Source organism: Candidatus Symbiopectobacterium sp. NZEC127 (assembly GCF_025962675.1).
In the GTDB taxonomy this organism is placed as follows: domain Bacteria; phylum Pseudomonadota; class Gammaproteobacteria; order Enterobacterales; family Enterobacteriaceae; genus Symbiopectobacterium.
Map to the genome: position 1 here is coordinate 115,343 of NZ_JAGFPG010000005.1, position 172,272 is coordinate 287,614.

At 54.0% G+C, this 172,272-nt stretch carries 153 protein-coding genes, 1 pseudogene and 1 riboswitch (1 of these 155 running past the window's edge); of the genes and pseudogenes, 59 read left to right on the forward strand and 95 right to left on the reverse strand.

Annotation, left to right across the window (positions count from 1 at the left end):
- Positions 1-720, reverse strand: partial view of a flavocytochrome c gene (locus J5069_RS18095; protein WP_264645177.1) — the start only. It extends 822 nt beyond the left edge of the window; the window shows 720 of its 1,542 coding nt (coding positions 1-720); the start codon lies at positions 718-720; its stop codon lies off the left edge, out of view.
- Between the two features lie 259 nt (positions 721-979).
- Between J5069_RS18095 and J5069_RS18100 the strand changes: the two genes are divergently transcribed.
- On the forward strand, positions 980-1,549 hold the full coding sequence (locus J5069_RS18100; RefSeq protein WP_264645178.1) for a hypothetical protein: 570 nt from the start codon (positions 980-982) through the stop codon (positions 1,547-1,549).
- Positions 1,542-1,904 (forward strand): hypothetical protein, encoded by a 363-nt coding sequence (locus J5069_RS18105; protein WP_264645179.1) that lies wholly within the window; start codon positions 1,542-1,544, stop codon positions 1,902-1,904. Before J5069_RS18100 ends, J5069_RS18105 begins: the two co-directional genes overlap by 8 nt.
- A gap of 74 nt (positions 1,905-1,978) precedes the next feature.
- On the opposite strand, the gene J5069_RS18110 is transcribed toward J5069_RS18105, so the two are convergent.
- On the reverse strand, positions 1,979-3,196 hold the full coding sequence (locus tag J5069_RS18110; protein WP_264645180.1) for an MFS transporter: 1,218 nt from the start codon (positions 3,194-3,196) through the stop codon (positions 1,979-1,981).
- 376 nt (positions 3,197-3,572) lie between these two features.
- On the opposite strand from J5069_RS18110, the gene yhjD reads away from it, so the two are divergent.
- The 3 genes from yhjD (at position 3,573) to J5069_RS18125 (ending at position 5,889) form a co-directional block, all read left to right on the forward strand.
- Positions 3,573-4,553 carry an inner membrane protein YhjD gene (yhjD, locus tag J5069_RS18115; protein WP_264645181.1) on the forward strand — a complete coding sequence of 327 codons (981 nt, stop codon included), beginning with the start codon at positions 3,573-3,575 and terminating at the stop codon, positions 4,551-4,553.
- Between the two features lie 18 nt (positions 4,554-4,571).
- Positions 4,572-4,775, forward strand: coding sequence for a 4-oxalocrotonate tautomerase family protein (locus tag J5069_RS18120; RefSeq protein ID WP_264626822.1), 204 nt, complete (start codon positions 4,572-4,574; stop codon positions 4,773-4,775).
- A 181-nt stretch (positions 4,776-4,956) separates the two neighbouring features.
- Complete coding sequence (locus tag J5069_RS18125) at positions 4,957-5,889, forward strand: sugar kinase (RefSeq protein ID WP_264645182.1); 933 nt, start codon at positions 4,957-4,959, stop codon at positions 5,887-5,889.
- 77 nt (positions 5,890-5,966) lie between these two features.
- Here J5069_RS18125 and J5069_RS18130 read toward each other — a convergent pair whose 3' ends face one another.
- The 6 genes from J5069_RS18130 to bcsE all read right to left on the reverse strand — a co-directional run bounded on the left by J5069_RS18130 (position 5,967) and on the right by bcsE (position 13,881).
- On the reverse strand, positions 5,967-7,457 hold the full coding sequence (locus J5069_RS18130; protein WP_264645183.1) for a M16 family metallopeptidase: 1,491 nt from the start codon (positions 7,455-7,457) through the stop codon (positions 5,967-5,969).
- A 409-nt stretch (positions 7,458-7,866) separates the two neighbouring features.
- Positions 7,867-9,156 (reverse strand): dicarboxylate/amino acid:cation symporter, encoded by a 1,290-nt coding sequence (locus J5069_RS18135; protein WP_264645184.1) that lies wholly within the window; start codon positions 9,154-9,156, stop codon positions 7,867-7,869.
- A 349-nt stretch (positions 9,157-9,505) separates the two neighbouring features.
- The gene (locus J5069_RS18140; RefSeq protein ID WP_264645185.1) at positions 9,506-10,234 is read right to left on the reverse strand and encodes a hypothetical protein; all 729 of its coding nucleotides are present in this window, start codon (positions 10,232-10,234) and stop codon (positions 9,506-9,508) included.
- A gap of 236 nt (positions 10,235-10,470) precedes the next feature.
- Positions 10,471-12,108, reverse strand: coding sequence for a cellulose biosynthesis protein BcsG (gene bcsG / locus J5069_RS18145; protein WP_369076106.1), 1,638 nt, complete (start codon positions 12,106-12,108; stop codon positions 10,471-10,473).
- 19 nt (positions 12,109-12,127) lie between these two features.
- Positions 12,128-12,316 carry a cellulose biosynthesis protein BcsF gene (bcsF, locus tag J5069_RS18150; RefSeq protein WP_264645187.1) on the reverse strand — a complete coding sequence of 63 codons (189 nt, stop codon included), beginning with the start codon at positions 12,314-12,316 and terminating at the stop codon, positions 12,128-12,130.
- Complete coding sequence (gene bcsE / locus J5069_RS18155; RefSeq protein WP_264645188.1) at positions 12,313-13,881, reverse strand: cellulose biosynthesis protein BcsE; 1,569 nt, start codon at positions 13,879-13,881, stop codon at positions 12,313-12,315. Before bcsE ends, bcsF begins: the two co-directional genes overlap by 4 nt.
- Before the next feature lie 364 nt (positions 13,882-14,245).
- On the opposite strand from bcsE, the gene bcsR reads away from it, so the two are divergent.
- The 9 genes from bcsR to ahpF all read left to right on the forward strand — a co-directional run bounded on the left by bcsR (position 14,246) and on the right by ahpF (position 27,733).
- Positions 14,246-14,461 carry a cellulose biosynthesis protein BcsR gene (gene bcsR, locus J5069_RS18160; RefSeq protein ID WP_264645189.1) on the forward strand — a complete coding sequence of 72 codons (216 nt, stop codon included), beginning with the start codon at positions 14,246-14,248 and terminating at the stop codon, positions 14,459-14,461.
- A gap of 5 nt (positions 14,462-14,466) precedes the next feature.
- Positions 14,467-15,207: a cellulose biosynthesis protein BcsQ gene (gene bcsQ, locus J5069_RS18165; protein ID WP_264645190.1), complete on the forward strand. Its 741-nt coding sequence runs from the start codon at positions 14,467-14,469 to the stop codon at positions 15,205-15,207.
- Positions 15,204-17,798, forward strand: coding sequence for a UDP-forming cellulose synthase catalytic subunit (bcsA, locus tag J5069_RS18170; protein ID WP_264645191.1), 2,595 nt, complete (start codon positions 15,204-15,206; stop codon positions 17,796-17,798). Before bcsQ ends, bcsA begins: the two co-directional genes overlap by 4 nt.
- Positions 17,799-17,852: 54 nt before the next feature.
- On the forward strand, positions 17,853-20,105 hold the full coding sequence (bcsB, locus tag J5069_RS18175) for a cellulose biosynthesis cyclic di-GMP-binding regulatory protein BcsB (RefSeq protein ID WP_264645313.1): 2,253 nt from the start codon (positions 17,853-17,855) through the stop codon (positions 20,103-20,105).
- Positions 20,106-20,108: 3 nt separating this feature from the next.
- Entirely contained in the window at positions 20,109-21,236 is a 1,128-nt protein-coding gene (bcsZ, locus tag J5069_RS18180; protein WP_264645192.1) for a cellulose synthase complex periplasmic endoglucanase BcsZ, read from the forward strand.
- Positions 21,218-24,703 (forward strand): cellulose synthase complex outer membrane protein BcsC, encoded by a 3,486-nt coding sequence (gene bcsC, locus J5069_RS18185; RefSeq protein ID WP_264645193.1) that lies wholly within the window; start codon positions 21,218-21,220, stop codon positions 24,701-24,703. Before bcsZ ends, bcsC begins: the two co-directional genes overlap by 19 nt.
- Before the next feature lie 193 nt (positions 24,704-24,896).
- Complete coding sequence (locus J5069_RS18190) at positions 24,897-25,310, forward strand: HEAT repeat domain-containing protein (protein WP_264645194.1); 414 nt, start codon at positions 24,897-24,899, stop codon at positions 25,308-25,310.
- A gap of 94 nt (positions 25,311-25,404) precedes the next feature.
- A complete protein-coding gene (gene ahpC, locus J5069_RS18195) occupies positions 25,405-25,968 on the forward strand; it encodes an alkyl hydroperoxide reductase subunit C (protein ID WP_264645195.1) in 564 nt (187 codons plus the stop codon).
- Between the two features lie 205 nt (positions 25,969-26,173).
- On the forward strand, positions 26,174-27,733 hold the full coding sequence (gene ahpF / locus J5069_RS18200; protein ID WP_264645196.1) for an alkyl hydroperoxide reductase subunit F: 1,560 nt from the start codon (positions 26,174-26,176) through the stop codon (positions 27,731-27,733).
- A 388-nt stretch (positions 27,734-28,121) separates the two neighbouring features.
- Here the strand turns inward: ahpF and J5069_RS18205 are convergent, their stop codons facing one another.
- From J5069_RS18205 to J5069_RS18215, 3 genes are all read right to left on the reverse strand, one after another.
- A complete protein-coding gene (locus J5069_RS18205) occupies positions 28,122-28,805 on the reverse strand; it encodes a PAS domain-containing protein (RefSeq protein ID WP_264645197.1) in 684 nt (227 codons plus the stop codon).
- 595 nt (positions 28,806-29,400) lie between these two features.
- Positions 29,401-29,637 (reverse strand): hypothetical protein, encoded by a 237-nt coding sequence (locus J5069_RS18210; protein ID WP_264645198.1) that lies wholly within the window; start codon positions 29,635-29,637, stop codon positions 29,401-29,403.
- A gap of 181 nt (positions 29,638-29,818) precedes the next feature.
- Positions 29,819-30,220, reverse strand: a complete 402-nt coding sequence (locus tag J5069_RS18215) for a hypothetical protein (RefSeq protein WP_264645199.1) — start codon at positions 30,218-30,220, stop codon at positions 29,819-29,821.
- Positions 30,221-30,437: 217 nt separating this feature from the next.
- Between J5069_RS18215 and J5069_RS18220 the strand changes: the two genes are divergently transcribed.
- Complete coding sequence (locus tag J5069_RS18220) at positions 30,438-30,998, forward strand: nucleotidyltransferase family protein (RefSeq protein ID WP_264645314.1); 561 nt, start codon at positions 30,438-30,440, stop codon at positions 30,996-30,998.
- Between the two features lie 66 nt (positions 30,999-31,064).
- Here J5069_RS18220 and J5069_RS18225 read toward each other — a convergent pair whose 3' ends face one another.
- The gene (locus tag J5069_RS18225) at positions 31,065-31,940 is read right to left on the reverse strand and encodes a LysR family transcriptional regulator (RefSeq protein ID WP_264645315.1); all 876 of its coding nucleotides are present in this window, start codon (positions 31,938-31,940) and stop codon (positions 31,065-31,067) included.
- A 105-nt stretch (positions 31,941-32,045) separates the two neighbouring features.
- On the opposite strand from J5069_RS18225, the gene eamB reads away from it, so the two are divergent.
- On the forward strand, positions 32,046-32,633 hold the full coding sequence (gene eamB, locus J5069_RS18230; protein WP_264645200.1) for a cysteine/O-acetylserine transporter: 588 nt from the start codon (positions 32,046-32,048) through the stop codon (positions 32,631-32,633).
- Positions 32,634-32,757: 124 nt separating this feature from the next.
- Here eamB and J5069_RS18235 read toward each other — a convergent pair whose 3' ends face one another.
- From J5069_RS18235 to J5069_RS18255, 5 genes are all read right to left on the reverse strand, one after another.
- Entirely contained in the window at positions 32,758-33,162 is a 405-nt protein-coding gene (locus J5069_RS18235) for a YybH family protein (protein ID WP_264645201.1), read from the reverse strand.
- A 103-nt stretch (positions 33,163-33,265) separates the two neighbouring features.
- A complete protein-coding gene (locus tag J5069_RS18240; protein ID WP_264645202.1) occupies positions 33,266-34,882 on the reverse strand; it encodes an ABC transporter ATP-binding protein in 1,617 nt (538 codons plus the stop codon).
- On the reverse strand, positions 34,879-35,712 hold the full coding sequence (locus J5069_RS18245) for an ABC transporter permease (protein WP_264645203.1): 834 nt from the start codon (positions 35,710-35,712) through the stop codon (positions 34,879-34,881). The genes J5069_RS18240 and J5069_RS18245 overlap by 4 nt, the downstream gene beginning before the upstream one ends.
- Entirely contained in the window at positions 35,712-36,689 is a 978-nt protein-coding gene (locus J5069_RS18250; protein WP_264645204.1) for an ABC transporter permease, read from the reverse strand. The genes J5069_RS18245 and J5069_RS18250 overlap by 1 nt, the downstream gene beginning before the upstream one ends.
- A gap of 6 nt (positions 36,690-36,695) precedes the next feature.
- Positions 36,696-38,321 (reverse strand): ABC transporter substrate-binding protein, encoded by a 1,626-nt coding sequence (locus J5069_RS18255; RefSeq protein ID WP_264645205.1) that lies wholly within the window; start codon positions 38,319-38,321, stop codon positions 36,696-36,698.
- Positions 38,322-38,544: 223 nt separating this feature from the next.
- On the opposite strand from J5069_RS18255, the gene J5069_RS18260 reads away from it, so the two are divergent.
- From J5069_RS18260 to J5069_RS18270, 3 genes are read left to right on the forward strand one after another with little or no spacing between them, the layout of a single operon-like run.
- Positions 38,545-39,303: a VOC family protein gene (locus J5069_RS18260; RefSeq protein WP_264645206.1), complete on the forward strand. Its 759-nt coding sequence runs from the start codon at positions 38,545-38,547 to the stop codon at positions 39,301-39,303.
- A gap of 46 nt (positions 39,304-39,349) precedes the next feature.
- Positions 39,350-40,171 carry a pyrroline-5-carboxylate reductase gene (gene proC, locus J5069_RS18265; protein ID WP_264645207.1) on the forward strand — a complete coding sequence of 274 codons (822 nt, stop codon included), beginning with the start codon at positions 39,350-39,352 and terminating at the stop codon, positions 40,169-40,171.
- Between the two features lie 25 nt (positions 40,172-40,196).
- Positions 40,197-40,997, forward strand: coding sequence for a pyrroline-5-carboxylate reductase family protein (locus J5069_RS18270; protein ID WP_264645208.1), 801 nt, complete (start codon positions 40,197-40,199; stop codon positions 40,995-40,997).
- A 237-nt stretch (positions 40,998-41,234) separates the two neighbouring features.
- Here J5069_RS18270 and J5069_RS18275 read toward each other — a convergent pair whose 3' ends face one another.
- Genes J5069_RS18275 through J5069_RS24310 form a run of 3 tightly spaced genes read right to left on the reverse strand, consistent with a single transcriptional unit; the run spans position 41,235 to position 41,875 of the window.
- Complete coding sequence (locus J5069_RS18275) at positions 41,235-41,642, reverse strand: type II toxin-antitoxin system HicB family antitoxin (RefSeq protein ID WP_264645209.1); 408 nt, start codon at positions 41,640-41,642, stop codon at positions 41,235-41,237.
- A 51-nt stretch (positions 41,643-41,693) separates the two neighbouring features.
- Positions 41,694-41,768 carry a type II toxin-antitoxin system HicA family toxin gene (locus J5069_RS24305; protein ID WP_413542261.1) on the reverse strand — a complete coding sequence of 25 codons (75 nt, stop codon included), beginning with the start codon at positions 41,766-41,768 and terminating at the stop codon, positions 41,694-41,696.
- A complete protein-coding gene (locus tag J5069_RS24310; protein WP_413542255.1) occupies positions 41,768-41,875 on the reverse strand; it encodes a type II toxin-antitoxin system HicA family toxin in 108 nt (35 codons plus the stop codon). The genes J5069_RS24305 and J5069_RS24310 overlap by 1 nt, the downstream gene beginning before the upstream one ends.
- A 284-nt stretch (positions 41,876-42,159) precedes the next feature.
- On the opposite strand from J5069_RS24310, the gene J5069_RS18285 reads away from it, so the two are divergent.
- Complete coding sequence (locus tag J5069_RS18285) at positions 42,160-43,413, forward strand: MFS transporter (RefSeq protein WP_264645210.1); 1,254 nt, start codon at positions 42,160-42,162, stop codon at positions 43,411-43,413.
- 55 nt (positions 43,414-43,468) lie between these two features.
- On the opposite strand, the gene yjiA is transcribed toward J5069_RS18285, so the two are convergent.
- From yjiA to J5069_RS18310, 5 genes are all read right to left on the reverse strand, one after another.
- The gene (yjiA, locus tag J5069_RS18290) at positions 43,469-44,428 is read right to left on the reverse strand and encodes a GTPase (RefSeq protein WP_264645211.1); all 960 of its coding nucleotides are present in this window, start codon (positions 44,426-44,428) and stop codon (positions 43,469-43,471) included.
- A 45-nt stretch (positions 44,429-44,473) separates the two neighbouring features.
- Positions 44,474-44,677: a YbdD/YjiX family protein gene (locus tag J5069_RS18295; protein ID WP_195313178.1), complete on the reverse strand. Its 204-nt coding sequence runs from the start codon at positions 44,675-44,677 to the stop codon at positions 44,474-44,476.
- Positions 44,678-44,773: 96 nt separating this feature from the next.
- Positions 44,774-46,927, reverse strand: a complete 2,154-nt coding sequence (locus J5069_RS18300) for a carbon starvation CstA family protein (protein ID WP_264645212.1) — start codon at positions 46,925-46,927, stop codon at positions 44,774-44,776.
- Between the two features lie 267 nt (positions 46,928-47,194).
- Entirely contained in the window at positions 47,195-48,847 is a 1,653-nt protein-coding gene (locus J5069_RS18305; protein ID WP_264645213.1) for a hypothetical protein, read from the reverse strand.
- A gap of 141 nt (positions 48,848-48,988) precedes the next feature.
- Positions 48,989-49,906 carry an EamA family transporter gene (locus tag J5069_RS18310; RefSeq protein WP_264645214.1) on the reverse strand — a complete coding sequence of 306 codons (918 nt, stop codon included), beginning with the start codon at positions 49,904-49,906 and terminating at the stop codon, positions 48,989-48,991.
- A 288-nt stretch (positions 49,907-50,194) separates the two neighbouring features.
- On the opposite strand from J5069_RS18310, the gene J5069_RS18315 reads away from it, so the two are divergent.
- Positions 50,195-50,989 carry an SDR family NAD(P)-dependent oxidoreductase gene (locus J5069_RS18315; RefSeq protein ID WP_264645215.1) on the forward strand — a complete coding sequence of 265 codons (795 nt, stop codon included), beginning with the start codon at positions 50,195-50,197 and terminating at the stop codon, positions 50,987-50,989.
- A 31-nt stretch (positions 50,990-51,020) separates the two neighbouring features.
- Here J5069_RS18315 and atzF read toward each other — a convergent pair whose 3' ends face one another.
- The 13 genes from atzF to dppA all read right to left on the reverse strand — a co-directional run bounded on the left by atzF (position 51,021) and on the right by dppA (position 66,777).
- The gene (gene atzF, locus J5069_RS18320; protein ID WP_264645216.1) at positions 51,021-52,832 is read right to left on the reverse strand and encodes an allophanate hydrolase; all 1,812 of its coding nucleotides are present in this window, start codon (positions 52,830-52,832) and stop codon (positions 51,021-51,023) included.
- 5 nt (positions 52,833-52,837) lie between these two features.
- Positions 52,838-56,437, reverse strand: a complete 3,600-nt coding sequence (gene uca, locus J5069_RS18325; protein WP_264645217.1) for an urea carboxylase — start codon at positions 56,435-56,437, stop codon at positions 52,838-52,840.
- A gap of 111 nt (positions 56,438-56,548) precedes the next feature.
- Positions 56,549-56,692: a hypothetical protein gene (locus tag J5069_RS18330; RefSeq protein ID WP_264645218.1), complete on the reverse strand. Its 144-nt coding sequence runs from the start codon at positions 56,690-56,692 to the stop codon at positions 56,549-56,551.
- On the reverse strand, positions 56,683-57,318 hold the full coding sequence (locus J5069_RS18335; RefSeq protein ID WP_264645219.1) for an urea amidolyase associated protein UAAP2: 636 nt from the start codon (positions 57,316-57,318) through the stop codon (positions 56,683-56,685). Before J5069_RS18335 ends, J5069_RS18330 begins: the two co-directional genes overlap by 10 nt.
- The gene (locus J5069_RS18340; RefSeq protein WP_264645220.1) at positions 57,315-58,052 is read right to left on the reverse strand and encodes an urea amidolyase associated protein UAAP1; all 738 of its coding nucleotides are present in this window, start codon (positions 58,050-58,052) and stop codon (positions 57,315-57,317) included. The genes J5069_RS18335 and J5069_RS18340 overlap by 4 nt, the downstream gene beginning before the upstream one ends.
- On the reverse strand, positions 58,049-58,831 hold the full coding sequence (locus J5069_RS18345; RefSeq protein WP_264645221.1) for an ABC transporter ATP-binding protein: 783 nt from the start codon (positions 58,829-58,831) through the stop codon (positions 58,049-58,051). Before J5069_RS18345 ends, J5069_RS18340 begins: the two co-directional genes overlap by 4 nt.
- The gene (locus J5069_RS18350; protein WP_264645222.1) at positions 58,828-59,646 is read right to left on the reverse strand and encodes an ABC transporter permease; all 819 of its coding nucleotides are present in this window, start codon (positions 59,644-59,646) and stop codon (positions 58,828-58,830) included. The genes J5069_RS18345 and J5069_RS18350 overlap by 4 nt, the downstream gene beginning before the upstream one ends.
- Positions 59,647-59,673: 27 nt before the next feature.
- Positions 59,674-60,726, reverse strand: a complete 1,053-nt coding sequence (locus J5069_RS18355) for a putative urea ABC transporter substrate-binding protein (RefSeq protein ID WP_264645223.1) — start codon at positions 60,724-60,726, stop codon at positions 59,674-59,676.
- 60 nt (positions 60,727-60,786) lie between these two features.
- Positions 60,787-60,887, reverse strand: a riboswitch (guanidine-I (ykkC/yxkD leader).
- A gap of 190 nt (positions 60,888-61,077) precedes the next feature.
- Positions 61,078-62,085, reverse strand: coding sequence for a dipeptide ABC transporter ATP-binding subunit DppF (gene dppF, locus J5069_RS18360; protein ID WP_264645224.1), 1,008 nt, complete (start codon positions 62,083-62,085; stop codon positions 61,078-61,080).
- Positions 62,082-63,062, reverse strand: a complete 981-nt coding sequence (dppD, locus tag J5069_RS18365) for a dipeptide ABC transporter ATP-binding protein (RefSeq protein ID WP_264645225.1) — start codon at positions 63,060-63,062, stop codon at positions 62,082-62,084. Before dppD ends, dppF begins: the two co-directional genes overlap by 4 nt.
- A gap of 13 nt (positions 63,063-63,075) precedes the next feature.
- Positions 63,076-63,978, reverse strand: a complete 903-nt coding sequence (gene dppC / locus J5069_RS18370) for a dipeptide ABC transporter permease DppC (RefSeq protein ID WP_264645226.1) — start codon at positions 63,976-63,978, stop codon at positions 63,076-63,078.
- Positions 63,979-63,992: 14 nt separating this feature from the next.
- Positions 63,993-65,012: a dipeptide ABC transporter permease DppB gene (gene dppB / locus J5069_RS18375; RefSeq protein ID WP_264645227.1), complete on the reverse strand. Its 1,020-nt coding sequence runs from the start codon at positions 65,010-65,012 to the stop codon at positions 63,993-63,995.
- A 157-nt stretch (positions 65,013-65,169) separates the two neighbouring features.
- Positions 65,170-66,777, reverse strand: coding sequence for a dipeptide ABC transporter periplasmic-binding protein DppA (dppA, locus tag J5069_RS18380; RefSeq protein WP_264645228.1), 1,608 nt, complete (start codon positions 66,775-66,777; stop codon positions 65,170-65,172).
- 1,023 nt (positions 66,778-67,800) lie between these two features.
- Between dppA and J5069_RS18385 the strand changes: the two genes are divergently transcribed.
- Positions 67,801-69,150, forward strand: a complete 1,350-nt coding sequence (locus J5069_RS18385) for a 2-hydroxycarboxylate transporter family protein (protein WP_264645229.1) — start codon at positions 67,801-67,803, stop codon at positions 69,148-69,150.
- A 69-nt stretch (positions 69,151-69,219) separates the two neighbouring features.
- Positions 69,220-69,603, forward strand: coding sequence for a VOC family protein (locus J5069_RS18390; RefSeq protein WP_264645230.1), 384 nt, complete (start codon positions 69,220-69,222; stop codon positions 69,601-69,603).
- 141 nt (positions 69,604-69,744) lie between these two features.
- On the opposite strand, the gene J5069_RS18395 is transcribed toward J5069_RS18390, so the two are convergent.
- The 7 genes from J5069_RS18395 to ibpA all read right to left on the reverse strand — a co-directional run bounded on the left by J5069_RS18395 (position 69,745) and on the right by ibpA (position 77,838).
- Entirely contained in the window at positions 69,745-70,482 is a 738-nt protein-coding gene (locus tag J5069_RS18395) for a metallophosphoesterase family protein (RefSeq protein ID WP_264645231.1), read from the reverse strand.
- Between the two features lie 198 nt (positions 70,483-70,680).
- The gene (gene dcuR / locus J5069_RS18400) at positions 70,681-71,403 is read right to left on the reverse strand and encodes a two-component system response regulator DcuR (protein WP_264624405.1); all 723 of its coding nucleotides are present in this window, start codon (positions 71,401-71,403) and stop codon (positions 70,681-70,683) included.
- 2 nt (positions 71,404-71,405) lie between these two features.
- Positions 71,406-73,010 (reverse strand): sensor histidine kinase, encoded by a 1,605-nt coding sequence (locus J5069_RS18405; protein ID WP_413542256.1) that lies wholly within the window; start codon positions 73,008-73,010, stop codon positions 71,406-71,408.
- Positions 73,011-73,123: 113 nt separating this feature from the next.
- Positions 73,124-74,536: an anion permease gene (locus J5069_RS18410; protein ID WP_264645232.1), complete on the reverse strand. Its 1,413-nt coding sequence runs from the start codon at positions 74,534-74,536 to the stop codon at positions 73,124-73,126.
- Between the two features lie 459 nt (positions 74,537-74,995).
- The gene (locus J5069_RS18415) at positions 74,996-76,654 is read right to left on the reverse strand and encodes a putative transporter (RefSeq protein WP_264645233.1); all 1,659 of its coding nucleotides are present in this window, start codon (positions 76,652-76,654) and stop codon (positions 74,996-74,998) included.
- 197 nt (positions 76,655-76,851) lie between these two features.
- Positions 76,852-77,307, reverse strand: a complete 456-nt coding sequence (ibpB, locus tag J5069_RS18420) for a small heat shock chaperone IbpB (RefSeq protein ID WP_264645234.1) — start codon at positions 77,305-77,307, stop codon at positions 76,852-76,854.
- Positions 77,308-77,424: 117 nt separating this feature from the next.
- Positions 77,425-77,838: a small heat shock chaperone IbpA gene (gene ibpA, locus J5069_RS18425; RefSeq protein WP_264645235.1), complete on the reverse strand. Its 414-nt coding sequence runs from the start codon at positions 77,836-77,838 to the stop codon at positions 77,425-77,427.
- A gap of 289 nt (positions 77,839-78,127) precedes the next feature.
- Between ibpA and J5069_RS18430 the strand changes: the two genes are divergently transcribed.
- The 3 genes from J5069_RS18430 to J5069_RS18440 all read left to right on the forward strand — a co-directional run bounded on the left by J5069_RS18430 (position 78,128) and on the right by J5069_RS18440 (position 80,627).
- A complete protein-coding gene (locus J5069_RS18430) occupies positions 78,128-78,481 on the forward strand; it encodes a YceK/YidQ family lipoprotein (RefSeq protein WP_264645236.1) in 354 nt (117 codons plus the stop codon).
- 123 nt (positions 78,482-78,604) lie between these two features.
- Positions 78,605-78,859 carry a hypothetical protein gene (locus J5069_RS18435; RefSeq protein ID WP_264645237.1) on the forward strand — a complete coding sequence of 85 codons (255 nt, stop codon included), beginning with the start codon at positions 78,605-78,607 and terminating at the stop codon, positions 78,857-78,859.
- Between the two features lie 160 nt (positions 78,860-79,019).
- The gene (locus tag J5069_RS18440; RefSeq protein ID WP_264645238.1) at positions 79,020-80,627 is read left to right on the forward strand and encodes an ABC transporter substrate-binding protein; all 1,608 of its coding nucleotides are present in this window, start codon (positions 79,020-79,022) and stop codon (positions 80,625-80,627) included.
- Positions 80,628-80,664: 37 nt separating this feature from the next.
- Here J5069_RS18440 and J5069_RS18445 read toward each other — a convergent pair whose 3' ends face one another.
- Positions 80,665-81,363 (reverse strand): GntR family transcriptional regulator, encoded by a 699-nt coding sequence (locus J5069_RS18445; protein WP_264645239.1) that lies wholly within the window; start codon positions 81,361-81,363, stop codon positions 80,665-80,667.
- Positions 81,364-81,611: 248 nt separating this feature from the next.
- Here J5069_RS18445 and J5069_RS18450 point away from each other — a divergent pair, with 248 nt between their 5' ends.
- From J5069_RS18450 to J5069_RS18470, 5 genes are read left to right on the forward strand one after another with little or no spacing between them, the layout of a single operon-like run.
- Positions 81,612-82,820 (forward strand): MalY/PatB family protein, encoded by a 1,209-nt coding sequence (locus J5069_RS18450; protein ID WP_264645240.1) that lies wholly within the window; start codon positions 81,612-81,614, stop codon positions 82,818-82,820.
- Between the two features lie 13 nt (positions 82,821-82,833).
- Complete coding sequence (locus J5069_RS18455) at positions 82,834-83,571, forward strand: aspartate/glutamate racemase family protein (RefSeq protein ID WP_264645241.1); 738 nt, start codon at positions 82,834-82,836, stop codon at positions 83,569-83,571.
- A gap of 25 nt (positions 83,572-83,596) precedes the next feature.
- A complete protein-coding gene (locus J5069_RS18460; protein ID WP_264645242.1) occupies positions 83,597-84,715 on the forward strand; it encodes an NAD(P)/FAD-dependent oxidoreductase in 1,119 nt (372 codons plus the stop codon).
- A complete protein-coding gene (locus tag J5069_RS18465) occupies positions 84,675-84,983 on the forward strand; it encodes a (2Fe-2S)-binding protein (protein WP_264645243.1) in 309 nt (102 codons plus the stop codon). Before J5069_RS18460 ends, J5069_RS18465 begins: the two co-directional genes overlap by 41 nt.
- A complete protein-coding gene (locus J5069_RS18470; RefSeq protein WP_264645244.1) occupies positions 84,980-86,401 on the forward strand; it encodes an NAD(P)/FAD-dependent oxidoreductase in 1,422 nt (473 codons plus the stop codon). The genes J5069_RS18465 and J5069_RS18470 overlap by 4 nt, the downstream gene beginning before the upstream one ends.
- A 128-nt stretch (positions 86,402-86,529) precedes the next feature.
- On the opposite strand, the gene J5069_RS18475 is transcribed toward J5069_RS18470, so the two are convergent.
- From J5069_RS18475 to J5069_RS18515, 9 genes are all read right to left on the reverse strand, one after another.
- Complete coding sequence (locus J5069_RS18475) at positions 86,530-86,883, reverse strand: hypothetical protein (RefSeq protein WP_264645245.1); 354 nt, start codon at positions 86,881-86,883, stop codon at positions 86,530-86,532.
- 193 nt (positions 86,884-87,076) lie between these two features.
- Positions 87,077-88,120, reverse strand: coding sequence for a LacI family DNA-binding transcriptional regulator (locus J5069_RS18480; RefSeq protein WP_264645246.1), 1,044 nt, complete (start codon positions 88,118-88,120; stop codon positions 87,077-87,079).
- Positions 88,121-88,223: 103 nt separating this feature from the next.
- On the reverse strand, positions 88,224-89,762 hold the full coding sequence (locus J5069_RS18485; RefSeq protein WP_264645247.1) for a tripartite tricarboxylate transporter permease: 1,539 nt from the start codon (positions 89,760-89,762) through the stop codon (positions 88,224-88,226).
- Between the two features lie 91 nt (positions 89,763-89,853).
- Positions 89,854-90,321, reverse strand: a complete 468-nt coding sequence (locus J5069_RS18490; protein ID WP_264645248.1) for a tripartite tricarboxylate transporter TctB family protein — start codon at positions 90,319-90,321, stop codon at positions 89,854-89,856.
- 49 nt (positions 90,322-90,370) lie between these two features.
- Positions 90,371-91,351, reverse strand: coding sequence for a tripartite tricarboxylate transporter substrate binding protein (locus tag J5069_RS18495; RefSeq protein ID WP_264645249.1), 981 nt, complete (start codon positions 91,349-91,351; stop codon positions 90,371-90,373).
- Between the two features lie 45 nt (positions 91,352-91,396).
- The gene (locus J5069_RS18500) at positions 91,397-92,443 is read right to left on the reverse strand and encodes a sialidase family protein (RefSeq protein ID WP_264645316.1); all 1,047 of its coding nucleotides are present in this window, start codon (positions 92,441-92,443) and stop codon (positions 91,397-91,399) included.
- Positions 92,444-92,451: 8 nt separating this feature from the next.
- A complete protein-coding gene (locus J5069_RS18505; protein WP_264645250.1) occupies positions 92,452-93,396 on the reverse strand; it encodes a dihydrodipicolinate synthase family protein in 945 nt (314 codons plus the stop codon).
- 135 nt (positions 93,397-93,531) lie between these two features.
- Positions 93,532-95,184: a signal transduction protein gene (locus tag J5069_RS18510; protein ID WP_264645251.1), complete on the reverse strand. Its 1,653-nt coding sequence runs from the start codon at positions 95,182-95,184 to the stop codon at positions 93,532-93,534.
- 58 nt (positions 95,185-95,242) lie between these two features.
- Positions 95,243-96,826, reverse strand: coding sequence for an FGGY-family carbohydrate kinase (locus J5069_RS18515; RefSeq protein ID WP_264645317.1), 1,584 nt, complete (start codon positions 96,824-96,826; stop codon positions 95,243-95,245).
- 664 nt (positions 96,827-97,490) lie between these two features.
- Between J5069_RS18515 and bhsA the strand changes: the two genes are divergently transcribed.
- Positions 97,491-97,751 (forward strand): multiple stress resistance protein BhsA, encoded by a 261-nt coding sequence (gene bhsA / locus J5069_RS18520; RefSeq protein WP_264645252.1) that lies wholly within the window; start codon positions 97,491-97,493, stop codon positions 97,749-97,751.
- Positions 97,752-97,823: 72 nt separating this feature from the next.
- On the opposite strand, the gene yidA is transcribed toward bhsA, so the two are convergent.
- Positions 97,824-98,645, reverse strand: a complete 822-nt coding sequence (gene yidA, locus J5069_RS18525) for a sugar-phosphatase (protein ID WP_264645253.1) — start codon at positions 98,643-98,645, stop codon at positions 97,824-97,826.
- A 355-nt stretch (positions 98,646-99,000) separates the two neighbouring features.
- On the opposite strand from yidA, the gene J5069_RS18530 reads away from it, so the two are divergent.
- Both J5069_RS18530 and J5069_RS18535 read left to right on the forward strand, forming a co-directional pair.
- Complete coding sequence (locus J5069_RS18530) at positions 99,001-100,917, forward strand: methyl-accepting chemotaxis protein (protein WP_264645318.1); 1,917 nt, start codon at positions 99,001-99,003, stop codon at positions 100,915-100,917.
- Between the two features lie 178 nt (positions 100,918-101,095).
- Complete coding sequence (locus J5069_RS18535) at positions 101,096-102,298, forward strand: MFS transporter (RefSeq protein ID WP_264645254.1); 1,203 nt, start codon at positions 101,096-101,098, stop codon at positions 102,296-102,298.
- Between the two features lie 77 nt (positions 102,299-102,375).
- Here the strand turns inward: J5069_RS18535 and gyrB are convergent, their stop codons facing one another.
- The 4 genes from gyrB to dnaA all read right to left on the reverse strand — a co-directional run bounded on the left by gyrB (position 102,376) and on the right by dnaA (position 108,472).
- Entirely contained in the window at positions 102,376-104,787 is a 2,412-nt protein-coding gene (gene gyrB / locus J5069_RS18540; protein WP_264645255.1) for a DNA topoisomerase (ATP-hydrolyzing) subunit B, read from the reverse strand.
- Between the two features lie 18 nt (positions 104,788-104,805).
- Positions 104,806-105,891 (reverse strand): DNA replication/repair protein RecF, encoded by a 1,086-nt coding sequence (gene recF / locus J5069_RS18545; RefSeq protein WP_264645256.1) that lies wholly within the window; start codon positions 105,889-105,891, stop codon positions 104,806-104,808.
- 93 nt (positions 105,892-105,984) lie between these two features.
- Positions 105,985-107,085 carry a DNA polymerase III subunit beta gene (gene dnaN / locus J5069_RS18550; protein WP_264645257.1) on the reverse strand — a complete coding sequence of 367 codons (1,101 nt, stop codon included), beginning with the start codon at positions 107,083-107,085 and terminating at the stop codon, positions 105,985-105,987.
- A gap of 4 nt (positions 107,086-107,089) precedes the next feature.
- On the reverse strand, positions 107,090-108,472 hold the full coding sequence (gene dnaA, locus J5069_RS18555) for a chromosomal replication initiator protein DnaA (protein WP_264645258.1): 1,383 nt from the start codon (positions 108,470-108,472) through the stop codon (positions 107,090-107,092).
- 645 nt (positions 108,473-109,117) lie between these two features.
- Here dnaA and rpmH point away from each other — a divergent pair.
- The 8 genes from rpmH (at position 109,118) to J5069_RS18595 (ending at position 115,195) form a co-directional block, all read left to right on the forward strand.
- The gene (gene rpmH / locus J5069_RS18560; protein ID WP_004093983.1) at positions 109,118-109,258 is read left to right on the forward strand and encodes a 50S ribosomal protein L34; all 141 of its coding nucleotides are present in this window, start codon (positions 109,118-109,120) and stop codon (positions 109,256-109,258) included.
- Positions 109,259-109,276: 18 nt separating this feature from the next.
- Positions 109,277-109,636: a ribonuclease P protein component gene (gene rnpA / locus J5069_RS18565; protein WP_264624433.1), complete on the forward strand. Its 360-nt coding sequence runs from the start codon at positions 109,277-109,279 to the stop codon at positions 109,634-109,636.
- Positions 109,600-109,857, forward strand: coding sequence for a membrane protein insertion efficiency factor YidD (gene yidD / locus J5069_RS18570; RefSeq protein WP_222159001.1), 258 nt, complete (start codon positions 109,600-109,602; stop codon positions 109,855-109,857). The genes rnpA and yidD overlap by 37 nt, the downstream gene beginning before the upstream one ends.
- A 2-nt stretch (positions 109,858-109,859) precedes the next feature.
- Positions 109,860-111,506 (forward strand): membrane protein insertase YidC, encoded by a 1,647-nt coding sequence (gene yidC / locus J5069_RS18575; RefSeq protein ID WP_264624434.1) that lies wholly within the window; start codon positions 109,860-109,862, stop codon positions 111,504-111,506.
- A 77-nt stretch (positions 111,507-111,583) separates the two neighbouring features.
- On the forward strand, positions 111,584-112,948 hold the full coding sequence (gene mnmE, locus J5069_RS18580; RefSeq protein ID WP_264645259.1) for a tRNA uridine-5-carboxymethylaminomethyl(34) synthesis GTPase MnmE: 1,365 nt from the start codon (positions 111,584-111,586) through the stop codon (positions 112,946-112,948).
- Positions 112,949-113,239: 291 nt separating this feature from the next.
- Positions 113,240-113,491 carry a helix-turn-helix domain-containing protein gene (locus J5069_RS18585; protein ID WP_264645260.1) on the forward strand — a complete coding sequence of 84 codons (252 nt, stop codon included), beginning with the start codon at positions 113,240-113,242 and terminating at the stop codon, positions 113,489-113,491.
- A gap of 3 nt (positions 113,492-113,494) precedes the next feature.
- Positions 113,495-114,805 (forward strand): type II toxin-antitoxin system HipA family toxin, encoded by a 1,311-nt coding sequence (locus tag J5069_RS18590; RefSeq protein WP_264645261.1) that lies wholly within the window; start codon positions 113,495-113,497, stop codon positions 114,803-114,805.
- 99 nt (positions 114,806-114,904) lie between these two features.
- Complete coding sequence (locus J5069_RS18595) at positions 114,905-115,195, forward strand: putative quinol monooxygenase (protein ID WP_264645262.1); 291 nt, start codon at positions 114,905-114,907, stop codon at positions 115,193-115,195.
- A 115-nt stretch (positions 115,196-115,310) separates the two neighbouring features.
- Here the strand turns inward: J5069_RS18595 and J5069_RS24235 are convergent.
- Positions 115,311-115,427, reverse strand: a pseudogene (locus J5069_RS24235) (hypothetical protein); the annotation flags it as partial.
- Positions 115,428-115,485: 58 nt separating this feature from the next.
- Positions 115,486-116,220, reverse strand: a complete 735-nt coding sequence (locus tag J5069_RS18600) for a hypothetical protein (protein ID WP_264645263.1) — start codon at positions 116,218-116,220, stop codon at positions 115,486-115,488.
- A 221-nt stretch (positions 116,221-116,441) separates the two neighbouring features.
- Here J5069_RS18600 and ddlA point away from each other — a divergent pair, with 221 nt between their 5' ends.
- On the forward strand, positions 116,442-117,539 hold the full coding sequence (gene ddlA, locus J5069_RS18605; RefSeq protein ID WP_264645264.1) for a D-alanine--D-alanine ligase: 1,098 nt from the start codon (positions 116,442-116,444) through the stop codon (positions 117,537-117,539).
- 114 nt (positions 117,540-117,653) lie between these two features.
- Here the strand turns inward: ddlA and J5069_RS18610 are convergent, their stop codons facing one another.
- The 4 genes from J5069_RS18610 to J5069_RS18625 form a co-directional block, all read right to left on the reverse strand.
- The gene (locus tag J5069_RS18610) at positions 117,654-118,376 is read right to left on the reverse strand and encodes a hypothetical protein (protein ID WP_264645265.1); all 723 of its coding nucleotides are present in this window, start codon (positions 118,374-118,376) and stop codon (positions 117,654-117,656) included.
- A gap of 191 nt (positions 118,377-118,567) precedes the next feature.
- A complete protein-coding gene (locus tag J5069_RS18615; RefSeq protein ID WP_264645266.1) occupies positions 118,568-119,224 on the reverse strand; it encodes a DUF799 domain-containing protein in 657 nt (218 codons plus the stop codon).
- The gene (locus tag J5069_RS18620; RefSeq protein WP_264645267.1) at positions 119,221-119,580 is read right to left on the reverse strand and encodes a DUF4810 domain-containing protein; all 360 of its coding nucleotides are present in this window, start codon (positions 119,578-119,580) and stop codon (positions 119,221-119,223) included. Before J5069_RS18620 ends, J5069_RS18615 begins: the two co-directional genes overlap by 4 nt.
- Before the next feature lie 20 nt (positions 119,581-119,600).
- Complete coding sequence (locus tag J5069_RS18625; RefSeq protein WP_264645268.1) at positions 119,601-120,272, reverse strand: CsgG/HfaB family protein; 672 nt, start codon at positions 120,270-120,272, stop codon at positions 119,601-119,603.
- Positions 120,273-120,915: 643 nt separating this feature from the next.
- Between J5069_RS18625 and aegA the strand changes: the two genes are divergently transcribed.
- The 3 genes from aegA to J5069_RS18640 all read left to right on the forward strand — a co-directional run bounded on the left by aegA (position 120,916) and on the right by J5069_RS18640 (position 124,345).
- Positions 120,916-122,946, forward strand: a complete 2,031-nt coding sequence (gene aegA, locus J5069_RS18630) for a formate-dependent uric acid utilization protein AegA (RefSeq protein ID WP_264645269.1) — start codon at positions 120,916-120,918, stop codon at positions 122,944-122,946.
- On the forward strand, positions 122,943-123,461 hold the full coding sequence (locus J5069_RS18635; protein WP_264645270.1) for a 4Fe-4S binding protein: 519 nt from the start codon (positions 122,943-122,945) through the stop codon (positions 123,459-123,461). Before aegA ends, J5069_RS18635 begins: the two co-directional genes overlap by 4 nt.
- A 155-nt stretch (positions 123,462-123,616) precedes the next feature.
- Positions 123,617-124,345 (forward strand): 4'-phosphopantetheinyl transferase family protein, encoded by a 729-nt coding sequence (locus J5069_RS18640; RefSeq protein ID WP_264645271.1) that lies wholly within the window; start codon positions 123,617-123,619, stop codon positions 124,343-124,345.
- Between the two features lie 51 nt (positions 124,346-124,396).
- On the opposite strand, the gene J5069_RS18645 is transcribed toward J5069_RS18640, so the two are convergent.
- Positions 124,397-125,734 (reverse strand): NCS2 family permease, encoded by a 1,338-nt coding sequence (locus tag J5069_RS18645; RefSeq protein ID WP_264645272.1) that lies wholly within the window; start codon positions 125,732-125,734, stop codon positions 124,397-124,399.
- A gap of 320 nt (positions 125,735-126,054) precedes the next feature.
- On the opposite strand from J5069_RS18645, the gene yieH reads away from it, so the two are divergent.
- A complete protein-coding gene (yieH, locus tag J5069_RS18650; RefSeq protein ID WP_264645273.1) occupies positions 126,055-126,720 on the forward strand; it encodes a 6-phosphogluconate phosphatase in 666 nt (221 codons plus the stop codon).
- Between the two features lie 15 nt (positions 126,721-126,735).
- Here the strand turns inward: yieH and J5069_RS18655 are convergent, their stop codons facing one another.
- The 4 genes from J5069_RS18655 to J5069_RS18670 form a co-directional block, all read right to left on the reverse strand.
- On the reverse strand, positions 126,736-127,473 hold the full coding sequence (locus tag J5069_RS18655) for an amino acid ABC transporter permease (RefSeq protein ID WP_264645274.1): 738 nt from the start codon (positions 127,471-127,473) through the stop codon (positions 126,736-126,738).
- A 1-nt stretch (position 127,474) separates the two neighbouring features.
- Positions 127,475-128,227 (reverse strand): amino acid ABC transporter permease, encoded by a 753-nt coding sequence (locus J5069_RS18660; protein WP_264645275.1) that lies wholly within the window; start codon positions 128,225-128,227, stop codon positions 127,475-127,477.
- A gap of 116 nt (positions 128,228-128,343) precedes the next feature.
- Positions 128,344-129,183, reverse strand: coding sequence for an ABC transporter substrate-binding protein (locus tag J5069_RS18665; RefSeq protein ID WP_413542257.1), 840 nt, complete (start codon positions 129,181-129,183; stop codon positions 128,344-128,346).
- 193 nt (positions 129,184-129,376) lie between these two features.
- Positions 129,377-129,574, reverse strand: a complete 198-nt coding sequence (locus J5069_RS18670) for a hypothetical protein (protein ID WP_264645276.1) — start codon at positions 129,572-129,574, stop codon at positions 129,377-129,379.
- A gap of 279 nt (positions 129,575-129,853) precedes the next feature.
- On the opposite strand from J5069_RS18670, the gene J5069_RS18675 reads away from it, so the two are divergent.
- Positions 129,854-131,056, forward strand: a complete 1,203-nt coding sequence (locus J5069_RS18675; RefSeq protein ID WP_264645277.1) for an aspartyl protease family protein — start codon at positions 129,854-129,856, stop codon at positions 131,054-131,056.
- A gap of 50 nt (positions 131,057-131,106) precedes the next feature.
- Here the strand turns inward: J5069_RS18675 and phoU are convergent, their stop codons facing one another.
- The 6 genes from phoU to J5069_RS18705 form a co-directional block, all read right to left on the reverse strand.
- Entirely contained in the window at positions 131,107-131,841 is a 735-nt protein-coding gene (gene phoU / locus J5069_RS18680) for a phosphate signaling complex protein PhoU (protein ID WP_195313242.1), read from the reverse strand.
- A 14-nt stretch (positions 131,842-131,855) separates the two neighbouring features.
- The gene (pstB, locus tag J5069_RS18685; protein WP_264645278.1) at positions 131,856-132,632 is read right to left on the reverse strand and encodes a phosphate ABC transporter ATP-binding protein PstB; all 777 of its coding nucleotides are present in this window, start codon (positions 132,630-132,632) and stop codon (positions 131,856-131,858) included.
- A gap of 51 nt (positions 132,633-132,683) precedes the next feature.
- Positions 132,684-133,571, reverse strand: coding sequence for a phosphate ABC transporter permease PstA (pstA, locus tag J5069_RS18690; protein ID WP_264645279.1), 888 nt, complete (start codon positions 133,569-133,571; stop codon positions 132,684-132,686).
- Positions 133,571-134,530: a phosphate ABC transporter permease PstC gene (gene pstC, locus J5069_RS18695; protein ID WP_264645280.1), complete on the reverse strand. Its 960-nt coding sequence runs from the start codon at positions 134,528-134,530 to the stop codon at positions 133,571-133,573. Before pstC ends, pstA begins: the two co-directional genes overlap by 1 nt.
- A 142-nt stretch (positions 134,531-134,672) precedes the next feature.
- On the reverse strand, positions 134,673-135,716 hold the full coding sequence (pstS, locus tag J5069_RS18700; RefSeq protein ID WP_264645281.1) for a phosphate ABC transporter substrate-binding protein PstS: 1,044 nt from the start codon (positions 135,714-135,716) through the stop codon (positions 134,673-134,675).
- A gap of 194 nt (positions 135,717-135,910) precedes the next feature.
- A complete protein-coding gene (locus J5069_RS18705) occupies positions 135,911-136,840 on the reverse strand; it encodes a LysR family transcriptional regulator (RefSeq protein WP_264645282.1) in 930 nt (309 codons plus the stop codon).
- Positions 136,841-136,906: 66 nt separating this feature from the next.
- Between J5069_RS18705 and J5069_RS18710 the strand changes: the two genes are divergently transcribed.
- Both J5069_RS18710 and J5069_RS18715 read left to right on the forward strand, forming a co-directional pair.
- The gene (locus J5069_RS18710) at positions 136,907-137,518 is read left to right on the forward strand and encodes a LysE family translocator (protein ID WP_264645283.1); all 612 of its coding nucleotides are present in this window, start codon (positions 136,907-136,909) and stop codon (positions 137,516-137,518) included.
- A 483-nt stretch (positions 137,519-138,001) separates the two neighbouring features.
- Positions 138,002-139,837 carry a S8 family serine peptidase gene (locus J5069_RS18715; RefSeq protein WP_264645284.1) on the forward strand — a complete coding sequence of 612 codons (1,836 nt, stop codon included), beginning with the start codon at positions 138,002-138,004 and terminating at the stop codon, positions 139,835-139,837.
- An 81-nt stretch (positions 139,838-139,918) separates the two neighbouring features.
- Here J5069_RS18715 and glmS read toward each other — a convergent pair whose 3' ends face one another.
- The gene (glmS, locus tag J5069_RS18720; protein WP_264645285.1) at positions 139,919-141,751 is read right to left on the reverse strand and encodes a glutamine--fructose-6-phosphate transaminase (isomerizing); all 1,833 of its coding nucleotides are present in this window, start codon (positions 141,749-141,751) and stop codon (positions 139,919-139,921) included.
- 197 nt (positions 141,752-141,948) lie between these two features.
- Positions 141,949-143,322 (reverse strand): bifunctional UDP-N-acetylglucosamine diphosphorylase/glucosamine-1-phosphate N-acetyltransferase GlmU, encoded by a 1,374-nt coding sequence (gene glmU, locus J5069_RS18725; RefSeq protein WP_264645286.1) that lies wholly within the window; start codon positions 143,320-143,322, stop codon positions 141,949-141,951.
- A 331-nt stretch (positions 143,323-143,653) separates the two neighbouring features.
- On the opposite strand from glmU, the gene J5069_RS18730 reads away from it, so the two are divergent.
- The gene (locus tag J5069_RS18730; protein ID WP_264645287.1) at positions 143,654-145,852 is read left to right on the forward strand and encodes a right-handed parallel beta-helix repeat-containing protein; all 2,199 of its coding nucleotides are present in this window, start codon (positions 143,654-143,656) and stop codon (positions 145,850-145,852) included.
- A 291-nt stretch (positions 145,853-146,143) separates the two neighbouring features.
- Here J5069_RS18730 and J5069_RS18735 read toward each other — a convergent pair whose 3' ends face one another.
- The 13 genes from J5069_RS18735 to asnC all read right to left on the reverse strand — a co-directional run bounded on the left by J5069_RS18735 (position 146,144) and on the right by asnC (position 157,661).
- The gene (locus J5069_RS18735) at positions 146,144-146,563 is read right to left on the reverse strand and encodes a F0F1 ATP synthase subunit epsilon (protein WP_222158961.1); all 420 of its coding nucleotides are present in this window, start codon (positions 146,561-146,563) and stop codon (positions 146,144-146,146) included.
- Positions 146,564-146,582: 19 nt separating this feature from the next.
- Positions 146,583-147,965 carry a F0F1 ATP synthase subunit beta gene (atpD, locus tag J5069_RS18740; RefSeq protein WP_264645288.1) on the reverse strand — a complete coding sequence of 461 codons (1,383 nt, stop codon included), beginning with the start codon at positions 147,963-147,965 and terminating at the stop codon, positions 146,583-146,585.
- A 47-nt stretch (positions 147,966-148,012) separates the two neighbouring features.
- Positions 148,013-148,876, reverse strand: coding sequence for a F0F1 ATP synthase subunit gamma (atpG, locus tag J5069_RS18745; RefSeq protein ID WP_264645289.1), 864 nt, complete (start codon positions 148,874-148,876; stop codon positions 148,013-148,015).
- Between the two features lie 52 nt (positions 148,877-148,928).
- The gene (gene atpA / locus J5069_RS18750; RefSeq protein WP_264645290.1) at positions 148,929-150,470 is read right to left on the reverse strand and encodes a F0F1 ATP synthase subunit alpha; all 1,542 of its coding nucleotides are present in this window, start codon (positions 150,468-150,470) and stop codon (positions 148,929-148,931) included.
- 12 nt (positions 150,471-150,482) lie between these two features.
- Positions 150,483-151,016 carry a F0F1 ATP synthase subunit delta gene (gene atpH / locus J5069_RS18755; RefSeq protein WP_264645291.1) on the reverse strand — a complete coding sequence of 178 codons (534 nt, stop codon included), beginning with the start codon at positions 151,014-151,016 and terminating at the stop codon, positions 150,483-150,485.
- 14 nt (positions 151,017-151,030) lie between these two features.
- On the reverse strand, positions 151,031-151,501 hold the full coding sequence (gene atpF / locus J5069_RS18760; protein ID WP_195313257.1) for a F0F1 ATP synthase subunit B: 471 nt from the start codon (positions 151,499-151,501) through the stop codon (positions 151,031-151,033).
- Between the two features lie 60 nt (positions 151,502-151,561).
- Positions 151,562-151,801: a F0F1 ATP synthase subunit C gene (gene atpE, locus J5069_RS18765; protein WP_005976545.1), complete on the reverse strand. Its 240-nt coding sequence runs from the start codon at positions 151,799-151,801 to the stop codon at positions 151,562-151,564.
- Positions 151,802-151,851: 50 nt separating this feature from the next.
- The gene (gene atpB, locus J5069_RS18770) at positions 151,852-152,622 is read right to left on the reverse strand and encodes a F0F1 ATP synthase subunit A (RefSeq protein ID WP_264645292.1); all 771 of its coding nucleotides are present in this window, start codon (positions 152,620-152,622) and stop codon (positions 151,852-151,854) included.
- 37 nt (positions 152,623-152,659) lie between these two features.
- Positions 152,660-153,043: a F0F1 ATP synthase subunit I gene (gene atpI / locus J5069_RS18775; protein WP_264645293.1), complete on the reverse strand. Its 384-nt coding sequence runs from the start codon at positions 153,041-153,043 to the stop codon at positions 152,660-152,662.
- A 618-nt stretch (positions 153,044-153,661) separates the two neighbouring features.
- Positions 153,662-154,282, reverse strand: coding sequence for a 16S rRNA (guanine(527)-N(7))-methyltransferase RsmG (rsmG, locus tag J5069_RS18780; RefSeq protein WP_264645294.1), 621 nt, complete (start codon positions 154,280-154,282; stop codon positions 153,662-153,664).
- Between the two features lie 86 nt (positions 154,283-154,368).
- Entirely contained in the window at positions 154,369-156,258 is a 1,890-nt protein-coding gene (gene mnmG, locus J5069_RS18785) for a tRNA uridine-5-carboxymethylaminomethyl(34) synthesis enzyme MnmG (RefSeq protein ID WP_264645295.1), read from the reverse strand.
- A gap of 406 nt (positions 156,259-156,664) precedes the next feature.
- Positions 156,665-157,108, reverse strand: coding sequence for an FMN-binding protein MioC (mioC, locus tag J5069_RS18790; protein WP_264645296.1), 444 nt, complete (start codon positions 157,106-157,108; stop codon positions 156,665-156,667).
- Between the two features lie 91 nt (positions 157,109-157,199).
- Positions 157,200-157,661, reverse strand: a complete 462-nt coding sequence (asnC, locus tag J5069_RS18795; RefSeq protein WP_195313263.1) for a transcriptional regulator AsnC — start codon at positions 157,659-157,661, stop codon at positions 157,200-157,202.
- A 151-nt stretch (positions 157,662-157,812) separates the two neighbouring features.
- Between asnC and asnA the strand changes: the two genes are divergently transcribed.
- A complete protein-coding gene (asnA, locus tag J5069_RS18800) occupies positions 157,813-158,805 on the forward strand; it encodes an aspartate--ammonia ligase (RefSeq protein ID WP_264645297.1) in 993 nt (330 codons plus the stop codon).
- Positions 158,806-158,833: 28 nt separating this feature from the next.
- On the opposite strand, the gene viaA is transcribed toward asnA, so the two are convergent.
- A complete protein-coding gene (gene viaA / locus J5069_RS18805) occupies positions 158,834-160,303 on the reverse strand; it encodes an ATPase RavA stimulator ViaA (protein WP_264645298.1) in 1,470 nt (489 codons plus the stop codon).
- A 4-nt stretch (positions 160,304-160,307) separates the two neighbouring features.
- Positions 160,308-161,810, reverse strand: a complete 1,503-nt coding sequence (gene ravA / locus J5069_RS18810; protein WP_264645299.1) for an ATPase RavA — start codon at positions 161,808-161,810, stop codon at positions 160,308-160,310.
- 311 nt (positions 161,811-162,121) lie between these two features.
- On the opposite strand from ravA, the gene kup reads away from it, so the two are divergent.
- Positions 162,122-163,990, forward strand: a complete 1,869-nt coding sequence (gene kup / locus J5069_RS18815) for a low affinity potassium transporter Kup (RefSeq protein WP_264645300.1) — start codon at positions 162,122-162,124, stop codon at positions 163,988-163,990.
- A 207-nt stretch (positions 163,991-164,197) separates the two neighbouring features.
- Here the strand turns inward: kup and J5069_RS18820 are convergent, their stop codons facing one another.
- A complete protein-coding gene (locus J5069_RS18820) occupies positions 164,198-165,907 on the reverse strand; it encodes a pectate lyase (protein WP_413542258.1) in 1,710 nt (569 codons plus the stop codon).
- A 370-nt stretch (positions 165,908-166,277) separates the two neighbouring features.
- Between J5069_RS18820 and rbsD the strand changes: the two genes are divergently transcribed.
- From rbsD to rbsR, 6 genes are all read left to right on the forward strand, one after another.
- Entirely contained in the window at positions 166,278-166,697 is a 420-nt protein-coding gene (gene rbsD / locus J5069_RS18825; RefSeq protein ID WP_264645301.1) for a D-ribose pyranase, read from the forward strand.
- 7 nt (positions 166,698-166,704) lie between these two features.
- Positions 166,705-168,210, forward strand: coding sequence for a ribose ABC transporter ATP-binding protein RbsA (rbsA, locus tag J5069_RS18830; protein WP_264645302.1), 1,506 nt, complete (start codon positions 166,705-166,707; stop codon positions 168,208-168,210).
- A gap of 7 nt (positions 168,211-168,217) precedes the next feature.
- Positions 168,218-169,186: a ribose ABC transporter permease gene (gene rbsC / locus J5069_RS18835; protein WP_264645303.1), complete on the forward strand. Its 969-nt coding sequence runs from the start codon at positions 168,218-168,220 to the stop codon at positions 169,184-169,186.
- Positions 169,187-169,215: 29 nt separating this feature from the next.
- Positions 169,216-170,106, forward strand: a complete 891-nt coding sequence (rbsB, locus tag J5069_RS18840; protein WP_264645304.1) for a ribose ABC transporter substrate-binding protein RbsB — start codon at positions 169,216-169,218, stop codon at positions 170,104-170,106.
- 69 nt (positions 170,107-170,175) lie between these two features.
- The gene (gene rbsK, locus J5069_RS18845) at positions 170,176-171,102 is read left to right on the forward strand and encodes a ribokinase (RefSeq protein ID WP_264645305.1); all 927 of its coding nucleotides are present in this window, start codon (positions 170,176-170,178) and stop codon (positions 171,100-171,102) included.
- Between the two features lie 3 nt (positions 171,103-171,105).
- Positions 171,106-172,107: a ribose operon transcriptional repressor RbsR gene (gene rbsR / locus J5069_RS18850; RefSeq protein ID WP_264645306.1), complete on the forward strand. Its 1,002-nt coding sequence runs from the start codon at positions 171,106-171,108 to the stop codon at positions 172,105-172,107.
- Positions 172,108-172,272: the final 165 nt, after the last annotated feature.

A 172,272-nucleotide genomic window follows, 5' to 3' on the forward strand; every position in this document is an offset into this window, starting at 1 on the left:
TTTGGTTGCACGGATAAACGCCACAGAGCCGGAAGCATCATCGGGGAACTTATAACCACGCCGCACTTCTGCTCCGAGCACGCGGCCTTCGCTATCAATAATCAACCGTTCCAGCTTGGTACGCTGCTCGATCACCACACCCAGCTCTTTGGCTTTCTGGTACTGTTTCACCACCAGCCCGGAACCGGAACGTTGCTTCAGTTGGTGAGCGCGTTTCACTGAATGCCCACCGTGATAATTGACCCGGTCAAACTCAGCCCCGAGGCTTTTGGCCCACTCCAGCGCCTCCACCGAGTGATCGGCGACGGTGCGCGCCAGTTCGGGATAGTTCAGCCAGTTACCCGCTTTCATCATGTCCTGATACATCAGCTCCGGGGAATCCTTGATGCCCAGCGTCTGCTGCATGCTGGAGCCTGCCGCTGACAGATCGCCGCCGTTGAGTATCGAGTTTCCGCCAAACAGCGGCATTTTCTCGATAATCAGCACATTCGCCTTAGCGTTACGCGCTTCAATGGCGGCGGCTAATCCGGCGAAGCCAGTGCCAATAATCAGCACATCCACCGTGGTATCCCAGTTCTGCGGCACCGGCGTGGGGGGCGCTACCGCCGCCGCAGGGCGAGACAGCGCCATGCCGCCCAATGCGCCCATCATGATACCGGTAGATTTAAGGAAATGACGGCGCCCCTGGGGATTTGGGTCTTGCTTGGTGTTTTTACTCATAAGATTATCTCCATGTTCAGAAACATCGAATCGAGCTGAGAAAAAATCCAGTGCAATCAGTAGATAACGAAAATTGGCGTGGTGCAGCGCGCAGGCAAAACGCGATGCGCGCTCGCACCTTGAGTCGGCGACGATGGCCTATTTCACCATGAAAAGTAAGGGATTAAACGTGAGGCTTCGCCCAATGTAGGGAATCGGTGTCATAAAGAAAAAAGCAATTCATCCGATAACGCCTAAAACTCAACTTCAAGGAAGAAAAATGATAAAAATCTATTCTGTTCTTATGCTTACGCTCTGTCTTTGTCTAACGGGATGCCGATCTTTTGGGGAATTAGGCGCACGCGCGCAAGACCCCGTTGTCTACAGCAATCCGACTGACGCCAGTGAACACATAGCGAGAATTCGGTTTGTCGGTAATGTCACCGGCACCTCCATCCTGCAAAAAAGTAACCCAGGGCTGAAAAATCACTACCTTGTGCCACATACCATGTTGGGTTTCTATAACGAGACGCGGGATATAGGCATACCAAAGTTGACTTATCGTCCACAGGACTATAAAGGCTACTACTTCGAAATAAAGATCAGATCTGAACCGACCATCGTTAATATTTCCACTGATGCCGGTCCCCACGGTTACTGCGTGACATCCTTTCTTATCACTCCAGAAGCAGGGAAAGATTACGATCTGAATTACGACCAGAAAGAAAACAGTAAAATATGCGTTTTGCACTTTAACGAAATTGTCCGCGACCCTACGACAAGCGTGACCGTGTTAAAACCCGCACCTTATCAGGTCAAAAAGAAATATGGTCAGGGCTTCGATGACTAGTGTACGCAAAGCCACCTATCTCCTTTCTATGGTGTTGTCAGTATCGGGGTGTGTTCTGGACAGCGTACGGTCGCATTCAACCGCGTTAGAAGATGTTGATAACGACAATCTGCACACCTTGTTTATCAACGGGAAAACCACTAAGCGCGACGTATTAACAAAGCTCGGTCCCCCCATCAACAATCAGGGCGATATCGCGACGCCGCTATGGTTGTACCATTACCGGCACGAAAAAAAGCCGCTCTTTCTGCCGAAAGTGGGCCCACTAGCGGGCCAGGACAAAATGCTATCACTGCGATTTGATGAGAAAGGCGTATTGGTAGATGCGGTTTTGATTGATAAAGCCGCTAACTAGCCATCTCGGCGTCACACCGGTTCATGGTTGAATCGGTGTGACGGTTGGAGCATACCGGCGCGGTGGATAAACACTTATTGCCGCGACGAGAGGGTGTCTTCCTGCGCCAACGTAATGCCACGGCGACTCAGACGCAGCGTCATCAGCAAACCGACGCTCACCAATACCGCCGCCGCCAGATAAATCGCCCCTACGCCGGTGTAACCCATCATTACCCCTGCCAGCGGACCGACCAATCCGAGGGACAAATCGAGAAACAGCGTGTAGGTTGCCAGTGCACTGCCCTGATTTTGCGGCGCGACCACTTTGACCGCCAGTACGCCCAGCGAGGGGAACACCAGCGAGAAACCAGCACCGGCCAGAAAAGCACCCAGTTCCGCCATCAGCGGCAGCGCGGCGCTCCAGATTAACAGCAGCCCGGTAATCTCCACCGTAAAACAGACGATAGCCACGCGCAGCCCGCCAAAACGGTTAATGCTGTTAGGGAATAACAGACGCACGCCAACAAAGGCGCAACTGAAAATGGTCAGGGTAAGCGCAGCCCCTTCCCAGTGGCGATCGGCATAGAACAGGGTGATAAACGTGGCGATCACGCCAAACCCGACGGATGCCAACGCCAGCACAATACCGTAGACCCATACTTTGCCCAGCACTTCACGAAACGGCAGTTTCTTGCCCGGCGTCACTTTCGCCGCCTCACGCGGCAGCGCAAGCAGCACGAACAATACGGCAATGGCGATGACGGTATACGACACCAGTTTTAACCCACCGATGTGATTGATCCATACCCCGAGCGGTGCGCCGATCGCCATCGCGCCATACGTCGCCACGCCATTCCAAGAGATCACCCGCCCGATATGCCGTGACCCCACCACGCCCACGCCCCACAGCGTCGCGCCGGTGCCAGCAAAACTTTGCCCCGCGCCCAGAATCAGGCGGCCGATGCACAGCAGCGTCAACGCCACGATGGGTGAACTGTCGTTCCAGGCCGCCAGCGCATAAAACACCCCGCTGACCACGGCACCGCATAGCCCCAGCACCACCACTTTCTTCGGCCCTTTCTCATCCGCGATACGCCCGGATTGCGGTCGACTCAACAGCGTGGTGAAGTACTGCAAACTGATCACCAACCCCGCCCAAAAGGCGCTAAACCCCAGATGTTCATGCACATAGCCCGGCAATACCGCAAGCGGCAGCCCAATGGTCAGGTAATTGGCAAAGTTGAACATCACCACGGAAAAAATACGCAAATTAAGGCGCAGCGCGCTTGGCGCAGACTCTGAAGCAGGCATGAAAGGTTTTACTCGATTAACGGCGTGGCAGCATCAGCGCAATAGCGCCAACCAAACAGACCTCAAGCGGTCTTTAACGAGTATAAACAAGCGTCAACACGCTTTCATCGTAAATGTGCGCCATATCATCACTTGCGTGATTATTTAGTTCAAAATTTTATACATACCGAATTAAGGCGCAGGTCGTCCTGATTTTTTTCTCTGCACGTTTTTATCCTCCGGCTTGAACATCATGCATATCAAAGACACAAAGAACGCCTTCCTCTGCCGATTGTTGGTTATAATCAATCCATCGCTGTACGACGTCTACGGTTAAATTTGTTTATATAACCCGTTGATTGCAGGCGTCGGCTTTTCATTGAACAGGAGGAAATGGATGCCCGCACCGGTCGATCCGCATCGTTCAACATCCACCGCCTCATCAGCACAGCAGGCGGCTTCTTCATGGCTTTCACGCGGTAAGCGTATTGCACAACGCGTTCAGGCTATCCCCAGCATCGCGCACCTGATTCGCGCCGGGGAGCGCTTCAACGATCGGATGGGAAACCAGTTTGGCGCCGCCATCACCTACTTTTCCTTTCTGTCGCTGATCCCGATTTTGATGGTCTCCTTCGCTACCGTCGGTTTTGTGCTCGCCTCTAACCCCGATATGCTGACGCAGTTAATCGACCGCATCGTCAACAGCATCAGCGACCCCAACCTGGCGCTGACGTTAAAAAACACGGTAAAGACCGCCGTTGAACAGCGCACCACCGTCGGTATTACCGGGCTGCTGATCGCGCTCTATTCCGGTATCAGTTGGATGGGCAATTTGCGTGAAGCGATCCGCGCCCAATCCCGTGATGTATGGGAACGTAACCCGCACGAAGAGGAAAAAATCTATTTTCAGTACGTGCGGGATTTCCTCTCCCTGATAGGGCTACTGATCGCGTTAACCATCACGCTGTTTCTCACTTCGGCGGCGGGCACGGCACAAAGCGCCATCGTTTCTGCGCTGGGACTGGAGGGCATCGAATGGCTGCGGCCCCTGCTACGCGTGATAACACTCACCATCTCCATTTCCGCTAACTATTTGGTATTTCTTTGGATTTTCATGATATTACCGCGCCATAAGCCCAAGCATAAAGCGCTGCTGCGCGGCACACTGCTTGCCGCCGTGGGGTTTGAAGCCATCAAATTCGCCATGACGGTCGCGTTGCCAAAACTCGCCAGCACCCCGTCCGGTGCCGCTTTCGGCTCGGTGATTGGCCTGATGGCCTTCTTCTACTTCTTTGCTCGCCTCACGCTGTTTTGTGCGGCATGGATTGCAACGGCGAACTATAAAGGCGATAAATCAGCAGATGACACACCACGATAACCATTAACGGGAGATCCCATGCCATTTGTTAACATCAAAATCACGCGCGATGGCGCCACCACAGAGCAAAAGCGCCAGTTGATTGCGGGCGTCACCCAACTGCTGGTCGACGTCATGGGTAAAAATCCAGCCACCACCACCGTTATCATTGATGAAGTGGATACCGACAACTGGGGACTGGGCGGCGAAAGCGTCACCGAATTACGCAAGCCGAAGTCCTGATATTTCGCGCGTTGAGCACCAGAAGGATCGGGAGTGGTCAATTTTCCCGATCCAGGTCATGAAAAAATAAAACATCGTTTTAAGACTATTGACTCAATGCGCGCGAACGTTGAGACTGAAGCCCATTGCTCTGTTTTTTTCATGACCTTTTTCTTCACTTTTTCGAACGGGCCAGCTTCTGATGACCACTAAAAACATTGCCGTGATTGGCGAATGCATGATTGAACTGTCGCAAAAGGGCGCGGATCTCAACCGCGGCTTCGGTGGCGACACCCTGAACACCGCCGTGTATGTCGCTCGCCAGGTGAATACCGACGCTCTGGGCGTCCACTACGTGACCGCACTGGGCACGGACAGCTTCAGCACGGAAATGATGACGGCCTGGGAAAAAGAAAAGGTTGGTACATCGTTGATTCAGCGTCTGGACAACAAGCTGCCAGGCCTGTACTTCATTGAAACCGACGATACCGGTGAGCGCACCTTCTACTACTGGCGTAATGACGCCGCCGCGCGTTTCTGGCTGGATGGCAAAGATGCCGATGCCATCTGCACGCGTTTGGCTACTTTTGACTATCTCTACCTGAGCGGTATCAGCGTGGCGATTCTTAACCCCGCCAGCCGCCAGCGTTTGCTGACGTTGCTGCGCGCCTGCCGTGCCAACGGTGGCAAGGTTATTTTCGACAACAACTACCGTCCACGCCTGTGGCAAAGCAAAGAAGAGACACAGCAAGCCTACAGTGACATCCTCGCGTGCACCGATATCGCCTTCCTGACGCTGGATGACGAAGATATGCTGTGGGGCGAACAGCCGGTAGATGCCGTGCTGGCACGCACGCACGGTTTCGGTGTGTCTGAAGTGGTGATTAAACGCGGCGCAGATTCCTGCCTGATTTCTGAAAACGGCCAGCCGCTGGTGGATGTTCCGGCGGTGAAACTGCCGAAAGAGCGCGTAGTGGATACCACTGCGGCGGGCGATTCTTTTAGCGCGGGCTATCTGTCAGTGCGCCTGTGTGGCGGATCGACGGAAGCAGCGGCCAAACGCGGCCACCTGACTGCCAGCACGGTGATTCAATACCGTGGTGCCATTATCCCGCAAGACGCCATGCCTGCCTGATAACACCGCGAGAAACAGCGAAAAAGGGAAGCCAGACGGCTTCCCTTTTTATTGGGCGACGCAACCACCAGAGCACATTACTGTGCCGGCTTTGTCTGCGTTGCATCCTCCGACGGCGCGGCTGAGGCTGCCTCCACCGCGACCGGCGGCGTCATGATTTTGCTGTACGCCTCATACAATGCCTTGGTGTTCACTTCCGCTTCACCCTTTTGCTGTTTAAGCATCAGCGTAGTGTCCTGAGAAAGCTGCTGATGCAGTTCCTGATTCAGCAAAGGTAGCGTCAATTCAGAGAGATAAGCCTGGCGCAGCTTCTGATACTGTTCCGGTGCAATATCCACCACGCCGTTGCGCTGTGAGCGCAAGCGCTGCTGCATCAACACATCGGTGCTGGTACGCGCATAGGTTGCAAACAGTTTGCTGAGCTCGTCACTCTTGCGCGCGATCAGCGCATCAAACGCTTGCTGCGTAAGCCCCTTGTCACGCAAGGTCACCAGCTCTTTCGCCAGGAAGGTCAACGCGGCCTCGGCGTTCTCGCTGTTGGGGCTGTCCAGATGGATGCCACACTGCGCACGGGTGTAGTACACATCGCAATTAACGCGCACGCTGGTTTCTTTAAGCCCGCTCTTTTCCAATGCCTGCTGCACATGCCAGAACAGCGCTTCGCGCGCCAAATCACTGTGCCAATAGCGGATGAGCGCCTGCGATTCGCGGATGGGATGCCACGGCATATCCCACACCAGCGAGAGCGTATCGCGCTTCGCTTTATCGAGCATAAAACCAATCGGTTCCGCAGGCAGCGGTGAGAGCGTCGGCATTGGGGCCGGTGCGGCGCGTTTCCCTTCCAGCGAGACAAAGGCTTTACTGATAAGCTCGTTGATCTGACGGCTTTCTACATGCCCCACCACGTACAGCGTCATCGCATCCGGGGTATACCAGGCTTTGTAAAACTGCGACATCATTTCAGCCGTTGGGCGTGCTTTGACGTTCTGTGCCGGATCGTGCGCCAGCAGAGACGATCCTTTCAAGCGATAACGCCAGGTAGGATCCTGCGGATCGGCGGGAACACTCACCACCTGATCGGCGATGCGTAACGCGTTAGCGATACTGCCGTCATCAATCTTGATGCCCCCTGCCGTTTCTGCCAGCCAATTCAACGCATCTTTGAGCAATTCAGGCCGATTATTGGGCAAGCTGAGATTGTAGGAGGTGTAATCATAAGAGACAAACACGGGCGGCAGCGGCTTCGCGCCGTTAGCCTCCGGTATCAGCAATGAAGGAAGCTGTGCGACAGGTAAGTTATCGCCCGGCGTCAGTGCCAAACGAGAAATAAGGTGCGCAAAGCCCGACTGCTGAGCGCTCTCAGCCAGCGAACCGGCGTTAACCACTAAACGTAATTCAATCCGATCCCCGGGACGCTGCGGCGTGGTCAGTAACTGCCACGTAAAACCATTATCCAGCTTTCCCTGCTGCCAGGCAGGATCGGGTTGTAGTGTTTCAGCTTGCACGCTGCCACCAGCCAACGCCAGCAACACTCCACCAACTAAGAACCCTGTTTTGGTGCCCTGCATGTGAACCCCTACTTAACTGACTATCCAACACAGTAAAAGATGATTGTTACAATAAGGCCTGTGCACTCTCTCACCGCCCAATACGCATACCCCTATCAGGATGTGCCAGCGGAAATATTACGGGGAAATCAGAGCGATCAGTTTACCCTTACGTTAGACCGCACACTTTTGCCTATGTCACTCAATACGATGAAATAATTTTGGAAATAGAGACGAAATGATGACCAATAAGCGGTTTTTGATCGTTATGCCCCCGATACAGACCGTGCACAACGCGATTGCCTGGCCGCAACCTTATGAAAAATTCCCCGTGATGGCAAGCCGCAATCACGGGGAATGATGAGAAGCGTGAACGGGGATACCCCGTTATCACTGCGCCAACGGGGCGTTGGCGCAGGGTAAAACAGATTTATGACAGTACGGTCGGTACAGACGTATCGTCTTTTTTATGCCCGGAGAGTTCTCTTTCCAGCTGCTTTTCATCCAGCTCACCCACCCACTTGGCAACCACGATAGTCGCTACGCCGTTACCGACCAGGTTGGTCAAGGCACGCGCTTCTGACATAAAGCGGTCAATGCCCAGAATCAGCGCCAGACCGGCCAGCGGCAGATGCCCAACGGCAGAGATGGTCGCTGCCAGCACGATAAACCCGCTGCCCGTAACGCCTGCGGCACCTTTCGAGGAGAGCAGCAGCACCACCAGCAACGTAATCTGATGCCAGATATCCATATGACTGTTGGTGGCCTGAGCAATAAACACCGCCGCCATGGTCAGGTAGATAGAGGTGCCATCCAGATTGAAGGAGTAACCGGTAGGAATCACCAGGCCCACCACCGATTTTTTACAACCGACTTTTTCCATCTTGTTCAGCATGCGCGGCAGCACCGATTCTGACGAGGAGGTCCCCAACACAATCAGCAGCTCTTCGCGGATATAGCGGATAAATTTGAAAATGCTGAATCCGGTAGCGCGGGCGATGCTGCCCAACACCAGGAAAACAAACAGCAGGCATGTGATATAGAAGCAGATGATCAACTGGCCCAGTTGCACCAGCGAACCGACACCGTATTTACCAATGGTGAACGCCATCGCGCCGAAGGCGCCGATCGGTGCCAGACGCATGATCATATTGATCACGCCGAAAATGGTGTGTGAGAAGCTGTCAATCACGTTGAAAATGACACGCCCTTTTTCACCCAGACGGTGCAATGCGAAACCAAACATCACCGCAAACAGCAACACCTGCAAAATGTTACCACTGGCGAACGCACCCACCACGCTCGCGGGAATCACATCCATCAGGAACGCCACCACGCCCTGCTGCTGCGCCTGCTGGGTGTAGACCGCTACCGCAGAGGCATCCAGTGTGGACGCATCGACGTTCATGCCCGCACCCGGCTGCATGATATTCACCACCAGCAGGCCGATAATCAGTGCCACGGTGCTGACAACTTCAAAGTAGAGCAGAGCGACAGCGCCGGTACGGCCCACCGATTTCATGCTTTCCATACCGGCAATACCGGTCACCACGGTACAGAAGATGACGGGGGCAATCACCATCTTGATCAGTTTAACAAATCCATCGCCCAGCGGTTTCATTTGCGCACCCAATTCCGGGTAGAAATGACCTAGTAGTATCCCTATCGTTATCGCTGTAAGGACTTGAAAATAAAGACTTTTAAAAATCGACGCTTTCATATACTTATCCTATGGTAGGGAAACACATAGGGTCGCAAACGACGCCTCTGTGACTGCGGCGAAAAGTAACATTGCGGTAACAGAGTGGAAATGTTTTATAACTTTAGTTTGTGAACGTCAGGTTAAAAATAAGAGCTGAATCACATCAGCGAGAATGCAAAAAACAAACATACAAGTAATTTTCTTGCAACATATAACGATAACAAAACCAGTCCATTTGATGTTAAAAATAGAAAAACCAATAAAATACAATTGAAATAATAAAATACCTTTATTTTGTAAGGGTAATTTCTAGTGTTATCAGACGGTAACGGGAATGGGCGATATTGTTTCAGCAGTTTATGGCGGACTAGGTCACATCCTTGTCGTTGGGCTGCGCGGCTTTATCCGTTATCTGCTGCGCTAAACGCTGCTGATTGAGGTTATAGCTGCGCACCAGTGCGCCCAGCTCATCATCGTGATGATGCTTTAGTGGCGTCAGGCGATGTTGCAACAGCTGTTCCGTCGGCACTTCCTGCAACTCGGTAATCACCGCCCGCAGCGGGTGAATCATCAAACGGTTGATGCACCAGGTCACCGCGACAGAGAGGATCAACGCCAGCAAGAAGTAAGTCGCCAACAGCATGGAAAAGGTGCTGACGATAAACTGAAACATACGGTGGGAATCCGCTTGCAGCACCAGCGTCGCCAGCGGCGCCGATGTCGGTGCCTGCGGTAGCGCATAAAGCGGCACCGCGATACGAATGGGTAATTTGAATACGCGCGCAAGCCACGCAGGCACCGGGCGTTCGCTCGGGAAGCGTGCGTGCAACGTTTGCAGGTAGCCGGGCAACATCACGTCGGCGCGGCTCAGAAATGCCACGGGCAGCAGGTTATCGAGGATCGCTTCAACGCGAAGCACATCACCGCGCAGCACCGCCTCCGCCAACGGTTCACGCACGGAAAAAGCGATGCTCTCCAGTTGCCTGGCATAATCTTCACGCCGCTGCTGCACGAAGTGAAAAAGTTGTATCACAATAAACAGACTGAGCGTCACCACCGCCACGGCGGAAACTGCCGTCATCTGTTTGATTGTCAAAGAGCGTCTCAGCCGCAAACCTGTTCTCCGTCGATGGCGCTTGTTCAGTTGTGTTGCACGGTTCACCGGGCACGATCGCGCTAGTATAGGCCAGCTTAAGCGCGTCTCAATGCCCTTTTATGAACCCAATGGGATTTCATCTTAATCCGAACTGTGTCGCACCAGCGTCGAGGAGGGGAAGCGCGCAAGAAGAGTGGAAGGCAGACCCACTGTGGGTCTGCCTGATTGACCTGATGTTACTGCGGATAAGGCACCCAATCGCCGCCGTTGAGACGGATATAGACCTTGTCCTGATAGGGCATCACAATGGCATTTTCATTTTCAGAAATGGCCTCGGTTTGTGGAAGCTCCTGCGTCAATGCCGCCCAGTCGATGGTCGGTGCCACAAAGTTTTTACCGTCCACCAGACGAGACACCAGCGTTGAGATCGCCAGGTAACTACTGGGCGTTTTGATCTCAATGGGTGCGCCCTGATGCGGAGCAGCAGCGCCAAACAGTTTCATGCCAACCGGAATATGGGTAATGCTGGGGCTTGGGATATCACGCAATCCGGACATCTGCATCTTATCCCCTTCCAGTGCGGCACCGTGCTCCGGCACCACCACCACCAGCACCTTGCGCCCCGATTTTTCCAGCACGTCGAAAAACGCATTCAACTGATCGAACAACGTCTTGGCGCGCGGCGCAAAATCCGCCGAGGTGTTAGTGCCCACCAGACGGTTGCCATCATGCAAGGGGATCACGTTGAAGAAGGTGGCACTGCGCGCTGCGCCTTGCTGAGTGGTGCCCGAGAGCCAGCGGTTGAGCAGTTCCAGATCGTTATAAATCGGTTCGCCGTCGAACGAGGTGATCTGATGGCTAATACCTTGTTGCGATAACAGTTGCGACTGCATGTCGCCCTCTTCCCGCACCTCTTTAAGGTAGTTGCCGAACACGCCGGAGTGATCCAGCATCAGCTGTGATTTAAAGCCGAGGTTAGCCAGATTATCAAACAGGTAGCACTCGCGGTTGGCCGGTTGATACAGCCCCTGATGCGACGTTTGCCCACAACTGGCACGCAGCAGACGAATTGATGCCGGGCCGCTATAAGCGGTTGCTGAGTTGAACTGGGAGAACATCACATCAAAACGTTGCCACAGCGGGTGGGTATCGAGATGGATGGCTTGCAAATCCGACCAGGAGAGCGAACAGATATTGATAATCAGCACGTCAAAGGGCTGTGCATCCGCAGGCAGTGCAGCCGGAAACGCGCTGACGCGCGATTTTTCCCGCGTATAGAACTGGTTGATGTAGGCCGTCAGGTTCTCATTGGTAGGCGGCAAGGTCGCCGCCGCCGGTGCATTCCCCGCGCTGGGGGACGCAGAGGTTCCGGAAGCCACCGAGGATGATGGCAGCAGTGCAATCGCGGGCCCACCCAGCGTTAGAATATTCAGCCAGGCTACCGCCGCAACGGTGAACACCGTAATGCGGATCCACTGCGACAGAAAAAGGTACGCCACCAGCAGCACAAAACCCGCCCCAACCATCTGCCAGTTAATAAAGCGGCTCACCAGCTCAAGTAGATAGGCAGCGCTAAAGCCCGCAACCTGACTGCCCTGACTGAGAATGCTGTTGACCCCTGGCAGCCAGGTATCGTGGTAAAACAGGGCAATCCCAAGAGGGATGGCAATAATATTGCGCGCCCGGTGCAACCCCTCAGCACGTAATGGAAACAGCAGAAACGCCAGAAATACCAGGTTTAAAAACGGGTGAAAATTCAGGTAACCAAACCACAGCAGGGCGAATTTCAACAGAAAGTAGAAATTCCACCCACCCAGTCCGCGCCAATAGCGCCAGAGCTGTTGTTTCGGCGACACATGTTGTTTCGGCGACATCGTGTTTTTTGCATCCATGTTATTTATCCGCCTGTGACTCAGCGTCGTCACGCATCCACACCCCGTCAGATTTCAGGTAGCGTGGGCGTAACAGCCGGTTTTTCCAGTACTGATAACGCGGTGAAAGGTAACGCTGCACCAGATAGCCCAGTGGGAAAAAAACCAGCGCACTCAATGCAATAATCTGGAGGATATCGCTGAGCATCATGGTGTTTTTCCCTCCGAAGATGCCTCAAACAGCGCCAACCCGATGGGCTCGCGACGAATCGGCACTGACGCCGGGCGCTCCTCACGCGGCAGCACCACGGACTGCACGGTGCTGGAGATCACGCTCTCTTCACGGGTTTGCGACAAGGATTTTACTTCGATAAGCATCTGCACATCCTGCGACCACACCAGCCGATTGCTGAAAATCTCGTTGACCGGCAGGCGAAAAATGGATTTCAGCGCCGTCTCCAGTTCATTGGGACGACAGGTCGAGAGGTAAATAAACAGACGTTGCTGTGCCACCGTCACCACATCGCCAAAACGGCGCAGTTGGCACAGCGGCAGCGCCTGTTCTGCGGTTAATCCCGGCACCGGGCGCAGCGCCACCAGAATGCCCTTTCCCCCTTCCGGCATCAGGGAGTGTTCGATCAACATGCGCACGGCGTTGCTGAACGCCACCTGTGGCAGGTAGCCCTTGAATTGCAAAGGCCGCATCGTGGTCAGTAACGTCTCGACATCGGCAGGCACGTGACGTCCAAAGCGTTGCCCCTGTACGCTCTCCAACCGCGCCAGAAAGCGGGATAACGGTTCGGAATGAGCCACAACAATATTGGCACCGCAGGCGAGCAGCAGCCGTTCATCGCTGGATCGCAAGCAAGGCCGCATCTCGCGAATCATGATTTTCAAGGCGTTGCCACGCTGACGGCGCAAGCTGTGCACCCAACGCGCCAGCATGTCCACATCCTGCGTTTGTTGCAGCGAGAAAATCAGCGTCGCGGAGTGCGTGAGCTGGGCTTGCTGCGCCAGTTCGGCGTTACTGTCCAGCAGTTGCCAGTGGTCGGATAATGCAGGCGCGCCTTCCAGCACGCTGCGCTCCGCATAAAACAGGTTTTCATCGTTCAGGAGCGGCGTGATGGACGCAGGATCGTCGTCCTCATCGCGCAACAGTTGCCACCCCTGGGTTTGCGGCGTCATCAACACCGCCAGATTGGCGTTAATGCCACCACCTTCACTCCACCAGGCGATCAGATATTGGGCGCGATCCTGCTGCCATTGCAGGTGCGCCAGGCCATACAGGGTACGGTGCTGCGTGGTCAATATTCCGCGCAATCGCCCTACGCCGCTGCCGTGGGCCACCACCACCAATGCACACTGCCGCTGCGCCAACCAGGCCGCCGTATGGGTAATCCAACGCTGAAGCTGTTCGGTAGAAAAATCCTTCCACTGCGTCGCGGGCAGCAGCAAAACAAACAGGCGCTGACGCGGCGCGGTGGCTCGGGTGACGTCATTGGTCAAGGCCATCAATGCCGCTTTGCTCTCCGCCAAACGGTAGCGTGAGAACTGGGCCAGCGCAGTGGGTAATAATGGAGTAAAAGGAGCGTCATCTGCGGCGCCGCTGCGAATAAGGGTCACGCGCGCCTGTTCTGATTGCGCACCAATGCATTGCCGACAAAGTAATTCGGCATCCACAGATCTGTCACAATTAATCCAGTACAGTCCAGGAACCTGCATGGTGGTTAATTCATCCTGGAGTTCCCGAAGCCCTAATAAAAAGCGTGGCACCATGGGTGTTGTCTTTATCGTTAAAGAGATGGAATAACACGTTGCACGCAGGCCGAACCACGTAGAACAGCACTACGCACAGTCCCTTGTTGAACCGTTCTTTGCAAGTACCGAGTATAGTTACGCTATTCACAAATAACAAAAATTGCGCCGCCATAATAGGAAAACATTTTTTCACGATTACTCGCGAAATTTTTACCAATTCTGAAAAAGTGTTCTATTACTTAATAGGTAATATTTCGACTAATGACAAGGGTATAGCGCTGAGTTCTCACTCTGGAATACCAGAGACGAGAGGGCGCGGGAATGTATTTGTCAGCACGCTATTTATTATTCGAATAAGCATCCTTGAGAGGCATAGGGAACCGTGGAAAATAACGCTACTCACCAAAATGCTATTACTCTCGCCGACCATCATGACGATTTGAATGTGTTGCGCCGCGCTTTTTCCTTGCCACCCATTGCTTATATCGATATTTCGCATCAGGCGCGTCTGACACAGATGATGGCTCGTTGGCCATTGCTGGCTGAGTTGGCACATTTCCCCGCCACTGAATCACAGCACACTGAACCACAAGGATAACAGGCATGCCGGTGATTGCGATGCAGGGGATTCGTGGCGGCGTTGGGACAACGTCGCTGACGGCAGGTTTGGCCTGGGCACTTGAGCAACTTGGCGAGCCAGTGCTGGCTATTGATTTCTCGGCGGACAACCTGCTGCGCTTTCATTTCAATATGCCCGCGCACAATACGCGCGGCTGGGCGCGCGCCGAGCTGGACGGCGACGCCTGGCATCGCGGTGCCATGCAATATCTGCCCAAACTGGCGTTTATCCCTTTTGGCACTCTGGCGCCAGAAGAGCATGAAACGCTGGCCCTGCGCCTGCAACACGTGCCCTCTTTTTGGCGTGACAATCTGCGCCATCTCGCCGGGCTTGGCCGCTACCGTTGGGTTTTGCTCGATCTGCCCGCAGGGCCTGCCACACTGGCGGTTCAGCAAGCATTGGTGCAGGCAGACACCGTGTTTACCGTTATTGTGCCTGACGCCAATTGTCATATCCGTTTGCACCAGCAAACGCTGCCCGCCGACGGCCATTTTTTAGTGAACCAATTCGCCACCATCAGCACATTGCAGCAAGATCTGCATCACCTGTGGCTGCATACCTTGCCTAACCTGCTGCCGCTGGTCATCCACCGCGATGAAGCGGTCGCCGAATCCCTCGCCAGCAAACTGGCCACTGGGGAGCACAGCCCGCAAAGCCTCGCCGCAGAAGAGATGCTGACGTTAGCCAACTGGTGCCTGATCAATCTGACGACGGAGGCGCCATGAGCACGGTGCTCAATCTGCTGCTGGTGCCCCCGGCCTATTCGGCGGTACGCCAGCGCTACCGTGACTTTCTCAAACAGGGGGCCACCCTGTTCACGGCAGGCATGGGCACGCTGTTGTCGGTGTTGGCCTGGACGTTTTTGCGCCTTGAGTCGCCCAGTTGGCAGCGGATTCGTAACCAAAGTGCCTTCTGGTTTCCCCATATTTCCCCACATCGACCTCGCCCCGCCGATCCGTTGCGTTATCTGGCACAGGGGCTGTGGCTGCTGGTGGTACGTAACGGGCAGATCCCTGCCGCCCGGCGTAATCTGTTTTCGGCGCTGCCGCGCTGGCGTCAGCGCTATCTCAATATGATGCAGCAACTGCCGCAGCGCATGGGTCTCCAAGAGGCGTCCGCTGATACCCAGAAACCGCCGGTATCGGCGTTGGAAACGCTGCTGTTGATTCTTCTCGCCCTTGCCACCACCGCGCTGGCGATATTGTGTATCACCCAGCCGCTCGATCTGCTGGCGCAGTTTATGTTTATGCTGCTGCTGTGGGGCATTGCCATGTTGGTGCGTCGGGTGCCGGGACGGTTGCCGACGCTGATGATGATCGTGCTGTCGCTGACCGTTTCCAGCCGCTACCTGTGGTGGCGTTTTACGTCCACCCTTAACTGGGACGACCCGCTCAGTCTGATCTGTGGCTTGCTGTTACTGCTGGCAGAGACCTACGCCTGGATAGTACTGGTGCTCGGCTTCTTCCAAACCATTTGGCCGCTCAATCGCCAGCCAACGGCCCTGCCCGAAGACAGCCGCGAATGGCCCACCATCGACATCATGGTGCCGACCTACAATGAACCGCTGAGCGTGGTCAAACCCACGCTTTACGCGGCATTGGGCATCGACTGGCCGAAAGATAAAATCAATATCTACCTGCTCGACGATGGCAATCGCAAAGAATTTAAGGCGTTTGCCAACAGCGTCGGCATACACTACATCGCGCGCCCGACGCATGAACACGCCAAAGCGGGCAACATCAACCATGCGCTGAAACAGGCGCACGGCGAATTTGTCGCGATCTTTGACTGTGACCACGTGCCGACACGCTCATTCCTGCAACTGACCATGGGCTGGTTCCTTAGAGACCGCAAGCTGGGCATGCTGCAAACGCCGCACCATTTCTTCTCGCCGGACCCGTTTGAACGCAACCTGGGCCGCTTCCGCCGTACGCCGAATGAAGGGACATTGTTCTACGGGCTGGTGCAGGACGGCAACGACATGTGGGATGCCACCTTCTTCTGCGGCTCCTGCGCCATTCTGCGCCGCACCGCGCTGGATGAGGTGGGCGGCATTGCCGTGGAAACCGTGACTGAAGATGCGCACACCTCGCTGCGTTTACACCGACGCGGTTACACCTCCGCCTATATCCGTATCCCGCAGGCCGCCGGGCTTGCCACCGAAAGCCTGTCGGCGCACATCGGCCAGCGTATCCGCTGGGCGCGCGGCATGGTGCAGATCTTCCGGCTGGACAATCCGCTGTTCGGCAAAGGGCTGAAGCTTGGGCAACGTCTCTGCTACGCCAACGCCATGCTGCACTTCCTGTCCGGCATTCCGCGTTTGATTTTTCTGACGGCACCGCTGGCCTTTCTGCTGCTGCACGCTTACATCATCTATGCACCGGCACTCGCCATCGCGCTGTACGTGCTGCCGCACATGATCCACTCCAGCCTGACCAACTCACGCATTCAAGGCCGCTATCGCCACTCGTTCTGGAGTGAAGTGTATGAAACCGTGTTGGCGTGGTATATCGCGCGGCCTACCACCGTCGCGCTGTTCAACCCGCACAAAGGCAAGTTCAACGTTACCGCCAAAGGCGGGCTGGTCGAGGATGTGCACGTTGACTGGATCATCACCCGCCCTTACCTGTTTCTGGTGGTGCTCAATCTGTTCGGTCTGGCCTTCGGTGCCTGGCGCATGGTGTATGGTCCGCCGGAAGAAGTGATGACGGTGATCATCAGTCTGGTGTGGGTGGCCTATAACATGACGATACTCGGCGGTGCCGTCGCGGTTTCCGTGGAGGCTAAGCAGGTACGCCAATCGCATCGCGTTGAAATCGCTCTCCCGGCCGCCATCCTGCGCGCAGACGGATTCCATTACTCCTGTACGCTACGCGATTATTCCGACGGTGGCGTCGGCATCGAGATGCATGCCGACGGCCTGTTAAAAGAGGGCGATAAGGGGTCACTGCTGCTGAATCGCGGCCCGCAGGAATACGCATTCCCGTTCGAAGTCACCCGCGCTTTCGGCACCAAGATTGGGCTGAAGATGGTCAATCTCTCGATACAGCAGCATATCGATTTTATTCAGTGCACCTTCGCGCGCGCCGACACCTGGGCGCTGTGGCAGGACAGTTTTCCGGAAGACAAGCCGATGGAAAGCCTGGGGGACGTGTTGGCATTAGGGTTCAGGGGCTATTTGCGCATGGCGGATTATGCGCCGCCGATGATTCGCGGCGTGTTTGTCGCCTTCACCTCTGCCATCGCCTGGTGTGTCTCCTTTATCCCGCGCTATGTCGGGCCGCCCCCGGCATTTATGCCAACGGAACAGGCGTAACGCGATGCAGCTAAACACAACGGCCAGCACGGCCCTAACCGTGATGATGACATGATGACAAAAAAAATAACCTGGTTTACCGCTCTGGCTCTGGGCATGGTGCCGTTATCTCAGGCTGAAACCGCAGCCCCACCGCTCATGCAGGCCAACAGTGCTGCAGCCACCCCCGTTGCCAGTCAGCAGTTGGGGTTTAAGCAACTGGCACCTGCGCCGGGCAGTTTCGCGCTGAAGGGAACCTCCCCTGTCGGCTATATCCAGTTTGGCGTGCGTCATGATGAAGTGGTGACGCAAGCGTCGCTCCAGCTGGAATTTACCCCCTCACCGACATTGACGCCGGTCGAATCGCATCTCAAGGTCTATCTCAATGAGGTGTTGATGGGCGTGGTTACCATCACCAAAGAACAAGTGGGCCAGCCAACGCGGGCAACCCTGCCGTTGGATCCGCGTTATATCACCGACTTTAACCGCGTACGGCTGGAATTTGTAGGGCATTACAAGAGTTTATGCCAAGACCCATCCAGCAGTAGCCTGTGGCTGAATATCAGCCAGGCCAGCTCGCTCAACTTGCAGATGCAAAAGCTGCCGCTAAAAAACGATCTGGCGGCATTCCCCATTCCGTTCTTTGATGCCCGCGACAACCGGCCGCTTACGCTGCCCATGGTGTTTAATCAGCAGCCCGACCTGGGACAGCAGCAGGCTGCCGCGATCCTCGCCTCCTGGTTCGGTGCCCGCGCTCAGTGGCGTGGTCAATCCTTCCCGGCACTGTTCAATCAACTGCCCGACAGCCACGCGGTGGTGTTCGCCACCAATGCGCAGCGCCCGGATTTCCTGCGCGATTATCCGCCGGTCAATGGCCCGACGGTTGAAGTCATCAGTCATCCGCAGAACCCTTACGTTAAGCTGCTGCTGGTTCAGGGCCGCGATGACAATGACCTGATTACCGCCGTCAAAGGGATCGCACAGGGTAACATCTTGTTCCGAGGGCAGAATGTCAGCGTCGATCGCGTTGAGCAACTGGCACCGCGCCAACCCTACGATGCCCCGAACTGGATCCGTACCGATCGCCCGATGACGTTTGCCGAATTGCAGCAATATCCGGAGCAATTACAGAGCAGCGGCATCGATCCCGATCCTCTGATGATGACGCTGAATTTGCCGCCGGACCTGTTTCTGATCCGCAGCAAAGGTATCGATATGCACCTGAAATATCGCTATACCGCACCGCGCACGCTGGATGGATCGCGTCTGGCCGTCAACCTGAACAACCAGTTTGTTCAGGCCTTTAATCTGGTCCCCGAACGCGAGAAAAACGCCCTGCTGCTGCGCTTGCCGATTACCCAAGGGTTATTGGATTCGGATAAAAACCTGTCCATTCCGGCGTTAAAACTGGGCACCGTCAACGAGCTTCGCTTTGACTTCGATTACGCCACGGTCACCACCAGCAATATCTCGGCGGATCGCTGCGAAACTATCGCGCCTATCGAAAATCATGCGGTTATCGATGGCAACTCCACCATCAACTTCTCTGGCTATCGCCATTTTATGGCGATGCCAGATCTGCGCGCCTTCGCCAATGCCGGTTTCCCGTTCAGCCGGTTGGCCGACTTGTCGCAAACCGTGACGCTGATTGATAAAGCGCCCCCTGCGGAACAGGTCAGCGCGCTGCTAAATGCCATCGGTAATATCGGTGCGCAAACCGGCTATCCGGCGTTGGCGCTGCAACTGACCGACGACCCGGCGCAGCTCAGCCAGGTGGACAAAGATATTCTGTTGATCGGCTCACTGCCAGAATCGCTGCGCGACGAAGCCAAGGTCGGGTTGCTGACTGAAACCACCAAGAGTTGGGTCAAGATGCCGGTACGCCAAACCACGCTGCCGGATGAAGGCTCACCCAAAACCGACGGCAGACCGGACAGCAGAACCGACATTCGCGCCGAAACCGCCATGGCCACGATTATCGGCACGCAGTCCCCCTATTTTGCCCAGCGCAGCATCGTCGCGTTACTGGCAGACAGCCCGCAGGGCTACACGCTGCTCAACAATGCCCTGATCGACAGTACCAAACGCGCCACGGTTTTCGGCTCGGCGGCCGTCATCCGCGATTCGGGCGTCAGCAGCTTGCGCGTAGGGGATATGTACTACGTGGGCCACCTTCCGTGGTGGGAACGCGTCTGGCACGCACTGGCGCTGCATCCGCTCTGGCTGGCCGGCATGTCCACCCTGGTCACGATCATTTTCGCCTGGCTGCTGTGGCGTGGCCTGAAAGTGCTCAGTCGTCGTCGCCTCTCCGCTGACGAGAAGGATTAACCGATGGGTATCCTGTGGCGCGCGCTGTTGTTGACGCTGCTGCTTAGCGGTCACGCTGTGGCTGCCACAGGCGTCTGCCACTGGCCCGCGTGGGAGCAGTACCAACGTGATTACATCAGTACGGAGGGGCGCGTTATCGACCCCTCCACGCCCAGCCAGATAACCACGTCCGAAGGGCAGAGCTACGGCCTGTTTTTCGCGCTGGTGGCCAATGACCGGGCGATGTTTGAAAAGCTGCTGCAATGGACCGAGGACAATCTGGCCTCCGGCGATCTCAGCGCTCACCTGCCCGCCTGGCAATGGGGCAAAAAGATACCGCAGGTCGATGATTCGCCGTGGGGCATCTTAGATCCCAATTCCGCCTCCGATGCCGATTTGTGGATTGCCTACAACCTGCTGGAAGCCGGGCGACTGTGGCAAAGCCGTCGCTTTCTGACGCTCGGCACGCTGCTGTTGCAGCGCATCGCCCATGAAGAAGTGGCCGATATTCCCGGTCTGGGCGTAATGCTGCTGCCGGGTAAAGTCGGGTTCGTGCACGGTGACCGTTGGCGGCTTAATCCCAGCTACCAGCCGCCGCAGTTGCTCGCGCGTTTCTCCACGCTAAACGGCCCGTGGAAAGCGATGCATGCGGTGAATCTCAGGCTGCTGAAAGAGAGTGCCCCCCACGGTTTCTCACCCGATTGGGTGGTTTGGAACAAGCAACAGGGTTGGCAAGCGGATGAAACCAAACCCAATATTGGCAGTTACGATGCGATTCGCGTCTATCTGTGGGCTGCCATGCTGCCAGAAGAAAGCCAAGAGCGTGCTGCGCTCGTCGCCCATTTCCAGCCGATGGCGGCCCTGACGGCACAGTCGGGCACGCCGCCCGAGCGGGTAGACACGGCGACAGGGAAAGCGCAAGGAACGGGCTCTGTCGGTTTCTCCGCCGCGCTGCTGCCGCTGCTGGCAACCAACCCGCCAGCGCGTGATATTCAGCGCCAGCGCTTGCGCGACGCACCGCCGGACAACAACGCCTATTTTTCTGCTTCTCTGACGCTGTTCGGTCAGGGATGGGATGAACAACGTTACCGATTCAATCAACAGGGTGAACTTTTACCTTCCTGGGATAAGCAATGCGCAACTTCACCATAATAAGCGCCGGGCTGTTTTCAATGAGCCTGACGATGATTTCGCTCACTGCCGGGGCCGATACCGTGACGCCCAGCGCCTTTCTTATGGAGCAGGTCAGGCTGGGTGAAGCAAGCAACCGCGACGATCTGGTACGACAAACCCTGGCACGTCTGACGTTGATTGATCCAGACAGTCCGGACGTGATCGCCGCACAGTTGCGGCTGGCGCTGCGTCAGGGCGATCAGGCGCAGGCACGCCAGCATCTGGAGAGGCTGCACAGCGTCGCGCCGAATTCCGAGCAGTACCGACAGTCAGCGATGATGCTGGCCCTCACACAACAGGACACGCGCCAGAAGCTGGAACAGGCGCGGCTGCAAGCCACCGCCGGGCGTTACGACGAGGCGAAGAAAGCCTACGACGAACTGTTCCACGGCGAACCGCCAACGCTCGATCTGGCCGTTGAATATTGGCGTCTGGTCGCGCGGTTGCCGGGGCAAGAGCCCACAGCCATTCAGCAACTGGAGGCATTGGATAAACGCTATCCCGGCAACGTCAATTTACGACTGACGCTGGCACGCCGCCTGTTCAGTCAGGATCGCGATGCCGAAGGCTATGCGCTGCTGGAAAAACTGGCGGATGACCCCATCGGACGCAGTCAGGCAGCAGGCATGTGGATGGAAATGGTCAAACGCATGACGGTCTCTGCGCAAAGCGTCGCGCAACTTGACCGTTTTCTCACCGTGTTTGTCGACGACCCCAGCGTTGCTGGCGCGCAGCAAGAGCGCGATCGGCAGCAAAAGATGCTGGCCGATCCTGCCTATCAAGCGCGGCTGCGCGGATTGGCAAGCGTCGAGCAAGGGGCCAGCGGCAGTGCGGCTATCACAGATTTGAATAAGGCGCTGACCGAAACCCCCGACGATCCCAACCTGATTGGTGCACTGGGCATGGCGTATATGCGCAGCGGCGATCGCCCCAAAGCCTTGGCACTGTTCCAGCAAGCGAAAACGGCCGACATCAATAATGAAAACAGCGACAAATGGGATGCGCTCATTAAAAGCACCCGCTACTGGCTGGAAATTGATGCTGGCGATCGCGCACTGAAAGCCAATAATCTGGCGCAGGCGCAACAGCACTATCAGCAGGCCCAACAGGTGGACAGCAATGATGCCTACGCCCTTGTCGGGCTCGGTGACGTAGCTGGCGCACGACAGGATGACGCCGCCGCCAAGCGTTTTTATCAGCAGGCATTACAGCGGGAACCCACTAACAGCGGTGCGATTCGCGGCATGGCCGCCCTCTATGGCCGCCAATCGCCACAGGCGGCGCTCGCTTATATCAACAATCTCCCTGCGGCCCAACGTCAACCGCTGCAAGAGACGTTGACCGCACTCAAGCGCGATATCACCACCCAGCAAGCCGATAGTCTGGCGGAACAAGGGAAATGGCGCGAGGCGGCAGAAACCTATCAACAGGTCTATCAGCCCAGTGCCGATGATATCTGGTTGCCCTATCATTACGCGCAGGTGCTGCGCCAGCTCAACCAAAACGCGCAGGCAGATGACATCATGCAGCGGATGGCTCATACGCCCCCCGCCAGCCCCGAGCGTGCTTATGCTTACGCACTCTATCTTTCAGCAACCGAACGTGAGGCACAGGCGCTGGCGCATTTGCACACGCTGCCCGAGGCGCAGTGGAGCGACAACATGCGAGAACTGGCGCAACGGCTCACCATGGAGCGCACGCTGGCGCATGCCCAGGCACTGTATGATGCAGGCAATGAGGCCGGTGCCGTCAGCTACCTGCAACAGCAGCCCGCCGATACCCGTATTTCGTTGATGTTGGCGGACTGGGCGCTGCAACGGGGCAATGCCGCCGATGCGTTGACGCGCTACCGTAAAGTGCTGGCACAGGACGCACAAAACGCAGATGCCCAGTTAGGGGAAGTGGAAGCGTTAATCGCCGCCGGACAGCGCGATGAGGCACGCCAGCGTTTGCACGCGCTAAACATTGCCGATGACAGTTCGCTCAATACCCAGCGTCGCGTCGCCAATGCCTGGTATGCCGTTGGTAACGTGCCGTTAGCCAATCAGACGCTGCAAGCAGCCAAAACCAGCGCGCAGAAAGCGCCCCCGAGCCAGATTAAAGCGTGGATCTACCGAGATGCGGCGCGTCTGGAAACACAGCAGGGCCAATCCGCCGAGGCGCAGGCCGATTACCGCCAGGCGATGGTTGCCAGCGGTATCAGCAGTGCGTCGCCACAGGATAACGACGGCTACACCCGTTTGACGCGCTCACAGCAGAATGACGACTGGCTGCAACGCAGCATTCGTGCCGATGCGGCCGAACAGTATCGGCAGCAGGACATCAACGTGACCCTCGGCCACGATTACTGGCGCTCCAGTGGCACTAACGGTATCTCCAATCTGAAAGCGCACAATACGATATTGAACGTCGATTTTCCGCTCTATCAGGGCCGTGGCTTCGTGCGCACCGATACCATCACGATGAATGCGGGACGCTTTAACACCAACAGCAACGGGGCATTCCGCGAGGTGTTTGGCACCTGCGCCACGCTGGATTGCTACAGCGGCAGAACGCAGAAAACCTCTGGCACCGGCGTCGCCGCAGGCTGGAAAAACGATCGCTGGACGGCGGATATTGGCACCACGCCCATCGGATTCGAGGTGGTAGACGTGGTCGGTGGCGTCAGCTACAGCGGTGACTGGCAACAGTTGGGCTGGACGGCTACGGCGTCGCGCCGCCCCATCTCCAGCTCACTGCTGGCCTTTGGCGGCGCTAACGATCCCATTACCGGCACCACCTGGGGCGGCGTGCGCGCCACCGGTGCCAGCCTGGGGCTCAGCTACGATCGCGGTGAAGCACACGGCGTATGGAGCGATTTAAGCTTCCACCAGATTACCGGGAAAAATCTGGCAGATAACCATCGCGCCCGCGCCATGGCCGGTTACTACTATAAGCTGATCAATGAAGATAATCGCCGCCTCACCGTCGGGGCGAGCACCATGTGGTGGAGCTACCAGAAAGATCTCAGCGGCTATTCCCTCGGGCAAGGGGGCTATTACAGCCCGCAGCAGTACGTCTCGTTTGGGCTACCCATCAATTACCGCCAGCGTACCGAAAACTGGTCGTGGGAATTGGGCGGCACCGTCTCCTGGTCTTATGCCAAGACCAAAAATCAGCGTCGTTATCCGTTAGGCAGTCTGGTCAGCAGCGCCGGATTAACCGCCGATGAACGGGATCGCATCGAAACCGGCAGCAGCAGTTCCGGCGTCGGCTACACGCTGCGCGCCTTGATCGAACGTCGCCTCACGTCACACTGGACGCTGGGCGCCGCCATCGATATTCAGGAAGCAAAAGATTACACGCCGAGCCACGGTATGCTCTATCTGCGTTACTCATTCGCGGGTTGGCAAGGGGATTTGGATAGCCCGCCGCAACCGCCAACACCGTATTCGGATTTCAAATAGCGCGCAACCTCCGCGCCGTGCCGTAAAAATCGCACGGGCGGAGGAAGGGCACGACACCTCTCTCGTAAAGTAAACAAGCCACAGTTTCCTTACCTCTTCGACGTAAAAACGGATAGGATGACGCGTTACGCAAACCACCCAGGGATGCGTGCGTCAAAACCAATAAGAAAAACCTATGGCAACGGGTGTAATAATGCGTAGAAGTGAAAAGATCATCAGTGACTACCTTGCCCTCTCCCCGAAAGAGCAGATCGCCTATCTGCGCAGTTTTAATCAGAATCTTGACGCAGAGCTATGCGATTTCTTTCTGTGCATCGCCCTCGACAAGGCACAAGAGACGCCGCTGCGCAAAGAAGCGATGAATGTCATCGGCCTGTTCAAAGGCCACGGCAACGACAACGCCATCAAAAAAGCGCTGTATCATCTGATACGCACGCCGAACACGGATATCCAGATTCACGCCATCGGCGCATTAGGGTTGATGCACATCGATGAGAACGATCTGCGCTATATCGCTCACCTTGCACAGCACAGTGAGGATGAACGGGTGCTGGCCGCAGCCAACGCATTTATCGCCCATCGACGCGATGTTGCCAGCGCGTTGTAAGGTATGACTTATTGATTCGATACAGACAACGCATTAGCGATAACGATCACACTTTTGTACCTTATGTCTCATACCAACACATGAGGATAACGTGATGTCTGTCATTAACACGCAAGTCAAACCTTTCAAAAACCAAGCATTCAAAGACGGAAAATTTGTCGAAGTCACCGAAAGGGACATCGAAGGCAAATGGAGCGTGTTCTTCTTCTATCCGGCTGACTTCACCTTCGTTTGCCCGACCGAACTGGGCGACGTGGCTGACCACTATGCAGAATTCAAGAAACTGGGCGTAGAAATCTACTCCGTGTCCACCGACACCCATTTCACGCACAAAGCCTGGCACAGCAGCTCTGATACCATCGCTAAAATCCAATACACCATGATCGGTGACCCGACAGGCCAACTGACGCGTAACTTTGAAAACATGCGTGAAGATCAAGGTCTGGCCGACCGCGGCACCTTTATCGTTGACCCGCAAGGCATCATCCAGGCCATAGAAATCACCGCCGAAGGCATTGGCCGTGACGCCTCTGACCTGCTGCGCAAAGTAAAAGCGGCACAGTACGTTGCTTCCCACCCCGGCGAAGTGTGCCCGGCCAAATGGCAGGAAGGCGAAGCCACGCTGGCACCGTCTCTGGATCTGGTTGGCAAGATCTGATTTTTGCCGCGCGTTATCGGGTGCCCCGCACCCGATTAAGACTGACGACTGGCCTTTTCGGTACATCCGAGTTTCCCGGCAAATCACGCCGTGGGGCACTCCGGCGGCTTACGCCGCTACGACCCCATCGCCGCACTTTGCCTAACAGCAGGCACTGACAGTCGTCTGATTCCCTCCGCTTTGTCGCACCACGTAAGGATGACCCATGCTCGACAACAATCTGAAAAACCAGTTAGCCGCCTATCTGGAAAAATTAACCAAACCTGTCGAGTTAATCGCCGCGCTGGACGACTCGGCTAAATCCGCTGAAATTCGCGCGTTACTGACGGATATCGCGAGCTTATCACCGCAGGTGACCTTCAAAGAAGATTACGCCAGCGCAGAGCGTAAGCCCTCATTTCAAATAACCAACCCCGGCTCGAACAGCGGTCCGCGTTTCGCCGGTTCACCGATGGGCCACGAATTTACTTCGCTGGTGCTGGCACTGCTGCAAACCGGCGGTCATCCGGCGAAAGAGACGCAGGAACTGCTGGAGCAGGTGCGTGACATCGACGGCAGCTATCATTTTGAAACCTTCTATTCGCTGTCATGCCACAACTGCCCGGACGTGGTTCAGGCACTGAACCTGATGGCGATCCTGAATCCCAACATTACCCACACCGCGATTGACGGCGGCGTCTTCCAACAGGAAGTGCAGGACCGCAACGTGATGGGGGTGCCCACCATTTTCCTGAACGGCGAACACTTCAGCCAGGGCCGCATGAGCCTGGGTGAAATCCTCGCAAAACTCGATACCGGTGCCAGTGACAAACAAGCGGCCAAGCTCAACGCGCGCGCCGCTTACGATGTGCTGATTATTGGCAGCGGCCCGGCAGGCGCAGCGGCAGCGGTGTATTCCGCACGTAAAGGCATCCGCACCGGCCTGATGGGCGAGCGTTTTGGCGGCCAGGTGCTGGATACCGTGGATATCGAAAACTACATCTCCGTACCAAAAACCGAAGGTGCCAAACTGGCTACCGCGCTGAAAAGCCACGTTGATGACTACGATGTGGATGTGATTGACCTGCAAACGGCCAGCAAGCTGATCCCGGCCAAAGCGCCCGGCGAACTGCACCAGATTGAAACCGCCTCCGGCGCAACGCTGAAAGCACGCAGCATCATCCTCGCCACGGGCGCACGCTGGCGCAACATGAACGTGCCTGGCGAAGATCAGTACCGTACGCGTGGGGTGACCTATTGCCCACACTGCGATGGCCCGCTGTTCAAAGGCAAGCATGTTGCCGTCATTGGCGGGGGCAACTCCGGCGTGGAAGCGGCTATCGATCTGGCGGGCGTGGTGAAGCACGTTACCCTGCTGGAATTTGCGCCCGAGCTGAAAGCGGACTCGGTGTTGCAGGCAAAAGTACGCAGCCTGCCGAACGTAGACATCATTCTTAACGCACAGACCACGGAAGTGAAAGGCGACGGACAGAAAGTGACTGGCCTGAGCTACCTTAATCGTGTCGACGATACGCAACATTCGTTGGTACTGGAAGGGATCTTCGTGCAGATCGGTTTGCTGCCGAATACCCAATGGCTGGAAGGCAGCGTGGAACGCAACCGCATGGGCGAAATCATCATCGATGCCAAATGCGAAACCACCGTTAAAGGCGTGTTTGCCGCCGGTGACTGCACCACCGTACCTTATAAACAAATCATCATCGCCACCGGTGAAGGAGCGAAAGCCTCGCTGAGTGCGTTTGATTATTTGATTCGGTCCGCGTAACACTGATAGGCGAGTACCGTGTAATGTGTCACGCGCGCTGACTCGCCGTTTCATTGCAATGCACCCGCTGGGGCATCCAATCCAGCCTCTGCGGTGCTATAACACTTGCACAAACTTGACATAGAAAAAAACCAGCCTGAAATCCTGGCTGGTTGTCCCTGATATTATCGGCTTTGAAAATAAGCATTATATTTTTATCGGTGTTTCCAAGAGAAATATAACGGAAGGAGGCTGATAAGCAGAGAGTAAGTATTACTTCATTGAGGGAGTAAAAATTACTTAATGTGAAGATAGCCGATGTCAATTTTTGGTTTGTCACTGACTACGGCTGTTCTGTACCTACCACGTTTCTAAATCTTGCTCATAATCTTTTTTGAAACTGATTTCCCTATAAAACTATGATCCGTTTCGGCACATAACGGTGCAAATTTATCTTTTCGCAGAAAAGTTTGAAATCATCCTGATGGCTAACACCTGCTTTAGCGTACATCGCTGCTAATCGATTCTCAACCGTTCGAACTGAAATGGAAAGCGCAGAGGCAGTATCTTTACAGCTCATCCCTTGCAGCCGGAAGAAAATGATTTCGCACTCTTTTTCGGTAAAAAAATCGTCTGGCTTATTAAGCAGTAATGAACCGGGAAGTTTACCCTTAACAAAATCGTTGGGTGTAAACACCTCTAAGTATTTCAAGGAATGGAATGCACCGATACACCGATTCTCTTCATCATAAAAGGGAACTTTACGGCAAATATAGGGCATATCAACAGCCTGAGGGTGCAACTCCAGCATGACCTGAGGCTTGCGGGTGGCAACCAGATTCCGGTCCTGCACGCGCCACTCTTCCAGGGTATCGCCGTTTTCAAACAGACAAGAAGGAATTTCATAATCATAGCGGTCTATAATTTCCCTTGTCGATCTCAACCCCGCTAATTTAGCAAACGCGAGGTTGGAATATAAAACCGGACCGTCTGGGGTACGAATACAATACGGATCGGGTAAGAGATCCAATGAACGTGTTAACATTTTAGGAATGATGATATCTTGACGTGTGTTTTTCTCAGAATCTGGCATGATTTTCTCTCCCTCGAAAATAAAAAAATCGTAACTATCACATCTGAAGCGCAAATTATATCAATAACAGATCCCCGTTTAATTACTGTTGTTGGATGGTATTTTTTGCCGTTCAATCCCATACGGTACCGATGATTTTTCTGTATTATTATCATAAGAGACGATATATATTCAGAATAATCCATTTTTTAACGCACAATTATAAACAATTAAAACAACTCGCTATAATGTGGGGAGGTATTCTCTCAACGTACTCCTTCATTTAAGTCGCTTACTCAGCGAGGGCAAACGCCAACATCATTCACCTTCGCTGGCTACCTTAAGTGCTGGTTTGTCTTTGGAACGTCAACAATCCCTTGCCTTAATCGCAGGTAGCTACAGACCAATTTTCTACGATCTCGGGGATGCTTCGCAATCACAGGTGAGGCGGGTACTCTGCTTCCTGATGGTTAATAAACTTTGGTGTTTGTTACGCTCACTTCTGGCATTTTGCGTGATTTCGACGTGGCGGGGTCGAGGTTGCCATGAGCGAAGCCCAGACATCCTGGCGATATCAGAACACCAGGTAATGTGTATCATGGATGCTGTGCATTTTCTATTCCCATCCTAATTCTTTATAGATCTTCCTATCCTGCTCAGGAAAATCTGTTTGATATTCTCCCCAATTACGAAATTCATAATATCGTGTCATTGCTTCAAAGTGAGAACCTGCATCACATGTACAAATTAATCGGTAGCCTGGCTCCAGAAGTTTGCGAGCAGAATCTCCCCACTGGCCTGCTAGGCAAAACATATCTAACTCATTTTCATTTGTCCAAAGCTCGTGCATCATAATTTTTCTCTCCAACAAGTCTATGTAACCTGCCCCATCAACTAGCACTTGTTACTTAGTAACAATACATTTCGACATTAGCTACCACACGAAGATTTTTCGGCAGTTTTGAGCAAAAAACTGACCTAACAATGCAATGGAGCCCCCAAAATGCATATCAGCCTATAAATGAGTGCTGCATTTAGCCAAAAACATGCATTGCTTCTAACTGCTCCGTTTTCATTTCATTGCAGGAAGATAAAAATTTATCTTTAAAATCTGATGGTGGGGATTTTAGTTGCTGCACTGCCTCTTTATTTACTTCCAACTCCCGTAATTGTGCAATTGTATTTTTGCGAAGCAAGGAGAAAAAATGTTCACCTACAATCTCTTTATTCTTCTCCAGATAATCAGCCAGTATTATAGACGATGTTTGAATGGCTTTTTCCTCAGAGAAACCCAAAGTAAAGCGAGAATTGATGACCTCGTATTGAAATAGGCATGCTGCCTCAGCCATTTGTTTCGCTTGTTCCCTTGGTGTTTGCTGACCTCCCCACGACTGAGTGGTGATGAGCAGTATAAGTATTAACAATCGTATTTTCATACGAAGAATCCAAGTCCATGGGTAATGTGGTATTTAAACCTATACAGATGGACTTTGGCAACGCCTGCTTCTGGCACCAAACGGACGGACAGCTAGGCGTCAGGTCTGGTAACGTTCGTTCATCTAACAATAAGGCACTGGCATCAAGAACGCTGGTACTCTTTCTCCCCTCAGGCCGATACAAACCGCTACGACCCTTTTCCTAAGAGAGAGAATGATGAACTATCAGGAGACATTGCAGCAGTTATTATTAAACGACCCGATAAGAATGAAGGTTCTGCGCGCTGCGCGGGCGTTAACACTGCGTGATGGCTGGATCGGCGCTGGGTTTGTGCGGGATGCCGTGTGGGATCACCGGCACGGGTATGGGCAAAGGCCGGTATCGGGTGATGTGGATGTTGTCTGGTTCGACGCAGAACGCGATGATCCGGCTTACGATCGCGACCTGGAAGAGAAACTGGGTCAACAAACGCCTGAGTTCAACTGGTCGGTGAAGAATCAAGCCAGAATGCATCAACGTAACGGTAATGCTCCTTATCGCTCAACAGAAAATGCGCTGCTGTATTGGCCTGAGACCGCAACGGCTGTCGCCGCCAGAGTGGGAGATAACAATATTATTGAGATTCTAGCGCCCTATGGGCTCGACGATCTGTTTGAACTGCGTCTACGACCGACACCGCCTTTTGAGCATGACAAGTTAGCTGTTTTCAGGCAACGCGTCGTTGCAAAACGGTGGATGGAGCGTTACCCCCTGTTGCAGCTTATCGCTCCCGCCTAATCACAACAGGTGAATGCGGAATTATCATTATTTACTCATTACTTATTGACGGTTGAGGCCGATCTTTTAATCCAGACACTGGTGCATGCAGTCAATGAACATGTTCATCGCAGGGCTCACCGTTCTGCCTGCATGATATGCACAAAGCGCAGTAATCGATGGCGGAGTCTCGGAAAATGGCAGCTCCTGCAACTCGCCCGATGCCAGTTCCCGCAACACACTGAAACGTGGCAAAAACGAAATCCCCAGATTACTGGCCACACATTGCTTTATGCTCTCAATGCTCCAGAGTTCAATGGTGTTCTCAAGCGTTATCTTTCTCTCGCGAAGCGCAGACTCAAAAATTTGTCTGAACACACACTGAGGCTCATTGATAATGAAGCTGACCGGAATGTGCTGCTCCCTTTGCGTAAAATCGACGTGCTGAAGCTGCGGGGATGCAACAAGCACCAGTTCCTGCTGCCCGAAGTATTCCATGTGCAGCGCATCATCATTTCCGACGCGATAAAAAACGCCCAGATCCGTATGGTCAGCCAGCAGAGCATCACGAATGACATAGCAGTTAACCGACTGAAGCGACAGACGAACTTTTGGCGCTTTTTCCCTGAATAACCGGAGAACGTCCGGCATTTTATAGGCCAGCAGCGTTTCCCCTACCATGATCCGCAAATCCCCGGCGATATCTTCCTCACGGGAAGAAATCTGACGGATCCCGTCCAGTACACGCGTCAGCTCCCTCACCCTTGGCAGCAGTAATTTCCCGGCGGGTGTTAATACCATACGGCGGCCCACTTTCTCAAAAACCGGATACGCCAGTTCCTGTTCTAACTGCTGGATCTGAAAAGTAATGGTCGATTGGGTACAGCACAGTTTCCGGGCGGCTTGCGCAAAGGAACCTTCCTCAACCACCGTTTTAAAGGTAATGAAGCGACGCAGATCCATACAGCCCCCAAACATATCGAAATATTGAAAATCTGACATTGAAAACATTCGCTTTTTTGAATGTTTCTGGACGGATAATATGCGGCAGGACTAAGGAGATCACAAGTGACATCAACCATTATCAGTGGGTTTTTAACCTACACATTGATTACCGCATTGACCCCCGGACCCAACAATATCCTGGCGCTTAGCTCGGTAAATCAGTATGGCCTGCGCCGCAGTATTCGCGTGTTGATGGGCATGAGCGCGGGGTTTCTGGTGCTTATGCTTGCCTGCGGCGCGTTTACCTTTACGTTGATTAGCCTTCTTCCTTCATTAACCCGATGGCTGGTCTGGATCGGTGCGGGATATATCCTCTGGCTGGCATGGCGCATTGCGACCCATGCGCCAACCACAGCAAACGGCAGCGGGCACCCTCTCAGTTTTTGGGTAAGTTTTTGGCTGCAATTTGCTAACGTTAAGATCATTCTTTACGGTATCACCGCCTTGTCTGCATTCGTTTTACCCTATACACAGGATATTTTTTGGGTAACGGCAGTCAGCATCCTTTTGGCGGTGATTGGCTGTGCGGGAAATCTGATCTGGGCGCTGGCGGGGCATCTGTTCCAGTCGCTTTTCCGCAGGCATGGTCAGGTGGTCAATCTGGTGCTGGCTTTGTTGCTGGTTTACTGTGCCGCCCGGATGTTTTTCTGACGCATTCTGAATTGCCCAGCCGTTCAGGGAGATGACGCAACCCAAAAGCTTCATAGCGTCGAACAGCATCCTTCCGTTCGTCGAGCGTTTCGAGATAGCAGGCGCGGTAATTCAAGCAACCGCCTTAGACGATTTCCGCATTCAATAGATCGGTACCGTAAGAGTTGTCGATGGCGCACAGCCAACGGTTATCGCTTTCCTGGCGAAAGACATAGGTAGCACGACGCGTTGTCTCTACCGTCCCGCCTTGTCCGTCGGGGAAACGAAGCAATGTTTCCATAATAACCAGCGCATTTCCGCCACCTTCAATGACCTGCATTTCGCCCTGTTTCACGACAAGTTGATCCTGAAAGTAATCAGAGATGGCAATAAAGGCTTTCCTGATATTCTCTTTTCCTTTCACGATCATGCCTGGCTTAACCACCAGTGCGGCGTCTTCAGAATAGTGATCCATCAGTGAGTCAAAGTCTCTCTTGGAGATTGCCACATCACAGGATTCAATGATGTGGCGTAACGGATGTGAGTGCATGCAAATTTATCCTGCTAAGTGACTGTCTGTGTTTACTCTATCACCAAGTCACCCGCATGATCAGATCCGGTTATTCCTCTCAACGCATAGGTATTGTGCGCTATCACGCCGCCGACACCTGCCACTCACGCCCCGGAATTGCCTCCAGCAGTTGCCGGGTATAGGCATGCTGCGGCTGCTGATACACCTGATAGGTCGGCCCTTGCTCCACAATCTTGCCGGATTTCATCACGATAATGCGATCGCACACTTGCGCTGCCACGCGCAGATCGTGGGTGATAAAAATCAGCGACAAGCCCAGACGTTGCCGTAAATCCGCTAGCAGCGCCAGCACCTGCGCTTGCACAGAGACGTCTAACGCCGATACCGGTTCATCAGCCACCAGAATCTTCGGTTCCACCGCCAGTGCACGCGCCAAACCAATGCGCTGACGCTGGCCGCCGGAGAATTCATGGGGATAACGGTGTATCGCGCCAGCGTCCAATCCCACCAGCGCAAACAACGCTTTGACCTTCTCCAGCGCCTGCGCGCGTGGCACACCGCGAATCAACAGCCCTTTGGCAGCGATTTCGCCCACCGTTTGACGCGGGTTCAACGAGGCAAACGGATCCTGAAACACCATCTGAATATCCCGGCTCTGTTCACGCAGCGCGCGAGATTTCAGTTGGGCCAGATCGTGCCCGTCAAAGTGAATTTCGCCGGAATCCGGCTGATATAACCGCACGATGCAGCGCGCCAGCGTCGATTTGCCGGAGCCGCTTTCACCAACAATACCCAGCGTACTACCCTGTGGCAGCGTCAGGCTGACATCCTGCACCGCAGCCACCTGCCGCTGGCGACGACGAAACAGCCCCGGCTCGCGGAAGGTTTTATTGATGTTTTTCAAGGTGAGCAGCGCGGGCTGTTCCTGCGTCGGACGCGGCAGCGCCGGATGCAGAGACGGCACAGCGGCAATCAGCGAACGGGTATATTCATGGCGCGGGGCATACAACACCTGCGCCGCCGGGCCTTGCTCCACCAGTTCACCGTGGCGCATTACCGCCACGCGATCGGCAATATCAGCCACCACCCCGAAATCATGGGTAATGAACAGTACTGAGGTACCGCGCCGCTGCTGTAACTCACGAATCAAACGCAGAATCTGTGCCTGTGTGGTCACATCCAGCGCGGTCGTCGGTTCATCCGCGATCAGTACCAGCGGTTCGAGCGCCAGCGCCATCGCGATCATCACACGCTGGCGTTGGCCGCCAGAAAGCTGGTGCGGATAGGCACGCACCGTGGCGGTCGGTTCGGGAATATGCACATCTTCCAGCAAGCGCAGCACGCGCGCGTCCACGTCCTGCCTGGTCAGTTTGGGGCGATGGATAAGAAACATTTCGGCAATTTGGTCACCTACCCGGTGCAGCGGATTAAGCGCCGTCATCGGGTCCTGAAAAATCATGCCGATACGCGCACCGCGCCACTGACGGAGTTCTTCTTGCGTCAGTTGCAGCAGGTCACGCCCTTCAAAGGTAATGCTGCCCTGTGTCGGTTGTACCCGCTCCGGCAGCAAACCCATAATGGCGCTGGCGGTCATGGATTTGCCCGATCCGCTCTCGCCTACCACGCACAAAATTTCGTTATAGCGTAAGTCCAGCGACAGGTCGCGCAACGCCCAGGGGCGATCGGCATCCGGCGGCAACGCCACGCTGAGATGATTAATGGATAACAGTACGCTCATCGGTTTCTCAGCCTTGGGTTCAATGCATCATTCAGCCCCTGCCCCACCAGTGAGACAGCGAGCACGGTCAGTAAGATAGCCACACCGGGAATGGCAGAAACGTACCATTCCTGTCGCAATACGCTGCGTCCACCACCAATCAGGTTGCCCCACGACGGCACGTTGGGATCGGACAAGTTCAGGAACGCCAGCGCGCTCTCCAAGAGAATCGCCACCGCCATGATCACACTGGCGTACACCACGATGGGCGGCAGTGCGTTAGGCAAAATCTCTCTGAACACGATGGGCATGTCACGCATCCCCAATGAGCGCACCGCTTGCACAAACTCGCGGTGGCGCAGTGACAGAAACTCGGCCCGCGTCAACCGCGCCGCAGGCGGCCAGGAGACCACACCAATCGCCAGAATCACCGTTGACAGCGTAGAACCAAATACCGCCACCAACACCAGTAGCAACAAGAAGTTAGGCAGGATCTGAAACGCTTCGGTCAAGCGCATCAGCATGTCGTCTACCACGCCGCCGTAAAAACCGGCCAACGCGCCTACCACGATGCCAATGACGATGGCGATCGCTGTCGCCACCACGCCAATGGTGAGAGAGACGCGCGCGCCGTGGAAGATCTGCGCAGCAATATCGCGCCCAGTATGGTCGGTGCCGAACAGGAAGCGGGCGTTATGCAGTGGCCATTGCAACGGACGCCCGGCCAGGCGCAGCGGATCGGCCGGGAAAAACCAGCCCGCGGAGAGCGCCATGCCGATCACCAGCACCAACAGGATCAAACCAAACAGCGCGCTCGGGCTGCGCGCATAGCGTTTAAAAAAGTTCACCATCAGCCTTCACCTGCAATACGGGGGTCCAACCGGGCATACAGCAGGTCCACCAGAAAATTGATTGCTATCACTAACAGCGCAGAGACAAACACAATGCCGAGCAGGGTGTTCAAGTCACGCTGCATCACCGACTCATAGGCCAAGCGTCCCAGCCCTGGCAGAGCGAACACGCTCTCTACCACGACCGACCCGCCCAGCATGGTGCCGGTTTGCAACCCAATCAGCGTCACCAGCGGCAACAGCGCATTACGCAGCACGTGGCGTACCACGATGCGCGTCTCCGGCACGCCTTTGGCACGGGCGGTACGCACAAAATCCAGCGTCGACACTTCCAGCATCGATGCGCGCATAATGCGCAGATAAATCGCCAGAAAAATCAGTGCCAGTGTTAACGTCGGCAGCACCAGATGGTGGGCGATATCCAGCACTCTGGCCCAGCCCGTCAGCCCGCTGGCGATGGTTTCAAAACCGCCGGAAGGGAGCCAATCGAGGTAGATGGAAAACAGGAAGATGCCCATCAGCCCGAACCAGAATGAGGGCGTGGCGTAGCAGATCAGGCCCAACAGGGAGATCACCGTGTCCTGCCAGCGGTTAACCCGCCGGGCAGACACAATGCCCAGCACCATCCCGACCGGGATGGCAAAAGCGAGTGAGGTCCCCATCAGCAGCAGCGTGACGGGTAAACGCTCAGCAATCACACTGGCGACCGGTTTGCCGTAAATGGCCGACTGCCCGAGATCGAGGTGCGCCAGCCGCCACAGATAGTCCCACAGCCGTACCGAGGTAGACTGATCGAGCGCATAGTAGCGGCGCAGTTCCTCAATCATGGTGGGGTCGGCACCGCCGACCTGTGCCACCAGCGCATCAACGGTATCGCCCGGTGCCAGTTGCAGTAGCAGAAACAACCCGACCAGAATCAACAGCAGCGCGGGTAGCGCTGCTGCCAAGCGGCGACCGCTCAGCAGTAACAGCCTCATCGGTGATTAACCCTCTAACCAGGTGTCATGCCAACTGCTGGAAGGCCAGCGCGCGGTGTTCAATGCGTTCTTCACCTTCTTATTGATGACGGTGAGGAACTGGCGCTCGGTGGCAAACCACACCGGGAATTGCTCGTTCACCTGCGCGACCAGCGTGGCATACAGTTCACGGCGCTTCTGCGGATCGACTTCTGACGCGGCATCATCAATCAGCTTGTCGATAGCATCAGACTGCCAGCCATATTGGTTGGTCCAGGGCGCCCCCGCCGGGCTGCCGGAACGCAGCCACACCGTGGTGGAAACCGCCGGATCGCCGCGATACTGGTGCCAGCCGGTGGCGATATCAAAATTGTGTTCTTTGTAGACCGCCGTCAATGCACCCGCGTAGTCGTAGTTGGCAATCTCCACTTTGATGCCCACTTCCGCCAGCGATTGCTGAATAAAGGTGGCAAACAACGGCACGTCTTCACCGTTAACAATCTGCACCAGCTTCAGTGTGAAGCGCGTGCCGTTAGCCTGGCGGCGGTAGCCTGCGTCATCCAGCAACGCCTCTGCCTTTTTACGATCGAACGGATAGGGTTGCTTGCTGTTCGCCGGATAGAAGTTGGTGGCGGTAGACGGAATAATGCCGGTGGCGGGCTTACCTTGCCCATACAGGAAGTTTTCGATAAAGAACGGCACATCGATAGCGTGAGCAATTGCGCGGCGCACGCGAATATCGGCAATCTCTTTACGCCGGAAGTTAAATTCCACGGTGTTGTTGAAGATATTGCCTTCAGAACCGCGCGGCGTGACCTCGAAATCCGGGTGGCGTTGCAGGCGATCCAGGTCAGCCAGTGAGAGCTGCGAGTAGGCACTCAGCTGTACCTGCCCGGTTTCCAGCGCGGCGGTAGCGGCGGATTTGTCAGTGATAATGCGCCATACGATACGCTCAATGTAAGGCTGCCCTTCGCGCCAGTAGTCCGGGTTGCGCGTGGCGACGATGTATTGTCCGCGTTCGTACTGCACAAACTTGAATGGCCCGGTGCCGATAGGCGCGGTGTTGGCCGGGTTCTCCAGCACGTTGGTGTTTTCGTACACGTGGCGTGGCACTACATAGCCGAGATCCGCCAGCGCACGCAGCAGCAAGCCAATCGGCATTGGGCGTGAATAGTTGAATACCACGGTGTGGTCATCCGGCGTCTCTACCGTTTCCAGATACTGTTGCACCGCAGTGCCGTAGTTCAGGTGTTTTTTCCACAATTCCAACGCATTGTATTGCACGTCGCTGGCGGTAAACGGCTTGCCATCGTGCCATTTAACGCCCTGACGCAGCGTAAAGGTAATGCGTTTGCCGTCCGGCGAGGTTTGCCATCCTGTTGCCAGTTGCGGCACCACGTTGCCCAACGCATCCAAGTCCACCAGAGATTCGATAATCTTGCTGGTGACGATGTATACCCCGGTGGAGGCGCGCAGCGCCGAGTTGAGAATACGCTGCTCAGAAGCCAGATGTACGCTCAGCGTGCCCCCTTTCACCGGGGTGCCCGCTGCCGTTGCACCGGTTCCCTGTGCGGCCGATAAATAAGAGGTAAAGGGCAACGTCGCCGTCACGGCGGCGGTCGAAAGCAATAAGCGTCTGCGGGTAATATTCATGAATCGTTACTCGAATTAAGAGGAGAATAACGCAGAGCATAAAGTCAGTAATAATTATTATGTAAATGATGTTTCGTCATATCGAAAGAGGAATTTGGCATATATCAATTTTCGCATCGCTATATTCATTTTTCAGATAAGCAAAGATAAAAAAATTACTATCTAACTAGGGTTAATCTCTTTCTAATGTTCGAATCCTATTTTTAATTCCGCGAGGGAAACCATGGCTACATTACGCTGGGATCACGCCGTACATTATGTCAACCACCTGGATGACGCGATTGCTACTTTTACCGATAACCAGCTGGTTGCGTTTCCCGGTGGTGCACACCCCGGTTGGGGCACTCACAATGCGCTCAGTTATTTTGGCCTGACTTACCTCGAATTCCTGAGCATTCGTGATGCGCAGGAGCTGGAACAAGCGCAAGACTTTCTGCTGTCTCAGGACGCAAAGCGCTTGCTACCGGAACAGCAGGTGCTCTACCGCGTGGCATTGCGCAGCGATGATATTGATACCACCCATCAGGCATTGCAGGAGCAGGGGTTAACCCTGTCGCCGATTGTGGATGGCAAGCGCCACGACAAACAGGGCAATCTGATCGAGTGGCGCATCTTCACCATCAGCGGTGATTTCCAGGGCGTGCCTTATCCCTTTGTCCTGCAATGGAAAACCAATGACGCCGCCCGTCTCGATTTCCTGCGCACCAACAATATCGACAGACCGCACCCGGTGGGTCAGGCTCGTCTTCAGGCGGCCATCTTCACGGTGCAGCATCCAGAGCAAGTGGCACAGCACTGGCAAAAGCTGTTCCAATTCCCAGCCAGTGAACACACGCCGACTACCCTGTATATCGATGAACAGCAATTTATTTTCCAAGCGGGTGAAGAGAACCGCCTCACGGCATTGCAAATCGCCACCGATAATGACACCGTTAAAGGTCAATCGGTAACGCTGGGCGGCGGCGAATATCAATTTGTTTAATATTCACTCACTCGATTAAATAATTATCAGATAAAAAGACAGCACCATGAATAAAAAAATTGGTTTTATTGGCTGCGGTAATATGGGCCGCGCCATTCTGTTAGGGTTAATTTCCAGCCAGGTTGTCTCGCCGCAGCAGATTATTGCGTACGACATCATTCCTGATATTACCGCCGGGCTTGTCAGCCAACACGGCATTATCGCGGCAACCAGCAATGCCGACCTGGCCCTTCAGGCGGATATTATCTTCCTGGCCGTGAAACCGGATGTGATTGATGCCGCGCTGCACGACATTGCCGCATTGCTCAACCCTAACCAGATTCTGGTCTCGATTGCCGCCGGTATCTCGCTTGATGCGATCGGTGCCGTGGTAGGCGCGGAGCGCAAAGTAGTGCGCGTCATGCCGAACACCCCCGCGCTGGTGCGTGAAGCCATCTGTTCCGTGACACCCAACGCCCAGGTGACCGCCGAAGAACTGGCACAGGTCAATACGCTGATCGGCAGCATTGGCCGCTACGAACAGGTGCCGGAATACCTGATCCACGCCGTCACGGGCGTCGGCGGTTCTGCCCCTGCCTTTGTGTTTATCCTGATTGAGGCGATGGCCGACGCCGCAGTTGCCGGCGGTTTGACGCGCAAACAGGCGTATCAGTTTGCCGCACAAACCGTGTTGGGCTCCGCCAAGCTGGTGCTGGAAAGCGGGCAGCATCCCGGTGTGCTGAAAGACAACGTCTGCTCCCCCGGCGGCACCACCATTGAAGGTGTCGCGGTGTTGGAAGACAAAGGTTTCCGCGCGGCCATTTATCAGGCGGTACGCGCCAGCACCTTGAAGTCCGTGCGCCTGTCGCAAGACACCAAACAGGCCTGATTTTCATTCGATCGAGAGAAATGCTATGGCACACATTCATTTTATTGGTGCGGGACAAATGGCAGAAGCCATTATCCGCGCCGCACAGGTCAACCCGGCGCTGACTGACGCGCAGTTCAGCATTGAAGATATTGATGCCGAGCGTGTCGCCACCCTGACGCACACCTACGCGTTGCCGACCCAAACGTCAGATAGCGCGTTGGCGAACGCAGATTTGGTGGTGATTGCCGTTCGCCCGCAGGATGATATTCCGGCCGTGGCGCAGCGTATTAACCAGCTTGCCTCAGCGCACAGCACGGTTATCTCCATTGTGGCCGGGGTTACGCTGGCGCAGTTGACGGCACTGCTGGGGGAAACGCGCGCCATCGCCCGCGTGATTCCGAATACGCTGACCGATACCGGCTATGGCTATAGCGGCGTGACGCTCAATCAACATGCGCAGGCTGAAAAGCTTGATGGGTTCTTCACCGCATTCGGCAAAGTGCTGTATCTGGAGGAGCGTCTGATCGATGTCTTCACCGGCTTTGGCGTGGCGGGACCGAACTATATTTACTACTTTATCGAATCGCTGACCGATGCCGGTGTGCTGGCAGGGTTGCCGCGCCCGCTGGCAACCAAGGTGGTGCAGGAAAATCTGCTGGGCGCAGTAGAAATGCTACGTTTAAGCGGAAAACACCCACGCCAACTGCTGGATATCAACAATTCGCCCGCAGGCGTCGGCATGCACGGCTTGTATGAACTGAATAACAGCGATTTTGCTGCCGGGCTGCAACGCAGCGTACTGGCGGCCGTGAAACGTACCACCGCGCTGGCGAATTCACGCTAAACGTCAGGCTGCCAGGGTCTGGTTAGGTGGTTCGCTCTACGTTGGGCTGTATGCACGAACACCTCGCGCAGCCCAACGACCACTTGTTGCGCAGGTAACTACTCTCTTAATCCCCTCCCTGACAGACACGTAAAATCGCCACTGACAGTGGTACTAAAAGCCGGAGGGACTGCATTATGAATGATAAAAAAAAGCCCACATTGTGGGCTTTAATGATTCGAGTAAGGGAATGTTATTTTAAGAATGCTTCAACAATTCACGTCGGGCCAACTCAGCGATAAATCCGCTGCGGCTGGAAAACTCACCGTTACTGCTAACATAATCATCAATGCGTTTTAAAAGATTTTGCGGCAAAGTAATGTTCAACTTTATTGCTTTACCTTCATATTTAGTGGTATCGATATCAACGAAACCCCATATGCCACCCTGGCAATCTTCATCATCTTTGTAATCGTTGATATTTTTGGCGATCGGCACTTCCCGACCTTTCTCACTTTGATATTCCAGATACGCATCAATGGCAACATGAGCTTCGGCGATCGCCTCGTCGATAGTGTCACCAGCGAAATAACATCCCACCACGTCCGGTACAAACCCGGAGTATGTGCCGCTATCGGCCTGGTGTAAGTAAACTGGATATTTCATACGCGATTTCCTCTCTTAAAAAGCAGCGTGCGTCGCACGCTACTGTACAACTTATTTTTCGCCCAACTGCTTTAGGATTTTGTGCAACGTACCCGTCGCTAAATCCTTAGTCGGATGAGGCACCACTATCGGTCTTGTTCACCTTCTTTTTCAAAGAGGTGATGTGAGCCTCGTGTGCGGACGTGTACCCAACCGGCCTTTTTCAACTTCTTTATGAGTTCTTCACTTTTCATCCATTCCCCTTTGTTATCGAATCGTGGGTATCATACCCACCAGAACAGGAAGGCGTCAAGTTTTTGGTGGGTATAGTGGGTATAAAAAGCAAGGCAGATTGTAGGATAAATTGTCTGAAACAGGCCGCAGTTAACATACTGCACGCATACCGTGCGCAATGTGCTCGACCAGCACGAAAATACCTTGCCTGTGCCAAGTCATGGATGGTAAGAAAAATAACGTCACTCCCCCCTAAACCCCGCCAACGGGGAATAGTCGTATTGGATTAACACCGGGATTCACCATGGCTTTGTTTGCCTCACCGGGCGCAGACTCTTTGCTGCGTCAACGTTCTTTCGTTGCATTTTGGATGGCCCGCACCGCGTCTATGTTTGGTTTTCAGATGCTCAACATCGTAGTGAGCTGGCAAATCTACTCTGTCACTGGCCGCGCGTTCGATCTGGGCCTGATTGGTCTGGCGCAGTTTTTACCCTCCGTGCTGCTGGCACTGCCCGCCGGGCATATTGCCGATCAGTTTGACCGTCGACGTATCGTGTTAATCGGCCAGTTCGTGGAGTGGTTCGCCATCGCGCTGTTGGCGATACTGGCTTTTACCCAGCCACCCGATGAGTTAACCATTCTTGGGCTGGTGCTGCTCATTGCCATCGCCAAAACCCTGGAAGCCCCGGCAATGCTTTCCATGCTGCCTGCATTGGTGCCCCCCAACATGCTGGCGCGCGCCATGGCGGCAAACTCGGCTGCCGGACAAGCCGCGATGATGGTCGGCCCGGCGCTGGGCGGACTGCTGTACGTGGCGGGCGCAGGCACCGTATATCTCGCCGCCGCGCTGCTGTATCTGATCTCCATGTTGATGGTCAGCCGACTGCGCTATGTGCAAGAGCCAGTGCGGCGCGTACCGGCCAGTTTCGCCACACTGTTTGCTGGCGTGCGCTTTATCCGTGCCCGACCTGATGTGTTGGGCGTGATTTCTCTCGATCTGTTTGCCGTATTGCTGGGCGGGGCGACGGCGCTATTGCCCATCTTTGCCAAGGATATCCTGCACACCGGTCCGTGGGGATTGGGGCTGCTGCGCGGCGCACCCGCCGTTGGGGCGCTGCTGATGGGCTTTTGGCTCACCCGCCATGCGATGGAACGTAACGTAGGCAAGATTATGTTCGCCTCCGTGGCTGGTTTTGGTGTCGCGACGCTGGTGTTTGCCCTGTCCACTCAACTGTGGCTGTCGTTACTGGCGCTGTTTGCCCTCGGAGCATTTGATATGGTGAGCATGGTGATTCGCGCCTCACTGGTGCAGCTTGATACCCCAGACGACATGCGCGGTCGCGTGAGTGCGGTCAATTCCATTTTTATCAATACGTCGAATCAACTGGGCGAGTTTGAATCCGGTCTGCTGGCGGCGTGGTTGGGTGCAGTGCCCGCAGCGGCGCTTGGCGGCATTGGCACGCTGTTGGTAGTGGCACTGTGGATGAAATGGTTCCCGTCACTGCGCCAGCGTCAGCGCTTGCATAACGAACCTGCGCAGGAGGCCAGTGCGGCCTAGCGTATTCAACACCCGCCTCTCGCAATCAGTGGGGAGGCGGTGTGTTGATGATAAGTCACATCAGACGGGCAAAGCCGTCACGAATTTCCTGCTCGGGCAATTCCAGCCCGATAAAGACCATGATGCAACCGCGCGTTTCTTCCGGCAGCCACTCTCGGTCCCAATCCGCGCTGTACAGGCGCTGCACGCCCTGAAACAGCAGACGGCGATCGTCACCGTTGATGGCGAGAATGCCTTTGTAACGCAGCAGGTTATCGGCATATTTGAGCAAGAAGCCTTCCATCGCATCCGATAACGCCGCAAAATCCACCGCGTGATCCAGTTCCACCACGATTGACTCCACGTTGTTCTGCTGCGGTGCCACGAAACGGAACAGCGGCGCTTTCACCGTCAGTGTGTCGTTAAGCATAAAGCCATCGACGTTGAACAACAGGCTGAGATCGATCTCGCCGTTGACCACGGTATAAATCGGCGCGCGCGCATTGATACGCTGCAAGCGCTGTAGCAGGGCGTCATCCTGACCTGCCACGTCGGTTTTGGTCAGCAAGATGCGATCGGCGTAACCAATTTGCGATTGGGCGATAGTGAACTGATCGAGCTGTTGCTGCGCGTGCACCGCATCCACCAGCGTGATGATGCCGTCCAGCATAAAGCGTTCGCAAATCAGCTCATTGGAGAAGAAGGTTTGGGCGATCGGGCCGGGGTCGGCCATGCCAGTGCACTCAATCACCACGTGATCGAAATCCAGTGCGCCTTTATCGATACCGTCCACCAGATCGAGCAGCGCATCCGCCAACTCATTGGCGCGGGTGCAGCAGATACAACCGTTGCTGAGCGTGGTAATGGTGCTGGCACGTTCGCCAATCAGCGCATCATCAATCGGCACCTCGCCGAACTCATTCTCAATAACGGCAATTTTATAACCATGGTCGGCATTGAGAATATGCCGGAGTAGCGTGGTTTTGCCTGCCCCAAGAAACCCGGACAGAATGGTGACATGAATCGGCTGCGTCATCGCGGCTCCTGATAATAATGCGTTCTCTTCCTGTGCTGGACGAGGTTAACAGCAGCGCATGCCGCCTTTGCCATCGCCGCCGTAGCGAGCTTGCTGCCGCTCACGGAAGAACTCTTCGTAGGTCATCGGTGGTTGATCGGGATGGTTGGTCTGCATGTGCTGAACATAGGTTTCATAGTCCGGAATCCCAATCAGCATGCGCGCTGCCTGTCCCAAATACTTTCCCGCTTTGCCAAGGTTGCCAAACATAGCTGGTCTCCTAAAAAAACTACCCCGTATATATCTTATACGGGGTATGGCGACTCGTCATCTTTCCCGCCGCAATCTGCGGCGGGAATCAGCCTATCAGTGACCGTTAGAGATCTTCACGCCGCCTGCCGGAACCGGGATATAATCGGTTTCGCCATCGGTACGCTTATCTTCCTGACGCGCTTCAATCGCCACTTTCACACCGTAGGCAATGATGCTGTACACCACGAACAGGAACAGGATGCTCAGGCCCGCGTTGGTGTAGTTGTTGATAACGATGTGGTTCATGTTGGCAATCTGCTGTGCACTCAGGTCAGCACCGCCCTCGGCAATCTTCTGTTTAAACATGTTAGCCATGTAGAAGAAGCCTTCCAACTGCGGGTTGTCGCTGAACAGTTTCAGGCCCAGCGCCCAGGTGGTGCAGATCAGCAACCACACAGCAGGCACCACGGTGACCCAAATGTATTGCGCGCGTTTCATCTTGATCAGCACTACCGTACCCAGCACCAGCGCCACAGCGGCCAGCATCTGGTTAGAGATACCGAACAGCGGCCACAGGCTCTTCACGCCGCCCAGCGGATCGACCACGCCTTGATACAGCAGGTAGCCCCACAGACCCACGCAACCTGCGGTACCGATGATACCCGCCACCAGTGAATCGGTTTTCTTCAGGAACGGTACGAAGTTACCCAACAGGTCTTGCAGCATGAAGCGGCCAGAACGGGTGCCTGCGTCCAACGCGGTCAGGATAAACAGCGCTTCGAACAGGATACCGAAGTGATACCAGAAGCCCATGTTGGCACCAGGAATAATCTGGTGGAACACGTGCGCAATACCCACAGCCAGCGTCGGTGCACCGCCTGCGCGGTTCAGAATCGACGGTTCGCCGATATCTTTCGCCGTTTGCATGATCTGCTCAGGAGAGATAACGAAGCCCCAGGAGCTAACGGTCGCTGCCGCGTGCGCAGAGACGTCTTGCAACTGCGCCATGATCATCGGCGCATCTGCCGTACCCAACTGGTGCAGGTTCGGCATGGTGATGCCCAACGCCGCCGGCGGGGTGTTCATGGCAAAGTAGAGGCCCGGCTCAATGATGGACGCTGCCACCAGTGCCATCACCGCCACAAAGGATTCCATCAGCATTGCGCCGTAACCGATAAAGCGCGCGTCGTTTTCATTCGCCAGCAGTTTCGGTGTAGTACCGGAAGCAATCAGGGCATGGAAACCAGACACCGCACCACAGGCGATAGTGATGAACAGGAACGGGAACAGGGTGCCTTTCCATACCGGACCGGTGCCGTCAACGAACTGCGTCACCGCAGGCATTTTCAGATCCGGGTTCAGGATCACGATACCGATAGCCAGACCAACGATAACGCCGATTTTCAGGAACGTTGCCAGGTAGTCGCGCGGTGCCAGAATCAACCATACTGGCAGCAGAGCGGAAACAAAGGCATAACCCACCAGGGTAAAGGTAATGGTGGTGTCTTTAAAGGTCAGCGCCGGGCCCCAGTACGGGTCGTGAGCTACCACGCCGCCAAACCAGATAGCCATCACCAGCAGCACGATACCGATCACGGACACTTCCGCTACGCGCCCTGGGCGCAGGTAGCGCATGTAGATACCCATAAACAGCGCGATCGGCACCGTAGAACATACGGTGAACACGCCCCACGGGCTTTCTGCCAGCGCTTTCACCACGATCAGCGCCAACACCGCCAGGATGATGATCATGATAAGGAAGCAGCCGAACAGCGCGATGGTGCCCGGAACCGGACCCAGCTCTTTCTTGACGATTTCACCCAGCGATGCGCCGTTACGACGAACGGAGAGGAACAGCACCATGAAATCCTGCACAGCACCGGCCAGCACCACACCCGCCAGCAGCCACAGCGTGCCCGGCAGGTAGCCGACCTGCGCTGCCAGCACCGGCCCTACCAGCGGACCTGCGCCTGCGATGGCCGCAAAGTGGTGACCGAACAGCACGTTACGGTTGGTAGGCACATAGTTCAGGCCATCGTTGTTAACCACCGCTGGCGTAGCGCGGCTCGGGTCCAACTGCATGACTTTCTGTGCAATATAGAGACTGTAGTAGCGGTAAGCCACCAGATAGACGGACACGGAAGCGACGATAATCCACAGTGCGCTCACGTGTTCGCCACGGCGCAATGCAACCACGCCAAGGCAAGATGCCCCGATGACGGCAAGCATCACCCAGGGAATGTGTTTGAGTATGGTACTGCTTTTCATAAGACATCCTTCAGGCAAATTAAGTCTTAATGGTCTGTTTTTTAATCTTTATCGAACAATATCGAGCGTCCACCACGCCGTTGGCGTCCATGTTGGACAAGGCAGGAATCGTTGACTGTGTGGGGTGTGGTGATGGCGCGACGATACGGTAATGCGAGCGAGCGCGCAGAACCAATTTGTATCGACGGTGGCATAGCGTATTAAGCGGTTAGAATTACACGCTAAGCGGTTGGGGAGAAAAACAGCGTCAGGCACGCAGCGTCACATTCAGTGTACCGGCGGCAGCGCTTTTACCTGCAAGGCACGAATTTCAATCGTTCTGCGGTATTCCTCGAGCGGCATATGACTGCCAATGCCCAGCGAGGCAAATCTCGGTTTTTGCTGAAGCACCCGGGAGAAAATTAACCTGCCATACCTTTTGATATCGACCCGCCAACCGCTTTCATGCTGGCGGACCACCACATCCATGTTGATAAAGCGCATCACATCCAGTGGCAATGTGGTATCGGTTAATCGAACCTTTTCGCCCCCCTCATGGATATCCACAAAGTACACGTTATTCACTCTGCCGAGTGCCAGCGAAGTATGACCTTCCCCATCGGTTAAGGTAAAAAAGTGGATTTCCGGGTAATAGGCATTTACGCGTATAGAGAAACGCACCCTGGCGTTGTGGGCAGGCATTTTACGTTTCAGAAACAGGTTTAGCGCATTGCAGCTATCACTCACCTTGGGAATATCCAATATCAGGCTATTGATACCGTTAACCGACTCAAAATAGGCCAGCAGGCAGGCATGCAACTGACGGTAGGTAGCGGGCTGCATGCCGCCGCCGTGCATATCGCTAACCAGTTTGAATCCGCGCAGCCCGGCAGGGGAAAGCGTTTTCAGGTTGATTTCATGGCAGGATTTTATCGCAGCGTGAGGGGCTAAAGGGATAGCCCGTTCACGCCGGTGCAGCTCTCGGGTCGCTTCGGGTTGTGGCGTGGAAGCACCTCCACGCGTAAGGCAGGCATGATAGATAAGCTTAGCGCCTCCCAGTAATACCGTACTTACTGCGCTGCCAACCGCACCGATAATCACGTTGTTGCGCACCGCTGCACGCCGAGTAGACAGCGCCGTTGTGACAACCGCCCCCGCCACCACAGGAAGAACAGCCTCACTGTTGGCAATTTTCACCGCAGATGAGCGCAGGGGAAGGCTTTCCAGTCGAAGATGGGCGATTTTGTCCGCATTTTGCGCCATGCGTGAAAGCTGATGCCAGTAAGCATCAATCCGGATTAACAGATTGGCAAAAAAGACCGGGACGCGCAGCAGACTGCGCTGAGGCGACGGTTCTTGTATCATCCAAAATCGGGTGGAAATTGCCAAAAGCCCAAGCGCCAGGTAAATGGCATGAGAAGCAGGATGATGATCGTGAGACAGAAACTGGGAAAAATAAGATATTCCGGTGTAGTCGAGCAGCGTTTGCTTAATGAAATCCGCCAAATGGGCAATCACATTCCCTTCACTGAGCATATCAACCGCGACCATCCCCAGCGTATTGAGCAATGCCAGATCGATATCCCTTTTCTCGGTGACCGAAATATACAGGCTGTGGGCTACTGCGATAACCCCGAGCGGCAAGCCGGGCAATAGTCGCGCCAATCCCGTAGCAATAAGCGCATTCTGCTTCATATCACCAAGATACTGGATCGTCTGTTTGATAGCGCGCCGACAGTCTTCGGTAAAGGGCACCAGATGCTCCGCTTTTTGTGCCGGTGGGCGTGTATCCGGCAGCGAGCCATCGCGCGCATCGAACCAGATGTCCTCAACGCACCGTTGCTCCCATGCATCAAACCATAACTCGTGATGACCTGCATCGGCAGGCGCTGGCAAGGGCGCATTGGCACAAGAGCGAGCAGAACATGAAGCCGCATGCATAGATTAAATCCTTTTTAAACTATTCATACATTGCTGTGAGACGGAGCGAGAGACATTGCCGTTTTGCTGCAATTTTACGGTCTTCCCACCGGTATCAGATTGCAGAAAAGCGGCATAACAACAGGGTGTGATGAGGTTTGGTTAAGATGCACTACGCGTCCGCGCCAGCACGGCAAGGCGCCCACCAAACACATTGACCAGCAATCCCACCATGATCAGCAGCGCACCAGCCACCTGCAGCAGCGTCAGGTGTTCATCAAGAAACAGCGCAGCGCTCAGCATGCCAAACACCGGCACCAACAGCGTCAAGGGAGCAACGCGCCAGGTTTCATAGCGCCCCAACAGGCTGCTCCAGATACCAAATCCCATGATGGTGGCAACAAACGCCAGATAACCGAGCGCCAGCACCGTGCTCATACGCACGTTGGTCAGGCTGGCAACGATCGCCGCCTGACCGTCGAACAGCCAGGAGCAGAGGAAGAATGGCCCAATCGGCACCAGCGCACTCCACACCACTAGCGACATCACATTCAAACCCGCACCGTGGCGGCTCATGATGACTTTATTGCTGATATTGCCGAACGCCCAGGAGAGCGCGCCGCCCAACGTCAGCAGCATCGTGAGCAGCGTCAACCCGGTGGTGGTCTGGTTCAGCATGCCGCCTTCCGCCAGCACAAACATGCCTAGCGTAGCAATGGCAATGCCGAGGAAATGGTTCCAACGCAGCGCCTCACCCAGCAGCAGCGCCCCCAGCAGCAGGGTGAAAAACCCTTGTGCTTGCAGCACCAGCGAGGCAATGCCCGCTGGCATACCCAGTTTTATCGCCAGAAACAGAAAGGCAAACTGGCCGAAACTGATGGTCATGCCATAGGCGACCAACCAGCGCAGCGGCAAGCGGGGGCGCGGCACAAAAAAGACGGCAGGCAGCGCCACCAGTGTAAAACGAAGCCCCGCCAGTAAAAACGGCGGCATCCCCTGCAACCCGACCTTGATAACCACAAAATTAACGCCCCAGGCAACCACCACACACAGCGCCAACAGCCAATCTTTTACTGACATTTTATTCCCCAGCGAGTGAGCGACAGCCCCGTTCGCGCGCTTTCATCGTCCTAAAATGAAACATCGCTCACAAAAACACAAGTAAGCGAATCTTATGACTATAGCGCCTTCCCCCTGGCTGAGGGGGGGATTATCAACGTTTTAGCAAAGGTCTTTCGCCTGCGTGGGGATAAAAAAAGAAAACAGAGTGGCCTACAATGGGGAACGGTTTCCGGTTGGCGGCCAGGTTTTGGTCGTCGCTAACGCCGCGCAAGGCACGGCGTCCATTCCTCGGAGGAAGGTTTCTGTATGAATATTGATCTGTCAGGAAAAACGGCGTTGGTCACCGCGTCCAGCGGCGGCATTGGGTATGCGATTGCAGCAGGGTTGGCGGAAAGCCATGCCGAGGTGATCGTGAATGGCCGCAGCAGTTCATCGGTAGACGCAGCGCTGTCCCGTTTGCAACAGCAGTTCCCGCAGGCTCGTCTTCGCGGTGCGGTGGCCGATCTCGGCAGTGCCGAAGGGGTAACGGCGCTGCTGGATCAGGTGCCGTTCGTGGATATTCTGGTGAATAACGCCGGTATTTATGGTCCGCGTGATTTCTATGACACCGATGATGCGGTGTGGGAAGACTACTGGCAAACCAACGTGATGTCGGGCGTTCGCTTGTCACGCGCTTTCCTGCCGGGCATGGTGGCGAAACAGTGGGGACGGGTGGTGTTTATCTCCTCCGAATCCGCGCGCAACATCCCTGCCGACATGATCCACTACGGCGTATCGAAAACGGCGCAGTTGGCGCTGGCGCGCGGGTTGGCAAAACGGGTCGCGGGCTCTGGCGTGACGGTGAACAGCGTGCTGCCGGGTCCTACGATTTCCGACGGCTTCGCCACCATGATGCAAGACGACGTGGCGCGCACCGGTAAATCCCTTGAGGTACTGGCGCGGGAATTCGTGATGGCGCATCGCCCCAGTTCGGTTATCCAGCGCGCTGCCAGCGTGGAAGAGGTCGCCAACATGGTGGTCTATATCTGTTCGCAGCAGGCGTCTGCCACTTCGGGCGCGGCGCTGCGCGTTGATGGCGGCGTAGTCGACGATATTCTGTGATGAAAGGGCCAGGGGTGTCCCTGGCCTCAAATCATCCCTGATGCAACGATGCCAGAAAGGCGCGCCAGCCGCCGAACGCGGTGATATCGCGAGCGCCTTCCAGCCCCTCTGCGCCACAGATAAAGCCGGTGCACCACTGCCCATCGGCCAATTGCACCTGCCCTAACCCCAATGGGGCCGGGATGCCCGCCAGAAACGACCCCACTTCCGCACTGGGCAATTCCCATACTTCAACCTCGATGGCCGCACCGCCGTCACGGGCTCTGACCATGCCGGGGCGCAGCGGCGGACCGCCCGCCAACGCATACAGTCGATAATCCGGCGCGCTCTGCGTGCATTGCACACAGCGTCCTCCCCGGTCAGTAAGCTGGTGATTGAGCGGCTGCCCGGAAAGGTGCGCCCCACAGACTACCAGCCGCTGGCGATCGTGAGTGGCTACGCGCACCGGGGCTGCGGTGGTTAAACCGGCACCGCCCACCAACGCGGCCCCCTGCTGGCGTTGCAGAGCATCGGCCAGACTCAGAAGGTACTGATCGGTAAAGGCGCGACCGAACAGCGTGATGCCCCATGGCAGCCCGTTTTGCATCTGCCCGGCGGGCACCGCCACTGCCGCATAATCCAGCATATTCATGAAGTTAGTGTAATAGCCCAAATCGCTGTTACGCTTCACCGGCTCCTCGGCCAGTTCCGCCAGCGTCACGGCTCTCGGGTAGGCAGGCGTCAATACGCAGTCCAGACCGTCCACGATCGCGTCACATTGCGCTTTGAGCTGCTGCACGCGGTATTGCGCGCGGAAGGTATTCACCGCGCTGTAGTGTGGCGCGCTGGCCAGCACATTACGAATCACCGGCAACACGGCGTCGGGCTCGGTTTCCAACAGCGTTTGCGCCGTGATATAGCGTTCCGCCACCCACGGCCCTTCATACAGCAAGCGCGCTGCGGCCAAAAACGGCGTGAAATCAATCTCAACCGCAACGCCACCCAGAGCCATCAAGCGCGCTTTGGCGGCGGCGAACAGCACAGGGCTCTCCGCGCAGCCGAAAAATTCCAGCTGTTGCGGCACGCCAAAGCGAAAACCCGTGCGCGGTTTACCAAAGGCCGCACCGTTGTTCCACTGGGGATTACGGCGGGAATAGTCATCTAACACATCGTAGCGGGCCGTTAACGACAGCAGCTGACTGGCCTCTTCCGCACTGGTGGTGAAGAACGTCACGCAGTCCAGCGTGCGACAGGCAGGCACCACGCCTGCCGCCGAGAGCAGCCCTTTGCTGGCCTTCAGCCCCACCAGATTATTGAGCGCGGCGGGCACGCGGCCACTGCCTGCGGTATCGGTGCCCAGCGCAAAGCTGGCAACGCCGAGTGCCACCGCCAGCGCCGATCCTGCGCTGGAGCCTCCCGCCGGATAATCAGGATGGACGCTGTTGCGGCACGCGCCGTAGGGTGAACGGGTGCCATTCAGCCCGGTGGCGAACTGATCGAGATTGGTTTTGCCGACCGGCACCGCACCCAGCGCAATCAGTTGTTCAACCAGCGTGGCGCTACGTTCTGGCACATAGGCAAAGGCCGGGCAGGCCGCCGTGGTGGCGATGCCAGCAATATCAATGTTGTCTTTGATGGCGAACGGAATGCCGTACAGCGGCAGCGCATCCGGCGATTTCCCGTCCAATGCAGCGAGATAGGGCTCCAGCTCCGCTTCGCTAAACAGATGAATATAAAGCGCATAATCAGCATTCAGCGTCAGCGCACGTGTGCGCAGCCGGTGGCACAGCTGGCGCGGCGTTAACTTTCCCGCCTGATAGGCGGCGCGCAGCGTCGACAGACGTAAATCGAACGAAGTTTGCATCACGGTTACTCCTTCTCCATCACCATCAAACACTGCCCTGCCCGCACCGGTGAGCCCGGCTGGACATCCAGCACCCGCACTACGCCGTCACAGGGCGCTTTTACCGGAATCTCCATCTTCATCGATTCCAGCACCACCAGCACCTCACCTGCTGCGATGCGCTGCCCGGCCTCAACCAGTACCTGCCACAGATTCCCCGCTATCGGGCTTTCCACCGCGGTTTGCCCCGGCAGCAACGCTTGCCTTTCCGGCGCGTGCGCCACGGCATCGTCCGTTTCCGAGTGATCCAGCCCGGCCGCTATCCAACGTTCGCGTTCAGCGTTAAAGGCCGCGCGCTGCTGTAGACGAAAAGCCTCAATGCTGTCGTGTTCCCGCTCCAGAAAGGCCTGATAATCCGCCAGCACCAGTTCATGCTGCTCTATCCGCAGCGGGTAGCGCCCCAGCGGAAAATCCCGACGAATTTGCGCCAGCTCTTCAGACGAGACAGGATAAAAACGAATCTGATCGAAGAAACGTAGCAGCCAGGGTTTACCGTGGAAGGCCTCAATCTGGCGATAGCGGTTCCACATCTGCAAGGTGCGCCCAATCAGTTGGTAACCGCCCGGCCCTTCCATGCCGTAAACACAGAGATAGGCCCCGCCAATCCCCACCGAGTTCTCCGCCGTCCAGGTGCGCGCCGGGTTATATTTGGTGGTGACCAGCCGATGACGAGGATCGAGCGGCGTCGCCACCGGCGCGCCCAGATACACATCTCCCAGCCCCATTACCAGATAACTGGCCTTAAACACGGTGTCATACACCGCATCGATATCAGGCAGATCGTTGATGCGTCGGATAAATTCCAGATTGCTCGGGCACCAGGGCGCGTCTTTACGCACCGTGGTCATGTATTTCTGGATGGCGGTCTGGCAGGCGGGATCGTCCCAGGAGATCGGCAGATACACGATACGCGAAGGCACCCGTAAATCCTGCGTCGCCAGGACCTGCTGCCAGTCTTGTTGCACCTGCGTGAGCAGCGTGCTCAGTGAAACGCGCTCGGGCTGGTAGTGAATCTGAAGCGAACGAATGCCCGGCGTCAGGTCGATAACCCCGGCGATCTGCGCGGCCTGCAAACGCTGCATCAACACATGGCCGCGAAAGCGTAACCGCAGATCCAGCTCCGGCTCGCCAAACTCCAGCAACAGGTTGGTGTCGCCGCTCAGTCGCGCCACCAAACGCTGCGCGCCTTCTCCCTGATTGAGTACGATAGGAGAAGCCAACGGTTCGGGCTGCCACTCAATCGCCTCAGGCTGTAACTGCATCAGCGCTGTGGTTCGCGCCTGTGCCAGCGAACGCGCGGTGCTCACGGAGACCGGAACAAAGCGCACCTTGTCGCCCGCTTTAAGTTGGCCTATCTGCCACAAATCCGCCTCGATCACCGTCACCGGGCAGACAAAGCCCCCCAGACTCGGGCCATCCGGTCCCAGTATCACCGGCATATCGCCGGTAAAATCCACGGCACCAATGGCGTAGGGGTTATCGTGAATATTGGAGGGATGCAGCCCCGCTTCACCGCCGCTGTCGCGCGCCCAGCACGGTTTCGGACCAATCAGCCGCACGCCGGTGCGGCTGGAGTTGAAATGCACTTCCCAGTCGGTAGCGAAGAAGGTGTCGATATCTTGCGGCGTAAAATACTCCGGCGCGCCGTGCGGCCCATAGATCACCCGCAAGGTACGCACCGGCGCTAAGTCAGGCAACACATCCGGCGACAAACGGGCATCCGCGCTGCGGTCTTGAAGCGGCTCAAGGTGCAGCACATCGCCGCCACGCAGCGCACGTCCCCCGTGCCCACCGAACTGCCCCAGCGTGAAGGTGCTTTTGCTGCCCAGATAATCCGGCACCTGAATGCCGCCGCGCAGACAGAGATAACTGCGCGCGCCGGCGCCCGCGATGGAGCCCAGCGTCAAGGTTGCTCCGGCCGGAATAAACAACAGCGCATGCATCGGCTGCTCAACGCCATCGAGGGTAACCGGCAACGCAGCCCCCGTCACCACGGCGACCGCATCGCAATTGAAACGCAGCGCCGGACCGGTCATGGTCACCTCCAGCGCTGCCGCGTCTGTCGGATTGCCCAGCAACTGATTGCCAAGGCGCAGCGCGCGATCGTCCATCGGGCCGGAAGGCGGGATGCCTACCGCCCAGTAGCCCAAACGGCCGGGATAGTCCTGCACGCTGGTTTGCGTCCCGGCACTCAGCACCTCCACCGTGGTAGCCTGATAGGCCAACCCCTCCAGACAGCGCGTCCACGGGTTGCCCGACGCAAAGGGCACATCGGCCAGAATCTGGCGCAGGTAACCCCGGTTAGTTTCCACGCCGTACAGCGTCGTTTGCGCCAGTGCGCCATCAAGCGTTGCCCGCGCCGCGTCGCGCGTTTCGCCCCAGCCAATCACTTTCGCCAGCATCGGGTCAAAATAGGGCGGTATTTCACAGCCGCTCTCAATCCAGGTATCGATACGCAACGCGTTATCCGGCGTGGACGGAAAGGCCACCGCCGTCAGCAACCCCGGACAGGGCTGAAAATCACGACCGGGATCTTCGGCATAGAGGCGTGCCTGAATCGCATGCCCACGCGGTTGCAGCGTGCGCGCCAAGGTTGCCAGCGGCGGTAAATCGCCCGCCGCCAGTTGTACCATCCAGCGCACCAGATCGACGCCCCAGACCTGCTCTGTCACGCCGTGTTCCACTTGTAACCGTGTGTTTACCTCGAGGAAATAGAAACGCTGTGCGTCGTTGTCATACACAAACTCCACCGTTCCGGCGCTGCGATAATTGACCGCCTGCGCCAGACGAATGGCCGCCGCGCACAGTTCGGCCTCCATGCCTTCGGGGAGATTGGGGGCGGGCGTTTCCTCCAGCACTTTTTGATTACGCCGTTGAACCGAGCAATCGCGCACGCCCAACGCCAGCACGTCGCCGCATCCATCGCCGAACAACTGCACTTCCAGATGACGCGCGCGCGCAATGTATTTTTCGACAAACACCCCGGCATCGCCGAAGTTGTTCTGCCCAAGACGCCGCACGCTGTCGTAGGCATCGCGTAATTCCGCCTCGCCGTGACACACGCGCATGCCGATACCGCCACCGCCCGCGGTGCTTTTCAGCATCACCGGATAGCCCACCGCCTGTGCGGCAGACAGCGCCTCATCGATATCCGCCAGCAGCGCAGAACCTTCCAGCAGTGGCAGCCCGCGCTCCTTCGCCAATGCCCGTGCCGTATGCTTCAGGCCGAACAGACGCAGTTGTTCGGGCGTCGGCCCGATAAACGCGAACCCTTCCCGCTCACAGGCTTGGGCAAACGCGGCATTTTCCGACAGAAAACCGTAGCCGGGATGAATAGCCTCGGCACCGCTTTGACGCGCGGCACGCAGTATTTTATCGACTGCCAGATAGGTGTGCGTCGCCGGACCCTCACCCAATAACACGGCAATATCGGCATGCTGCACATGCAGGCTGGCACTGTCCGCGTCGGCGTACACCGCCACATTGCCCACCGCAAGTTCGCGCAGCGTGCGTTGAATACGACAGGCGATCGCTCCACGGTTGGCGATTAAGACCTTGTTAAACATGTGAGATACTCTCGGCAATGGCGGGCCGTCCCGCCATGAAACGTGGCACCATGGTCGTCCATGGCGGGCATAAATCAGTTACGCCTTGTTGAAGGTATGCAATGCGCTGATTTATGCGATAAAAAAACGTTTGTATTGCTGTTCACTTGTCGATGTATCTACCGGCAAGCGTGCCGCGTAGTGGCATGCCCGTGCCGTCACCAATCGGGCCACACCGTCTAACATCACCATGACACTGCGCCGTATCACGCCCATACCAGCACCTCGACCGGCGTAGGATCCCAGCCGTTACAGGGGTTGTTTAACTGAGGGCAGTTGGATATCAGCACCACCACATCGGTTTCCGCACGCAGTTCCACATATTTACCCGGTGCGGAAATGCCGTCCTCAAACGTCAATCCCCCCGCCGGTGTCACGGGCACATTCATAAAAAAGTTGATGTTGGCAGCGATATCACGCTTGGAGAGGCGGCCATCGTGCCCGCAGGCGCACAAAAAGTTGTCGCGGCAACTGTGCATATAGCGCGTCTCCACGCCATAGCGCACCGTATTGCTCTCCTGCGCGCAGGCCCCGCCCAGCGTGTCATGACGTCCACAGGTATCGGCAACAATCGTCAGCAGTGGGTTGCCCAGATTGGAGTAAAGTACGCTGCCGGTGGTGAGATAAAGGTTATTCTGGCGACGCAGCGTGCGCTGCGCGTCGTAGCGTTCACGCAGATTGGCGGCGGCATAGAACAGCGTATCGACTGCCTGATTGCCTTGCAGATCCAACAGGCGCAAGGTTTGCCCCTGTTTAACATCACACACATAGGGTTCGCCCGCAGGGAGGGTATGACGCCACAGCGCCTGCTCCGGGTGTTTCTGGCTGGCGGTCATGTTCATCGTGCGGCTCCCTGAAGAAATAAACGATCGGTGTTATGAAACGCGCGCGTATTCTCCGCGCACGCCTGACGGCACGCCTGCGCGATGGCATCGTCACCGATGTGATACCAACTCAATTCAACCGGCTTAGGCGCATAGTACGGATGGGGATCGAGTGGATGTTGCAGCGCGGTAAGCACCACCAGCGTATCCATCGGGGCATAGAGTTCGAGGTAATCCCCCGCTCGGCTATTGTGCGGCTGGAAAGCAAACGCGCCGTTGGCATCCACCGTCACTTTGCTGAACAGGTTGAGCACCATCAGCAGGTCTTCCAGCCCGAGATTCCATTTGCCCATTTCCACCAGCAGGTTATCTGCGCCATTGCGGTAAAACCCATTACGCTGCTCCTGATAGCGACCCTGACCGTATTTTTCGTTGACCTCAGCGGCGTTCAGCACGCCGCCCAGGCCATCGTGCCAGCCACAGGTGTCTTCGGTGATCGCCGCCAGCACCCGTCCCATATCGGAATAGAGACAGTGACCCGCCGTCAGCTTGGCGGTGTGCTGCCCCTTAAAGGTATCGGGCAAGTTCAGCCGTTCGCTATGCGCGGTGGCGTTGAACAGCAGCAAGCTGACATTCGCGTCGCCTTGCAAATCGGTGATGCGCAGTTGCTGACCGCGCGGCAGAACAAAAGAGGTATGCCCGCCGCCAGGCACCGTTTCCTGGTATAACGCGGCAGTGGTTATCGACGTCATGCTATGTCCTTATCAGGGAAAAGCGCGGGCGCAACCGTCGCAGAGACGGGCGTCAGTCGCTCAGAATTCAGGGGAATGTCGTAGGTAATGCGTGCGCCGTAGGCGTTAGGGGCTTGCGGGTCGTTCCGCACCTTGTCAAATACCAACAGGCGAGTGCCGAGGCTGAAACCCTCAGAGAGATCGTGCGTCACCATAAACACCGTCAGCCCGGTTTCACGCCACAACTCCAGCAGCAGCGCGTGCATATCCTTGCGGATACCGGGATCCAGCGCGCCAAAGGGTTCATCCAGCAGCAGGATACGCGGCTGCATGATAAACGCCTGCGCAATCGCCAGCCGCTGTTGCATGCCGCCGGAGAGCTGCCCCGGATAGCGATCCAGCGCATGGCCCAGCCCGACGCGGTGCAGCATCTGCGCGGCGGCCTCACGCGCCTCACGTTTGCGGCGACCAAAGAAACGGCCAAGGAAGCGCGCATCGCGCAGCTCAAGACCGATGGCAACGTTATCCAGCACACACAGGTGCGGAAACACCGAGTAGCGCTGGAACACCACGCCGCGCGTGATGTCCGGCTCTTGCGCCAACAGCTTTCCTTCCAACAACAGACTGCCACGACTCGGTGCCTCCTGCCCCAGCAGTAAGCGTAAAAAGGTGGATTTGCCGCAGCCGGAAGCGCCCACCAGCGTGCAAAACTCACCCTGCGTAATGGTCAGGTTGAGCCGTTCCAACACCACGTGGTCGCCGTAGGTTTGCCACAGATTAACGATTTGGATATAGCTCATGCGCGCCCCCCTTCCACCGACCACGGGAAGCAGCGTCGATTCAGGTAGCGCAGGGCATAGTCCATCAACCATGCCAGCAGCGTAATCCACACCACATAGGGCAGAATCACATCCATCGCCATATAGCGCCGCACCAGAAAAATACGGTAGCCCAGACCTGCCGTGGCAGAGATAGCCTCAGCCGAAATCAGGAACAGCCAGGCAGAGCCGATCATCAACCGCAGCGACACCAACAGACGCGACAGCAATTGCGGCAGCACCACGCGCAGCAACAGCGTCCAGCTGTTTGCCCCCAGCGTTTGTGCCTTGATCAGTAATTCGACCGGGATCTCGCGCGCACGCTGCTCCAGATCGCGCGCCAGAATCGGCGTAATGCCAATCACGATCAGCATCACCTTCGACAGCTCATCCAAACCAAACACAATGAACAGGATGGGCAGGATAGCCAGCGGCGGCACCATCGACAGCACGGTCATTAGCGGTGAGAACGTGGCGTTGAACAGCGGAAAAATACCGGTTGCCATCCCGACACAGAGCCCCAGCAACGCGGCAATGCCCAGCCCAAGAGCGAGCCGCGTCAGGCTGGCTGCGGTATCGCTCCACAGCAGATAGTCACCGCTGCGTTTGTCCGCCGTAAAGGCAACGCGTTCTATTGCCTCGACCATTTGGTAGCCACTGGGCAACAGCTTGTCGCCGGGGTTTTCCGCCAAACGCAGCGCCGACCCCATGAAATAGGCGGCCAGCAGCAGAATAAACGGCAGCAACATCAAGACAATCCGACCGCCGCGCTGCGGGTGACGATTAATCAAACGCATCCGGTATCTCCCCTGGCGTACATCGCGTTATGGCAGCAAAGCCTGTTGAACATAAGCATCGTCAAAACGCAGTTTGATGTTGCTCGGGTTGCCGACCACCACGCCACCGGGAAACGCGATACCGACCGCATCCGCGCTGCGTGCGCCTTCGCCCAGCAAGCCTTTATCAAAGGAGAACTGCGCGACGCGCTGCATGGTTTTCGGCAAGTCACTGCTGGTGAAGAAGGTCAGCATCTGCTGCGGGGTGTGAAACAGGTGCGTGGTTGCCAGTTGCTTTTGATAGCCCGGCAGGTCGGTGCCTGACGCCTGCGCCATGGCCGTGAGCGCGGCGGTGTCACCCGCTTTCATCAGCCCCATGATTTCAAACCAGGCACCGGTCAAGGCGTTGCCCAGCGCCGGGTTATCTTTCAGCGTCTGGGTGTTAACCACCATCAGATCGATAATTTCACCGGGGATTTCTCGGGAACTGAACACTTCGGTGGTATCGGGAACGGCGTTGATGGCCGAGAGTTGCGGGTTCCAGGCGACAGCCGCCTTCACGCCAGAGGTGGAAAACGCGGCAACGATATCCGCATCAGAGGTATTGACGATGCGCACGTCCTTCTCTGCCAGCCCGGCATGTTCCAGACCGCGAATCAACAGATAGTGAGAAACCGACAGTTCCGGCAGGTTAATGCTCATGCCTTTAAGGTCGGCCAGGGTTTTCCCTTTGCCTTTCACCACCACGCCGTCATTGCCTTCGGAGAAACTGCCCGGCAGCAGTACCGTGGTATCCACGCCACCGGCCGCCGGGATGGTGAGCGCATCCATGTTGGTCATGGTGCAGCCATCAAACTGGCCAGCGGTATATTGGTTGATGGATTCGACATAGTCGTTAAGCTGCGTCACCTTGATCTCGATGCCGTACTTTTTGGCCCACTTGTCGATGATGCCACTGGTGCTGGTATAGCCCCACGGCATCCAGCCCGCATAGAGGGTCCAGCACACGTTGAAACTTTTGCGGGATTCCGCGTGGGTGAGAAAACTCGAGAGTGCGAGCACGCACGCGACAACGAGTCCAAGCGGACGGGTCATTTTCATGGGGAAGGTCTCCAGTCTGGTTTCGGGGTGCAGGAGCAGCAGAATGCCTATTGGCTTGCTGTCTCCCGGGCTTTTATCCCGCCGTGTAACCCCGACCTGGAGGTCGCCAGCTCTCGGACCAGCATCCACCGCAGTGGACCGGAACCCTAGCCAGCCATTTAGCGCACACAGCCTGTCAGTTCTGTGCTGCCCTACGCAGTCACAAAAGCAATCGCCATGCCAAAATTAACTCATTGAAATAAAAGGATATGAAAGAAAAGGAGGAAGGTGATGGCGCGCCGTAGCGGTGCAACGTGGTTTCAGGTGCACCGACATGGGGAGTCTCTTCCCGTCGGCGCACCCGTTTTTTACTTAAACAGAACCGGCTTCATCTCTGTCGACGGCAAAACAGGCAATCAGTTGGTCGCCGTAGGGTTTTAACGTGGGCTGGAACTGGACGCAGGTATCAAAACGATGCTGGCAGCGCGCGTTAAACGCACAGCCCGGCGGCGGATTGAGCGGGCTGGGCAGTTCCCCAATCAGCTTGATACGTTCGCGGCGCAACGCCGGGTTGAGGCGCGGCGTCGCTGACAACAGCGCCTGGGTATAAGGGTGGCGCGGGTTGTTGAAAATCGCCTCCTTGCTGCCCTTCTCGACGCAGCGGCCCAGATACATCACCATCACTTCGTCGGCAATATGCTCAACCACTGACAGATCATGGGAAATGAACACGTAAGACAAACCCAGCTCTTGTTGCAGATCCATCATCAGGTTTAGCACCTGTGCACGCACCGACACGTCCAGCGCCGACACTGGTTCATCGGCAATCACCACATCCGGGTCTAACATCAGGCCACGCGCAATGGCGATACGCTGACGCTGGCCGCCGGAGAACATGTGCGGATAGCGGTCGTAATGCTCGGTTTTCAGGCCGACTTTCGCCATCATCGACAGTGCTTTTTCGCGACGTTCTGCCTTTGACAGCTCAGTGTTGATCAGCAGCGGCTCTTCCAGGATCTGCCCTACCTTCTTGCGCGGGTTGAGCGATCCGTAAGGATTCTGGAACACGATCTGGATCTTCTGACGACGCAACTTTTGCGCGGCCGGATCCGGCTTCAGCAGATCTTGCCCCTGATAGTAAAGCTCGCCCTCGGACGGGGTTTCGATCATGGTCAGCAAGCGGCCAAGGGTCGATTTACCGCAACCCGATTCCCCCACCACCGCCAGCGTTTTGCCACGCTCCAACGTGAAGGAGACGCCATCCAGCGCTTTCACCGCACGCTCGGGGGCAAAGAACCCCTTTTTAACCGGGTAGTGTTTCTTTAAATCAATCGCCTGCAACAGGTAATGCTGCCCGGCGGCATTCATGCTCTGGCTCATGCGACGGGCCTCCCCTCATCATCGAGCGGTGTATGACATTTCACCTGACGGCCCGGAATGTCACGCAATTCGGGCTCTGCTTCACGGCAACGCGCACTGGCGTAAGGGCAGCGCGGGTTAAGCAAGCAGCCCAACGGTCGGTCATATTTGCCCGGCACTACGCCCGGCAGCGAGGCAAGGCGTGCTTTATCGACCGCAAATTCAGGCAACGCACGCAGCAACGCCTGGGTATACGGGTGGCGCGGCGCATGGAAAATATCCGCCGCTTTGCCGGATTCCACCACCTGACCGGCATACATCACGATAATGTGGTGTGCCGCTTCCGCCACCAGCGCCAGATCGTGGGTAATCAGGATCAGCGCCATGTTTTCCCGCTGCTGCAATTCCAGCAGCAGTTCGATGATCTGCGCCTGAATGGTCACGTCCAGTGCCGTGGTCGGCTCATCGGCAATCAGCAGTTTGGGCCGACAGGCAATCGCCATCGCGATCATCACGCGTTGGCTCATCCCACCTGACAGTTGGTGCGGATAGACATCCAGCCGCGAAGCCGGATCGGGAATGCCCACCTGCGTCAGCAGATCGATAGCACGCTGATAGCGCGTTTTGCGATTACCGCCCTGATGCACCTTGATGGCTTCCATAATCTGGTAGCCCACGGTGTAGCAGGGGTTAAGGCTGGTCATCGGGTCCTGAAAAATCATCGCTACTTCGGAGCCGACCAACTGACGCCGCTCTTTTTCCGAAATGCTTTTCAGATCGCGCTGGTTGAACTCCAGCCTGTCGGCCATCACTTTGCCAGGGAAATCAATCAACCCCATGATAGCCAGCGAACTGACCGATTTACCGGAGCCGGATTCGCCGACAATGCCGACCACCTGCCCTTGTTCTACTTGGTAACTGATGCGGTCAACGGCGCGGAACGGGTTATTCCCTTCGCCAAAATGCACCGACAGCTTTTCTACATTGAGTAATGCCATCTCTTCCCCCGGATCACTGCTTGAGTTTGGGGTCGAGAGCGTCACGCAAGCCGTCCCCCATCAAGTTAAACGCCAACACCGCGAGCAGGATCGAAAGGCCGGGGAAGGTCACAACCCACCAGGCACTTTGCGCAAACTGCAACACGTCGGCCAGCATGGTGCCCCACTCCGGCGTTGGCGGCTGTGCGCCCATACCGAGGAAACCCAATGCGGCCATGTCGAGGATGGCGTTGGAGAAGCCCAACGACGCCTGCACGATGAGCGGTGCCAGACAGTTGGGGAAGATATTGATGAACATTTGACGCATCGCGCCAGCCCCCGCCACGCGGGAAGCAGTAACATAATCGCGGTTGACCTCGACCAGCACCGCCGCGCGCGTCAGGCGCACATAGTGCGGCAGCGCCACGAAGGTCAGCGCCAGCGAGGCATTGACGATGGACGGCCCGAACACCGCCACCAGCACCAACGCCAGCAACAGGCTGGGCAGTGCCAGCATGATGTCCACCACGCGCATGATGAGGGTGTCGACCATGCCGCCAAAGTAGCCCGCCATCAGCCCGAGCACCACGCCCATAATCAGCGACAGCACCACCACCAGACAGCCGACCAGCAGCGACAGGCGTGCACCGTACATCAGGCGCGAAAGAATATCGCGGCCCACATCGTCAGTACCCAGAATAAACTGCCAGCTACCGCCTTCCTGCCACACTGGCGGACGCAGCAGCGCATCGCGGAACTGCTCGGCGGGCGCATGCGGTGCCAGCACGTTGGCACCGATGGCAATAATAAACATCAGCGTGACGTACACCAGGCCCACGACGGCACCTTTGTTACGTTTAAAGTAATGCCAGAATTCCTGTAACGGGGTCATCGGCACGGGCGCATTGTTAACAGCCGGTTCAGTGACTTGAGTCATCTTCGCCTCTCCCCTTATTTCTTGTGTCGAATGCGCGGATTCACCACGCCATACAACAGATCGACCAGCAGGTTGACCAGAATGATCATGGTCGCCACCAGCAGCACGCCCCCTTGCACCACCGGATAGTCGCGGCGTTGCAGGGCATCAATCAACCAGCGCCCCAGCCCCGGCCAGGAGAAGATGGTTTCGGTCAGAATGGCCCCTGCCAGCATCGTTCCCACCTGAAGGCCAATCACGGTAACCACCGGCAACATGGCGTTGCGCAGCGCATGCACCACGATGACACGCAGGCGACTTAGCCCTTTGGCGCGCGCGGTACGGATATAATCCTCACCCAGCACTTCCAGCATGGCGGAGCGAGTCATCCGCACGATCACCGCCAGCGGGATGGTGCCGAGCACAATCGCAGGCAGAATCATGTGCATCACGGCATCGACAAACTCGCCCGATTCACCAAACACCAGAGTATCGATCAGCATAAAGCCGGTCAGCGGTAGGCTGTCGTCGAGAAACACCGTATCGCTGATACGGCCCGAGACGGGCGTCAGATTGAGGTTGACCGACACCAGCATGATCAACATCATGCCCCACCAGAAAATCGGCATGGAGTAACCCGCCAGGGCCACGCTGACTGAGGTGTGATCGAAAATGGAACCGCGTTTAACCGCCGCCAGCACGCCAACCGGAATACCAACAGCCACGGCAAAAATCATCGCACAGACACCCAACTCCAGGGTGGCCTTGAAGCGCGGCACAAACTCATCCCACACCGGGATGCGGCTCTTGAGGGAAATACCCAGATCGCCGTGCAGCACACCTTGGATATAGGTGACATATTGCTGCCATAGCGGCTTATCAAGCCCCAGCTCAGCCAGCAGCTGCGCATGGCGCTCGGGAGAAAGGCCGCGTTCGCCTGCCATAATCATCACCGGGTCTCCGGGGATCATGTGCACAAAGGCAAACGTCAGTAGGGTAATACCAATAAACGTTGGGATAACCAGCCCCAAACGCCGGAGTATGAACTGAAACATATCCCGAACTCTCTGTATATAAGTGCCTGACGGCTCATAGGCTGACAGGCTTATCAATGCTCACAGCTCGATTTTTACGGGCACCAAAGCCCCGCCCCAAACGCACCAACGGTACGTTCAGGGCAGGGCCAGGGTGCCCATGAAATGGCAGGCTGAATTAATCCAGGGTCACGTTATTGAAGCTGTGTACGCCACGCGGCTCGATCACATAACCCTTCACGTTCTTACGGATAGGCTCATAGACCGTGGAGTGAGCAACAATCAGCGCAGGTGCCTGATCGTGCATCACAACCTGTGACTGTTTGTACAGATCAATACGTTTCTGGTGATCGGACGTTTCGCGCGCAGGCTGAATCAAGTCTTCAAACGGCTTGTAGCACCATTTGGAGTAGTTAGAGCCTTTTTCTGCTGCGTCACAGCTGAACAGGGTCGCGAAGAAGTTATCCGGATCCCCATTATCGCCGGTCCATCCCATCAGCACTGTCTGATGTTCACCCGCTTTGGCGCGTTTCAGGTACTCGCCCCATTCGTAGGTGACAATCTTGGCTTTCACGCCGACTTTGGCCCAGTCAGACTGGATCATTTCCGCCATACGGCGTGCGTTCGGGTTATACGGACGTTGAACCGGCATCGCCCACAGATCCACGGTGAAACCTTCGGCCATGCCCGCTTCTTTCAGCAACGCCTTGGCTTTTTCCGGATCGTAGGAGTAATCCTTCACGTCGTCATTAAAGCCCCACATGGTCGGCGGAATCAGGTTCTTGGCCGCCTGGCCCGCGCCCTGATACACCGCATCAATGATGGCATCTTTGTTTACCGCGTAGGTCAGTGCCTGACGCACTTTGACGTTATCCAACGGTTTTTTCTGCACGTTGAAAGAGAGGTAACCCACGTTCAAGCCGGGTTTTTCCAGCAGCGTGATATTTTTATCTTCTTTCATGCGGGACAGATCGGCCGGGTTCGGATACGGCATGATCTGGCACTCATCTTTTTGCAGCTTGGCATAACGCACGGACGCATCCGGCGTGATGGAGAACACCAGGCGATCGATGCCCGGTTTCTTGCCCCAGAAGCCATCAAACGCTTTGTAGAGAATACGGGAGTCTTTCTGGTACTGCTGCAGCTGGAACGGACCGGTACCGATCGGGTTCAGGTCGATCTTCTCTGGGGTGCCTGCTTTGAGCATGTTGGCACCGTACTCTGCGGACATAATCGACGCAAAGTCCATCGCCAGGTCGGCCAGGAACGGCGCTTCCGGACGGGTCAGCACGAAACGAACGGTGTAATCGTCCACTTTTTCGATTTTGCTGATCAGCTCCGGCATGCCCATGCCTTGATAGTATTCGTAGCTGCCACCAGACACTTTATGATACGGGTGGTTAGCATCTTGCTGACGCAGGAAGGAGAACAGCACGTCATCCGCATTGAATTCACGCGTCGGCTTGAAGTCTTTACCGTCTTGCCACTTCACGCCTTTGCGCAGATGGAAGGTATAGGTTTTGCCATCTTCGCTGATGTCCCATTTTTCCGCCAGGCCCGCTTCAATTTCGGTCGTGCCGCTTTTGAATTCAACCAGACGGTTATAGATAGGAATCGAACTGGCATCAAAGGTGGTGCCAGACGTAAACAGTTGCGGGTTAAAACCTTCAGGAGAACCTTCGGAGCAATAGACCAGGGTTTTTGCCTGGAGACCGGCTGCCACAGACATGGCCAGCAAGCCGAGCCCGATTTTGAGCACCCTTGATTTTGCCAAGGATTTTTCCATTACGTGTACTCCATTGTGGATGTTGTGTGTTGATGAAAGTCAGACCAGGATATTTTTACTCGCCGCCGACAAGAGGCCGTTCTCATCAGCATCGACGCAGCGCGTCATGTGGTGGCTGTGGTCTGTACTTTTTTGGATACAAAATTCACTTAATAAGGAGGGAGACGAGGCAGTATATGAGAGTGGCCTGCGGATAGGTTTGCGAACCCGGCATTAGCCTGACAATCCGTTGTCCCCCCTTCCAACCCCGTCAATGTGGCAACAGATCACCCTAACGTCAATATAATGGGTGTGGATTTACAAAATCGCCACATCTTCAACAATAGCATACAATCTGCAAAATTATAAAAAACCTCAAACAAAATTACAAAATACAATCACAATGCAAGATAAAAATCTTTAAATTTTTGTTAAAGCAGAAATTATCACCATAAAAAAAACATGAAACATCTTATGTCGAATGATGAATCAATGAGCAACAACGCTTGTTAAAAACGTTAATGTCAGGTAAAAATTCCGAAATAACATAAGGATTAGTGATAACCATCACAGACATCATTAGCCTGGCGCTAACTAGTTACGCTACATGAAAAAACTTCTCACGACAGATCCTGGGCAATAGTGAGCAAAAGTGCGTCACAAGATGAACCAATAACCTTACAAATAGTGGTTTTTTAAATTTAAAATCACCTTGTTTAATTATATTAATAATAGATTAATTAAATAATGCCTTTTGTAGTTAACGCGAAATAGCATTGAGAATGAAAAAATAAATTTAATTACATTAATTTGAGATAACTTATTTAAAAAAGAGTTGCCGTCAACCTCACAATTACTTCATTTAATCATGGATGTTTTATTATATTTAACATTTAATCATGCCAGGTTACTCAGAGATAATATATTCACTGACTCAACCAACCTATTTTAAGCATCACCTTACTCTTTGATAGTAAAACACTTAGCTTTCTAACAATAAAAACAACCCGTAAATATATAACCCGTTTACGCGGAGTAAACATAATGAAAAGAACTGAAACCGATGTCCTCTACGAGAGCACGCTCACTGCCGACTCAACGTCGCAACTGTCGTTTTTCACCCAGTTTTTAAAAACCAAAATTGGTGCAGTACCCGTTGCATTATTTATTGCTATCGCGGCCGTTGTTTTTGCTGCCGCGTATGAAGGCTATCTGCCGAGAAATATGATCGGTGGCTTTGCCGTTATTATGACGCTGGGCTTTTTGCTGGCGCATATTGGCCATACTATTCCGGTATTTAAAGATGTCGGCGGCCCGGCAATCCTGTGTTTGATGGTACCTTCAATCCTGGTCTATTTTCACCTGTTTAACGACAACACCATGAAGACCGTGCACCTGCTGATGAAGGAAGCGAACTTTCTCTACTTCGTCATCGCGTGTCTGGTGGTCGGCAGTATTTTAGGCATGAACCGCAAGATCCTGATTCAGGGAATGGTGCGTATGTTTGTGCCGTTGGTCATCGGCACTGCCACCGCGGTGGTAACGGGTCTGCTGGTGGGTAAACTGTGCGGCTACAGCCTGTATCACACCTTCTTTTTTATCATTGTGCCGATTATTGGCGGCGGTATCGGTGAAGGCATTTTACCGTTGTCATTGGCTTATTCCGCACTCCTGGGTCAGGCACCGGATGTCTATGTGGCACAATTGGCCCCTGCGGCGGTGGTGGGCAATATCTTCGCCATTTTCTGCGCGGGTATTCTGTCTCGCCTCGGTATGCGCCGTAAGGATCTTAACGGCGAGGGGCGTTTGGTGCGCAGCGACGAAGAGCAAAACCTGTTTACGGTCAACGACACGCCGAAACCGGTGGATTTCCATCTGATGGGTGGCGGCCTGCTGATGATTTGCGCCTTCTTTATCGTCGGCGGCCTGTTTGAGAAGCTGGTACACATTCCAGGACCGGTGCTGATGATCCTGATTGCCGTGTTCTGTAAATACAGCCGCGTTATTCCCGCTAGCATGGAAACCGGCGCGCACAGCGTGTATAAATTCGTCTCCAGCTCACTGGTCTGGCCGTTGATGATTGGCTTGGGGATGCTCTATATTCCGCTGGAAAGCGTGGTCGCGGTGTTCTCCGTTGGCTACGTTATCGTCTGTGGCTCCGTCGTGCTCTCTATGGCGCTGGTCAGCTTTCTGATTGCGCCACGTCTGAATATGTATCCGATTGAAGCCTCCATCGTCACCACCTGCCACAGCGGCCTGGGCGGCACCGGAGACGTCGCGATTCTTTCAGCATCCAACCGTATGTCACTGATGCCCTTTGCACAAATCGCAACGCGTATCGGCGGGGCCTCTACCGTGATCGGCGCAACGCTGCTGATGGGCTGGCTGCTGTAAGCTCAAGCTGCTGACAAAAACTGTCACTGTGCCAGACTAACATGGCGGTCTACCACCAAGGAGACCGCCATGCTATCTGCCGATATTACAATTCTTTATGTCAGTAACGTAATGAAAAGCGCCGACTTCTACGCCGGGCTGTTTGACATCAACCCCGTGGAAAAAGGCCCCACCTTCGCACTGTTTGTGTTTGGAAATGGCTTCAAACTCGGCCTTTGGTCGTGCTACACCGTAGAGCCCGGCGTCAACCAGATTGCCAGCATACCTTCGGGTGAGATTGTGTTTACGGTGCAGGATAAACCAGAGGTGGATGCGCTTTATCAAACCTGGGGAACGCAGCATCAGGTTACCGTGATCCAAAAACCTGCCCAGCTCGACTTTGGGTATTCCTTTGCCGTTCTCGATCCTGACGGACATCGCCTCAGAGTCTGTTTTCTGGAGGAAGAGGCGTAATCGTTGAATTCGAAGTGACATAAAACAAGGCCGCGACATGATGGGGGATGCCTCAAGCTGTCGCGGCCTCTTTATAGCGTGCTATAACCTGAAGTCAGGCACGGTGACTTTCTGCGACAGGTAAACCCACGTTAACCATCATTAAATAAAATGCGTTTCTATAAATATGCTTTTATCTAAAGCGATGATGCTGAAACCAGAGTTATTCACAATACTGACAGCTGATGTGCCATTTTCCCATTGTGAGCAGAGCGCAGGCGATACCGACACCAGAATGTTGTCTATCTTACGCTGAAACAAGGTATGAGCATGTCCCGTACCGATAAATTTTACCGGGCTATCATGACAGATAGTAAGCAAATCATCGCTGTTCATTAGCTTACAAATGTCAACCAGCGGTGTACCAACAGGTACCAGATGATGATGTAAGAAAATCGCAATATTCTCACATGTCGTGTCTGTTAAATCCTCACGCAGCTTATACAATGTATCTTTATTTATGAACCCGTAGTCTTCTCTGGGTACCACACTGTTTAAGCCAAACAACGCCCATGACGCGTTAGATAGCTGCTCTACCGCCACTGTATGCTTTGCAATTTTTATTGCAGTATCTAGATTGCCTAGATCATCGTGGTTTCCGGGCAGAACAGCATAAGGAATGCTCAGGCTATCCATATTTTCAAAAAACACGTCATAGCTTATTGCACTACCATCATGAGAAATATCTCCCGTGACAATAACACTATCAACATTCAATAGTTTTCTATTCTTATTAAAATGATTGATAAAATTTATAAAACGTTCGTGATGCATTTTTGCTTGCACATCACCACTTTTATCTGAAAAAAGGTGTGTGTCCGTCAAGTGTAAAATTCGCATTGATTCTTCCTTATTGTATTTCTTAGGCTATACCTGACGTGCAGTCGCCACAATAAGTCAGAATTATGGAACCCAATCAACTTTAGCAAGCATTAATTAAACGTAGCATCATCGGTGATTATTTATTGCAAATACGTCTTTATGATAAAAATATCGCGCTATCGTCTATAACGATAGCGCGAGGAGAGAAACCGCGTACTACTCGCAATACTGACGCAGCGCGTCTTGTTTCTCGGGCAGCAAGCGGTAGAGATAGACAGGGCGGCCAGTCGATCCGTAGAGGATATTGGTGGCGAGAATATTGGTATCAGCGAGATATATCAGATACTTACGGCAAGATACGCGAGAGATACCAATTGCGTTCGCCAGCATTTCCGTGGAAAATTCAGCCCCTTGGTTGCCTTCGATCCATTCGCAGACGGTGCGTAGCGTCAGGCTGGTCAGCCCTTTTGGCAGCTTTTTACGCTCGCCAGCCACGCCGCCACTGGTGCGACGAATCAGGCTATCAATATCCGACTGAGCCACAAACTCACGGTGTTTCAGTAGGTTTGCTTCTTCCCGGTAGGCGGTCAGCGCCTGTTCAAAGCGCGAGAACTGGAACGGTTTGATCAGGTAATCAACCACGCCGTAATGCAGTGCTTTCTTAATGGTATACACATCACTGGCGGAGGAGATGATAATCACGTCCGTTTGTTCGCTGAACTCACGAATGGTCGGCAGCAGATCCAATCCGTTATCCTGCTGCATGTAGATATCAAGCAGCACCAGATCGATCTCGGAATCGGGCTGCATCAGTAAATTTCGCGCCTGCTGTAAGGTTGGCACCGTTGCATAACAGTTGAACCCGGGCACCTGGCTCAGATAGGAACGGTTAAGTTCTGCAACCATGGCATCGTCATCAACAATCAGTACATTTATCATGGTTAAACAGCCTTGGCTTGATAAGGGATATTCACGAAAAACTGGGTATACACCTCAGGTTCCGACTCAAAATCGATACTGCCGCCCACTTTTTCCAGGCTCTGCTTGGTCAGGTAAAGCCCGATTCCGCGCCCGGATCCCTTGGTGGAGAATCCTTGTTCATAAATACGGTGCTGATTTTCCAGCGTAATACCGGGGCCATCATCGCCCACGATGCAGTGCAAGCGCCCATCCTGATGATGGAAACTCACGCTGATTTCTCCATTCTCCATGTTACTCATTGCATCCATGGCATTCTCAATCAGGTTCCCCAAAACGGTGATCAACTCGTTGGTGGCATCCATATCGTCAGTCTCGGGCAACAGACTCTCTTCGGTTATCGATAGCTGTATGCCGAGATCGCGCGCCCGATTGATTTTACCCAGCAAGAACCCGGCAATCACTGGCGATTTCACCTTGCGAATAATCGAGCCGATTTCCGCCTGATAGTTGTTCGCCGTTTTTAAAATATAGTCTTCCAACTGCGAGTAGTATTTCAAATGCAGCATGCCCAAAATCACATGCAGCTTGTTCATAAACTCGTGAGATTGTGCCCGTAGCGCATCGGCGTAATAGGACATCCCCGTCAAACGCTGCAACAATTGGCCAATTTCAGTCTTGTCGCGGAAGGTGGCAATAGCGCCAATCACGTTACCTTTCACCGTCACTGGCACGGTGTTGGTCAGCAGCAAGTTGCCGTTGATATTGATCTCTTCATCACGCTGAGCGATACCACTTTCCAGCACTTGCCTCAGGCGAAGGTGCTCCATCCACTGCTCGCTGATGGTTTCTGCCGAAGCATTGGCCGCCATATTGCCTTGTCGGAACAGCCTGCGCGCTTCATCGTTAATCACCGTAATGCGGCCGCTGTCATCCACGGCAATCACCCCTTCCTTGATCTGTTTCAGCATCGCGTTGCGCTGCTCAAACAGATTGGAAATTTCATAGGGTTCAAACCCCAGCATGATGCGCTTGTGGATTTTCACCAGCACCAGCGTGCCGAGCCCGCCCACCAGCGCCCCGGCCAGCAGCGCCCAGGGGATCATCCAGCGGTTTTCACTGATCACTTTCTGCACACTGGTCAGGGCAATCCCTAACGCCACAACGCCGACCTGCTTGCCGTCATTGTTAAAGACCGGGGTAAACACCCGCAGCGCCGGGTCCAGCGTGCCACGGTTGATCGAGGTGTTTTCCAGCCCAAACAACGCAGGGTAGATGTCGCGCCCGGCAAAATGTTCGCCGATGCGCTCCCGTTCCGGGTGGGTGTGACGCACCGTGTCCATATCGGTCACGGTGACAAACAGCAGTTGATTGCGGTGCGTGATGGTCTCGGCGGCGCGCTGCACCGCTTCGGGATTACCTAATCCTTGCAGCTCATCAATCACCACCGGGGAAGCCGCAAAGGTGCGCGCAATGGCAAACGCCTTGTCGCGCAGGCTGTCTTCGGAGAGTTGGTTGATGCGGAAAAACAGCAGAGCGTAGACCACCAGCAACACTGCGCCTAGCACGACAGAGACCATCAGAAAAACGGATGTTCCCAGCTTCATCGGTGCTTTTGTCCTGCTCATGTCTTGCTCCGGAATCACCTTGGATATCCTTATCTTAACCTGTTTTGCCGTATTTATCGTCCTGCGTTATTGCCCCGCGTTACGGGGCAACCAACACCGCAGGCTGACAGGGATTACCAGAATCCCAACACCTTCCACCACATGCCGCCAATACCCAACCAGATAGGAATCACCACCAAGCTGATAAAGAAGCCAATTTTCCACCAGGTTGCCAGCGGCATATAACCACATCCGAACAGGATCGGTGCCGGACCGCTTGAGTAGTGCGTGGTGGACATGAACAGGTTACTGAAGATACCAAACGCCAGAACGGTCAACATCGGCGGTGCGCCTGCCGCTAACGCAATGGAAACAAAGATGGCATACATGGCGCTGATATGGGCAATCGCACTCGCCATCAGGTAGTGGCTGTAGTAGTACACCAGCAACAAGATACCGAGCATCGGCAGCCAGTGGAATCCGCTGACAGCGTTGCCCGCCAGTTGGCCTAACCAGGCAATCAGCCCCATCTTGTTCAGTTGCCCTGCCAGTGTCATCAGCACGGCGAACCATACCACGGTGTGCCAGGCTTCCTTCTCGCCCACCACGTCATCCCAGCTCAGCGCACGGCTTAACAGCAGCACACTCAGCCCCGCCAGCGCGGTCAAGGTCGCATCGATATTCAGCGTGGAACCCAGCACCCAGAAGGTGACCAGACCCAGGAATACGCCTAACACCACCCATTCGTCGCGCGTCATGCGCCCCATTTCACGCAAGCGCTCGACAGCGATGGCACGCATTTCCGTGGTCTGTTTCAATTCAGGCGGATAGAAGCGATAGATGAGATAGGGAATCAACGCCAGAGACAGGATACCCGGCACCAACGTTGCCAGCGCCCAATCGGTCCAACTGATGTGAATACCGAGCTGTGCTGCCAGTTTCGCCACCATCGGGTTACCGGCCATGGAGGTCATGAACATGGCGGAGGTGATGGCGTTACACTGGAAAATAGACTGCACCAGAAACGCCCCGATACGCCGCTGGGTGCCTTTCTCCGGCGTAGAATCATAGGCCTCGGAGATAGAACGGAACAGTGGAGTGATGATCCCACCGCAGCGCGCCGAGGTGGAAGGCATCGCCGGGGCAAACAGCAGGTCAGTGAACACCAGACCATAGGCCAGACCGAGCGAGCTGTTACCCAGTTTACTGATGAACAGCAAACCGATACGGCGACCAAAACCGGTTTTGATAAAGCCGCGCGAGATAAAGAAGGCGCAGGCGATCATCCAGATGGTAGGGTCGCTAAACCCGGCCAACACGTCTTTAATCGAGAGCAAGCCAAGGATCGCCACGGACGTCAAACTGAACATCGCCATGGCACCGAGGGGATACGGGGAGAGGATAAGACCAATAACGGTGGCGATGAAGATGGCCATCAGGTGCCAGGCATCGGGCTTAACGCCCTCCGGCACGGGTAATAACCATAACGCAATTGCGATACCGATAATGATGAGGAGCTTAACTAACCTGCTACTGTTTGCAGACATAAAAACACCACGCTAGAAGATTAAAACGGAATTCGTTTTTTCCACCCAATGCAGTGCGGAGGAGCAGTGTTTCGTTATTCTTCCTTCATCACCCCGATTACCAATATCTTATTCGTTGATTGTCGTTCTAATTCGGTAATAAGGATATTTTGTAAAGCGGATACATCAGCAGTAGAAAAAAAGGCGAGAAAACAATTGGTCAGGGTATTTTTCTCGCCCCATCAAATCGTATGATTAACGTAGGACATAATAGAGTAAACGGCAGTTGAATGATCGTTATTTTACTTACTAAACCGATTTAATAGTTTAAATATATTGGTCATTTAGCATCATCTACGCTGAAAAAAAAGTGCGGTCAGTCACGGGGTAATAAATGGAAATTAAGTTATTAGAAAAAGTGATGTGAAAAATAAAATAATAACGCGGTAAACAATACCGCGTTATTCCCATCATTATCACTTACAGGCTCCAAAATAATACCGCCAACAGTTGAGGGGACATAATGCGCAAAAACATCGCCATCGGATAGACCGTCGCATACGAGAGCGCGGCGGCCCCGCTGGTGGCATGCAGTCCGTTGGCAAAGGCCAGTGCAGGCGGATCCGTCATTGAACCTGCCAACATCCCACACAACGTCAGGTAGTTCATTTTCCCGACCGTTCGCGCCAACACACCGACGATTAACAGTGGAATGATGGTGATACAGGCACCGTAGGCCACCCACCAAATGCCTTCGCCGTACAGCAGGGTATCAAAAAAGTCGCCGCCCGATTTTAGCCCAACCACGGAAAGAAACAGCACAATACCCAATTCGCGCAGCGCCAGGTTCGCACTGGGCGGCATAAACCAGTAGAGCTTCCCGATACCGCCGATTCGCCCGAGGATCAGCGCCACCACCAAGGGCCCTCCGGCTAATCCAAGCCGCAAAGCAACGGGGAAACCGGGAATAAACAGGGGCACCGAGCCCACCAGCACACCAAGACCAATGCCGATGAACACCGGCAGCATTTGCACCTGCTGTAGCTTCTGCTGGGCGTTGCCAACAATATCTGCCACCGCATCGATGGCCGTCTTGCGCCCCACCAGGTTAAGAATATCGCCAAACTGTAACGTGGCATTATTGCTGGCGACCAATTCAACACCAGCACGATTGAGCCGTGAGATCACCACGTCGTAGTTCTGCTTCAGATTCAACTCACGAATTTTTCGCCCAAGCACCTTGTCATGGGTAACAACCACACGCTCTACGTGCAGATCCGTACCGCGCGTGGAGAGCGAGGTATCGACCTCATCGCCTATCACCAAGCGAGCCTGATCCAAATCATGGCGGGCCCCCACCAGATGCAGATAATCGCCCAGTTGAATCAAGGTGGCGGGCGCGGGCACCATCAGCGTATCGCCGCGTTTCAGTCGGGAACAAACGATGGCATCGCTATTGAGCATCGGCACATCTTGAATCGCCAACCCCTGCAAGTTCGGGTTGTTCACCTTGATGTTCATGGTTTGCAACTGCTCATGGTGATGGCCGTTACTGTTATCAAACTGCCTGGCTTCCGCCTCAACCATGACGCGAAACCCCACGCGCAGCAGCCACATCACCAGCAAAATGCCGCAGATGCCTAGCGGGTAAGCCATCGCATAACCCGTGCCCATCAGGGTGACCTGCGCCGGGTTAGAGCCTAAATCGGTCAGGATCTGTTGCCCGGCACCGAGAGACGGCGTATTGGTCACCGCGCCGGAGAAAATCCCCAGAATAATCGGCAATGGAACGGCAAACAGCTTGTGAATGATGATGGTGACGATACAGCCCAACAGCACGGTCAGTAGCGCGAAGCCATTTAGCCGCAGGCCGGAAACGCGTAATGAAGAGAAGAAACCGGGGCCCACCTGGATACCGATGGTGTAGACAAACAGGATGAGCCCAAATTCCTGAATGAAGTGCAGCATGTCATTGTTGAGGGTGAACTGGAAGTATTGGGCAAAATGCCCCACCACAATACCACCGAACAGCACGCCGCCGATGCCCAGGCCAACGCCGTAGATACGCCAGTTGCCTATCCACAGCCCCAATACTGCTACCAACGCCAGCATACTCACGGTCAGTGCGATATCACTCATACCCGTATCCTTGTGCAGCCGTCTTTCGCTTGAAAATCAGTCTAGACCTACGCTACAAAAGCGCCACTGACAGGCAGTCTGGCAGAAGGGGAAGCGAGAATCCGTGCCTTCCAGCACAAATCCTTATGGGTGATGGGGAAATAAAAATCCCCGGCAAAAACCGGGGATGGATAACGACTCAGCGCATAATTTACGGATCAAGCATCGCTGGCCGATTCAGGCGCGTGCGTCAACTCAGGGCGGCTGCCGCCAATGGCAATACGCTGCGGTTGCAGTTCTGCTGGCACTTCACGCACCAGATCGATATGCAGCAAGCCGAGTTCAAATTTCGCCTCGGAGACAGACAGGTGCTCCGCCAGCGTAAAGCTCAAGGTGAACGGTTTAAACGCCAGACCCTGATGCAAATATTCCACTTTCTTCTCCGGCAGCGTCGGCGTACCGCTTACCGTCAGACGCGGTCCTTCCACTTCGATCGCGAGTTCGCTTTGCTGAAACCCGGCCAGGGCCAGCGTGATGCGATAGTGGTTGTCGTCTTTTTTCTCAATGTTGTAGGGAGGAAACTCAACGGCCTCCTGAGTGCCCTGCATTGAGCTGGCCAATTTGTCAAAACCGATCCACTGACGCAGCAGCGGTGATAAATCATAGTTACGCATAATGTGACTCCTTCTTTGAAGCGAGAATGTGCCTTCAGAGGAGCAGACAGGCTCCACCGAATTCGCCCCCTAACGGCGGGCGGGCGTTAAAACTGGGTGTTAAACGTTAACGTCGTCTTATTTGATATCAATACGGCGCGGCTTCATCGTTTCCGGCACCACGCGCGCCAGGTCGATATACAACAAGCCATGTTCCAGGTTGGCACCGGTAATTTGAATATGCTCAGCCAACTGGAATTTGCGCTCAAAGTTGCGCTCGGCAATGCCCTGATAGAGATAGTTACGTGTTACCGGCTCACCGCCGTGTGCGCCTTTCACAATCAGCAGATTGTCATGAGCGGTAATCTCCAACTCATGCTCGGCAAAACCCGCGACAGCGATGGCAATGCGGTAATGGTTGTCATCCACCCGTTCAACATTGTAGGGAGGATAGCCACCGTTACCCTGACTTTGTCCGGCTTCCAGCAGATTAAACAGACGATCGAAACCGATGGCGGAACGATACAGGGGAGAAAAATCGAAATTGCGCATTACAGCCTCCTAAATATTCAGCGAGGATTACTATGAGCCTTCTTTGATAGACAGGCCCTACACCCCATCGGCTACCCTGTCGGCATAGCGTCATAATCTGGGGCTACAATAAAGATGGGGACCGGGCTCAAACTTTCAAGGCTGCGATCGAAGCAATTTTTCCTTTTCCGAAAAATTTATCGGAAAATGAAGTACTACCACCACAACACAAAACATGACATCTTACGTAGAGCCCGTGGCACAAAGGCAAGGTCTGGCGTAAGCCGACCATTTCTCAATGGACAGCGATATGAAAGTACTGAGACGTACTGCACTCTCTTTGTTGATAGCAGGAAGCGGGCTGGCACTTACCGGCGGCTGTTCCAGCGTGATGACCCACACCGGTCCCCATCAGGGTTACTACTCCGGCACGCGTGCCAATATGGACGTACTGAACGGTGAAGATGCCAGTTGGGCCATGACGCCACTGGTGATTCTCGATATGCCGTTTTCTGCCGTCATGGACACCTTGCTGTTGCCTTATGACTATTCGCGCTCGGGCAAAGAAAAGCCGGACGATTCGTTACGCGCACGCATCCATCACGATGAAGCACTCCCCATCATCCCCGCAAGCGCCGCGCAATCCAGCACTGCGCATCCGTAGCCTGTTTGCCATGCAGGCTCTCAAACAGACCGGTTTTTGACAGACATATCTTTATTTATCAGCATAATAGCGCCGTTATTTCGGGGGCACATTGCCACCTGAGCGTCTATGGATGTGAAGTTAATGAAGCTAAACAGCCTTTCCCGCGTGTTCCACATCAGTAAAGGGGAATTTATGCCCCACTCGCTTAAAAAACCCAACAGCCTTAGCCGGCTCGCTCAGATAGATAACGAGGGTATTGAATTGACCCGTTGCAGGCGCATGCCGATGCCCCCCGCAGGCACGATTGCCTTTCGTCAACCGCATCGTGTGAAAAGCGTGTGGCTGCACGCCTCACAGGAAATGATTGTGCTCGGGGAGGAAGAGAAAGCCCTGTAACAGGTTAAACGCCAGGCATGAACAGGCCATGTGGCGTGCATTTCCAGTTTACGCAATTGGTTATCCCATAAAGTTTATACAATATAAAATATATATTTGTTAGGTTGAATTTCGTTCGCCCATTTTTTGCTTTTTTTTCGATCTTCAACCAGGGGGTTTTATGTCATGGTTTACCCGTTTGTCTCGCTGGGGAGGCAACGCGCTCCTGCTCTCAGGATGGCTGGCCGCCAGCGCGCACGCCGCCACCACGCCGCAGCGCGGCGGTACACTGACGTTGATACTGTCCAGTGAGCCGTCCACATTGGTTTCACTCGCGACCGTCGCTCAACCGGCGATTGCAGTCAGTGGCAAAGTCACGGAAGGGCTGCTGACCTACGATTACGATCTAAATCCGCAGCCACAGTTGGCAACGTCCTGGGACATCAGCCCCGATGGCAAGACCTATACTTTCCACCTGCGTCAGGGCGTGAAATGGCACGACGGTCAGCCTTTTACCTCCGCTGACGTGGCCTACTCCATTCAGTTACTGAAACAAATACACCCGCGTGCCAGAAGCACCTTTGCCAACGTTAGCGACATTAAAACCCCCGATGCGCTGACCGCCGTCTTTGAGTTATCACATCCGGCCCCTTATTTATTGCGTGCGTTTGCCGCCGGTGAAACACCGATTCTGCCAAAACACATCTATGACGTGCCGGGCGGCGATCCGCTGAAAAATGCCAATAACAACGGGCCGATCGGCACCGGCCCGTATATTTTCAGCGAATGGGTGCGCGGCAGTCACATTGTCTACAAACGCAATCCCAACTACTGGGATAACCCAAAACCCTATCTGGACCAGCTGATCGTCAAGTTCTCGCCGGATGCCGTGGTGCGCACGCTGGCGCTGGAAACCGGTGATGCCGACATCGCGTACCGTACGCCGGTTGCGCTGAGTGAAATCGCCCGATTGAAGAAAGAGGGCAAGCTGGGCTTTGAAACCAAAGGGAATAATTACTCTTACAGCGTTGCATCACTGCAATTCAATCTGGATGACAAGATATTCAAAGACCTGCGTGTGCGTCAGGCGTTTTCCCACGCCATTGACAGGGATGCGCTGGTGCGCATTGCCTACTTTGGCCTGGCGACGCCGACTGCATCTCCCGTTGCCCCCGGCTTGAAAACCTTCCACGACCCGTCGCCGACCCCGTACCCCTTCGATCTGGCTGCCGCTAACCGCCTGCTGGATGAAGCCGGATACCCGCGCGGAGCAGACGGCACGCGCTTTAGCATCACGCTGGACTACAACACCTATGACGATGCTTTCCGTCGTATTGCCGATTTCACACGAGCGGCGCTGGCCAAAATTGGGGTTGCGGTAACGCTGCGTTCATCGGACATTTCGTCGCACACCAAACGTGTCTACACCGATCGCGACTTTGCGCTGGCGTTGAACATGTTTGCCAACTTGTACGATCCTACCGCAGGCGTACAGCGCCTCTACTGGTCGAAGAACTACCGCGTCGGGCTGCCGTTCTCCAACACCTCGCACTACGTTAACCCCGAAGTGGATCGCCTGCTGGAAGCGGCGCAAACGGAAAACGACAATGCCAAGCGCATTGCGCAGTTCCGCCAGTTCCAGCACATCGTGATGCATGACGCGCCGGACATTAACCTGCTGTCGCCGCAGTTCATCACCATTTACAACCCGCGCGTGCACGACCATTCGCCAACGGCAGATGGCGTTGAAGGGAATCTGGCGGGAGTATGGGTAGAACCTAAACCGTAAGATGATCCCCGCTGTATCAGCGGGGAAGCTAACCGCATCAGTCCGCGTGCAGGGATGCACGCGCACCGTTCAGGTGGCGGGCCAGCAGTTCCGCGCACAGATCGCCGTTGCGCGTCTCGATGGCGCGCAGAATTTTACTGTGCTCTTCGGCCACGCGCTGCCAGTCGCCGCTGCGTGCGTTCCACTGATTGCCTTTGAAACGCGTGCGATACAAACGGGCATTGAGATTATTGTGCAGCTCAATCAGTGTGGCATTGTGCGAAGCGTGCACCAACGCCTGATGAAAGGCTTGATTGGCATGAAAATAACGCAACGATTCTCCGGCATGAAACGCCGTCATCAACGCCTGTTCCTGCTGCTGTAGCGCGTGCAGATCGTCGGGTGTTGCTTGCAGCGCTGCCAGTCGACCCGCCAGTTTTTCCATTTCGGTATACACCACCAGCATGTCTTCAATTTCATTCGCCGCCAGAGATGCCACCACCACGCGCTTATTCGGGCGCAAATCCACCAGCCCCTGGGCCGCCAGCATTTTCAGCGCTTCACGCAGCGGAGTTTGCGAGATTTGCAGGGTGCTGCAAATGCTTTGCACATTGATGGGATCGCCGGGTTGCAGGATGTCCTGCACGATAAGATCGCGCACATAGTCCGCCACGCGGTCGGTCAGCGGCCGCCGGTCAACCACCACGGCGGGAAGGGGAGCCGGGCTGGCCCGGTTTGCTGCGTCAGTCTGATCCATAGCGCCCTCATTGCTGATTTATCGGCCAGGATAACCACACTGCCATATGCGTTAATTGGCAATGCATAGCTGATAAAGTTTATACAATATAAAATATATATTTGTTAATTTGACCGCAACTTAGCCAACCACGATTGGCTTGTCAACGGCAAATAAAACAGAAGGAATTCTCATGCATCTGCGTATCGATACGGCGGTTTCCTGGCTGAAAATGTCCTTGCTGAAACCCATCCCGCAGGTGGTATAACATGAGCACGCATTACGATGCTGGTATCGCGCAGCAGTTCGCAGAGCAATACACGCTGCCGTTGGAAACGCTGCGTCGCCGCCAAAGCATGAAATGGCAGTATCACGCGCTGGAGATTCTCCCCGCCTGGGTGGCGGAGATGGATTTCGCCCCAGCCCCTGCCGTTTCTGACGTATTACGTCACTGGTATCTGGCTCAGGATACCGGCTACCCTTATCGGCAACGCGACCGAGCGGAACATCTGCTGGCGCGCGCCTTCAGTCGCTATACCGCACGTGAATTTAACTGGGAAACCGATCCTGCCAACGTGTTGGCGCTCAACGAATTGGTGCAGGCAGTCTATTTGCTGATTTTGGCATTCAGTGAGCCGGGTGACGGCATTGTGCTGCAAACCCCCAGCTATCCACCCTTTTATGATGCGATTAATGACACCGGCCGCCGGTTACAGGCCAGCCCGCTGGTAGACAACGGTCAGGGCTATGAAATCGATTTCGATCATCTTGCCCGCCAGATTGATGCCAAGACACGTATCCTGCTGCTGTGTAACCCACACAACCCCACCGGACGCGCATTGCGGCGCGATGAGCTGGAAAAGCTGGCAGCACTGGCCGAAGCCCATGATTTGATCGTAATTGCCAATGAGATTCATGCCGATCTGGTGTATCCCGGGCAGGAACATATTCCATTTGCTACGGTGGCACCGGGCCTTGCGGCACGTACCATCACCCTGAACTCGGCCAGTAAGAGTTTCAATATCGCCGGACTGCGCTGTGCGCTGATGTATTTCGGTGACGGCGCGTTAAAACAGCGCTTTACCCAACGTCTGCCCGCCCGGATTTTAGGCTACCCCTCCGGTATTGGTATTGATGCCACCGTGGCCGCCTGGGATCGCGGCCACAGTTGGCTGGAAGGCGCACGCCACTACCTGCTGGAGCGGCGCGAGCAAGTGATCAGCACGGTGCGCACCGCGCTGCCGGAGGTTCGCGTCCACACCCCCGAGGCAACCTACTTCGCCTGGCTGGATTTTAGCGCGCTGCAATTACCAACTGCCGCCGGCGCGTATTACCTGGAGCACGCCAAAGTGGCGCTCAGCGCAGGTGAAACCTTTAACCCCGGTGCAGAAGCCTTTGCACGCCTTAACTTCGCCACGTCAAAGGCGCTGCTGCAACAAATTCTGGACGCAGTGATTGCCGCCTCACGGCGCGCTTAACGGAACCCTAGCCATGTCAGACATTCACACCGGCTTCGCCACACCACAGGCCACACTCGGTATTTTGATGGTGAAAACCCATTTTCGCCGCTATCTGGGCGATATTGGCAACCCCGGCACCTGGCCGTTTCCGGTACGCTATCGGGTGGTGGAAGAGGCCATCCCACAGCGGATGGGGCACCTCGATCAACACGATTTGCTGGAGCCGTTCAAACGTGCGGCGCAGGCACTCATCGACGAGGGCGTTGATGGGCTGACCACCAGTTGTGGCTTCCTCTCCTACTATCAGCAAGAGTTGGCGGCCTGGTCACCGGTGCCGATTGTCACCAGCAGCCTGCTGCAATACCCGTTGGTGCAGCGCCTGCTTCCCGCCGGAAAAACACCGCTGATTTTGACCTTCGACGATCGCGCGCTGCGCGGTGATTATCTGGAAAAAGTCGGCATCCCCGGCGATGCCCTCGTGGTGGGTATGCCACCGGACTCCGAGTTTGTGCGTTCAATTCGTGACGGTGACGACAGCGTCCCGTATGCTATTTTACAGCAAGAAGTGCTGGCTACCGCGCAGCAGGCGCTGGCGCGCTACCCGCAAACCGGGGCGTTGGTACTCGAATGCACCAATCTGGCCCCCTTCAGCGCCGCGCTGCATGCTCGCTTTGGTTTGCCGGTATTCGACACCGTAACGCTGGTTCGCTGGTTTTATGGCGCGCTGCAACCGCGTGCTTATGATGGGGGAGAAAATTGGTGCCGGTAACAGGTTTTCATCAGGTAACCCCTTCATGACACAACGCTATGACGTTATCGTGATCGGCGGCGGCATCGTCGGCCACGCCATCGCCTATGGTTTGCAGCGCCAACGGGCCAGCACGGCGATTCTCGATGGCGGCGACACCGACTTTCGCGCCTCACGCGGTAACTTCGGCCTGATTTGGGTACAGGGCAAAGGCGTCAATTGTCCGCCTTACAGCCAGCTCTCCTGTCTGGCATCCACGCGCTGGCCCGAATTTGCGCAACGTCTACGCGCTGAAACCGATATTGATTGCGGGTTGTCTCAGCCCGGCGGTATCAATTTCTGCTTAACGCCAGAGGCGCTGGACAGCGCCATACGCAACGTCAGCAAACTGCAACAGGGCAACCCGGATTTTACCTATCAGGTGTGGGATAACGCCACGCTGCGCCAACATGTGCCTGAAGCATCACGCCACATAGCCGGTGCCATCTATTCTCCCCATGACGGCCATGTCAATCCGCTGCTGACGCTGCGCGCGCTGTCCTACGCCTTTCAGCAGGCGGGCGGGCGCTATTTTCCGTCCCATCCGGTCAGTGAGATTGAAAGCCATCAGGACGGTTTCACCTTGCACACGCCGCAGGGCGAATGGCACGCCAAACGTATCGTGCTGGCTGCCGGGCTGGAAAACGCGCGCCTTGGGGCACAGGTCGATCTCCCGATCCCGATTGAACCGGTGCGTGGACAAGTATTGGTGACCGAGCGGCTGGCGCCCTTTCTGCGCTATCCCTCCAACCTGCTAAGGCAAACGCAGGAAGGCACGGTGATGATCGGGGATTCGCAAGAGCATGTCGGGTTTAACACCCAGACACAACCCGAGGTTCAACAGCAGATTGCCCAACGGGCAATACGCGCATTCCCCTGTCTGGCCCACGCGCAGATTGTACGCACCTGGGGTGCGTTGCGGATCATGACGCCCGATGGTTTGCCGGTTTATGATGAATCCCGTCGCTACCCCGGGGCCTTTGCCGTCACCTGCCACAGCGGTGTTACGCTGGCAGCGCTGCATAGCGAGCTGCTTCCGGCGTGGATTTTAGGCGGTGCACTTCCTTCGCTTTTTGAGGTATTTCATGTCCAGCGTTTCCCGGTTCCAGCCGCTACCCACGGTTGATGCACCGCAAATTACCCTGTGGGTGAACGATGAGCCGATTACCGCACGCGCTGGCTGGACGCTGGCCGCCGCACTGCTGGCAAACGGCATCACCACCACGCGCCATACGGCCATTGACCAACAGCCGCGCGGCCCGTTTTGCATGATGGGCGTCTGCTTCGAGTGCCGCGTCACGGTCGATGATATTCCCAACGTGCAATCTTGCATGACGCCGGTGCGTGACGGTATGCGGGTCACCCTGCCTCAGGGCGCGAGGGTGCTATCATGACCCATTCCACCACAGCGAATACCTGCGACCTGCTGATCATTGGCGCGGGCCCGGCCGGGCTGAAAGCGGCACAGGTTGCCAGCGCAGCAAGCTTATCCGTCTGGCTGGCCGATGAAAATCCATTACCGGGCGGTCAACTGCTGCGACAGGTCACCCAGTCACCGTTTGCCAATCCACAAACCCTGTTCGGCGAAGAGTACAGCGCACGCCGTAGCCTGGCAGAAGCCGCCTTCTCTCCCCGCGTGCGCTATCTGGCGCGTACCGCCGTCTGGCAGGTGACGCCGGAGAAACAGGTCTATCTGTTAGAGCAGGGCGAGTCTCCACGCCAGCATGTGGTGCAGGCCCGTTTTATTCTGCTGGCAACTGGCGCACAAGAACGCAGTTTCCCGCTGCCGGGCTGGACATTACCCGGCGCGATGACCGTGGGTGCCGCACAACTGTTGATGAAATCAGCGGGATTGCTGCCCCCTGCGGACAGCATTCTGGTGGGCAACGGCCCACTGCTGTTGCTGTTCGCCGCGCAGGTGATCCGCGCGGGAGGCCGAATTCAAGCGGTGCTGGACACTACGCGCACGCAGGATTATCTGCGGGCGCTGCCACGGTTGCCGAAGGCATTACGGCATACCTCACGCGATCTGTTCAAAGGCATCAAGCTGCTGCGCGAACTGCAACGTGCCAAGGTGCCTTATTATTCCGGCGTGACCGATATTGCCGTAGAAGGAGACACGCAGGTCACCGCCGTGCGCTTTTCCCATCGAGGCCATCCGATACAGTGCGTGACCTCAACGGTATTGAGCCATATCGGGGTGATTCCGGCCACGCAGTGCGCCAACGCGCTCGGTTGCAAACTGGTTTGGGATGATGAGCAACACTACTGGCAGCCGGAAGTGGACGAACGACAGGAAAGCAGCCAACCTGGTATCTATCTGGCGGGGGACGCGGGCGGCATTGAGGGCGGAGAAGCAGCTATTCTCAGCGGTCAGCTTGCCGCATTAAGCATTGTGCATGCGGCGGGCAAGCTCGCAGAAGATGACTATCAGCAACAATGTGCTGGCCTGCGGCAACAGCGCGCCGCACTGCGTTCGCTGCGCCCCTTTTTGGCAGCGCTTTACCCCATTCCCAAACAAGCGCAAAAGCCCCGTGACGATGTGACCATCTGCCGCTGTGAACAGGTGAGTGCCGGGGAAATTCGCCAAGCGGCGCGCGCTGGCTGCACCGGCATGAACCAGTTGAAGGCGTTTACCCGTTGCGGCATGGGCCCCTGTCAGGGACGGATGTGCGGGCACAACGCGGCGGTTATTCTGGCCGACACGCAGCAGCGTCAGGTATCAGAAACCGGATATGCACGCGCCCGTTTTCCGCTGAAGCCGGTCACGCTGGCGCAATTGGCACTCAGCAGTGACGATAGCGAGGTATAAACTTAATCGCGCTGATAGCCTATTCCCGTAGGCGTTATTGGCGCAGTCCGTTTGGGCTTGGGCAGCGCGCAGAAACCGGAACCTGTACGCAGTGCGTGCGCGGCCCTAAGATAAAAAGGGAATAGGCGTTAAATCTCTTCAATACATTTATCGCCGATGACTTCGGCAATTTTCAATTGTGCGAACGCTTCTTTAATAAATTCGCACCGGTTCAATTTATCCGTATTACGCCCGTGAATAAACGACACTTCGATAAGGGTGCGGTAGTGACGATTATCTTCATCGAGCCACTCCTCCGTCCCTGCAATTTTATTATCCTTCACGGTGAGTCGGTCGGCATAAAAACCGGAATATAAATAATAGCGACCACAGTAATAATTATCGTGTGCCGCACAAACGATATCCCAATATTGACTCAACAACGCGTTAACATCTTCCTTATTTCTATTGCTGCCAAAATATAAAAAATAGGATCGCTTCACGCAACGTGCCTCTTATTTTTTTTAATCACGCATTACACTGTGTGCTCAATACTCATAAAAATGAAGATGCCGACTGACAATGCTGCCCAATCAGCTGCCATGAAAAAAAGTATACTCGTATCAGGAGTATACACATTTTACATGACGATTTTCTTGCGTTTTCGCGGAGATTACCGCGATATGGGGCTGATTTTTACCAGGAAAGGTCACCTACTGCCTGACGCCGATGAATTAACGTCATGGGAATAATCGCCCGCGCCAGTTGATTTTCTCCGTGCAAGGCACGCTGCATCAGCGTAAATGCCTGCTCCGCCCAGGCGTCTTCATCCTGTCGCATTGACCAGAGATTATTGGCGAGAAAGCCCAACATGGCGTGCTCATCGAAGGTGCCAATATTCATGTCAGCAGGAACCGCGCCATAACGTTCACGTAGCGCACTCAAAACTCCTTCCAACACCGGCAAAGATGACGCGATAAAGGCTTTAGGCGCGTGGGCATGACGCGTAAGAAAGGTTTGCATCATGGCGATACCGTCTTCACGGCGGTTGTGCTCCGCCTGCAAAATCCACTCCGCCGGTGCCTTGATGCCGTGGCGCAGCAACGCCTGTTGATACCCTTTTAGACGCTCTTTGATTGCAGGTTGTCGGGTGTCTCCTGCCATAAAATAGAGCGGCTCATCGCTGAGCGTTATCCCCTTGTCGAGGCTGCGTGCCAACATCGCCTGCGCCAGTTGAACACCGCCCTGCAAGTTGTCACTCACCACCAGAGAAACCTCTTCGGCACCGAAATCACGGTCCAGCACTACCAGCGGGCGGTTGACCATTTTCACATGGTGCTGTTGTGTCTGGCGCGAGGAGGGCACGACAAACAGGCCGTCCACGTTGCGTTGCAGCAGCGCGTCCACCAGCTTGTTTTCATACTTTGCGTCGCTATAGGTACAGCTGATCATCAGCTGATAACCTGCGGCCCGGCAGCGGATCTCCAGCTTCTCCGCCAGCGTGGAGAAAAACGGGTTGGAAAGGCGAGGAATAATCAGGCCCAATGTGTCGGTTTTATTTAATTTCAGGCTGCGCGCCGTGTAGTTAACCGTATAACCATGCTCCGTCACATAGTGGGTTATCCGCTGCTGCGTCTTGGCGCTGATACGGTATTGCTCGGCTTTACCGTTCAGCACCAGCCGAACGGTGGTGATGGAGAGATGTAAATCATTGGCGATCTGCTCGACCGTTTTTGCCATAGTTATGCCCTAAATAACGCCACCCCGAAGGGCGTTTCTCCGATGGGAAACGCCGCTCGCAGTATAACATCGCACCACTACGCGACCAATAATGCGCGAAGCTTTACACCCCAGGCTGATTACTTTGTGCGTCCTGCTTTTTTTTCAGCGCTTTTTGACGCCAGTTTTTCCACATCGGTGAAACGATGGGCAGGAACAGGGTTAATACCGCAATCACAATGAACGTGGCACACACCGGGCGCGTAAAGAATATCGACACATCCCCCTGCGACATCATTAATGAACGCCGCAGGTTGGTTTCTGCCAACGGGCCAAGGATGATACCAATCACAATGGGCGACATGGAGAAATCAAGCTTGATCAGGATGTAGGCCACCAGCCCGGCCCCCATCATGACGAAAACATCAATCATGCTGTGGTTAACGGTGTAAGCGCCCACGGCGCACAGCAGCAAAATCACTGGCACCAGCAGCGTACGCGGCACATCCATCACCTTAACGAACAGCTTCATGCCCATGAAGCCCAGCAATCCCATAAAGATATTCGCCATCATCAGGCCAATAAAAATGGTATTCACTTCAACAGGATGCTCAGTGAACAGCTGTGGCCCCAGCGCCAGCCCTTGCACCAGAAACGCCCCCATGATGATGGCCGTCGCGCCGTCGCCCGGAATACCCAGCGTCATCAACGGCACCATACAGCCACCCGAGACCGCATTGGCCCCGGCTTCGGGTGCGGATACCCCTTCCGGCGAACCTTTACCAAACTCTTCCGGATGTTTGGACCAGCGTTTCGCTTCGTTATAAGCAATCCAGGACGAGATATCGCCGCCCACGCCGGGAATGGTGCCGATGCCGGTACCGATCACCGACGAACGCACCCAGGTTGGCAGGCAGCGTTTGAAATCAACCCAGCTTGGTAAGATGCGGGTGATTTTCGCTACCGGTTTCTGCATGATGCCGCCTTCACGGAAGTGCTCCTCGGTGCTGAGCAACCCCTGGGAAAAGGCGAACAAGCCAACCAGTACCGGAATAAATGAGATACCGCCCATCAGGTAGATGGAATCAAAGGTAAAGCGCATGCCGCTGGTCATCGGGTCCAGCCCAATCGTGGCGATTGCCAGCCCGATACCGCCGCCGATTAACCCTTTGATCATGGACTGCGATGAGACGCTGGTAATGATACTGATACCGAAAATCGCCAGCGCAAAGTATTCCGGTGCAGAGAATCCGGTCGCAACGGTCGCCAGCATTGGCGCGATCACAATCAGCGCGATGGTGCTGAAGATGCCGCCGAACAGCGATCCCATGGTGGACAGCCCCAGCGCACGCCCGGCTTCGCCGCGTTTGGCCATCGGATAACCATCCAGCACGGTGGCGGCAGAGGCGGGTGTGCCCGGCGTACTGATCAGTATCGCGGTGATAGAGCCGCCATAAACGGCACCGCAATACACCCCTAGCAGAAGAAGAATCCCGCTCACTCCCTGGAAGGAATAGGTCAGCGGTAATAACAATGCGATACCCATATTGACCGTCAGGCCGGGGATAATTCCGATCAGGATGCCCGCAAGCGCCCCGAGAAAAATCACGGCAATCGTGTCAAAGCTGAATACCACTGAAAACGCGGCAAGGACTTCGTTCATGATACTGCCCTTCTTTATGTTCGCTATGTTCGCTACAGGTTTGCTACACGCCAGCGCCTAGGTAGAGCACCTGGCTGAAAGCACCCGATCGCTAGAAGCCCAAATCACTGAACTCTGCCGTTGGCAACGGCGAGTTGAACAGATAGGTGAAAAACAGGTAAACCGCCGTGACGATAAGCAGCGTGGAGAGCGCAACAAACCAGACACGCTTTTCTTTCATCAGCACCATGGTGCAGGGAATAAAAATCACCGCCGAAATAATGAATCCCGCCCAGGCCATCAGGATGCCATAACCCACCGCCAGCGCGCCGATCAGGTAGGCCTTGCGCACATTCACCGACGAGAAATCGATGCTTCGGTCCGCCATCAAACGGTTTTTCAGCACCACGCCCCATTGCAGCACGCCTAACAGAATAAACAGGCACGCCAGCCCAAAGGGCCAATAACGCTCGCCCGGAACGCCATATTCATCAAACATCGACATATCACGGGACAGGAACAATATCAGCAGGCCAAACCCAAAGGAGAACAGGCCGACTAACACATCATATTTGCGCATAGCAATTCTCCCGCTTGTCGGCACCGGGCCGACAAGCGTATTGATAGCGTTATTTCTTCAGCGTATCGGCAATAAGCTGTTTGTAGAGCTCATCATCTTCACGCATCATGTTGTAAGCGTCCTGTCCGACAATGGTCACTGGCATGATGCCCTGCTTTCTCACCGCATCCTGATAAGCGGGGGTATTTACCACTTCGGTAAAGGCTTTCACCAGCTGTTCGGCCACTTCCGGCGGCACTTTCGCCGTGGTCGCCAGCACCGCCCAGGCGCGCATCTTGACGTTCACATCCAGCCCTAACGCCTCTTTGATGGTCGGCACGTCAGGCACCAGTTCAAAGCGTTTCTCATCCATCACCGCCAGCACTTTGAGAATGCCTGCGTCTACCTGCGATTTCACCGCACCCGGCGTGGTCAACACCGCATCAATATGCCCACCAATCAGTGCGGCAATCGACGGTCCGGTGCCTTCGTTATAAGGGATGTGATTGAATTTGGTGCCGGTAGTTTTCTCAATGTTCACGGCGGCGAGATGGTAAATCGCCCCCATGCCAGAGTTACCCACCTTGAGCTTGCCCGGCTGCTGCTTAGCAGAATCGATAAAGGCTTGCAGCGTGTCAAAGCCCGCATCGGCACGCACCACGATAGCTACCGGGTCGGCGATGGTGGTGGCCAGCGGGGTGAAATCTTTATAGGTGACCGGTGATTTGTTCTGGTGCGGGAACATCGCCAGTTCCACCGTGGTCATCACCAGTTTATAACCGTCCGGTTTTGCTCGGGCAACTTCGATCAACCCGGTGATACCGTTGCCTGCCGGTTTGTTTACCGGGACAAAAATCACCCCTTTCGGCAAATGATCCTTGGAATATTCGATCAGGGTTCGGGCAGAGGTGTCAGTACCGCCGCCGGGGTTTTTGGGAATAACCACTTCGATGTTTTTCTTGGCATAGCCGATCGTCGAGGGTTCCGCGAACGCCTGGTTCGCGCAGAACGGCATCACTGACGCCAAAAGCAGGAGCAAGGTCTTCTTCATTGTATTCTCCGTTCTTATTGGTAGGGTCGGATAAAAAGGGATAACTTACTGCATAATGTTGATTTTCTGATAAATGATGTTGGTTCGGTTCCAGGTATATGTGATGTGAAGCGCATTTTCTTCGCAAACGATCGCCGGATAGGAAAATTCTCCGTTCTCCGTTTCCAGTGCGCCCGCCATTTCCCACTGTTCACCGTTATCGCGGGAAACCGCCACCGACAGCGGATAACGCCGGTTCCAGTTTCCGGTGATCGGGTTAAACACCAGCACCAGACTGCCATCCGCTCTGCGCACCACATCTATCCCACTGTTATTGTTGGGTAAGGTTGTCGCGTAGGCGGAACACCAGTGCCTGCCGTAGTCGTCTGAATCACTGCGGTAAACCTGTCCCCGGGTGCTGCGCATCAGCACATGCACGTGTCCCGGTGACGACTCCCACGCTGTCGGTTGAATCACGCCATCCCACTGGAACACGCGGTTCAGGTCATTCTCCCACAGCGCGTTCTGCTGCAATCCCTGCCACAGTTGCTGCTCTTCGCTCGCGGCCGGAGCCTGATGTTGTAAAGGAATTGCTGCTTTATGCCACGATAGACCACGATCGGCGCTGATATCGACAAAAGCATCCCAATAACGCTCATCTTCCACCGAGCCCGGTGCCAGCCATTCGCCGTTCGACATCACCAGCAGCTTGTTTTTCACCGGACCGCGCGGTAACGCATCGTTTTCCACTAACGCCGCCGGCGTGGACCAACTCGCGCCGCCATCGTCGGACACCGCGAACCGCGTCACCCAATGGTGCACGTCCGGGCCCACCTTATAAAACAGCCAGAGCCGCCCGGCTTGCCAGTGCAGCACCGGATTCCAGTGGGCCAGCCCCGGTTCAGCAATCGCCCGCTGCGGCGGTAACCACGTGCCCTGCTCACGACGTGACAGCCAGATGGCGGTGTCGCCAGCGCCCTCTTTGGTGCCCGCAAAATAGGCCACCACCACTGTGTCCTGCGGCAGCAAGGCCAGGGTAGACGCATGGCAATTGGCGAAATCGCGTTGATCCGCAGGCAACAGCGCTTCTCTCGTCAGTGTGGTTAGCATCAGTATCTCCTTTAAGGCTTGGTCACGCGCTGGCCCAGCGCTTCTCCCAGACGCATCATGCTATCAATGGCGGCCGGGAAGAAGGTGGAGGCATAACCCGCGCTGTTACGCACTCGGCAAGCATGGGTAGCAAAATTCCCCACCTGCTGCTGGAAGTATTTGGCACAGGCCGGGTAATCAAGGTGTTCCGCCAACGCCGCTGTCGCCAGATAATCAGCCAGCGCCTGCGCCTGTTCCGGGTGGGTGCGCCAGTTTTCATACAGCCAGACATAAAGTTGCGGATGGAAGTTCGCCATCACGCCGCTGTAAGCCTGACAGCCTGCCTGGAACGACGCCAACAGCGTCTGGCTATTGGCGTTCGCCAAGTGCAGGCGGCTGCCCTGTGACAGCGCCAGACGGCGACGGATAGTGGGTAAATCACAGCAGGTATCCTTGATAAAGGTGTAACGCTGACTTTGCGCACACCAGGCAACCGTCTCGTCTGACAACAAGCGTTTATAAGGATACGGGCATTCGTAAATCCCCAGATCCACTGACGTGGGTAACTGCGCGGTCAGGGTTTGCAGCGCCTGCAATGCCTGCTCGTCGGATTCCCCTTGCAACGCCAGACGGTTACTGATGAGAATCAGGCCATCCACGCCGCTCTGGGCTACGCCGTTCAGTTGATCAACCTGCTGTGCCACGCTGTTGGCCGTATGGCCAGAGGCCACCACCGGCACACGCCCATCCACCTGTTGCACAATAAAGCGCACCAGTTGCTGTGTTTCACGATCGCTCAGGAAGAACATCTCACTGGATTGGCAAGCGGCGAACAGACCGTGAACCCCCGCCGCGAGATACCATTCGATCAGGCGAGCCAGTGAGTCATAATCAATTTCCCGCTTCTCATCAAACGGCGTCAGCATTACGGGCCAAATGCCGACATACTTTTGCTGTGCATCCTGTTTCTGGGCCATGGCGATTCTACCTTAACGAATTATAATTTTTAGCGTTTTCCCCGGTATTGCCCGGCGCATACGCAGAGGTAGCGCCGGGATAAACCCCACAGGCGAGAGCCACAAACGCCGAGCATACTCTCGCCTGACAACCTGTTATTTTGACAGCAACGGCCAGGCATCCCCGGCGGTGTAAACCTTGATATTCTGTGTCAGCGCCTGAGCCACGAAGGCTTGCAGCACTTCCGGCAGCAACGCCTCATCAACATAGGCGATGGTCAGGTGGTTACTCTGGTGTCCGGCCATCAGGTCATTGCGGCTCACGCCATCCAGCACGGCATTGAGCAGCGGCCACTCGTAGTTGGTGGCGCGGCGGCGTCGCTCGAACTCCCCTTCGGGCAGTTCAACACCGGTGCCGGTGCCAATATGCATCACCACCTGGGTGCCCTCATAGTGCGCACGCGCCCAGATAAAGCGCCCGGCTTTACCCTGTCCGGCGATGGTCGAACCGCCGTAGGGGAAGAACATCGCAGGCTGGCGATACCCGGTGGCTCCCGCGATACCGCCCTTGAGGTGAGCAAACGGCACGGCACCGGAGATTTCCAAATCCCAGTAGAAGGTGCCCTGATAATCGCTTCCCCAGCGAATATCATGCAGCGTGGTTTCTGCCGGTAGCCCCAAACCTTCGAGCAGTTGCCCCAACATCACCTGCGGAATGGCACTGCCCATATCCACTTCGTTCACGCAAGGAATAGCGCGATCGGGCCATATAGTGTCACCGTTCTCATCCGGGATAGGGAAGCGCTCTTGATTGCCGATGGCGCCTTCCGCGAAATCAGAGGCCGCACAGCTGTCTTTCAGGCCTTGCTGATACTGCACGCCAACGGCTGAAAGCCCAAAGCGTTTCACAAAACGCGCCATCGCGATCATCATGGCGCATTGCTCAAGCACCTGTTCGCGCGTCAGCTCGCGGCGGCCGTCTTCGCCAAACTGGAACTGCATGCCGCGCGCTTCATACCATGCCAGACATTCTTCACGCAGCGCGGGCGGGACTTTTGCCATCTCCACCAGCAGCGCCGACTGCGACAGCGATTCCACCGGAATGCCGATATCCACCATCGCTTTAAGCGGGAATACCCCATTGATCATCCCCATGCAGAAGGTATCAAACAGCCCGACAATCGCCTTGTGACGTAAAATATGCTCACCTACCTGACGACCGATTTGTCCCGCTTCGCTGGCAACCACCGGATGGGTCGGCGCAACCGGGCGCAGATAACCGGTTTTGTGGCTGACCGCGCCATCGCGCAGCCAGGTTTCCAGACCTTGATGGAAAAACGCATCATCAAAGGTTTCTGACCACAGGCGTGAGAACGGGCGCTCCAGGCTGGTGAGGCATCCCGCCATACACAGCATCCCCACCAGCCCCGGCCAGGTGCCATCAAAGTTTGCCAACAGCAGAATCGGGCCACGGTGGTGCACCAATGACGGCGCGATGTGGTGGGAGTACTGCCATGCGGTCAGTAACACAATCACCGGTGCGTCTGGATCGATGGCGGCGAACAGATCGCTCCCCTCTTTCTGGCTGCTGATAAAGCCGTGGCCGCGCTCATTATTTACCGCGTGCGCACGCTTCATCTGATAGCCCCGTTTTTCCAGCGCCACGCCCAGACGCGCTTCATAGTCACGCTGTGTCGGCCAGCAGGTCACATTAGCGGGCTCGCGCAGGTCGGCGTTGGTCACCAACAGCACCTCATTTGCCTGTGCGCTAAGGGTGGCCGGGGAAGGGGGGAGATGTAATTTCAACATGTTCTGCTCCTGATTCAAATAAACGCTCTCGAGGCTGCCGCCGCGCGGCAACGCCCGGTTAATCCTGCATCAGCCGTTGTGCACGCTGCACATCGTCATACATCTGGAGATAGACGCCATATTTAGCCGCATGGAACGCAGCGTACTGCGGGTCTGTGGCAATGGTCGCGCCAGCGCGTACCAGCGCCGCCGCCGCCGCTGGCAACGTGGGGTAACATTCCGCCGCTACCGCCCCCAGCAACGCCGCACCGAGCGTGACCGCATCTTCTTCGCTCGCCAGATGAATATCGCAACCGGTGATATTGGCGTATTCCCGCAGCCAGAGCGGATTTTTGGTCGCCCCGCCGCACATCACCACCCGGATAATTTGATGTCCGGCCTGATTCATGCTGTCGATGATATGGCGCGTGCCGTAGGCAATGCCTTGTAAGGTGGCGAGATAGAGCCGCGCCAGCGCATCCGGCCCCTGTTCCAGCGTCAGGCCATAAACGGCACCGCGTGCGTGCGGGTTGGCGCGCGGTGAACGATTACCATGATGGTCGGCCAGCACATGCAGATGGCGGGTCGGGAAGGGCTCACGCCGCTCCAGATCGTCAACCCAATGATTCAACAGGGTATAAACGCTTATACCCTGCTGTTCCGCCTGCTGCTGCGCGTCGGCCCAACTCGCGTGTTGACGCAACGTCCACTCCACCAACGCCCCGGCGGCGCTTTGTCCGCCTTCGCTCAGCCAGCCGTTAGGCAACATCGCCCCCCAGTAGGGTCCCCAGACGCCGGGCACCATCACCGGTTCACGGTTCACCAACATGTGGCAGTTGGACGTACCGCTGATCAGAGCCAGACTGCCCTCGGGCTGGCTGCCCACCAGCGCCAACCCGCCCGCATGGGCGTCAATCATGCCGCTGGCGACAGCGACATCGGTGCTCAAGCCGCACGCCAGCGCCACATCAGGCTGTAACTGGCCGGCTTTGACGCCCAAATCCAAAATGGTGGCGGGGATTTTCTCCGGCAAATCATCAAGACCGACAGCCTGTAACAGCGGCTGGCTGAAACGCTGTTCGTGCGCCAGGTAGTTCCATTTGCAGGTCAGGGTACATACGCTGGCAACATCCGCGCCGGTGGCGCGCCATACCAGATAATCCGCCAGATCGAACAGCCGCCAGGCCTGGCGATAACGCTCGGGGAAATGGCGCTTCAGCCACAGCACTTTGGGCAGTTCCATCTCGATACTGACTTCACCGCCGACATAGCGCAGCGCGTCATCGCCGGTCGCATTGATGTCAGCGGTTTCTTGTGCGGCGCGGTGATCCATCCACATGATGATATCGCGCGCGGCTTCCCCGTCTTCGGCAACGGAAATACGCTCTCCCTGTGCGCCCACCACCACCAGCGAGCAGGTGGCATCAAAACCAATGGAACGCACGCATTGCGGCGCAACACCGGACAGCGCGACCGCTTCTTTGATAACCACGCAGACGTTCTGCCAGATCTCAGCAGAAGATTGTTCAACCACATTGGCGCGAGGATGGAACTGGCTGATAGGACGGACAGCAAACGCTAACCGCTGGCCACGGCTGTCGAAAACACCGGCCCTGACGCTGGCAGATCCGACATCCACGCCGATAAAGCACGCGGCGCTCACTGAAGAGGGGTTAACTCCTTTTTCGATAACGGTTTTTCCGCTGAAATCTGCGTTAATCATTGCGTTAACCTCATTGCTAACTCGAGTTAGCAATCTATTTCAAGGTAAACATAGACTCAACGGGTTTCGCCCTGATTTGTGAGATTGATCGGGGTACAAAAAATAACCGATTGAAAGTAATGGGGTTAATTTTGACTGCTGCTAACAATTGGATAACAAAACCCTGTCTGTTGATAAGGTGCGGCACGCGCATCAGCGTGGTAGCACGCATGAGCCAAAAATCCCGTAGCTAATACTGTCAGCGAGATGGAACAAGATAGAAAAGAAAAACCATTACAAGTCACTCAGGCATCTGCGCGCTCACAGTGATAAATATCACATGACCGCCTGTAAACAGCATCAAATGTTAATCAAATAAACAGGGATAATGATTACCACGAATACTGAAAAGAAAAGCAAGATAATGTAAAGAACATACATTAAAATCATGTAATTACATGATTATTAATATAAAAATAAAATTCACCCACTAAAAACAATTTCAAATTTATTGAAAGAGTTTCTCAATAACATCCGTTTTTTAATTTTTTAGCATAGGCGTAACATTCCCTTCATCGAAAGACATCCTCTTTCTCTAACACATTCAAAAACAGGATAAGACATCATGAAAAACGTAAAAACCATCGCTGCCGCTGCCGTACTCGCTACCCTTTCTTTTGGTGCTTTTGCTGCTGAAAGCGTCAGCGCTCAACAAGCGACTAAATACCAGGAGTTCGGCGTCATTTCCGTAAGCGGTGCGCACGATCTGAGCTCGCTTCAAGAACAACTGGCTGAGAAAGCCGATAAAGCAGGCGCGAAAGCCTTCTCTATCACCAACACCACCGGTAGCGACCTGCTGCGCGGCACAGCGATTATCTACAAATAATCACCCGCTGTAGCCCAAAAAAACGGCGCTTTCCCTCACGGAGAAGCGCCGTTTTTTTATGGTCAGCACAACTTAATGCGCTGTTTTCAGGACAAATTTTTCAATCGCGTAGGCCACACCGTCTTCCGTATTAGGACGGGTGACAAATTGGCTGATCGCCTTGACCTCATCAATGGCGTTCCCCATGGCAACCCCAGTGCCCGCATAGCTAATCATGGCCAGATCGTTTTCATGATCGCCAATCGCCATCACGTTTTCCGCTGTCAGTCCAAGATATTCCGCCAGCAAACGCACGCCTTCGCCTTTGTTAACCCGCTTATCCATAATCTCTAAATAGTAGGGCGCGCTCTTGATAATGGTGTAGCGCGCTCGCGCTTCGTCAGGAATGTGGCGAATCGCGTTATCCAGAAGCGCTGGCTCATCAATCATCATCACCTTCGGGAAGGTCAGGGTGCGGTCCATCTCCTCAACGGCCCGGTATTTCAACGGCATGCCCGTCAGGTGCGATTCATAAACGGTATAGCGACTGATGTCTTTATTGGCGGTATAGACGGTGTTGAAGTCCAACGCGTGCAGGTGCACGTTCAATGTGCGAGAAAGCGCTTCGCAGTAAAGGTAGTCGTCAAAGCTCAGCGGCGTTTGCGCCACACATTCTCCGGAATCGGTGCGCTGAACCAACGCGCCGTTGTTGGTAATGCAGTAGCCGCCGGTTTTATCCAGACCGAGTATCTCCAGATAGCCTTTTACCCCAATAAAAGGCCGCCCGGTCGCCAGCACCACGTGCACTCCCTGATTCCGTGCTGCCGCAATCGCCGCGCTCACTGCCGGCGAAATCTGATGTTGCGGGTTAAGCAACGTGCCGTCCATATCAATTGCAATCAGCTTTATCGTCATGCTTCATCCTGCCGTAATGGTTTTTTTGCATGCTAACGCGAGTTATCGCCGTGAGCCAGTGAAGGATAAAGATTTACGGAATTCTGCCGATGATCATGCTGTGATCCTTATCACATAAAACAGGTTCTTTCATGAAGGGATACAGCGAAAAAATGAAAATTAACTTATTGATTTTTGAACACTAAATTAGATTTCTGACAAAATGTCTATCCCAGGGAGGATAACCACCATGTCTAAATCCCTACAGCCTTATGCCCCACCCGCGCCCGACACATCGCCATCACGCACCGCGTTTCATACTGAAGCATCACCGCCCCCCCCTTTTGATAATAAAAAAAAGGCGCTCTCGACGCGCATGCTCATGCTGTTGGCCGGCATGGTGACTATCGGCCTTGGTTTTGCCATCACCATCGGTTTATTGATTTGGCAGTCCTCTCAGCAGCAGAAAAGCGATGCGCAGCAGTATCTGACGCAAACCGCCTACACCAATAGCTATCTGGTGCAGCGCAAGCTGGATCTGGCATTAACGGTGGCGCGCAATCTGGGGCAAAGCGTACTCAGCCTGCGCAACAGCGGCCACGCCGATCGAGACATGGCGGATACTCTGCTGAAAAATGCGCTGCAACATCACCCGGATTTCCTGTCGATGTCGCTGGCATGGGAGCCGAACGCCTTTGATGGCAACGATGCGCAGTTTGCCGGACAACCCGAGCACGATCCGAACGGCCGCTATGTCCGCTATGTCGATCGCGATACGGCGGGTAACGTGGTGCTGCACAATCTGACTGACTATGAAACCCCCGGCAGCGGCGACTATTATCTGCTGCCGCGCAAGATGAAACAGGATGTGATTCTTGAGCCTTATCGCTACCCCTATAACGGCGTAGAGGTGCTGCTCACCTCCATTGCAGTGCCCATCGTGGTTGACGGCACCTTTCTTGGATCGGTAACGGCAGATTTTTCACTGGATACGCTGCAACAGCTCATCAATGCCATCAAGCCCTATAAAGGCGCGGGCTACGCCGAGCTGTTATCGCAATCCGGTGCCTATATCGCCTACCCCGACCAGACGCAGGTGACCAAACCCGCCGCCCATGCTGATAGCCTGCTAAAAGCGCTATCTCAAGGGGTATCGATACGTACCAGCGCTGAAAACCCGCTACTGAAAACGGCATCCTACGACCTCACCATTCCGGTGACCATTGGTAATACCGGCACGCCGTGGATATTGGGACTGTCGGCGCCCATTGATGTTGTGCTTGCCGAAACGGAGCGCCAGCGCAATATCGCGTTACTGCTGATGGCCATCAGCATCATCGTGGTCTCTACCGCGCTGGGCCTCATCTTTACACGGAAAGTGTTGCGCCCCATCGGCGGCGAACCGGCAGAAGCGGCACGCATCGCGTTGTCCGTGGCCAATGGGCAGCTCACCAACACCATCCAGGTGCAGCCCAGGGACACCAGCAGCCTGTTCTATGCGATTCACACCATGCAAAACCAGTTGCGCGATATCGCTCAGCAACTGCTGACCACCAGCGAATCGGTGAGCCTCGCCGCTACAGAAATCGCCGCAGGCAATATCGATCTGGCCTCACGCACCGAACAACAGGCGGCCGCATTGCAGCAAACGGCCGCCAGCATGGAGCAGATTACCGCGACGGTAAAACTGAATGCCGACAATGCGCACAGCGCCACCGAGCTGACGCAAAACGCGACTGACATCGCCCAGCAGGGGAATACCATTGTCGGGCAAGTGGTCAATATTATGGGCGATATTGACGACAGTTCACGTAAAATCGCCGACATTACCAGCATCATTAATGGCATTGCCTTCCAGACCAACATTCTGGCACTGAACGCGGCGGTAGAAGCCGCGCGCGCGGGCGAACAGGGGCGCGGCTTTGCCGTGGTCGCCAGTGAAGTGCGCAATCTGGCACAGCGCAGCGCCGCAGCGGTGAAAGACATCACGGCACTGATCGGAGAATCTTCCTCGCGCGTTAAAAACGGCGTCGAACTGGTGCAAAACGCCGGTCACACCATGGAAAAGATGCTGCATGCGATCGCGTCGGTCAAAACCATCATGGATGACATCGTTGCCGCATCCGATGAACAATCACGCGGTATCAGCCAGGTAACGCAAGCCGTGCATGAAATGGATGGCGTTACACAACAGAACGCAGCGCTGGTGCAGGAAGCCACCGCTGCCGCCGCCTCGCTGGATGAGCAAGCGCGCCAATTGGCGCTCACGGTAAAAGTGTTTCGTTTGTCCTGATCTGACACAGGCAGGCCGAGTGCCCTCGGCCTGCCTGAGGTCAAAAACCAGACAAGAGAAAGTGCGACAAACGCAAACAATATGTTACGCTTGTCGCATCTTCGCCTTCTGGACGTGATCTCGCCGCTTTCCACTCAGCAGCGCCACTCAACGCCCTCATTGATGTCGTAACGCAAACATGAAAACGATGAAACTTCCTCTGCTCGCTCAGATCTCCTGTGCGCATTTGGTCAGCCATTTTCACATCATGGTGCTGCCGGTGCTGATTCCGTTGCTGTCTGCCCAACGTGGTATCAGCTTCGTTGAACTTGGGCTGGCGATCAGCGTCTTTAACATCGTCTCCGCCTGCGTACAAACGCCCATCGGCTTTGCCGTTGACCGTATCGGCGCGCGACGCACGTTGGTTGCCGGGCTGACGCTCGGCAGTCTGAGCTTTATGTCGCTTGGGCTGACGCCGCATTACCTCTGGTTGCTGATCGCGATGGGGTTCGCCGGTGTGGCTAACGCAGTCTATCACCCTTCTGATTACGCCTTGCTCTCGCGCGGCATTGATGACAAACGCATGGGGCGCGCGTTCTCGATTCACACCTTCTCCGGCTTTTTGGGCAACGCGATCACGCCGGGTATTTTGCTCGCGGTGGCGGCATGGCTCGGCATCAATGCCGCCTTTATTGTGTCTGGCGTGGTGGGATTACTGGTTGTCGTGATGCTGCTGATGCATAAAGACGAGCCGGCACGGCTTAAATCGGCGGCCCCGAAAAGCGGCGCTGCCCCGGTGCAAGCCAGTGCCCGGGCGCTGTTTTCGCTGCCCATCCTGGCGCTGCTGGGGCTCTTTTTGATGCTGAGCCTGAGCACCAACTCGATCCAGAACTTCTCGGTCACCGCGCTGGTCACCGGCTACGATCTGCCCTTATCCGATGCCAATGCGGTGCTGACCGCGTTTCTGTTTGCCAGCGCCTTTGGCGTGCTGGCGGGCGGCGCACTGGCGGACAAAACCGAACGTCACGGCCTGGTTGCCACTGGCGCACTCGCCGCCACCGCCGTGCTGGTGGCGATCGTTGCTATCTATCCGTTGCCAGCGATGGTGCTGGTGCCACTGCTGGCGGCAGCAGGATTTCTCTCCGGCATGATCGCCCCCTCACGGGATATGTTGGTGCGGGCCGCATCGCCGAAAGGCGCGGAAGGACGGGTTTTTGGTATTGTGTCCACCGGGTTCAATATCGGCGGAGCGGCCGGTCCGGTACTGTTCGGCTGGTTGCTGGATAATGGTCATCCCCATGCCATTTTCTGGTCTGCGGTCATTTTCATGCTGATCACCGCCGCTATCACGCTGGCGCAGGAAATGCGTGCCAGCAAGCGTCGCGCCGCCGCCGCTGTCTGACCACTAAAAAAACCGCCGCGTAGCTCAGCTGCGCGGCGGTTTTTTTGTGTCACAACACCCGATCAGATATCAATCCATCAGATATCGATGTTGGCGGCTTTCAACGCGTTCTCTTCGATAAAGGCACGGCGCGGCTCAACCGCATCGCCCATCAGCGTGGTGAACAGCTCATCCGCCGCCATGGCATCTTTAACCGTCACGCGCAGCATGCGACGACTTTCCGGATCCATGGTGGTTTCCCACAGCTGATCCGGGTTCATTTCTCCCAACCCTTTGTAACGCTGGATGTTCAAGCCACGGCGAGACTCTTTAACCAGCCACTCCAGCGCTTGTTCAAAACTGGTAATCGGCTGTTTGCGCTCACCGCGCTCGATGTACGCACCCTCTTCAAACAGGCCACGCAGTTTTTCACCCAGCAGCACGATTTTGCGATATTCGCTGCCACGCACAAAGTTGGCGTCCAGCACGTAATCGGTATCGACCCCGTGTGTACGCACACGCAATACTGGCTCGGCAAGCTCTGGGTTCTCGCTCAACGTTCCGCTGTAGCTGCTACCGTGTACATCGCCTTCATTGAGGGTTTTCACCAACGTCGCCAACCAGCTTTCCACCGCAGCGCGATCGTCTAATGTCGCCTCCGTCAGCGTTGGCTGATAAATCAAGGCATTCAGCAACGCACGCGGATAACGGCGTTCCATACGATCGATCAACCGTTGTACGCTGTGGTGATCTTTCACCAGCAGTTCCACCTGCTCGCTCTGCAACGCAGGTGCCTGAGCATTGATGTGCAGCGCCGATCCATCCAGAGCCAGTGCAATCTGGTACTGGTCCATCGCTTCATCATCTTTAATGTACTGTTCCTGCTTGCCTTTCTTCACTTTGTACAGCGGTGGCTGGGCAATAAAGACGTGACCTCGTTCGATGATTTCCGGCATCTGACGGTAGAAGAAGGTCAACAGCAGCGTACGAATGTGCGCACCATCGACGTCGGCATCGGTCATGATGATGATGTTGTGGTAACGCAGCTTGTCCGGGTTGTATTCGTCGCGGCCAATGCCACAGCCCAGCGCGGTGATCAGCGTGCCCACTTCCTGAGAAGAGAGCATCTTGTCGAAGCGGGCTTTCTCCACGTTAAGGATTTTACCTTTAAGCGGCAGAATGGCCTGATTCTTACGGTTACGCCCCTGCTTGGCAGAGCCGCCCGCCGAGTCCCCTTCCACCAGGTAGAGTTCAGACAGCGCCGGATCGCGTTCCTGACAATCCGCCAGCTTGCCCGGCAGGCCAGCCAGATCGAGCGCACCTTTACGACGCGTCATTTCACGCGCTTTACGAGCCGCTTCGCGCGCGCGCGCCGCATCGATAATTTTACCGACCACGATTTTAGCGTCAGAGGGGTTTTCCATCAGGTAATCGACCAGACGTTCGTTCATCAGCGATTCAACCGCGGTTTTCACCTCGGAAGAGACCAGCTTGTCTTTGGTCTGCGAGGAGAATTTCGGGTCAGGCACTTTCACGGAGACCACGGCAATCAGGCCCTCACGCGCATCATCACCGGTGGCGCTGACTTTGGCCTTTTTGCTGTAGCCTTCTTTTTCCATGTAGCTGTTCAGCGTACGCGTCATCGCGCCACGGAAACCGGCCAGGTGCGTACCGCCATCGCGCTGCGGAATGTTGTTGGTAAAGCAGTAGATATTTTCCTGGAACCCGTCGTTCCACTGCATGGCAATTTCGACGCCGATATTGTCTTTTTCTGCGCTGAAATAGAACACCTGCGGATGAATCGGCGTTTTGTTGCGGTTCAGGTAGTCAACAAACGCTTTGATGCCGCCTTCATAGTGGAAGTGATCGGCCTTACCCTGCTCACGCTCGTCGCTGAGACGGATAGAAACGCCAGAGTTCAGGAACGACAGTTCACGCAGACGCTTAGCCAGAATGTCGTATTCGAAATCGGTCACGTTGCTGAAGGTTTCCATGCTCGGCCAGAAACGCACGGTGGTGCCGGTGCGATCGGTGTCACCGACCGCAGCCAGCGGAGCCTGAGGTACGCCGTGCCGGTAGATTTGGTGGTGAACCTTGCCATCACGATAAATGTTCAGCTCCAGCTTTTCAGACAGGGCGTTGACCACAGAAACCCCTACGCCGTGCAGACCGCCGGATACTTTATAGGAGTTATCGTCAAACTTACCGCCCGCGTGCAGCACAGTCATGATCACTTCGGCGGCGGAGACACCCTCTTCCTCATGAATACCGGTCGGAATGCCACGGCCATCATCCTGCACCGAAACCGAGTTATCCTTGTGAATTTTAATAACAATGTCTTTGCAATAGCCTGCGAGTGCCTCGTCGATAGCGTTGTCCACAACCTCGAATACCATGTGATGCAGGCCTGTGCCGTCATCTGTATCACCGATGTACATACCCGGGCGTTTACGTACCGCATCCAGCCCTTTCAATACTTTGATACTTGAGGAGTCATAAGAATTCGACATCAACGTTTCTCGCTCATTTTAGTCCTGTAATTGAACTGTTATTTTACCCTGTTCCACGCGGAACATCTTGCCCTTTTCACCGATCATGTCATCTATCTGTTCAGCGCTGATAGCGCTGACAAATACCTGAGCCTCGGTCGCTTTTAACCGTTCAGCTAACAAACGGCGGCGGGTACTGTCCAGTTCGGAAGCAAAATCATCTATCAGATAAATACACTTGGCACCGCTATGGCGAGTGAGGAACTCCCCCTGCGCCAATCGCAACGCACACATCAATAACTTCAACTGTCCACGCGACAGCATGTCTTCCACCGCAACGCCGCCCGCACGGATACGAAAATCCGCCTTGTGCGGCCCCAGCGCGGTGTAGCCCAACTGCCGGTCGCGCTCAAACTGCCGTTCCAGCAGTTCGGCATAATCGCTCTCTTTGTCCCAGCCGCGCTGGAAAGAGAAGCTCAGTGAAAACTCCGGCAAAAACTGCTCGCAGGTCGAGGTAATGTCTGCCGTAATCTCGGCGGTGTAATTGGCGCGCCAGGCGCTGATGCGCTCTGCCAGCGGAATAAGTTCCTGATCCCAGGCGCGCAGTTGACGATACTGCCCCACCTGACGCAGCGCGGCATTACGCTGGCGCAATAACCGTTTCAGGTTGCTCCAGGCAGCGAAAAAGCCGGGCTCATGGTGAAAACAGCCCCAATCGAGAAAGGCACGACGGTATTTTGGCCCACCGTTGAGCAGCGTGAAGCCCTCCGGTGTAATCAGCTGAATCGGCAGCAACTGCGCCAGATCCGCCACCTTGTGACCATCGCTGCCATCAATACGCACGGTGCTGTCGCCCAGCCGGTTTTTACTCAGACCTATCGCGCGTTCTCGCTCGATACCCTCCAACCGACCGTGCAGAATAAACTCCGGCTGTTCATGCCGAATCACGCGCGCCGCCTGGATGGAGCGAAACGCACGACCGTGCCCCAACGTGTAGATAGCCTCCAACACGCTGGTCTTCCCGCTGCCGTTCTCCCCCACCAGAAAATTGAATCCGGGGATAAGCGCCAAATCGGCAGAAACGATATTACGGAAATCTTTAATCAGAAGGCGGGTCAGAGCCATGGACAACCAGATCCTGTACGCGACAACCTGCACAAATGCCGACGGCAAGCGTCGGCATTCACGCAAAAAAGAGGGCAGACCACGCGCGTCCTACTACAGACGCATTGGCATGACAACGTATGCCGCTGCCCTGCTGGCACCGTCTTCGATCTGCACGCTAGAGACAGAATCGGTCAGCAGCAAACGAACATCTTCACACTTCAGCGCATTCAACACATCCAGCACGTAGCTGACGTTAAAGCCGATTTCCATTTCCGTGCCGTTGTACTGCACGTCCAGAATCTCTTCCGCTTCTTCCTGTTCCGGGTTATTCGCGGTAATTTTCAACTGATTCTGAATCAGGTGCAGACGCACACCGCGAAACTTCTCGTTAGACAGGATCGCCGCACGCGCAAATGCCTGTTTCAGCAAATCACAGCTCGCTTCCAGCGCCTTGTCCGGGTTTTTCGGCAATACGCGGCGGTAGTCAGGAAAACGCCCGTCGACTAGCTTGGACGTAAAGATGAAATCCCCGACGTGGGCGCGGATGTTGTTGGTACCAATCTGTAGCTGCAATGGCGTATCGCCACCATCCAGCAGCCGTAGCAGCTCAATCACCCCTTTTCGCGGCACAATCACCGAGTGGGACGGCAGCGACTGACCGATCGGCATGGCGCATACCGCCAGACGGTGACCGTCGGTTGCCACGGTGCGCAGCTCTTCCCCTTCGGTTTCAAACAACATGCCGTTGAGGTAATAACGCACATCCTGATGCGCCATGGAGAACTGCGTGGCTTCAATCAGACGTTTCAGCGTCGCCTGCGGCAACGAGAATGCCACTTCGCTCTGCCAGTCATCCAGATTCGGAAAATCAGACGCCGGGAGCGTGGAAAGAGAGAAACGGCTACGGCCAGAACGCACCAGCATCCGATCGCCTTCCAGCGTAATGGTAATTTCCGCGCCGTCGGGCAAGCCACGGCAAATATCAAACAGTTTACGCGCCGGTACCGTGGTCGCACCGGGTTCATGGGCCTGAGACAGGGGAATCTTCGCCACCATCTCCATTTCCAGATCGGTGCCGGTCAGCGACAGCGCGCCGTCCGTCACTTGTAACAGCAGGTTGCCCAGAATAGGCAACGTTGGACGGCCACCTAACGGGCCGCTCACCTGTTGTAACGGTTTTAGCAGATGCTCGCGTTCAATAATGAATTTCATAATATTATGAAGATAATGTTCTGATTAAATTAGAGAAATCTTCCTTGATGTCGTGGCTTTCCTCACGCAGCTGCTCAATCTTGCGGCACGCATGCAGCACGGTGGTATGGTCACGACCGCCAAACGCATCACCAATTTCCGGTAAGCTGTGGTTTGTCAGCTCTTTCGCCAGCGCCATCGCCATCTGGCGCGGACGGGCCACCGATCGGGATCGCCGTTTGGACAGCAAATCGGCGACTTTGATCTTGTAGTACTCCGCGACCGTCTTTTGAATATTGTCGATGGTCACCAACTTTTCCTGCAACGCCAACAGATCGCGCAGCGCTTCGCGCACGAAATCAATGGTAATGGCGCGGCCGGTAAAATTGGCGTTAGCGATCACGCGGTTCAGTGCGCCTTCCAGCTCACGCACGTTAGAGCGCAGCCGCTTGGCAATAAAAAAGGCCACTTCACCCGGCAAACGGATATCGTTTTCATCCGCTTTTTTCATCAGGATCGCCACGCGCGTTTCCAGCTCCGGCGGTTCGATCGCGACCGTCAATCCCCAGCCAAAGCGCGATTTGAGACGATCCTCTACCCCATTGATCTCTTTCGGATAACGATCGGAAGTCAGGATGATTTGCTGATTGCCTTCCAGCAGCGCATTGAAGGTGTGGAAAAACTCCTCCTGAGAACGCTCTTTGTTGGCAAAAAACTGAATATCATCGATCAACAAGGCATCGACTGAACGGTAATAGCGCTTAAATTCTTCAATCGCATTGTTCTGTAAGGCTTTGACCATATCCTGTACAAAGCGTTCAGAATGCATATAGACCACTTTGGCATTTGGCTTGCGCGCAATAATGCCATTGCCCACCGCGTGCAACAGGTGAGTTTTACCCAACCCGGTGCCGCCATAGAGAAACAAGGGGTTATAGGCTCCGCCGGGGTTGTCAGCGACCTGACGCGCCGCCGCGCGCGCCAGTTGGTTGGACTTACCTTCAACGAAGTTGTCGAACGAATGCTTTGGATTGACGTTGGAACGGTAGGTGTGCTCCGTTTGCGTCGTCGGCGTGTCCCAACTGGGACGCACGGGTGCCTGCCTGACTGGCTGCACCGCCGCCTGCGGGCTGGCAGGCTGGCTCACGGCCACCGCGGCCAGCGGTTTGCTGCCCACTTCAAAACGCAGCAAAGGCGCATCCATACCGCAGAAATCGTTCAGCAGCCCATTGATGTTATTGAGGTACTTGTCTCTTACCCAATCCAGCACAAAACGGTTCGGCGCATAGAGCGCCAACGTGTTGTCGTTCAGTTCCGCCTGTAACGGACGTATCCACATGCTGAATTCTGTGGCAGGTAACTCATCCTGCAAACGGGCAAGACACTGCTGCCAAAGCGAAAGTGACACGGCGGACTCCACTCGAACAAGATTAAAATAGAAAAGAATCAGATACGTTATTTAGTGTAATTCATGATTATGACCCGGAAGCTGCAATGGCAGCCTCCTGGGTGCACCGCGCATCTGATGATGTCCATGCGGTTGCCGAGACGATCCCGAAGAAGGATCGTTCACGGGACGGCGGATCATAACCTAATCCTCGGCAGAGATCTTCCCTTTCTGCACAGTTTCGATCCTTTTTATCCACAGGCTATTCTTATCACTCTTGGCCGCCACGCACCGCACAGCAATGACGCAGGCTTGCACCTACAGACGCCTAGCATAACTGAATCGACGTTCACGCTGGAGTGACAGCGATCATGATCCCGCATCAAGGATCGTGTCAGGATCCTTGCGATTTAATGCAGAGTACGTATAATCCTCAGCCCGACGCGTTGATGCTCTTCTGTGCTATTTCAGACAGAAAATTCCCCAAATTTATTGCGGAAAGGGCTCCATAGGTGTGTGATGCCAATTGACTCGGGACTGTACAATTATTACAATCCCGCCTCTTTATCTTTGATGTATGCGATTGAGGCGTCGGTCAGTGTTCACGCCGGAGCGCCAAACGCGTTTACTGTGAAGTCAATTATCCAAGTTTAGGTAGAAATCGCCATGAAACGCACTTTCCAACCGTCCGTATTGAAGCGTAACCGTAGCCACGGTTTCCGTGCTCGTATGGCCACTAAAAATGGTCGTCAGGTTCTGGCCCGCCGTCGTGCAAAAGGCCGTACTCGTCTGACTGTTTCTAAGTAATAAAAGCTAACCCTCCTAGTGGTTAAGCTCGCTTTTCCCAGGGAGTTACGTTTGTTAACTCCCAGCCATTTCACTTTTGTCTTCCAGCAGCCGCATCGGGCTGGCACGCCGCAAATCACCATCCTCGGCCGCCTGAATTCGCTGGGGCATCCTCGCATCGGTCTAACAGTCGCCAAAAAGCATGTCAAACGTGCGCATGAACGCAATCGGATTAAACGTCTGACGCGGGAAAGCTTTCGTTTACATCAACATACCCTGCCTGCGATGGATTTTGTGGTGATCGCGAAAAAAGGGGTAGCCGACCTGGATAATCGCGCGTTGACGGAAGCATTGGAAAAATTATGGCAACGGCACTGTCGCTTGGCTCGCGCCTCCTGATCGGGCTGATACGCGGTTATCAGCTCGTTATAAGTCCGTTGTTAGGGCCTCATTGCCGTTTTCGCCCAACCTGTTCACAATACGGCATTGAAGCCATACGCAGGTTCGGCATGATAAAAGGCAGTTGGTTGACGCTGAAACGCGTATTAAAATGCCACCCTTTGAACCCTGGTGGTGATGATCCCGTACCGCCAAAACCCGACAATAACAGAGAACATTAACGATGGATTCGCAACGCAATCTTCTTCTCATCGCTCTGCTATTCGTAAGCTTTCTGATCTGGCAGACGTGGGAGACGGATAAAAATCCGCCTGCCGCTTCAACGCAGGCCATCCAGCAAGCGACGAACGCAGTCAACGGTGATACCGCCAGCCAGGGCGTGCCTAACAGCGGTCAGGGTAAACTGATCACGGTGAAAACCGACGTGCTGTCGCTGACTATCAATACGCGCGGCGGCGATATCGAACAAGCCAATCTGCTGGCGTTCCCTGACAAACTGCATTCTGCTACGCCATTCCTGCTGCTGGAAACCACGCCGGAATTCGTGTATCAGGCACAGAGTGGATTGACGGGTAAACACGGTCCGGATAATCCGGCGAACGGCGCACGTCCGCTGTTTACTGCCGCACAGGATCATTTTGAACTGGCTGACGGGCAGGACGCGCTGACCATTCCGTTGACCTACACCAACGCTGACGGCGTGACCTTCACCAAAACGTTCGTGCTTAAACGCGGCGACTACGCGCTGAACGTGAGCTACAACGTGAATAACACCAGCGCACAGCCGTTGGAGTTGACGCTGTTTGGTCAGTTGAAACAGTCTATTGATCTGCCGAAACACCGCGACACCGGCAGCAATAACTTTGCACTTCATACCTATCGTGGCGCAGCGTTCTCCTCCAGCGACGATAAGTACAAGAAATACAGCTTCAGCGACATGAAAGAAAACCTGAACGTCACCACCGAGGGTGGCTGGGTTGCCATGTTGCAGCAGTATTTTGCTACCGCGTGGATCCCGACCACCGCGGGTGCCAACACCTTCTATACCTCGCAGTTGGGTAACGGTTTGGCCGCCATTGGCTTTAAAGCCACGCCGGTAACCGTTGACGCAGGCGCGCAGAAAGACATCAGCGCGGTGCTGTGGGTTGGCCCGGAAATTCAGGACAAGATGGCGGCCGTTGCACCGCATCTGGACCTGTCAGTGGATTACGGTTGGCTGTGGTTTATCTCCCAGCCGCTGTTCAAACTGCTGAAATTCCTGCACGGCTTCATCGGTAACTGGGGCTTCTCCATTATCGCTATCACCTTTATCGTGCGCGGCATCATGTATCCGCTGACCAAAGCGCAGTACACCTCGATGGCAAAAATGCGTATGCTGCAACCGAAAATGCAAGCCATGCGCGAGCGTATCGGTGATGACAAGCAGCGCATGAGCCAAGAGATGATGGCACTGTACAAGGCGGAGAAAGTGAACCCGCTGGGCGGCTGCTTCCCGCTGCTGATCCAGATGCCTATCTTCCTGGCGTTGTACTACATGCTGATGAGCTCGGTTGAGCTGCGCCATGCGCCGTTCATCCTGTGGATCACTGACCTGTCTGCACAAGACCCGTTCTACATCCTGCCGATCCTGATGGGTATCACGATGTTCTTCATTCAGAAGATGTCGCCGACCACAGTGACCGACCCGATGCAGCAGAAGATCATGACCTACATGCCGGTTATCTTTACCGTGTTCTTCCTGTGGTTCCCGTCAGGTCTGGTGCTGTACTATATCGTCAGCAACCTGGTCACCATTATCCAGCAGCAGTTGATTTACCGCGGGCTGGAGAAGAAAGGCCTGCACAGCCGCGACAAGAAAGAGAAGAAATAAGCGGACTGCACAAGTCTGAGAATAAGGCGGCTATGGGCCGCCTTATTTTTTTGTTTAATCGCCACAGAGAAACCATCATGAGCCATACCGATACCATCGTAGCCCAAGCCACGCCCCCCGGACGCGGCGGCGTAGGTATTTTGCGCGTGTCCGGCCAGCAGGCGGCCGACGTGGCGCGTGCTGTGCTGGGTAAATTACCCAAACCGCGCCATGCGGATTACCTGCCGTTTCGCGATGCCGACGGCAGCGCGCTGGATCAGGGTATTGCCATCTGGTTTCCTGGCCCCAATTCCTTTACCGGCGAGGACGTGTTGGAGCTGCAAGGGCACGGTGGCCCGGTTATTCTCGATGTGCTGATGCAGCGCATTCTGGCACTGCCCGGCCTGCGCATTGCGCGCCCCGGCGAGTTCTCCGAACGCGCGTTTCTCAATGACAAGCTCGATCTGGCGCAGGCCGAAGCTATCGCTGACCTGATCGATGCCAGCTCCGAGCAAGCAGCGCGCTCTGCGCTGAACTCCTTGCAAGGTGCCTTCTCTACCCGCATTCACCGTCTGGTGGAAGCGCTGATTCATCTGCGCATCTATGTCGAGGCTGCCATTGATTTTCCCGATGAGGAGATCGATTTCCTCTCTGACGGCAAGATTGAGGCAGAACTCAACGGCGTGATGGCCGATCTGGCCGATGTTCAGGCCGAAGCGCATCAGGGCAGCCTGCTGCGTGAAGGCATGAAGGTGGTGATTGCTGGACGCCCGAATGCGGGCAAGTCCAGCCTGCTTAACGCACTGGCTGGACGCGAGGCGGCGATCGTAACCGCTATTGCGGGCACCACGCGCGACGTACTGCGCGAGCATATCCATATCGACGGCATGCCGCTACATATCATCGACACCGCCGGACTGCGCGATGCCAGCGACGAAGTGGAACGTATCGGCATTGAGCGCGCCTGGCAAGAGATTGAGCAGGCCGATCGTGTGCTGTTTATGGTTGATAGCACCACCACCGATGCCACATCGCCTGCCGAGATTTGGCCGGAGTTTATGGCGCGCCTGCCTGCCACACTGCCGATTACCGTGGTGCGCAATAAAGCCGACATTACCGGCGAGCCACAAGGCATTGAAGAGATAAACACTTACTCGCTGATTCGCCTGTCCGCTAAAACCGGTGATGGCATCGATATCCTGCGTAATCATCTAAAACAGAGCATGGGCTTTACCAGCAACACCGAAGGGGGCTTCCTGGCACGCCGCCGCCACCTGCAAGCACTGGAAACCGCCGCACAGCATCTGGAACAAGGCAAAGAACAGTTAGTGAGCGCTTACGCAGGCGAACTGCTGGCAGAAGAGCTACGACTGGCACAGCAGGCGCTGAATGAGATTACCGGGGAATTTACTTCCGATGATTTGTTGGGACGGATTTTCTCGAGTTTTTGTATTGGGAAGTGATGTAAAAAACCTCGGGTGCCTTCATCGTGGTATCTAAGGCCATTTTGACCAATCCAAGCCCCTGTTCGGGGGAATACTGCTTACGGGAACATCGTTCTTTAGTGCTCACAGATCTGTCCACTTGCGAAAAGAAGTGGCACCGCCCTCATGGGATATATACGGTTTAACCTTTATAGGGGTTATATTGATAATATCCCCTACAGGGGTTATATTTATTTTAACCCCTATAGAGGTTATATGGGTCTTACCCTCTATAGGGGTTAATACTGTGCGCTTGCTAAAGGAAAAAGTATGAGAGTGACATCTCCATCGGCGTTAGCAAATGTGGTCCGTGACCAACGCAAAAGCCATAAGAAGACTCAGCGAGAAACCGGCGATAGGGTCGGAATAAAGCAAACAACCGTATCTGATTTCGAGAACAAACCGGAATCCACCAAACTTGATACGTTGTTTAAGATCCTCGCTGCGCTGGATCTGGAACTCCATGTCGTAAAAAGAGATGCTATTTTGAACGAGGGAAAGATTCAGAAAAGGGAGTGGTGAGGAATGAGAACACAAACGCTGACGGTTGCAATGAACGGTGATGTCGTTGGTACGTTGTTCCGGGATGGCAGCGGAGCGATGTCATTTCAGTATCTACCGGAGTGGCTTGCCGAAGATGATGCACGGCCCATATCACTGTCACTCCCATTGAGAAGTGACAGACTCCGGGGACCTGAGGTGTTTAATTTCTTTCACAACCTTTTGCCGGATTCAGAAGCAATTATCGCCAGAATGCAGGCCAGATTTCAGGTAGAAACAGCTCATCCCTTTGATTTACTGGCAAGCGTAGGGCGTGATTGTGTAGGGGCTATTCAGCTTTACCCACCTGCCAGCCAGATACCTCCCGTGACTGAAATGATTGCAACGCCTTTGGATGAAGGGCAAATAGAGTCACTGTTGGAGGGCTATCAGATAGCCCCCTTGGGGATGGTTGATGATGTCGACTTCCGTATCTCCTTGGCTGGAGCACAAGAAAAGACAGCGTTGCTTTGGCATCAAGGGCAGTGGCAACGGCCACTGGGTAGTACACCAACAAGCCATATTTTCAAGCTCCCCATCGGCAGGATAGTGCAGAACAACATCGATCTGAGTGAGAGCTGCGAGAATGAGTGGTTGTGCCTGCGTATTGCAAACGCGTTTGGGTTTGAGACCCCCGCAGCAGAACTTGCCGTCTTCGGTCAAAAGAAAGTGCTCATCGTTGAACGTTTTGATCGGCGGTGGGCGAGTAACGGCGGCTGGTTGATGCGGCTGCCTCAGGAGGATTTCTGTCAATCTCTTGGTATTCCACCTGCATTGAAATATGAATCAGATGGCGGTCCCGGTATTGCTGATGCAATGAGATTACTGTTGGGCTCACGTTTGGCAACCCATGACCGAGAGATGTTCTTCAAGTCGCAAATCCTGTTCTGGATGTTGGCGGCAATAGACGGGCACGGCAAGAATTTCAGCCTCTTTATCGAGGCCGGTTCATCCTTTCGGATGACCCCATTTTACGATGTGATGTCGGCTTACCCACTGTTTGAGAGCGGCAGCATTCAAGAAAAGAAAGCGAAGATGGCAATGGCATTGCAAGGAAAGAATCGTCAGTATCATTTCGCGATGATTCAGCCCCGCCATTTCATCAGTACCGCAGGGCATGTCGGGTTCTCTAAAGAAGTCGCCGCCAATCTGATGCAGGATATGGCGAATCAGACAGGGGATGTTATCGCTCAGGTGTCTGCACAGTTGCCACCCGATTTTCCTGAGCATATCAGTTCCGCCATTTTCAGCGGACTCGCTCGTAAGGCTGATAAGATCCGAAGAATGGAATCATGATTTTGCTCCATGACCATGAAAAAAACTCATAACAAATTTTTTTATAATGATTTTAAGTGTAGACAAGTAAAGCCACCCGACAAAAACCGAGGACCTAACATGCTAAAAGTGATTGCCGAAGATTTTATCAAGCCAGAGGCGATTGAAACCGTACTCCCGCTGTATCGAGAGTTGGTTGAGGCCACCAAGAAAGAGCCGCTGTGCATTGCCTACGATCTGTATGTCGACGAGAAAGACGTCGGGCACTTCATCTTCATCGAAGAGTGGCCAGACCATGCGGCGCTGGATGAACATTGCGCCAGCGAACACTTCAAACGTCTGGTGCCAATGATCGATCAGCACAAACGAAAGGATGCGACCTATATATTGATGGGCGCTTTTGATGAATAATAATTTTAACCAATAGCAATCAAGAATGATCGTTAGGCCAGAGTCAACAAGACCTTTATCGGTGCAAAAACAAGGTCAAACGCGACACTGGCATCACAGACAAGGGTGTTCCAGCCTACTGCGATATACCCTCCTCCCCCGAAAGAATAATCTCCACCTGACTCTCCTTGAGCCGCGCTTTCAACGCCGCAGGCGGCATTTCATCAGTAAACAGCGCGGCGGGTAAGGCGAGATATCATCGGCAGTGGGGTTGTACCAACGCACTCAACACCCCACTGCCGGTGAATATATCATGCCATGCAATCTCTGCTCTCAAGATATTTGAGTGATACTTGCAAGGTGATCAATCGGTAATTGATCCTTCCGATTCTATCATCATCACCTTTGAGTTGAGCTTCCATCTCCTTTACAAAGGCGTTGGTGATATCCAGATCGAAGAGACCATGCTCAAGCAAGGTGAGTTTAATGTCTGGATTTTTCTCTAAAAAAAAGCAGCTATAATCCATGACTTCATCACCACCGTAGTCATCTTTTATCTTGGTATCCGGGAATTGTCTGGCAAACTCAACCTCATTATCGGCGGCGTATTTTTTAACGATAGGGCTGTAGTTTTCGATCAAAGGCAATTGATTAAACGAAAGCTCAGACAATGAATCCCAATTATTGGGTGTATCGAAACTGTAAATATCGACTTTATCGATTGAAAAAGTGTATCTCGTCCCCAGCATTCCCAACGGTTGTACATTTATTTTAAACAGGTTTTTATATGCCGGTAAGGCCAACGCTTTGAGTTTCTCGAAATTATAAAAACGATAATAGACTGCACCACCGAGCTTGGCGGCGGGATACTCATTAATGTTTTCATAAAGGGAGTCAATAACGTCCTTTTTGGGCGATATTCTGAATAGATCGAGAAATCGTTGCCATAAACTCAATGCCGTTGCTTTATTTTTATCGTCATACTGTATTAAATTCTTCATATTGCAATGGTGTAACGTCCTTCCCCCTGCAAGTTCTATTTCCATCTTGCGAATCCTCCCTCTGTTTTTATTCGTGACATCGCCTAGCGTAGGCCACGTATTCGAAACAACAGCACAATATCGTTTCACCCCGTGGCGCTCACGTCGTTCCCTGACCGAGTTTTTTTACCCGCAATAGCCTGAAGCGCTTGATCGCAGAGGCGCTTGATTATCTAATCAGTACCCTAAGCGCTACGGGTTTGGCACTACAACACAGGAATCAACGCATGAAGAAGCTACGTGTGGGCATCATTTTTGGCGGTAAATCCGCTGAGCACGAGGTCTCGTTACAATCGGCCAAGAATATTATTGATGCCATTGATAAAGCCAAGTTTGATGTGACGCTGCTTGGTATCGACAAGCAAGGGGCGTGGCATATCAACGACGCGTCAAACTACCTGCTGAATGCCGAGAACCCCGCGCTGATCGCCTTGAACCGCTCAAACAAAAGCGTTGCTCTGATCCCTGGTCAAACACAGCAGCAAGTGATCGAAAGCCAGAATGCTCATGCCCTTACCCAGTTGGATGTTATTTTTCCCATCGTACACGGCACGCTGGGAGAAGATGGCTCACTGCAAGGCTTGCTGAGAATGGCCAATATACCGTTTGTAGGCAGCAGCGTACTGGGCTCAGCGGTCAGCATGGATAAAGATGTCACCAAACGCCTACTGCGTGATGCAGGCTTGCTGGTGGCACCGTTTGTGACCCTGAATCGCGCCAATCGCCAGCATCACAGCTTTGCCAGCGTCAGTACTGCGCTTGGGCTGCCGCTGTTTATCAAACCGGCCAATCAGGGTTCGTCTGTCGGCGTGAGCAAGGTACGCAACGAAGCAGAATTTCAGCAGGCGGTTGAGCTGGCTTTCCAGTTCGATCATAAGGTGCTGGTGGAAGCGGCGATTGTTGGCAGAGAAATCGAGTGCGCGGTGCTGGGCAACGATCACCCGAAAGCCAGCGTCTGTGGCGAAATTGTGCTGAGCGACGAGTTTTACTCTTACGATACCAAATACATCAACGAACAAGGTGCGCTGGTGCGAGCGCCAGCGGATCTTACACCTGACATTAACGAAAAAATCCAACGCATTGCCTTGCAGGCCTTCCAGGCGCTGGAATGTCAGGGCATGGCGCGTGTCGATATCTTCCTCACGCCGGATAATGAAGTGATTATCAATGAAGTCAATACGCTGCCCGGCTTCACCAATATCAGCATGTATCCAAAACTGTGGCAGGCCAGCGGCCTAAGCTATACCGATCTCATCACGGCATTGATCGAGTTGGCATTAGAACGGCAGGAGAACGATCGCGCGCTGGCAAGTTCAGTTCGCTAATTCAACACACCGTTTCGTGTTATCGCCAGGCTGTGGACGTATTCATTCACAGCCTGGTTGCAGTGTGATGTTATTTTCCTCAGCATCAGGAAAAGGGCATTGTGCATGCCTCGGTTACATCGCATCTCCATCCAAATGATATTCCGTTCTCAATGATCCAGCGATGGTTGTAAGGGCATATCCCCGTCGATTATCTTCAACAGGAATCGTTTTATCCATATCATATTTAATTTCATCCATGACATCGATATTGATAATGCCTCGTTCTAACAGCGTTTTTTTCACTTCACTGTGGTTATTCAAAAAAAAGCAACTGTAATCCATTAACTCATCAGAGCCGTAATTATCAGCAATTTTAGTCTGTTTATATTCATCTAAAAACCTGCTTTTATTTTCTTTAACATAATCATAGACAATTTTTTCATAATTATCGATTAAAGGCTGTGAATTATGCTCCAGTCTATAAAGCGCATCCCAACTCTTAACCGACACAGTGGTTATTTCCACATTATCGATTAAAAATATATATTTATTCTCATCGCCATTGATTTCAGCAACACGCGTGGTAAACAAATGTCTGTCATCAGGATCCGCCATATGCCTTAACTGTTCAAAATGATAAAACGCATTTTTCCCGCTATTATCATGATTGCGGCCATCACCATGAATAAGATTATAAAAGGTATTAACAACATCGCTTTTTTTGCACTTTCTGAACAAATCACAAAATTTGTCCCACACGTTTAAATGGGTCGCTTTATCCTTTTCATTATGCTTGATTAAATTTGCATAATTTTTAGTACTTAATCGTTGTTCGCCCAGCAGATTAACAGCCATTTCACACCTTTAAATAAGATTCTGAAGTTTTTTCTATTTTGTGTTTTTTTATCGAAAAAACTACTAACAATCGGCTTTATGTGAAAGGGGATATTTTGATAATGAATGGATAAGTAAAGTGGAGCGCAACCTGCTGCGCTCCACTTTTCGTGATAATGCCTTCAGGCATTATCAATCGTACGGAATATCACTTACAGGCCATCTTTGCCGTATTGCAACGAACGCGGGCCATACAGCACACCGCGCGGCGTGCCCGCAGAGAGCAGGCGCACGCTGGTGATACCGGCAATGTCGTGCCCTTTGTCAGACACCGTACTGGCAATCTGTTCTATTGCCGCCTGCACTAAGGCGCCAAGGATGCCATTAGAGTTGGACTGCTGCTCGCTGCTGGACGCCGTGGCAACACCGTTCCAAATCTGTTTGCCGGTTTTCAAATCCACCAGCTTGGCTTCCGCCGTGACACGCGTTTCGCTGCTGAGCACCATGTACTTGGAGCCGTAATCTTTAACATCCAAATAGAGCGCAGCATCAGCCCCGAAAATCTGGCGCAGCTTATCGATGCTCACCGCGTGAATATCCTGCGCCGTGGTCATGCCGTTTTGCTTGAAGGTTTCATCCACTACCGCTACCGGCAACACATAATACCCTGCTTCCGCCAACGGGTAGGTCACCTGCGTCAACATGCTGGGACTCGCTTTGATATCCGGGGAATGGTTGAGCGGTGGCAGTACCAGAATGGATTTCGGCCGACTTTGCTTAAACGCGGTGTAATCATACGGTGTCGGCTTGGCACAGCCGGTCAGGACCAAAGCGCATGCCAGCCCAAGAAATCCCAACAAACGGTTCATTTGGCCGCTCCTTTATTTTTGCTCAACAGAAAATCCATGTACGGCGCAGACTCTGGAAATTGCGCTTTTTCCGTTTCAAACTGTTGACGGGCTTCCGTGCCCCGCCCGGTATTGGCGTAGAGTAAGCCAAGCTGAGCGTGTAAGCCGGGCGGAACCGGTTTATTTTTCGCTTTGGCTTTTTCAAGCGCCAGATTCAGCGCGGTGATCTGTTCTTCAGGGCTGGTTTTATCCTGTTGATAATATTGATACAGCGTCGGTTGATAATTATCCCAGCTATAAATCGTTTTGGGTTCTGTGGCACAACCTGCCAGTACCGCTGCCGCCAGCAGCAGTACGCCTTTTTTTCCATAAGACATACGTAGCAATCCCTATGCTGTTAGTTGCTCGGGCGCCATGCGCCGCTCTCAATACCGGATACCAGGTTGTTCACCGCTTCACGAATAGCAAGATCTAACACTTTGCCATTCAGGGTGGAGTCGTAGCTTGCCGTGCCGCCAAAGCCGATAATTTCACGGTTAGAGAGCGTGTATTCACCCGCACCTTGTACCGAGTAAACCACTTCCGACGTTTGCACATTAACCACGTTCAACGTGGTTTTGGCGTAGGCAACCTGCGTTTTTCCGCGACCGAGAATGCCCCACAGTTGGTGATCGCCCACTTCCTTGCGCCCGAATTCGGTTACATCACCCGTGATGACATAGCTCGCGCCTTTGAGTTTTTGCTGCTGGCCTTTGATACCTGCTTCTGCCTTGATCTCTTCCATGTTGGTACGATCCAACACATTGAAGCGACCGGTCTGCTGAAGGTGGCTCACCAGAATGGTTTTTGATTGATTTCCCAGACGGTCAACGCCATCAGAGAAAATGCCGTTCATGTAGTTCGAGCGGTTTTCAAATTTTCCGACAGATATCGGGCTACGAACGCCCTGATATGCCGTTTGGTAGGAGGTAACTTTAGGGGTCTCAACGCTGCGTGAAGACTCTGTTGCACATCCACTTAACAATGCCGCGGATACCAATAGAGAACCCAGAATGATTTTTTTGTTCATAGACCAATCCCTTATCAATATTCTTTTGTGATCTTTACCGACTATTTCCGTGGGAATTACATAAATCACGAGTAAATTCATTATGTTAAATGTAATTAATTCGCCCTATTACAATATGATGAATGTAAAGACCTGTCACTAGCTGTTTTTCTTAATTTTAATAACAAAAAACGCCAAAACCACAACAACACCAAGGTTATCGTTTATAATTCCGTCATTTACTGGCACATTATGCTGAAAAATCGATGTTGCTCTACGTAAAACACAGCAACGTAACTCACTGAGACAACACAGTATTTTGTTTTTATTCCCTACAATGCTTCTCCCTCATTAACCCTCTATTTACATGTCCTACATCAAGATTACAGACAGAGGGAGCCAGTAGGATGAAAGACAGTAAATGGGGGGAAGTTGTATTTTTTCTTGTGTTTTCTCCTGCAAGTACGAGACCCGTGCCAACCCCTTCCAAACCGCTTTCTGGGTGACCAGACAAAAAATCGAACGTTAACAATCAGAGAGTAACGCCTCGCCGATGATCTTTCCTCATCCGGCGCGGGAAATGTACGCGGCAAACAGGCTGCGGGACGTTTGTCGTCACCACTCTGGGTTCTTTTTTATCGGCTAGATGTGTCAGGGAGAGGTTATGAATCGCTTTGTTATTGCTAACGCTCAAGATTGCATGGGCTGTAAAGCCTGTGAAATCGCCTGTGTCATTTCACACAACGACAACCAGTATCCTGCAAGTGCGGACGCGTTTTTACCCCGCATCAAGGCCTTCAATACGCCGGAGCTGCGCTCTGCGGTAACCTGCCGCCACTGTGAAGATGCCCCCTGTGCCAGCGTATGCCCTACGCAGGCGCTGGTGCGTAAAGACAACAGCATCCAACTGTTAAAAGATAAATGCATCGGTTGTAAAACCTGTGTGCTTGCCTGCCCGTTTGGCGCGATGTCGATGGTTGCAGAACCCACCAGCCCGGCCTCGCTCGCGCATAAATGCGACCTGTGTATCGGCCGCCCAGAAGGTCAGGCGTGCGTGGCGGCCTGCCCGACGCAAGCGCTCACGCTGGTGAGCGAACAGACGCTGGAGGCGAAGCGAAAAGCCAAGCAACAGGCGATGGCACAGCGTTCTGCCACCACCTGGCAGCGCGCCACGCCGATCATGCCGACCAAAAGCGCCAATCCACTCAAACAGCGCCAAAACTGGCCGCGCGTAGAGGCGAAGAAAAAGCCCATTGAGCTGCGCAAAACCACGTTTGACGAAATTTATCACGGTTTCTCCGCCGAGCAGACGCAAGATCAGGCGAGCCGCTGCCTCTCCTGCGGCAATCATTCCATTTGTGAATGGACCTGCCCACTGCACAACAGTATTCCGCACTGGATCAGCCTGGCGAAGCAGGGCCGCATTCTGGAAGCGGTAGAGCTTTCACACCAAACCAGCAGCCTGCCGGAGATCTGCGGTCGCGTATGCCCGCAGGATCGTTTGTGCGAAGGTGCCTGTACGCTGGGTAAAGAATTCGGCGCGGTTACCGTCGGCAATATCGAGCGTTACATCACGGACAGCGCCATGGCGATGGGATGGAAGCCGGATATGAGCGGCGTTACGCCGACCGGCAAACGCGCAGCGATCATCGGTGCCGGGCCCGCCGGTTTAGCCTGTGCGGACGTGCTGGCACGCAATGGCGTTGAGGTTACCGTGTTCGATCGCCATCCAGAGATTGGCGGCCTGCTCACCTTCGGTATTCCTCCCTTCAAGTTGGACAAAAAAGTGCTGACCCATCGCCGCCACCTGTTTAGCGAAATGGGCATTCACTTCCAACTCAATACCGAAGTCGGGAAAGATATCGCGCTGTCGCACATCATGGAGGAATACGAAACCCTGTTCCTCGGCGTCGGCACCTACCGTTCGATGAAAGCGGGTCTGGAAAATGAAGATGCGCCCGGCGTTTACGATGCCTTGCCGTTCCTGATTGCCAACACCAAACGGGTTATGGGCCTGCCCGATCTGGAAGAAGAGCCCTATATTTCGATGGAAGGAAAGCGTGTGGTGGTGCTCGGCGGTGGTGACACGGCCATGGACTGCCTGCGAACCTCACTGCGTCAGGGAGCGGAATCAGTAACGTGCGCCTATCGCCGCGATGAATCCAACATGCCGGGCTCGAAAAAAGAGGTGAAGAACTCACGCGAAGAGGGCGCGGAATTTATGTTTAACGTTCAGCCGCAAAAGATTTGTCTGGATGAGCAAGGCAACGTCTGCGGCATCAGCCTGGTCAGAACGGAGATGGGCGAGGCCGATGCCAGCGGCCGCCGTCGGCCCCGCGTGATCCCCGGTTCCGAATTTGTCCAACCCGCCGAGGCCGTCATCACGGCGTTTGGCTTCCAGCCGCACAGCATGCCGTGGCTCGAAGAGGCCAAGGTGAGGCTGGATGATTGGGGTCACATCAACGCGCCGGCGCGCGGCAATGGCCGACGTCCGTGTCAGACCAACCATCCACGCATTTTTGCCGGTGGCGATGCCGTACGCGGCGCGGATTTAGTGGTTACCGCAATTGCCGATGGGCGCAAAGCCGCCATCAGCATGCTCGACCAGATGGGGTTACAAAGCACCATCGCTTCCTTACCGGCGGTCTCGCTGGCTTCTCAGTTCAACTCGTCGCGCGAGGAAACGCTTCAATGAACGCTTTTGTGATTGCCGATGCCAGTAAATGTATTGGCTGCCGCACCTGTGAAATCGCCTGTGCCGTCGCCCATGCGGGCGGCGCCGATGCCACCATCGACAAAGCGCGTTTCTTCCCGCGCCTGAAGGTGATCAAAGGCGCACAGGTGAGCGTGCCGGTATTGTGCCGCCAGTGCGAAAACGCCCCCTGCGCCAGCGTGTGCCCTCATGATGCGCTGGTGCGCCACCACGACAGCATTCAGGTCATTCAATCCCGTTGCATTGGCTGTAAAAGTTGCGTTATTGCTTGTCCTTTTGGTGCGATTGACGTGGTGCTGACCTCACAACAAGGCATGGCGGCAAAAAGCGAGGTGCACAAGTGCGATCTCTGCGTCGATGTTGCCGCTTCCCCCTCGTGCGTGCGGGTGTGTCCGACATCCGCACTGACCCTGGTGAACAACAGTGAGCTGCAACAGCGGAGTTTCAAAAAGCAACAACAGGCGGCGCGTGATAACGCGGATATTCGCCTGTTGTAAGACAGAAACGATGATACCGTTGAGGGTCAATAGCCCAAACTTATGGGTATTTTTACTTTTGTTCATATAATAGTCTGTTAATATGCATATAATTTGTATTTTATCGGGGTGAATCGGAGAACACTCATCCCTTGGTGACTATCACGGAGTGAAGCATGACCTGCCATTTTGTCAGGTGGACCGGCACGGAGGCATTACCCGATCTACAACGCTTGCCCGATGCACTGATCGCCGCTGCGCAGGAGCTCCCTGCCAGGCGGCGCGAACGTTACTTAAAAAGTCGAGCACTGCTGGCCGAGATGATGTTCTATTTTTTCGGCTACCCGGTATTACCCGCAATAACGCTTTCGCCTGATGAGCGTCCTCATTTTATCGACCCCCATCTTCCCGATTTCAGTGTGGCCTATGCGGGCAATACGCTGGCGATATTGCTGAGCGAAGAGGGGAAAGTGGGGATTGATATCGAGATTGTTCATTTGCGCCCCGCCCATGTCACGTCGATCCCTACGCAGACGCCAGCAGAAACCGCCTGGATCAATGCCCAAAGCGATCCGCTAGAAGCCGCCACGCAGCTCTGCACCCTTCGACAAGCCATCACCAAGTTATCGGATCCTGAGTTCAGCCATGGCGATAACCTGCGGCTGCACCCCGCCTCCGGTCGATTACGCTCAACCTACTTCCCCTCACTGGAAGCCATCAGTGATATCGATGGCTATCTGGCTTGGGCCTGTGCGCGAATTCCGACCATAAACCATTTAATGACCTGGCGTTATCAGGGTAACGGCGTGATGGATAAAACCGGTGAGATAATCCAGCAGCAACGGCAATCGCGCAGTTACATCAAGCTTATCAGCCACGTTGCAGAGAAGGTCCCTTCGGTTTGACATAAAAAAAGCCCCGCTAGCGGGGCTTTTTTTCACTGACGGCGCGGGTGATTAATGCGCGTCGATAAAGATAAACTTCAGCAGGAACAGCGCCGCAACCACCACCACACAAGGGCTGATTTCACGCCAGCGCCCGGTTGCCGCCTTCATCACCACATAGGAGATAAAGCCCAGGGCAATCCCTTCGGTGATGGAGAAGCTGAACGGCATCATCACCGCAGTAATGAACGCAGGCACCGCTTCGGTAAGATCGTCCCATTTCACGCGCGCCAGGCTCGAGGTCATCAACACCCCAACATAAATCAGCGCACCTGCCGCCGCATAAGCGGGCACCATGCTGGCCAACGGTGAGAGGAAAATCACCAGCAGGAACAGAATACCGACCACAACCGCTGTCAGTCCGGTGCGCCCGCCAACCGAGACACCGGAAGAGCTTTCGATATACGCGGTGACGGAGGAGGTGCCAATCAACGAACCGGCCACCGAGCTGATGCTATCAACGTAAAGCGCCTGCTTCATCCGAGGGAATTTACCGCGTGCATCGACTAACCCGGCTTTATCCGTCACACCAATCAGGGTGCCGGAGGAATCAAACAGGTTTACCAGCATAAAGGAGAAGATCACGCCAGAAAGCGCCAAATTCAGTGACCCCGACAGATCCACCTGACCGACAACGGACGTGACGCTCGGCGGCATGGAAAACACGCCAGAAAATTTCACGTCACCCAGCAACAGGCCAATGACCGTGGTCACCACGATAGAGATCAGCACAGCGGCGTGAATGTTACGTGAGGCCAGCACCGCAATGATAAAGAACCCCAGCGCGCCCAGCAGAACGCTGTGAGACGTCAGGTTGCCGATGGTCACCAGCGTTTCCGGGTTGGCAACAATGATGCCAGCGTTTTTCAGGCCCATCATACCGATAAACAAACCGATACCGCTGGCAATGCCTAAACGCAAACTGATCGGGATGTTAGCAATCATCCAGTAGCGAATCTGGAAAATGGTCAGTATCAGAAAGCCGACCGCGCCCCAGAAGATGGCGCCCATCGCGATCTGCCAGGAAATCCCCATGGCACCGACGACGACGAACGCGAAAAAGGCATTCAGCCCCATGGCGGGCGCCAATGCAACCGGCAGGTTAGCCACCAGCCCCATCAAAATACTACCAAACGCAGCAATCAGACAGGTGGTCACAAACACCGCTTGGGTATCCATGCCCGCGACACCCAGAATCTGCGGGTTTACGAAAACGATGTATACCATGGTAAGAAAGGTCGTGAACCCAGCAATCGTTTCCGTACGCGCCGTAGTGCCATGTTGGCGCAGTTTGAATACGCGCTCCAATAAGCCTTGCTCTCCCGCAAGCTCAGGTTGTGATGTTTTCATTATCAACGTTCCAGATAAGGAATTATGGTCGGTGGGTATCCTATAACAAAATGTGCAGAGATTAACGCCGTTAGCCGGTTTTTTTTCTCGCTATAAGCAAACGTTATCGCGACCGATCCTCGCCACGGTATCGGGTCCTCTTTTTTCCGCAAACACGCGAGAAAAACAGCGAACCAGCCATAACGATCCGCCTTCAGAACAAAAAATGAATCCCAAGTGAAAAACAGGGTTTTATCGTGTTTATGCCCGGTAAGGCCAAAATACTGGCGCAGTGGGGTAAAGTAGTGGGCGAACCACACGCGTTACCAATAAGGAACCCCATGTCTTCGATTGACTGTGTTTTTTTCGATTGTGATGGCACGCTGGTCGACAGCGAAGTGATTTGTTGCCAGGCCTATGTGAACATTTTTATTCCGTATGGCTTACAGTTGTCGCTGGAAGAGGTCATCAAGACCTACAAAGGCGTCAAGCTCTACGACATTATCGACAGAGTGAGTGCACAACATGGCCTGACAGTGGTGCCTGAAACGCTGGAAAAACACTTCCGTGCAGAGATCGCCCGGCTGTTTGAAGAATCGCTGCAACCTATTGACGGTATTCCAGAACTGCTTGCCGCGATTACTGTGCCAATGGGCGTGGTGTCGAACGGCCCGGTCAGCAAAATGCACCACTCGCTCGGGTTAACCGGTCTGCGAGAGCACTTCGCCGATCGTCTGTATAGCGGTTACGATTTGAAAAAATGGAAGCCCGATCCCGCCGTTATTTATCACGCCGCTCAGCAGATGCAGGTCAATCTGGCAAACTGTCTGCTCGTGGAAGATTCGTTTTCAGGCGTGGAAGCGGGTATCGCCGCAGGCATTCCGGTGTACTACTACTGCGCCGACCCGCACAATCCGCCCATCGATCACCCGCTGGTGACCACCTTCCACAACGTGCGTGACTTACCGCAGCTGTGGCGCGAAAAAGGCTGGAACATCACCGCCTGACGGCGTTAGGCCGCGCTAGGCTGGGCGCGGCCGCCAGCGCCACCAAAACCGACGTTTTGGCGCGTCAACCCGTGCATGCACCGCATAGCGCTGGCTGACGCGATGTGCCAACAGCTCCAACGCCAGACAGATAATAAAGTAAACCAGCGCCACAAACAGGAACACTTCGGTGGGGTAAACCATACTGCGGTTGTTAACCTGGGTGGCCAGAAACGTCAATTCCCCCACGCCCACGATATAGGCCAGCGAGGTATCCTTGATTAAGGAAATCCACTGGTTGATAAACGATGGCACCATCATGCGTAGCGCCTGGGGCAACACGATAAACCAGAGTACGCGCCAGCGGCTAAAACCCAACGACAGCCCAGCCTGCCACTGCCCCTGACTGATGGCAACAATCCCCGCCTTGACGCCATGCGCCAGATAGGCTGCGCCAATAAACGCCAGAGCGCACACCACGGTGGTGATTTCAGGAATATCGACACCAAACACAATAGGCAGCAGGAAGTAAGTCCAAAAAATCAGCATGATCACCGGGATGGCGCGGAAAAAACCCAGCACCAGCGCCAACAGCGCGCCCAGCCAGCCACGCGACATCGCCAGCGCCACCCCCAGCACCGTGCCCAAAACCGCAGAAACGATACCGGCCAATGCGCTGATGACGAGCGTCAATGCGGCCCCTCCGAGTGGGCCATCAGGAAAAGTGCCCCACAGCAGATAGCTGAGGTTATCGCTGATAATCGTAAAATCCATGTTAGTGCCCTCGCGCCAATTGACGTTGCTGCCGCCACATGCCCCAGCCTTCGATCAGCGCAATGATAGCGATATACAACACCGTCGCCACGCCGAACGCCTGAAAGGTGCGCAAGGTTTCGGTCTCTACCTGACGTGAGGCGTAAGAGAGTTCAGCTACGCCAATCGCCATCGTTAAAGAGGAATTCTTGATGATATTCATGTATTGCCCCAGCAGCGGTGGCATAGCAATTTTCAGCGCCTGAGGCAGCACGACATAACGCATGGCTTGCCAGGGCGTCAGCCCCAATGCCAGCGATGCGTGTTTTTGTCCACGCGCGACCCCGCCTATTCCTGCCCGAATCTCTTCGGCAATAAACGCGCTAGAATAGAGCGTCAGGCCAATCAATCCAGCAAGAAACTCGAAAGAGGGCCAACTTAAAACCTGACCGGCAATGGTCACATCATGGGGTGAATTCAGCCATTGCAACAGTGCACCCGGCAGCAACTGCGCCGCACCGAAATACCAAAAGAACAACTGTACCAGCAACGGCGTATTGCGAAACAAAGCACTGTAAGCGATTACCGGCCAGCGCAAGAGGTTACGTTGGCTATCTCTTGCCGCGGCAAGCACCATTCCCAGCAACGTTGATAGCACAACCACACACAGTGAAAGCCACAGTGTCAGCAAAAAACCGTGCCACAACCATGACAGATAACGAGGTGCCAGCAGCCAGTTTTCCAAAAAAGAAGCAACGCTTTCAGTCAATGTCATACCCTGTTTGCGGTAGTAAAAACGCTTTGTTGCAGAAACGACAATGCCCTCTGTTCAACAGAGGGCAGAATGAGGTGTCACCTGATCACGTTAGCACGTGAGGGCGGATAAGAGCATCAGGCTTTCGGTTGTTTATCCAACGGCGCAAAGGTGAAATCACCACGCGGTTGAGCAGATTTTGTGGTCGGCCCAAACCAACGATCGTAGGTCTGTTTCGCTTCACCGGTTTTTTCCAGTTGCAGCAGCGTTTCATCCACCTTCTGAGTCAGGCGATCTTCGCCTTTAGGTACGCCCACTCCTTGGTATTCCTTGGTGATGCTAAACGGAGAGATTTCAAACTCCGCTTTTTGTGCATCTGGCACGTTAGCCAGTAAGCCAACCAGCTTGGCATCATCCTGAGTGATGGCCTGGACGTTACCATTACGCAAGGCAGCGAAAGCAAGCGGTGTGTCGTCATAAGAGATGACTTTTGCCGTTGGGTAATGTTCACGCAGCGTGATCTCTTGCACAGTGCCTTTATCAGCACCAATCCGCAGCGCTTTAATGTCTTCCGGCGTTTTCAGTACGCCTTTACGCGCGATAAATTTCTGCCCAGTGGCGAAGTAGGGAATACTGAAATTCACCTGCTTGGCGCGCTCATCGGTAATGGTGAAATTGGCGGCGATCAAATCGACTTTCTGCGAGGTCAGTAACGGAATACGGTTAGCCGGGTTGGTGGCGCGCAGTTCGACTTTCACACCCAGCGCTTTGCCGATGGCTTCCGCGATATCCACATCATAGCCCACCAGCTTTTTGGTTTGCGGATCGACAAAACCAAACGGCGGGTTGCTGTCAAACACCGCAATTTTTACTACGCCCGCTTTCTGGATATCATCCAGCTTGTCCGCCTGAGCGACACCGGAAACAGAAATCAAACCCGCCAGTAACGTTAATGCAACAACTTGTTTTTTCACCATTTCCCTTATCACCCTTATACGTTTTGTTAGTCAGCAAGCTAACAGTCCGCGCGGCAATCAGGAAATAATAAAAATGGATAATATTATAATCTTATGTCACATAGCCGAGTTTCAGACTCAGGGAAGGCGTTTTAGGAAAGATAAAACTTGGGTGGCGGAGGGAGAAGCCGGACGATTCGTCCGGCCAGCGGGTTTAGAACCTGTATTGCACACCGACGGTGGTAATAAAATAGTCGTTCTCGATACCGCTGAGGTTCTCGCCTCTGTCGATAGCGTCGTCACCGTAGTCATTAACGTTTGCACTGTCTTTCTCTTCATGAAAATTTCCCGGCCCGGTGCCTGCTATCGCAGAGGATAAGAAAAGGACAAAAACCAAATACTTCAATTGCATTACACGATTCTCTTTCTTTTGAACAAGCGATTCAAGGCGATCGACGTAGAGTAAATATTACTTTTTTTAAGAGGAGTGCTTGCTTAAAAATTGCTGATAAGCGGTAATGATTTCAACATTAAAAAGCATTCCCTTGCCATATCGCACGCCTCCCAACCAAGGCTGCGCATTATACTTAAAAATATGTCCAATTCTCGCAAACCAAAACATTGTTTATATTTCGTTTAAATTAACAACAATAGAATTTCCAGAAAATACAGCAACTATAAAGGAATGAAAATGCCTCTAAGCCACGAAAAAACAACCAAAATAGCATCAATATTACTTTGTATATCAAGCGTGACAGGATGCGATTATCTGGAAAAAGACCAGCTTGAAACACAAAATACTAAAAAAACCGGGACCGTTCTTGAAACGAATATAGAAGATGACATTGTCATCCCAGTCATGATAAACAACAAGAAATTAAATTTTCTCGTTGATACTGGCTCCAGCGTAACCGTTATTGATGAAAAAATAGCGAATTCGATAACACGCCCCTTACTTTCATCAGAAATCCCACAGAATTATCGCCAGGAATTTTCAAACGTCACGACGGTTTCTGGACGGTTGGAGGGCCATCAATTCACCCTGTTGAAACCGACCGCCTTTACTGTAGGCACAAAAGAGATCAATGACAGCGACATATGGGTTTCACTCGATTTGTCGCTGGTGACGCAATCGATGGGAACAAAGATAGACGGCATCATCGGTATTGATACGTTTAGGCGGTTTAATTGGAAAGTCGATAATGACAAAAAAAAGGTTATTATTTCCGACACGCTCCCCTCCGCATCGGATTATCAGGCGTGCACCGGCTATGATGACAGTTACAACCGGATGCCACAACTCTGGTTTAAATATAAAAATAATGATGTGGCCTTTCGCATGGATACCGGTGCCGATCATAGCTTCGTTTCCAATGAATTCATCAATTATGTCAAAGAGAACAAGCTATCACTTGAATTATTGTCTAGCAATGAACCGATGGCCGAAGCGGGTGGCTTAGTAAAAAGCACCCAATATATCTTACAGGACTTTATCTTTAATGGGTTGCCATTAAATAAGATGGAGTTTTCCGATAATCAGGAAGGGAAATTTCATGTCGGGATGGATTTCTTGTCTCGGTTTAAACGCTATACGTTTATCCCTTCACGCATGATGTTTTGCTATGACGCTGACTCTATTGAAAAAAACAGCATTCCCCATGAACGCTCCATTGCGATACGTTACATGGATGGAAACATCGAGGTGTTTTACAACAATAACGAAGAAATACAAAAATATGGATTAAAGAATGGCGATAGGATATTAACCATCAACAACACCCGATACTCACCAGAAAAGATAAAAACGGTGAGAAAATTGTTAACTCAGGAGCCAAAAGGGACATTGGCACTGACCATTCAGCGAGAAAATCAGGTGATGGATATTATGCTCTAAACAACGTGTTTAACACTACGCCCCTAACGGGGCGTAGTAGCCAGCAAAAATCACTGAGGCGCAGGTCCGTTTTTCTCTTTTTCCAGCAGTTTTTCCAGCGCGTCACCGCCAATATGACGGAAATCCTGCCCTTTAACGAAGTAGAAAATAAACTCGCAGATATTCTGGCAACGGTCGCCGATGCGTTCGATGGAACGGGCGCAAAACAGCGCGGTCAATACGCTCGGAATGGTGCGTGAGTCTTCCATCATGTGCGTCATCAGCTGGCGCACAATGCCTTCATACTCTTTATCGACCTTTTTATCTTCACGGTAGATACGGATAGCTTCATCCAGATCCATGCGCGCAAAGGCGTCCAGTACATCATGCAGCATTTCTACCGTGTGGCGACCCAACGATTCCAGGCTAACCAGCAAAGGCTGATGCTGGTGTGAATATTTCTCCAACGCAGTGCGACAGATTTTATCCGCGACGTCACCAATGCGCTCCAGCTCAGAAATGGTCTTGATGATTGCCATCACCAGACGCAAATCACTCGCCGTTGGCTGACGCTTGGCGATGATACGCACGCAGGCTTCATCGATGGTCACCTCCATCAAGTTCACCTTGGCATCACCTTCAATCACGCGCTGGGCCAATTCCGCGTCACGGTTGTGCATTGCCGTAATGGCATCCGTCAGTTGCTGCTCGACCAAACCGCCCATGGTCATCACCTGGGTGCGAATGTGCTCAAGCTCAGCGTTGAACTGCCCGGAAATGTGTTTGTTCAGATTCAGATTGTCCATGATGCTTCCTGTAATCAACCATAGCGACCGGTAATGTAGTCTTCGGTCTGTTTCTGTTTGGGCGCGGTAAACAGGGTATCTGTATCGCTAAATTCGATCAGTTCGCCCAGGTACATAAATGCCGTATGATCCGAACAGCGTGCCGCCTGTTGCATGTTGTGGGTGACGATCACCACGGTATAATCTTTCTTCAGCTCGGAAATCAGCTCTTCGATGCGGCCCGTAGAGATAGGGTCCAGCGCCGAACAGGGTTCATCAAGCAGCAACACATCGGGACGGATAGCGATACCGCGCGCAATGCACAAGCGCTGTTGCTGACCACCCGAGAGACTGTATCCGCTCTGGTGCAGCTTATCTTTGGTTTCCTGCCACAGTGCGGCTTTGGTCAATGCCCACTGCACGCGCTCATCCATATCGGCACGGGAAAGCTTTTCGAACAAGCGTACACCAAAGGCAATATTGTCATAAATCGACATCGGGAACGGGGTTGGCTTCTGGAACACCATGCCCACTTTGGCGCGCAGCAGCGCCACATCCTGCCTGTCGGTGAGAATATTGTTGCCATCCAGCAAAATATCCCCTTCCGCACGCTGCTCCGGATACAGCTGATACATTTTGTTCAGCGTACGCAACAGTGTGGATTTGCCGCAGCCAGACGGGCCGATAAACGCGGTCACCTGATTGGTGGCAATATCCAGCGTAATATCTTTCAGCGCATGGAATTTTCCGTAATAGAAATTCAGATTGCGCACCTGGATTTTATAGTTGGATGTCTCGGTAGCCATACTCATTAAGACTTCTCTCTTTTAACTGGCGCATCGTCCGACACGCCGTTGAATCCATTAATGTTTCTTCTTCGCGAACAGGATACGCGCCACAATGTTCAGCAACAGCACGCACAGCGTAATCAGCAGCACCCCCGCCCAGGCCAACTGTTGCCACTCCACAAACGGACTCATCGCGAATTTGAAGATGGTGACCGGCAAGTTGGCGATCGGGTGCATCATGTCGGTGTTCCAGAACTGGTTGGACAGCGACGTAAACAGCAGCGGTGCGGTCTCCCCGGCGATGCGGGCAATGGCCAGCAGCACGCCGGTGATAATGCCGGAAACAGAGGCTTTCAGCGTGATGGCCGAAATCATTTTCCACTTCGGCGTTCCCAACGCATAGGCCGCTTCACGCAGGCTGTCGGGGACCAGTTTCAGCATGTTCTCCGTGGTACGAATCACGATTGGCACCTGCAACAGCGCCAACGCAATCACCCCCACCCACCCCGAGAAGTGCTGCATCTTGGTCACGACAATCGAGTAGACAAACAGGCCAACCACAATGGAAGGTGCTGACAATAAGATATCGTTAATAAAACGAATCACTTCAGAGATAAAAGATTTACGGCCATATTCCGCCAGGTAGATGCCCGCCATAATGCCGAGCGGTGTACCCAATACGGTGGCCCAGAAAATCAGCAATCCGCTGCCGACAATGGCGTTGGCAAGCCCACCGCCCGCCGTATTGGGAGGTGGCGTCATTTCGGTAAACAGCGCCAGCGACATGCCGTCGATCCCTCTCACCACGGTGGAGAACAGGATCCATACCAGCCAGAACAGGCCAAACGCCATGGTGGTCATAGAAAGGCATAGCGCAATGCGGTTCTTCTGGCGACGCCAGGCCTGCATCTTCTGTCGGGTACGCGCCAGCGTGGCTTCTTGTTCCATTCCTAACGCCGCCATTAGCGTGCCCCCTCATTTTTTGCCAAACGCATAATCATCAACTTAGACAGCGCCAGCACGATAAAGGTAATCACAAACAGGATCAGGCCGAGCTGCATCAATGCCGCCGTGTGCAGGCCAGATTCCGCTTCGGCAAATTCGTTCGCTAACGCGGAGGTAATACTGTTGCCGGGCATAAAGAGAGAGATACTGTCCAACTGGTAGGTATTACCGATAATAAAGGTCACGGCCATGGTTTCGCCCAGAGCACGTCCTAACCCGAGCATGACGCCGCCAATCACCCCATTTTTAGTGAAGGGCAGTACGATGCGCCAAATCACTTCCCACGTCGTGCAACCAATACCGTAAGCAGACTCTTTCATCATTACTGGTGTTTGCTCAAACACGTCACGCATTACGGCGGCAATGTAAGGGATGATCATAATGGCCAGAATCACACCCGCGGCCAGAATACCGATACCAAACGCCGGGCCAGAGAACAACGTTCCCAAAAAAGGAATGCCGGACAGGATATTCCCTACCGGTTGCTGGAAGTATTTGGCAAACAACGGTGCGAAGATAAACAGACCCCACATGCCGTAAACGATACTCGGAATGGCGGCCAATAATTCGATGGCAACGCCCAGCGGACGTTTTAACCAGTTCGGTGCCAGCTCGGTCAGGAACAGGGCGATACCGAAGCTGATAGGGATAGCAATAATCAGGGCAATCAGTGAGGTCACGACGGTGCCGTAAATCGGTACCAACGCACCAAACTGCCCGGCAGGCGCATCCCACTCTTTGGTCCACAAGAATGCCAGACCAAACTTCTCAATGCTCGGCCAGGATGCCACGATCAGGGATACGATGATGCCGCCCAGCAGCAGCAGCGTCAGCAGCGCGGAGGCTCTTACCATCGCGCTAAAGATGACGTCGCCCAGCTTTCCGGGGGCTTTCATGGTTGGCTTATACTCAGCCATAGGGCTCTCTTCTTCAGTGTTATACCCAATCAATTCGGGTATGTTTCATTTGACAGGCAAAGGCGGAGGGGCTTCCCGCCCATCCGCCATAACTTATGTCAGTGCCTTGTTAACCGCACAAGGGCTTGCATAGCGTCAACGCTTATTTGAACAGCGCGTTACCGCTGCTGTCTTTTACGCTGGTTTTCCACGATGCGCGGATCTGCTCAACCACTTCGTTTGGCAGGGTTGCGTAATCCAGCGCGACGGCTTGCTCACCGCCTTTCTTGAACGCCCAGTCAAAGAACTTCAGCACTTCAGCGCCTTGCTCTGGTTTTTCTTGTTTCTGGTGAACCAGAATAAAGGTGGTGGAGGTGATCGGCCATGCGTCAGCACCGTGCTGGTTGGTCAGGTCCTGAGCGAAAGACTTGCTCCAGTCGATGCCCTTGGCAGCGTTACTGAACGTTTGCCCGGTAGGCTGAACCACTTTACCGTCGGCAGAAATCAGCTTGGTGTAAGCCAGGTTATTTTGCTTGGCGTAAGCGTATTCTACGTAACCGATAGAACCCGGCAGACGCTGAACGAACGCGGCAATACCGTCGTTACCTTTACCGCCCAGCCCGGTCGGCCAGTTAACCGTAGAACCGGAACCCACTTTTTCTTTCCATTCCGGGTTTACTTTCGCCAGGTAGCCGGTGAACACGAAAGACGTACCAGAACCGTCAGCACGACGAACAACGGCAATATCCTGATCCGGCAGCTTGGCATTCGGGTTCAGTTTAGTAATAGCCGGGTCATTCCATTTCTTGATTTTACCCAGGTAGATATCGCCCAGCGTCTTGCCATCCAGCGTCAGATCGCCAGATTTAATGCCCGGGACGTTAACGGCCAGAACGATCCCACCGATCACGGTAGGGAACTGGAACAGGCCATCTTCAGCCAGCTTATCATCAGCCAGCGGCGCATCAGATGCACCAAAATCAACGGTTTTTGCTTGAATCTGCTTAACGCCGCCAGAAGAACCAATACCTTGGTAGTTAACTTTATTACCCGTTTCTTTCTGGTAAGAGTCTGCCCATTTGGCGTAGACCGGCGCTGGGAACGTAGCACCTGCACCGGTAAGGTTTACGGCAGCTGAGGCGTTGACCGCCGTCAGAGAGAAGGTTGCCATAACGAGACCGGCAATCGTGGTACGCATCAGTTTCATAATCCCTCCTGTGGGATTTTTTAAAGGTGTCGACCCAGATTCTTTATTGATCAGAGTGTAGTTCGCAGGAGGAAAAATAGGACAATTACATGACAGTAAAATGTATTGAATGTGACAGTTTTATGACATATAAAAAATGTTCAAGGTGAATTGCACTGCACGCGGCATGTTATCTGAATCGGCGCGGCGCCAAGTCAGGCCATTGCACGCAACCAGGCCAACAAATCTGCCTGAAAAGTATCAGGAAATAAAGGAGAGGGTGACAATAAACAGTAACAGGAACCCTCTTCGACAAATCCCAGCGGTGCCGCCAGAACGCCACTGGCAATATCATCTCTGACCAATTGCCAGGGCCCAATGGCAACCCCTAATCCGGCAACGGCAGCCTGTAAACTGAAATAAAAGTGTTCAAACGTTTGCCCATTACTGTCATTAAGTGGGTGTTGGGTTACCGAACTCCACGTTTGCCAGGCGCGTAAGCGCGTGCGGCTGTGTAACCGTGGCGCGGTGGTTCGCAATGACAACCCGTTTTCACCGGGAGAAAACCAGTCAACCACGTTATCAGGCCGGCAAACCGGCCCAACGTTCTCACTGAACAGGTGTTCTGCATGGTAGCCGTCAGGTAACGGGAAATCATCGCGCCGAATCGCCAAATCAATGCCAGCATTAAATGAAAATGCGCCTCCGCCAGCAACCAAATGAATATCCCGATCCGGATGTTTTGCCTGAAACGCGGGCCAACGGGGGATAAGCCAACGCATCAGCAATGTGGGTTCACATGACACCACCCAGCGCCGTTGCTGGCGCGCGCTGGCGCGCAATTCACTGGTGGCACGCTGCATGACCGTCAGCCCTTCATGAACCGCCTGCGCTAGCGTGCGGCCTGCTTGCGTCAGAAAAACCCGGCGACTGCGTCTTTCAAACAGCGCAACCCCTAAATCATCCTCCAGCATACGCACCGCACGACTGATCGCGCCGTGCGTAAGGTGTAACGCCTCGGCTGCGCGCGTGAAGTTCTCAAACCGGGCTGCGGCTTCAAAACAGCGCAACGCTATCAGTGAGGGGAGGCGGGTTTGATTTATATCTAATGGTGAGTCTAACTCACCATTGCTGTCAGAAATCATCGTTAGTTATCCCTATGGGGTTTGCATAGCATATTGATATCTAATTTGATGTTCAAAAGGTTATCTATGATCGAGTATCTCGCAGTATTCACAATAACACTGTTTGCCGTTATCAGCCCAGGGCCTGATTTTGCCATGGTGACACGCAATAGTCTGATGCTGTCGCGCCGGGCGGGAATCTTAACGGCTGTCGGGATCGGTGGCGGTATTCTGGTGCATATGAGCTATACCCTGATAGGCATCGGGTTGATCATTCAGCAATCACTGTGGTTGTTCAATATTATCAAACTGATTGGCGCGGCATACCTTATCTGGCTCGGGGTGAAAATGTTGCGCACCAAACCCACCCGCACCCAGTCCGATACCGGCATCGCCTCCGTTTCCGATGGGGTAGCGCTACGCACCGGCTTTCTCACCAATGTACTAAACCCGAAAACAACGATATTCATCGTCAGCCTGTTTATGCAGGTGGTCAGCCCGCAGACACCGTTGGCGGTACAAATCGGTTACGGCATTTTTATCTCGGTAGCGCACATCTCATGGTTTTGTCTGGTCGCCCTGTTCTTCTCTTCGGGCGCAATACGCGAACGACTGCTCGACGTGCGTCATTGGATTGACAGAACCTTTGGGGGTGTGTTGGTGGGGTTGGGGGTGTTGTTGGCTTTGGCGCGCAGGTAAGATAGCGAGAGTTATCTGCTCAATTCAGACAACGGTCTGGTCTTTTTTATTGAAGTCCAGGCCAAAAAACAATAGAACGGCGTTAAATATCACTAAATTAAAGAAACAACAGTGAAATATCAATAAATCACAAATAAATAGCATGGTGTTAAATACCTTTATAGCTGTACGTTAAATCTTAAAAAAACTTCGTAGCACACAAATCATTAGCCATAAAAACAGAGAGCAATTTAAAAATACCACTATAAAATCAAAGCAGTCATTAATTTGTTTTATCTATAAGAACAACATCAAAAAACCAATAACAAACTAATAGTTATCAAAGTATGATTAAATTAATTTGTATTAACATGAAACCGCATTAGATTTACAATGTGGACCTCCCCACACCAACCGGTAAAACAACCATCACCCATGGATATTTGTTTTCTTGGTTCATTATTTTAAATAAATAACCTCTGTATAAACCTAAGAGAGTCAAACATGACAATTACACTTAACCACTATCGTGACTACAGACCAAGCGGAAAGATATACGTTTTCTGCGAAGGTCATGTAGAAGATAAAAAAATAGTATATTCACTGTATCAAGAAGGAATTTTAATTCAGGAAAAAAAAGGACGTGGTGATGAACTGCTTAGCTTTGATATACCAGATCCTGGTACATTCACGCTATCAGCCAAAGTGTATTCAGCAGATAGACCTGTTCAGGAGTTACATTCTGGTGATATCGTTATCCCCCCTGTCCCTCTATTGCCGCCACCGCCACCGCAGCACTTTAAAAGCTTGAAGGGCTACCTGGCACTGGTTCAAGGGGTAGATAATTACCTGGAAGTTAAATTTTATAAGAATGGGCTTGATAAACTAAAAAATGAAAAGGAAGATCGCGTTCCACTTTATTATAGTTTGAGAAGCCAACTGGTTTTTGAGCCGAGATTTACACGAAAAACAATAAGTAAAATATCAAAAATATCGCCAGTATTAACACAGTGTGCTTACCTCTATAAAGTTGATCCCAACATTCCCGAAGCACAATTACTGGCATTAGCTCAGGAAATTGAGAGACTCGACTATGTGGAGTATTGCGCATTGTTAAGCAAACTCGTATATCCGCCTCCATTGGATAATTATGAAGAACCGAACTGCGCATCATCATCCACACCGTTAAATACAGAAACGATTGATGATATAGCGCATGCTCAACATGAGGGAGACCAACCGCAACCTTTTTCCAATACTCCAAACTTCACCTCTCGGCAGGGTTATCTTGACCCAGGACAAGGAATGAACGTACGCGCTGCATGGGCGCGCAACGTTTCTGGACAAACGATTGGGGTTCATGTTTCTGACTTCGGTGTAGAAAATCAACATGAAGATTTAGTCGGTAGCATAAGAGTATTTACTAACCGAACCGGAGATCGTGAGCACGGTACAGCAACAATGGGGGCTATTCGCGCTAATAATAACAACTTTGGTGTCACTGGAATAGCTTTCAATTGCACAGCTAATTTTTATGATACCGATGTATCAAATCTCGATCTTATCATAGCTAACTTTCGTCCTGGCGATATTGTAGCAGTAAATAATCAGATAGGAGTTGCCCAGGGAATTCTGGTCCCTATGGTACATAGTGTCGCATTTTGGAACCGAATTAATACACTAGTACGTTCTGGTGCTGTAGTCGTCTTTGCTGGAGGGAATGGAGGACACAACCTTAGACAATTAAGTCAATTCAATGATTTAGGTGACAGTGGGGGCATCATGGCTGGTGCCTGTAGTTCTAGCAACGGTCAAAGACTACCTTTCTCGAATTTTAATTTGTATCTCAGTGCTAACTCCTGGGGTGAGAACGTAACAACAACCGGGTACGGTGGTTTACAAAATCCACCACCAGTTCCCTTACGCGCTTATACCGGAACCTACAGTGGCACGTCCAGCGCAACACCGCTATTAACTGGAGCCATGGCGCTTATTCAGTCCTACGCGAGAGCGACCTATCGTGTGGTATTAAGTTCTCGAGACATGCTGCAAGTTATCGAACGCAGTGGTTCACGACAGGCACAAGGGCAGGGTATCGGTGTTAGACCCAATGTGAATGAAGCGCTCAGAGAAGTTGATATTTTGTTAGGCGGAACAACACCACCTCCGCCACCACCTCCCCCGCCGCCGGGGTATCCTGCATGGCAATTGGGTGCGCAGTATGAAGTGGGGCAACGGGTGTCCTATCAAGGACTTAATTATCAATGCATACAACGGCATCGAGCAGACTCACCGGCCTGGACACCACCGCGGGCTCCCACGCTTTGGAGAAGGATATAGGAGCACATTTCTGATTAGGTAAAATAAAAACCGGGCACTGACTGCCCGGTTTTTGTATTAACGAGTCACTCAGATTAGCAGTTACTCTACCGTCACCGATTTCGCCAGGTTACGCGGTTGGTCAACGTCGGTGCCTTTGATCAGCGCCACGTGGTAGGAAAGCAACTGCAACGGCACGGTGTAGAAGATTGGGGCAATCACTTCTTCCACATGCGGCAGCGGAATAATGCGCATGTTTTCGCTGCTGGTAAAGCCCGCTTCTTCGTCGGCAAACACATACAGTTCACCGCCGCGCGCGCGCACTTCTTCGATGTTGGATTTCAGTTTTTCCAACAGCTCATTGTTGGGCGCAACCACTACCACAGGCATATCTGCATCAATCAGCGCCAACGGGCCGTGCTTCAACTCACCCGCCGCATAGGCTTCTGCATGGATGTAGGAGATCTCTTTAAGCTTCAGCGCCCCTTCCATTGCGATAGGGTACTGATCGCCGCGCCCCAGGAACAACGCATGGTGCTTATCAGAGAAACCTTCCGCCAGAGACTCAATCAGCTTGTCCTGCGACAGCATCTGCTCAATACGCGCAGGCAGCGCTTGCAGGCCGTGGACGATATCGTGCTCAATCTGGGCATCCATACCGCGCAGACGGCCAATACGCGCCACCAGCATCAGCAGCACCGTTAACTGGGTGGTAAACGCCTTGGTAGATGCCACGCCGATTTCCGTACCGGCTTTGGTCATCAGCGCCAAATCGGACTCACGGACCAGCGAAGATCCCGCCACGTTACAAATCGCCAGCGATCCCAGATAGCCCAGCTCTTTGGACAAGCGCAGCGCTGCCAGCGTATCCGCCGTTTCACCGGACTGGGAGAGGGTGATCATCAGGCTATTGGCACGCACCGCCGGTTTGCGATAGCGGAATTCAGAGGCGATTTCCACATCACAAGGTACACCTGCCAATGCTTCAAACCAGTAACGCGATACCATGCCTGAGTTGTAGGACGTGCCGCAGGCAATAATCTGAATATGCTGCACCTTAGCCAGCAGTTCATCCGCCTTCGGGCCCAGTTCAGACAGATTCACTTCACCGTGGCTAAAACGCCCTTCCAGGGTGTTTTTGATCGCCAGCGGCTGTTCGTAAATCTCTTTCTGCATGTAATGGCGGTAAGCGCCTTTGTCACCCGCGTCGTAATTGACTTTGGATTCAATCTCTTCGCGCTCAACCAGTTCGCCCGCGCGACTAAATACACGCACGGTACGGCGCGTCACTTCAGCCACGTCCCCTTCTTCCAGGAACATAAAGCGGCGAGTCACCGGCAGCAGAGCCAGTTGGTCAGAGGCAAGGAAGTTTTCACCGACACCACGGCCAATCACCAGCGGACTCCCGGAACGGGCCGCCACCAGAACGCTCGGATCGCGGCTGTCCATCACCACCATGCCGTAAGCACCACGCAGTTGAGGGATCACGCGTTTTACCACGTCCACCAGCGCGCCGCCGGTCTGTTGCTGTTCCCAGTGCACCAGGTGTGCAACCACTTCAGTATCGGTTTCAGAAACAAAGCGATAGCCGCGTCCGATCAGCGTTTCACGCAGCGGTTCGTGGTTTTCGATAATGCCGTTGTGAACGATGATAATGGGGCCAGAGACGTGCGGGTGCGCATTCTCTTCTGACGGCTCACCGTGCGTTGCCCAACGGGTATGGGCAATGCCGGTACCGCCCGCCAGCGGATGTTCTTCCACCGCTTGCGCCAGCATCTGTACCTTACCCAGACGACGCACGCGGGCAACGTGCCCCTCAGCGTCAACTACCGCCAGCCCCGCAGAGTCATAACCACGGTACTCAAGGCGGCGAAGCCCTTCTAACAGAATTTCAGAAATATCGCGTTGCGCAACTGCGCCTACAATTCCACACATGGATGTGTATTCCTATACGCGTGACATATTGTGTCACTTTCGACGTCTTTGACCTGATCGTGCCGGTTTTTCCGGCGTCCCCGAGCCTTGTAGAGAGTGGGGGATTATTATGTTTTGCGCAGTGCTTTAGCCTAAAACACTGCGCAAAACCGCCTCCACGAACCGGGAGGCGATATCACTTATTTTTTCTTAACGGACTATTTTTTCTTAACGGGCCGCGCCCACCCGGAAATGTGGCGCTGTTTTACCCGGCTTATCACCAGCGCATTCTCTTCCACATCACGGGTTACCGTGGTGCCAGCGCCAATGGTAACGCCACTGGCTACGGTCACAGGGGCCACCAGTTGACTGTCAGAACCGACAAACACCCGATCGCCAATCACGGTTTTGTGCTTGTTGGCACCGTCATAGTTACAGGTGATGGTGCCTGCACCAATGTTCACATCATCGCCGATTTCTGCATCGCCAAGATAGGTTAAATGGCCCGCTTTTGAACCTTTGCCCAGGCGCGCCTTTTTCAGCTCAACAAAATTGCCGACATGTGCGCCCTGTGCCAGCTCGGCCCCCGGTCGCAAGCGCGCGAACGGCCCTACCGTACAGTCAGCGTCCAGGACCGCATTTTCTAACACGGTGTACGGACTGAGGATACAGTCGTCGCCAATCACGCTGTCTTTGATAACACAGCCCGCACCAATCTCAACCCGGTTCCCTAAAGAAACCTGGCCTTCAATGATCACATTAGCGTCAATACTAACATCACGTCCGTGGGTTAAGGTGCCACGCAGATCAAAACGCGCGGGATCAAATAACATCACGCCCGCCAATAGCAGCTTATTGGCCTGTTCCCGCTGATAGACGCGCTCCAGCGTCGCCAGTTGCAGGCGGTTGTTAACCCCCTCCACTTCGCTCAGGTTATCGGGATGCACGGCTTCAACACGACGACCTTCGGATGCCGCCATGGCGATAATGTCGGTGATGTAATACTCGCCTTGCGCGTTGTTATTGTTTAACTGACTCAGCCAACGCTTCAGATCCTGACCGTTTGCCGCCAGAATACCGGTGTTGATTTCGTTAATTTGACGCTGCTGTTCCGTCGCGTCTTTGTGCTCGACAATTCCGACCACAGATCCCTTCTCATCGCGCACTATGCGGCCATAACCGGTAGGATCGTCCAGTTTCACCGTCAGAAGCGCAATGCCGCCCTGTGGCTTATGCGCCAGCAAGCGCGCCAGCGTGGCAGGTGATATCAAAGGAACATCACCGTACAGCATCAGAATATCTTCATCATCAGCAAAAAACGGCGCTGCTTGCTGCATGGCATGCCCGGTGCCGAGCTGCTCCGCTTGCAGTACCCAATTCAAATCGGGGTTGGTTAACCTGTCTTTCAGTAAATCGCCACCGTGTCCGTAGACCAAATGCACCTGTTTGGCACCGGTTTCCATAGCCGCATCAATCACATGCTGAACCATCGGCTTGCCAGCGAGCGGATGAAGTACTTTTGGAAGATCGGAATACATACGTGTTCCTTTGCCAGCGGCAAGGATAACCACGCTCATGACACTGTTAGACATGCACCACCCTGATGAAACGAATTGATAACCCACGGATTCAATTGAGTGAAAGTAAACCCGTTCTCGCCGCGGAATACTACATATTTTTCAACGAAAAATACCGTCACGCAGCGCCTGATAAGGAAAAAAAGCATGTTCCCAAGTCTACCCCGTGCAGGCGGTTTCTTTTATTCATTTTTTCCGAAAAATGGCTAATCGATAGTGAATTCAAGTTTCAGGAAAAACAGACTTTTGTTTTATATGTTTCCATTTGTGACAAACACAAAAGAAACAGCGTTTCATTTTTGTCATCATAGCCCCACAACTCATAAACAATACCCAAGGGGATACAATGAAACTCAGTGCTTTACGGCTTGCCACGGTAGCCCTGGCGCCGTCCTTTCTGTTCCTTAGCATGACTGCACACGCCACTGAACAACCCGCTCCGGTATGGCATAGCATCGCCTTCGGCCAATCGACCGACGTTAACTTCTCTTCCAACGTACTACCGGAAAAAATTGGCGTTAACGATGTCACCATCAACGGCAAAAAACTGACGGTTGACGATAAAGCCGACCTCTCAGCGCCGATCACCATCGAAAGCCGCGGCGGGAAAATCGCCAACACGCACGATGGCTTAACCTTCTTCTACACCACGCTGCCTGCCAATGTGAACTTCACCTTGCAAGCCACCGTGACTGTCGATCAGTTTGGCCCGGAAAATGGCGCTAAACCGGCCGCACAGGAAGGGGCAGGGATTCTGGTGCGCGACATTATCGGTGCACCGCGTCAAAACCCGTTGAAGGAAGGCTATGAGGAGTTCCCTGCCGCCTCCAACATGGTGATGAATGCCATCATGACGCAGGATAAGAAATCCCACACGGAAGTCCGCTTGCAAGCCATTGTGCGTAACGGCGTGATGCAGCCGTGGGGCAATGCGGGTGCCAAGATCACCAAGACCAACATTCAGGAAAAAATCAACCTGGAACAGACCCCTTCTTTCCGTATGAAGGTGGAACGCACCAATGATGGTTTTGTCACGTCCTATGCGCCGAAAGACAGCGACAACTGGGTAACCAAAGACGTGAAAGGGGCGGATCTGGTCACCAAACTGGATAAAGACCATTACTATGTGGGCTTCTTCGCATCGCGTAACGCCAAAATCACCGTCAGTGATGCGCAGTTGACGACCTCTCCGGCACAAACCAAAGCCTCGCCGGAATTCAAATTTGCCGCATTTGCCCCGGTATTGCAGGTGATGTCCTCGACCAAGAGCGCGAGCGATAACTACGACGTGCAACTGCGTGCCAACTATGCCGGTACCGTCACCATCACTCAGGGCGACAAGGCGCTGGGCGCAGCACATACCGTTAAAGCCGGTGAGTTGCTGAGCGTTCCGGCCAAGCTGAGTGCAGGCACTGACTTCAAAATCGTTTATCTGCCAACAGAAGGCGATGATAAAGCCGCGAAAGAAGCCACGTTCAGCGTAGAGAAAGTCAAACTGGCCGATGCCAAGAATGTCTATGTTTCTGCGCAAGGTCAGGCAAGCAACAATGGCAGCAAAACTTCCCCGTTAGATTTCGCAACCGCTATTAACGTATTGCCAGCAGGAGCAACCTTATGGCTAGCAGACGGCGATTACAGTGCTTCTTCTATTCCCGTCAGCGCCAGCGGCAGCCAGAAAGCACAGAAAAAACTGTTCGCTCAGGGCAAAAAAGCAGTGATTCACGGGCTGCAACTGAACGCCAGCCATTGGCATGTGAAAGGCATCGAAATCACTGAGAAGCCGTTCCGTATCGAAGGCAGCTACAACACCATCGAACAAGTACTGGCGCACCATTGTGACGACACCGGGATTCAGGTTTCTTCTTCTGGTGACGTAGGCCGTCCGCTGTGGGCCAGCCATAACCTGATTCTGAACTCAGAATCACACAGCAACCAGGACCCAGGCAAAATCAACGCCGACGGTTTTGCAGTGAAAATGCGCGTGGGTGAAGGCAACGTGATTCGCGGCGCGTTCTCTCACAACAACATCGACGATGGTTTCGACCTGTTTAACAAGATTGAAGACGGCGCGAACGGCGTTGTGGTGATCGAGAATTCAATTGCCATGAACAACACCAGCAACGGTTTCAAAATGGGTGGCGAAGGTCAGCCGGTGGCGCACAAGGTGAAAAACAGCATCGCGGTTGGCAACCAACTGGATGGTTTTACTGATAACTTCAACCCCGGCGCGCTGGTGGTAGAAAACAACACGGCGCTGGATAACCAACGCTTCAACTTTATTTTCCGTCCAAGCCCTTACTCTGGCCCGGAAAAACAAGGCGTGTTTAAAAACAACATGTCCCTGAAAACCCAAGAAGGCAAGTACGACGACGCCGTGGTGGGTAACGTGGACAACAGCAACTTCTTTATCAAAGACGGTCGCTCTGTTAACGCTCAGGGCAAAGAGATCACCGTGAAGAACGTTGTCTCCGTCAACGTGCCGGAAACCTTCGCACGCGATGCGAAAGGCAATCTGGTACTGGGTGATTTCCTGAAGAAAAAATAATTGACTGAAAAAAGTCCGGATAAGCGGCGGGTTATACCCGTCGCTTAGGTTGCTGACAAACTGCCTTACCCCCATCGTCATTCCCGCGCAGGCGGGAATCTCTCACAGGCTAAACGCGTTTATTCTCACAGAGATCCCCGGCTTTCGCCGAGGATGACGAGAGGGGGTGCAGAGGGTAACGAGGGACAAAGTGACTTTACCATCAGTTTGAACGGCGGGGACAACCCCGCCGTTTTTTATCGATAAAAAAAGGCCGATCGAGAGATCGGCCTTTTTTACTGAAGGCGCACGTTACATCGCTTTTTTAGTCAGCTCAATAACACGCAGTTTCGCAATTGCTTTCGACAATTCTGCGGAAGCCTGTGCGAAATCCACATCGCCATGGGAATTGCGAATGTGATCTTCCGCTTTACGCTTGGATTCCAGCGCGCGCGCTTCATCAAGGTCCTGCCCACGGATGGCGGTATCGGACAGCACGGTCACGGAGTTCGGTTGCACCTCAAGGACGCCGCCGGACAGATAGATATACTCTTCTTCGCCGTGTTGCTTAACGATACGCACCATACCAGGTTTAATGGCAGTGAGCAGCGGGGCGTGGCCAGGGTAAATCCCCAGTTCGCCCTCACTCCCCGTCACCTGGATCTTTTGCACCAGGCCGGAGAACATTTCCTGTTCTGCGCTAACGACATCCAGATGGTAAGTCATAGCCATATCAACCTCCTAACAGACGTTACAGTTTCTTGGCTTTTTCCACTGCTTCGTCAATGGAGCCAACCATGTAGAACGCCTGCTCCGGCAGATGGTCGTATTCACCGTCCATGATGCCTTTAAAGCCGCGGATGGTGTCTTTCAGTGACACGTATTTGCCCGGAGAACCGGTAAACACTTCTGCCACGAAGAACGGCTGCGACAGGAAGCGCTGGATTTTACGCGCACGGGCAACGACCAGTTTGTCTTCTTCAGACAGCTCGTCCATACCCAGGATCGCGATGATATCCTTCAGTTCCTGATAGCGTTGCAGAATGGACTGCACGCCACGCGCTACGTCGTAGTGTTCCTGACCAACCACCAGCGGATCCAATTGACGGCTGGTGGAATCCAGCGGGTCAACGGCCGGATAGATACCCAGAGACGCGATTTGACGGCTCAGTACCACGGTCGCATCCAAGTGGGCGAAGGTGGTGGCTGGAGACGGGTCAGTCAAGTCATCCGCAGGGACGTATACCGCCTGTACGGACGTGATAGAACCGGTTTTGGTGGAGGTGATACGTTCTTGCAGCACACCCATCTCTTCCGCCAGCGTCGGCTGATAACCTACCGCAGAAGGCATACGACCCAGCAGTGCGGATACTTCCGTACCGGCCAGGGTATAACGGTAGATGTTATCGACGAACAGCAGTACGTCACGGCCTTCATCACGGAATTTTTCCGCCATGGTCAGGCCAGTCAGTGCTACGCGCAGACGGTTGCCTGGCGGCTCGTTCATCTGGCCGTAGACCAGTGATACTTTGTCGATAACGTTGGAGTCGGTCATTTCGTGGTAGAAGTCGTTACCTTCACGGGTACGTTCCCCTACACCGGCAAATACGGAGTAACCAGAGTGCTCGATCGCGATGTTACGGATCAGCTCCATCATGTTTACCGTTTTACCTACACCAGCACCACCGAACAGGCCCACTTTACCGCCCTTGGCGAACGGACACATCAGGTCGATAACCTTGATACCCGTTTCCAGCAGTTCCTGGGAGTTGGAGAGCTCTTCATAGCTCGGCGCTTCACGGTGAATCGCCCAGCGCTCTTCTTCGCCGATCTCGCCTTTCATGTCGACCGGTTCGCCCAGTACGTTCATGATACGGCCCAGCGTGGCTTTACCTACCGGTACTTCGATCGGGTGGCCCAGGCTGTTTACTTTCAGCCCACGGCGCAGACCGTCAGAAGAACCCATTGCAATACAACGAACAACGCCGCCGCCCAACTGTTGCTGCGTTTCCAGCACCAGTTTTTCAGCACCGTTTTCAACCTCAAGCGCATCGTACACGTTAGGTACGGCATCTTGCGGGAACTCGACGTCGACCACGGCGCCGATTACCTGGATGATCTTTCCAGTTGCCATCTTGAATCCTCTACGTAATTCGACAATACGTAATTCGTAAACCTGGTTTAAACCGCGGAGGCTCCCGATACGATCTCGGTGAGTTCCTGCGTGATGCTGGCCTGACGTGCCTTGTTGTAAACCAACTGAAGCTCTTTGATCAGGTCACCGCCGTTATCGGTTGCGGCTTTCATTGCAACCATACGAGCGGCCTGTTCACTGGCCAGGTTTTCTACGACGCCCTGATAAACCTGAGATTCCACATAGCGGCGCAACAGGGTATCCAGCAGCGACTTAGGATCGGGTTCATACAGGTAATCCCAGGATTTCTTCTTCAACTCGCCATCTTCCGCAGGCGGCAGAGGCAGCAGTTGAACCACTTGGGGTTCCTGAGACATGGTATTGATGAACTTGTTGCTCACGATGAACAGCTTATCCAGACGACCTTCATCATAAGCTTGCAGCATCACTTTTACCGGCCCGATAAGTTCGGACAGGCTAGGGTTATCCCCCATGCCGGTAACCTGAGCAACAACGTTACTGCCCACAGAACCGAAGAATGAAACCCCTTTGGAACCAATCAGCGCCAGATCGCTCTGTACGCCTTTATCGCTCCAGGCTTTCATGTCTGCCAACAGTTTTTTGAACAGGTTAATGTTCAAGCCACCGCACAGGCCACGGTCCGTAGACACCACCAAATACCCGACGCGTTTAACGTCACGCTCATCCAGGTACGGATGTTTATATTCCAGATTCCCTAACGCCAGGTGACCAATCACCGTGCGGATGGTCTCTGCATAAGGACGGCTGGCCGCCATACGATCCTGCGATTTACGCATTTTGGAAGCGGCGACCATTTCCATCGCTTTAGTGATCTTCTGCGTGTTCTGGACGCTTGCGATCTTACTACGTATCTCTTTTGCGCCGGCCATCTTTGCATCTCCTCAATGCCTGAAGGCCTGCCATCAGGCAGGCCTACGGGCGTTACCAGGACTGGGTTGCCTTGAAGGTATCAAGGATAGTTTTGAACTTACCCTCGATCTCATCGTTATAAGCGCCAGTCTGGTCGATTTGTTGCAGAAGATCGCCGTGCTCGCGGTCGGCATACGCCAACAGCGCTGCTTCGAAGCTGCCTACTTTCGCCAGTTCTACATCAGCCAGATAGCCACGTTCAGCGGCGAACAGCACCAGAGACTGCTGCGCAACCGACATCGGCGCATACTGTTTCTGTTTCAGCAGTTCAGTTACTTTCTGACCATGATTCAGCTGCTTACGCGTTGCATCATCCAGATCCGAAGCGAACTGGGAGAACGCCGCCAGTTCACGATACTGCGCCAGCGCGGTACGGATACCACCGGACAGTTTCTTCATGATCTTGGTCTGCGCTGCACCACCCACGCGGGATACGGAAATCCCTGGGTTAACCGCAGGACGGATACCGGCGTTGAACAGGTTAGATTCCAGGAAGATCTGACCATCGGTAATCGAGATTACGTTGGTCGGAACGAACGCGGAAACGTCACCTGCCTGCGTTTCGATGATCGGCAGCGCCGTCAATGAACCGGTTTGCCCTTTCACTTCACCCTTGGTAAACGCTTCTACGTAATCGGCGTTAACGCGTGCCGCGCGCTCCAGCAAACGGGAGTGGAGGTAGAATACGTCGCCTGGGTAAGCTTCACGACCTGGCGGACGACGGAGCAGCAGGGAAATTTGACGATAAGCGACGGCCTGTTTGGACAAGTCATCGTAAATAATCAGTGCATCTTCACCGCGGTCACGGAAGTATTCACCCATCGCACAACCGGCATACGGTGCCAGATATTGCAGTGCAGCAGATTCAGACGCGGTAGCGACCACCACGATGGTGTTGGCTAATGCGCCGTGCTCTTCCAGTTTACGCACCACGTTAGAAATAGTGGAGGCTTTCTGGCCGATAGCCACGTACACGCACTTGATGCCGGAATCGCGCTGGTTGATGATGGCGTCGATAGCCAGTGCGGTTTTACCCGTCTGACGGTCGCCGATAATCAATTCACGCTGACCACGACCAATCGGGATCATGGCGTCAACGGACTTGTAGCCCGTCTGTACCGGCTGATCAACGGATTGACGTTCGATAACGCCTGGTGCGATAGCTTCTACCGGAGAAAACCCGTCGTTCTCAACCGGGCCTTTGCCATCGATTGGTGCACCCAGGGTGTTCACCACGCGGCCCAGCAGACCACGGCCAACCGGCACTTCCAGAATACGGCCGGTACACTTGACCTTCATGCCTTCGGCAAGGTCAGCGTACGGACCCATCACCACCGCACCAACGGAGTCGCGCTCCAGGTTCAGGGCGATAGCGTAACGGTTGCCGGGCAGGGAGATCATCTCCCCCTGCATCACATCGGCCAGGCCGTGTACGCGGATGATCCCGTCACTGACGGAAACAATAGTACCTTCATTGTGAGCTTCGCTCACCACATTGAACTGAGCAATGCGCTGCTTGATCAGTTCGCTGATTTCGGTGGAATTCAGTTGCATGCTCCAGTCCCCTTAAGACTGCAAGACGTCTGCGAGGCGTTCCAGACGACCGCGGATGCTGCCATCTATCACCATGTCGCCCGCGCGGATCACCACGCCTGCGACAACAGACTTATCAATTTTGCAATTCAGCTTCACTTTGCGTGACAGGCGTTTTTCCATGGCGGAAGTAATCTTGTCCAGCTGCGATTCACTCAGTGCGCTCGCGGAGGTGACTTCGACGTCAACCGTCGACTCCTGCGCGGCGCGGAGTTGCGCAAACTGTTCCAGAACTTCAGGAAGCACCAGTAAACGCCCATTTTCCGCCATTACCTTGATCAGGTTCTGGCCGGGCTCATCCATCTGATCGCCACACACGTCAATGAAGGTGCTCGCCAGCATATTCGGTGCCATAGCACCAGACAGCAGAGCGGCAACCTGTTCATTGCGTGTGACTTCAGCGGCAAACGCCAGCATGTTCTGCCAGCGTTCAACGGCCTGATGTTCAACCGCAAAGTCAAAAGCTGCTTTGGCGTAGGGGCGAGCTACCGTGACAAATTCAGACATCGGCCCCTCCCTCCTTACAGTTCAGCGACCAGTTTATCAACGATGTCGCTGTTAGCAGCTTCATCCACGGAACGTTCAATAATCTTCTCGGCACCGGCAATCGCCAGCATGGCAACCTGTTTACGCAGCTCTTCACGAGCACGTTTACGTTCGGCTTCAATTTCAGCCTGCGCCTGCGCCACGATTTTGCTACGTTCAGCTTCTGCTTCCGCTTTGGCCTCATCCAGGATCTGAGCACGGCGTTTATTGGCTTGCTCTACGATCACCTGAGCTTCGGCCTTGGCTTTTTTCAGCTGATCGGTGGCATTGGCCTGCGCTAAGTTCAAATCTTTTTTGGCGCGTTCCGCAGAAGCCAAACCGTCAGCAATCTCTTTCTGACGCTTTTCGATGGCAGCCATTAACGGCGGCCATACAAACTTCATGCAAAACCAGACAAACAGGACGAACGCAATGGCTTGGCCGAGGATTGTTGCATTAATATTCACAGCACAATGCCTCTTTTAAGTTAAATGATTGATGTTAAATACCTAACCGGCATTACCGAGTTAGGCGACCGCAAACATCACATACAGGCCCAGACCAACAGCAATCATCGGGATGGCGTCAACCAGACCCATAACGATAAAGAACTGTGTACGCAGCAGAGGAATCAGGTCAGGCTGGCGAGCCGCGCCTTCCAAGAATTTACCACCCAGAATGCCGATACCGATCGCAGCACCGATCGCCGCCAGACCCATCATCAACGCGGCAGCCATGTACAGCAGATCCACACTCAGGTTTTCCATGACAGTCTCCAGTTTGTTTCAGTTAGAACGTTATTGTGTTGAAAGAAAAATCAATGCTCTTCAGATGCCATCGAGAGATAAACAACCGTCAGAACCATGAAAATAAAGGCCTGAAGCGTAATGATCAGGATGTGGAATATTGCCCAAGGCACATTCAACAACCATTGCGACCACCACGGCAGCAAACCGGCAATCAGGATGAAGATCAACTCACCCGCATACATGTTGCCAAACAGTCGCAAGCCGAGTGAAACCGGTTTGGACAGCAGGCTGACACCTTCAAGAATCAGGTTGATGGGAATAAAGACCGGATGGTTGAAAGGCTGCATGGTCAGTTCTTTAACAAAACCGCCAACGCCTTTCATTTTGATGCTGTAGAACAGCACCAGGATAAACACGCCCAGCGCCATGGACAGTGTGATGTTGACATCCGCCGTCGGTACTACGCGCAGGTAAGGCAATCCAATCCAATGCTCACCGATAAAGGGCAGAAGATCGATCGGCAACAGGTCCATGGCGTTCATCAGGAACACCCAAACGAAAATGGTCAGCGCCAAAGGGGCGATAAGTTTGCTTTTGCCATGGAACATGTCACGCACATTGCCATCAACAAAACCGATGATCATCTCCACAAAGGTTTGCAGTTTACCGGGCACGCCGCTGGTCGCGTTCTTTGCAACCTTGCGGAAAATGACCAGAAACAGGATCCCAAGTGCGACTGAGAAAAACATCGAATCGACGTTAATCGACCAGAACCCCGAACCTACCTGTAAATGTTTCAGGTGATGACCGATATACTCTTGGGGAGTAGATGCAGACATGATGTTCCTTACCCTGTTGTTGTTAATACGGTAACGGTTAACGAATCTTACGGTTAACGATGGCTGGCGCCACTATCTGCATTATCAGCACCGCCAGGTAGGTCAGACCAAGGGGAACAAACGCCGCCTTGAACAACCCTAACGCCACCACCAGCAACGCGATGGTGATAAATACTTTCAACGCCTCACCAATTGCAAACGACCAGGCAACGCGCCCCTCTATGGGCTTACCCGCCTGATGACGCAAGGCGAACAGTACAAAGCACACGTTCGGCAGCCACACCGCCAGTCCCCCGGCTAAAGCGGACGCGCCCGCCTCAACACTGCGCAGGCAAAAAACGGCGCTGACCAAAACGAACGTAGCCGCCTGTAGCATCAACCCCAAAAAGGCCGGTTTTCCACTGTAAAGGGAGACAGACATGCGTTTTGCTCTTCATTCCTGTTCCAGAGGCTGACTGACGTATAAAACTGCCTTTATTCCATCGAGTCAAGCGGCAAAAAACGAGCAAATTATACGGTTCACGCCTGCGAATTCAATCGATAAGTAGCAAAAAGGTGAACAATAATTTAAATCTCTTATTCAAGCCCTATTTTTACTAACAATCCTGACAACGGCCGCGGCCCGCAAGCCTTTCTATAACCCGATAATATGTGATATCAATCACATAAAAATGACATATACACTTTATATCAGATCTGTTTTTTTTAAGTCTTTAGCAAAAATAGCTATTTATCTTAATTAAATTCAAATAGTTAAATAACGACTCGTTTTAAAACTCCCCGAAAACATCCAATGCACTGCGTATTGACATTATTAACATTATTTCTTTATGTCTTTAACATCTGGATTTTTCATTCGCTATTTATAACAGCAATTAATTTCTCGGGTTACTATTCGAAGAGAAACAAATAGCGTGCAAGGCTGCCAGGTTTTGTAAAAAAATGGTGATCGGTGTCCATTTTTCCGCAAATAATACCCTTCAGACTTAAAAGGTCTCTCTGATACAATTAGTTATAATTTATTTGATAAAACGCAAAATTAGTTTGGTTTAAGAATCACCAAATGGCGTTCACCGTCCAGTTCGGGTACCGATAAACGCACAATACGCACTACCTCTATCGACGTAGGCAATGCGGTTAATTCCTCTTCTGGCACTACCCCTTTCAAGGCATAAAAACGCCCGGTTGCAGGCGCAGGCAGGTGTTTGCACCACGCCAGCATATCAAGCAAAGAGGCAAAAGCGCGACTGATAACGCCATCGAAAGGCGGCTCAGCGGTGAATTCTTCGACCCGAGACTGCACTGGAAAGACATTATCCAGCTTGAGTTCATGCTGAACCTGGCGCAGAAAACGCACGCGTTTTCCCAGGCTATCCAGCAGGGTGAATGACGCAGACGGACGCACAATAGCCAGTGGAATGCCCGGTAATCCCGGTCCGGTTCCCACATCGATAAACCTATCGCCCTGCAAATGCGGCTCAACCACGATGCTATCCATGATATGACGTACCAGCATCTCCTGCGGGTCGCGCACTGACGTGAGATTATAGGCCTTGTTCCACTTGTGCAGCATGTCGACATACTGGATTAGCGAATTTTTTTGTTGTTCACTGACCAAGATGCCAGCCCGCTGCAACAGAGCGTCTAATTTGTGTTTCACGCGCTTATCCTGCCATATCTGATGAAACGTGGCTGCCAGGAACAGCCACAAAATGACACACCGTCGTGCACTATCTGCGCCGGTTATCAGGCGCTGCGGCGCAGCAGCCCTTGTTTTTTCAGCCAAACCAGCAGGATAGAGATTGCTGCTGGGGTAATTCCTGAAATACGCGAAGCCTGGCCAATGGATCCCGGTTTGTGGTCGTTGAGTTTGGCTTTCACTTCGTTGGAAAGCCCACTCACCTGACGATAATCCAGATCCGCTGGCAGCACGGTACTCTCATTACGCAGCTGTTTTTCAATCTCGTCCTGCTGGCGCGCGATATACCCTTCATACTTCACTTGAATCTCAACCTGCTCCGCCGCCTGAACATCCGTCAGCGCGGGCGAGAACATCGGTAACGTGGTCAGGGTGGCGTAATCCATCTCAGGGCGACGCAGCAGTTCCTCGCCGGTCGCTTCACGCGACAGCGGCGTTTTCAGCAACGCATTGACAGCCTCTCGCTGTTCACTGTGAGGGTGAACGCGAATTTCACGTAGACGCTGGCGTTCCTGCTCAATCTGTTCCAGCTTCTCGTTGAAGCGCGCCCAGCGGTAATCGTCCACCATACCGAGTTCACGACCCATTTCAGTGAGACGCAGATCGGCGTTATCTTCGCGCAGCATCAGGCGGTATTCAGCACGCGAGGTAAACATGCGATAGGGTTCTTTGGTGCCGAGTGTACACAGATCGTCCACCAGCACGCCCAGATACGCCTGATCGCGACGTGGGAACCAACCGTCCTGATCGAACGCCAGACGTGCCGCGTTCAAACCGGCCAACATGCCCTGGGCAGCGGCTTCTTCGTAACCGGTTGTGCCGTTTATCTGTCCGGCAAAGAACAAACCGTGGATAAATTTACTTTCCAGCGTGGGTTTGAGATCGCGCGGATCGAAGAAATCGTATTCGATAGCATAGCCTGGGCGCACGATCTTGGCGTTTTCCATGCCTTGCATCGAACGGACGATTTGCCACTGTACGTCGAAGGGCAGGCTGGTTGAAATGCCGTTGGGGTAAATCTCGTTACTGGTCAGCCCTTCAGGCTCAAGGAAAATCTGGTGCGCATTGCGATCGGCAAAGCGCATCACCTTGTCTTCGATCGACGGACAGTAGCGCGGCCCAATCCCCTCGATCACACCGGCATACATCGGGCTGCGATCCAGGTTATTGCGGATCACCTCATGGGTTTTTTCATTGGTATGGGTGATGTAGCACGGCATCTGCGCCGGGTGCTCGCTGGCGTTCCCCAGGAACGAGAACACCGGCATTGGGTTATCACCGTGCTGTTGCGCCAGTACGCTGAAATCAATGGTGCGCGCATCGATACGCGGTGGCGTACCGGTTTTAAGACGGCTGACACGCAACGGTAGCTCACGCAGTCTGCGCGATAGCGGTATCGAGGGCGGATCGCCAGCGCGTCCACCGCTGTAGTTATCCAGGCCGATATGAATTTTGCCGTCAAGGAATGTCCCAACGGTCAGCACCACCGTTTTGGCGCGGAATTTCAGTCCCATTTGGGTGACAGCGCCGACCACACGATCGTTCTCAACGATAAGATCGTCAACCGCCTGCTGGAAGATCGTCAGGTTCGGCTGGTTCTCCAGCGCGGTGCGTACCGCCTGACGATACAGCACGCGATCCGCCTGTGCACGCGTAGCACGCACCGCAGGGCCTTTGCTGTTGTTTAGTATTCTAAACTGAATACCACCCCGATCGACGGCGCGAGCCATCAGGCCGCCCATGGCGTCGATCTCTTTAACCAGATGTCCCTTTCCGATCCCACCAATAGCCGGATTGCAGGACATTTGTCCCAGCGTATCGATATTGTGTGTCAATAACAGGGTTTGACGCCCCATGCGTGCCGCTGCCATGGCGGCTTCTGTGCCCGCATGACCACCGCCGATCACGATGACGTCAAAAGGATCTGGATAAAACATGGTACTGCACCTCGCGTGGTGTTAACGAGAATAGTCGGGTTAACGATGTGTGCCTAAGATCATTGCTTGCCTTGGGGAAGGGGATTCTACTCAAGTTTACGCAAACGACAAGCCCGTTGGATCGTCGGTAGTTAAAGAAAGATCTTTTTATATAGAGATCTTCTTATTGGATCTATTATTAGGATCCGCACTGCTTGTGGATAAGTTATTTTTCCAGATGAAGATCAACGAATTGTTGATGATCGTTTGCTGTGAATGATCGGTGATCCTATACCGTATAGCCTGGGATCAAAATAGACAGTTATTCACATGACAAAAAACGAACAGCGGTTGTTATTGGGATAACTACCGGTTTTCACCCGGATATACATAAAGTTATACACAATTAAGTGGCTAAATAAACCGCTTAATTGAGTAATTCTACCCACGGAGCCAACCAGATTTCTGCCGGATCCTCGGGAATATCGTGTTGAGTGATGTCGATCTGTAACATCTCGCCGATCCTTTTTGCGCCACGATCCGCAAGAATACGATCCACCGTAACGATCGCACCGCAGAAGGTGTCATACTCTTTGCTGCCGATCCCGATCGCGCCATAACGAACCTCCGAAAGATCCGCTTGCCGATCGCTAATCTGTTTAAACAACGGTTGCAGGTTGTCCGGTAAATCACCAGCACCGTGGGTTGAGCTCACCAGTAGCCATATTCCGCTCTGCGGGAGGTCGTCCAGTTGCGGGCCATGCTGAACATCAGTGGAAAAGCCTTGCTGTTCCAGTAACTCGGCCAGATGTTCTGCCACATACTCCGCACTGCCTAACGTACTGCCGCTGATAAGCGTAATGTCTGCCATGCTCGATCCCGTCAGAATAAAAGATGCGGTATTGTACGCTGTGATCGAGCTGTTATCTACCTGTGGATAATAGGGATATACCTGTTGGCATTTACGGAGTGATCGTCCGCATGATCGGGTTCTGGAGCGAGATCAGGGTTTCCGTGGACTGAATTTCATCGATGGTCTGGATCTTGTTGATAAGTACGTGTTGCAGTGCGTCAATGGAACGGCACATCACTTTGATGAAAATGCTGTAGTGCCCGGTGGTGTAGTAGGCTTCTACCACTTCTTCCAGGTTATTCAGTTTCTCAAGGGCTGAGGGGTAATCCTTGGCGCTTTTTAAAATGATGCCGATAAAGCAGCACACGTCATAGCCGAGTTGCTTCGGGCTGACATCGACCCGGGTGCCGACAATAATGCCTGCCTGCTTCATTTTCTCAACGCGAACGTGGATGGTGCCGGGGCTCACCGAAAACTGCTTGGCCAATTCGGCATAAGGGGTGCGGGCATTTTCCATCAAGGCGTTAAGGATGCCGCGATCGAGATTATCGATCTGATAAATTTCAGTCATAATTTTTCCTTATATTTAGCTCTTTCTCATTTTTAGCATGCGTTAAATGAGGAATCAAAACCATGATGCCTGTTTCTTTGCTGGATTATTGAGTTTCACCGCCATTCTATTGCTTAATTGCACAATAGACAGTGACGACGGACATGGGTAAATGAAAAAGAGCTATATCGAAAAACAACAACAAATCGCGTTTGTGAAATCCTTTTTCTCCGCACAGCTGGCGCAGAAGTTGGGTCTGATTGAAGTTCAGGCCCCGATTCTCAGCCGCGTGGGCGATGGCACTCAGGATAACCTCTCTGGCAGCGAGAAAGCGGTGCAGGTACACGTGAAGGCGTTGCCTGATGCCACGTTTGAAGTGGTGCACTCCCTGGCGAAATGGAAGCGTAAAACCTTGGGGGAATATGACTTTAGCGCCGGGGAAGGGATCTACACCCACATGAAGGCGCTGCGCCCGGATGAAGATCGTTTAAGCCCGATCCACTCTGTTTATGTCGATCAGTGGGATTGGGAACGCGTGATGGGAGATGGCGAACGTTCCATCGACTATTTGAAATCCACCGTTAACCACATTTATCAGGCAATCAAAAGCACCGAAGCAGAGGTCAGCAGCCAGTTTGGCCTGACGCCTTTCCTGCCGGAAACCATTCATTTTGTCCACAGCGATACGCTGCTCAAGCGTTATCCTGAACTGGATGCCAAAGGGCGCGAACGCGCCATTGCCAAAGAGCTGGGTGCGGTATTCCTGATCGGCATTGGCGGGGCGTTGTCCCACGGTGAGCGTCACGATGTGCGTGCGCCGGATTATGATGACTGGTCGTCAGCGGGTGAACAGGGTCTGAAAGGACTGAACGGCGATATCCTGGTGTGGAACCCGGCGTTAGGCGATGCCTTTGAGCTCTCTTCCATGGGGATTCGTGTGGATGCTGATGCGCTTCAACGTCAATTGACGCTGACGGGTGATGTCGATCGCCTGGCTCTGGAGTGGCATCAGGCGCTGCTGCGTGGTGACATGCCGCAAACCATCGGCGGCGGTATCGGTCAGTCTCGTTTGGTGATGTTATTGCTGCAACTGGCGCATATTGGTCAGGTTCAGTGCGGTGTGTGGCCACAGCCGGTCAGAGAGTCCGTGCCTGCGTTGCTGTAACGCTATGGGGATTTCGATGGTGCTACGCTCAGGCGTGGCGCAACCGCCGCAGTAAACGTCCTTTTAACCCGGTATCCACGTGCCAGATATGGTCAAAGATGTGCAGGATGCCGGGTTTTCCATGTTGTGACATCGCGACGGCATGAAAACGATGGTGATGTTGCTGCTGTCGTTGCCGAACGCGTTGTACGGTCTCTTCAGGCAAGCGCTGAGCGATGAAATCAGAAATCATCACCGCATCGGCATCGTGCCACACATCATCTTCCAGCTTGTCCAGCAACGCTGACATACAGGCTGCCATATCGGTGCCGCCACGAAATGATTGGCCGAGAAAGCGCGTGGCCTGTTCGATACCGGTGACGGCAGTTAACTCATAGCGCACGATGTCGGTGGCAAACAGCATGATGTAGCAACGGCGATTATCGGCGAGGGCGACGCGCATCAGTGCCAGGCAGAAGGCTTTGGCGCAGCGTTCATTGAAACCGCCCATCGACCCTGAGGTATCGACGCAGACAATAAAAGGCCCTCTGGGCTGCTGTTCGTTTTGCTGATGCGAAACCGGGCGCTCAATCACCTTTTCGTGCCAGCTTTCCCCCTGCAACCGATAGGTCAGCAACCGCCGTTCCAACAAGCGACGGTAGAATTCGTATTCCAGCTCTTTAATGCCCATAGCGGCGAGCTCTGCGGGGAGCAGGCGCAGAATATCATCGCTTTGATGGATGCCATCCACTTGCTCTGGCACCGTATCCGTTTCGCGCACCATGACGCGAAACGCTTCGCGCGGTGCTTCGGTAGAGAGAATGGATTTGGTTTCCCTACTGCGACCTAAACGCTCGGCCAGACGCTGTAGTGACGGCTGCTTTTGCAGAAAATCACCGAAGTTAATCAGGGTTTGCAGCTCGGTTTTTATCAATTTTCCCGCGCTGAGATCCCATAAGCGTCCGGCGGCTGTTTCGTTCTCCGCCAGTACGGCTTCCAGTTTGCCGGTCAGCGTTAGCCGCTGTTGTAATTCATCGAGCAGGATCTCTTTTTCTGCTTCCATCAACTGGTGGTGCAAGGAGACCGTTTGTAAAGAGAGGCTCATTTTCCAGCGCTGCAAGAACAGAGCGTGGAAGGCGTTGCTAAATCGCTGCCCAAGCGTCGGTTCTGCATGTGCGATCAGCTTGTTAGCCTGAGGAAGAAAAGGCGAGTCCACCGTTTGCAGCGTATCAACGATACGCGGAATGCGTGACTGAAAGGTCAGATTGTCGATGGCCTGAGTATTTTGATAGCAGGTAAATTCCCGCTCCAGATCGGCCGGTGCCACGGTGGCACGCAGACGCTGCTTGAGCGACGCTTTCCACTCGGGCAGATCGTGCAGCAGCGCCGCTTTCATTCTTGGGTGCTGTTCAAGAAAGGTCGTGAGCTGTGGCGTCGCCAACAGCGCGATAACCAGGTCGTCCAAGAGCTCGTTTTCGTCAATGGACAACAGCATTTCCAGCGATTCCAACGTCAACATTCGATCAATCCTGTAACGAGAGCTGTATCTGTTCGTCGACCTGTTGCAGGCTGTCTTCTATTTTTGCCAGCCAGTCGGCAGGGATGAACAAACACGGTTGATGGTGGTGAAACAGACGTCGCTGCTCGCGCAGTTGTTGACGCAATTTCTCATATTCATCAGTAAGTTCTGTCGGTAAGGTACAGTCTCGTTTTTCAGGTAAAGAAAGAATGGTGGTCTGTAGGCTGATATCGCGCACCGCAAGATGAAGGTGGTCATCCACGTACATATCGAGGTGCTGGGTAAACCCGATGCCGTTGAGTTTTCCCCTGATTTCGCCTTCTCCGCCTTTTTGCAGCCATGACTGCAAGGCGTTTTTTTCTAACACGATATGTGTCACATCAATATTATTCAGTACCAACGGACGCTGCAACACCACGGTCAGCGTCTCTTTATTCAGCGTTGCTGGCAGCAGGTAGTGGGCTTTACGGCTGAGGAATGCCCCCTGCTTTTCGACCGTGATCGCCTGCAACTCGCTTTGTTGCTGCTGATATTGCTGCCGTTTCACGTTTAATTGCTGCAAGCGGAACAGCAGTGCCTGTTGCTGATAGGCGTGCGCAGTGACGAGCTGCTCGGTGTGCTGCTCCACCAGCGTCTGTGAATCCCTATCATGCCACAGGCAATCTTTCAGCAAGATGACATCGAGCGGAACAATGCTTTCACGGCCAGAGAAGAACGCACAGGCTTGCAGCAGTCGCAGCGCTTTCTTCCAGCGTCGATCGGAGACGTACGGCGCGTTGTCTGTGGTATTCAACTGTTGGCGCAGCGCATAAATCAGTTCAAAGCAGGCATCCGGCAAGGCGATGCGATCGATGGCGCTTTGCCATGCCTGATACTCTTCGTCGCTGACGCTCAGTGACGGTGGCACCGGGTTGTCACGATCGCTACCGTTGTGGGTTAGCAATGCGCGGAAGTTTTGTTTTTCCTGCACTTTATCCAACCACAGGCGAATCAGCATGCGGTCATAGAGTGCTTCTAAGCTGCTGTCTGATTCGGGCAGCTCATTGGAGGCGGTAACCAACAGCCGCATGGGGATGGTTTCTTCATGGCTGCCGTTGCGAAAGCGCCGTTCATTGATGGCTGTCAGCAGGGTATTGAGAATGGCCGGACCGGCTTTCCAGATTTCATCCAGAAAGACGATTTCCGCCTCCGGCAGGTAGCCGCCGGTAAGACGCTGATAGCGCCCTTCATCTTTTAGCGCCTGAATCGACAGCGGGCCAAACACTTCTTCCGGGGTAGAGAAGCGTGTCATCAGGTATTCGAACGCGCGGGCGTCACGAAAAGCGAACTTCAGGCGACGCGCGATCATGCTCTTGGCGATGCCCGGCGGCCCCAGCAAAAACACGCTTTCGCCGCTGAGCGCGGCGAGCAGGCACAGGCGAATCGCGTGCTGACGTTCATACAGGCCGTGTTCAAGAGCTTGGCTGAGGCGCGTAATACGATCGGCCAAAGAGGCTGATTGAAGCATAAGAGATCCGTTTTTACTCTGATGACGCAAAACAAGGTGACAAGAGATGAAGTCATCAACGACGATGCAATAATATACGGCAGATCACAGATTTTTTTTAATCGTATCTGCGTCGATTATTGCCATCTTTGGCTATGTTAATCAATAAACCAGTTTATTTCTGGATGTTTCGATACGGCGTGAAGGGATGGGTTTTTGCATGAATATATGCATACTGTGCGCTTTCGGGCGAAGTCTACGAAAAACGCGTTGCTCTCCACGCAGTGAAAACAGCGGAAGTCGCAAAGTGAAAACAACAGAAGATAGGCGCTATGAGCTCAGAGCATAAGCAATCGCTTCCTGCCATTACCTTGGCAGCTATTGGCGTGGTGTACGGGGATATCGGCACCAGCCCGCTTTATACATTAAGGGAATGCCTTTCCGGACAGTTTGGATTTGGCGTCGAGCAGCATTCGGTATTTGGTTTTCTCTCGCTGATCTTCTGGCTGCTGGTGCTGGTGGTGTCGCTCAAGTATCTCTCCTATGTGATGCGGGCCGATAACGCCGGGGAAGGGGGGATTTTGACCCTGATGTCACTGGCCGGACGCCACACCAGCGATCGCATGACCTCCATCGTGGTGATCATGGGGCTGATTGGCGGCGGATTCTTTTATGGTGAGGTGGTGATCACCCCGGCGATGTCGGTGCTTTCCGCGATGGAAGGGATTGAGATTGCTGCGCCTGAGCTGGATAGCTACATTGTGCCAATGTCGGTGATTGTGCTGACCTTGCTGTTCGCCATTCAGAAGCACGGCACCAGCAGTGTGGGCAAGCTGTTTGCGCCGGTGATGCTGATTTGGTTTTTGACGCTGGCGGTGCTGGGCGTGCGCAGCGTGATGGAAACGCCGCAGGTGCTTCAGGCATTGAACCCGGTTTACGCCGTGCGTTTCTTTATCGAATACAGGTTTATCTCTTTCTTCGCGCTGGGGGCCGTGGTGCTGGCGATCACCGGGGTGGAAGCGCTTTACGCAGATATGGGGCATTTTGGAAAATTCCCTATTCGCTTAGCGTGGTTCACCGTGGTGTTGCCGTCGTTGGTGCTCAACTATTTTGGTCAGGGCGCGTTGCTGCTGCGTAACCCAGAAGCCATCAAAAATCCCTTCTTTTTACTGGCTCCCGACTGGGCGTTGATTCCGCTGCTGATCCTGGCAACGCTGGCGACCATCATCGCCTCTCAGGCGGTTATCTCCGGCGTATTTTCGCTGACGCGTCAGGCGGTGCGTCTGGGGTATCTGCCGCCGATGCGCATTGTGCATACGTCAGACATGGAATCCGGGCAGATTTATATTCCGGCGATAAACTGGCTGCTGTATACGGCGGTAGTGATTGTCATCGTCAGCTTTGAGCATTCTGGCAATCTGGCGGCGGCTTACGGTATTGCGGTGACCGGGACCATGGTGCTGACCAGCATTCTCTCCGCGACCGTGGCGGTAAAAAACTGGCACTGGCACCGCTATCTGGTGTCAATATTGCTGGTAGCCATGCTGTTGATTGATATTCCGCTGTTTCTTGCCAACGTGGTCAAGATCCTCTCCGGTGGCTGGTTGCCGCTGGCGTTGGGATTAATCATGTTCACCATTATGACGACCTGGAAGAGCGAGCGTTTCCGTTTACTGCGCCGTCTGCATGAACATGGTAATTCACTGGATGCGATGATTGTCTCGCTAGAGAAAAATCAGCCGACGCGGGTGCCTGGTACCGCAGTCTATCTCTCGCGCGCCACGCACGTCATCCCGTTTGCATTACTGCACAACCTCAAGCACAACAAAGTGTTGCATGAAAGGGTGGTGCTGCTGACCATGCGCACAGAAGCGGTTCCCTATGTGCATAACGTGCAGCGCGTTACGGTTGAACAGCTCTCTCCCACCTTCTGGCGCGTGATTGCCAACTATGGCTGGCGGGAAACGCCCAACGTGGAAGAGGTGTTTCACCGCTGCTGGCAGGAGGGATTGGCTTGCCAGATGATGGAAACATCGTTTTTCATGTCCAATGAATCGCTGACCATGGGCAAACGGCCCTGGTATCTGCGGGTGCGCGGCAAGGTGTTTATGATGTTGAGTCGTAATGCGTTGCGTGCGGCCGATCAGTTTGAGATACCGCCGAACCGGCTGATAGAGCTGGGGATTCAGGTAGAGATTTAGTGTATGACCAGGCTGATGACAAAGTCACTTTCCCCCTCGTAATCCTCGGCGAAAGCCGGGGATCTCAGTCAGAAGGAACGCGTTTACTCTGTAGGAGATTCCCGCCTGCGCGGGAATGACGGGCTGTAGGCAGGGAATGATGGTGGGTATAGGGCAGTTTGTTAGCAACCTCGACGCCCTCGAAACCGAGGGCGTCATTTTGGGTGACTATTTACCGTTCGATTTTAAGGTTTCCCCTTCCTTGAGGGCAAACAGCTCATCATCACGGGTGGAGACGCGAGCGCTGCCGTCCGGCATGCGATAAGCTCCCTCGGTAAAGCCGGAACCGTTCAGGAACGGGGCAACGGCCTGTGGTTTATTCTTCAGCGTAGCTTCCAGTGCCAGCAGTGCGTAGGGATCGATGCTATCAATCGACGCATATTGATATTTGGCGGAGTTCATAAAGAAGCCGTTGTGCAGATTATTGCTGACGATGTTGTCGGCCACTTTTTCGGCTACCGTCAGGTAGGTTTTATCCTGCGTTGCCTGCCACAGATCGATCAGCGCAAAAATAGCATACGGGTCGCTGTTCTTGGTGCTGACATTGACGCTGACGCCTTTACCCGGCGCTGCGCCGATATCCCCCAGATCCAATCCCTTGGCGATACCGCGCGCCACTTTCCACAGTTCAGCATCCTTCTCCAGCGTATAGGCGCGGGCGTAGGACAGCAGGAAATCACTGCTGGCCGGGTAGGCTTTCAATACCGTGCCTTTCTTACCGTAGTAACCATCGCGCGGTAGCGTGTAGTTGGAGAGATCGGTGCCGTTGGCCAGCATCGGACGGAAGGTGTTGTTGCTTTCGTCATAGGCGTATTTGGCAAACGCTTTCAGGCCGTCCAGCGTCCACTTCTTGATATCATCGCCGTCTTTACCCAACTCTTTCGCCAGTTGTAGCTGCATCAGCGCATTCTCGGAATAGAGCGTGCTGGTGCGACCCTTCAGCATCATATTGCCTTCCAGCGCAGCAGGCCCAAATTCTGGTCCGAACTGACGTTGAGCGCGGTCACCGTATTTGGAGTTGGTGTCGCTGTCATCGCTGGTTTCAGCGCGTTTTAATGCCTGCGTGAACTGGTAAACGCCCAGTCCGGTTTTTTTATCGCGCGGCAACACATACTGCTCCGCCAGCCGTTTTGCCCACAGCAGTGCGCCGGCTTCATGGTTATTTTTATAGAGCAGGGAAGCGGAATAGATCAGGTCATTACCGGCGTTAAGAAAACTCAGCCCTTTGGTGGCGAAGAACGGCGGTTGCTGGGTAAAGCTGTTATCCCACAGTTTACCGATCTCCTTACCGTACTGACCGTGGCGGCTGGTTTCCAAGATTTGCCAGTCATAAACGTGGGCATTCCAGAACGCACGAATGAAGCGAACCGTAGCCGGTTTATCCACGGCAAACATCAATTCGTAGAAGGGATAGGCATTTTTCAGCTCATGCACCAACTCTTTCTCACTCGGCCCTTCGGGCTGAAGCGTTTTCAAATCGACAAAACGGTGTCCCCCCCAAATCAGCAGGCCGCTTTTATCCTGATAGCGCTCGAAATAGTAACGCACGCTGGTTTTGGCGCGCTGTTGATAACGCTCATCGCCCGTCAGGTTAGAGAGGCCAACCAGTACGCGCATAAAGTTTTGCTGCGCGGAAAAATTGGAGAGTACCGCTGTGCGTCCATCGGGGAAAACCCACTCAAGCTGTTTCCCGGTGCGCGGATCGACACCGCTCGCCAATAACGGTGATGGCTGCGTGCCATGATAATGGTCGCCCGCTTTATCCAGTACGGTATCGGCATACTGTTTTACGATAGTCAAACGATCGGCGCTGTGCGCCTGAGTGGCGAGCGCGGCCATACAGCAGAGGGCTGCCACAGAGAGGGATAGGTTTTTCATCGTTAGAGTCCTTGTTAACAAACCAGAGATTTTCGGCAGGCGTCAGAGTGCCGTTATTGTTTAATTGTGAGTAAGGTGATGTGAGCATAAGGAAGTGAGGTGAATCATACGAAAAAAGAAACGCTGTTTTAATAAATTAGCTATCTGGTTTCATTGTTTTTTTTCATTTGTGATTGCGATCAACCTCCTGACACCTGTGGTCAACGGCTATTTTCTAACCTAATGTTTTTCTTATGCCTCTTTTTTGTGATAGCGAAACGTTTCGATGACGATCACAATTCCGCAAACTCTTTTTTGCTTTATCAGGACTTTTTCTTAAACTTTACTACAAGCGAAACGTTTCGCTGTCGTTATCAAAACGAGTGACATAATGAAAAAAGGCGTATTACTCAATTCCGAAGTCTCGAGCGTGATTGCCCGCCTTGGGCACACTGACCAAGTCGTGGTGTGTGATGCAGGGTTACCTATTCCTGACACCACCGCTCGTGTAGATCTGGCGTTAACACACAATGTGCCTACCTTTATACAGGTGCTGAGCGTGATTACGCAGGAGATGCAGGTGGAAGCGGCGATTGTTGCGCAAGAGATTATCGAGAAGAACCCGGTGCTCCATGAAGCTATTCGTGAGCATTTGCAACAGCTTGAACAACACCAGGGAAATTCTATTGCGTTGCACTATGTCAGTCATGAGGCATTCAAGACGCAAAGCGGGCAGAGCAGGGCCGTTTTTCGCAGCGGTGAATGTTCGCCCTATGCCAATATTATTTTGTGTGCTGGCGTAACCTTCTGAGGCCGAGATGGAACCTTTATTACAGTTGCAGGGAATAGTAAAAACCTTTCCCGGTGTAAAAGCGCTGTCCGGTGCTGCCCTGAATGTCTATCCCGGCAAGGTGATGGCGCTGGTGGGCGAGAATGGCGCCGGGAAATCTACTCTGATGAAGGTGCTCACCGGTATTTACCGCAAAGATGCCGGCAATATTCGCTTCGTTGGAGAGGAGGTTGCCTTTAATGGGCCAAAATCGTCACAGCACGCGGGTATCGGTATTATTCACCAGGAACTTAACCTGATTCCTCAACTGACGATTGCCGAAAATATTTTTCTTGGCCGAGAGTTTACCGGAGCATTGGGGCGTATCGATTGGCAAAAGATGTACGCCGAGGCAGATAAGCTGCTGAAAAAGCTTAACCTGCGCTACAACAGCCGCCGACTGGTGGGCGAGTTGTCGATTGGTGACCAGCAAATGGTCGAGATTGCCAAGGTGCTGAGCTTTCAATCCAAAGTGATCATCATGGATGAACCCACGGATGCACTGACGGATACCGAAACCGCCTCCTTATTCACCGTGATTAAGGAACTGACCGCACAGGGCTGCGGCATCGTCTATATCTCCCACCGCCTGAAAGAGATCTTCGAGATTTGCGATGACGTGACCGTGCTGCGCGACGGTCAGTTTATCGGTGAGCGTCCGGTCAACCAACTGCATGAAGAACAGCTCATTGAAATGATGGTGGGGCGCAAGCTGGAAGAGCAGTATCCGCGCTTGAATACCGTGCCAGGCGATGTTCGCTTGAGCGTTAAAGACCTGACAGGGCCGGGTGTTGAAGGCGTCAGCTTTACCTTACGGCAGGGGGAAATTCTCGGTGTATCCGGCCTGATGGGTGCAGGGCGTACCGAACTGATGAAGATCCTGTATGGCGCACTTCCTCGCACGCGCGGTGACGTGGCGTTGGATGGCCGTGAGGTGGTGACGCGCAGTCCGCAGGATGGGCTGGCAAACGGCATCGTTTATATCTCCGAAGATCGCAAACGCGATGGCCTGGTGTTGGGGATGTCCGTCAAAGAGAACATGTCGCTGACGGCATTGCGTTATTTCAGCCGTGGTTTTGGCGCGCTCAAACATGAAGACGAACGCACCGCCGTCAGTGATTTTATCCGTTTGTTCAATATCAAAACCCCCTCAATGGCGCAGCCGATTGGCCTGTTGTCCGGCGGTAATCAGCAGAAGGTCGCGATTGCTCGCGGGCTAATGACGCGGCCGAAAGTGTTGATTCTTGATGAACCTACTCGCGGCGTCGATGTGGGAGCCAAGAAAGAGATCTACCAGTTAATCAACCAGTTCAAGCAGGAAGGCCTCAGCATCATTTTGGTGTCATCCGAAATGCCGGAAGTACTCGGTATGAGCGATCGCATTTTGGTGATGCATGAAGGCCGCTTGAGCGGTGAATTCTCCATTGAGCAAGCCACTCAGGAAGTGCTGATGGCGGCGGCGGTTGGCAAGCAATATAGCGTAAAGCAGGAGTAAGTCAGACATGAGTTCCGAATCTATCACGGCAAAGCGCTGGTTCAGTAAAGAGTGGCTGTTGGAGCAAAAGTCGCTGATTGCCCTGCTGATCCTGATCGCAGTGGTCTCGTCCATGAGCCCTAACTTTTTCACGGTCAACAACCTGTTCAATATCCTGCAACAGACCTCCGTGAACGCCATTATGGCGGTAGGAATGACGCTGGTTATTCTGACATCGGGTATCGATTTATCGGTTGGATCGCTGCTGGCGCTGACCGGCGCGGTGGCGGCATCGATTGTTGGCCTGGAAGTGAATGCGCTGCTGGCGGTGTTTGGCGCGTTGGCGCTCGGTGCGGCAATTGGCGCGGGCACCGGCATTATTGTCGCCAAAGGGAAAGTGCAGGCGTTTATCGCCACGCTGGTGATGATGCTGCTGCTGCGCGGCGTCACCATGGTCTACACCAACGGCAGCCCGATCAACACCGGTTTTTCTGACGTTGCGGATGCCTTTGGCTGGTTTGGTATTGGTCGCCCTCTGGGGATTCCTACACCAATCTGGCTGATGGTTATCGTTTTTATCGCTGCCTGGTACATGCTGCACCACACGCGGCTCGGGCGTTATATCTATGCGCTGGGCGGCAATGAAGCGGCGACGCGCTTGTCGGGCATCAGCGTCGATAAAGTTAAAATTATCGTCTACGCCTTATGTGGGTTGTTGTCCGCACTGGCTGGGATTATCGAAGTCGCGCGTTTGTCATCGGCTCAACCGACGGCGGGCACGGGGTATGAACTGGATGCGATTGCAGCAGTAGTGCTGGGCGGAACCAGTTTGGCGGGCGGTAAAGGGCGCATTGTCGGCACGCTCATCGGCGCGCTGATTCTTGGGTTCCTCAACAATGGACTGAACCTGTTAGGTGTTTCTTCTTACTACCAAATGATCGTTAAGGCAGCCGTTATTTTGCTGGCGGTTTTGGTAGATAACAAAAGCAGTAAATAACCTTCATTCTCACGCATAGGAATTGGATTATGAATATGAAAAAACTGGCTACGCTGGTTTCTGCTGTTGCATTAAGTGCCACGGTGAGCGCCAATGCGTTGGCGAAAGAGTCAATAGCATTGGTGGTTTCTACCCTGAATAACCCGTTCTTCGTGTCATTGAAAGACGGCGCGCAAAAAGAAGCTGATAAGTTAGGCTACAACCTGGTGGTGCTGGATTCGCAAAACAACCCGGCGAAAGAGCTCTCCAACGTTCAGGATCTGACCGTGCGCGGTGCCAAGCTGCTGCTGATCAACCCGACAGACTCAGATGCTGTAGGTAACGCGGTGAAACTGGCAAATCAGGCCAACATTCCGGTGATTACCCTGGACCGCGTGGCGGGCAGCGGCACGGTTGTGAGCCATGTGGCGTCTGATAACGCCTTCGGCGGTAAAGTCGCCGGTGATTTCATCGCGAAAAAATTGGGTGAAGGTGCCAAGGTGATTCAGTTGGAAGGTATCGCCGGAACCTCTGCTGCCCGTGAGCGCGGAGCCGGCTTCATGAAATCCGCTGAGAAAAACAAATTTGTCATGCTGGCCAGCCAGCCCGCCGATTTCGATCGTACCAAAGGGCTGAACGTAATGCAGAACCTGCTCACCGCACACCCCGATGTAAAAGCGGTGTTCGCACAAAACGATGAAATGGCACTGGGTGCGCTGCGTGCTCTGCAAACTGCGGGTAAAACTGACGTGATTGTGGTCGGTTTTGATGGCACACAGGATGGTGTAAAAGCCGTAGAGGGCGGAAAACTGGCCGCCACGGTTGCACAACGTCCTGAAAAAATTGGTGAAATTGGCGTACAAACCGCTGACAAAGTCATCAAGGGTGAAAAAGTACAGGCGATTATCCCGGTTGATCTAAAACTGGTTGCCAAAGAATAACGCATAACAACGATAAGCAGCGCCGCCGGAACAAGGCGGCGCTTTTTAATCACTTTTGGGGCGATTTTTATGAAAACGGGCAAACTCGTGGTATTGGGCAGTATTAATGCCGACCATATCCTCAATCTGGCACACTTCCCTCAACCGGGCGAAACGGTGATCGGTAAGCAATATCAGGTCGCTTTTGGGGGGAAAGGTGCTAATCAGGCGGTTGCAGCCGGGCGCAGCGGTGCCGATATCGCCTTTATCGCTGGCGTGGGTGAGGATGACATTGGTGCCCGTATTCGCGAGCAGTTGTCTCGTGACCAGATAGACGTTTCTGCCGTTGAAACCGTTGCCGATGAAACCACGGGCGTTGCGCTGATTTTTGTCAATGGCGACGCTGAGAATATGATTGGTATTAACGCGGGTGCCAATGCGGCGATCACTCCCGATGTTCTGGCGCGCCACCGTCAAAAGATTGTTGATGCTTCTGCCTTGCTAATGCAGCTCGAGTCTCCGTTGGAGACCGTTATTGCCGCTGCACAGTTGGCGCATCAGCATCAAACGCGTGTCATTTTAAACCCGGCTCCTGCCTGTGACTTGCCGGATGAGCTGCTGGCGCTGGTGGATATGATCACGCCGAATGAAACGGAAGCGCAGCGTCTTACCGGTGTTACCGTGCAGAATGAGCAAGATGCCGCACAGGCAGCGCAAATATTGCATAATAAAGGCATTACTACCGTGCTGATTACGCTGGGTAGCCGGGGCGTGTGGCTGAGTGAAAATGGACAAGGTCAGCGTATTCCCGGTTTCCGGGTTCAGGCAGTAGATACGATTGCAGCGGGTGATACCTTTAATGGTGCGCTGGTAACGGCACTTCTGGAAAATCAACCGATGCAAACAGCAGTGAAATTTGCTCATGCTGCCGCTGCCATTGCGGTAACTCGCTCTGGCGCTCAACCTTCCGTGCCGTGGCGCAATGAGATCGACGCATTTTTACACTCCCAGGGGTGATACGTGGCCACAATGAAGGATGTTGCTCGCCTGGCGGGCGTGTCGACGTCAACGGTTTCACATGTAATCAATAACAATCGCTTCGTTAGCGATACGGTGCGTGATCGGGTATTGGCGGCGGTGGAGTCTCTCAACTACGCACCGTCTGCGCTGGCGCGCAGTTTGAAGATCAATCAGACGCAAACTATCGGTATGTTGCTAACGGCCAGTAGTAACCCGTTTTATGCTGAAGTGGTGCGAGGCGTTGAGCGCAGTTGCTACGAGCGCGGGTATAGCCTGATCCTGTGCAATACCGAAGGCGACCATAATCGGCTGGACCGTAGCCTGGAAACCTTGATGCAAAAGCGGGTTGATGGTTTGCTACTAATGTGTACCGAGAACCACCGCCCTTCCTCGGAAACCATTAGTCGTTACCCGTCAATTCCTCTGGTGATGATGGACTGGTCGCCGTTTGAAGGCGTGAGTGATGTTATCAAGGACAATTCCCTGCTTGGCGGAGATATTGCAACCCGCCATCTGATCGACAGCGGTTACCGTAATATCGCCTGTATCGCTGGCCCACAAGATAAAACAACGGCCTATAACCGACTGTTAGGCTATCGGCAGGCGATGCAGCGTGCGGGTTTGCCCGTTCCTGATGATTACGTGGTGTTAGGTGATTTTGAGTTTGAAACTGGATATCAGGCGATGCGTAAACTGCTGTCGCTGGCGAAAAGGCCGGATGCCGTGTTCTGCAGTAATGATGCGATGGCTGTCGGGGTTTATCACGCACTCTATCAGGCGGGATTGTCTATTCCAACGGATATGGCTGTGGTGGGCTATGACGATATCGAACTGGCGCGCTATATGTCTCCGCCGCTAACAACCATTCATCAACCTAAAGATGAATTGGGGGAACTGGCGGTCGATACGCTGTTATACCGTTTGGAACATCCGGAGACTGAGCCCTCGGTGCTGGTATTAACGCCAGAGTTGATGATGCGCGAGTCGGTTGCTCATCGGTAAAAAGGATGTACTGCGCGGTAAAATGGGGCAGTTGCGATGAAATAGCGTCAGCTATGCTGGTTTGCTATGCGATTCGCCGAAAAAATACGCACTCAGAAATAAAATTGAAATTAGCCCTTGTCAGGGCACGAGAAGTGTCTATACTGCGCCTCCACTGACACGGCA

Excerpts from the sequence above, each read along its gene's own strand:
- J5069_RS18530 (WP_264645318.1), top strand. The coding sequence starts at position 99,001 with ATGCTCATGCTGTTGGCCGGCATGGTGACTATCGGCCTTGGTTTTGCC.
- yhjD (WP_264645181.1), top strand. The coding sequence starts at position 3,573 with ATGCCCGCACCGGTCGATCCGCATCGTTCAACATCCACCGCCTCATCA.
- phoU (WP_195313242.1), bottom strand. The coding sequence starts at position 131,841 with ATGGACAATCTGAATCTGAACAAACACATTTCCGGGCAGTTCAACGCT.
- J5069_RS18505 (WP_264645250.1), bottom strand. The coding sequence starts at position 93,396 with ATGGCCCAGAAACAGGATGCACAGCAAAAGTATGTCGGCATTTGGCCC.
- yidC (WP_264624434.1), top strand. The coding sequence starts at position 109,860 with ATGGATTCGCAACGCAATCTTCTTCTCATCGCTCTGCTATTCGTAAGC.
- ibpA (WP_264645235.1), bottom strand. The coding sequence starts at position 77,838 with ATGCGCAATTTCGATTTTTCTCCCCTGTATCGTTCCGCCATCGGTTTC.
- J5069_RS18485 (WP_264645247.1), bottom strand. The coding sequence starts at position 89,762 with ATGAACGAAGTCCTTGCCGCGTTTTCAGTGGTATTCAGCTTTGACACG.
- atpI (WP_264645293.1), bottom strand. The coding sequence starts at position 153,043 with ATGTCTGTCTCCCTTTACAGTGGAAAACCGGCCTTTTTGGGGTTGATG.
- J5069_RS18445 (WP_264645239.1), bottom strand. The coding sequence starts at position 81,363 with ATGGATCAGACTGACGCAGCAAACCGGGCCAGCCCGGCTCCCCTTCCC.
- pstB (WP_264645278.1), bottom strand. The coding sequence starts at position 132,632 with ATGAGTATGGCTACCGAGACATCCAACTATAAAATCCAGGTGCGCAAT.
- J5069_RS18655 (WP_264645274.1), bottom strand. The coding sequence starts at position 127,473 with ATGGATTTTACGATTATCAGCGATAACCTCAGCTATCTGCTGTGGGGC.
- J5069_RS18435 (WP_264645237.1), top strand. The coding sequence starts at position 78,605 with ATGAAGCTAAACAGCCTTTCCCGCGTGTTCCACATCAGTAAAGGGGAA.
- bcsQ (WP_264645190.1), top strand. The coding sequence starts at position 14,467 with ATGCCGGTGATTGCGATGCAGGGGATTCGTGGCGGCGTTGGGACAACG.
- J5069_RS18450 (WP_264645240.1), top strand. The coding sequence starts at position 81,612 with ATGAGCACGCATTACGATGCTGGTATCGCGCAGCAGTTCGCAGAGCAA.
- gyrB (WP_264645255.1), bottom strand. The coding sequence starts at position 104,787 with ATGTCGAATTCTTATGACTCCTCAAGTATCAAAGTATTGAAAGGGCTG.
- rpmH (WP_004093983.1), top strand. The coding sequence starts at position 109,118 with ATGAAACGCACTTTCCAACCGTCCGTATTGAAGCGTAACCGTAGCCAC.
- J5069_RS18395 (WP_264645231.1), bottom strand. The coding sequence starts at position 70,482 with ATGCGAATTTTACACTTGACGGACACACACCTTTTTTCAGATAAAAGT.
- kup (WP_264645300.1), top strand. The coding sequence starts at position 162,122 with ATGAGCTCAGAGCATAAGCAATCGCTTCCTGCCATTACCTTGGCAGCT.
- J5069_RS24310 (WP_413542255.1), bottom strand. The coding sequence starts at position 41,875 with ATGAAAAGTGAAGAACTCATAAAGAAGTTGAAAAAGGCCGGTTGGGTA.
- J5069_RS18255 (WP_264645205.1), bottom strand. The coding sequence starts at position 38,321 with ATGAATATTACCCGCAGACGCTTATTGCTTTCGACCGCCGCCGTGACG.
- bcsB (WP_264645313.1), top strand. The coding sequence starts at position 17,853 with ATGACAAAAAAAATAACCTGGTTTACCGCTCTGGCTCTGGGCATGGTG.
- rbsD (WP_264645301.1), top strand. The coding sequence starts at position 166,278 with ATGAAAAAAGGCGTATTACTCAATTCCGAAGTCTCGAGCGTGATTGCC.
- J5069_RS18730 (WP_264645287.1), top strand. The coding sequence starts at position 143,654 with ATGAAACTCAGTGCTTTACGGCTTGCCACGGTAGCCCTGGCGCCGTCC.
- J5069_RS18245 (WP_264645203.1), bottom strand. The coding sequence starts at position 35,712 with ATGGTGAACTTTTTTAAACGCTATGCGCGCAGCCCGAGCGCGCTGTTT.
- asnA (WP_264645297.1), top strand. The coding sequence starts at position 157,813 with ATGAAAAAGAGCTATATCGAAAAACAACAACAAATCGCGTTTGTGAAA.
- J5069_RS18600 (WP_264645263.1), bottom strand. The coding sequence starts at position 116,220 with ATGGAAATAGAACTTGCAGGGGGAAGGACGTTACACCATTGCAATATG.
- J5069_RS18330 (WP_264645218.1), bottom strand. The coding sequence starts at position 56,692 with ATGGGCGTGATACGGCGCAGTGTCATGGTGATGTTAGACGGTGTGGCC.
- bhsA (WP_264645252.1), top strand. The coding sequence starts at position 97,491 with ATGAAAAACGTAAAAACCATCGCTGCCGCTGCCGTACTCGCTACCCTT.
- J5069_RS18625 (WP_264645268.1), bottom strand. The coding sequence starts at position 120,272 with ATGAACAAAAAAATCATTCTGGGTTCTCTATTGGTATCCGCGGCATTG.
- J5069_RS18345 (WP_264645221.1), bottom strand. The coding sequence starts at position 58,831 with ATGAGCTATATCCAAATCGTTAATCTGTGGCAAACCTACGGCGACCAC.
- yidD (WP_222159001.1), top strand. The coding sequence starts at position 109,600 with ATGGCAACGGCACTGTCGCTTGGCTCGCGCCTCCTGATCGGGCTGATA.
- dppF (WP_264645224.1), bottom strand. The coding sequence starts at position 62,085 with ATGAGCCAGAGCATGAATGCCGCCGGGCAGCATTACCTGTTGCAGGCG.
- atpD (WP_264645288.1), bottom strand. The coding sequence starts at position 147,965 with ATGGCAACTGGAAAGATCATCCAGGTAATCGGCGCCGTGGTCGACGTC.
- J5069_RS18615 (WP_264645266.1), bottom strand. The coding sequence starts at position 119,224 with ATGAACCGTTTGTTGGGATTTCTTGGGCTGGCATGCGCTTTGGTCCTG.
- dppD (WP_264645225.1), bottom strand. The coding sequence starts at position 63,062 with ATGGCATTACTCAATGTAGAAAAGCTGTCGGTGCATTTTGGCGAAGGG.
- proC (WP_264645207.1), top strand. The coding sequence starts at position 39,350 with ATGAATAAAAAAATTGGTTTTATTGGCTGCGGTAATATGGGCCGCGCC.
- J5069_RS18105 (WP_264645179.1), top strand. The coding sequence starts at position 1,542 with ATGACTAGTGTACGCAAAGCCACCTATCTCCTTTCTATGGTGTTGTCA.
- J5069_RS18410 (WP_264645232.1), bottom strand. The coding sequence starts at position 74,536 with ATGTCTGCAAACAGTAGCAGGTTAGTTAAGCTCCTCATCATTATCGGT.
- J5069_RS18660 (WP_264645275.1), bottom strand. The coding sequence starts at position 128,227 with ATGACATTGACTGAAAGCGTTGCTTCTTTTTTGGAAAACTGGCTGCTG.
- J5069_RS18585 (WP_264645260.1), top strand. The coding sequence starts at position 113,240 with ATGAGAGTGACATCTCCATCGGCGTTAGCAAATGTGGTCCGTGACCAA.
- J5069_RS18225 (WP_264645315.1), bottom strand. The coding sequence starts at position 31,940 with ATGGATCTGCGTCGCTTCATTACCTTTAAAACGGTGGTTGAGGAAGGT.
- J5069_RS18215 (WP_264645199.1), bottom strand. The coding sequence starts at position 30,220 with ATGAAAATACGATTGTTAATACTTATACTGCTCATCACCACTCAGTCG.
- J5069_RS18460 (WP_264645242.1), top strand. The coding sequence starts at position 83,597 with ATGACACAACGCTATGACGTTATCGTGATCGGCGGCGGCATCGTCGGC.
- J5069_RS18220 (WP_264645314.1), top strand. The coding sequence starts at position 30,438 with ATGAACTATCAGGAGACATTGCAGCAGTTATTATTAAACGACCCGATA.
- J5069_RS18415 (WP_264645233.1), bottom strand. The coding sequence starts at position 76,654 with ATGAGTGATATCGCACTGACCGTGAGTATGCTGGCGTTGGTAGCAGTA.
- bcsZ (WP_264645192.1), top strand. The coding sequence starts at position 20,109 with ATGGGTATCCTGTGGCGCGCGCTGTTGTTGACGCTGCTGCTTAGCGGT.
- glmS (WP_264645285.1), bottom strand. The coding sequence starts at position 141,751 with ATGTGTGGAATTGTAGGCGCAGTTGCGCAACGCGATATTTCTGAAATT.
- pstS (WP_264645281.1), bottom strand. The coding sequence starts at position 135,716 with ATGAAACTGATGCGTACCACGATTGCCGGTCTCGTTATGGCAACCTTC.
- bcsA (WP_264645191.1), top strand. The coding sequence starts at position 15,204 with ATGAGCACGGTGCTCAATCTGCTGCTGGTGCCCCCGGCCTATTCGGCG.
- J5069_RS18735 (WP_222158961.1), bottom strand. The coding sequence starts at position 146,563 with ATGGCTATGACTTACCATCTGGATGTCGTTAGCGCAGAACAGGAAATG.
- J5069_RS18335 (WP_264645219.1), bottom strand. The coding sequence starts at position 57,318 with ATGAACATGACCGCCAGCCAGAAACACCCGGAGCAGGCGCTGTGGCGT.
- dppA (WP_264645228.1), bottom strand. The coding sequence starts at position 66,777 with ATGGAAAAATCCTTGGCAAAATCAAGGGTGCTCAAAATCGGGCTCGGC.
- rbsB (WP_264645304.1), top strand. The coding sequence starts at position 169,216 with ATGAATATGAAAAAACTGGCTACGCTGGTTTCTGCTGTTGCATTAAGT.
- ddlA (WP_264645264.1), top strand. The coding sequence starts at position 116,442 with ATGAAGAAGCTACGTGTGGGCATCATTTTTGGCGGTAAATCCGCTGAG.
- J5069_RS18470 (WP_264645244.1), top strand. The coding sequence starts at position 84,980 with ATGACCCATTCCACCACAGCGAATACCTGCGACCTGCTGATCATTGGC.
- J5069_RS18235 (WP_264645201.1), bottom strand. The coding sequence starts at position 33,162 with ATGCACTCACATCCGTTACGCCACATCATTGAATCCTGTGATGTGGCA.
- rbsA (WP_264645302.1), top strand. The coding sequence starts at position 166,705 with ATGGAACCTTTATTACAGTTGCAGGGAATAGTAAAAACCTTTCCCGGT.
- J5069_RS18590 (WP_264645261.1), top strand. The coding sequence starts at position 113,495 with ATGAGAACACAAACGCTGACGGTTGCAATGAACGGTGATGTCGTTGGT.
- aegA (WP_264645269.1), top strand. The coding sequence starts at position 120,916 with ATGAATCGCTTTGTTATTGCTAACGCTCAAGATTGCATGGGCTGTAAA.
- J5069_RS18455 (WP_264645241.1), top strand. The coding sequence starts at position 82,834 with ATGTCAGACATTCACACCGGCTTCGCCACACCACAGGCCACACTCGGT.
- J5069_RS18640 (WP_264645271.1), top strand. The coding sequence starts at position 123,617 with ATGACCTGCCATTTTGTCAGGTGGACCGGCACGGAGGCATTACCCGAT.
- J5069_RS18130 (WP_264645183.1), bottom strand. The coding sequence starts at position 7,457 with ATGCAGGGCACCAAAACAGGGTTCTTAGTTGGTGGAGTGTTGCTGGCG.
- J5069_RS18355 (WP_264645223.1), bottom strand. The coding sequence starts at position 60,726 with ATGAAAATGACCCGTCCGCTTGGACTCGTTGTCGCGTGCGTGCTCGCA.
- bcsG (WP_369076106.1), bottom strand. The coding sequence starts at position 12,108 with ATGTCGCCGAAACAACATGTGTCGCCGAAACAACAGCTCTGGCGCTAT.
- yjiA (WP_264645211.1), bottom strand. The coding sequence starts at position 44,428 with ATGACGCAGCCGATTCATGTCACCATTCTGTCCGGGTTTCTTGGGGCA.
- J5069_RS18240 (WP_264645202.1), bottom strand. The coding sequence starts at position 34,882 with ATGAGCGTACTGTTATCCATTAATCATCTCAGCGTGGCGTTGCCGCCG.
- viaA (WP_264645298.1), bottom strand. The coding sequence starts at position 160,303 with ATGTTGACGTTGGAATCGCTGGAAATGCTGTTGTCCATTGACGAAAAC.
- atzF (WP_264645216.1), bottom strand. The coding sequence starts at position 52,832 with ATGCAAACTTCGTTCGATTTACGTCTGTCGACGCTGCGCGCCGCCTAT.
- bcsC (WP_264645193.1), top strand. The coding sequence starts at position 21,218 with ATGCGCAACTTCACCATAATAAGCGCCGGGCTGTTTTCAATGAGCCTG.
- pstA (WP_264645279.1), bottom strand. The coding sequence starts at position 133,571 with ATGGCGGCGTTAGGAATGGAACAAGAAGCCACGCTGGCGCGTACCCGA.
- J5069_RS18465 (WP_264645243.1), top strand. The coding sequence starts at position 84,675 with ATGTCCAGCGTTTCCCGGTTCCAGCCGCTACCCACGGTTGATGCACCG.
- glmU (WP_264645286.1), bottom strand. The coding sequence starts at position 143,322 with ATGTCTAACAGTGTCATGAGCGTGGTTATCCTTGCCGCTGGCAAAGGA.
- J5069_RS18250 (WP_264645204.1), bottom strand. The coding sequence starts at position 36,689 with ATGAGGCTGTTACTGCTGAGCGGTCGCCGCTTGGCAGCAGCGCTACCC.
- ahpC (WP_264645195.1), top strand. The coding sequence starts at position 25,405 with ATGTCTGTCATTAACACGCAAGTCAAACCTTTCAAAAACCAAGCATTC.
- atpG (WP_264645289.1), bottom strand. The coding sequence starts at position 148,876 with ATGGCCGGCGCAAAAGAGATACGTAGTAAGATCGCAAGCGTCCAGAAC.
- J5069_RS18610 (WP_264645265.1), bottom strand. The coding sequence starts at position 118,376 with ATGGCTGTTAATCTGCTGGGCGAACAACGATTAAGTACTAAAAATTAT.
- dnaN (WP_264645257.1), bottom strand. The coding sequence starts at position 107,085 with ATGAAATTCATTATTGAACGCGAGCATCTGCTAAAACCGTTACAACAG.
- rbsK (WP_264645305.1), top strand. The coding sequence starts at position 170,176 with ATGAAAACGGGCAAACTCGTGGTATTGGGCAGTATTAATGCCGACCAT.
- atpB (WP_264645292.1), bottom strand. The coding sequence starts at position 152,622 with ATGTCTGCATCTACTCCCCAAGAGTATATCGGTCATCACCTGAAACAT.
- J5069_RS18310 (WP_264645214.1), bottom strand. The coding sequence starts at position 49,906 with ATGTCAGTAAAAGATTGGCTGTTGGCGCTGTGTGTGGTGGTTGCCTGG.
- J5069_RS18430 (WP_264645236.1), top strand. The coding sequence starts at position 78,128 with ATGAAAGTACTGAGACGTACTGCACTCTCTTTGTTGATAGCAGGAAGC.
- J5069_RS18635 (WP_264645270.1), top strand. The coding sequence starts at position 122,943 with ATGAACGCTTTTGTGATTGCCGATGCCAGTAAATGTATTGGCTGCCGC.
- J5069_RS18405 (WP_413542256.1), bottom strand. The coding sequence starts at position 73,010 with ATGAGCAGGACAAAAGCACCGATGAAGCTGGGAACATCCGTTTTTCTG.
- mioC (WP_264645296.1), bottom strand. The coding sequence starts at position 157,108 with ATGGCAGACATTACGCTTATCAGCGGCAGTACGTTAGGCAGTGCGGAG.
- dppB (WP_264645227.1), bottom strand. The coding sequence starts at position 65,012 with ATGTTTCAGTTCATACTCCGGCGTTTGGGGCTGGTTATCCCAACGTTT.
- atpE (WP_005976545.1), bottom strand. The coding sequence starts at position 151,801 with ATGGAAAACCTGAGTGTGGATCTGCTGTACATGGCTGCCGCGTTGATG.
- J5069_RS18665 (WP_413542257.1), bottom strand. The coding sequence starts at position 129,183 with ATGGTGAAAAAACAAGTTGTTGCATTAACGTTACTGGCGGGTTTGATT.
- bcsE (WP_264645188.1), bottom strand. The coding sequence starts at position 13,881 with ATGGTGCCACGCTTTTTATTAGGGCTTCGGGAACTCCAGGATGAATTA.
- J5069_RS18480 (WP_264645246.1), bottom strand. The coding sequence starts at position 88,120 with ATGGCAAAAACGGTCGAGCAGATCGCCAATGATTTACATCTCTCCATC.
- J5069_RS18510 (WP_264645251.1), bottom strand. The coding sequence starts at position 95,184 with ATGTTGAAATTACATCTCCCCCCTTCCCCGGCCACCCTTAGCGCACAG.
- J5069_RS18675 (WP_264645277.1), top strand. The coding sequence starts at position 129,854 with ATGCCTCTAAGCCACGAAAAAACAACCAAAATAGCATCAATATTACTT.
- J5069_RS18595 (WP_264645262.1), top strand. The coding sequence starts at position 114,905 with ATGCTAAAAGTGATTGCCGAAGATTTTATCAAGCCAGAGGCGATTGAA.
- J5069_RS18205 (WP_264645197.1), bottom strand. The coding sequence starts at position 28,805 with ATGCCAGATTCTGAGAAAAACACACGTCAAGATATCATCATTCCTAAA.
- bcsF (WP_264645187.1), bottom strand. The coding sequence starts at position 12,316 with ATGATGCTCAGCGATATCCTCCAGATTATTGCATTGAGTGCGCTGGTT.
- J5069_RS18285 (WP_264645210.1), top strand. The coding sequence starts at position 42,160 with ATGGCTTTGTTTGCCTCACCGGGCGCAGACTCTTTGCTGCGTCAACGT.
- J5069_RS18645 (WP_264645272.1), bottom strand. The coding sequence starts at position 125,734 with ATGAAAACATCACAACCTGAGCTTGCGGGAGAGCAAGGCTTATTGGAG.
- J5069_RS18110 (WP_264645180.1), bottom strand. The coding sequence starts at position 3,196 with ATGCCTGCTTCAGAGTCTGCGCCAAGCGCGCTGCGCCTTAATTTGCGT.
- J5069_RS18490 (WP_264645248.1), bottom strand. The coding sequence starts at position 90,321 with ATGCGCAAATATGATGTGTTAGTCGGCCTGTTCTCCTTTGGGTTTGGC.
- J5069_RS18710 (WP_264645283.1), top strand. The coding sequence starts at position 136,907 with ATGATCGAGTATCTCGCAGTATTCACAATAACACTGTTTGCCGTTATC.
- ibpB (WP_264645234.1), bottom strand. The coding sequence starts at position 77,307 with ATGCGTAACTATGATTTATCACCGCTGCTGCGTCAGTGGATCGGTTTT.
- J5069_RS18535 (WP_264645254.1), top strand. The coding sequence starts at position 101,096 with ATGAAAACGATGAAACTTCCTCTGCTCGCTCAGATCTCCTGTGCGCAT.
- J5069_RS18100 (WP_264645178.1), top strand. The coding sequence starts at position 980 with ATGATAAAAATCTATTCTGTTCTTATGCTTACGCTCTGTCTTTGTCTA.
- mnmE (WP_264645259.1), top strand. The coding sequence starts at position 111,584 with ATGAGCCATACCGATACCATCGTAGCCCAAGCCACGCCCCCCGGACGC.
- J5069_RS18305 (WP_264645213.1), bottom strand. The coding sequence starts at position 48,847 with ATGCATGCGGCTTCATGTTCTGCTCGCTCTTGTGCCAATGCGCCCTTG.
- atpH (WP_264645291.1), bottom strand. The coding sequence starts at position 151,016 with ATGTCTGAATTTGTCACGGTAGCTCGCCCCTACGCCAAAGCAGCTTTT.
- yidA (WP_264645253.1), bottom strand. The coding sequence starts at position 98,645 with ATGACGATAAAGCTGATTGCAATTGATATGGACGGCACGTTGCTTAAC.
- dppC (WP_264645226.1), bottom strand. The coding sequence starts at position 63,978 with ATGACTCAAGTCACTGAACCGGCTGTTAACAATGCGCCCGTGCCGATG.
- J5069_RS18620 (WP_264645267.1), bottom strand. The coding sequence starts at position 119,580 with ATGTCTTATGGAAAAAAAGGCGTACTGCTGCTGGCGGCAGCGGTACTG.
- J5069_RS18295 (WP_195313178.1), bottom strand. The coding sequence starts at position 44,677 with ATGTTTGGCAACCTTGGCAAAGCGGGAAAGTATTTGGGACAGGCAGCG.
- dcuR (WP_264624405.1), bottom strand. The coding sequence starts at position 71,403 with ATGATAAATGTACTGATTGTTGATGACGATGCCATGGTTGCAGAACTT.
- J5069_RS18260 (WP_264645206.1), top strand. The coding sequence starts at position 38,545 with ATGGCTACATTACGCTGGGATCACGCCGTACATTATGTCAACCACCTG.
- atpA (WP_264645290.1), bottom strand. The coding sequence starts at position 150,470 with ATGCAACTGAATTCCACCGAAATCAGCGAACTGATCAAGCAGCGCATT.
- uca (WP_264645217.1), bottom strand. The coding sequence starts at position 56,437 with ATGTTTAACAAGGTCTTAATCGCCAACCGTGGAGCGATCGCCTGTCGT.
- J5069_RS18135 (WP_264645184.1), bottom strand. The coding sequence starts at position 9,156 with ATGAAAGCGTCGATTTTTAAAAGTCTTTATTTTCAAGTCCTTACAGCG.
- ahpF (WP_264645196.1), top strand. The coding sequence starts at position 26,174 with ATGCTCGACAACAATCTGAAAAACCAGTTAGCCGCCTATCTGGAAAAA.
- J5069_RS18120 (WP_264626822.1), top strand. The coding sequence starts at position 4,572 with ATGCCATTTGTTAACATCAAAATCACGCGCGATGGCGCCACCACAGAG.
- J5069_RS18385 (WP_264645229.1), top strand. The coding sequence starts at position 67,801 with ATGAAAAGAACTGAAACCGATGTCCTCTACGAGAGCACGCTCACTGCC.
- J5069_RS18495 (WP_264645249.1), bottom strand. The coding sequence starts at position 91,351 with ATGAAGAAGACCTTGCTCCTGCTTTTGGCGTCAGTGATGCCGTTCTGC.
- recF (WP_264645256.1), bottom strand. The coding sequence starts at position 105,891 with ATGGCTCTGACCCGCCTTCTGATTAAAGATTTCCGTAATATCGTTTCT.
- J5069_RS18315 (WP_264645215.1), top strand. The coding sequence starts at position 50,195 with ATGAATATTGATCTGTCAGGAAAAACGGCGTTGGTCACCGCGTCCAGC.
- asnC (WP_195313263.1), bottom strand. The coding sequence starts at position 157,661 with ATGACTGAAATTTATCAGATCGATAATCTCGATCGCGGCATCCTTAAC.
- J5069_RS18300 (WP_264645212.1), bottom strand. The coding sequence starts at position 46,927 with ATGAAAAGCAGTACCATACTCAAACACATTCCCTGGGTGATGCTTGCC.
- J5069_RS18820 (WP_413542258.1), bottom strand. The coding sequence starts at position 165,907 with ATGAAAAACCTATCCCTCTCTGTGGCAGCCCTCTGCTGTATGGCCGCG.
- J5069_RS18270 (WP_264645208.1), top strand. The coding sequence starts at position 40,197 with ATGGCACACATTCATTTTATTGGTGCGGGACAAATGGCAGAAGCCATT.
- J5069_RS18440 (WP_264645238.1), top strand. The coding sequence starts at position 79,020 with ATGTCATGGTTTACCCGTTTGTCTCGCTGGGGAGGCAACGCGCTCCTG.
- mnmG (WP_264645295.1), bottom strand. The coding sequence starts at position 156,258 with ATGTTTTATCCAGATCCTTTTGACGTCATCGTGATCGGCGGTGGTCAT.
- J5069_RS18275 (WP_264645209.1), bottom strand. The coding sequence starts at position 41,642 with ATGAAATATCCAGTTTACTTACACCAGGCCGATAGCGGCACATACTCC.
- J5069_RS18705 (WP_264645282.1), bottom strand. The coding sequence starts at position 136,840 with ATGATTTCTGACAGCAATGGTGAGTTAGACTCACCATTAGATATAAAT.
- J5069_RS18670 (WP_264645276.1), bottom strand. The coding sequence starts at position 129,574 with ATGCAATTGAAGTATTTGGTTTTTGTCCTTTTCTTATCCTCTGCGATA.
- J5069_RS18190 (WP_264645194.1), top strand. The coding sequence starts at position 24,897 with ATGCGTAGAAGTGAAAAGATCATCAGTGACTACCTTGCCCTCTCCCCG.
- J5069_RS18340 (WP_264645220.1), bottom strand. The coding sequence starts at position 58,052 with ATGACGTCGATAACCACTGCCGCGTTATACCAGGAAACGGTGCCTGGC.
- pstC (WP_264645280.1), bottom strand. The coding sequence starts at position 134,530 with ATGGCTGAGTATAAGCCAACCATGAAAGCCCCCGGAAAGCTGGGCGAC.
- J5069_RS18125 (WP_264645182.1), top strand. The coding sequence starts at position 4,957 with ATGACCACTAAAAACATTGCCGTGATTGGCGAATGCATGATTGAACTG.
- J5069_RS18715 (WP_264645284.1), top strand. The coding sequence starts at position 138,002 with ATGACAATTACACTTAACCACTATCGTGACTACAGACCAAGCGGAAAG.
- rbsC (WP_264645303.1), top strand. The coding sequence starts at position 168,218 with ATGAGTTCCGAATCTATCACGGCAAAGCGCTGGTTCAGTAAAGAGTGG.
- yieH (WP_264645273.1), top strand. The coding sequence starts at position 126,055 with ATGTCTTCGATTGACTGTGTTTTTTTCGATTGTGATGGCACGCTGGTC.
- J5069_RS18210 (WP_264645198.1), bottom strand. The coding sequence starts at position 29,637 with ATGATGCACGAGCTTTGGACAAATGAAAATGAGTTAGATATGTTTTGC.
- ravA (WP_264645299.1), bottom strand. The coding sequence starts at position 161,810 with ATGCTTCAATCAGCCTCTTTGGCCGATCGTATTACGCGCCTCAGCCAA.
- J5069_RS18390 (WP_264645230.1), top strand. The coding sequence starts at position 69,220 with ATGCTATCTGCCGATATTACAATTCTTTATGTCAGTAACGTAATGAAA.
- J5069_RS18350 (WP_264645222.1), bottom strand. The coding sequence starts at position 59,646 with ATGCGTTTGATTAATCGTCACCCGCAGCGCGGCGGTCGGATTGTCTTG.